General features: G+C 69.7%; 216 protein-coding genes, 1 tRNA gene, 4 pseudogenes and 2 riboswitches (1 of these 223 cut by a window edge). Of the genes and pseudogenes, 102 read left to right on the top strand and 119 right to left on the bottom strand.

All coding sequences use genetic code 11. The annotated features are described in order from the left end of the window. The 3 genes in view from MCHLDSM_RS13245 to MCHLDSM_RS13235 are tightly spaced (each overlapping or abutting the next) and all read left to right on the top strand, a layout consistent with a single transcriptional unit that may run on beyond the window. A protein-coding gene (locus MCHLDSM_RS13245) for a glycosyltransferase (RefSeq protein ID WP_048470492.1) crosses the window boundary here: on the top strand, positions 1-406 show its end. It extends 566 nt beyond the left edge of the window; the window shows 406 of its 972 coding nt (coding positions 567-972); the start codon falls outside the window, past its left edge; it ends in the stop codon at positions 404-406. Continuing rightward, positions 403-1,251, top strand: a complete 849-nt coding sequence (locus MCHLDSM_RS13240; protein ID WP_048470491.1) for a glycosyltransferase family 2 protein — start codon at positions 403-405, stop codon at positions 1,249-1,251. Before MCHLDSM_RS13245 ends, MCHLDSM_RS13240 begins: the two co-directional genes overlap by 4 nt. Then, entirely contained in the window at positions 1,244-1,864 is a 621-nt protein-coding gene (locus tag MCHLDSM_RS13235; protein ID WP_234713966.1) for a class I SAM-dependent methyltransferase, read from the top strand. Before MCHLDSM_RS13240 ends, MCHLDSM_RS13235 begins: the two co-directional genes overlap by 8 nt. On the opposite strand, the gene MCHLDSM_RS13230 is transcribed toward MCHLDSM_RS13235, so the two are convergent. Beyond that, positions 1,845-2,249 (bottom strand): VOC family protein, encoded by a 405-nt coding sequence (locus MCHLDSM_RS13230; protein WP_048418938.1) that lies wholly within the window; start codon positions 2,247-2,249, stop codon positions 1,845-1,847. The genes MCHLDSM_RS13235 and MCHLDSM_RS13230 overlap by 20 nt on opposite strands. Positions 2,250-2,271: 22 nt before the next feature. On the opposite strand from MCHLDSM_RS13230, the gene MCHLDSM_RS13225 reads away from it, so the two are divergent. From MCHLDSM_RS13225 to MCHLDSM_RS13215, 3 genes are all read left to right on the top strand, one after another. Then, a complete protein-coding gene (locus tag MCHLDSM_RS13225) occupies positions 2,272-4,011 on the top strand; it encodes an N-acyl-D-amino-acid deacylase family protein (protein WP_048470489.1) in 1,740 nt (579 codons plus the stop codon). 96 nt (positions 4,012-4,107) lie between these two features. Next, positions 4,108-5,136, top strand: a complete 1,029-nt coding sequence (locus MCHLDSM_RS13220; RefSeq protein ID WP_048470488.1) for an NAD-dependent epimerase/dehydratase family protein — start codon at positions 4,108-4,110, stop codon at positions 5,134-5,136. Further along, positions 5,133-6,059, top strand: a complete 927-nt coding sequence (locus MCHLDSM_RS13215) for a TIGR03619 family F420-dependent LLM class oxidoreductase (protein ID WP_048470487.1) — start codon at positions 5,133-5,135, stop codon at positions 6,057-6,059. Before MCHLDSM_RS13220 ends, MCHLDSM_RS13215 begins: the two co-directional genes overlap by 4 nt. On the opposite strand, the gene MCHLDSM_RS13210 is transcribed toward MCHLDSM_RS13215, so the two are convergent. From MCHLDSM_RS13210 to MCHLDSM_RS13200, 3 genes are read right to left on the bottom strand one after another with little or no spacing between them, the layout of a single operon-like run. Next, the gene (locus MCHLDSM_RS13210; RefSeq protein ID WP_048470486.1) at positions 6,051-6,866 is read right to left on the bottom strand and encodes an SDR family NAD(P)-dependent oxidoreductase; all 816 of its coding nucleotides are present in this window, start codon (positions 6,864-6,866) and stop codon (positions 6,051-6,053) included. The two genes, MCHLDSM_RS13215 and MCHLDSM_RS13210, sit on opposite strands and share 9 nt — an antisense overlap. A gap of 36 nt (positions 6,867-6,902) precedes the next feature. Then, positions 6,903-7,295: a YybH family protein gene (locus tag MCHLDSM_RS13205; RefSeq protein ID WP_048470485.1), complete on the bottom strand. Its 393-nt coding sequence runs from the start codon at positions 7,293-7,295 to the stop codon at positions 6,903-6,905. Next, the gene (locus tag MCHLDSM_RS13200) at positions 7,292-8,026 is read right to left on the bottom strand and encodes an SDR family oxidoreductase (RefSeq protein WP_048470687.1); all 735 of its coding nucleotides are present in this window, start codon (positions 8,024-8,026) and stop codon (positions 7,292-7,294) included. The genes MCHLDSM_RS13205 and MCHLDSM_RS13200 overlap by 4 nt, the downstream gene beginning before the upstream one ends. An 80-nt stretch (positions 8,027-8,106) precedes the next feature. Here MCHLDSM_RS13200 and MCHLDSM_RS13195 point away from each other — a divergent pair, with 80 nt between their 5' ends. Beyond that, positions 8,107-8,556, top strand: coding sequence for a MarR family winged helix-turn-helix transcriptional regulator (locus MCHLDSM_RS13195; RefSeq protein ID WP_053082974.1), 450 nt, complete (start codon positions 8,107-8,109; stop codon positions 8,554-8,556). A 22-nt stretch (positions 8,557-8,578) separates the two neighbouring features. Here MCHLDSM_RS13195 and MCHLDSM_RS13190 read toward each other — a convergent pair whose 3' ends face one another. From MCHLDSM_RS13190 to MCHLDSM_RS13175, 4 genes are all read right to left on the bottom strand, one after another. Further along, on the bottom strand, positions 8,579-9,574 hold the full coding sequence (locus MCHLDSM_RS13190) for a zinc-binding alcohol dehydrogenase family protein (RefSeq protein WP_048470484.1): 996 nt from the start codon (positions 9,572-9,574) through the stop codon (positions 8,579-8,581). A 110-nt stretch (positions 9,575-9,684) separates the two neighbouring features. Then, a complete protein-coding gene (locus tag MCHLDSM_RS13185) occupies positions 9,685-10,518 on the bottom strand; it encodes an endonuclease domain-containing protein (RefSeq protein WP_048470483.1) in 834 nt (277 codons plus the stop codon). 140 nt (positions 10,519-10,658) lie between these two features. Then, positions 10,659-12,284, bottom strand: coding sequence for a chaperonin GroEL (gene groL, locus MCHLDSM_RS13180; RefSeq protein ID WP_048418808.1), 1,626 nt, complete (start codon positions 12,282-12,284; stop codon positions 10,659-10,661). 176 nt (positions 12,285-12,460) lie between these two features. Continuing rightward, positions 12,461-13,015 carry a TetR/AcrR family transcriptional regulator gene (locus MCHLDSM_RS13175; RefSeq protein WP_048470482.1) on the bottom strand — a complete coding sequence of 185 codons (555 nt, stop codon included), beginning with the start codon at positions 13,013-13,015 and terminating at the stop codon, positions 12,461-12,463. 98 nt (positions 13,016-13,113) lie between these two features. Between MCHLDSM_RS13175 and MCHLDSM_RS13170 the strand changes: the two genes are divergently transcribed. Beyond that, on the top strand, positions 13,114-14,016 hold the full coding sequence (locus MCHLDSM_RS13170) for an SDR family NAD(P)-dependent oxidoreductase (protein WP_048470481.1): 903 nt from the start codon (positions 13,114-13,116) through the stop codon (positions 14,014-14,016). 139 nt (positions 14,017-14,155) lie between these two features. Here MCHLDSM_RS13170 and MCHLDSM_RS36010 read toward each other — a convergent pair. Continuing rightward, positions 14,156-14,911: pseudogene (locus tag MCHLDSM_RS36010) on the bottom strand (PE-PPE domain-containing protein); the annotation flags it as partial. Between the two features lie 55 nt (positions 14,912-14,966). Here MCHLDSM_RS36010 and MCHLDSM_RS13160 point away from each other — a divergent pair. After that, positions 14,967-15,476, top strand: coding sequence for a cupin domain-containing protein (locus tag MCHLDSM_RS13160; RefSeq protein WP_048470479.1), 510 nt, complete (start codon positions 14,967-14,969; stop codon positions 15,474-15,476). A gap of 118 nt (positions 15,477-15,594) precedes the next feature. Further along, complete coding sequence (locus tag MCHLDSM_RS13155) at positions 15,595-17,295, top strand: DEAD/DEAH box helicase (protein WP_048470478.1); 1,701 nt, start codon at positions 15,595-15,597, stop codon at positions 17,293-17,295. Here MCHLDSM_RS13155 and MCHLDSM_RS13150 read toward each other — a convergent pair. Genes MCHLDSM_RS13150 through MCHLDSM_RS13135 form a run of 4 tightly spaced genes read right to left on the bottom strand, consistent with a single transcriptional unit; the run spans position 17,272 to position 20,611 of the window. Then, positions 17,272-17,757 carry an SRPBCC family protein gene (locus MCHLDSM_RS13150; RefSeq protein ID WP_048470477.1) on the bottom strand — a complete coding sequence of 162 codons (486 nt, stop codon included), beginning with the start codon at positions 17,755-17,757 and terminating at the stop codon, positions 17,272-17,274. The genes MCHLDSM_RS13155 and MCHLDSM_RS13150 overlap by 24 nt on opposite strands. Before the next feature lie 35 nt (positions 17,758-17,792). Next, positions 17,793-18,608 (bottom strand): HAD-IIA family hydrolase, encoded by an 816-nt coding sequence (locus MCHLDSM_RS13145; protein WP_048470476.1) that lies wholly within the window; start codon positions 18,606-18,608, stop codon positions 17,793-17,795. A 51-nt stretch (positions 18,609-18,659) separates the two neighbouring features. After that, positions 18,660-20,087: a PH domain-containing protein gene (locus MCHLDSM_RS13140; RefSeq protein ID WP_082168874.1), complete on the bottom strand. Its 1,428-nt coding sequence runs from the start codon at positions 20,085-20,087 to the stop codon at positions 18,660-18,662. Between the two features lie 41 nt (positions 20,088-20,128). Next, positions 20,129-20,611 (bottom strand): PH domain-containing protein, encoded by a 483-nt coding sequence (locus MCHLDSM_RS13135; protein ID WP_048470474.1) that lies wholly within the window; start codon positions 20,609-20,611, stop codon positions 20,129-20,131. A 21-nt stretch (positions 20,612-20,632) separates the two neighbouring features. Between MCHLDSM_RS13135 and MCHLDSM_RS13130 the strand changes: the two genes are divergently transcribed. The 7 genes and pseudogenes from MCHLDSM_RS13130 (at position 20,633) to MCHLDSM_RS13100 (ending at position 27,921) form a co-directional block, all read left to right on the top strand. Beyond that, positions 20,633-21,550, top strand: a complete 918-nt coding sequence (locus MCHLDSM_RS13130) for an SDR family NAD(P)-dependent oxidoreductase (protein ID WP_048470473.1) — start codon at positions 20,633-20,635, stop codon at positions 21,548-21,550. Further along, entirely contained in the window at positions 21,550-22,752 is a 1,203-nt protein-coding gene (gene moeA, locus MCHLDSM_RS13125) for a molybdopterin molybdotransferase MoeA (RefSeq protein ID WP_048470472.1), read from the top strand. The genes MCHLDSM_RS13130 and moeA overlap by 1 nt, the downstream gene beginning before the upstream one ends. A 28-nt stretch (positions 22,753-22,780) precedes the next feature. After that, entirely contained in the window at positions 22,781-23,479 is a 699-nt protein-coding gene (locus MCHLDSM_RS13120; RefSeq protein ID WP_048470471.1) for a phosphatidylserine decarboxylase, read from the top strand. Further along, positions 23,476-24,339, top strand: coding sequence for a CDP-diacylglycerol--serine O-phosphatidyltransferase (gene pssA, locus MCHLDSM_RS13115; protein WP_048418821.1), 864 nt, complete (start codon positions 23,476-23,478; stop codon positions 24,337-24,339). Before MCHLDSM_RS13120 ends, pssA begins: the two co-directional genes overlap by 4 nt. Before the next feature lie 2 nt (positions 24,340-24,341). Then, a complete protein-coding gene (locus tag MCHLDSM_RS13110) occupies positions 24,342-26,537 on the top strand; it encodes an AAA family ATPase (RefSeq protein ID WP_048470470.1) in 2,196 nt (731 codons plus the stop codon). 71 nt (positions 26,538-26,608) lie between these two features. Then, positions 26,609-27,013, top strand: a pseudogene (locus MCHLDSM_RS13105) (DUF1707 domain-containing protein); the annotation flags it as partial. A 98-nt stretch (positions 27,014-27,111) separates the two neighbouring features. After that, on the top strand, positions 27,112-27,921 hold the full coding sequence (locus MCHLDSM_RS13100; RefSeq protein WP_048470469.1) for a hypothetical protein: 810 nt from the start codon (positions 27,112-27,114) through the stop codon (positions 27,919-27,921). Positions 27,922-27,927: 6 nt separating this feature from the next. Here MCHLDSM_RS13100 and MCHLDSM_RS13095 read toward each other — a convergent pair whose 3' ends face one another. After that, on the bottom strand, positions 27,928-29,424 hold the full coding sequence (locus MCHLDSM_RS13095; protein ID WP_048470468.1) for a potassium/proton antiporter: 1,497 nt from the start codon (positions 29,422-29,424) through the stop codon (positions 27,928-27,930). Positions 29,425-29,480: 56 nt separating this feature from the next. Between MCHLDSM_RS13095 and MCHLDSM_RS13090 the strand changes: the two genes are divergently transcribed. The 8 genes from MCHLDSM_RS13090 to MCHLDSM_RS13055 all read left to right on the top strand — a co-directional run bounded on the left by MCHLDSM_RS13090 (position 29,481) and on the right by MCHLDSM_RS13055 (position 37,125). Beyond that, complete coding sequence (locus MCHLDSM_RS13090; protein ID WP_048470467.1) at positions 29,481-30,164, top strand: potassium channel family protein; 684 nt, start codon at positions 29,481-29,483, stop codon at positions 30,162-30,164. A gap of 95 nt (positions 30,165-30,259) precedes the next feature. Beyond that, positions 30,260-33,145 carry a Na+/H+ antiporter subunit A gene (locus tag MCHLDSM_RS13085; protein ID WP_048470466.1) on the top strand — a complete coding sequence of 962 codons (2,886 nt, stop codon included), beginning with the start codon at positions 30,260-30,262 and terminating at the stop codon, positions 33,143-33,145. Further along, positions 33,142-33,612: a Na(+)/H(+) antiporter subunit C gene (locus MCHLDSM_RS13080; RefSeq protein ID WP_048470465.1), complete on the top strand. Its 471-nt coding sequence runs from the start codon at positions 33,142-33,144 to the stop codon at positions 33,610-33,612. The genes MCHLDSM_RS13085 and MCHLDSM_RS13080 overlap by 4 nt, the downstream gene beginning before the upstream one ends. Beyond that, positions 33,609-35,228: a Na+/H+ antiporter subunit D gene (locus MCHLDSM_RS13075; RefSeq protein ID WP_048470464.1), complete on the top strand. Its 1,620-nt coding sequence runs from the start codon at positions 33,609-33,611 to the stop codon at positions 35,226-35,228. The genes MCHLDSM_RS13080 and MCHLDSM_RS13075 overlap by 4 nt, the downstream gene beginning before the upstream one ends. Beyond that, positions 35,225-35,761, top strand: a complete 537-nt coding sequence (locus tag MCHLDSM_RS13070; protein ID WP_048470463.1) for a Na+/H+ antiporter subunit E — start codon at positions 35,225-35,227, stop codon at positions 35,759-35,761. The genes MCHLDSM_RS13075 and MCHLDSM_RS13070 overlap by 4 nt, the downstream gene beginning before the upstream one ends. Next, positions 35,758-36,045 carry a monovalent cation/H+ antiporter complex subunit F gene (locus MCHLDSM_RS13065; protein ID WP_082168854.1) on the top strand — a complete coding sequence of 96 codons (288 nt, stop codon included), beginning with the start codon at positions 35,758-35,760 and terminating at the stop codon, positions 36,043-36,045. Before MCHLDSM_RS13070 ends, MCHLDSM_RS13065 begins: the two co-directional genes overlap by 4 nt. Next, a complete protein-coding gene (gene mnhG / locus MCHLDSM_RS13060) occupies positions 36,042-36,410 on the top strand; it encodes a monovalent cation/H(+) antiporter subunit G (protein WP_048470462.1) in 369 nt (122 codons plus the stop codon). The genes MCHLDSM_RS13065 and mnhG overlap by 4 nt, the downstream gene beginning before the upstream one ends. After that, positions 36,391-37,125, top strand: coding sequence for an SAM-dependent methyltransferase (locus MCHLDSM_RS13055; RefSeq protein ID WP_048470461.1), 735 nt, complete (start codon positions 36,391-36,393; stop codon positions 37,123-37,125). The genes mnhG and MCHLDSM_RS13055 overlap by 20 nt, the downstream gene beginning before the upstream one ends. Positions 37,126-37,135: 10 nt before the next feature. Here the strand turns inward: MCHLDSM_RS13055 and MCHLDSM_RS13050 are convergent, their stop codons facing one another. Genes MCHLDSM_RS13050 through MCHLDSM_RS13030 form a run of 5 tightly spaced genes read right to left on the bottom strand, consistent with a single transcriptional unit; the run spans position 37,136 to position 40,422 of the window. Continuing rightward, positions 37,136-37,768: an LON peptidase substrate-binding domain-containing protein gene (locus tag MCHLDSM_RS13050; RefSeq protein ID WP_048470460.1), complete on the bottom strand. Its 633-nt coding sequence runs from the start codon at positions 37,766-37,768 to the stop codon at positions 37,136-37,138. 2 nt (positions 37,769-37,770) lie between these two features. Beyond that, on the bottom strand, positions 37,771-38,913 hold the full coding sequence (locus MCHLDSM_RS13045; RefSeq protein ID WP_048470459.1) for a glutamate--cysteine ligase: 1,143 nt from the start codon (positions 38,911-38,913) through the stop codon (positions 37,771-37,773). After that, positions 38,894-39,604, bottom strand: a complete 711-nt coding sequence (gene sodC / locus MCHLDSM_RS13040; protein WP_048418834.1) for a superoxide dismutase[Cu-Zn] — start codon at positions 39,602-39,604, stop codon at positions 38,894-38,896. The genes MCHLDSM_RS13045 and sodC overlap by 20 nt, the downstream gene beginning before the upstream one ends. A 10-nt stretch (positions 39,605-39,614) precedes the next feature. Beyond that, on the bottom strand, positions 39,615-40,073 hold the full coding sequence (locus tag MCHLDSM_RS13035; protein WP_048470458.1) for a LytR C-terminal domain-containing protein: 459 nt from the start codon (positions 40,071-40,073) through the stop codon (positions 39,615-39,617). Positions 40,074-40,104: 31 nt separating this feature from the next. After that, a complete protein-coding gene (locus MCHLDSM_RS13030; protein ID WP_048418836.1) occupies positions 40,105-40,422 on the bottom strand; it encodes a nucleoid-associated protein NapA in 318 nt (105 codons plus the stop codon). 137 nt (positions 40,423-40,559) lie between these two features. On the opposite strand from MCHLDSM_RS13030, the gene MCHLDSM_RS13025 reads away from it, so the two are divergent. Genes MCHLDSM_RS13025 through MCHLDSM_RS13000 form a run of 6 tightly spaced genes read left to right on the top strand, consistent with a single transcriptional unit; the run spans position 40,560 to position 44,657 of the window. Continuing rightward, positions 40,560-41,153, top strand: coding sequence for a peptide deformylase (locus tag MCHLDSM_RS13025; protein WP_048470457.1), 594 nt, complete (start codon positions 40,560-40,562; stop codon positions 41,151-41,153). A 3-nt stretch (positions 41,154-41,156) separates the two neighbouring features. Beyond that, a complete protein-coding gene (locus MCHLDSM_RS13020) occupies positions 41,157-42,050 on the top strand; it encodes an N-acetylglutamate synthase, CG3035 family (RefSeq protein ID WP_048470456.1) in 894 nt (297 codons plus the stop codon). Between the two features lie 5 nt (positions 42,051-42,055). Further along, complete coding sequence (locus MCHLDSM_RS13015; RefSeq protein ID WP_048470455.1) at positions 42,056-42,874, top strand: exodeoxyribonuclease III; 819 nt, start codon at positions 42,056-42,058, stop codon at positions 42,872-42,874. Positions 42,875-42,883: 9 nt separating this feature from the next. Then, a complete protein-coding gene (locus MCHLDSM_RS13010) occupies positions 42,884-43,519 on the top strand; it encodes a hypothetical protein (protein WP_048470454.1) in 636 nt (211 codons plus the stop codon). After that, positions 43,516-44,085: a hypothetical protein gene (locus tag MCHLDSM_RS13005; RefSeq protein ID WP_048470453.1), complete on the top strand. Its 570-nt coding sequence runs from the start codon at positions 43,516-43,518 to the stop codon at positions 44,083-44,085. Before MCHLDSM_RS13010 ends, MCHLDSM_RS13005 begins: the two co-directional genes overlap by 4 nt. Continuing rightward, the gene (locus MCHLDSM_RS13000) at positions 44,082-44,657 is read left to right on the top strand and encodes a hypothetical protein (RefSeq protein WP_048470452.1); all 576 of its coding nucleotides are present in this window, start codon (positions 44,082-44,084) and stop codon (positions 44,655-44,657) included. Before MCHLDSM_RS13005 ends, MCHLDSM_RS13000 begins: the two co-directional genes overlap by 4 nt. On the opposite strand, the gene MCHLDSM_RS12995 is transcribed toward MCHLDSM_RS13000, so the two are convergent. Beyond that, entirely contained in the window at positions 44,625-45,926 is a 1,302-nt protein-coding gene (locus tag MCHLDSM_RS12995) for a hypothetical protein (RefSeq protein ID WP_048470451.1), read from the bottom strand. The genes MCHLDSM_RS13000 and MCHLDSM_RS12995 overlap by 33 nt on opposite strands. Before the next feature lie 119 nt (positions 45,927-46,045). Between MCHLDSM_RS12995 and MCHLDSM_RS12990 the strand changes: the two genes are divergently transcribed. Both MCHLDSM_RS12990 and MCHLDSM_RS12985 read left to right on the top strand, forming a co-directional pair. Further along, positions 46,046-46,993, top strand: a complete 948-nt coding sequence (locus MCHLDSM_RS12990) for a PE-PPE domain-containing protein (protein WP_060937547.1) — start codon at positions 46,046-46,048, stop codon at positions 46,991-46,993. A 61-nt stretch (positions 46,994-47,054) separates the two neighbouring features. After that, on the top strand, positions 47,055-48,611 hold the full coding sequence (locus tag MCHLDSM_RS12985; RefSeq protein WP_048470450.1) for an HNH endonuclease signature motif containing protein: 1,557 nt from the start codon (positions 47,055-47,057) through the stop codon (positions 48,609-48,611). On the opposite strand, the gene MCHLDSM_RS12980 is transcribed toward MCHLDSM_RS12985, so the two are convergent. Next, on the bottom strand, positions 48,608-50,365 hold the full coding sequence (locus tag MCHLDSM_RS12980) for an MFS transporter (protein ID WP_048470449.1): 1,758 nt from the start codon (positions 50,363-50,365) through the stop codon (positions 48,608-48,610). The two genes, MCHLDSM_RS12985 and MCHLDSM_RS12980, sit on opposite strands and share 4 nt — an antisense overlap. A gap of 142 nt (positions 50,366-50,507) precedes the next feature. Then, positions 50,508-50,619: riboswitch (TPP riboswitch) on the top strand. Between MCHLDSM_RS12980 and thiD the strand changes: the two genes are divergently transcribed. The 6 genes from thiD to MCHLDSM_RS12950 all read left to right on the top strand — a co-directional run bounded on the left by thiD (position 50,609) and on the right by MCHLDSM_RS12950 (position 55,717). Continuing rightward, positions 50,609-51,448 (top strand): bifunctional hydroxymethylpyrimidine kinase/phosphomethylpyrimidine kinase, encoded by an 840-nt coding sequence (gene thiD / locus MCHLDSM_RS12975; protein WP_048470448.1) that lies wholly within the window; start codon positions 50,609-50,611, stop codon positions 51,446-51,448. It overlaps the preceding riboswitch by 11 nt. Beyond that, entirely contained in the window at positions 51,441-52,052 is a 612-nt protein-coding gene (locus MCHLDSM_RS12970) for an alpha/beta hydrolase family protein (RefSeq protein WP_048470447.1), read from the top strand. The genes thiD and MCHLDSM_RS12970 overlap by 8 nt, the downstream gene beginning before the upstream one ends. 14 nt (positions 52,053-52,066) lie before the next feature. Next, the gene (locus tag MCHLDSM_RS12965; protein ID WP_048470446.1) at positions 52,067-52,660 is read left to right on the top strand and encodes a septum formation family protein; all 594 of its coding nucleotides are present in this window, start codon (positions 52,067-52,069) and stop codon (positions 52,658-52,660) included. A 37-nt stretch (positions 52,661-52,697) separates the two neighbouring features. After that, positions 52,698-54,188 (top strand): flavin-containing monooxygenase, encoded by a 1,491-nt coding sequence (locus MCHLDSM_RS12960; protein WP_048470445.1) that lies wholly within the window; start codon positions 52,698-52,700, stop codon positions 54,186-54,188. A gap of 8 nt (positions 54,189-54,196) precedes the next feature. Then, positions 54,197-54,463, top strand: coding sequence for a DoxX-related protein (locus tag MCHLDSM_RS12955; RefSeq protein ID WP_048470444.1), 267 nt, complete (start codon positions 54,197-54,199; stop codon positions 54,461-54,463). Between the two features lie 45 nt (positions 54,464-54,508). Beyond that, positions 54,509-55,717 (top strand): APC family permease, encoded by a 1,209-nt coding sequence (locus tag MCHLDSM_RS12950; RefSeq protein WP_048470682.1) that lies wholly within the window; start codon positions 54,509-54,511, stop codon positions 55,715-55,717. Positions 55,718-55,896: 179 nt separating this feature from the next. Here MCHLDSM_RS12950 and MCHLDSM_RS12945 read toward each other — a convergent pair whose 3' ends face one another. From MCHLDSM_RS12945 to MCHLDSM_RS12895, 11 genes are all read right to left on the bottom strand, one after another. Further along, positions 55,897-56,577, bottom strand: a complete 681-nt coding sequence (locus tag MCHLDSM_RS12945) for a response regulator (protein WP_048470443.1) — start codon at positions 56,575-56,577, stop codon at positions 55,897-55,899. Further along, entirely contained in the window at positions 56,574-59,120 is a 2,547-nt protein-coding gene (locus MCHLDSM_RS12940; RefSeq protein WP_048470442.1) for a DUF4118 domain-containing protein, read from the bottom strand. Before MCHLDSM_RS12940 ends, MCHLDSM_RS12945 begins: the two co-directional genes overlap by 4 nt. A 7-nt stretch (positions 59,121-59,127) precedes the next feature. After that, positions 59,128-60,003, bottom strand: coding sequence for a potassium-transporting ATPase subunit C (locus MCHLDSM_RS12935; RefSeq protein WP_048470441.1), 876 nt, complete (start codon positions 60,001-60,003; stop codon positions 59,128-59,130). 1 nt (position 60,004) lies between these two features. Beyond that, complete coding sequence (gene kdpB, locus MCHLDSM_RS12930) at positions 60,005-62,164, bottom strand: potassium-transporting ATPase subunit KdpB (protein ID WP_048470440.1); 2,160 nt, start codon at positions 62,162-62,164, stop codon at positions 60,005-60,007. Beyond that, positions 62,164-63,834, bottom strand: coding sequence for a potassium-transporting ATPase subunit KdpA (kdpA, locus tag MCHLDSM_RS12925; protein WP_048470439.1), 1,671 nt, complete (start codon positions 63,832-63,834; stop codon positions 62,164-62,166). The genes kdpB and kdpA overlap by 1 nt, the downstream gene beginning before the upstream one ends. Continuing rightward, positions 63,834-63,923: a K(+)-transporting ATPase subunit F gene (kdpF, locus tag MCHLDSM_RS12920; RefSeq protein ID WP_048418851.1), complete on the bottom strand. Its 90-nt coding sequence runs from the start codon at positions 63,921-63,923 to the stop codon at positions 63,834-63,836. The genes kdpA and kdpF overlap by 1 nt, the downstream gene beginning before the upstream one ends. Then, positions 63,920-64,015: a hypothetical protein gene (locus tag MCHLDSM_RS12915; RefSeq protein ID WP_048470438.1), complete on the bottom strand. Its 96-nt coding sequence runs from the start codon at positions 64,013-64,015 to the stop codon at positions 63,920-63,922. Before MCHLDSM_RS12915 ends, kdpF begins: the two co-directional genes overlap by 4 nt. A gap of 223 nt (positions 64,016-64,238) precedes the next feature. After that, positions 64,239-64,901, bottom strand: a complete 663-nt coding sequence (locus MCHLDSM_RS12910; RefSeq protein ID WP_048470437.1) for a GntR family transcriptional regulator — start codon at positions 64,899-64,901, stop codon at positions 64,239-64,241. A 44-nt stretch (positions 64,902-64,945) separates the two neighbouring features. Further along, the gene (locus tag MCHLDSM_RS12905) at positions 64,946-65,929 is read right to left on the bottom strand and encodes a transketolase family protein (protein ID WP_048470436.1); all 984 of its coding nucleotides are present in this window, start codon (positions 65,927-65,929) and stop codon (positions 64,946-64,948) included. Then, the gene (locus tag MCHLDSM_RS12900) at positions 65,926-66,753 is read right to left on the bottom strand and encodes a transketolase (RefSeq protein ID WP_048470435.1); all 828 of its coding nucleotides are present in this window, start codon (positions 66,751-66,753) and stop codon (positions 65,926-65,928) included. Before MCHLDSM_RS12900 ends, MCHLDSM_RS12905 begins: the two co-directional genes overlap by 4 nt. Then, positions 66,753-68,087 (bottom strand): MFS transporter, encoded by a 1,335-nt coding sequence (locus tag MCHLDSM_RS12895; RefSeq protein ID WP_048470681.1) that lies wholly within the window; start codon positions 68,085-68,087, stop codon positions 66,753-66,755. Before MCHLDSM_RS12895 ends, MCHLDSM_RS12900 begins: the two co-directional genes overlap by 1 nt. 170 nt (positions 68,088-68,257) lie before the next feature. Between MCHLDSM_RS12895 and MCHLDSM_RS12890 the strand changes: the two genes are divergently transcribed. From MCHLDSM_RS12890 to MCHLDSM_RS12880, 3 genes are read left to right on the top strand one after another with little or no spacing between them, the layout of a single operon-like run. After that, complete coding sequence (locus MCHLDSM_RS12890) at positions 68,258-69,088, top strand: sugar phosphate isomerase/epimerase family protein (protein ID WP_048470680.1); 831 nt, start codon at positions 68,258-68,260, stop codon at positions 69,086-69,088. Positions 69,089-69,100: 12 nt separating this feature from the next. Then, a complete protein-coding gene (locus MCHLDSM_RS12885; protein ID WP_048470434.1) occupies positions 69,101-69,862 on the top strand; it encodes an SDR family NAD(P)-dependent oxidoreductase in 762 nt (253 codons plus the stop codon). 10 nt (positions 69,863-69,872) lie between these two features. After that, on the top strand, positions 69,873-71,162 hold the full coding sequence (locus tag MCHLDSM_RS12880) for a uracil-xanthine permease family protein (protein ID WP_048470433.1): 1,290 nt from the start codon (positions 69,873-69,875) through the stop codon (positions 71,160-71,162). Here MCHLDSM_RS12880 and MCHLDSM_RS12875 read toward each other — a convergent pair. After that, on the bottom strand, positions 71,104-72,279 hold the full coding sequence (locus MCHLDSM_RS12875; protein WP_048470432.1) for an acyl-CoA dehydrogenase family protein: 1,176 nt from the start codon (positions 72,277-72,279) through the stop codon (positions 71,104-71,106). The two genes, MCHLDSM_RS12880 and MCHLDSM_RS12875, sit on opposite strands and share 59 nt — an antisense overlap. A 54-nt stretch (positions 72,280-72,333) precedes the next feature. Here MCHLDSM_RS12875 and MCHLDSM_RS12870 point away from each other — a divergent pair, with 54 nt between their 5' ends. Together MCHLDSM_RS12870 and MCHLDSM_RS12865 are read left to right on the top strand one after the other, a co-directional pair. Further along, positions 72,334-73,545 (top strand): NAD(P)/FAD-dependent oxidoreductase, encoded by a 1,212-nt coding sequence (locus MCHLDSM_RS12870; RefSeq protein WP_048470431.1) that lies wholly within the window; start codon positions 72,334-72,336, stop codon positions 73,543-73,545. Continuing rightward, a complete protein-coding gene (locus tag MCHLDSM_RS12865; RefSeq protein ID WP_048470430.1) occupies positions 73,542-73,889 on the top strand; it encodes a cupin domain-containing protein in 348 nt (115 codons plus the stop codon). The genes MCHLDSM_RS12870 and MCHLDSM_RS12865 overlap by 4 nt, the downstream gene beginning before the upstream one ends. Here the strand turns inward: MCHLDSM_RS12865 and MCHLDSM_RS12860 are convergent. Then, the gene (locus tag MCHLDSM_RS12860) at positions 73,874-75,883 is read right to left on the bottom strand and encodes an acetate--CoA ligase family protein (RefSeq protein WP_048470429.1); all 2,010 of its coding nucleotides are present in this window, start codon (positions 75,881-75,883) and stop codon (positions 73,874-73,876) included. The two genes, MCHLDSM_RS12865 and MCHLDSM_RS12860, sit on opposite strands and share 16 nt — an antisense overlap. After that, a complete protein-coding gene (locus MCHLDSM_RS12855) occupies positions 75,880-77,502 on the bottom strand; it encodes a phytoene desaturase family protein (protein WP_048470428.1) in 1,623 nt (540 codons plus the stop codon). Before MCHLDSM_RS12855 ends, MCHLDSM_RS12860 begins: the two co-directional genes overlap by 4 nt. Positions 77,503-77,600: 98 nt before the next feature. Between MCHLDSM_RS12855 and MCHLDSM_RS12850 the strand changes: the two genes are divergently transcribed. Then, entirely contained in the window at positions 77,601-78,224 is a 624-nt protein-coding gene (locus MCHLDSM_RS12850; protein ID WP_048470427.1) for a TetR/AcrR family transcriptional regulator, read from the top strand. Here MCHLDSM_RS12850 and MCHLDSM_RS12845 read toward each other — a convergent pair. Continuing rightward, the gene (locus MCHLDSM_RS12845; protein WP_048470426.1) at positions 78,211-79,350 is read right to left on the bottom strand and encodes an ABC transporter ATP-binding protein; all 1,140 of its coding nucleotides are present in this window, start codon (positions 79,348-79,350) and stop codon (positions 78,211-78,213) included. The two genes, MCHLDSM_RS12850 and MCHLDSM_RS12845, sit on opposite strands and share 14 nt — an antisense overlap. Positions 79,351-79,363: 13 nt before the next feature. Continuing rightward, the gene (locus MCHLDSM_RS12840) at positions 79,364-80,722 is read right to left on the bottom strand and encodes an aspartate aminotransferase family protein (protein ID WP_048470679.1); all 1,359 of its coding nucleotides are present in this window, start codon (positions 80,720-80,722) and stop codon (positions 79,364-79,366) included. 102 nt (positions 80,723-80,824) lie between these two features. Between MCHLDSM_RS12840 and MCHLDSM_RS12835 the strand changes: the two genes are divergently transcribed. From MCHLDSM_RS12835 to MCHLDSM_RS12820, 4 genes are read left to right on the top strand one after another with little or no spacing between them, the layout of a single operon-like run. Beyond that, positions 80,825-82,060, top strand: a complete 1,236-nt coding sequence (locus tag MCHLDSM_RS12835; RefSeq protein ID WP_048470425.1) for a polyamine ABC transporter substrate-binding protein — start codon at positions 80,825-80,827, stop codon at positions 82,058-82,060. A gap of 9 nt (positions 82,061-82,069) precedes the next feature. Next, positions 82,070-82,975, top strand: coding sequence for an ABC transporter permease (locus tag MCHLDSM_RS12830; RefSeq protein ID WP_048470424.1), 906 nt, complete (start codon positions 82,070-82,072; stop codon positions 82,973-82,975). Beyond that, entirely contained in the window at positions 82,972-83,853 is an 882-nt protein-coding gene (locus tag MCHLDSM_RS12825; RefSeq protein ID WP_048470423.1) for an ABC transporter permease, read from the top strand. The genes MCHLDSM_RS12830 and MCHLDSM_RS12825 overlap by 4 nt, the downstream gene beginning before the upstream one ends. Before the next feature lie 41 nt (positions 83,854-83,894). Continuing rightward, positions 83,895-85,067 carry an aromatic ring-hydroxylating oxygenase subunit alpha gene (locus MCHLDSM_RS12820; protein ID WP_048470422.1) on the top strand — a complete coding sequence of 391 codons (1,173 nt, stop codon included), beginning with the start codon at positions 83,895-83,897 and terminating at the stop codon, positions 85,065-85,067. Here the strand turns inward: MCHLDSM_RS12820 and MCHLDSM_RS12815 are convergent. The 10 genes from MCHLDSM_RS12815 to thiO all read right to left on the bottom strand — a co-directional run bounded on the left by MCHLDSM_RS12815 (position 85,021) and on the right by thiO (position 94,802). Then, the gene (locus MCHLDSM_RS12815; RefSeq protein WP_048470421.1) at positions 85,021-86,487 is read right to left on the bottom strand and encodes a M28 family peptidase; all 1,467 of its coding nucleotides are present in this window, start codon (positions 86,485-86,487) and stop codon (positions 85,021-85,023) included. The two genes, MCHLDSM_RS12820 and MCHLDSM_RS12815, sit on opposite strands and share 47 nt — an antisense overlap. Next, entirely contained in the window at positions 86,484-88,001 is a 1,518-nt protein-coding gene (locus MCHLDSM_RS12810) for a M28 family metallopeptidase (RefSeq protein WP_048470678.1), read from the bottom strand. The genes MCHLDSM_RS12815 and MCHLDSM_RS12810 overlap by 4 nt, the downstream gene beginning before the upstream one ends. A gap of 10 nt (positions 88,002-88,011) precedes the next feature. Next, positions 88,012-88,911 carry an alpha/beta fold hydrolase gene (locus tag MCHLDSM_RS12805; protein WP_048470420.1) on the bottom strand — a complete coding sequence of 300 codons (900 nt, stop codon included), beginning with the start codon at positions 88,909-88,911 and terminating at the stop codon, positions 88,012-88,014. A gap of 12 nt (positions 88,912-88,923) precedes the next feature. After that, on the bottom strand, positions 88,924-90,405 hold the full coding sequence (locus MCHLDSM_RS12800; protein WP_048470419.1) for a flavin-containing monooxygenase: 1,482 nt from the start codon (positions 90,403-90,405) through the stop codon (positions 88,924-88,926). 77 nt (positions 90,406-90,482) lie between these two features. Next, positions 90,483-91,175, bottom strand: coding sequence for an ABC transporter permease (locus MCHLDSM_RS12795; RefSeq protein WP_048470418.1), 693 nt, complete (start codon positions 91,173-91,175; stop codon positions 90,483-90,485). Further along, positions 91,172-92,074 carry an ATP-binding cassette domain-containing protein gene (locus MCHLDSM_RS12790; RefSeq protein WP_048470417.1) on the bottom strand — a complete coding sequence of 301 codons (903 nt, stop codon included), beginning with the start codon at positions 92,072-92,074 and terminating at the stop codon, positions 91,172-91,174. The genes MCHLDSM_RS12795 and MCHLDSM_RS12790 overlap by 4 nt, the downstream gene beginning before the upstream one ends. Then, positions 92,071-92,832 (bottom strand): SGNH/GDSL hydrolase family protein, encoded by a 762-nt coding sequence (locus MCHLDSM_RS12785; RefSeq protein WP_082168853.1) that lies wholly within the window; start codon positions 92,830-92,832, stop codon positions 92,071-92,073. The genes MCHLDSM_RS12790 and MCHLDSM_RS12785 overlap by 4 nt, the downstream gene beginning before the upstream one ends. Then, entirely contained in the window at positions 92,829-93,596 is a 768-nt protein-coding gene (thiG, locus tag MCHLDSM_RS12780) for a thiazole synthase (protein ID WP_048418875.1), read from the bottom strand. The genes MCHLDSM_RS12785 and thiG overlap by 4 nt, the downstream gene beginning before the upstream one ends. Beyond that, the gene (thiS, locus tag MCHLDSM_RS12775) at positions 93,589-93,786 is read right to left on the bottom strand and encodes a sulfur carrier protein ThiS (RefSeq protein ID WP_048470416.1); all 198 of its coding nucleotides are present in this window, start codon (positions 93,784-93,786) and stop codon (positions 93,589-93,591) included. Before thiS ends, thiG begins: the two co-directional genes overlap by 8 nt. Next, positions 93,783-94,802 carry a glycine oxidase ThiO gene (gene thiO / locus MCHLDSM_RS12770; RefSeq protein WP_048470415.1) on the bottom strand — a complete coding sequence of 340 codons (1,020 nt, stop codon included), beginning with the start codon at positions 94,800-94,802 and terminating at the stop codon, positions 93,783-93,785. Before thiO ends, thiS begins: the two co-directional genes overlap by 4 nt. Next, a riboswitch (TPP riboswitch) is annotated at positions 94,792-94,901 on the bottom strand. It overlaps the preceding gene by 11 nt. Positions 94,902-94,957: 56 nt before the next feature. On the opposite strand from thiO, the gene thiE reads away from it, so the two are divergent. Next, positions 94,958-95,608 carry a thiamine phosphate synthase gene (thiE, locus tag MCHLDSM_RS12765; protein WP_048470414.1) on the top strand — a complete coding sequence of 217 codons (651 nt, stop codon included), beginning with the start codon at positions 94,958-94,960 and terminating at the stop codon, positions 95,606-95,608. Here the strand turns inward: thiE and MCHLDSM_RS12760 are convergent. Then, complete coding sequence (locus MCHLDSM_RS12760) at positions 95,592-96,083, bottom strand: NUDIX hydrolase (RefSeq protein WP_043404642.1); 492 nt, start codon at positions 96,081-96,083, stop codon at positions 95,592-95,594. The two genes, thiE and MCHLDSM_RS12760, sit on opposite strands and share 17 nt — an antisense overlap. Positions 96,084-96,251: 168 nt before the next feature. On the opposite strand from MCHLDSM_RS12760, the gene glnX reads away from it, so the two are divergent. From glnX to MCHLDSM_RS12740, 4 genes are all read left to right on the top strand, one after another. Then, positions 96,252-97,571 carry a protein kinase G-activating protein GlnX gene (gene glnX, locus MCHLDSM_RS12755; RefSeq protein WP_048470413.1) on the top strand — a complete coding sequence of 440 codons (1,320 nt, stop codon included), beginning with the start codon at positions 96,252-96,254 and terminating at the stop codon, positions 97,569-97,571. Positions 97,572-97,575: 4 nt separating this feature from the next. Continuing rightward, positions 97,576-98,550, top strand: coding sequence for a glutamate ABC transporter substrate-binding protein (locus MCHLDSM_RS12750; protein ID WP_109788810.1), 975 nt, complete (start codon positions 97,576-97,578; stop codon positions 98,548-98,550). Then, complete coding sequence (locus MCHLDSM_RS12745) at positions 98,550-100,841, top strand: serine/threonine-protein kinase PknG (protein ID WP_048470676.1); 2,292 nt, start codon at positions 98,550-98,552, stop codon at positions 100,839-100,841. Before MCHLDSM_RS12750 ends, MCHLDSM_RS12745 begins: the two co-directional genes overlap by 1 nt. Before the next feature lie 222 nt (positions 100,842-101,063). After that, a complete protein-coding gene (locus MCHLDSM_RS12740) occupies positions 101,064-101,495 on the top strand; it encodes an STAS domain-containing protein (protein ID WP_048470411.1) in 432 nt (143 codons plus the stop codon). Here the strand turns inward: MCHLDSM_RS12740 and MCHLDSM_RS12735 are convergent. Then, on the bottom strand, positions 101,415-102,575 hold the full coding sequence (locus MCHLDSM_RS12735) for an acetate kinase (protein WP_048470410.1): 1,161 nt from the start codon (positions 102,573-102,575) through the stop codon (positions 101,415-101,417). The two genes, MCHLDSM_RS12740 and MCHLDSM_RS12735, sit on opposite strands and share 81 nt — an antisense overlap. After that, a complete protein-coding gene (gene pta, locus MCHLDSM_RS12730; RefSeq protein WP_234713965.1) occupies positions 102,572-104,659 on the bottom strand; it encodes a phosphate acetyltransferase in 2,088 nt (695 codons plus the stop codon). The genes MCHLDSM_RS12735 and pta overlap by 4 nt, the downstream gene beginning before the upstream one ends. 207 nt (positions 104,660-104,866) lie before the next feature. On the opposite strand from pta, the gene MCHLDSM_RS12725 reads away from it, so the two are divergent. The 4 genes from MCHLDSM_RS12725 to MCHLDSM_RS12710 are packed head-to-tail and all read left to right on the top strand — an operon-like array spanning position 104,867 to position 111,264. Continuing rightward, entirely contained in the window at positions 104,867-106,312 is a 1,446-nt protein-coding gene (locus MCHLDSM_RS12725; protein WP_053082972.1) for a hypothetical protein, read from the top strand. After that, positions 106,305-107,717, top strand: a complete 1,413-nt coding sequence (locus MCHLDSM_RS12720; RefSeq protein ID WP_048470408.1) for a glycosyltransferase family 2 protein — start codon at positions 106,305-106,307, stop codon at positions 107,715-107,717. Before MCHLDSM_RS12725 ends, MCHLDSM_RS12720 begins: the two co-directional genes overlap by 8 nt. Beyond that, positions 107,714-109,636, top strand: a complete 1,923-nt coding sequence (locus MCHLDSM_RS12715) for a hypothetical protein (RefSeq protein ID WP_048470407.1) — start codon at positions 107,714-107,716, stop codon at positions 109,634-109,636. Before MCHLDSM_RS12720 ends, MCHLDSM_RS12715 begins: the two co-directional genes overlap by 4 nt. Further along, positions 109,633-111,264, top strand: coding sequence for a glycosyltransferase family protein (locus tag MCHLDSM_RS12710; protein ID WP_082168872.1), 1,632 nt, complete (start codon positions 109,633-109,635; stop codon positions 111,262-111,264). Before MCHLDSM_RS12715 ends, MCHLDSM_RS12710 begins: the two co-directional genes overlap by 4 nt. Before the next feature lie 10 nt (positions 111,265-111,274). Here MCHLDSM_RS12710 and MCHLDSM_RS12705 read toward each other — a convergent pair whose 3' ends face one another. Together MCHLDSM_RS12705 and fgd are read right to left on the bottom strand one after the other, a co-directional pair. Then, complete coding sequence (locus MCHLDSM_RS12705; RefSeq protein WP_048470406.1) at positions 111,275-112,240, bottom strand: endonuclease/exonuclease/phosphatase family protein; 966 nt, start codon at positions 112,238-112,240, stop codon at positions 111,275-111,277. 19 nt (positions 112,241-112,259) lie between these two features. Next, positions 112,260-113,270, bottom strand: a complete 1,011-nt coding sequence (gene fgd, locus MCHLDSM_RS12700; RefSeq protein ID WP_048470405.1) for a glucose-6-phosphate dehydrogenase (coenzyme-F420) — start codon at positions 113,268-113,270, stop codon at positions 112,260-112,262. Between the two features lie 23 nt (positions 113,271-113,293). On the opposite strand from fgd, the gene MCHLDSM_RS12695 reads away from it, so the two are divergent. After that, positions 113,294-114,034, top strand: a complete 741-nt coding sequence (locus tag MCHLDSM_RS12695; protein WP_048470404.1) for an MBL fold metallo-hydrolase — start codon at positions 113,294-113,296, stop codon at positions 114,032-114,034. Here MCHLDSM_RS12695 and MCHLDSM_RS12690 read toward each other — a convergent pair. The 5 genes from MCHLDSM_RS12690 to MCHLDSM_RS12670 form a co-directional block, all read right to left on the bottom strand. Next, a complete protein-coding gene (locus MCHLDSM_RS12690; RefSeq protein ID WP_048470673.1) occupies positions 114,016-114,279 on the bottom strand; it encodes a hypothetical protein in 264 nt (87 codons plus the stop codon). The two genes, MCHLDSM_RS12695 and MCHLDSM_RS12690, sit on opposite strands and share 19 nt — an antisense overlap. A 37-nt stretch (positions 114,280-114,316) precedes the next feature. Continuing rightward, on the bottom strand, positions 114,317-115,420 hold the full coding sequence (locus MCHLDSM_RS12685; RefSeq protein ID WP_048470403.1) for an LLM class flavin-dependent oxidoreductase: 1,104 nt from the start codon (positions 115,418-115,420) through the stop codon (positions 114,317-114,319). Beyond that, the gene (locus MCHLDSM_RS12680) at positions 115,417-115,911 is read right to left on the bottom strand and encodes a GNAT family N-acetyltransferase (protein ID WP_048470402.1); all 495 of its coding nucleotides are present in this window, start codon (positions 115,909-115,911) and stop codon (positions 115,417-115,419) included. Before MCHLDSM_RS12680 ends, MCHLDSM_RS12685 begins: the two co-directional genes overlap by 4 nt. Before the next feature lie 96 nt (positions 115,912-116,007). Next, entirely contained in the window at positions 116,008-116,442 is a 435-nt protein-coding gene (locus MCHLDSM_RS12675) for an SRPBCC family protein (RefSeq protein ID WP_048470401.1), read from the bottom strand. Continuing rightward, positions 116,439-116,771 carry an ArsR/SmtB family transcription factor gene (locus MCHLDSM_RS12670; RefSeq protein ID WP_048470672.1) on the bottom strand — a complete coding sequence of 111 codons (333 nt, stop codon included), beginning with the start codon at positions 116,769-116,771 and terminating at the stop codon, positions 116,439-116,441. The genes MCHLDSM_RS12675 and MCHLDSM_RS12670 overlap by 4 nt, the downstream gene beginning before the upstream one ends. A gap of 84 nt (positions 116,772-116,855) precedes the next feature. Here MCHLDSM_RS12670 and MCHLDSM_RS12665 point away from each other — a divergent pair, with 84 nt between their 5' ends. Then, entirely contained in the window at positions 116,856-117,539 is a 684-nt protein-coding gene (locus MCHLDSM_RS12665) for a DUF899 domain-containing protein (RefSeq protein ID WP_048470400.1), read from the top strand. 1,005 nt (positions 117,540-118,544) lie between these two features. Here the strand turns inward: MCHLDSM_RS12665 and MCHLDSM_RS40400 are convergent. Further along, a partial coding sequence (locus MCHLDSM_RS40400) for a DUF222 domain-containing protein (RefSeq protein WP_412178254.1) occupies positions 118,545-118,938 on the bottom strand: 394 nt, incomplete at its 3' end. A 51-nt stretch (positions 118,939-118,989) separates the two neighbouring features. Then, a partial coding sequence (locus tag MCHLDSM_RS40395; RefSeq protein WP_412178253.1) for a DUF222 domain-containing protein occupies positions 118,990-119,489 on the bottom strand: 500 nt, incomplete at its 3' end. Between the two features lie 415 nt (positions 119,490-119,904). Between MCHLDSM_RS40395 and MCHLDSM_RS12650 the strand changes: the two genes are divergently transcribed. Further along, complete coding sequence (locus MCHLDSM_RS12650; RefSeq protein ID WP_048418894.1) at positions 119,905-120,768, top strand: SDR family oxidoreductase; 864 nt, start codon at positions 119,905-119,907, stop codon at positions 120,766-120,768. Here the strand turns inward: MCHLDSM_RS12650 and MCHLDSM_RS12645 are convergent. Continuing rightward, on the bottom strand, positions 120,765-121,235 hold the full coding sequence (locus MCHLDSM_RS12645; RefSeq protein ID WP_048470398.1) for an Lrp/AsnC family transcriptional regulator: 471 nt from the start codon (positions 121,233-121,235) through the stop codon (positions 120,765-120,767). The two genes, MCHLDSM_RS12650 and MCHLDSM_RS12645, sit on opposite strands and share 4 nt — an antisense overlap. Before the next feature lie 92 nt (positions 121,236-121,327). On the opposite strand from MCHLDSM_RS12645, the gene MCHLDSM_RS12640 reads away from it, so the two are divergent. Continuing rightward, complete coding sequence (locus MCHLDSM_RS12640; protein ID WP_048470397.1) at positions 121,328-121,771, top strand: rhodanese-like domain-containing protein; 444 nt, start codon at positions 121,328-121,330, stop codon at positions 121,769-121,771. Here MCHLDSM_RS12640 and MCHLDSM_RS12635 read toward each other — a convergent pair. Further along, positions 121,768-122,379: a TetR/AcrR family transcriptional regulator gene (locus MCHLDSM_RS12635; protein ID WP_048470396.1), complete on the bottom strand. Its 612-nt coding sequence runs from the start codon at positions 122,377-122,379 to the stop codon at positions 121,768-121,770. The two genes, MCHLDSM_RS12640 and MCHLDSM_RS12635, sit on opposite strands and share 4 nt — an antisense overlap. A 61-nt stretch (positions 122,380-122,440) precedes the next feature. Here MCHLDSM_RS12635 and MCHLDSM_RS12630 point away from each other — a divergent pair, with 61 nt between their 5' ends. Next, the gene (locus tag MCHLDSM_RS12630) at positions 122,441-123,286 is read left to right on the top strand and encodes an alpha/beta fold hydrolase (protein ID WP_048470395.1); all 846 of its coding nucleotides are present in this window, start codon (positions 122,441-122,443) and stop codon (positions 123,284-123,286) included. On the opposite strand, the gene MCHLDSM_RS12625 is transcribed toward MCHLDSM_RS12630, so the two are convergent. From MCHLDSM_RS12625 to MCHLDSM_RS12595, 7 genes are read right to left on the bottom strand one after another with little or no spacing between them, the layout of a single operon-like run. After that, positions 123,283-124,920 carry an amidohydrolase gene (locus MCHLDSM_RS12625; RefSeq protein ID WP_048470394.1) on the bottom strand — a complete coding sequence of 546 codons (1,638 nt, stop codon included), beginning with the start codon at positions 124,918-124,920 and terminating at the stop codon, positions 123,283-123,285. The genes MCHLDSM_RS12630 and MCHLDSM_RS12625 overlap by 4 nt on opposite strands. A 9-nt stretch (positions 124,921-124,929) precedes the next feature. Further along, entirely contained in the window at positions 124,930-125,334 is a 405-nt protein-coding gene (locus MCHLDSM_RS12620; RefSeq protein ID WP_048470393.1) for a hypothetical protein, read from the bottom strand. Next, positions 125,335-126,540 carry an O-succinylhomoserine sulfhydrylase gene (locus tag MCHLDSM_RS12615; RefSeq protein ID WP_048470392.1) on the bottom strand — a complete coding sequence of 402 codons (1,206 nt, stop codon included), beginning with the start codon at positions 126,538-126,540 and terminating at the stop codon, positions 125,335-125,337. Next, on the bottom strand, positions 126,537-126,950 hold the full coding sequence (locus MCHLDSM_RS12610) for a rhodanese-like domain-containing protein (RefSeq protein WP_048470391.1): 414 nt from the start codon (positions 126,948-126,950) through the stop codon (positions 126,537-126,539). Before MCHLDSM_RS12610 ends, MCHLDSM_RS12615 begins: the two co-directional genes overlap by 4 nt. A gap of 19 nt (positions 126,951-126,969) precedes the next feature. Further along, a complete protein-coding gene (locus tag MCHLDSM_RS12605) occupies positions 126,970-127,413 on the bottom strand; it encodes an Rv0361 family membrane protein (RefSeq protein WP_048470390.1) in 444 nt (147 codons plus the stop codon). Beyond that, positions 127,410-128,576: a formate-dependent phosphoribosylglycinamide formyltransferase gene (gene purT, locus MCHLDSM_RS12600; protein WP_048470389.1), complete on the bottom strand. Its 1,167-nt coding sequence runs from the start codon at positions 128,574-128,576 to the stop codon at positions 127,410-127,412. The genes MCHLDSM_RS12605 and purT overlap by 4 nt, the downstream gene beginning before the upstream one ends. Next, entirely contained in the window at positions 128,573-129,109 is a 537-nt protein-coding gene (locus tag MCHLDSM_RS12595) for a MarR family winged helix-turn-helix transcriptional regulator (protein ID WP_407661862.1), read from the bottom strand. Before MCHLDSM_RS12595 ends, purT begins: the two co-directional genes overlap by 4 nt. Before the next feature lie 36 nt (positions 129,110-129,145). Between MCHLDSM_RS12595 and MCHLDSM_RS12590 the strand changes: the two genes are divergently transcribed. The 3 genes from MCHLDSM_RS12590 to MCHLDSM_RS12580 are packed head-to-tail and all read left to right on the top strand — an operon-like array spanning position 129,146 to position 132,677. Next, positions 129,146-131,230: an MMPL family transporter gene (locus MCHLDSM_RS12590; protein WP_048470388.1), complete on the top strand. Its 2,085-nt coding sequence runs from the start codon at positions 129,146-129,148 to the stop codon at positions 131,228-131,230. A 29-nt stretch (positions 131,231-131,259) separates the two neighbouring features. Further along, positions 131,260-132,486, top strand: a complete 1,227-nt coding sequence (locus MCHLDSM_RS12585; RefSeq protein ID WP_048470387.1) for a cytochrome P450 — start codon at positions 131,260-131,262, stop codon at positions 132,484-132,486. Between the two features lie 50 nt (positions 132,487-132,536). Then, on the top strand, positions 132,537-132,677 hold the full coding sequence (locus MCHLDSM_RS12580) for a ferredoxin (protein ID WP_048470671.1): 141 nt from the start codon (positions 132,537-132,539) through the stop codon (positions 132,675-132,677). Here MCHLDSM_RS12580 and MCHLDSM_RS12575 read toward each other — a convergent pair. The 4 genes from MCHLDSM_RS12575 to MCHLDSM_RS12560 are packed head-to-tail and all read right to left on the bottom strand — an operon-like array spanning position 132,637 to position 136,420. Beyond that, the gene (locus MCHLDSM_RS12575; protein WP_048470386.1) at positions 132,637-133,308 is read right to left on the bottom strand and encodes a hypothetical protein; all 672 of its coding nucleotides are present in this window, start codon (positions 133,306-133,308) and stop codon (positions 132,637-132,639) included. The two genes, MCHLDSM_RS12580 and MCHLDSM_RS12575, sit on opposite strands and share 41 nt — an antisense overlap. 22 nt (positions 133,309-133,330) lie before the next feature. Beyond that, complete coding sequence (locus MCHLDSM_RS12570; protein ID WP_048470385.1) at positions 133,331-134,443, bottom strand: GGDEF domain-containing protein; 1,113 nt, start codon at positions 134,441-134,443, stop codon at positions 133,331-133,333. 19 nt (positions 134,444-134,462) lie between these two features. Beyond that, complete coding sequence (locus tag MCHLDSM_RS12565) at positions 134,463-135,098, bottom strand: PaaI family thioesterase (protein ID WP_048470670.1); 636 nt, start codon at positions 135,096-135,098, stop codon at positions 134,463-134,465. A 32-nt stretch (positions 135,099-135,130) separates the two neighbouring features. Further along, a complete protein-coding gene (locus tag MCHLDSM_RS12560; RefSeq protein WP_048470384.1) occupies positions 135,131-136,420 on the bottom strand; it encodes an adenylosuccinate synthase in 1,290 nt (429 codons plus the stop codon). 45 nt (positions 136,421-136,465) lie between these two features. On the opposite strand from MCHLDSM_RS12560, the gene MCHLDSM_RS12555 reads away from it, so the two are divergent. From MCHLDSM_RS12555 to MCHLDSM_RS12540, 4 genes are read left to right on the top strand one after another with little or no spacing between them, the layout of a single operon-like run. Next, on the top strand, positions 136,466-137,083 hold the full coding sequence (locus MCHLDSM_RS12555; RefSeq protein ID WP_407661863.1) for a peptidase M50: 618 nt from the start codon (positions 136,466-136,468) through the stop codon (positions 137,081-137,083). Between the two features lie 9 nt (positions 137,084-137,092). Then, on the top strand, positions 137,093-137,869 hold the full coding sequence (locus MCHLDSM_RS12550; protein ID WP_048470383.1) for a site-2 protease family protein: 777 nt from the start codon (positions 137,093-137,095) through the stop codon (positions 137,867-137,869). Between the two features lie 45 nt (positions 137,870-137,914). Then, positions 137,915-138,820 carry a cation diffusion facilitator family transporter gene (locus MCHLDSM_RS12545; RefSeq protein ID WP_048470382.1) on the top strand — a complete coding sequence of 302 codons (906 nt, stop codon included), beginning with the start codon at positions 137,915-137,917 and terminating at the stop codon, positions 138,818-138,820. After that, the gene (locus MCHLDSM_RS12540) at positions 138,799-140,412 is read left to right on the top strand and encodes an FUSC family protein (protein WP_053082969.1); all 1,614 of its coding nucleotides are present in this window, start codon (positions 138,799-138,801) and stop codon (positions 140,410-140,412) included. The genes MCHLDSM_RS12545 and MCHLDSM_RS12540 overlap by 22 nt, the downstream gene beginning before the upstream one ends. A 1-nt stretch (position 140,413) precedes the next feature. On the opposite strand, the gene MCHLDSM_RS12535 is transcribed toward MCHLDSM_RS12540, so the two are convergent. Next, a complete protein-coding gene (locus MCHLDSM_RS12535) occupies positions 140,414-140,830 on the bottom strand; it encodes a DUF3151 domain-containing protein (RefSeq protein WP_048470381.1) in 417 nt (138 codons plus the stop codon). Positions 140,831-140,922: 92 nt separating this feature from the next. On the opposite strand from MCHLDSM_RS12535, the gene MCHLDSM_RS12530 reads away from it, so the two are divergent. Beyond that, on the top strand, positions 140,923-141,675 hold the full coding sequence (locus MCHLDSM_RS12530; protein ID WP_048470380.1) for an Rv0361 family membrane protein: 753 nt from the start codon (positions 140,923-140,925) through the stop codon (positions 141,673-141,675). A gap of 68 nt (positions 141,676-141,743) precedes the next feature. On the opposite strand, the gene fbaA is transcribed toward MCHLDSM_RS12530, so the two are convergent. Both fbaA and MCHLDSM_RS12520 read right to left on the bottom strand, forming a co-directional pair. Beyond that, positions 141,744-142,781: a class II fructose-bisphosphate aldolase gene (gene fbaA, locus MCHLDSM_RS12525; RefSeq protein ID WP_048470379.1), complete on the bottom strand. Its 1,038-nt coding sequence runs from the start codon at positions 142,779-142,781 to the stop codon at positions 141,744-141,746. A 51-nt stretch (positions 142,782-142,832) separates the two neighbouring features. Then, positions 142,833-143,846 carry an alcohol dehydrogenase catalytic domain-containing protein gene (locus MCHLDSM_RS12520; RefSeq protein WP_048470378.1) on the bottom strand — a complete coding sequence of 338 codons (1,014 nt, stop codon included), beginning with the start codon at positions 143,844-143,846 and terminating at the stop codon, positions 142,833-142,835. Here MCHLDSM_RS12520 and MCHLDSM_RS12515 point away from each other — a divergent pair. After that, positions 143,845-144,570 carry a DedA family protein gene (locus MCHLDSM_RS12515; protein ID WP_048470377.1) on the top strand — a complete coding sequence of 242 codons (726 nt, stop codon included), beginning with the start codon at positions 143,845-143,847 and terminating at the stop codon, positions 144,568-144,570. The genes MCHLDSM_RS12520 and MCHLDSM_RS12515 overlap by 2 nt on opposite strands. Here the strand turns inward: MCHLDSM_RS12515 and map are convergent. Then, entirely contained in the window at positions 144,527-145,297 is a 771-nt protein-coding gene (gene map, locus MCHLDSM_RS12510) for a type I methionyl aminopeptidase (protein ID WP_048470667.1), read from the bottom strand. The two genes, MCHLDSM_RS12515 and map, sit on opposite strands and share 44 nt — an antisense overlap. Positions 145,298-145,351: 54 nt before the next feature. Between map and MCHLDSM_RS12505 the strand changes: the two genes are divergently transcribed. Further along, the gene (locus MCHLDSM_RS12505) at positions 145,352-145,591 is read left to right on the top strand and encodes a helix-turn-helix transcriptional regulator (protein ID WP_048470376.1); all 240 of its coding nucleotides are present in this window, start codon (positions 145,352-145,354) and stop codon (positions 145,589-145,591) included. On the opposite strand, the gene MCHLDSM_RS12500 is transcribed toward MCHLDSM_RS12505, so the two are convergent. Further along, a complete protein-coding gene (locus MCHLDSM_RS12500) occupies positions 145,588-146,199 on the bottom strand; it encodes a TetR/AcrR family transcriptional regulator (protein WP_048470375.1) in 612 nt (203 codons plus the stop codon). The genes MCHLDSM_RS12505 and MCHLDSM_RS12500 overlap by 4 nt on opposite strands. 49 nt (positions 146,200-146,248) lie before the next feature. Between MCHLDSM_RS12500 and MCHLDSM_RS12495 the strand changes: the two genes are divergently transcribed. Further along, positions 146,249-147,661, top strand: a complete 1,413-nt coding sequence (locus MCHLDSM_RS12495) for an MFS transporter (RefSeq protein WP_048470374.1) — start codon at positions 146,249-146,251, stop codon at positions 147,659-147,661. A 39-nt stretch (positions 147,662-147,700) separates the two neighbouring features. On the opposite strand, the gene nhaA is transcribed toward MCHLDSM_RS12495, so the two are convergent. Next, positions 147,701-149,557, bottom strand: coding sequence for a Na+/H+ antiporter NhaA (gene nhaA, locus MCHLDSM_RS12490; protein WP_048470666.1), 1,857 nt, complete (start codon positions 149,555-149,557; stop codon positions 147,701-147,703). Continuing rightward, positions 149,550-150,659: a glycoside hydrolase family 76 protein gene (locus tag MCHLDSM_RS12485; protein WP_048470373.1), complete on the bottom strand. Its 1,110-nt coding sequence runs from the start codon at positions 150,657-150,659 to the stop codon at positions 149,550-149,552. The genes nhaA and MCHLDSM_RS12485 overlap by 8 nt, the downstream gene beginning before the upstream one ends. Positions 150,660-150,731: 72 nt before the next feature. Here MCHLDSM_RS12485 and MCHLDSM_RS12480 point away from each other — a divergent pair, with 72 nt between their 5' ends. Both MCHLDSM_RS12480 and MCHLDSM_RS12475 read left to right on the top strand, forming a co-directional pair. Then, complete coding sequence (locus tag MCHLDSM_RS12480; protein WP_231508133.1) at positions 150,732-151,268, top strand: TetR/AcrR family transcriptional regulator; 537 nt, start codon at positions 150,732-150,734, stop codon at positions 151,266-151,268. After that, a pseudogene (locus MCHLDSM_RS12475) lies at positions 151,265-152,860 on the top strand (MFS transporter); the annotation flags it as partial. The gene MCHLDSM_RS12480 and the pseudogene MCHLDSM_RS12475, both read left to right, overlap by 4 nt. Here MCHLDSM_RS12475 and MCHLDSM_RS36005 read toward each other — a convergent pair. Genes MCHLDSM_RS36005 through ttfA form a run of 4 tightly spaced genes read right to left on the bottom strand, consistent with a single transcriptional unit; the run spans position 152,750 to position 155,883 of the window. After that, complete coding sequence (locus tag MCHLDSM_RS36005; protein ID WP_082168871.1) at positions 152,750-153,394, bottom strand: TrmH family RNA methyltransferase; 645 nt, start codon at positions 153,392-153,394, stop codon at positions 152,750-152,752. The pseudogene MCHLDSM_RS12475 and the gene MCHLDSM_RS36005 sit on opposite strands and share 111 nt — an antisense overlap. Further along, a complete protein-coding gene (locus MCHLDSM_RS12460) occupies positions 153,394-154,296 on the bottom strand; it encodes a hypothetical protein (protein WP_048470369.1) in 903 nt (300 codons plus the stop codon). Before MCHLDSM_RS12460 ends, MCHLDSM_RS36005 begins: the two co-directional genes overlap by 1 nt. Further along, positions 154,283-155,059 carry an SDR family NAD(P)-dependent oxidoreductase gene (locus tag MCHLDSM_RS12455; protein WP_048470368.1) on the bottom strand — a complete coding sequence of 259 codons (777 nt, stop codon included), beginning with the start codon at positions 155,057-155,059 and terminating at the stop codon, positions 154,283-154,285. The genes MCHLDSM_RS12460 and MCHLDSM_RS12455 overlap by 14 nt, the downstream gene beginning before the upstream one ends. Positions 155,060-155,073: 14 nt before the next feature. Next, positions 155,074-155,883 (bottom strand): trehalose monomycolate transport factor TtfA, encoded by an 810-nt coding sequence (gene ttfA, locus MCHLDSM_RS12450; RefSeq protein WP_048470367.1) that lies wholly within the window; start codon positions 155,881-155,883, stop codon positions 155,074-155,076. A gap of 108 nt (positions 155,884-155,991) precedes the next feature. Here ttfA and MCHLDSM_RS12445 point away from each other — a divergent pair, with 108 nt between their 5' ends. Then, on the top strand, positions 155,992-156,663 hold the full coding sequence (locus MCHLDSM_RS12445; protein WP_048470366.1) for an SDR family NAD(P)-dependent oxidoreductase: 672 nt from the start codon (positions 155,992-155,994) through the stop codon (positions 156,661-156,663). 70 nt (positions 156,664-156,733) lie between these two features. On the opposite strand, the gene clpB is transcribed toward MCHLDSM_RS12445, so the two are convergent. Then, on the bottom strand, positions 156,734-159,280 hold the full coding sequence (gene clpB, locus MCHLDSM_RS12440; RefSeq protein ID WP_048470365.1) for an ATP-dependent chaperone ClpB: 2,547 nt from the start codon (positions 159,278-159,280) through the stop codon (positions 156,734-156,736). 273 nt (positions 159,281-159,553) lie between these two features. Between clpB and MCHLDSM_RS12435 the strand changes: the two genes are divergently transcribed. Then, complete coding sequence (locus tag MCHLDSM_RS12435) at positions 159,554-160,171, top strand: CYTH domain-containing protein (RefSeq protein ID WP_048470364.1); 618 nt, start codon at positions 159,554-159,556, stop codon at positions 160,169-160,171. Here the strand turns inward: MCHLDSM_RS12435 and MCHLDSM_RS12430 are convergent. The 3 genes from MCHLDSM_RS12430 to MCHLDSM_RS12420 form a co-directional block, all read right to left on the bottom strand. After that, positions 160,168-160,644 (bottom strand): GtrA family protein, encoded by a 477-nt coding sequence (locus MCHLDSM_RS12430; protein ID WP_048470363.1) that lies wholly within the window; start codon positions 160,642-160,644, stop codon positions 160,168-160,170. The two genes, MCHLDSM_RS12435 and MCHLDSM_RS12430, sit on opposite strands and share 4 nt — an antisense overlap. A gap of 63 nt (positions 160,645-160,707) precedes the next feature. Beyond that, positions 160,708-161,061, bottom strand: a complete 354-nt coding sequence (locus tag MCHLDSM_RS12425) for a VOC family protein (RefSeq protein WP_048470362.1) — start codon at positions 161,059-161,061, stop codon at positions 160,708-160,710. A 35-nt stretch (positions 161,062-161,096) separates the two neighbouring features. Then, positions 161,097-162,059, bottom strand: coding sequence for a putative antibiotic biosynthesis monooxygenase (locus MCHLDSM_RS12420; RefSeq protein WP_234713964.1), 963 nt, complete (start codon positions 162,057-162,059; stop codon positions 161,097-161,099). Between the two features lie 45 nt (positions 162,060-162,104). Between MCHLDSM_RS12420 and MCHLDSM_RS12415 the strand changes: the two genes are divergently transcribed. From MCHLDSM_RS12415 to MCHLDSM_RS12405, 3 genes are read left to right on the top strand one after another with little or no spacing between them, the layout of a single operon-like run. Next, on the top strand, positions 162,105-162,776 hold the full coding sequence (locus MCHLDSM_RS12415; protein ID WP_048470663.1) for a GAP family protein: 672 nt from the start codon (positions 162,105-162,107) through the stop codon (positions 162,774-162,776). Positions 162,777-162,820: 44 nt separating this feature from the next. Continuing rightward, a complete protein-coding gene (locus MCHLDSM_RS12410; protein ID WP_048470361.1) occupies positions 162,821-163,981 on the top strand; it encodes an FAD-binding oxidoreductase in 1,161 nt (386 codons plus the stop codon). 22 nt (positions 163,982-164,003) lie between these two features. After that, positions 164,004-164,906, top strand: coding sequence for an aldose 1-epimerase (locus MCHLDSM_RS12405; RefSeq protein ID WP_048470360.1), 903 nt, complete (start codon positions 164,004-164,006; stop codon positions 164,904-164,906). 10 nt (positions 164,907-164,916) lie between these two features. On the opposite strand, the gene MCHLDSM_RS12400 is transcribed toward MCHLDSM_RS12405, so the two are convergent. The 10 genes from MCHLDSM_RS12400 to MCHLDSM_RS12355 all read right to left on the bottom strand — a co-directional run bounded on the left by MCHLDSM_RS12400 (position 164,917) and on the right by MCHLDSM_RS12355 (position 174,938). Beyond that, positions 164,917-166,203, bottom strand: a complete 1,287-nt coding sequence (locus MCHLDSM_RS12400; RefSeq protein WP_048470359.1) for a DoxX family protein — start codon at positions 166,201-166,203, stop codon at positions 164,917-164,919. 141 nt (positions 166,204-166,344) lie between these two features. Next, positions 166,345-166,719 carry a heat shock protein transcriptional repressor HspR gene (locus MCHLDSM_RS12395; RefSeq protein WP_048470358.1) on the bottom strand — a complete coding sequence of 125 codons (375 nt, stop codon included), beginning with the start codon at positions 166,717-166,719 and terminating at the stop codon, positions 166,345-166,347. Continuing rightward, a complete protein-coding gene (gene dnaJ, locus MCHLDSM_RS12390) occupies positions 166,716-167,900 on the bottom strand; it encodes a molecular chaperone DnaJ (RefSeq protein WP_048421362.1) in 1,185 nt (394 codons plus the stop codon). The genes MCHLDSM_RS12395 and dnaJ overlap by 4 nt, the downstream gene beginning before the upstream one ends. A 43-nt stretch (positions 167,901-167,943) precedes the next feature. Continuing rightward, positions 167,944-168,549 (bottom strand): nucleotide exchange factor GrpE, encoded by a 606-nt coding sequence (grpE, locus tag MCHLDSM_RS12385; RefSeq protein ID WP_048470357.1) that lies wholly within the window; start codon positions 168,547-168,549, stop codon positions 167,944-167,946. Next, entirely contained in the window at positions 168,546-170,405 is a 1,860-nt protein-coding gene (gene dnaK / locus MCHLDSM_RS12380) for a molecular chaperone DnaK (protein ID WP_048470356.1), read from the bottom strand. The genes grpE and dnaK overlap by 4 nt, the downstream gene beginning before the upstream one ends. 284 nt (positions 170,406-170,689) lie before the next feature. Next, the gene (locus tag MCHLDSM_RS12375; protein WP_048470355.1) at positions 170,690-171,664 is read right to left on the bottom strand and encodes a 5-oxoprolinase subunit C family protein; all 975 of its coding nucleotides are present in this window, start codon (positions 171,662-171,664) and stop codon (positions 170,690-170,692) included. After that, a complete protein-coding gene (locus MCHLDSM_RS12370) occupies positions 171,654-172,532 on the bottom strand; it encodes a 5-oxoprolinase subunit B family protein (protein WP_048470354.1) in 879 nt (292 codons plus the stop codon). Before MCHLDSM_RS12370 ends, MCHLDSM_RS12375 begins: the two co-directional genes overlap by 11 nt. Further along, the gene (locus tag MCHLDSM_RS12365; protein ID WP_048470353.1) at positions 172,529-173,887 is read right to left on the bottom strand and encodes an acetyl-CoA carboxylase biotin carboxylase subunit; all 1,359 of its coding nucleotides are present in this window, start codon (positions 173,885-173,887) and stop codon (positions 172,529-172,531) included. The genes MCHLDSM_RS12370 and MCHLDSM_RS12365 overlap by 4 nt, the downstream gene beginning before the upstream one ends. Continuing rightward, positions 173,888-174,136: an acetyl-CoA carboxylase gene (locus MCHLDSM_RS12360; protein ID WP_048470352.1), complete on the bottom strand. Its 249-nt coding sequence runs from the start codon at positions 174,134-174,136 to the stop codon at positions 173,888-173,890. It abuts the gene before it with no gap. 31 nt (positions 174,137-174,167) lie between these two features. Then, on the bottom strand, positions 174,168-174,938 hold the full coding sequence (locus MCHLDSM_RS12355; RefSeq protein WP_048470351.1) for a 5-oxoprolinase subunit PxpA: 771 nt from the start codon (positions 174,936-174,938) through the stop codon (positions 174,168-174,170). Between the two features lie 116 nt (positions 174,939-175,054). Here MCHLDSM_RS12355 and MCHLDSM_RS12350 point away from each other — a divergent pair, with 116 nt between their 5' ends. Further along, the gene (locus MCHLDSM_RS12350; protein ID WP_048470350.1) at positions 175,055-175,960 is read left to right on the top strand and encodes a LysR family transcriptional regulator; all 906 of its coding nucleotides are present in this window, start codon (positions 175,055-175,057) and stop codon (positions 175,958-175,960) included. 27 nt (positions 175,961-175,987) lie between these two features. On the opposite strand, the gene MCHLDSM_RS36000 is transcribed toward MCHLDSM_RS12350, so the two are convergent. Next, positions 175,988-177,367 (bottom strand): beta-propeller fold lactonase family protein, encoded by a 1,380-nt coding sequence (locus MCHLDSM_RS36000; protein ID WP_053082968.1) that lies wholly within the window; start codon positions 177,365-177,367, stop codon positions 175,988-175,990. Between the two features lie 659 nt (positions 177,368-178,026). Here MCHLDSM_RS36000 and MCHLDSM_RS12340 point away from each other — a divergent pair. The 8 genes from MCHLDSM_RS12340 (at position 178,027) to MCHLDSM_RS12305 (ending at position 185,792) form a co-directional block, all read left to right on the top strand. Beyond that, the gene (locus tag MCHLDSM_RS12340) at positions 178,027-178,569 is read left to right on the top strand and encodes a hypothetical protein (protein ID WP_109788822.1); all 543 of its coding nucleotides are present in this window, start codon (positions 178,027-178,029) and stop codon (positions 178,567-178,569) included. Positions 178,570-178,632: 63 nt separating this feature from the next. Then, positions 178,633-180,009, top strand: coding sequence for a mycothione reductase (locus tag MCHLDSM_RS12335; protein ID WP_048470349.1), 1,377 nt, complete (start codon positions 178,633-178,635; stop codon positions 180,007-180,009). Continuing rightward, on the top strand, positions 180,006-181,403 hold the full coding sequence (gene zwf, locus MCHLDSM_RS12330; RefSeq protein ID WP_048470348.1) for a glucose-6-phosphate dehydrogenase: 1,398 nt from the start codon (positions 180,006-180,008) through the stop codon (positions 181,401-181,403). Before MCHLDSM_RS12335 ends, zwf begins: the two co-directional genes overlap by 4 nt. Next, entirely contained in the window at positions 181,396-183,195 is a 1,800-nt protein-coding gene (locus MCHLDSM_RS12325) for a glycoside hydrolase family 15 protein (RefSeq protein ID WP_048470347.1), read from the top strand. Before zwf ends, MCHLDSM_RS12325 begins: the two co-directional genes overlap by 8 nt. 15 nt (positions 183,196-183,210) lie before the next feature. Continuing rightward, a complete protein-coding gene (locus tag MCHLDSM_RS12320; protein ID WP_048470346.1) occupies positions 183,211-183,834 on the top strand; it encodes a TIGR03085 family metal-binding protein in 624 nt (207 codons plus the stop codon). Positions 183,835-183,850: 16 nt separating this feature from the next. After that, positions 183,851-184,783, top strand: a complete 933-nt coding sequence (locus MCHLDSM_RS12315; protein WP_048470345.1) for an LLM class F420-dependent oxidoreductase — start codon at positions 183,851-183,853, stop codon at positions 184,781-184,783. Between the two features lie 39 nt (positions 184,784-184,822). Continuing rightward, positions 184,823-185,275 carry a hypothetical protein gene (locus MCHLDSM_RS12310; protein WP_322788641.1) on the top strand — a complete coding sequence of 151 codons (453 nt, stop codon included), beginning with the start codon at positions 184,823-184,825 and terminating at the stop codon, positions 185,273-185,275. 25 nt (positions 185,276-185,300) lie between these two features. Beyond that, positions 185,301-185,792, top strand: a complete 492-nt coding sequence (locus tag MCHLDSM_RS12305; protein ID WP_048470343.1) for a hypothetical protein — start codon at positions 185,301-185,303, stop codon at positions 185,790-185,792. Positions 185,793-185,794: 2 nt separating this feature from the next. Here MCHLDSM_RS12305 and MCHLDSM_RS12300 read toward each other — a convergent pair whose 3' ends face one another. Next, the gene (locus tag MCHLDSM_RS12300; protein WP_048470342.1) at positions 185,795-186,355 is read right to left on the bottom strand and encodes a TetR/AcrR family transcriptional regulator; all 561 of its coding nucleotides are present in this window, start codon (positions 186,353-186,355) and stop codon (positions 185,795-185,797) included. A gap of 181 nt (positions 186,356-186,536) precedes the next feature. Here MCHLDSM_RS12300 and MCHLDSM_RS12295 point away from each other — a divergent pair, with 181 nt between their 5' ends. Continuing rightward, entirely contained in the window at positions 186,537-186,971 is a 435-nt protein-coding gene (locus MCHLDSM_RS12295; RefSeq protein WP_048470341.1) for an MmpS family transport accessory protein, read from the top strand. Continuing rightward, positions 186,968-189,811 (top strand): MMPL/RND family transporter, encoded by a 2,844-nt coding sequence (locus MCHLDSM_RS12290; RefSeq protein WP_048470340.1) that lies wholly within the window; start codon positions 186,968-186,970, stop codon positions 189,809-189,811. Before MCHLDSM_RS12295 ends, MCHLDSM_RS12290 begins: the two co-directional genes overlap by 4 nt. On the opposite strand, the gene MCHLDSM_RS12285 is transcribed toward MCHLDSM_RS12290, so the two are convergent. From MCHLDSM_RS12285 to MCHLDSM_RS12265, 5 genes are all read right to left on the bottom strand, one after another. After that, a complete protein-coding gene (locus MCHLDSM_RS12285; RefSeq protein ID WP_048470339.1) occupies positions 189,791-191,581 on the bottom strand; it encodes an Hsp70 family protein in 1,791 nt (596 codons plus the stop codon). The two genes, MCHLDSM_RS12290 and MCHLDSM_RS12285, sit on opposite strands and share 21 nt — an antisense overlap. A 30-nt stretch (positions 191,582-191,611) precedes the next feature. Further along, positions 191,612-193,102, bottom strand: coding sequence for a dynamin family protein (locus MCHLDSM_RS12280; protein ID WP_048470338.1), 1,491 nt, complete (start codon positions 193,100-193,102; stop codon positions 191,612-191,614). A 41-nt stretch (positions 193,103-193,143) separates the two neighbouring features. Further along, positions 193,144-194,958 carry an isoniazid-induced dynamin-like GTPase IniA gene (gene iniA / locus MCHLDSM_RS12275; protein WP_048470337.1) on the bottom strand — a complete coding sequence of 605 codons (1,815 nt, stop codon included), beginning with the start codon at positions 194,956-194,958 and terminating at the stop codon, positions 193,144-193,146. A 102-nt stretch (positions 194,959-195,060) separates the two neighbouring features. Further along, positions 195,061-196,134, bottom strand: a complete 1,074-nt coding sequence (locus tag MCHLDSM_RS12270; protein ID WP_048470336.1) for an IniB N-terminal domain-containing protein — start codon at positions 196,132-196,134, stop codon at positions 195,061-195,063. A gap of 261 nt (positions 196,135-196,395) precedes the next feature. Continuing rightward, the gene (locus MCHLDSM_RS12265) at positions 196,396-196,911 is read right to left on the bottom strand and encodes an Rv0340 family IniB-related protein (RefSeq protein WP_048470335.1); all 516 of its coding nucleotides are present in this window, start codon (positions 196,909-196,911) and stop codon (positions 196,396-196,398) included. A gap of 211 nt (positions 196,912-197,122) precedes the next feature. On the opposite strand from MCHLDSM_RS12265, the gene MCHLDSM_RS12260 reads away from it, so the two are divergent. From MCHLDSM_RS12260 to MCHLDSM_RS12240, 5 genes are all read left to right on the top strand, one after another. After that, on the top strand, positions 197,123-198,928 hold the full coding sequence (locus MCHLDSM_RS12260) for an Hsp70 family protein (RefSeq protein WP_048470334.1): 1,806 nt from the start codon (positions 197,123-197,125) through the stop codon (positions 198,926-198,928). An 8-nt stretch (positions 198,929-198,936) separates the two neighbouring features. Beyond that, positions 198,937-201,462 carry an isoniazid response ATPase/transcriptional regulator IniR gene (gene iniR, locus MCHLDSM_RS12255; protein ID WP_048470333.1) on the top strand — a complete coding sequence of 842 codons (2,526 nt, stop codon included), beginning with the start codon at positions 198,937-198,939 and terminating at the stop codon, positions 201,460-201,462. 136 nt (positions 201,463-201,598) lie between these two features. Then, positions 201,599-204,763, top strand: coding sequence for a heterodisulfide reductase-related iron-sulfur binding cluster (locus MCHLDSM_RS12250; protein ID WP_048470660.1), 3,165 nt, complete (start codon positions 201,599-201,601; stop codon positions 204,761-204,763). A 105-nt stretch (positions 204,764-204,868) separates the two neighbouring features. Beyond that, a complete protein-coding gene (locus tag MCHLDSM_RS12245; RefSeq protein ID WP_048470659.1) occupies positions 204,869-206,134 on the top strand; it encodes a pyridoxal phosphate-dependent aminotransferase in 1,266 nt (421 codons plus the stop codon). 34 nt (positions 206,135-206,168) lie between these two features. Beyond that, entirely contained in the window at positions 206,169-207,413 is a 1,245-nt protein-coding gene (locus MCHLDSM_RS12240; protein WP_048470332.1) for a YibE/F family protein, read from the top strand. Here MCHLDSM_RS12240 and MCHLDSM_RS12235 read toward each other — a convergent pair. From MCHLDSM_RS12235 to MCHLDSM_RS12200, 8 genes are all read right to left on the bottom strand, one after another. Beyond that, positions 207,410-209,668 (bottom strand): SMP-30/gluconolactonase/LRE family protein, encoded by a 2,259-nt coding sequence (locus MCHLDSM_RS12235; protein WP_048470331.1) that lies wholly within the window; start codon positions 209,666-209,668, stop codon positions 207,410-207,412. The genes MCHLDSM_RS12240 and MCHLDSM_RS12235 overlap by 4 nt on opposite strands. Positions 209,669-209,746: 78 nt before the next feature. After that, a complete protein-coding gene (locus MCHLDSM_RS12230; protein WP_048470330.1) occupies positions 209,747-211,084 on the bottom strand; it encodes an adenylate/guanylate cyclase domain-containing protein in 1,338 nt (445 codons plus the stop codon). A 25-nt stretch (positions 211,085-211,109) separates the two neighbouring features. Then, positions 211,110-211,973 carry a glucose-1-phosphate thymidylyltransferase RfbA gene (gene rfbA / locus MCHLDSM_RS12225; protein WP_048470329.1) on the bottom strand — a complete coding sequence of 288 codons (864 nt, stop codon included), beginning with the start codon at positions 211,971-211,973 and terminating at the stop codon, positions 211,110-211,112. After that, positions 211,973-212,341 carry a nuclear transport factor 2 family protein gene (locus tag MCHLDSM_RS12220; RefSeq protein WP_048470328.1) on the bottom strand — a complete coding sequence of 123 codons (369 nt, stop codon included), beginning with the start codon at positions 212,339-212,341 and terminating at the stop codon, positions 211,973-211,975. The genes rfbA and MCHLDSM_RS12220 overlap by 1 nt, the downstream gene beginning before the upstream one ends. Before the next feature lie 17 nt (positions 212,342-212,358). Beyond that, positions 212,359-213,105 (bottom strand): maleylpyruvate isomerase family mycothiol-dependent enzyme, encoded by a 747-nt coding sequence (locus tag MCHLDSM_RS12215; protein ID WP_048470327.1) that lies wholly within the window; start codon positions 213,103-213,105, stop codon positions 212,359-212,361. A 4-nt stretch (positions 213,106-213,109) separates the two neighbouring features. Next, positions 213,110-214,426 (bottom strand): cytochrome P450, encoded by a 1,317-nt coding sequence (locus MCHLDSM_RS12210; protein WP_048470658.1) that lies wholly within the window; start codon positions 214,424-214,426, stop codon positions 213,110-213,112. A gap of 8 nt (positions 214,427-214,434) precedes the next feature. Beyond that, positions 214,435-214,758, bottom strand: coding sequence for a DUF1330 domain-containing protein (locus tag MCHLDSM_RS12205; protein ID WP_048470326.1), 324 nt, complete (start codon positions 214,756-214,758; stop codon positions 214,435-214,437). Beyond that, the gene (locus MCHLDSM_RS12200) at positions 214,755-216,083 is read right to left on the bottom strand and encodes a UDP-glucose dehydrogenase family protein (protein WP_048470325.1); all 1,329 of its coding nucleotides are present in this window, start codon (positions 216,081-216,083) and stop codon (positions 214,755-214,757) included. The genes MCHLDSM_RS12205 and MCHLDSM_RS12200 overlap by 4 nt, the downstream gene beginning before the upstream one ends. Positions 216,084-216,291: 208 nt before the next feature. Between MCHLDSM_RS12200 and MCHLDSM_RS12195 the strand changes: the two genes are divergently transcribed. Continuing rightward, complete coding sequence (locus MCHLDSM_RS12195) at positions 216,292-216,909, top strand: DUF4232 domain-containing protein (protein ID WP_048470324.1); 618 nt, start codon at positions 216,292-216,294, stop codon at positions 216,907-216,909. 7 nt (positions 216,910-216,916) lie between these two features. On the opposite strand, the gene MCHLDSM_RS12190 is transcribed toward MCHLDSM_RS12195, so the two are convergent. Together MCHLDSM_RS12190 and MCHLDSM_RS12185 are read right to left on the bottom strand one after the other, a co-directional pair. Beyond that, positions 216,917-217,705 (bottom strand): 2-keto-4-pentenoate hydratase, encoded by a 789-nt coding sequence (locus MCHLDSM_RS12190; protein WP_048470323.1) that lies wholly within the window; start codon positions 217,703-217,705, stop codon positions 216,917-216,919. Next, positions 217,702-218,331 carry a TetR/AcrR family transcriptional regulator gene (locus MCHLDSM_RS12185; RefSeq protein ID WP_048470657.1) on the bottom strand — a complete coding sequence of 210 codons (630 nt, stop codon included), beginning with the start codon at positions 218,329-218,331 and terminating at the stop codon, positions 217,702-217,704. Before MCHLDSM_RS12185 ends, MCHLDSM_RS12190 begins: the two co-directional genes overlap by 4 nt. 109 nt (positions 218,332-218,440) lie before the next feature. On the opposite strand from MCHLDSM_RS12185, the gene MCHLDSM_RS12180 reads away from it, so the two are divergent. From MCHLDSM_RS12180 to MCHLDSM_RS12170, 3 genes are read left to right on the top strand one after another with little or no spacing between them, the layout of a single operon-like run. Beyond that, positions 218,441-220,009, top strand: coding sequence for a bifunctional 3-(3-hydroxy-phenyl)propionate/3-hydroxycinnamic acid hydroxylase (locus MCHLDSM_RS12180; RefSeq protein ID WP_048470322.1), 1,569 nt, complete (start codon positions 218,441-218,443; stop codon positions 220,007-220,009). Next, positions 220,006-220,872: an alpha/beta fold hydrolase gene (locus MCHLDSM_RS12175; protein ID WP_048470321.1), complete on the top strand. Its 867-nt coding sequence runs from the start codon at positions 220,006-220,008 to the stop codon at positions 220,870-220,872. The genes MCHLDSM_RS12180 and MCHLDSM_RS12175 overlap by 4 nt, the downstream gene beginning before the upstream one ends. Beyond that, complete coding sequence (locus MCHLDSM_RS12170; protein ID WP_048470320.1) at positions 220,869-221,882, top strand: VOC family protein; 1,014 nt, start codon at positions 220,869-220,871, stop codon at positions 221,880-221,882. Before MCHLDSM_RS12175 ends, MCHLDSM_RS12170 begins: the two co-directional genes overlap by 4 nt. Here MCHLDSM_RS12170 and MCHLDSM_RS12165 read toward each other — a convergent pair. Then, entirely contained in the window at positions 221,879-223,483 is a 1,605-nt protein-coding gene (locus MCHLDSM_RS12165; RefSeq protein WP_048470319.1) for a DUF7159 family protein, read from the bottom strand. The two genes, MCHLDSM_RS12170 and MCHLDSM_RS12165, sit on opposite strands and share 4 nt — an antisense overlap. 209 nt (positions 223,484-223,692) lie before the next feature. Continuing rightward, positions 223,693-224,265 carry a dCTP deaminase gene (gene dcd, locus MCHLDSM_RS12160; RefSeq protein WP_048470318.1) on the bottom strand — a complete coding sequence of 191 codons (573 nt, stop codon included), beginning with the start codon at positions 224,263-224,265 and terminating at the stop codon, positions 223,693-223,695. 145 nt (positions 224,266-224,410) lie between these two features. Between dcd and MCHLDSM_RS12155 the strand changes: the two genes are divergently transcribed. Beyond that, positions 224,411-224,484 (top strand) — tRNA-Gly (locus MCHLDSM_RS12155). Between the two features lie 148 nt (positions 224,485-224,632). On the opposite strand, the gene MCHLDSM_RS38755 is transcribed toward MCHLDSM_RS12155, so the two are convergent. The 3 genes and pseudogenes from MCHLDSM_RS38755 to MCHLDSM_RS40385 all read right to left on the bottom strand — a co-directional run. After that, a complete protein-coding gene (locus tag MCHLDSM_RS38755; protein WP_053082967.1) occupies positions 224,633-225,025 on the bottom strand; it encodes an integrase core domain-containing protein in 393 nt (130 codons plus the stop codon). A gap of 2 nt (positions 225,026-225,027) precedes the next feature. Further along, positions 225,028-225,101, bottom strand: a pseudogene (locus MCHLDSM_RS40390) (hypothetical protein); the annotation flags it as partial. Position 225,102: 1 nt separating this feature from the next. Then, positions 225,103-225,470 (bottom strand): integrase core domain-containing protein (locus tag MCHLDSM_RS40385; protein WP_412178252.1); only part of this gene is annotated, 368 nt, incomplete at its 3' end. Positions 225,471-225,667 lie beyond the last annotated feature (197 nt).

Here is a 225,667-nt window from a genome sequence, read left to right as displayed (position 1 = left end):
CGCCGGGGGCGACGACCTGCCCGCGGACGCGCTGGAGCAACTGCGCGGCGCGCTGCCGCAGTACCGGTGGATCTGGCTGGGTGTGTCCTCTTGGGTCGACGACCCCTGGCCGATCCTCGCTTCGGCCGACGTCGTCGTCACCCACGCCGGCCAGAACGCCATCGCCGATGTCGCACTCACCGACGCCTCGGTGATCGTCATCCCGCAGCAGCGCCCGTTCGGGGAACAGGTCGCCACCGCCGGTGCGCTGGCCCGCGCCGGCCTCACCGTCGAGGTCGACCGCTGGCCCGCCCGCGAGGCGTGGCCGGCACTGCTCGCGCAGACACGGACGCTGGACCGGTCGAGGTGGTCACGGCTACAGGTGCAGGGAGCGGCCGCACGCGCCGCGGCGGTGATCGCCGCATGAGACCCGTCCACACGTCGGTGATCACCGTGGTGCACGGACGTCACGATCACTTCACCCGCCAGCAGGCCGGGTTCTCCACCTGCCGTCCCGCACCGGACGACCGCTGCGTGGTGGCCATCGACGACCCGGTGATCCGCACCGTGGCCGCCCCGGGCGTGCACGTCGTCGAGTGCGCGTCGACCTCCGCCGGCCTGCCGCTGGCACGGGGACGCAACCAGGGTGCGCACGAGGCGATCCGACGTGGCGCGGACCTGCTGATCTTCCTCGACGTCGACTGCATCCCCGGCCCCGCGCTGATCGACCGGTACGTCGACGCGCACCGACGCGTGGACGGCGACGCGCTGCTGTGCGGGCCGGTCACCTACCTGCCGCACGCCCCCGACGGCTATCCGCTCGACGGTCTCGAGTCCCTGACAGACCCGCATCCCGCCCGGCCGGCGCCACCGCCGGGCGTCCTGCAGACCGAGTCGAACCACGACCTGTTCTGGTCGCTGTCGTTCGCGGTCTCGGCGGCGGCGTGGCGGCGCCTCGGCGGATTCTGCGAGACCTACGCCGGCTACGGCGGCGAGGACACCGATTTCGCCACCGTCGCCGCAGCCAAGGGCGTTCCCCTCGTCTGGGTGGGCGGGGCGCACGCCTATCACCAGCACCACCCGATCTCCGATCCGCCGGTGGAACATCTCGGCGCGATCGTGGCGAACGCCCGCGTGTTCCGTCGACGATGGGGTCGGTGGCCGATGACGGGCTGGCTGGACGCGTTCGAACGCGACGGCCTGATCATCCGCGACGGCGACCGGATCGCCGTCGCGGCCCCAGTGACGAGGAGTGTGAGCACAGGTGCCTGATCCCATGGCCGGCTTCGACGAGCCCGTGCAGACGTGGCGGGACATCCCGGGCTGGTTCCAGTGGCGCTCCGGGCAGGAGGAGGCCGTCGAGCACTTCGGCAGCGGCGATCGCTTCGTCGAGGTGGGCTGCTACCTGGGTCGCAGTCTGTGCTCGCTGGCCGAGGTGGCTCGCGACCACGCGCTCGACGTCGCGATCATCGGCGTGGACACCGCGCGCGGGAGCGGCCCCGAGGGCAGGGGCGGCACGGACGCGCACGGTCCCGCGGTGGCGCACGGCGGCGGGACGCTCGCGGGGCTGCTGCACCGCAACGTACTGGCGTGCGGTTTCGCCGACCGGATCCAGCTCCTGCTCAGCGACTCGGTAGCGGCGGCCGCGCTGTTCGCCGACGAGTCGCTGGCGTGGGTTCACCTCGACGCCCGACACGACTACGACAGTGTGCGCGCGGACATCGCGGCCTGGCTGCCGAAGGTGCGCCCGGGCGGCTGGCTGTCCGGTGACGACTACGACGAGTGGCAGTGGCCCGGGGTCGTGCAGGCGGTCGCAGACAGCCTCGACGGCGCCGACGCGTGGTCGAAGGGCCAGTGGCGGTGGCTCAAACCGGCGGACCGGTGACCGCCGGACCGCCGCCGTGGAACACGGCCTCGACGTTGTTGCCTTCCGGATCGCGCACGAACGCGCCGTAGTAGTTCGGGTGGTACTCCGGCCACAGCCGCGGCGCGTGCAGCGGCTCGACGCCGAGCGCGAGCGCGGTGCGGTAGAACGCCTGCACTGATTCGGCGTCTTTCGCGACGAACGCGATGTGCGTCTCGCGGTTGGGTCCGGCCACCTGGCCGGCGGACGCGTCCGCGATCCAGAACGCGGGATGGCCGTCGGCGCCGTATCCGATGGCGACCTCCATGTCCATCTGCCGCGTGTACCCGAGCACGCCGAGGACCTTGTCGTAGAACGTCTTCGACTCGTCCCAGTTCGAGCAGTTGATTCCGAAGTGGTCGATCACGCCCTCACCGTACATTCGGGGGATGACCCATGACCTGATCATTCGCGGCGGCACCGTGGTCGACGGCCTGGGCGGCGAACCCTTCGTCGCCGACGTGGCCGTCAGCGACGGCGTGGTGGTCGCCGTCGGCGACGTCAGCGAGACCGCTGCACGGGAGATCGACGGGACCGGCCTGCTCGTCACCCCCGGTTTCGTCGACCTGCACACCCACTACGACGGCCAGGCGATCTGGTCGGACCGGTTGACCCCGTCCTCGGCGCACGGCGTCACCACGGCGGTGATGGGCAACTGCGGCGTCGGCTTCGCGCCCTGCCGCCCGTCGGACCACGACGTCCTGGTCGACGTGATGGCCGGCGTCGAGGACATCCCCGGTGTGGTGATGGTCGACGGGCTGCCCTGGCACTGGGAGACGTTCCCGGAGTTCCTGGACGCCGTCGACGCCCGACGTCGCGACATCGACGTGGCCGCCTTCCTGCCGCATTCCCCGCTGCGGGTCTACGTGATGGGACAGCGCGGTGTCGACCGGGAGCCCGCCACCGCCGAAGACCTGGCGATGATGCGGAAGCTGGCCGCCGAGGCGGTCCAGGCCGGGGCGCTGGGATTCGCGTCGTCGCGGCTCACGCTGCACAAGTCCGAGAGCGGCCACCCGATCCCCAGCTACGACGCCGGCTATGCGGAGATCGAGGCGATCGCGCGCGGCGTCGACGACGCAGGCGGCGGCCTGATCCAGTTCGTGCCCGACCTGATGGCCGGGGACTACGAGCCGGCGCTGCGCACGGTCTTCGACGTGGCCGCCGACGTCGGGCTGCCGGTGACGTTCACGCTGGCGATCGGCAACGCCGGGGATCCGTTCTTCCTCGACGCGCTGCGGATGGTCGAGAAGGCCAACAAGAACGTCGGGGTCGGCGGTCCTCAAGTAACCGCTCAGATCTTCCCGCGCCCCATCGGGCTGGTGCTCGGCCTCGACCTGTCGGGCAATCCCTTCGTGATGTACCCGTCCTACCAGGCGCTCGCGGACCTGCCACTGGCCGAACGGGTGGCCGAGATGCGCAAACCCGAAGTGCGGGAACGCATCCTGACCGACACCCCGGCCTCCGACGGGCATCCGCTGATGTTCGCCGCGCAGGCGTGGAACTACATGTTCCCGCTCGGTGATCCGCCGAATTACGAACCGTCACCGTCGGATTCGATCGGTGCGAGGGCGCGGGCCCGCGGCGTGAGCCCGGCCGAGGAGGCCTACGACCGCCTGCTCGACGACGACGGGCACGCGATGCTCCTCGTCACGTTGGCCAACTTCCGCGACGGTTCGCTGGACACCGTCGCGGAGCTGATCCACCGCGACGACGTGGTGCTGGGTCTCGGCGACGGCGGGGCGCACTACGGGATGATCTGCGACGCAAGCTTTCCCACCTACATGCTGACGCACTGGGTCCGCGACAGGCCGACCGGCCGGCTGACGGTGGCGGAGGCGGTGCGCGAGCTGACCTCGGTGCCGGCGAAGGTGGCAGGGCTGGCCGACCGCGGCCGGATCGCGGTGGGCTACAAGGCCGACCTGAACGTCATCGACGCGGCGGCGCTGCGGTTGCATCGGCCGGTCGTGGTCAACGACCTGCCTGCGGGCGGGCGCCGGTTGGACCAGTCCGCCGACGGCTACGTCGCCACCATCGTCTCGGGCGAGGTGATCGCCGAGAACGGTGCGCCGACGCAGGCCCGGCCCGGGAAGCTGATCAGGGGTCGCCGCCCGGCGCCCCGGCCTGCGTAGTACGTCTAGTTGAAACAGCAAGCGTAGTAACGGTTCTGTCGCCAAGGCTGCTCGAAAAACGGGATTCGCGCAGCACTGCGGTTCTACACTCGAGCCGTGAAGGTGCTCGTCACCGGCGGCACGGGCTTCACCGGTTCTCACACGGCGGCCGCACTGGCCGCTGCGGGGCATCAGGTCCGGCTCATGGTGCGCGACCCGGCCAAAGTCGGGCAGGTCTTTCCTCTGCGCGGTTACTCTCCCGACGATGTCGTCGCCGCCGACATGACCGACGGTGACGCTGTCGAGGCCGCGTTCGACGGTTGCCACGGTGTGATCCACACCGCTGCAGTGGTCGATCTGCGGCGACGGTCGGCTCGTGCCGTCGAAGAGGCGAACACCCGCGGGGTGGAGATCGTCGTCGGCGGCGCAGTGCGGCGCGGGATACCGAGCATCGTCCACGTCTCGTCTCTGTCGGTGTTCCTCGTCCGTAACGGTCCCCCGATGTCGGCGTCGTCGCCCATCGTCGACGGCGCATCGGCCTACGCCCGGTCGAAGGCCGCCGCAGAACGGTATGTTCGCGGGTTGCAGGACGCCGGCGCACCCGTGGGCGTCTGCTATCCCGCCGGCATCATAGGCCCCGACGACCCCGGCTTGAGTGCCATGACCGCCGGACTGAAGTCCTTCATGACGTCAGTCTTCGTGCTGACCTCAGGCGGAATGCAGATCGTCGATGTGCGGGACCTCGCCGCCCTGCTTGTCACCCTGCTCGAGTTGCCGCCCGGCCCGCACCGCTACGTAGCGGCCTCGCCGATGCTGTCATGGTCGCTGCTCTACGACCTCTGCTGCACCCTGACCGGGACACATCCGCGCCGCATGCGGGTCCCGGGGGCCGTACTGCGGGCAGCGGGCAGCGTCGGCGACGTGGTGAAACGGCTGTACGACTTCGACTTTCCCCTCACTCGCGAGGGCATGGACGTCACCACCGGATGGCCCGGTGCCGACGCCTCGGCCACCACCCGCGAACTGGGCATCACGTTTCGCGACCCCGCCGAAACGCTACGCGACACTCTGAGGTGGCTTTTTGTCGCGGGCCACCTCACCGCCGATCAGGCGGGCACTCTTGCCCAGGAGGCGATGAGTCCATGAAGTTCTGCTTCAACATGCCCCACTCCATGGAGCTCAAAGCCCTTGTGCAGCAGTGGGAATACGACGTCACCGGAGCCGACCAGGCGCGGATGGCCCGCTGCGCAGAGGAACTGGGCTACGACATGATCGCGGTGCCGGAGCACTTCCTGGTGCCCGACAGCCACGTCGCGCTCAGCGGTCCGCACTACTTCCACTCGACGGTCGCGCAGTCGTTCCTCGCCGGCGCGACCACGCGGATCCCGATCAACTCGTGCGTCACGCTGCTACCCCTGCAGCATCCCGTCGTGCTGGCCAAGGCGTTGGCGACCGCGGACTGGATGAGCGGCGGTCGCATCATGGTGACCTTCGGCGTCGGTTGGGATCCCGAGGAATTCCGACTGCTCGGCGTCGACTTCCACAAGCGCGGCGAGATCGCCGACGAGTACCTCGCAGCGATCATCGAGCTGTGGACAAGTGACTCGCCGCGCTTCGAGGGCACGCACGTCCGCTTCAGCGACGCAGCGTTCGCGCCCAAACCGGTCCAGCGCCCGCATATTCCGATCTGGATCGGCGGCGACGCCGATGCGCCGTTGCGGCGCGCCGCGCGCTTCGCGTCCGGGTGGATCCCGTTCCTGACACCACTGAAGCAGATCCCCGCGAGGATCGACTACATCAAGTCCCAGCCGACGTTCGGCGGCCGACCCTTCGAAGTCTGCTACGGACTGGGCACCTCGCTGATCGGTGAGGGGCATGTCGTGATCGATGACCCCGATCAGCGTCCGGGGATGGGCACCGAGGAACTCATCGACGCGGTCGGCCGGCTCAGCGACCTCGGCGTGACCATGACTTCGGTGCCCATCCCCGCCGTCGGAGGCGTGGACGCTTATCTCGACTACGCGCAGTGGGTGATGGAGGACGTCAAGCCCCACGTGTCGTCAGTGTGAGCGACGCAGCGCGGGGTGCTGGCTCTTGAGCAACGGCAGCAGCAGCGTGCGGGGCAGCAACTCGAAGATCTTCGTGCTGATCTTGTTCGGCACGCCGGGGATCACACCGCCGCGATCGTGGGCCAGCGCCTCGATGCCCTCCCGGGCCACCTCGCGGGACGGCACCCACATGAACTTCGGGAACGCGTCGGCGAACGTCCGCTCGTCCATGCCGGCGACCTGGAGGAACTCGGTGCGCACCGGGCCCGGATGCAGCGCGGCGACGGTGACGCCGGTGCCGGCGAGTTCGCCGCGCAGCCCGTCGGTGTAGGACCGGACGAACGCCTTGGTCGCCGCGTAGCCCGCCTGCCCGGGGAACGGCTGGAAGCCCGCGGTGGAGCCGACGTTGAGGATCGCGCCGCGGCCGCGGGGCACCATCTGCTGCACCGCCCGCGTGGTCAGGTCGATCAGCGCCTCGACGTTGACGCGGACCTGGGCCACCTCGGCTTCGGGCGTCGAGCCCACGACCGGTCCGATGGTGCCGACGCCCGCGTTGTTGACGAGGATGTCGACGGTCAGGCCGCGCCGCTCGATCTCGGGGAACAGCCCGGCGCGCGCAGCGGGATCGGCGACGTCACAACCGATCACCTCGACGCGCACCGATCCGGACAGTTCGTCAGCGAGTGCGCGCAAGCGCTCTTCGCGGCGGGCGACGAGCGTGACGCCGTGCCCGCGCTCGACGAGTTCCCGCGCAAGGTCGGCGCCGATGCCCGACGAGGCTCCAGTGACGACCGCGGTGGACGGGGCTGAGGGTTCAGGGAGGGCCATGCGTCCATCCAACCGCGACCGGCATTCGCCCAGCCGCTAGGTCTGCTCGGTGTTCTGCCCGGCACGGATGCGCAGGCCGTCCGCCGTCGATTCGATCAGGAACGTGATGACACCCTGGCGCTCCGGGACGTGCGAACCGTCGGGGTGCTCGTGTGCCGCAATCGTCCACAGCCCGTGGCAGACGAGCAGACCGTGGCCGAGATCGTCCACCGTCACGTCGCGCCATGTCGTCGTGCCCGCCGCCAGGAGACCGTCGAACGCCCGGATGTGGCCGTCGCGGATCGCGGGCCGCCCCCGCAACCAGTGGCCGCGGAAGTCGACGAAGTCCGCGTCCTCGGTGAACAGCGACGCCAGCGCGGAGGCGTCGCGCCGGTTGAGGGCCTCGGCGAAGGAGCCGATGAGCGCCCGCGCCTGCTCGGCCGTCGTCACAGCACGCCGCCGTTGACCCGGATCAGCTGCCCGTTGACCCATCCACCCTCGTCGCTGGCGAGGAAGGCGAACGCCTCGGCGACCTCCTGGGGTTGTCCGAGCCGCGCGAGCGGCGTCTCGGCGATCAGTCGCTCCCGCAGGGCGTCGGAGGCGACCAGACCGTCGGTCTGCGTCACGCCCGGAGAGACCACGTTGACGGTGATGCGGCGGGGACCGAGTTCCTTGGCCAGGGCGAACGCGATGCGTTCTGCGGCGGCCTTGGATGCCGCGTAGAGGCCGCCGCCGGCGTGCGGAGCCTCCGTCGCACCGGACGACGTGTGCAGGATCCGACCCCCCTCACGGACCCTGCGGGCCGCCTCGCTCAACACGTAGAGCGCGCCACGCAGATTGATAGCGAGGACCCGGTCGACGTCATCGTCGGTGATCTCGGCGACCGGTTTCTCGATGAAGTCGCCGGCCACGTTCACGACGATGTCGACGCCTCCGAACGCCTCGTCCGCGGCATCGAAGAGACGCACGACATCGTCGCGACGGGCGACCGAACCCTGGACGGCCACCGCGGCGCCGCCGGACGCCTCGATCGCTTCGACGACTTCCTGCGCCTTCCCGGCGTTCCCGTGATAGTTGACCACCACCGACGCGCCGCGCCGTCCGAGAGTCAGGGCCACCGCCCGGCCGATCCCACGACTGGCTGCGGTCACGATCGCGACCTTGCCGATCACACCTGCCATGGCCGTCACGATACCCACAGATACTCACTCATGCTGATCGTTTGTGATACTGAGGATCACGCGGGCGATAGGGTGCTGCGATGGCGACGGCACATCCCGCGGATCCAGTCATCGACCGGCCCGAGACGGCGCTGGGCTTCCTGCTCAACCAGGCCGCCGTCATCGTGCGGGATCGCACCGCGGCCGCGCTCGCCCCGCTGAACCTGCATCCCCGCGTCTTCGGGGTGCTCCTGCTCATCGGCCACCAGCCCGGTGTCACACAGACCGAGGCCAGCCAACGGCTCCGTATCGACCGCACGACGATGAGCCAACTCGTCACCGACCTGTCGGACCGGAAGCTCATCAAGCAGGCGGTGTCCCCCGACGATCGACGCAACCGCCGTCTGCAGCTCACCGCTCAGGGCAGCCGAACACTGCGCCGTGCCGCCGCCCTGGCCGAACAGGTCGAGCACGACGTCACCGCCGGCCTGTCCCGCGCCGACACCGCCGCGCTGAAATCCACGCTCGCTCAACTGCTGCAGAGCCTCTGACTGCACCGCAAGCCCACGCCGCTCAGCGAGTGACGACGACCTTGCCCGTCATCCGGCCCGACTCGACATCGCGATGCGCCTCGATCAGACCGGCCGCCGAGAAGTCGTTGATCGTCGTGGTGACCGTGGTGCGCAGTGTTCCCTGATCGACCAGCTCTGCGGTGCGGGCCAGGAGCCGCTGCTGCTCGATCATGTCCGGCGTCTCGAACATCGCCCGGGTGAACATCAGCTCCCAATGCCAGGCGATGCTCTTGGCCTTCAGCCCGACCAGTTCGAGGCCCTCGGGTTCGTCGATCGCGGTGATGTGGCCGAACGGTCGGACGATCGCCTCGTAGTCGTCGATGTTGCCCGCAGAGTGCGGTGAGAACAGGTACTCGACGCCACCGGGCACCGCGGCGAGTGTCTCATCGCGCAGATGATGGTGGTTCACCACGAGGTCGGCGCCCATCTGCTGCGCCCACTTCCGGGACTCGTCGCGGCTCGCCGTGGCGATCACCCGCACGCCCGTCAGCGCCTTCGCCAACTGGATCATGATCGAGCCCACGCCGCCGGCGCCGCCGAGCACCAGCAGGTCGCCCGTCGACTCCGAGGTCAACCCGAAGCGGTCGAATAGCGACTCCCAGGCGGTGATCGTGGTCAGCGGCAGCGCCGCCGCGTCCGCGAACGACAGCGATTGCGGCTTGCGCGACACGATCCGCTCGTCGACCGCCTGCAGCTCGGCGTTGCTGCCGGGCCGGGTGATGTCGCCGGCGTACCAGACCTCGTCGCCGACCGACAGCGTCGTCACGTCCGGCCCGACCGCCTCGACCACGCCGGCCGCGTCGTACCCGAGGATCTTCGGCCGGCCCGACTTCGTCAGTGCGGCGCGTTGTTTCACGTCCACCGGATTCACCGACACCGCGTGCACACGCACCAGCACGTCACGCGGACGCAGTTCGGGGACGTCGACGGTGACGTCGCGCAGGCTGTCGTCGAGGGAGTCGGCCGCGAAGGCCCCGATCGCCGTCATCGTGGTCATGTCAGAGGTGAACCCACCGGCGCGGCCATTTCATCCACGCGGCTGCGCCGAGTGTGGGTCCTGTGCACGCTTTTCCGCCCGAATCTGTGCACAGGACCCACAGTCGTGATTCAGACGGGGCACCCTGCAGCGCGGAGTCGCGACCGGATCCGCTCGAGCACGACGTCGGGTCGGTCCAGCATCTCGGCGCTCACGCGGATCACCACCCATCCCGCCTCTTCCAACAGTGCGATGCGGTCGATGTCCCAGGAGCGCTGCCGGCGATCGGTCCAGTGCTGGGCGCCGTCGTACTCGACGGCGACCTTCCAGTCACGCCATCCCATGTCGACCCGGATCCGCAGATCCCGGAACTCGATCTGCGTCTCGGGCCGGGGCAGCCCACCGCGGACCACGATCAGCCGGAGCCGGGTCTCCTGCGGCGACTCGGCACCGCCGTCCACGAGGCCCAGAATCCGCCGCAGCCTCGCCGCGCCCCGAACGCCCGGGTGGGCATCTGCGACGGCGAGCACCTCGGCGACGCTGACCCGTGTCGCGTTCATCAGCGCGTCCACCATCGGAATCGCGCGACGCTCCGGAAGCGTTCGGCCGAGGTCGAACGCCGTGCGGGCCGGTGTGGTCGTGTCCACGCCACCCCTGAGGCACACCTCGTCGGGCGCAACACTCCAGGTGTGGACCGTGATGCCTGGCGGCGCATGGCGATCGGCGCGCAGTATCTGGACCGGAGTCGAGGGATCGATCCACTTCGTGCCGAGTACCGCCGCGGCCGACACACCGCACAATGGCGCGCCGGTGGCGAGCCACGCGGCCTGCGCGCGGATCTGAGCCGTCAGTTCGACGTCGTTTGGTACATAGACATCGCGATACAGCGCCCGGTGACCGCGGGCGAGCCCCCGACGACTCAACAGACCGCGGCGCACTGCGGCGCTGCCGAGAAATGGTTCCATGGCCGCAGATTCGCGGACACCTCCGACGACTGTGGGCCCTGCGCACGCATTTCCGCCCGAGCCTGTGCACAGGTCCCACATTCGGGACAACGAAAAGCCCCGGCTCGCCAAGCGAGCCGGGGCTTTCGTAGTAGCAGGACTTAGAAGTCCATACCGCCCATGCCACCGGTCGGGTCGCCGGCAGGTGCGGCGGCCTTCTCCGGCTTGTCGGCGACGACGGCCTCGGTGGTGAGGAACAGCGCCGCGATGGACGCCGCGTTCTGCAGCGCCGAGCGGGTGACCTTCACCGGGTCGGCGACGCCGGCCTTGAGCAGGTCCTCGTACTCACCGGTGGCGGCGTTGAGGCCGGTGCCGGCGGGCGAGTTGGTGACCTTCTCCGCGACGACGCCAGGCTCCAGACCACCGTTGAAGGCGATCTGCTTCAGCGGAGCCGACAGCGCGACACGCACGATGTTGGCGCCGGTGGCCTCGTCACCGGTCAGGTTGAGCTCGTCCAGCGACGGAGCCGACTGCAGCAGGGCCACGCCGCCACCGGCGACGATGCCCTCCTCGACGGCGGCCTTCGCGTTGCGGACGGCGTCCTCGATGCGGTGCTTGCGCTCCTTGAGCTCCACCTCGGTGGCAGCTCCGGCCTTGATCACCGCAACACCGCCGGCCAGCTTGGCCAGGCGCTCCTGCAGCTTCTCGCGGTCGTAGTCGGAGTCGCTGTTCTCGATCTCGGCGCGGATCTGAGCCACCCGGCCGGCGATGGCGTCGGAGTCACCGGCGCCCTCGACGATGGTGGTCTCGTCCTTGGTCACGACGACCTTGCGGGCCTGGCCCAGCAGCGAGATGTCGGCGGTCTCGAGCGAGAGGCCGACCTCTTCGCTGACGACCTGGCCACCGGTGAGGATGGCCATGTCCTGCAGCATCGCCTTGCGGCGGTCACCGAAGCCCGGGGCCTTGACGGCGACGGACTTGAAGGTGCCGCGGATCTTGTTGACCACCAGGGTCGACAGGGCTTCGCCCTCGACGTCCTCGGCGATGATCAGCAGCGGCTTGCCGGCCTGGATGACCTTCTCCAGCAGCGGCAGCAGATCCTTGACGGTCGACACCTTGGAGCTGACCAGCAGGATGTAGGGATCCTCGAGCACCGCTTCCTGACGCTCGGCGTCGGTCACGAAGTACCCCGAGATGTAGCCCTTGTCGAAGCGCATGCCCTCGGTGAGCTCGAGCTGCAGGCCGAAGGTGTTCGACTCCTCGACGGTGATGACACCCTCGTTGCCGACCTTGTCCATGGCCTCGGCGATGAGCTCGCCGATCTGGGTGTCGCCGGCGGAGATCGCGGCGGTGGCAGCGATCTGCTCCTTGGTCTCGACCTCCTTGGCCGACTTCAGCAGCGTCTCGGTGACCTTCTCGACGGCCTTCTCGATGCCGCGCTTGAGGCCGAGCGGGTTGGCGCCGGCAGCCACGTTGCGCAGGCCCTCACGGACCAATGCCTGGGCCAGCACGGTGGCGGTGGTGGTGCCGTCACCCGCGACGTCGTCGGTCTTCTTGGCGACTTCCTTGACCAGCTCGGCGCCGATCTTCTCGTACGGATCCTCGAGCTCGATCTCCTTGGCGATGGACACACCATCGTTGGTGATCGTGGGGGCGCCCCACTTCTTCTCGAGGACGACGTTGCGGCCCTTGGGGCCCAGCGTCACCTTTACCGCGTCGGCGAGGGCGTTGAGACCCCGCTCGAGGCCGCGACGGGCCTCTTCGTCATACGCAATTGTCTTGGCCATTGCGAAGTGTTTCCTCCGGATTGGGGATGCACGTCTTGGTCGGGCGCAGTGCCCGCGACGGACGGCTGGGGTGTGCTCGCTGATGCGGCCCCGGCCTCACCGACCCGACCTAGCACTCGCCGGTCGCGAGTGCCAACTGCATTCTTAGCACTCGACCTGGGTGAGTGCAAGGCTGTTCACCCAGCGCGTAGGCCGTCGAGCACGACGTCGATGAGCCGTCCCGCGGCGGCGTCGTTGTAGCCCTGCATCGCCTGCAACCCGACCAGCAGCGCCTTGACGTCGGCGACGTCGACGTCGCGGCGCACTGTTCCGGCGTCCTGGGCGGCGCGCAACAGCGCGCCGAGCATGTCCAGGAAGTCGCTCTCGGCCTCGGGAATCGCGGCGTTCACATCGATGCCCACCCCGGCGAGCGCCTCGCTGAGCCCGCGGTCGGTCGCCCCCCACTGCAGCACCATGGACCGCAGGAAGCTGAACAGCGCCTCTCCGGGTGCGGCGTCGTCGAGCAGGGCCCGACCCGAGGCGACGATGCCGTGGATGCGGTCCTCGACGACGGCGCGGAACAGATCTTCCTTGGTCGGGAAGTGGCGGTAGACGGTGCCGGCGCCGACGCCCGCGCGCCGGGCGATCTCGTCGATCGGCACCGCGAGTCCGTCCGCGGCGAACGTGTCGTAGGCGACCTCGAGCACGCGGGCGCGGTTGCGCGCGGCGTCTGCGCGCAGTGGCCGGGTCATCGCGACATCTCCAGGAATAGATAAGCGGGGCGTACGTTCCGTATAGTGATCGACAACCGGAGCGAACGCCCCGTTTCACTGCATTCTAGGAGACCCTGATGACGAACTGGACCACGACCGACATTCCCGATCAGACCGGACGCACCGCGGTGGTCACCGGCGCCAACACCGGGCTCGGCTACGAGACCGCGGCCGCACTGGCCGCCAAGGGCGCGCGCGTCGTACTGGCGGTGCGCAACCTCGACAAGGGCAAGGAGGCAGTCCGTCACATCCAGCAGACGGCGCCCGAGGCGACCGTCGAACTCCAGGAGCTCGACCTCAGCTCGCTGGCCTCGGTGCGCGCCGCGGCCGACCAGCTCGCGAGCGACCACCCCACCATCGACCTGCTCATCAACAACGCCGGCGTGATGTACACGCCGCGCCAGCAGACCGCGGAGGGCTTCGAGCTGCAGTTCGGCACGAACCACCTCGGCCACTTCGCCCTCACAGGGCTGCTCCTGGACCGGGTGACGGCCGCCCCGGCCGGTCGCATCGTCACCGTCAGCAGCGTCGGGCACCGCATCCGGGCCGGCATCCACTTCGACGACCTGCAGCTCGAGCGCAACTACAACCGCGTCGTCGCCTACGGCCAGTCCAAGCTCGCCAACCTGCTGTTCACCTATGAGCTGCAGCGGCGACTGAGCGGCGCCCGCTCGTCGACGGCCGCGCTCGCGGCACATCCGGGCGGGTCGAATACCGAACTCGGCCGACACCTGCCGCTGCTGAATCCTGTGTTCCGGGCGGTGTCGCAGAGTGCGGCGATGGGAGCCCTGCCGACCCTGCGAGCCGCCACCGATCCTTCCGCCCAGGGCGGTCAGTACTACGGTCCGTCGGGACCTTTCGAGCTACGCGGCTACCCGAAGGTGGTCTCGTCGAGTCGGCAGTCCCACGACGAGGCGCTGCAGCGTCGGTTGTGGACGGTGTCGGAGGAGCTGACGGGGGTCGCGTACCCGCTGTCGTGACGTCGGGGATCCGGGGGGCACGGCGAATCCTGCCGTCCGACAGGTACGGACGACGGTCGCCGGGCTGATCGTGGCGGCGGTAGCCGGCGTCGACGAGCGGACGAAGGATCTCGTCGGCCGCGTCCACGAGCCGGTCGGGCACGCCGAGGTCGCGTAGCGGCCGGGTCAGCGGCAGGTGCTCGGTCGGCACGAAGTAGGTGGTGACCGTGCCGTCGACGGTGGTGTTCTCGGGTGGAATGTCCGACAGGTTCACGTCCCAGCTGGGCGGGCCGTGGACGTAGATCATTCCCATCAGCGCATTGGCGTCGGCGACGAGGTTCCACGGGCGATCGGGCGGATCGGCCCACGGGTCGTATTCACCCGTCACCACCGCGGTCGGATACGGCGTCACCGGAATGCGACGGTCCGTGTATTTCACCAACGGGATGCGGGCGCCCTCCCGGAACCACTTCGCGACACCGGCCTCCGGGGACGCGATGAGCACGAACCTGACGTCACTCGGCGCGGGCGGGTCCGTCCCGGCGGCCAGCTCGGCGGCCAGCCGCGCGGCGACCATGCTGCCCATCGATTCGCCGATCACGATGACCGGACCGTCGGCCGCGCGCACGGCTGCGCCGGCCCGCTCGACCCCCTGCGCCAGTGCGCGGTCGGTGGCGAACGGATTCTGCGAGTAGTCGACGACCACCGGGTCGTCATCGTCGTGCAGGTGGATGCCGATCTTCGGATAGCTCCTGGCGATGATCGGGTAGAACGGGTCGATCCTCTTGAAGAGCGTGGCTCCCGGGATCAGGACCGCCTCGTCGGCGGCACTGACCGGCCTGCCGACGGCGCCACCGACCAGCAGCACCGCCGCCACGGCGGTGACCGCGACAAAAGTCCTACGTGCTCCGGCCATTCCACGGTCAGCGTGGCACGCCCGGCCCCGTTGAGAGCTCGTTATCCTGCGAAATGTGTCGTTGTGGGATGTCAGGCAGGTACCGCCCTATCCCCCGCCGCGCTACACCGCCGACCAGCCCGAGGTGAGCGCCCGGCTCAAGCGCGGTGACGAGCCGCCCGACTACGACTCGTTCGGTGTCGTGCAGTACCACTACCTGGCCGGCCAGGACGCGACGAACGGCGACTACGGCCTGTACCGCGTGCGGATCGCGCCGCGGGGCGGCGGTCCCGGTCCGCACTTCCATCGCGGCATGTCCGAGGCGTTCTACCTGCTGTCGGGCACGGTGTCGCTGTACAACGGCACCGAGTGGGCCGACGGCCGACCGGGAGACTTCCTGTACGTGCCGCCGGGCGGCATCCACGGCTTCCGCAACGAGGCCGACGAGGCCGCGACGATGCTGATGCTGTTCGCCCCGGGCGCGCCGCGCGAGCACTACTTCGAGGGATTGGCCCAGCTCGGCGAGCTCACCGACGACGAACGCCGCGAGTGGTTCGTCAAGAACGACAACCACTTCGTCGAGTAGCCGACAGACACGCCGACCCGCGGACACGCCGCGAAGATGCGGCCACGGAAGGGCCTGCCCTAGACTGCGATTCGGTCACGCTGTCGCAGACGGCAATTCAGCCTGAGGGGAGTCATGGGTGCGGGCTGAAGCAGCGCCCAGCTCCCAGACGCTTCGAGGCTGGCAGCGACGGGCGCTGGTGAAATACCTGTCCGCCCAGCCGCGCGACTTTCTCGCCGTCGCCACGCCTGGCTCGGGCAAGACCACCTTCGCTCTGCGCATCGTCGCCGAGCTGCTGGCGCAGCGCACCGTCGAGGCCGTCACGATCGTCGTGCCCACCGAGCACCTCAAGATCCAGTGGGCGCAGGCGGCCGCGCGGCAGGGCATCGCGCTGGACCCGAAGTTCTCCAACTCGAACTCCCAGACCTCCTCGGAGTACCACGGCGTCGTCGTCACCTATGCCCAGGTGGCCAGCCACCCGTCCCGGCACCGGGTGCGCACCGAGAACCGCAAGACGCTCGTCGTGTTCGACGAGATCCATCACGGCGGCGACGCCAAGAGTTGGGGCGACGCGATCCGGGAGGCATTCGACGATGCCACGCGACGCCTCGCGCTGACCGGGACACCGTTCCGCAGTGACGACAGCGCGATCCCGTTCGTCACCTACGAGCCCGACCACGAAGGCCTGATGCGTTCGAAGGCCGACCACACCTACGGCTACTCCGACGCGCTGGCCGACGGCGTGGTGCGGCCCGTGATGTTCATGGCGTACTCCGGTGAGGCCCGTTGGCGCGACAGCGCGGGCGAGGAGCATGCCGCGCGCCTCGGGGAGCCGCTGACCGCTGAGCAGACCGCGCGGGCGTGGAAGACCGCGCTCAACCCGGCGGGACAGTGGATGCCCGCGGTGATCGCCGCCGCCGACACCCGGCTGCGCGGCCTGCGCCAGCACGTGCCCGACGCCGGCGGCATGATCATCGCCTCGGACCAGACGGCGGCCCGCGCCTACGCCGACCTGCTGACCACGATCACCGGCGAGGCGCCCACGGTGGTGCTCTCCGACGACAAGGGCGCATCGGACCGGATCTCGCAGTTCTCCGCCGGCACGTCGCGATGGCTGGTGGCGGTGCGCATGGTCTCCGAAGGGGTCGACGTGCCGCGGTTGGCGGTCGGCGTCTACGCGACCAGCGCGTCCACGCCGCTGTTCTTCGCGCAGGCGATCGGCCGCTTCGTGCGGTCCCGCCGGCCCGGTGAGACCGCGAGCATCTTCCTGCCCTCGGTGCCCAATCTGCTGATGCTCGCCTCGGAGATGGAGGCGCAGCGCAACCACGTGCTCGGCAAGCCGCACCGCGAGACGCTCGACGACCCGCTCGACGCTGAACTGGCCGAGCAGAAGCGTGACGAGCCCGACGACGGCGAAGGCAAGATCGAATATCTCGGCGCCGACGCCGAACTCGATCAGGTGATCTTCGACGGCGCCTCGTTCGGGACCGCGACACCTGCCGGCAGCGACGAGGAGGCCGACTACCTCGGTATCCCGGGCCTGCTCGATGCCAACTCGATGCGAGACCTGTTGCGCCGCAGGCAGGATGAGCAGTTGCAGAAGCGCACGGAGTCGGGCGCGGTGGTGCCGACGACCACCCACGGGCAGTTGCGGGAGTTGCGCCGCGAGCTCAACACGCTGGTCTCGCTGGCGCACCACCGCACCGGCAGGCCGCACGGCTGGATCCACAACGAACTGCGCCGGCGGTGCGGGGGCCCGCCCGTCGCCGCGGCCACCCGCGAACAACTGGCGGAGCGCATCGAGGCGGTCCGGGTGCTACAGCGCGAACTGACGGCCTGAGGCCAGCTTCGCCAGATTCGCCAACGAGTTCTCCAGGTGGCTGGTGGGGAACGGCGGGAAGGCGATGTGCTGTCGCAACTCCCCGGGAACGCCCGACCAGTCGTAGGTGAGCACGACACGGGTCTGTCCGGGACCGGTGGCGTCGAGGTCGTATCGCCATGTCCAGCCACCGAATTCGAGCCGGCCGTCCTCGCCCTCCTGTCCGGGCTCCCAGGCGATGGTCCGGTCCGGTTCGTAGGCGATCACCTTGTTGGCCATCTCGTAGCGCCCGTCGGGGTGGTTGTCGTGGTACATCGCGATCCGGAAGATCTGTCCCTCCGCGGTGAGCGGTTCCCCGTCGAGGGATTCGCGCACCCACCCGGTCCCGTCGATGGCGGCATGGTTCGCGGGGTCGGCCAGCACCGCGAACACCGCGGCAGGTTCGACGTCGACAACGGTGGTGACGATGAGTGTTTCGGTCATGCAGGTCCGACTCCGCGGGGCCCGGGAATTCATCGCTACAGGCCGAGCAGCGCCGGCAGGTCGGCCACCGAGTCGATGACGTGGTTGGGTTGCATCGCGAATTCGTCTGCAGCCCAACGGTCCAGCGTGTCCTGTCGGAACTTGCCGGTGCGCACCAGCACGCCGGTCATCCCCACCACCTGGGCGGCGAGGACATCGTTGTTCAGATCGTCGCCGATCATGTACATCTCGTCGGGGTCGACGCCGAGCCGGCTCGCGGCGGACAGGAAGCCCTCGGGCGCCGGCTTGCCCACCGCGGTGGCCTTGCGTCCGGAGGTCTCCTCCATACCGATCAGGTACATGCCGGTGTCCACCCGCAGCCCGTCGGTCGTGGTCCACGCGGTGCTGCGGTGCATGGCGACCACCGGGACCCCCTGGGCCATCCAGTCGTACACCCAGGACAGCGTCAGGTGGGTGTACTCGGGTCCGGCGCCGCCGAGCAGCACGACGTCCGGCGCCTCGGGTGCCCGCGGACCGGTGAACTCCGTCGAGTACACGAGATCGAGGCCGGGCATGTCCTCGCCGATCTGCCCGCTGTTGACCAGGAAGCACCGCGCGTCGGGGTAGCGATCGCGGACGTAGTCGGCGGTCAGCACCGCGGCGGTGATCACCTCGTCGGCGCGCACCGCCATGCCCGCCTCGGTCAGCAGTTCGGCGATCTGCACCCGGGTGCGGGTGGTCGTGTTGGTCAGGTAGGCGCACGCCACCTGGTTCTCCGCGAGCGTGCGCAAGGTGTCGGCCGCGCCCGGGATCGGCTGCCACGAGGTCACCAGGACGCCATCGATGTCGAAGAGCACTCCACCGATCGCCATGGTGCGACAGTAAACGGCCGCCGATGCAGCGCAACTCGGGCCCGGCGGTTCTCAGCCCGCGGCGCGGGCCCAATCGGACGAGGTCAGCCACGGCGACGCCGTCGCCGCGATCGACCACGCGGTGTCGGCGGGCACGTCGAGGAGCTCATAGCGCTTGACGCCGGCCGCCGTCGCGGCGACCAGGGTGGCCACTCCCGCGCGGCGTTGCATGACGGTCTGACGAACGGTCCACGCCACGATGCCCGCCGCCGCCACACAGTGGCGGTGCCGCGTGACGCTGCCCGCCCGCGTCACCAGCCAGCCGTCGCCGACCCGGTGCCCGAGGGAGCGCGACCGGTCAGTGGCGAGCAACCCGCCGCCGACCGTCACGACCGCGAGTACCGGCCACACCCACGACGGCACCCCGGATGTCAGCGCGGTCACCGACAGCGCCGCCGCCAGGACCGCGGGCAGCGCCATCGCCCTCGACCAGCGCCGCCGCGTCGCCGCCGGCCCGTGCGCGGTGAGCGGGCCGCTCACCGCATCGGACTGGTCGATCAGCCGGGCGAGGACGGCCTCGGCGGTGGCCCGCGGGCACGGCGGCAGCAGTTGGGACGCCTCGCCCCCGCCGCCGACACCTGTCATGACGGCATCGAGCCGCGCACCACCGAACAGTCGCACCAGCACCGGTTCCCGGACCGTGCCGCCGCGCAGCCTGCGCATGTCGAAGGTGTGCTCCCGCACGCGCAGCAGGCCGTGCGACAGATGCAGAACGTCCCCGTCGCGGCGCAGTTCCAGGTTCGCGTACGTCAGCAGTGACCGAGTCACCGACACCACCACCGCGGCGATCAGCACCACCAGCCCGGCGGTCACCGCCGTGCCGATCGCGCCCAGCACGAGCGCAGCACCCTCACCGAACCGCGCCACCCGCGAGTCACGCAGCGCAGCAAGCACTCCCGTCTGCGCGACAACGCCGAACGCGGCGGCGATCATCGCCAGTCCGGTGACGGAAAGCGGGCTGTAACGCAGCCAGGACGGGTGCCACCGCGCCAGCACCTGCCCGGGCGGACCCGTTGCGGGGCCGCCCGCGAGCGGCGCCAGAGAGTCCGCGAGCAGAAGGGCGCGCAGGCGTGACACGTCCTGAGCGGGCACGGCATCCAGCGCGAACACCGTGTCACCACCGGCCTGCTGTCCGGTGCCGACCTCGAGCACGGCGAGGCCGAGGAGCCGGTGCAGCAGGCGCGCGTCAGTGGACACCGAACGAATCCGGCTGCGCGGCAGGGTGAGCACGGAGCGCCGCAGCACGCCGGTGCGCAGCCGGACCTCGTCGGCGTCGATGCGGTAGGACGTCGTGAACCACCGGGCGATGCCGTATCCGACCACCAGACCGACACCGGCCAGCGTCCAGAACGGGTTGCCCGTGGTCGACCCGAGCACCAGCGACCCGATCAGCACCGGCAGCTGGCGAAGAACTTCGTGCACCGGATGCACCAGCAGCATGCGCGGACTCAGCCTCAACCAGCCGTCGCCGGCCGGGCCGGTCACGTCGCATCCTCGGAGCCGAGCGCGGCGATGTCCGTCAACCGCTCCACCACCTGGTCGGCGACGTCGGCGTCCAGCGCGACGATGCGCACCGCACCGGCCGACGACGCCGTCGTCACGGTCACGTTGGACAGCCCGAACAGCCGGTCGAGTGGTCCGCGGTACGAGTCGACGGTCTGCACCCGCGAGATCGGTGCGATCCGCCGCTCCTGCACCCACCACCCGGACCTGACGTAGACGGCCGTGGAGTCCAGATCCCACCGGTGCACCCGGTAGCGCCACAGCGGCGCCACGACCACCGAGACCACGATGCCGGCGACGGTGCCCGCGGCCAGCACCGCGTGCAGCCACAGCAATCGGGCATCGACGATCACCCACACGATCTGCGCCACGGCCGCCACCGCCCACGGGACGGCCGCCCCGAGGGCCCACACCGCCGGCGCTTTCCGGCTCGGAGGGTGCGCGGGCTCGAGAAGTTCCATGTCCTCAGTATCTTGATCCCCATGAGCGCGAAATGGACCGCTGACAACGTGCCCGACCAGTCCGGCCGTACCGCCGTGGTCACCGGAGCGAACTCTGGCATCGGCTACGAAGCCGCCCACGTCCTCGCCGGCCGCGGCGCACGGGTCGTGCTGGCGGTACGCGACCTCGACAAGGGCCGCCGCGCCCTGGAGGCGATCCTGCGGGCGCACCCGCGTGCCGAGGTGACGGTGCAGGAACTCGACCTGTCCTCGCTGGCGAGCGTCCGCAGCGCCGCCGAGGCTCTGCGCGAGGCGCTTCCCACGATCGATCTGCTGATCGACAACGCGGGGGTGATGTACCCGCCCAAGCAGGTCACCGCCGACGGCTTCGAGTTGCAGTTCGGCACGAACCATCTGGGCCACTTCGCGCTGACCGGCCTTCTTCTGGACCGGCTGCTGCCCGTCGCCGGATCCCGCGTGGTCGTCGTCGCCAGCATCGCCCACAACATCCAGGCCGACATCCACTTCGACGACCTGCAGTGGGAACGCGGTTACAACCGCGTCGCGGCGTACGGCCAGTCCAAGCTGGCGAACCTGATGTTCACCTACGCGCTGCAGCGCAGGCTCGCGGCCGCGGGCGCCCCCACCATCGCCGTCGCCGCCCACCCCGGCATCTCCAACACCGAGCTGATGCGCCACGTGCCCGGCTCCGGGCTGCCCGGTTTCTCCAAGCTCGCCGGCCTGGTCACCAACAGCCCGGCCATCGGCGCCCTGGCCACCCTGCGCGCGGCCACCGACCCCGGCGTGCGCGGCGGCCAGTACTACGGACCGTCGGGTTTCCGGGAGCTGGTCGGGCATCCGGTGCTGGTGGAGTCCACCCGCAAGTCCCACGACGAAGCGGTGCAGCAGCGACTGTGGGCGGTGTCCGAAGAACTCACCGGCGTCAGCTACCCGGTCTGATGCGCAGCGTCGAGGAGCACCGCCGGGTGGTCGCCGGGCTGATCACCGCGCGGCCGCCGGCGGCGCTGCCGCTGGCCGATGCCCTCGGCCTGGTGCTCGCCGAGGAGGTGGTCGCGGGGGTGTCGCTGCCAGGCTTCGACAACTCCGCGATGGACGGGTACGCGGTGCTGGCCGCCGACGTCGCGGGCGCCTCCGACGCCACGCCGGTGCGGCTGCCCGTCCCCGAGGACATCCCGGCCGGCCGCACCGACATCCCGACGCTGCAGCCCGGCACCGCGCACCGCATCATGACCGGCGCGCCGCTCCCCCACGGCGCGACGGCCGTCGTCCCGGTCGAGGCGACCGACGGTGCCGTCGACACCGTGACGATCCGCGCCGGCGCCGCCGAGGGGCAGCACGTCCGGCGCGCCGGCGAGGACGTCACCGTGGGGACGACGGTGCTGCAGGCCGGTCAGGTGCTCACGCCGGCGGCGCTCGGTCTGGCCGCGGCACTGGGGTTGCGGGAGCTCACCGTGACGCCCCGGCAGCGCGTCCTGGTCGTCTCCACCGGCACCGAGCTGGTGTCCCCGGGCACCGCGCTCGCGCCGGGACAGATCTACGAGTCCAACGGCGTCATGCTGGCCGCCGCGGTGCGCGACGCCGGCGCGGAGGTGATCGCGTCGCCGACCACCGGCGACGACGTCGACGCGTTCCGGGAGACGCTGCGGGCCCACGTCGGCGACGCCGATCTGATCCTCACCACGGGCGGCGTCAGTGCCGGGGCCTACGAGGTGGTCAAGGACGCGCTGGGCGGGCCGTCGGGGGGCGTCGAGTTCGTCAAGGTCGCCATGCAGCCGGGCATGCCGCAGGGCGCCGGCTCGCTGGAGGGCACCCCGACGATCACGCTGCCCGGCAACCCGGTCAGCGCGCTGGTGTCCTTCGAGGTGTTCGTCCGCCCGGCGTTGCGCGCGGCGATGGGCCTGACGCATCCGGACCGGCCGCGACGCACCGCGATGCTGACCGAGGACCTCACCTCCCCGCGGGGGAAGCGGCAATTCCGCCGCGGCGTGCTCGACCCCGTCACCGACACCGTCACCAGCTACGGCCCGCCCGCCTCACACCATCTGCGGTGGCTGGCGTCGGCGAACTGCCTGCTCGAGATCGACGAGGACACCTCGGAGGTGGCGTCGGGCTCGCGGGTGCAGGTGTGGGACCTGCGCTAGGAACGGGTCACCGTAGAATCGGCCCACGATGGCCAGACGCCCCGACCTCAAAACAGGCCCCGCGCGGCTGGCGGCCCTGATCCGTACGTCCGTTCCCCCGATGCACGCCGCGGGTCTGCCGTTCGTCGGCGCGAGCCTCGCGGTGGCCTTGGCCGGACGCCGGAATCGCTGGATTCGCCGTGCCGGGCTCACCTCCGCGGCCGCCAACGCCGCGTTCTTCCGTCACCCGCCCCGGACGCCACCGACGCGACCCGGTGTCGTCGTCGCCCCGGCCGACGGCCTGATCTGCCTGGTGGACGAAGAGGTGCCGCCGAGCGAACTCGGCCTACCCGCAAAGCCGCTGCCGCGCATCAGCATCTTCCTGTCGCTGCTGGACGCGCACGTCCAGCGGGCGCCGATCGGCGGTGAGGTGGTCACCGTCCGGCACCGCCCGGGCCTGTTCGGGTCCGCGGACCTGGAGGCCGCCAGTGCCGACAACGAGCGCAACAGCGTGGTGATCCGCACCCCCGAGGGTGCGCAGGTGATCGCGGTGCAGATCGCCGGGCTGCTCGCCCGCCGCATCGTCTGCACCGCCACGCCGGGCGACAAGATCGGCATCGGCGACACCTACGGCCTGATCCGCTACGGCTCGCGGCTCGACACCTATCTGCCCGCCGGCTCGAACGTGCTGGTGACCGTCGGGCAGCGCACGCTGGCCGGCGAGACCGTGCTGGCCGAGCTGCCATGATCAAACCCCGCAAGCCACTGCTCAAGACGCCGGTGGTCAGCGCGAAGATCCTGCCCAGTGCGATGACGGTCGCGGCGATCTGCCTCGGCTTGAGCTCGGTGAAGTTCGCGTTGGACGACCGGCCCACCGAGGCGATGGCGTTCCTGGCGATCGCGGCGATCCTCGACGCGCTCGACGGCCGCATCGCCCGCGCCCTCAATGCCACATCGCGGATGGGCGAAGAGATCGACTCCCTGGCCGACGCCGTGAATTTCGGTGTGGCACCGGCGTTCATCGTCTACGGGACGCTGCTGTCCACCTCGCGGGTGGGGTGGATCGTCGTGCTGCTCTACGCGGTGTGCATCGTGCTGAGGCTGGCCCGCTTCAACGCGATGCTCGATCTCGAGAGACCGGACTACGAGAAGAAGTACTTCGTCGGAATGCCCGCCCCGGCCGGCGCGATCGGGGCGATCGGTCCGCTGGCCGCCAAGATGCAGTTCGGCGACGGCTGGTGGACGTCCGAGCCGGCGGTCGTGATCTGGATGATCGGCATCTCGCTGCTGGTGGTCAGCACGCTGCCGATGCGCAAGATCCACACGTTCTCGGTGCCGCCGAACATGGTCGCTCCGCTGCTGGCACTGCTGGCGATCGGCGTGGCGGCATCGATCCTCTACGGCTACATCGTGATCCTGGTGATCATCTTCGGCTATATGCTGCACATCCCGTTCGCGATCCGGACCCGACGGTTCCTCGCGGCGCACCCGGAGGTCTGGGACGACAAGCCGCGCCAGCAGCGCGCGGCCCGCCGGGCCATCCGGCGCGCCCAGCCCCACCGCCGGTCGATGGCGCGCCTGGGACTGAGAAGACCGCCCCGGCGCTGACGATGGCACCGACGACGGCGCATCTGACGCTGACCGCCCGGCTGAACACCTCGGCCCTGGACTCCCGCCGCGGTGTCATCCGGCTGCACCCCGAAGCCATTGCCGCCCTCGGCATCCGGGAGTGGGACGCGGTGTCCCTGACCGGGTCGCGCACGACCGCCGCCGTGGTGGGCATCGCCCCCGACGGCACCCCGACGGGCACCGCACTGCTCGACGACGTCACGCTGTCCAACGCCGGCCTGCGCGAGGACGCCGCGGTGCTGGTCGCCCCGGTCACCGTTTTCGGCGCCCGCTCGGTGACGCTGACCGGCTCCAATCTGGCGACCCGGTCGATCACGCCGGCCACCTTGCGCCAAGCGCTGCTGGGCAAGGTGATGACGGTCGGCGACACGGTGTCACTGCTGCCGCGCGACCTCGGTCCGGGCACCTCGACGTCGGCGGCCAGCGCCGCGCTGGCCGCGTCGGTCGGCATCACGTGGACCTCGGAGTTGCTCACGGTCACCGAGGTCGACCCTGCGGGACCGGTGAGCGTGCAACCCAATTCGCTCGTCTGCTGGGGCACCGCACAGGCGGGCGCGGTGATCCGCGAGCGCACGGCCACCGGAACGCACGTCGTCACCGAGGAAGCCGCGCCGACGCTGAACTTCGACGACCTCAAGGGCGCACACACCCAGGCCGGCCGGCTCGCCGAATGGCTCAAGCTCGCCCTCGATCAGCCCGAGCTGCTCCACAAGCTCGGCGCCGCACCCAATCTCGGCGTGCTGGTGTCGGGTCCGGCGGGCGTCGGGAAGACCAAGCTGGTCCGGACGGTGTGCAGTGGCCGCCGACTGGTCGAGCTCGACGGCCCGGAGGTGGGGTCGCTGCGCCCCGAGGACCGGCTGGCGAACGTGTCCTCGGCGGTCGCCTCAGTGCGTGAGGGCGGCGGGGTGCTGCTGATCACCGACATCGACACGTTGCTCCCGGTGCCGCCCGATCCGGTCGCGACGCTGATCATCGCCGAATTGCGTTCCGCGGTCGGCACTCCCGGTGTCGCGTTCGTCGCGACGACGGCGGTGCCCGACGCCGTGGACCCCCGGCTGCGGGCGCCCGATCTGTGCGACCGCGAACTCGGCCTGAGCCTGCCCGACGGCGCCGTACGCGGGCAGCTGCTCGAGGTGCTGCTTCGCGACGTACCGTCGGCCGACCTCGATCTCGGCGAGATCGCCGAGCGCACACCGGGTTTCGTCGTTGCCGATCTGGCCGCGCTGGTGCGCGAGGCGGCGCTGCGGGCGGCGGCCAGGGCCAGCGAGAACGGCGAGCCGCCCGAGTTGCGGCAGGAGGACCTCGCGGGTGCGCTGAGTGTGATCCGGCCGCTGTCGCGGTCGGCCACCGAGGAGGTGTCGGTCGGCTCGGTCACCCTCGACGACGTCGGCGACATGGTCGAGACCAAGCAGGCGCTCACCGAGGCGGTGCTGTGGCCGCTGCAACACCCCGACACGTTCGCGCGGCTGGGGGTGGAGCCGCCGCGCGGCGTGCTGCTGTACGGGCCGCCGGGTTGCGGCAAGACCTATGTCGTGCGGGCGCTGGCCAGTTCGGGGCGGCTGAGCGTGCACGCGGTCAAAGGTGCTGAGCTGATGGACAAGTGGGTCGGCTCGTCGGAGAAGGCGGTGCGGGAGCTGTTCCGCCGGGCGCGCGATTCGGCGCCGTCGCTGGTATTCCTCGACGAGATCGACGCGATGGCGCCGCGGCGCGGGCAGAGCTTCGACTCCGGGGTCACCGACCGTGTGGTGGCCGCGCTGCTGACCGAACTCGACGGCATCGAGCCGCTGCGCGACGTCGTCGTGCTGGGTGCGACGAACCGCCCGGATCTGATCGATCCGGCGCTGCTGCGGCCGGGCCGACTGGAGAAGCTGGTGTTCGTCGAACCGCCCGACGCCGAGGCGCGGGCGCAGATCCTGCGCACAGCGGGCAAGTCGGTGCCGCTGGCCCGCGAGGGCGCCGACGCCGTGGATCTCGATGCGCTGGCGGCCCAACTCGACGGGTACAGCGCTGCCGACTGCGTGGCGCTGCTGCGGGAGGCCGCGCTGACCGCGATGCGACGGTCGATCGACGCCGCCGACGTCACCGCCGCCGACGTCGCCGCGGCCCGTGAGACGGTGCGCCCGTCGCTGGATCCCCTGCAGGTCGAATCCCTGCGCGCCTTCGCCGAGGGCCACTGAAACCACATCTTGACAGTGCCTAGTTCAGTCGGCATGCTCTAACTAGTCATTGACAAGATGAGGGAGGACGCATGACAGCACCGCTGACGGCGCGGGCCGGCGATCGCGACCGCGAGGCCACCGCCGATCTCCTCGGGCAGGCACTGGCCCAGGGTTACCTCGACCTCGACGAGTTCGACGCCCGGCTGCGACAGGTCTACGACTCGCACACCTCCCCCGATCTGCGGCAGCTGACGGCCGACCTGCCGGTGGCGGAGCTGCGACGCAACGATCCGCGGCGGCATGCCGCCCGACGCGCCGCGGCCCGCCGCGGGGTCGCCCTCCATGCGGCCGGCTACCTGGCGATGGTCGTCATCGTGCTCACCGTCTGGTTGGCCGTCGGGATCGGCACCGGAGCCTGGTACTTCTGGCCCATCTGGCCCATCCTCGGCGCGGGTATCGGTGTGGCCTCCCACGCCCTCCCCGTGCGCCACGCGCTCACGCGAGGGGTTTCCCCTATTGCTCCCGGGTTCGCTCCCTCTCTAGCGTCAGCGGTACGCCCGTGCGCACGCCGCGTGGGGCATGGGGGGCACTCATGGGGTTCTTCGCACGAACCGGCGCCGCCGTGGCGGTGGCGGTAGTCGCCGGGACGTCCGTCCTGGCTCAACCCGTCCACACAGCCGAACGGGCCGCACCGGTGCGCGTCACCGCCGCCGTCGAGTACACGGCCTCGTCCACCCCGTTGAGACCCCGGCCCGCCGTCGCACCGAACTCCGCAGCGGTCGTCAGCACTCCGTTCGCCGACGCGATCGACGACGCGTTCATCGACCTCACGGTCGTCGTGCGCACGGGCATCACCCCGGTCCTCAACCGACTCGGGTTCGTCGGTAAGCAGATCTACATCGGCCTCAACCTCATCGAGAGTCTCACCGCCAGTGCGGTGTTCAACGGCACGGACGTCCTGCGCGGCGAAGGTGTGGTCGCGAATCTGCGCGACGTCGCCACCGATGTCGGTTACTCGGCCCTTTTCGTCGCCATCGACGAGGTGTCCACCGTCATGTCGTCCGAAGCGATCGCGATCAACCGCCCGCCGCTCGACCGACCGGCGCGGTGGGACGACGCCGACCCGCCCTTCAAGGGCAGACCGCTGTCGGTGCCCAACAGGGATCGCGAGGAGGTCGCCGCGGCAGCGGACGAGACCGAGAACGCAGCAACCGACGAGCGACCCTCGCGCGACGGCGTGTTCACCGCGTGGAAGGCGAAGAAAGCCGAGAGGGCCGAGAAGGCCGCCGAGGCGAGGAAGGCACGGCAGGAGCGCAGGGACGCCGTGAAGGTCGAAAAGGCCGACAGGGCAGACACTTCCGCGCCGAACAGCCAGGGGCCGGACGCCGGCGGCGACGAGTAACCGCGTCTACCCCGGCTCGCCGTACTCGTCGAACCAGTAGGCCAGCTTGCCGCGTCGGCTCACCGCCCGCAGCCGGCGCTCGGCCGCCTCCCGCGTCGCCGTCGTCGTCACGATCATCACCTCGTCGCCGATCTGCAGCCGGGTCAGCGGTTCGGGGACGAACGCCCGCCCGGCCCGGATGATCAGCGTGATCACACTCGGATCGGGCAGTCGCAACTCCAGCACCGTGACGTTGTGCAGCCGCGAGCCCGGCGCGACGGTCGTCGTCAGCAGCTCGGCCCCCAGCACGTCCAACGGTGCCGCGTCCACCTGGACCTCCCGGGTGGTGTCCCGCGGGATCAGGTCCAGCCACTCGGCGACCCGGCGCAGGCTCGGCCCCTGCACCAGGGTGAACAGCACGACGAGGATGAACACGATGTTGAGCAGACGCCCACTGCCGGGCACACCCGCCACGATCGGATAGGTCGCCAGCACGATGGGCACCGCGCCGCGCAGCCCGGCGTAGGACAGGAACGCCTGCTCCCGCCACGGCACGCGAAAGCCCCACAGCGACAGCACAACCGACAGCGGCCGCGCCAGCACCAGCAGCACCACGCCCGTCACGACCGCGGGGATCAGCTCGTCGAGCAGCTCGTCGGGCGACACCAGCAGGCCCAGGATGACGAACAGCCCGATCTGTGCCAGCCAGCCCGACCCCTCGGCGAACGAGCGTGTCGCCGAGCGGTGCGGCAACCCGGAATTGGCGAGCACCACACTGGCCAGGTAGGCCGCCAGGAATCCGCTCGCGTGCGCCGTGCCCGCGGCGGCGAACGCCAGCATGCCGAGCCCGAACGTCGCCAACGGGTACAGGCCCGCGGCGGGCAGCGCGGTGCGGCGCAGCGCGATCGCGCCGAGGAACCCGCACGCCAGCCCGATCAGCGCACCGACCACCAACTCGTAGACCAGCGTGCCGACGATCGTCACCGGCTCGAGCACCAGCGGCGTCACGCTGAACAGCAGCACCAGGATCACCGCGGGCGCGTCGTTGAAGCCGGATTCGGCCTCCAGCAGGCCGCCCAGCCGCCGGGGCAGCGGCACCACCCGCAGCACCGAGAACACCGCCGCCGCGTCGGTGCTCGACACGATCGCGCCCAGCAGCAGGGCCAGCTGCCAGTCCATCCCGAGCAGCAGATGCGCGGCCACCGCGGTGATCAGCGTGCTGACCACCACACCCACCGTGGCGAGCACCGCGGCCGGTGCGAGCACTCTGCGGATGTCGGCGAAGCGCGTCGTCAGACCGCCCTCGACCAGGATGACGCCCAGCGCCGCGGTGCCCAGATCCTGCGCCAGTTGCGCATTGTCGAAGTGCAGACCGAGGCCGTCCTCGCCCACCAGCACGCCGACGCCGAGGAACAGCAGAAGGCTCGGCAACCCGGCTCCGGTGGCCAGCCTGGTGGCGGCGATGCTCGCCAGCAGCACCAGGCCCCCGATGAACAGCGCCACGTACAGCTCGTGCAGTGTCACTGTTTCCTCGCTGCAGGCACTTGTGTCGCTGTCAGTAAATCAGCACAGTCACTTCTATGCGGATCGCGATAGCCGGTGCCGGTGCGGTCGGCCGCTCCGTGGCCCAGGAGTTGGTCGACTACGGCCACAAGGTGCTGCTCATCGAGAAGGAGTACCACCGCTACGAGCCGGCGACCGTGCCCGGCGCGGAATGGTTCCTGGCCGACGCGTGCGAGGTGTCCTCCCTCGAGGAGGCGGAGATGCACATCTGCGACGTCGCGATCGCGGCCACCGGCGACGACAAGGCGAACCTGGCGATGGCGCTGCTGGCCAAGAGCGAGTTCGGCATCGGCCGGGTGGTGGCCCGCATCAACGACGCGCGCAACGAATGGCTGTTCACCGACGGCTGGGGCATCGACGTCGCGGTGTCGACACCGGTGGCCATGGTCGCCGCCGTCGAGGGCGCCATCGACGTCGGCCACGTGGTGCGGCTGATGGCGCTGGGCCGAGGCCCCCGCGAACTGCGCGGCGAAGGCAGCGCCAACGTCGCCTCGTTCACGCTGCCCCCGGGCAGCCCGCTGGTCGGCCGGCGGGTCGGCGAGCTGGCGATGCCGCGGGACAGCGCTCTGGTCACGGTGCTGCGCGGCAACCGGCTGATCGTCCCGGAGGCCACCGACGTGCTGCGCGACGGCGACGAGATCCTGTTCGTCTGCGGCCCCGATGGCGAGGACCGCATCGAGGTGATGGTCACCGGCCGCTGACGCAGCCGGGGAGGCGGACGGCCGCGTCCCGCTAGACTGGGCAGCGGCTCTGACGCCCCACGACGAAACCGCCCGGACCGAGACGAAACGGAGCCATGCTCGCCATCCTCGCTGCGCACGCAGTGGCCACCGTGCTGGCGCCGGTTCTCGTCTACCGCTGGGGCCGCCGCGCGTTCTATCCGCTGGCGCTGGTTCCGCTCGGCTCACTGATCTGGGTCGCCGGGCACTGGCCGGGCAGCGGACCCGGGCAGCGGCTCACCGTGCCGTGGGTGCCCGATCTGTCGATGGACATCACGCTGCGCTTCGATGCGCTCGCGGCCATCATGAGCGTGCTGGTGCTCGGTGTCGGGGCGCTGGTGCTGTTCTACTGCGCCGATTACTTCCACCACCACGACGGCCACACCGAGAAGCGGCTGCCCAGCTTCGCCGCCGAGCTGGTCGCGTTCTCGGGCGCGATGTTCGGCCTGGTCACCAGCGACAACATGCTCGTGCTGTACGTGTTCTGGGAGATCACGACGGTGCTGTCGTTCCTGCTGGTGGGGCACTACGCCGAGCGTGCGACGAGCCGGCGGGCCGCGACGCAGGCGCTGCTGGTGACGACGCTGGGCGGGCTGGCGATGCTGGTCGGCATCGTCGTGATCGGCAACCGCGCCGGCACCTTCCTGATCTCCGAGCTGGTCGCCGATCCGCCCACCGGGGTCGCGGCCTCGGTGGCGGTGGTGCTGATCCTCGTCGGCGCGCTGTCGAAGTCGGCGATCGTGCCGCTGCACTTCTGGCTGCCGGGCGCGATGGCCGCCCCCACCCCGGTCAGCGCGTACCTGCACGCGGCCGCGATGGTGAAGGCCGGTGTGTACCTGATCGCCCGGCTCACCCCCGGGTTCTCCGACGCCCCGGAATGGCGGCCGACCGTCATCTCCCTCGGGCTGCTGACCATGCTGCTCGCCGGGTGGCGGGCGATGCGCGAGTACGACCTCAAGCTGATCCTGGCGTTCGGCACGGTCAGCCAGCTCGGCCTGATCACGGTGATGGTCGGGGCCGGCGGCAGCGAGATGATGCTCGCCGGTCTGGCGATGCTGTGTGCGCACGCGATGTTCAAGGCCGCGCTGTTCATGGTCGTCGGCATCATCGACCACGCCACCGGCACCCGCGACATCCGCAGGCTGGCCTGGCTCGGCGACCGGAGCAGGCCGCTGCTGGTCATCGCCTGCTGCGCCGCGGCGAGCATGGCCGCGTTGCCGCCGTTCCTCGGGTTCATCGCGAAAGAGGCCGACTTCGAGACCGTGTTGCACAGCCCCACCCTGGGCGCGGCGGCGCCGCTGGTGCTCGCCGGCATCGTCAGCGGTTCGGTGCTGACGACGGTCTACACCCTGCGCTTCGTGTTCGGCGCGTTCGGCCGCAAGGGTCTGCCGAAGCCGAGCACCCGGGTGAGCGAGATGCACCGTCCCGAGACGCTGTTCCTCATTCCGCCCGCGATCCTGGCCGGCGCCGGGTTGCTGTTCGGGCTGTGGCCCACCGGCCTCGATCATGTGCTGAGCGACTACGCCGACACGGTGCCCGATCCGGCCGGCTACGACGCCGACTACCACCTGGCTCTCTGGCACGGCGTGAACCTGCCCCTGCTGCTGTCGCTGGTGGTGCTCGGCGCAGGTATCGCGGTGTACGTGAGCCGCGGGAGGCTTCGCCGGGCCCGGATCGGGTTCCTGCCGCTGGCCAACGCCGACCGCATCTACGACGCGGTGCTGCGCGGGGCCGACATCATGTCCGTGCGGTTGACCGCGGTCACCCAGCGCGGCTCGATCCCGGCCACGCAGTCGGTCATCCTGACCACTCTCGTGCTGGTTCCGCTGTCTGTGCTGGCGCTCGGGGCGCGCGACCGGCCGCACTTCGAGCTGTGGGAGTCGCCGCCGCAGGCGGTGGTCGGCGTGCTGATGCTCGCTGCCGCGTTCGCCGCCACGGTGATGCGCAACCGACTGGCCGCGGTGCTGCTCGTCGGCGTCACCGGTTACGGATGCGGGGTGATCTTCGCGTTCCACGGCGCACCCGACCTGGCGCTGACGCAGTTCCTGGTGGAGACGCTGACGTTGGTGGTGTTCGTGCTCGTGCTGAGGGTGCTGCCGGCCGAGACGGGCGGCGCCGACATCCGGCGGTTCCGGGTTCCGCGCGCCGCGCTGGCCGTGGCCGTCGGCGCGACGGTCACCACGCTGGCGGCGTTCGCGATGGCGGCCCGGTCCGGGCGACCCATCGCCGACCTGCTGCCGGATGCGGCCTACCTGCGTGGCCACGGCGGCAACACCGTCAACGTGCTGCTGGTCGACATCCGCGCCTGGGACACCCTGGGCGAGATCTCGGTGCTGCTGGTCGCTGCCACCGGGGTGGCGTCGATGGTGTTCCGCAACAGGCGCTTCGGGGCGGCGCCCCGCGTCGCCGACGTGCGCGACGCGGGTCAGCCCGACATCGGCAAGCTCGCCGTCTACTCCACCAACAGTCCCGCCGCCGGTGACGTCACCTGGCTGCGCGGCAGCGAACTGCGCGACCCGCGCAACCGCTCCCTGGTGCTCGAGGTGGCCACCCGGCTGATCTTCCCGGTGATGATGGTGCTGTCGGCCTACTTCTTCTTCGCCGGGCACAACACCCCCGGCGGCGGGTTCGCCGGCGGGTTGATGGCCGGCCTCGCCCTGGTGCTGCGCTATCTGGCCGGCGGCCGCTACGAACTCGGTGAGGCGCTGCCCTTCGACGCCGGCAAGATCCTCGGCGCCGGGCTGATGCTCTCGGCCGGCACGGCGGCCGCGTCGCTGCTGGCGGGCGCCCCCGTCCTGTCGTCGGCGCTGATCGAGTTCGAGGTCCCGGTACTGGGCACGGTCAAGTTCGTCACCGCGCTGTTCTTCGACATGGGCGTGTACCTGATCGTCGTCGGCCTGGTTCTCGACGTGCTACGCAGCCTCGGGGCGCGGATCGACGAGGAGTTGGGCAAGGCACGATGACGACATACCTGGTCCCGTTGGCCATCATCGGCGGGCTCACCACCGCCGGGGTGTACCTGTTGCTGGAACGGCACCTGACCCGAATGTTGCTGGGGCTGTTGCTGATCGGCAACGCGATCAATCTGCTGATCCTCACCGTGGGCGGACCGTCGGGCAATCCCCCGGTGCGTGGCCGTTCCAGTGCCGGCGACACGACGACGGCAGATCCGCTGGCGCAGGGCCTGATTCTCACGGCCATCGTGATCACGATGGGTGTCGCGGCGTTCGTGCTGGCGCTGACCTACCGGTCCTACCGGCTGAACACCCGCGAAGAAGTGAGCAACGACCCCGAGGACATCAGGGTGTCCCAGCAGTCCGGCACCGAGGTCGGCGAGGAGTTGGAAGGCCGTCTGGAACCCGACCGCACCCGCGACACCGACCTGCCCGACGAGCTGGACGCGCTGCCGGGATACGAGGGGTCACGATGATCGGCGGTCATCTCGCCGCGGTGCTGACCCCGCTGCCCGTGCTGGTGCCGATGCTGGCGGCGGCGGTCACCTTGCTGGCGGGCCGCAAGCCGCGCCTGCAGCGTGGCATCGCGGTGCTGGCACTGTCGGTGGTGCTCGTCGTCTCGGCGATGCTGGTGTACCTCGCCGATCGCGACGGCACCATCGCCCTGCAGGTCGGTGGCTGGGGGCCGACCGAACCGGGCATGGGACCGCTGGGCATCACGCTGGTGGTGGACCGATTGTCGGCGCTGATGCTCGTCGTGTCCTCGATCGTGCTGCTCGCCGTCGTCTTCTACGCCATCGGGCAGGGCATCCGGGACGGCGACGGCCGGCAGCCCGTGTCGATCTTCCTGCCCACCTACCTGGTGCTGTCGGCGGGTGTGTTCATGGCCTTCCTGGCCGGTGACCTGTTCAACCTCTTCGTCGGCTTCGAGGTGCTGCTCAACGCGAGCTTCGTGCTGCTGACGATCGGCGCGAGCCGGGAACGGGTGCGGGCGGGCATCTCCTACGTGATGGTCTCGATGGTGTCGTCGCTGGTGTTCCTGTTCGGCATTGCGCTGGTGTACGCCACCACCGGAACGCTGAACATGGCCGAGCTGTCGGTGCGCCTCGACGGCGTCTCCGAGGGGACACGGACCGCGCTGTTCGCGGTGCTGCTGGTGGCGTTCGGCATCAAAGCTGCGGTGTTCCCGCTGTCGACGTGGTTGCCCGACTCCTACCCCACCGCACCGGCCCCGGTCACCGCCGTGTTCGCCGGCCTGCTCACCAAAGTCGGTGTGTATGCGATCATCCGGGCCCATTCGCTGCTCTTCCCCGGCGGCGCCTTAGACAACGTGCTGCTGGTCGCCGGGCTCGCGACGATGCTGATGGGCATCCTCGGCGCCATCGCCCAGAGCGACATCAAGCGGCTGCTGTCCTTCACCCTGGTCAGCCACATCGGCTACATGGTGTTCGGCATCGCGCTGTCCACCCAATTGGGCATGTCGGGCGCCATCTACTACGTCGCTCACCACATCCTCGTGCAGACCACCCTGTTCCTGGTCGTCGGACTGATCGAACGGCAGGCGGGGGCGTCGACGCTGGAGCGGCTCGGCGGGCTCGCCGCCGCGAGCCCGGTGCTGGCGTTCGTGTTCGTCGTACCGGCCCTGAATCTCGGTGGCATTCCCCCGTTCTCGGGGTTCATCGGCAAGGTGGCGCTGCTCGAGGCCGGGTCGGAGTCCGGCTCGGTACTGGCCTGGATGCTGGTCGCCGGCAGTGTCATCACCAGCCTGCTCACGCTCTACGTCATCGCGCGGGTATGGACGAAGGCGTTCTGGCGGTCCCGCAAGGATGCGCCCGAAGGGCACCTGTCCGGCGGCGCACCGACGGTGCTCCTCGACGACCCGGAGGACTCGGTGGACATCGAGTTCGTCGACCGCGACGACGTGGGCCGGATGCCGATCGGCATGCTCATCCCGACGGGCGCGCTGATCGCCGTCGGGTTGACGCTGACCGTCGCCGCCGGGCCGATCTTCGCCTACAGCGACCGCGCCGCGGCCGAGGTGCTCGACCGCGGGCAGTACATCACCGCGGTGCTCGGGGAGGTGCCGAGGTGAGGACCCTGGCGCTGCGGATCTGGATGGTGTGCTGGCTGATCCTGGTGTGGGTGTTGTTGTGGGGCACCGTGTCTGCGGCCAACATCCTGTCCGGTCTGGTGGTCGCCCTGGTGGTGACGCTGCTGCTGCCGCTGCCACCGGTTCCGGTCGAGGGGCGGCTGCACCCGATTCCGCTGCTGCGCCTCGTGCTGACCGTCATCTACTACCTGCTGGCCTCGTCGGTGCAGGTCGCGGCGCTGGCGCTGAAACCGGGGCCTCCCCCGCTGACTGCGGTGCTGCGCGCGCACCTGGCGGTGAAGTCCGACCTCGTGCTGGTGCTGGCGGTCAACATCATCAACCTGACCCCGGGCACCATCGTGCTGGAGATCGACCAGCCCCGGCGGATGATCTACGTGCACGTGCTCGACGTGGGATCCGAACGCACGGTGCAACGGTTCTACCGGCAGGTGGCGGGCCTGCAGAAGCTGCTGGTCGCCTCGTTCGAGCGGGACGCGGACTGGCGGCCGGCCGCGGAGAAGGAGGCCACCTCGTGACCGTCGTCTGGATCGTCGCCGGCGCGATGCTGTCGGCCGCCGCGCTGGCCACCATGTTCCGCATGCTGCTCGGACCCACCACGCTCGACCGGCTGGTGGCGTTGGACACCCTTGTCGCCGTGGCGATGTGCGCGATCGGCACCTGGGCGGCGTTCAGCCTGGACACCACGGTCACCTACAGCCTGACCGCGTTGGCGTTGATCACCTTCGTGGGCTCGGTCAGCGTCGCCCGATTCCGCGTGCCCGACGTCGACGACCCTGCGCAGAAGGGACGGCACCGGTGAACGCCTTCGACATCGTCGCCGCGGTGCTGATCCTCGCCGGGTCGGCCCTGGCGCTGACCGCGGCGATCGGCGTGGTCCGCTTCCCCGACACGTTGTCGCGGATGCACGCGGCCACCAAACCGCAGGTGCTCGGGCTGCTGCTGGTGTTGCTGGGCGCGGCGCTGCGGCTGCGCGGTCACGTGGACGTCGGCATGCTGATCCTGACGGGACTGTTCACCGCGATCACCGCGCCGGTGATCGCGAATCGGGTCGGTCAGCTCGCCTACCGTGAGCAGAACATCCGCGACGATCTGATGACCACCGACGAGATGCATGGTTTGGCCGACGATCGGGAATCCGGCGACCATGATTCGCCACGACGCTGACAGCCCCGGGTACCACAGGGCGCTCGGCGTCGCGATGGTGCGGGCGTGGGAGAACGACTGCGAACAACCCTTGTTCACCGATCCGTATGCGCGCCTGCTGGTCGAGGCCGCCGGGGCGGCGCTGCCGAGCGGCCGGCCCTGCGCCGGCGCGGACTACGCCGCAGCACGCACGAAGTGGTTCGACGACTACCTGCTGTCCGCCAGTGCGGGCGGCGTCTCGCAGGTCGTGATCCTGGGCGCCGGCCTGGACACCCGCCCCTGGCGGTTGCCGTGGCTCAGCGACACGGCGATCTTCGACGTCGACGAACCGACGGTGCTGGCGCTGAAGGCCGCGACGATGGACGCCTCCGACGCGCAGCTGGGCGCCAAATACATGCCGGTGCCGGTGGAGTCGGGCGAGGACTGGCCGCGCGCGCTGCAGGCGGCCGGCTTCGACCACCTGGAGCCGACGGCGTGGTCGATCGAAGGGGTGCTGCCCGAACTGTCCGCCGAGGCGCAGGACGCGCTGCTCTCCGAGATCGCCCTCTACAGCGCGCGGGGAACCCGGATCGCCGTCGAGGCAGCGACCGATCCCGATGTGTCGCAATGGTTGTGCTGCAATCACTGGGAGGCGACGTCGGTCGACGTGCGCGACGTGATGCACCGCTACCACCGGGCCGTCGACGGCGACGTCACGATCCCGCCGTACGTCTTCGTCCAAGGCAAGCTGCTCTGAGGCAGGCAGCTCACTCCGAGAGCTGGAACTCCACCATCGCGGTGACGGTGTCAACGGCCTCCGAGAGCGCGGACACCCGGTCGGCCGCAGTCGGAGCGGCCAGCACCGAGTACCGGTCGGCCTGCCCCATCGGCAGCCGGGCTGTCAACGCGTACAACCACATCGCCGCATCACCCGACTCGTCGGCGCCGTGCACGATGTCGCGCGCATTCACCTGCGCACCCCGCGCCGACGCGATCCGCTCGAACAGCGCCACCATCCGGTCTTCGATGTCGCGGATCTGGTCGACCGTAACCGCTGCTCCGGGCTCATCGGGCCAGAGTTCGATCACCGCCCGCGGATACGGATCGTCCGGCAGCCATTCGATGACCCGAAAGCGTTCCCGTATCGCGCATTTCATGGCGTAGCGGCCCTCGCCCAGTTCGACGTATTCGACGATGTGGGCGAGCGTGCCGACGTCGCTGCGACTGTCACCGCCGCCGACTTCGCGGCCCGCCTCGATCAGCACCGTCCCGAAGGCGGGGTCGTCGGCGGCCAGACACGCCTGCACCAGCGCCGAATACCGCGGCTCGAAGATCCGCAGCGGCAACTCCTCGCCGGGCAGCATCGCCGTCTCGAGCGGGAACATCGGAACCGTCGGCATGCTCAGATCACCAACTCCCCGACCAGCGCGTCGACGACGGCGCGCAGGTCGCCGTCGGCCTCCTCGGCCACCCGGCGCTGCCGCTGATAGGACGCGCCATTGCGATAGATCTCGGCGACAGCGGCGAGTTCGTCGACGCACGAAAGCGATTCGGCCACCGGCATCAGCCGATCGAGCTGATCGTCGAGGTCCTCGGTGACCAGCCGCTCGTTGCTGTCGGCGTCGAGGATGATGATCGCGTCCAGGCCGTAGCGCGCGGCGCGCCACTTGTTCTCCTGCACGTGCCAGGGCGGCATCGAGGGCAGCGTCTCACCGGCATCGAGGCGGCGATCGAGGTCGACGATCAGGCAGTGCGTCAGCGCGACGAGCGCCGAGAGCTCCCGCAGATTCGACACCCCGTCGAAGATCCGCACCTCGACCGTCCCCAGGTGCGGGGAAGGTCGGATGTCCCAACGGATCTCGTTCATGTGATCGATGATCCCGGTCTTCTTCTGGTCGGCGACGAAGCCTTCGAACTCGCGCCACTCCTGGAAGTGGAACGGCAGACCGGCCGTCGGCAACTGCTGGAACATCATCGCCCGATTGCTCGCGTAGCCGGTGTCCTCACCGTCCCAGAACGGCGACGACGCCGACAGCGCCAGCAGGTGCGGGTAGTAGTCGAGCAGCGAGGTGATGATCGGCATCACCTTGTGCGCGGAGGACACCCCGACGTGCACGTGCACACCCCAGATCAGCATCTGCCGACCCCACCACTGGGTGCGCTTGATCAGCTCGGCGTAGCGCGGCGCGTCGGTCAGCTTCTGCGCCGACCACTTCGCGAACGGGTGTGTGCCCGCGCAGAACAACTCCATGCCGCGCTCCCGCACGACGGTGCGCACCGGCTTGAGCGTGGACCGCAGATCGTCCATCGCCTCGGGCACGCTGTCGCAGATACCCGTCACGACCTCGACGGTGTTGCGCAGCAGTTCCTTGTGCACATGCGGGTTCTCGCCGATCTCCGCGATGACCGAGGCGGCCTCGTTGCTCAGGTCGCGGGTCTGCGCGTCGACGAGCGCGAACTCCCACTCGACACCGAGTGTGGGCCGGGGCGACCCGGCGAAATCGATGCGGCTGTCAGCCCGGCGGTCAGCCGCGTGTGATGACACCGCAGGCCACCCGCGCTCCGGCGTCGCCGGTCGCCAGGGTGGTCTGATCCGGCGGCGGTGCGCCGTTGACCTGCTGGTAGCGCTCCGGCGGGATGTTGGCGAAGTTGTCCGCCTTCTCATGGATGATGATCGCCGTGCCGGCGCCGCCGAGCAGCTCCTCGGCGGTGAAGGCGTCGGTGGTCGTCACGAGCTTGGCCGAGCCGTCCTCGCGGACCTGCAGCGAGGCCAGGTCGCCGCTGGCGGGGTGACCGCTGTGACCGGGCACCTGGAGGTGGCCGCCCGCGGAGTTGAAGTTGGCGGGCGCGCCACCGGTCGGCGCCACCGAGTTGGCCTCGCACTTGCCCACCGAGTGGATGTGCAAGCCGTGGAACCCGGGGGTCAGCTGGTTGGTGCCGGACGTCTGCACGGTGACGGTGGCGTACCCGCCGGAGAAGGCGATGTCGGCGGTGGCGACGGTGGTGCCGTCGGGCAGTTTGAGGTCGGCTTTGAGCGTCTCGCCACCGGCGGCCTGGGCCTCGCCGCCCGCGCCCGGGCCCTCCTCGCCGGCGGACGCCGACGGCGACGGGGAGCCGGTCCAGATGGCGGGTGTGGTTCCGGGGGTGTTCGAGGGCACCTCACCGGGAGGTGAGCACGCGGCCAACGCGAGGGCTGGCGCTGCGAACAGGGTGGCGGCGGCGACGGTCCTGAGCATGTGCAAGAGCCTAGCCGGTGACTGCCACGATCACGCCTGGTGGCTGCTCTGTGAGTTCGGGGACCCGGGGTGCCACCGGCGCCTCGAGCAACCGGCCGACCTCTTCGGCCGCCTGCTGCTCACCGGGGGCGTCGCTGAAGAAGACGGTGGTGACCGTGGTGTCGGGCAGGGTCAGGTTGCCGGTCTCGGTGACGTTCCACCCTGCGTCGCGCAGCCGGCTGGCGGTGGTCTCGGCGGCGCCTTCGGTGGTGGAGATGTTGAAGACCCGCACGTCGGCCTTCGCCGGCGCCGCGCTGCTCGACGGGGTGGTCGGGGTGCTGGTGATCGAGGTGGTGATCGAGTCGCTGTCGGCCGCGTCGTCGCCACCGCTGAGCGCCTGGAACCCGACGAGGAGGAAGACCACACCCAGGAAGAGCAGCACCATCACGATGGCGCGCAGGGGCAGACCGGAGGATTCTCGCTGGTTCATCGGCGCCTACTGTATCGGCTCGCCGCTGCGGTCAGGTCACGTCGAAGCCGAGGCGCCGCGCCGCGCGGGCCTTCTGCCGGCTCGCCCGCAGCCTGCGCAACCGCTTGACCAGCATCGGGTCCGCGGCCAGGGCCTCCGGCCGGTCGACCAACGCGTTCAGCACCTGGTAGTACCGGGTCGCCGACATCGAGAAGAGCTCCTTGATGGCGTCTTCCTTGGATCCGGCGTACTTCCACCACTGCCGTTCGAACGCCAGGATGTCGTGCTCCCGACGGGTCAGACCGTCGGCGGGTTCAGCGCCGTCTGCGGAGTCCCCGGACTTGTCAGTCCGCGCGATCGCGCCGTCCATATCGCCTCTTGGACCCTTCCGACGGTCGAAATGACACCAGTGTGGTTTCGGCTGGTATTCAATCACGGCTCGGTCACGGACGGGGGCACCAATGACCGCGAGTCGGCGGCGGCGCGGGCCACTTTAAGCTTTCGGGCATGGCTGTCCGACCGATCTGCATCGTGGGAGATCCCGTTCTCCACACCCCCACCGAGCCGATCCCCGTCGGCGACGACGGGACTCTGCCCGCCGATCTCGCTGATCTCATCGCCGATCTCTACGACACGATGGACGCCGCTCACGGAGTCGGCTTGGCCGCCAACCAGATCGGCGTCGGGAAACGGGTCTTCGTCTACGACTGCGCCGACGCCCGCGGCAAGACCGTCCGGCGACGCGGCGTCGTCGTCAACCCGGTGCTGGAGACCTCCGACGTGCCCGAGACGATGCCGGACCCCGAAGACGACGACGAGGGCTGCCTGTCGGTGCCCGGCGAATCGTTCCCGACGGGCCGCGCCTCGTGGGCACGGGTGACCGGCCTGGACGCGGACGGCAACCCGATCACGCTGGAGGGGACGGATCTGTTCGCCCGGATGCTGCAGCACGAGACGGGGCACCTCGACGGCTTCCTCTACCTGGACCGGCTGGTCGGCCGCAACGCGCGCAGCGCCAAGCGGGCGGTGAAGTCGCACGGCTGGGGTGTGCCCGGTCTGACCTGGATGCCCGGTGAGGACCCCGATCCGTTCGGGCACTGAGCTGTGACGGAACTGCCGGCGCTGGGCGCCCGGGTCAGCCTGCGGTACCGGTTGCCGGCCGGCGAGACCCGGCCCTTCACCGACGTGGTCGGCCACGTCGAACAGGTCGACCCGACGGTGCAGGTGCGCACCCGCCACGGTGAGGTGGTCACCGTCGGTCGCGACGACGTCGTCGCCTTCCGGGTGGTGCCCGAACAGCCGGTGCGCGCCGGACAGATCCGCAACCTCGAGCATGCGGCGGCGTTGGCATGGCCGGGCACCGAGCAGCAGTGGCTCGACGGGTGGTTCCTGCGCTTCGGCGAAGGCGCCACCCGGCGTGCCAATTCTGCTGTGCCGCTGCGCTTCACATCTGTCGCCGAGATCGCGGCGGTGGCCGACTGGTATGCCACCCGCGGAGTGCCTGCGCTCATCTCGGCGCCGGACCGACTGTTCCGGGTCCCCGAGGGAGTGCCGACCGACGCCGAAAACCTGGTGATGACAACGGATATCGGGCCGGGTGACCTGGACGACGTCACGGTGTCGGCGGTCCCCGACGATGCGTGGCTGACGCTGTACGAGCGCGACGTTCCGGCCCCGGTGCTGGCCGCGGTCGTCGACGGCGAGGTGGGATTCGGCACGCTGGCCGGTGCGGCGGTGGGCAGGGTGGCACTCACCGAGGCCCCCGACGGCACCCGGTGGGCGGGCGTGTCGGCGGTGCACGTCGTCGAATCGGCCCGACGCCAGGGGTTGGCGCGCAGGTTGTGCGCGGGACTGCTGGCCTGGGCCGGGGACCGGGGCGCAACGCGCGCCTACGTGCAGGTCGTGACCGACAACGACGCCGCCCGCCGGCTGTACGAACAGATGGGTTTCACGCTGCACCACCGCTCCCGCTATGTCCGCGCCGAGGACTTAGTCTGAGGGACATGCGACTGGCGACCTGGAACGTCAACTCGATTCGCGCCAGAGTCGATCGGGTCACCGATTGGCTGGAGCGCGCCGACGTGGACGTGCTGGCGATGCAGGAGACCAAGTGCTCCGACGAGCAGTTCCCGACGATGCCGTTCGCCGCGCTGGGCTACGACGTGGTGCACTGCGGGTTCAACCAGTGGAACGGGGTGGCCATCGCGTCGCGGGTGGGCATCGACGACGTCGCGGTCGGCTTCGACGGTCAGCCGACGTGGAGTTCCGACGACACCGTGGAGGCTGCCGCCGAGGCGCGGGCGCTGGGTGCGACGTGTGGCGGCGTGCGGGTGTGGAGCCTGTATGTCCCCAACGGCCGCACGGTGGATTCGCCGCACTACGCCTACAAGCTGGAATGGCTTGCAGCGCTGCACAATACCGTCGGTTCCTGGCTGGCCGAGGATCCGTCGGCGCAGATCGCCCTCGTCGGGGACTGGAACATCGCCCCGACCGACGACGACGTGTGGAGCGTCGAGGCCTACCAGGGCAGCACCCATGTCACCGAGCCGGAACGCGCCGCCTTCGACGCGATCGTCGCCACCGGATTCGGCGACGTGGTGCGACCGTTCACCCCGGGCCCGGCCGTGTTCACCTATTGGGACTACACGCAGCTGCGGTTCCCGAAGAACCGCGGCATGCGCATCGACTTCATCCTCGGCTCCCCCGCGCTGGCCGCCCGCGTCGACCATGCCGAGATCGCGCGCGACGAACGCAAGACCGGTAAGGACCGCGTGGGCTCGCCCAGCGATCACGCGCCCGTCGTGGTCACGCTCGCCGACTGAGTCACGGCCATGAGTCAACCCGCCCAGTCGCCGTCGCCGTGGCGCACGATGTCGCTGGGCAGGCTCAAATGGGTGGCGGTGGTGCTGGTGATCGGGGCGACGGCGGTGTTCGGCGGTCTCGATGCGGCGGATCGGGTGACGCCCGTGGCGATGGGGCAGAGCTACGACGACGGCCCCCTGCGCATCACCCCGCGGTCGGCGTCCCTGCCGGCGGAGGTCACCGGGCTGGCGTCCCTTTCCGGGCAGTGCCGGTTCCTCACCGTGGACGCGACGGTCGAGAACGTCGCCGATCGCTCGGTCGCGTTGCCGAACGCGCTTCCGGTCGTCGGCACCGACGCCGACTGCAGCGGTCCGCGACCGTCGACGATCAGTGGCGTCATCGGAATCCAGGGCATCCCCGCGTATTTCAAGTCCGCGCTCCGGATCCGCGACGGGCAGGCGATGCCGACCGTCGAACCCGGGTTCACCACCGATTACCGTTTCGTCTGGGCGGTGCCCGCGGCCGACCTGGCCCGTCACCCGCAGATCACCGCCCGCATGCCGGCGATGTCGGAGTTCGTCTCGACGTTCCGGATCGCCGAGGACTTCGGCGCCGACGACGACACCTACGGCGAAGTCGACCTCACGCCGGAGGTGAACCGGTGACCAGCCGTCGGCTGGCGCCCGTCGTCACGGTGCTGGCGGCGGTGGCGATGCTCGCCACCGCCACGTGGCTGTGGTCGCAGCTGCCCACCAAAATGCAGTCCTGGGCCCCGATCACGGTGACGGGGACGCTGGGAGAGCGCATCGAGGGCCGCAATCTGGCCGTCACGGTGCACGACGTGCAGGTCGCGCGCGAGGCGGTGTTCACCAATGACGGTGTGCCGGTTCGGATGACGTCGGACGGCAACTGGCTCGTCGTCGCGCTGAGCTACGAACCTCTGCTGTCGGCCGAGTCTCCCACCTTCGTGCTCACGGCCGACGGCAAGCGGTTCGAATCACCGCTGAGCGGGTTCACGCCCAACGCGCCTCCGGGGTTGACGGAGCGCAACGTCGTCGCGTTCGAGGTGCCCGCCCTTCCGGAGCATGCCGAACTCCTCGTCTACAACAAGACCGCGGACCGCTACGGCAACGCGATGCCGGCACCGCTGGACTCGGCGATCGTTGTGCCGCTGCCGGTTCCCCGGGAGGTCCGGTCCGTGGTGAATCTCGAGGAGGCGGCGGGCACGTGAAGCGCTGGCTGCGGTCCAACTGGTGGGCGTTCGTCGTGATCGCCGTGATGGTCGTCCTGATCGCGACCACGGTCACCTATCGGCAGTGGTCACGCCAGATCGGGTTCAAGCAACCGCAACAGGTGGTCGCGGCCGGGCAGTGGGGCGACGTTTTCGGGGCCCGGTGGCGGTTGTCGCCGGTCACCGTCACCGCCCCCACCGCGCCCCCTGCCGGTGGTCGCCTCGCCAGCTTTCTGCTGGAGCGCGAGGTCGACCGACGACCCGCCGGACTTCCGAACGGCTTTCAGTTCTGCACCGCGTCCATGGTCGACGGGCCGCGCCGCTGGACGACGACGGCGACCGACTTCGCGGTGTTCCAGTTCGCGTATCGGGAGCACTACACCACCCGGTGCAGCGAGGACGGCCCGCTGCTGGTGGCCATGTACGTCCCCGCTGACGTGACGATCAGCGCGGTCGAGGTGCTCTTCCAGCCCGGTGCCGTTCCGCCGCCGGGCGCGGAGACCGACGCCAATGCGCCGGTGTACGAAACCTCCGACGAGTCACCGGTGGTGGTCGGGTTCCAGACCGGCTGACGCCGAGTGCTGGGACCGGACCTGGTCGACGCAGAACCAGTACGTCGCGGCCACCAGGCAGATCCGGACGGGGTCGGTGAGCGCGTCGATCGCCACGCGGATCGTCTCGTCGAACGTCTGCCACCACGCCCACTCGTGGGGGCCGAGGACCACGGCGACGGCCCGCCACAGGTACCCGTCGGTGACCGTGGGATCGAAATACGCGTTGCCGGGCGCCAATACGACCAGCACGGTGTAGGCGAGGACGAAGAAGGCGATCGGCACGGCACCGCCGTGCAGGATCAGCCGGCCCGCGTCGACGATCGGCGCGAACATGCCCAGCTGTCCGCGCAGGAACTCCACCACGCGCTCCTGCAGCGCCGCCGGCATCCTCTGCCATCGCGGCTGCAGCGTGTGCCTGCCGCGGTCGATCGCACGCGCCGCCGCGACATCTGCGCGATGTCCGAGGAACGTGCGCCGCCCGCCCTGCCAGGTGGGCTTCAGCGGGGTGCCGTAGACCGCGCCGGCAATCGCCAGCCAGGCCAACGACAGCGCGACCACCTGGGCCAGCGGCCCGAGTGCGCTGCCGAGGAACTCCCAACACCGTCCCAGCACACCGAGGTGGGACGTCAGATCGTCCCGAACCTCGTTGTACCACACAACGATTCGCCGCTGCGCGATCCAGTCCGCGGTGCCGAAGAGGGCGGCGAACGAGGCCTGGATGGTCAGGAACAGCCACAGCACCTGGAAGTAGACGGCGAACAGCATGGTCCACGACGGCAGGCGGTCCCGGAACCGGGTGATGATCTGACGCAACAGGAATGCGGCCACGATGACGGTGATCAGAGGGCCGCCGGCGGTGTGGTTCAGCACCTGAGCCACGCGGTCCTGCGTGCCCTCGTAGACCGTCGTGATGTTGACCGTCGTGTAGTAGACGAAGAAGTCCTCGACCACCAGCTTCCACACGGTGTAGATCACCAGGAACGGCAGGACGGCGGTCATCGTGACGTCGATGACACCGCGCGGCCCGCCACCCCCGCTGTCGTCGAGCTGCTGCAGTCCGGGAGTCGCCGAGCGGATCACCAGGAACATCGCGAGATAGGTCAGCAGCCGCACGATCGGTACGACGGCCATGATGATGCTGCCCCACAACTCTCCGTGCGCGATACGCACCGCGATCGCGCCCTGCAACACCCAGTACCGGATGAACCAGCCCGTCAGATACAGGGCCACGAGCCGCGGCCACGTACGCCACCACAGACCGACGGTCCGCCGCGCGATGGTGAGCATTCCGACCCCCTCGACGTAGCACTGTAACGGGGGTCGGGTGGCCGGCTGCTGCCCTGTGGCGGGGCTCTTCGGGCCTTTCGTCCCTGTCGGCTTGCGCCGGGGCCTCCTAGCTTTGGCCTATGAGACAGACCGTCGCCCGGGCCGCAACGATGCTGGTCGCCGCGGCGGCGGCCATCACGCTCGCCGCCGTCCCGACCGCGAGCGCGGCGACCGTGCTGACGGTGCAGGAGACGCTGGGCATCGGTGCCGGCGAGATGACGGACCTGCTGGGCGGTTCGGTGTGCCACGCTCCCGCCAACACGTGCGTCGAGGTCGTGTACCCAGCGGTCGTCGGGCCGGATTCGGTGCCCGCCGGCGTCGTGGCGCTGGACGAAGCCATCGCGACGACCCCGGCGCCGATGATCGTCATGGGCTACAGCCAGGGGGCGATCGTCGCCGGGCACTGGCTGCGCGAACACGCGGCGGATCCCGGTGTGCCGTCGACCAAGGACCTGTCGTTCGTGCTCGTCGGCAATCCCGCACGGGCGTTCGGGGGTGCATACGTCCCACTCGGCGACACCACCCCGCAGACGCAGTACACCGTCACCGACATCGCCCGGCAGTACGACCTGTTCGCCGATTTCCCCAACAAGCCGTTCTCGCCGTTCTTCCTGCTGGCCCTCGCCAACGCCGTGATGGGCATCCAGTCGGTGCACTTGGACTACACCCAGGTGAATCCCGACGATCCGGCCAACGCGCGGTGGACGGTCGACAACACGACCTATGTGCTGACGCCGACGCACGATCTGCCGCTGCTGCAGCCGATACGCACGCTCGGGTGCGACAGGCTGGCCAATGCGCTGAACGCGCCGCTGAAGGCGATGGTCGACCGGGCCTACCGGCGGCCGGTGCCGTTCCCGGGCGCTTCCGACGTCCGCGAGGCGAGGGCGCCTCACCAGGCGCCGCGGGCGGACCGCGCGGAGGTGCGACGCACGACGCGGGCGCAGCGCCACGAGGCGATGACGGCCAGGCGCGAAGCGAGAAGTGAACGCCGGACCGTGCGAGCCCCCCGGAAGTCCGATCTCTGAGCACAATCCCGCCTCTGCGGCGTGGGGCCTCCTGTCAGTGAACTCAGCAATACTCGAACACATGTTCGACAGCTGGTCTGACGGAGACGTCCTCGCGGTGGTCGAGGATGCGCTGCGTCAGGAGTCGATGCAGGTGGCGCGCAAGCTCGCAGCGATCGCGCAGTTGCTCGCACGTCGGATCGACGAGGAACTGGCCATCGACGCCGACGCGCGGTCGATGATCACCGGCTTCGCCCGCACCACCACCGAGGTCGCCGCGCTGATCAACATGTCCACCGCTGCCGCGCGGTCGATGGTGTTCGCCGCCGAGACCCTCGATCAGCGGTTGCCGGCCGTGGGAGAGCTGCTTGCTCGCGGCGAGGTGACCTGGCCGACCGTCGAGCTGGTGATCAAGCGCACCGAACTGGTCGCCGACGACCTGATGGCCCAGATCGACGCCGACATGGCCGAGCGTCTCGGCAGCTGGTCGTCGTGGTCGCGGCAGAGGGTCATCGATGCGATCGACCGCGTCGTGAGCACCGTGGACCGCGATGGGGTCAAGAAGCGCCGCCAGCGCGCCTACGACGAGCGCTCGGTGCAGGTCAGCTCGAACGGCGACGGGATGGCCCGGGTGCGGGTCACGCTCACCGCTCCAGCGGGAAAGATGGTCGACGCCGAGCTCTCGGCGATGGCCGCCTCGGTGTGTCCGGCCGACCCGCGCACCGCGCAACAACGTCGCGCCGACGCCTTCGAAGCCCTGGTCGAACGCCGTCAACTCGAATGCCGTTGCGGGACATCCGATTGCCCCAAGGCCGACCCCGCACACGATCAGCCACCCGCGCAGCCGAAGGTGGTGCTGAACGTCGTCGCCGGCGCCGACACCGTGAACGGACAAAGCCAGGCTCCGGGATATCTGGTCGGGTTCGGGGTCATCGACGCCGAACTGGTCCGCGAGCTGGCCCGCGACGCCACCCGCCGGCTGGTCGAGGAGCCCGCAGTCAGCCCGCAGGAGGAACTGCGATACCGGCCGAGCGCTGCGCTGGCCCGCTGGATCCGCCTGCGCGATCTGACATGCCGGGCACCCGGATGCTCAGTCCCGGCCGAGCAGTGCGACATCGACCACATCAACCCCTTCAACCACCGCGACCCGGCAGCCGGCGGGCGAACCGTGTCGTGGAATCTCGCCTGCTTCTGCCGGGAGCATCACCGGTGCAAGACCTTCGGCGGGTGGTGTGTCGAGCTTCTGGCCGACGGCACCATCGTGTGGACCTCGCCGGCAGGGCAGGTCTCGCGCACCACACCCGGCTCGGCTGCCCTGTTCGGTCTGACCACTCGACCACGGCGCCGCGAAGACAGCACCCGGGTCGAACGCGCCCGCGCTCGGCTCTGCGCCCACCGCGCCACCACCGAGTACAACCGCTATCGCAACCAGGCCGCCACGCGTGAGATCAGAGACCGGCGCTGGCGCAACGACACTCGCCGCTGGCGGGAGCTGTTCCACGGCCGGGTCAGCGACAAGCCCTCCACCGCCCCGTACATGCAGTGGGTCAACGAACCGTTGGAACCCGAAGAGCTGCAACCCCATTGGCAACCGCCACCCCGGATAACATCGGATCCCGACGAACCGCCACCGTTCTAGGCGTCGGTGCGGTCCTCGGCGTAGCGTCCGGGGTTGAACATGGAAGCCACGGCACCGATGAGCATCATCACCGCCGCGGCGATGAACACGACCACCAGACCGTTGTGGAACGGCTCGGTGATCAACTCCGGGAAGAACGTCTTACCGGTCAGCACCTCGGCGTTGACACCGGGCTGCTGCAGAGCGTGCGAGGGCTCCAGCAGTTCGGCAATCGGGTTGTAGCCCAGGAACGCCGCGAACAGGCTGCCCACCGGCGGCAGATTGGCGACGTCGTGGGCCACCGCGCTGGACACGCCCTGGGCCTGCAGACCGCTGCTCATCGCGCCGGGCAGCGAGTTGGCCAGCCCGACGATCATCAGCGAGAAGAAGATGCCGATGGACAGCGACGAGCCGGCGTTGAAGAACGTGGCGCGCACGCCCGAGGCCGCGCCGCGTTCGGCCGACGGGACACTCGACATGATCGCCGCGGTGTTGGGCGCGGTGAAGATGCCGCCCCCGAGGCCGTTGAGGAAGACGAGCACCGCGAACAACCAGTAGTCGAAGTTCACCGGGATGAGCACCAACGCCACGAACGTCACCGCCATCAGCAGCATGCCGCCGACGGTGAACGGCCGCGCACCGAAGCGGTCGCTCAGTGAGCCGGCGAGCGGACCGGCGATCAGGAAGCCGGCGGTCATCGGCAGCATGTAGATGCCCGCCCACAGCGGCGTGGATTCGAAGCTGTAACCGTGCAGCGGCAGCCAGATGCCCTGCAGCCAGATGATCAGCATGAACTGCAGACCACCGCGGCCGACCGACGACATCAACCCGGCGAGGTTGCCCATGCCGAACGACGCGGAGCGGAACAGCCGGATGTTGACCATCGGCTGCTTGACCCGCAGCTCGACGAAGCAGAACACCACGAGCAGGGCCACGCCGACGCCGATGGCGCCGAGCACCCACGGGTTGGTCCAACCGGTCGTCGAAGAGCCGTAGGGCTGGATGCCGTAGGTGATGCCGATCAGCAGCACGGTCAGCCCGACGCCGAACGTCAGTGTGCCCGCCCAGTCCAGCTTGCCCGGGGTGCGCACGCCCAGCTCCTTGAGCGAACGCACGCTCCAGATGGTGCCGAGGATGCCGATCGGCACGCCGACCCAGAAGATCGCCTTCCAGTGCCATTCGGACAGGAAGCCGCCGATCAGCAGACCCAGGAAGGAGCCGGCCACCGCGGCCACCATGTTGACGCCGAGCGCCATGCCGCGCTGGTTGGCCGGGAACGCGTCGGTCAGGATGGCCGAGGACGACGACATCAGCATCGCCCCGCCGATGCCCTGCACCACCCGCCACGCGATCAGCCAGATCGCGCCGCCGTCGAGCTGGAACGGGTCGAACGACAACGCAACCGCCGCGACCGTGAAGACCGCGAAGCCCAGGTTGTAGATCCGGACCCGGCCCACCATGTCGCCGAGCCGGCCGAACGGCACCACCAGCACAGCGGTGACCACGAGATAGCCCATCAGCATCCACAGCAGGTAGCTCACGTTGCCCGGGGCGAGGGGGTTGAGGCCGATGCCGCGGAAGATGGCCGGCAGTGAGATCAGCACGATCGAGGCGTTGATGGTGGCCAGCAGCGTGCCCAGCGTGGTGTTGGACAGCACGATCCACTTGTAGAACGGGTGATCGTGGTCCATCCGCGCGCGCCGGATCGAGGTCTCGCTGAGCCCGGCAGGCGGCGTGGGCCCGGTTGCGGGGGTGATCGGGGCTTCTGTCGTCATATCCGTCGTCGTTTCGTCGTCGCGTTTCGTATCCATGACGGGCGCAACCCTGCGCCTGCAAAACACATATGTTAGCTATACAAATTGTCGACCACCAAAACCTATTCCCGCGGCCGCCGCCGGAGGGGGTCGGTTACGTTGAGGGAGTCCACGCGGGAGCGCGCGCCGAGCGCGCTGAGAGGACGGCTGACGCGCCGTCGACCGTACGAACCTGACCGGGTCATGCCGGCGTAGGGAGATGTCATGAACGTTCTGCCCCTGACCCCGCCGGGCCGCGCGCCGTTGCGCGTCCTGACCATCGCGGGCTCCGACTCCGGCGGGGGCGCCGGCATTCAGGCCGATATGCGCACGTTCGCACTGCTCGGCATTCACAGCCTCGTCGCGGTCACCGCGGTGACCGTGCAGAACTCCCTGGGCGTCAAGGGTTTTCACGAGATCCCGGTCGACATCGTCGCCGGACAGATCGAGGCGGTGGCCACCGACATCGGTGTGCAGGCCGCCAAGACCGGGATGCTGGCCTCGTCCGAGATCATCGACACCGTCGCCGACACCTGGACGCGGCTCGGCCTCGCCGGGACGGTGCCGCTGGTCGTCGATCCCGTCTGCGCGTCGATGCACGGTGATCCGCTGTTGCATCCCAGCGCCCTGGAGTCGCTCACCGCGCGGCTGTTCCCGCTGGCCACGCTGGTCACCCCGAATCTGGACGAGGTCCGGCTGATCACCGGCATCGACGTCGTCGACGCCGACACCCAGCGGGCCGCCGCGCGGGCGCTGCACGCGCTGGGCCCGCGCTGGGCGCTGGTCAAGGGCGGCCATCTGCGTTCCTCGGCGCACAGCCCCGATCTGCTGTTCGACGGCGCCGACTTCTACGAGTACGACTCGGTGCGCATCGACACCCCGCACGACCACGGCGCCGGTGACACGCTGGCCGCCGCTGCCGCCGCCGCGCTGGCCCACGGGTATCCGCTGCCCGACGCGGTCGCCTTCGCCAAGGAGTGGATCACCGAGTGCCTGCGCGCGGCCTATCCGCTGGGCGGCGGCCACGGTTCGGTCTCGGCGCTGTTCCGGTTGTCCGATGGATGAGATCGCCGGCGTGGTCCACGAGCCGGCCGGCATCCCGGCCGGGGCGGTCGCGCTGACGCACGGCGCCGGCGGCAGCCGCGACGCCCCGATGCTCGTCGCGCTGTGCGACGAATGGGCCCGGCGAGGTTGGCTGGCGGTCCGCTACAACCTGCCGTACCGGCGGCGCCGGCCCAAGGGTCCGCCGTCGGGGTCGTCGGCTTCAGATCTGGCCGGCATCGTCGAGGCGGTCGCGGCGGTGCGCTCCCTCACCGCCGGACCCGTCATCGCCGGCGGGCACTCCTACGGCGGACGGCTCACGTCGATGGCGGTCGCCGACCACGGGCTGCGACCCGACGTGCTGACGCTGTTCTCCTACCCGCTGCACCCACCCGGCAAGCCCGAGCGGGCCCGTACCGAGCACCTGCCACGCATCACCGTCCCGACGGTGTTCACCCACGGCACCGCCGACCCGTTCGGCACGCTCGACGAGCTGCGGCCGGCGGTCGCGCTGATCGCCGCGCCGACGACCATCGTCGAGATCACCGGGGCCCGCCACGACCTCCGCTCGAAAAGCCTCGATGTGCCCGCGCTCGCGGTGGAAGCGGCGCTGAAAGCGCTGCTCTGAGTTATCGTCGGCTCGTGACGACTCCGCCGGGGCCACCCCCACCGCCACCGCCGTACGGACCTCCGCCGTACGGTCCCGGGGGCCCGTACGGCGCCTACCCGCCGCCTCCCCCTCCTCCCCTGCCCTACCAGGGACAACCCGGTCCGTACCCGCCACCCCAGAAGAGCAGGAAGACCCTGTGGTGGGTGATCGGCGGCCTGGTGGCCGTCGTGCTGCTGGTCGTCGTCGGCGGGGTGATCGTGTGGGGAGTCACCAGTTCCGGCAACGTCACCGCGACCGACGTGAAGGTCGGCGACTGCCTGGCCGAGATCCCTGACGGCGACAAGGTGCTGCGGGTGCAGACCATCGGGTGCGACCAGCCCCACGCCGGCGAGGTGTTCGCGGTGCTGACCTTGCCCGACGGGGATTTCCCCGGGCAGGCGGCCGTCGAGGCCCACAGCGAGAAGTGCGGGCCCGAGCTGGCGAGCTACTCCCCGGCGGCGATGACCGACGACACGGTGCAGCTCTACGTGCTCTACCCGACCGCCGAGACGTGGGCCAGCGGAGACCGCGCCGTCACCTGCATCGCCACGCTGCAGCCGCCACGCGCGGGTTCCCTCAAGGGCTGATCCCGCGTTTGGGGGGACCTCTAGTACCGTCTACCGCATGACTTCGGTGCAGTACGACGCGGTCATCGTAGGGGCCGGATTCGCCGGAATCGGGGCCGCCATCCAGCTGAAGCGGATGGGCTACGAGAACTTCGTGATCCTCGACCGGGAAGACGACCTGGGCGGTACCTGGTACGTCAACCACTACCCTGGGCTGGCGGTCGACGTTCCGACCACCACCTACTCCTACTTCTTCGAGCCGAACCCGAACTGGTCGCGGCTGTTCTCCACCGGCACGGAGATCAAGCAGTACGCCGACGGCGTCGCCGACAAGTACGACGTCCGCAGGCACATGCGGTTCCGGACCGTCGTCCAGGGCGCCCGCTGGGACGAGGAGGCGCAGGCCTGGCGGGTGTCCGTAGCCGACGGGGAGACGCTGACCGCGCGGTACCTGTTCACCGCCACCGGCTTCCTGTCCCAGCCGCGCCTGCCCGAGATCCCCGGCATCGAGACGTTCGACGGGCGGGTGCTGCACACCACCGCCTGGGACGACTCCTACGACCCGACGGGTGAGCGGGTGGGCATCATCGGCACCGGCGCGACGGCCGTGCAGCTCATCCCGGAGCTGGCGAAGAAGGCCGCCGACCTCACGGTCTACCAGCGCACCCCGATCTGGGTCGCCCCCAAGCTCGACTTCCGGATCTCCGAGCGCGCCAAACGGCTGTTCGCCCGGATCCCGTTGACGCAGCGCATCGTTCGCGCGATCACCGACACCATCTACGAGATGATGATCAACGTCGGCGTGGTGCACTACCGGGTCCCGCTGTTCCGCCGGTTGAACATCTCGGCGATGGACCTGTGCAAGATCAACCAGTTCATCCAGGTCCGTGACAAGGATTTGCGACGCCGGCTGACACCGGACTACGACATCGGGTGCAAGCGGCCGACCTTCTCCAACAGTTACTTCCGCACGTTCACCAAACCGCACGTGCACCTGCAGAGCGACGGCATCGACCATGTCGCCGCCGACGGCATCGTCAACGCCGACGGCACCAAGACCGTCATCGACACCCTGGTGCTCGCCACCGGATTCGACCTGTGGGAGGCCAACTTCCCCGCCATCGAGGTGATCGGCCGCGAGGGCCGCAACCTCGGGAAGTGGTGGCGGGAGAATCGCTTCCAGGCCTACCAGGGCGTCTCGATGCCCTACTTCCCGAACTACCTGTCCCTGGCCAGTCCGTACGCGTTCCTCGGGTTGAACTTCTTCAACACCATGGAATACCAGATGCGGCTGATGGACCGGCTTTTCGGTGAGCTGCAGCGCCGCGGCGCCACCACCTTCGAGGTCACCGAGCAGGCCAACGCCGACTATCTGGACCGGATGACCGAGCTGCTCGGCGACTCGCTGTGGACACTGGGCAACTGCGCATCATCGCGGTCGTACTATTTCAACCCGCACGGCGAACCGAGCCTGCTGCGGCCGATGTCGACGCGCGACGCGATCACCGAGGCATCGGAATTCCCGCTCAGCGACTACCAGATCAGTTAGGACCTCCAGTGCCCGAACAGAATTCACGTGCCGCGAAGGTGGCCGGCCTCGTCCTCGCCGGAACGGGCCTGTCCCATTTCGTCGTGCCGCAGGTCTACGAGGGCTTCACCAAGCCCGCGTTCCCGACGAACACCCGCACCCACGTCTACATCGACGGCGGGATCGAGACGGCCGTCGGCCTGGGCATCGCCGCGCGTAAGACCCGCAAGTTCGCGGTGCTCGGTCTGGTCGCCTACCTGCTGTACCTCGGCGGGAATGTGGTCCGCCAGAAATAGCGCTACCGTGTGCGCGTGAGCGCCTCCGGGCCGGGTGACAACGCCCTGCAGCGACGTCTCGGCACTCTGGACACCGTCGTCCTCGGACTCGGCTCCATGATCGGAGCCGGCATCTTCGTGGCGCTCGCGCCCGCCGCGGCCGCGGCCGGAACGGGGCTGCTGATCGGCCTGGCGCTCGCCGCGGTGGTGGCGTGCTGCAACGCGATGTCCTCGGCGTGGCTGGCCGCCCGCTATCCGAGTTCGGGCGGCACCTACGTCTACGGCCGGGAGCGCCTCGGGCCGTTCTGGGGGCACACCGCGGGGTGGAGCTTCATCGTCGGGAAGACGGCGTCGTGTGCGGCGATGGCGTTGACCATCGGGCACTACGCGTGGCCGGCCCACGCCATCGCGGTGGCGGTGGCCTCGGTGGTGGCGCTGACCGCGATCAGCTATGCGGGCGTGCAGAAGTCGGCGCTGCTGACCCGCGTGATCGTGGCCGTGGTGCTGGCCGTGCTGGCGATGGTCGTGGTTCTGGCGCTGGGTTCCGGGGACGCCGACGCCGCTCGGCTGGCGGGTGGCGGCACGTCGTTCTACGGGGTGCTGCAGGCCGCCGGTCTGCTGTTCTTCGCGTTCGCCGGTTACGCCCGCATCGCGACGCTCGGCGAGGAGGTGCGCGACCCGGCCAGGACCATCCCGCGCGCCGTGATGCTCGCGCTGGGCATCACCCTGGTGGTGTACGCCGCGGTGGCCGTGGCGGTGCTCGCCCAGCTGGGCAGCGACCGTCTCGCCGCCGCCGGTGCGCCGCTGTCCGAGGCCGTGCGCGCGGCGGGGTTCGCCGGTCTGGTGCCGGTGGTCAGCGCCGGCGCGGCGATCGGCGCACTGGGTGCACTGCTGGCGCTGCTGCTCGGGGTGTCCCGCACCACGCTGGCGATGGCGCGGGACCGCCATCTGCCGCACCCGCTGGCCGCGGTACACCCCCACCACGGCACGCCGTACCGCGCCGAGCTGGCGGTGGGCGCCGTGGTCGCGGTGGTGACCGCCCTGGTCGACCTTCGCGCCGCGATCGGGTTCTCGTCCTTCGGGGTACTGCTCTACTACGCGATCGCCAACGCGTCGGCGCTGACGCTGGGCCGGCGCGTGCTGCCGACGGTGGGCCTGATCGGTTGTCTCACATTGGCTTTCACGTTGCCGCTGAGCTCGGTGCTGTCCGGCGCCGCGGTGGTGTGTGTGGGCATGGTCACCTACGCGGTGCAGGCCCGCAGGGCGAAACGTTAGGACTCGGCACCCGGGCGTAGGGATACCGTCAAGACGTTGGCCTCCGATGCCCATGCGACGTGACAGTGGAGCCATGGCCGATCTGCTCGCAGTCCTCGCTGTCGTGGCGCCCACGTCGATGGTGCTGCTCACCTGCCGCTTCCTGAACAGGCGCCACGACCGCGGAGCCGAAGACCTCATCAGGGCCGGAAGCGGTGCCCCATCCCGGCTTCGGTGAGGAGGTGGATCGGGTGGGAGGGGTCGTCTTCGAGCTTGCGGCGCAACTGCGCCAGATACACCCGAAGGTAGTGACTGGATTTCGCGTAGGTGGGCCCCCACACCTCGGTGAGCAACTGTTCGCGGGTGACGAGCTTGCCGCTGTTGCGGACGAGGATCTCCAGGATGCCCCATTCGGTCGGTGTCAGATGGATCTGCCGGCCGTTCTTGGTGACCACCTTGTTCGCCAGATCCACAGTGAACGAGGAGGTTTCGACGATCGGCTCGGCGCTGGTCTCGGTGCTCGTCGACCGGCGCACCGCCGCCCGCAACCGGGCCAGGAACTCGTCCATCCCGAACGGCTTGGTGACGTAGTCGTCGGCGCCGGCGTCGAGAGCGGCCACCTTGTCGAACGCGTCGGTGCGCGCCGAGAGAACCAGCACCGGCGCCGACGACCAGCCGCGCAGTCCACCCAGCACGTCGATCCCGCTCATGTCCGGCAGCCCGAGGTCGAGCACCACCACATCGGGCCGGAAATCCGCCGCGGCCCGCAGTGCCTCGGCACCGGTGGCCGCCGTCCTGACGTCGTATCCGCGCACCGACAGGTTGATGCGCAGCGCCCGCAGGATCTGCGGTTCGTCGTCGATCACCAGCACGCGCGTCATGGCCGGCCCTCCTGGGGCGCTGCGAGGTCGATCTCGACCGTCAGACCGCCGCCGGGAGTGTCCCCGACCGAGATCGACCCGCCCATGGCCTGGACGAAACCGCGAGCCACCGACAGGCCCAGACCGACGCCGGTGCTGTTGTCCTGGTCGCCGAGCCGCTGGAACGCGTCGAAGATCTGCTCCTCCCTGCCGCGCGCGATACCCGGTCCCTCGTCGGCGACCGCGATCAGCACACGATCACCGACCCGTCCGGCCGAAACGCGCACCGGACCGTCGGGTGCGTACCGCAGGGCATTGTCGATCAGGTTGGCCAGCACGCGTTCGAGCAGGCCGCCGTCGGCCATCACGACCTCGTCGCCGACGTCGACCTTGACCCGTTCGAGCTCCGCGCGGCCGTAGCCGGTGGTTCCCCGGCTGATGCCGAGCAGGGCGCGCTGCACCGTCTCCTCCAGGTACACCTGGTGCAGCTCGGGGCGGACCACGCCGGCGGCCAGCCGCGACGAGTCGAGCAGGTTGCCGACCAGCGCGGTGAGCTGATCGATCGATTCCTCGATGGTGGCGAGCAACTCGGCGGTGTCCTCCTCGGAGAACGCGACGTCGGTGCCGCGCAGGCTGGACACGGCGGCCTTGGCTGCGGCGAGGGGGGTGCGCAGGTCGTGGCTGACGGCCGACAGCAGCGACCGCCGCAGGTTGTCGGCCTGCGCGATCGCCTCCGCCTGTCCCGCCTCCGCGGCCAGTTCCCGCTGCCGGACCAGCCCGGCAGCCTGCTTGGCGACCGCGGTCAGCACCCGGCGGTCCCGGGCGGGCAGTGTCTTACCCGCGAGCAGCAGCCAGAACTCGTCGTCACCCACCTCGATCGCCGTGTCCGCGGTCTCGACGTCGACGCACGGGTCCATGCCCACGCAGCCCACGATGCGCTCACCGTCGCCGTCGCGGCGCATCAGGCTGACCGCGCGCTGTGAATACGTCTCGCGGATCTTCTCGAGCAGGGTGTCGAGGTCGGCGCCGCGCAGTACCGACCCGGAGAACAGGGCCAGCAGTTCCGCCTCCTGGGACGCGCGGCGCGCCTCCCGGCTGCGGTTGACCGAGCTGTCGACCAGGGCGGCGACGGCCACGGCGACCATCAGCAGCACCACGATGGTGATCGCGCTGTCGGGTTCGGCGATCGTGAAGGTGTGGCGGGGCTCGACGAGGAAGTAGTTCAGCAGCAGACCGGACAGCACCGCCGACACTGCTGCCGGGGCCACTCCGCCGAGGAGCGCGACGACGAGGACGCCGACGAAGAACACCGCGCTCTCCCCGCTGACGGCGAGGAAATCGTCCAGCACGAAAACACCCAGGGCGCAGATCGCGGTGGGGACGATCACCGCGGCCAGCCAGGACACCAGGTGGCTGTTGCGCCGCGGCGCCAGCGAGGACCACCGGAAGCCCTGTGCAGCCTCCGGGTGCGTGACCATATGGACGTCGATCTTCTCCGAGTCCTGGACGACGGTCGCCCCGATGCCCTCGTCGAAGATGCGTGCCCACCGGGATCGCCGGGACGTGCCGAGCACCAGCTGGGTGGCGTTCATCTCGCGGGCGAAGTCCAGCAGCGCGGCGGGCACGTCGTCACCGACGACCGTGTGCAGCGTCGCGCCCAGGCTGGCCACGACTTCGCGGACCTTGCCCATGTGGGACGCGGACACACCGGACAGGCCGTCGCCGCGGACGACGTGCACCACCATCAGCTCGGCGCTGGATTTGGACGCGATGCGAAAGGCTCTGCGCACCAACGTCTCCGACTCTGGACCACCGGTGACCGCGACAACGACACGTTCGCGCGCCTCCCAGGTCGCGGTGATGTCGTTCTCTTCCCGGTACTTGGCCAGCGCCGCGTCGACCTGATCGGCCAGCCACAGCAGCGCCAGCTCGCGCAGCGCGGTGAGGTTGCCCCGGCGGAAGTAGTTCGACAGCGCCGCGTCGATCCGCTCGGGCGCGTAGACATTCCCGTGAGAAAGTCTGCGGCGTAACGCTTCCGGGGTGATGTCGACGAGCTCGATCTGATCGGCGGCGCGCACCACCTCGTCGGGCACCTTCTCCTGCTGCTCGATGCCGGTGATCTGGGTGACGACGTCGTTCAGGCTCTCCAGGTGCTGCACGTTCACCGTACTGACGACGGTGATCCCCGCATCCAGGAGTTCCTCGACGTCCTGCCAGCGTTTGGCGTTCTTGCTGCCCGGGGTGTTGGTGTGGGCGAGTTCGTCGACCAGGACGACCTGGGGCTTGCGCGCCAGGATCGCCGGGACGTCGAGTTCGGGGAATCGGCTGCCGCGGTAGGAGATGTAGTGCGGCGGGATGACCTCGATGTCGTCGAGCAGTTCGGCGGTCTTCTTGCGGCCGTGGGTCTCGACCACACCGGCCACCAGGTCCGTCCCTCGCTCCAGGCGCCGGTGCGCCTCGCCCAGCATGGCGTAGGTCTTGCCGACGCCGGGAGCTGCGCCGAGGTAGATGCGCAGCTCCCCGCGTTTCGGCTTGTGACCGACTGGATCAGGCGACTCCGGCACGCTGGATTCAGCTCCTGGCGGGATACTGCTCGTCGAGGGCGAGGTTCAATTCCAGCACGTTGACGCGCGGCTCGCCGAGGAACCCCAGAGTGCGACCGGAGGTGTGGTCGGCGACGACGGCTCTGATCGCCTCCGGCGACACCCCGCGCGCCTGCGCGACCCGGTTGATCTGCAGGTCGGCGTAGGCCGGTGAGATGTGCGGATCCAGGCCGCTGCCGCTCGCTGTCACCGCGTCGGCGGGAACGGCCGGCTCGGCCGGTGCGCTTCCGCGGATCGGCACGATCTGGCCGGCGCTGTAGTCCTCACCGGACTTCGCGCACTCGACGCGCACGCCCTCGTAGGTGTCCACGAACGGGGTGGAGACGGTGTCGCAGGCTTCGTTGACGCTGACCACCCGGGTCGGGTCGACGACGGCGCCGCGCGCGTCGCGAGGGCCGAAGACCGACAGCACCGCGCCGACACCGCCGCCGGTGCAGTAGGGCCGCAGCCCGTCGACGCCCTCGAGCTCGCCGACGGCCTTGCTGCGCGAGCAGACCAGCGTCAGCAGGCCGGCCTTGTCAGGTGTGTCGACGATGCTCTCCGGCCCCAGGTTGCTGGCGCTGGTGGCCATCGGGTCGTAGCCGTCGCCCGCTGCGGACGGCCGGCTCTGGAAGTACTGCGGAAGCGCAGTGCCGTCGGCAGTGGTGAACGATTGGCCGATCAGGCTGCTGCCCACCGGTTCACCGTCGACCTCGACGACCGAGCCGTCCGCGCGGTGCGAGAGGCCGGGCAGCTGGGCCACCAGCCAGATGAACACCGGGTAGGCGATCCCGAGGATCACGGTGAGGACGAGCAGCGCGCGCAGCGCCGCCCAGTGTTGACGAAGGAGGCTGGAAAAGTTCATCTCACATTCCTGGGAAGAGTTGGACGACCAGATCGATCAGCTTGATGCCGATGAAGGGCGCGATGATCCCACCGAGGCCGTAGATGGAGAGGTTGCGGCTCAACAGTTTCGAGGCGCTGCTCGGGGTGTAGCGCACCCCGCGCAATGCCAGCGGGATCAGCGCGACGATCACCAGGGCGTTGAAGATCACCGCCGAGAGGATCGCCGACTGCGGGCTGTGCAGCCGCATGATGTTGAGCAGGTCCAGACCGGGGAACAGCCCGACGAACAGCGCGGGGATGATCGCGAAGTACTTCGCGATGTCGTTGGCGATGGAGAACGTCGTCAACGCACCGCGGGTGATCAGCAACTGCTTGCCGATCTCGACGATCTCGATCAGCTTGGTCGGGTCGGAGTCGAGATCGACCATGTTGCCGGCCTCTTTGGCCGCCGAGGTGCCGCTGTTCATCGCCACCCCGACGTCGGCCTGAGCCAGTGCGGGCGCGTCGTTCGTGCCGTCACCGGTCATCGCGACGAGCTTGCCGCCGGCCTGCTCCTTCTTGATCAGCGCCATCTTGTCTTCGGGCGTGGCCTCGGCGAGGAAGTCGTCGACACCGGCCTCGTCGGCAATGGCCTTGGCGGTCAACGGGTTGTCGCCGGTGATCATCACCGTGCGGATGCCCATGCGGCGCATCTCGTCGAAGCGCTCGCGCATACCCTGCTTGACGACGTCCTTGAGGTGGATGACGCCGAGCATCCTCGCGGTTCCGTTGTGCACCTCGCCGACGGCCAGCGGGGTACCGCCGGCGGCCGAGATGCCGTCGACGACGTCACCGAGCTGGGTCGGCACGTCGACGCCGTGGGAGCGGACCCACTCGGCAACCGATGCGGCGGCGCCCTTGCGGAGTTGGTGCTCGTCGCTTCCGTCTCGCAGATCGACGCCGGACATCCGTGTGGTGGCCGAGAATTCGATCCAGTGTGCGTGCGCGAGCTCACCCGGGGTGCGGGCCCGCAGCCCGTACTGCTGCTTGGCGAACACCACGATGGAGCGGCCCTCGGGTGTCTCGTCGGCGAGGCTGGACAGCTGGGCCGCGTCGGCGAGCTGCGCTTCGGTGACACCGTCGAGCGGCACGAACGCCGCGGCCTGCCGGTTGCCCAGCGTGATGGTGCCGGTCTTGTCGAGCAGCAGGGTGTTCACATCACCGGCCGCCTCGACCGCACGGCCGGACATGGCCAGCACGTTGCGCTGCACCAGACGGTCCATCCCGGCGATACCGATGGCTGAGAGCAGCGCCCCGATGGTGGTGGGGATCAGGCACACCAGCAGCGACACCATCACGATTCCGGTGACACCGTTTCCGTTGAGCGCCAGATTGTCCGGCACCCCGGGGTTGTTCATCTTGGAGTAGATCGCCAACGGCTGCAGCGTCGCGACCGCGAACACGAAGATGATCGTCAGCGACGCGAGCAGGATGTTGAGTGCGATCTCGTTGGGGGTCTTCTGCCGGTTGGCGCCCTCGACCAGGGAGATCATCCGGTCGATGAAGCTCTCACCCGGCTTCTGGGTGATCCGCACGACGATGCGGTCCGAGAGCACGGTGGTGCCGCCGGTCACCGCTGACCGGTCCCCACCGGATTCCCGGATCACCGGCGCGGACTCACCGGTGATGGCCGACTCGTCCACCGAGGCGATGCCCTCGACGACGTCGCCGTCACCCGGGATCACCTGCCCCGCTTCGACGACGACGACGTCACCCTGCTGCAGCAGCGGGGCCGCGACCTCCTCCTCGTGGGCGCGGCCGCCCGGCTGCCAGTCGACGAGCCTGCGTGCCATCGTGGAGGTCTTGGTCTTGCGCAGCGACTCCGCCTGCGCCTTGCCGCGGCCTTCGGCGACGGCCTCGGCCAGATTGGCGAAAACGACGGTGAGCCAGAGCCATATCACGATCAGCCACCCGAACCAGGTGGGGTCGGCGATCGCCAGGACGGTGCTCCAGACCGCGCCCAACTCGACGATGAACATGACCGGGTTGCGCCACAGGGAACGGGGATCCAGCTTGATCACGGCGCTGGGCAACGACTTCCAGAGCATCTTCGGATCCAGGAGCCCGCCCTGCATCTTGCTGCCGGGCGACGCGGAGGCCGCAGGTTTCTTCTGCGCGGCGTCGATGGTGGTGACAGACATCAGTGAATTCCTTCAGCAAGGGGCCCGAGCGCGAGCATGGGCAGGAAGGTCAGGGCGACCAGGATCAGCGTCACGCCGGCGACCATGCCGACGAACTGCGGCCGGTGGGTGGGCAGCGTGCCGATCGACTCCGGCGTCTTGCCCTGGCGGGCAAGCGAACCGGCCAGCGCCAGCGCGAAGATGATCGGCAGGAACCGGCCGAACACCATCGCCAGGCCGAGTGCGGTGTTGTACCACTCGGTGTTGACGGTGATCCCGGCGAACGCAGAACCGTTGTTGTTCGCCGCAGAGGTGAACGCGTACAGCACCTCGGACAGTCCGTGCGGACCGGTGTTGAGCATGCTGGCACGCTGTCCGGGCATCGCCATCGCGACGGCGGTCCCGGTCAGCACGATCAGCGGAGTGATCAGGAAATACGTTGCTGCGAGCTTGATCTCGCGCGGGGTGATCTTCTTGCCCAGGTACTCGGGCGTGCGTCCGACCATCAGGCCGGCGATGAACACCGTGATGACCGCGAGGATCAACATGCCGTACAGGCCCGAGCCGACACCGCCGGGTGCGACCTCGCCCAGCTGCATGTTGAACAGCGTCATCATGCCGCCGAGGCTGGTGTAGGAGTCGTGGAAGGAGTTCACCGCGCCCGTGGAGGTCAGTGTGGTCGACGCGGCGAAGACCGCCGAATCAGCCACTCCGAAGCGCTGTTCCACGCCTTCCATCGCAGAGCCCACCGCGGTCGGCACCGTGCCGTGCGCCTGCAGCTGGAAGAGCAGGGTGAGGCTCCAGCTGATCGTCGCGATGACGCCCATCACGGCGACGATCGCATAGCCCTGCTTCTTGCTGCCGACCATGCGGCCGAACGTGCGCGGCAGTGAAAACGCGATCACGAGGATCAGGAAGATCTGGATCCAGTTCGTCCACGTGGTGGGGTTCTCGAACGGATGCGCGGAGTTGACGTTGAAGAAGCCGCCGCCATTGGTGCCGAGTTCCTTGATGACTTCCTGGCTGGCGACGGGGCCGCCCGGGATGACCTGGCTGCCACCGGCGATCGTACTGACCACCTGATCGTGCAGCGCGAAGTTCTGGATCACTCCGCCGGCGATGAGTACGATCGCGCCGATCACGGACAGCGGCAACAGGATCCGGCCACAGCCCCGCACCAGGTCGACCCAGAAGTTGCCGAGCTCGCCGGTGTTGCGGCGGGCCAGCCCGCGCACGAACGCCATCGCCACGGCCATGCCGACGGCGGCGGAGACGAAGTTCTGCACGGCGAGGCCGGCCATCTGCACCAGGTGGCCCTGCGTCGACTCACCGGAGTAGGCCTGCCAGTTCGTGTTGGTCACGAAGCTGACCGCGGTGTTCCACGCCAGCGCCGGGGTCATCGGGGTCGCCGGGTCGTTGAGGTGCAGTGGCAGCCTGCCCTGCACGAGCTGCAGGACGAACAGGAACAGGATGCTGACCGCCGAGAAGGCGAGCACGCTGCGGGCGTAAGCGCCCCAGGTCTGCTCCGCCTTCGGGTCGGCGCCGATCAGCCGGTAGATCACGCGCTCCCCGCCGAGATGCTTATCGGAGGTGTAGACGCGATACATGTAGTCGCCCAGCGGCACATGGACGGCCGCCAGTGCGACGACGAGCGAAACGAGGAAGAGGATCCCCGCGGTGGTCGAGCTCACTAGAACCTCTCGGGAAAGAGTAGGGCGGCGAAGAGGAAGACGGCGATGAGGACCGCGAGCACCAAGCCGACGATGTTGTCGTAGCTCACAGCCGCTCGACCAGCCTCTGCACCAGGCCGAGCAGGGCGAAGACCGCCACCGTCAGCACCAGGAAAATGACAACTGCCATGGGTTCTCCCACACGAGCGTGGGCCGGCGGATCTCGCAGGCCGCAATCAGCATCTGCTCGAGCGGGGGCGTCCGCCAGGATCTTTATGCCTTTTTGACGGTCCCGAGCGACCTCTTTACGGGTTTCGCTCGGAATCCCTACCTCCGCGGGTGCCGCGACACACAAGGCCCAGCATGTGGCCTGTATCTCACCGCGGTGCCCGCCCCTGCGTTGTCTTAACGGGTCCGCGAGGCGGCTACGCGTCGATCAGGACGGCGGCCGCACCGGCCATGTGCTCGCGCACCGTGGCCGCCGCGGCGGTGCCGTCGCCCGCCTCGATGGCGTCGACGATCGCGAGATGACGGTGGACGTCCATGTTCTTCAGCGCCCGGTCCACCCCGGCGAACATGATCGACATCCGGATGCTGCCTTCCAGCGACGACCAGGAGTGCACCAGCGTCTCGTTGCCGGTCAGCTGGCACATGGTCCGGTGGAACCTCAGGTCGGCCTCGATGCGGTCCTCCAGGTTGGAGGCCGACCACCGATCCATGTCCTCGACGGCGCGGCGCAGCGCCTGCGCGGTCTCCGCGCGGTCGGACCGCGCGGCCAGCAGGGTGGCGGCCAGCGATTCCAGCGCCGCCCGGACGTCGAAGATGTCGGCGATCTCCTTCGCGTCGAGGTGACGCACCGACAGCCGGCCCCGAGCGCCCGCCGAGATGAGCCCCTCCTGCTGGAGCTGACGCATCGCCTCCCGCAGCGTGCCCCGGCTGATCTGCAGCGCTTCGGAGAGTTCGGTCTCCACGAGGTGGGTGCCGGGCGTCAGCGCGCCGGTGGTGATGGCCCGTCGCAGCGCGGTCAGCGCCTGCTCCCGGAGGCTGGTCTTCTCCAGCCGCAGCAGCGACGTCGACTCGACCGACATGAAGGGCTCCCTGACTGTCAACATTTGGCTGTCGACATCGAATCCTACAGTCGCTCGAGCACGGTCGCGACGATCCGCGCGGTCGACAGGCCGTAGCGCTCGTGCAGGGTGGGCAGCGCTCCGGCGGCGAGGAACTCGTCGGGCAGGCCGATCGGGGTGATCTGCGTGCCGATGCCCCGCCGCACTGCCGCCCCGGCCACCGTCTCGAAGAGACCGCCGACCACGGTGTGGTTCTCACAGGTGAGCACCAGCCGGTCCGAGTCGACCTGCGCGAGAACGGTTTCCGCGTCGAACGGCTTGATGGTCGGCGTGTGCACCACGGCGACGTCCACGTGGTGGGTCGCCAGTTGCTCGGCCGCCTGCAGCGCCCGCATGGTCATCAGCCCCGACGAGATCAACACGACGTCCGCCCCGCCGCGCAGCACCTTCGCCTTACCCAGCTCGAAGCGGTAGTCGTACTCGTCCAGCACCGTGGGCACGTTGCCGCGCAGCAGCCGCAGATACGTGGGGCCCGGGTGCTCGGCCAACTGTGGCACGGCCTGCTCGATGTCGACCGAATCGCACGGATCCACGATGGTCAGATTCGGCATGCCACGAAAGATCGCCATGTCCTCGGTCGCCTGGTGCGACGGACCGTATCCGGTGGTGAGGCCGGGCAGCCCGCCGACGACGTTGACGTTGAGGTTCGGCTCGGCGATGTCGAGACAGATGAAGTCGTAGGCGCGCCGCGCCGCGAACACCGAGTACGTCGACGCGAACGGCACCAGCCCGGTCTCGGCCATGCCCGCGGCGGCGCCGAACAGCAGCTGCTCGGCCATGCCCATCTGGAAGAAGCGGTCGGGAAAGGCCTGGGCGAAAATGTGCATGTCGGTGTACTTGCCGAGGTCGGCGGTGAGCCCGACGATGCGGTCGTCGCGCCGGGCGGCCTCGACCAGTGCGTGCCCGAACGGAGCCGGCGTCGTCTTCTGACCCGGATCGGCGAACGACGCGATCATCGCCGAGGTCTTGAGCTTGGTTCCAGAGGTCATGCCGGTACTCCTCGATAGCCTTCGGTCAGCTGGTCGCGGCAGATCTGCCACTCGTCGGCGTCGATGCGCATGAAGTGCGCCTTCTCCCGCTGTTCGAGCATCGGCACACCGCGGCCGATTATGGTGTCGCACAGGATGACCGAGGGCTGCTCGGTGCTGATCCCGTCGAACGCGGCCAGGAGGGCGTCGACGTCGTTGCCGTCCACCCGCTGCACGTGCCAGCCGCAGGCGGCCCACTTGTCGGCCACCGGTTCGGTCCGCAGCACGCCGACCGTGGGACCGTCGGCCTGCAGCGCGTTGATGTCCACCATCGCGACCAGGTTCCCCAGCCGATGGTGCGACGCGCCCATCGCGGCCTCCCACGTCGAGCCCTCGTCGAGTTCACCGTCGGACAGAAAGTTGATCACCCGGGCCTGCGACCCCTGATGGCGCAGACCCAGGGCCATGCCCACCGCGACGGTGAGGCCGTGCCCGAGCGATCCGCCGGAGATCTCCATCCCCGGTGTGTAGCTTGCCATTCCGGACATCGGCAGCCGGGAGTCGTCCGAGCCGTAGCTGTCGAGTTCGTCGGCGCCGATGATGCCGGCCTCGGCGAGTGCGGCGTAGAGGCCGATCGCATAGTGGCCCGTCGAGAGCAGGAACCGGTCGCGGCCCTCCCAGTGCGGATCCTCGGCACGGTAGGTGAGCTGGTCGACGTACACGGCGGCGAGCATGTCGGCGGCCCCGAGGGCCTGACCGACGTAGCCCTGGCCCTGCGCCTCGCCCATGTCGAGCACGTGGTGACGCATCCGGTAGGCAGCGTCACGCACCCGTTGCGCGCGCATCAGCGGGCCAGCGCATGGGACTGGCGGGCGGCGATGTCGGCGGCCTTGCGCTCGGCCGGCCCCCAGGTCTCGCGGGTGGCCAGCGCGGCGATCAGACCGATCGCGGCGTATCCGGAGAACAGCAGCGCGGGACCCATCCAGCCGAATCCCTCGAAGAGCAGTGTGGTGATGAACGGCGTGAAGCCGGAGACCATCGCCGAGATCTGATAGGCCAGTGAGGCTCCCGAGGCGCGGGTGTTCGCGGTGAACAGCTCGGGGAACCATGCGCCCTGCGCACCCGCCAGCGCATTCTGGCAGACGCCGTAGGAGATCGCGAACGTCGCGATGATCACCAGGAACAGCCCGGTGTTGACGAGCAGGAACATCAGCACGCCGAACGGAATGCCGAACGCGCAGACCGCGAGATAGACCGGCCGGCGGCCGAGCTTGTCGGTCAACCGCGCCCATCCCATCGTGGCGAAGATGCCCAGGAACGACGCGATGCAGAGTGCCACAAGGGTTTCGGTCTTGGTGGCGAGGTCGGCGTTCTTCAGGTAGCTGATCATGTAGGTGATGGAGACCGCGTATCCCGCGGTCTCGGCGATGCGAAGGCCGATGCCGCGCACGATGTTTCGCCAGTCCTTCTTGACGACCTCGACGATCGGCGCCTTGACGATGGCTCCCTTGTCCTTCACGTTCTCGAAGACCGGGGACTCGGGAACCTTGGCGCGGATGATCAGGCCCACGATGACGAGCACGATGCTGGCCAGGAACGGCACCCGCCATGCCCAGTCGCCGCCGAGGTGGACACTGACCAGGAACACCAGGTTGGCCAGCAGCAGTCCCACCGGGAAGCCCGCCTGCACCATGCCGGTGTAGCGGCCCTTCTGCTTCCACGGGGCGTGCTCGTAGCTCATCAGGATCGCGCCGCCCCATTCGGCGCCGAACGCCAGGCCCTGGATGATGCGCACGGTGACCAGAAGGATGGGCGCCAGCACCCCGACCGCGGCGTAGGTGGGCAGCAGGCCGATCGCGAACGTCGCCAGTCCCATCACGATCAGCGAGGCGACCAGCACCGGCTTGCGGCCGACTTTGTCGCCGAGATGCCCGCCGATGATGCCGCCGAGCGGGCGGGCGGCGAACCCGACGCCGAGTGTCGCGAAGGCGGCCAGCGTGCCGGCGACCGGGCTGGAGTTGGGGAAGAACGCGTGACCGAAGTACAGCGCGGCGGCGGTGCCGAACCCGATGAAGTCATAGGTCTCGATGACCGCGCCCACCCCGGAACCGATCGCGACCCGCTTGGCGTCCGGTGTGCCGTGCACCGGGCCCCGCATCGTCAGAGCGTCATCGCTCATGATGGCCATCCTTTCAAAGATCTGCGTCACTGTCGACGGTCAACAGTGGCCTAGGTCACCTAGTGTGAGCACGCGCACACGTCAATGTCAACAGTCGACATATGGTCTTGGTCGGTAGTTGACTGTCAACAGTCGACTGAGCTACTGTGGCCGTCATCACAGGAGGTGACATGACCGGACCGTTCCACTCCCGGCTGGGCTGCTCGACGATCAGCTTCCGGCACCAGCAGCTCGACGATGCCCTCGCGACCATCGCCGGCCTGGGCTTTTCCGAGATCGACCTCGGCGCCCTGCCCGGCGTGTGCGACCACGTGCCCTACGTTCTGGACGACGACGCCGTCCGCACCGTCGCGGCCGCCGTGTCCGGCTCAGGCGTACGGGTCCGCTCGATCAACGGCGACATCGGCGACCTGAACGCGCCCCTGACCCCCGACGAGACGGCGGCGCGCCGCCGGCACCTCGACATGCTCGTCGCGCTGGCCGCCGCCACCGGGGCGCGCGCGCTCGTGCTGCCCTGCGGGGGTCTGGACCACGAACCGGTCACGTCACTGGACGACGACCTCGACCGGGTGGCCGACGAGCTCATCGCCGCCGCTCACGTGGCCGCCGCCGCACGGGTCGAGTTGTGGACCGAGTCGCTGCATTTCCACCGGCTGTGCTTCGACATCGACCGCGCCCAGGCGCTCACGAGCAGGTTCGGCGCCGAGGTGGGCATCGTCATGGACTTCAGCCACATCGTCGCCTCCGGCGGTGACCCGCTCGACTATGTCGCCCGCTTCGGCCCGCGCATCGCCCACGTCCACATCCGCGACGCGGTGCCCGGAAACATCAACCTCTCCGTCGGCAACGGCGCCGTGGACTTCGGCCGCGGCCTCAAGGCACTGGCCGACGCCGGCTATCACGGCCACTTCTCGCTGGAACTCGAAACCCGGGACATCAGCGACGACCACCGACCCGAGGCGACGGCCGCTGCCGCGCACCTGATTTCCGAACTGATCTAGGAGACACCTGACATGAGAACCGCAGTGATCACCGGCGCCACCTCCGAGCGCGGCATCGGCATGACTGCCGCCCAGCGTTATGCCCGCGAGGGCTGGGCCGTTGTCATCCTCGACCTCGACGGCGAGAAGTCGGCCAAGGTGGCCGCCGACATCGGCAACCAGTACGCGGTGCCCGCCTTCGGGTGCGCGATCGACGTCACCTCCGAGGAGTCGGTGAACGCCGCCCACGAGGCGGTCGCCGCCGAGGTGGCGTCGGGAAACCTGCCGCCCGTCGGCGCTCTGGCCAACATCGCGGGGATCACCTCCCCCGTCCCGTTCCTCGAGACCACGCTCGAGCTGTGGAACACCGTGATGGCCGTCAACGCCACCGGTACCTACCTGGTGACCCGCGCGTTCCTGCCGGACATGATCGCCCACGGCTGGGGCCGCATCGTGAACATGTCCTCGGTGTCCGCGCAGCGCGGCGGCGGGGTGTTCGGCAAGGTGCCCTACTCGTCGGCCAAGGCCGCGATCCTCGGCTTCACCAAGGCGCTGGCCCGCGAGATCGCCGACACCGGCGTCACCGTCAACGCGGTCACCCCGGGTGCGGTCGACACCAACATCCGGGTCGGCTCCACCGACGAGCAGGAGGCCAAACTGGCCGCCGACATCCCCGTCGGCCGGACCGCAACCACCGAGGAGGTCGCCGCGGTGATCACCTTCCTGTCCGGCGACGACGCGAGCTACCTCACCGGGACCACCGTTGACATCAACGGAGGCAGCCACATTCACTAGAGTCTCCCAGATGCCCGTCACCTGGAAACGTGTCGACTCGCACGCCGATCCCGACGCTGTCGTCGCCCCCGACGAACGGCTGAGCTGGCCCCGCACCATCGGGCTGGGCGCCCAGCACGTGGTCGCGATGTTCGGCGCGACCTTCCTGGTGCCGGTCCTGACCGGGTTCCCGCCCGCCACCACGCTGCTGTTCTCCGGTGTCGGCACCTTGCTGTTCCTGCTGATCACCGGCAACCGGCTGCCCAGCTACCTGGGGTCGAGCTTCTCGGTGATCGCACCCATCACCGCGGCGGTCGCCTCTGACGGGGCGGGCAGCGCGCTGGGCGGCATCATCGCCGTCGGGGTGCTGCTGATCCTCGTCGGCGTCGCCGTCCATGTCGCGGGCACCCGCTGGATCGACCTGACCCTGCCGCCCGTCGTGACGGGCGCGATCGTCGCGCTGATCGGGCTGAACCTGGCGCCGGTGGCCAAGACGAACTTCGAGAAGGGCCCGGTGCTGGGCCTGGTCACCCTGGTGCTGCTGGTAGCGGTGCTGGCCTTCTTCCGCGGCATGATCGGCCGGCTGGCCATCTTCCTCGCGGTCGCGGCGGGATACGTGCTGGCGCTGGTGCTCGGCGACGTCGACACCTCGGGCATCGCGGCCGCCACGTGGATCGGGCTGCCGGAGTTCCAGGCCCCGACGTTCTCGCTGTCGGTGCTGCCGCTGTTCCTGCCCGCCGTGGTGGCGCTGATCGCCGAGAACATCGGCCACGTCAAGTCGGTGGGGCAGATGACCCAGCGCGACATGGATCCGCTGATGGGCCGCGCGCTGGCGGCCGACGGCGTGGCGACGACACTGGCCGGGTTCGGCGGCGGCTCGGCCACCACCACCTACGCCGAGAACATCGGGGTGATGGCGGCGACGCGGGTGTACTCGACCGCGCCGTACTGGGTCGCGGCAGCGGTCGCGATCGTGTTGTCGTTGTGTCCCAAGGTCGGCGCCGCGATCTCGGCGATCCCGCCGGGTGTGCTCGGCGGGGCGACGGTCGTGCTGTACGGGTTGGTCGGCATTCTCGGCGTGCGGATCTGGCTGACCAACCACGTGGACTTCTCCCAGCCGGTCAACCAGATGACCGCGGCGATCCCGTTGGTCATCGGCATCGCGGACTTCACCTGGACCGCAGGCGATCTCCAGTTCACCGGCATCGCCCTCGGATCGATCGCCGCTCTGGTGATCTATCACGGCATGCGGCTGCTCGGTTTCAGACCGGATCGAGCAACGCGGCCGGACCCCGATTCATCAGTTGACGCCCCACGATGAGGCGCTGAATCTCGCTGGCGCCCTCCCAGATCCGCTCGACCCGCAGTTCGCGGAAGAGCCGCTCGGCGACGTTCTCCCGCATGTAGCCGCGGCCGCCGAAGATCTGTACCGCCCGGTCGGCCGCCCGGCCCGCCATCTCCGAGCAGTACAGCTTGGCCATCGAGGCCTGACCGTGCAGGGTCTTGCGGTCATGCCCGGCGTCGATGGCGCGGGCCACCTCGTAGAGCATCGTGCGGGCGGCGAACAGTTCGGTGGCGCTGTCGGCGAGCATGCCCGCGACGAGCTGGTGCTCACCCAGCGGTCGGCCGCCGACGATGCGCCCCTTCGCGAACGCGGTGACCTCGTCGAGCAGACGCTGCGCCGCGCCGACGCAGCGCGCGGCGACCATCATGCGCTCGAAGCGGAACCAGTCCTGGGTGAAGGTCATCGGGCCGCCCTCGGCGCCGACGAGGTTGTCCACCGGCACCCGCACCTCCCGGAACGCGACGATCGGGTGCTCGTCGGCGATGTTGTGCGAATACTTGGGTGAGCGAACGACTTCCACGCCCGGCCACGGCAGGTCGACCACCAGCAGCACGTGGTCGCCGGCATGCGGGCCGTCGGGCAGCACGGCCTCGACGAAGACGTAGTCGGCGAGGTTGTAGGAGGTGACATGCCACTTCACCCCGTCGATCACGTACTCGTCACCGTCCCGGCGCGCGGTGGTCTGCAGCGCCGAGGTGTCCGAGCCGGCGAACTCCTCGGTGATCGCATACGCCTCGTGCTTGTCTCCGCGCACGGTCGGCAGCAGCCAGCGTTGCATCTGGTAGTCGGTCGCGACGTCGGGCCACCACTGCGGTGGGGTCGCCATCACCCAGCCCAGCCCGTTGGTGACCCGGCCGCACTGCTCCTGCACCAGGATCTGCTGCAGCGCGGTGCATCCCGCGCCGCCCACCGAGGCCGGCATGTTGGTCGCATACAGCCCCATCGCGAGAGCCCGCGCCCGATGCTCGGCGGTGACCTCCTTGGGCAGCAGGCCGCCGGCGAGCTCGGCCTCCGCCTCGTGGGGCATCAGCGATTCGACGAAGTCGCGGGCCGTGTCGCGGATGCGCAGATCCTCGTCGGTCAACCCGTACATCCGGCCCGCCTCTCCTCTTGACTGAGCGTTCAGTCTATGTCAGCGTTCCGTACTATGACCAGCTTCGGAACCGCCGATGTGGTGGTGGTCGGCGGCGGGACGGTCGGGGCGTGGACGGCCGTCCTGCTCGCCGAGAACAGCGATCTCGACGTCGTGCTGCTCGAGGCGCGGACGCTCGGTGGCGGCGCCAGCAGTCGCGCGGCGGGCATGGTGCGCGCGCAGGGCGGCACCGAGACCGCGATCAGGCTGGGCCTGCGCACCCAGGAGTTCTATGCCGCGAGCGGGGACCGGTTCCCCCTCGACTGCGGCTTCGTCGCCCAGGGCTACCTGATGCCGTGTTTCAGCGACGCCGACGTCGCGGCCGCGCACGATCGGATCGCGCTGCAGCGCTCCCTCGGACTCGACGTGGAGTGGCTGTCCAGCGACGACATCGACAGTCGGGGAACAGGTCTCGCGCCCGGGGTGACGCGCGGTGCCTCGTACGCCCCCGGTGACGGCTACATCGACGCCCCGCGCAACGTGCTGGCCTACACCGCGGCGCTGACGGCCTGCGGTGTCGACGTCCGCGAACGCTGCACGTTCACCGGTCTGCGTGTCTCCGGCGGACGGGTCGTCGGGGTGGACACCTCGGACGGGCCGATCGACACCGCCCGGGTGGTGCTGACGGGCGGTCCGCAACTCGCCGACGTCGGGGCGCGGGCCGGCGCCCGGATCCCGGCCGGCGGTACCCGGCACCAGGTGGTCGTCACCTCACCGCTGCCGAACGTCGACGTGGACGCGCTGCCGATGGTGTTCGACGTGACCTCCGGCATCTACTGGCGGCCCGGCGAGGCCGGCGGATTGCTCTGGGGGATGAGCAATCCCGACGAACCACCGGGTGTCGCGACGTCGTTCGACAACGCCTACTACCACACCGCGCTGGCCCGGCTCGAGACGTTGTTCCCGGCAGCGGCGGGAGTGGGCCTGCGTCGCACGTGGGCCGCCACGATCGACTACACCGCCGACCACCTCCCGATCCTCGGGCCGTTGCTCACCGACGACGGACCGGTGGAGGGCACCGTGGTGGCGAGCGCCGCCGGCCACGGCATGATGTGGGGTCCGGCCGTCGCGCAGGTGGCGGCGGATCTGGCGCGGGACGGCGCGTGCACATGGCTCGATCTGACCGATCTGGGGCTTGACCGCTTCGACGCGGACGGCCACAGTCGGGTGGCGCCCGAACCGATCTCCCTGCCCTTCCCCGAGACCACGGAGGCTCTTGCCCGATGACGAACGCCATTCTGACCTCGCTGCTGCCCGGCGCCGCCGACGCCGAACTCGAGGACTGGGGCCCACTCGCCGAGGCCACTGACGGCGCGATGGCGGTGCACGGGGTCGAGTTGTGGGTCGACGGTGCGCGGTCGGCCGGCATCTGGCAGTGCAGCCCGGGCCCGTCGTACTGGCGCCAGGACGAGAACGAGGTCATCTATGTGCTCTCGGGCCGGATGACCGTCACCCCCGACGGCGGTGAACCGCTAGAGGTCGGCGCCGGGGACATCGCGGTGTTCCCCCTCGGCTGGACGGGCACCTGGGTCATCCACGAAACCCTTCGCAAGGTCTACGTGGTGTTCTGATCCCCGCGCTCGACGGTGAGCACGTCGACCGCGACCGCCCCGCCGGGTGAGACGATCACCGGGTTCGCCTCCACGGCGGCGTAGCGGTCCGCGAGGTCGACGGCCATCTGACCGAAGCCGACGATCACGTCGGCCAGCGCGTCGACATCGGCGGCCGGTGCGCCGCGCCAGCCGTCGAGAAGCGGGCGAATCCGCAACGCCGCCAGCAATTCCCGCGCACGGTCTCGCGACAGCGGCGGACAGGCGAGCACCCGGTCGGCAAGCAACTCGACCAGCGTTCCGCCGGCGGCGACGACCACGAGTGGCCCGAACGCCGGGTCACAGACGAATCCGACCGACACCTCCACACCCGGGGTAGCCATCGCCGAGACCGTCACCGTGGGCCCCAGCCGTGCGAGGTCGCCGTAGGCCTCGCGCAGGGTCGACTCGTCGGCGATGCCGAGCCGCACTCCCCCGACATCGCTCTTGTGCTGCACGGCAGCGGTTTTCGCCACCACCGGGTAGCCGATCTGCGCGGCCGCCTCACAGGCGGCGCCCACGCTGTCGACCGTGCGGGTCGGGACCACCGGGATGCCGTAGTGGCTCAGCAGGTCGAACCCGGTCGCCGCCGTCGGCCCCGGCCCGGCGGTCGGTGCGCGATCGATCGGCCGCGGCCACGCCGCCAGGTGACCCATCGCCGCCAGGCCGCTGCGCAGCCCCTCCAGCACGGGAATGCCGTTGTCGCGCAACTGTTGCACCGTGGGCCGATCGATCGCCGAGGCGACCGAGGCGAGCACCGCCAGCGGCGCGTCGGTCTGCTTGGCCACGTCGGTCACCGCGTCGGCGTAGGCGGTGTCACCGTCGAACTCGGTGACGAGGTCCACCGCCAGCGCGGTGACCGCCACCGTGGGATCTTCGGCCATCGCGCGCAGACACGCGCCGAACAGGTTGCGGGTGTCGGCCCCGGTGCCCCAGACATCGAGTGGATTGGTCGGCGTCAGCCCGTCGTCGAGCAGCGCGGCGACCGCCTCCGTCGTGTCGGGCATCAACGCCGCGAAGTCCAGCCCGAGGTCGTGCGCGAGGTCGGCGGTGAGCGCCCGTTCGGCTCCCGAATCGTGGACCGTCGCGATGCTGCCGCCGCGGGAGCGCCGACCCGCCGCGAAAAGCTCGATGGTGTCGGTGAATTCAGCCATGTCGGTGACGTGCACGGCACCGGTCGCGGTGCAGAACGCCTGCCATGCGGCGCGGCCGCCGGCGAGCGCTCCGGAGTGCGCGGCGACCATCGCGCTGCCGCGTGGCGAGCCGCCGATGGTCAGGATGATCACCGGGACATCGGCGTCGGCGGCACGCAACAGCGCCGCGCGCAGTCGGGGCACCGAGCGCGGCGTCTCCAGGAGCAGTGCGATGACCCGGGTGCCGTCGTCGCGCAGCGCGTGATCGATGTAGTCGGCGGTGTCGGTGACCAGTTCCTGCCCCGACGACACCGCGAGCCGGAAACCGAATCCGCGACGGGCGCGCAGCAGCGTGGAGAACGCCGAGCCCGAGTGGGTGACCAGGCTGACCGAACCGAGCGGCAACGGATCGGGCTCCAGATAGCCGAGTGCCCGCACGCCGTCGACGGAGTTCACGAATCCCATGCAGCCCGCCCCGCACACCGCCATTCCCGCGGCCCGCGCCACCTCGGCGACCTGCGCGCGCCGTCCGTGCGCGGAGCCGAACACGACCGCGGAGCGGGCGCCGGCCTCGGCAGCAGCGCTGAGCTGCTCGACCAGCACGGCGTCCGGGACGCCCAGCAGCACCAGGTCGACGGGCTCGTCGAGGTCGGCCAACGATGGGGCGCAGCGGTGTTCACTGATCCTGTCGTAGCGCGGGTTGACCAGGTGCACCCGCGCGCTGCCCCGGAAAGCCTCGGCCACCATCCGCGCGCCGAAACTGTCGGGCCGCGCACTGGCGCCGACCACCGCAATCGACCGGGCCCCCAGCATGGTGGCGACCGCCTCGGCGCGGGCGCTCATCTCGACCTGAAGCGCTTCTTCTTCGTGTCGGCCAGCGCCGCCCTGGCGGCCTGCCAGCCCGGGATCCCGCACACCCCGCCGCCCGCGTGCGTCCCCGAGCTGCCGTTGTACAGCCCGGAGATCGGCGTGCGGTAGTCGGCGTAACCGGGCGCGGGCCGCATGTGGAACAGCTGCTCGAGGGAGAGCTCGCCGTGGAAGATGTTGCCGCCGATCAGCCCGTACTCCTGTTCCATCTCGTGCGGGCCGACGATGTCGCGGTGCAGGATCGAGGCCTTGAAGCCGGGGGCGACCTGGTCGTACAGGTCGATCAGCCGGTCGGCGTAGGCGTCGAGCTCCTCGGTGTGCGGCGCGTTCGCCCAGTCCGCCGGCACCCACTGGGTGAACAGCGACATGATCTGCGTGCCATCGGGATTGAGCGTCGTGTCCAACGTCGTCGGGATCACCCCGTCGCTGAACGGCATCACCGCGGGGCGCCCCGCCCGGGCGTCCTGGAACGCGGCTTCGATGTACTCCATCGTGGGCGCCATCTCGACCGAGCCGGTGTGATGCTCGGCGAGCCCGCTGCTGGGATCGGCGGTGAAGTTCGGCAGCTCACCGAGTGCCAGGTTGATCTTCACGACGCCGCTGCGGGTCTTGAAACGCTCGATGTCCGTGACGAAGTCCTCCGGCAGCTCGGTGCGCGGAACATGCTCGAGGAAGGCTGTTTTCGGGTGCAGCGTGGTGACCACCAGTGGCGCGGTGATCTCTTCGCCGCTGTCGAGGACGGCGCCGCGGACCGCGCCGCCACGGACCAGCAGACGCGCCACCCGGGCGTGGGTGCGGATCTCGGCGCCGAAGCTGCGCGCCGACGCCGCAATGGCTTCCGACACCGCGCCCATCCCGCCCTCGGGGTAGCCCCAGCTGCCGAGCTGACCGTCGCCGACGTCGCCGATGGAATGGTGGGCCATCACGTACGCGGTGCCCGGCTCGTACGGTCCGGCCCAGGTGCCGATCACACCGTTGACGGCCAACGCACCCTTGATCTGCGGGGATTCGAACCAGTCGTCGAGCAGGTCGGCGATGCTCATGGTCAGCAGCCGGGTGACGTCGGCGGTGGTCCGCACGGTCAGGCCGCGCTGGCTCCACGCCAGTTTGGCCAGCTCGAGCAGATCGGACGGCCGGCGCGAGCCGATGGCCGGCGGCACCTGGGTGAGCAGGGGGCCCATCACGTCGGCGATGCCCTCGAGCCACGCGTTCCACCTCGGCCAGGCCTCGGCGTCCTTCTTCGACCACTTCGCGAGCTGCTCATAGGTCCGCGCGGGGTCGTCCTCGAAGATCGTCAGCGAACCACCTTCGGGAAACGCCTGATAATAGGGCCCCATCGGGTGCACCTTGTAACCATGACGTTGCAACTGCAGTTCCCGCACGATCGTGGGCGGCATCAGGCTCATGACGTAGGACAGCCGCGTCACCCGCAAATGCGGGGCCTCCTCCCACGGCGCCTCCGTGGTGGCCGCGCCGCCGAGCGAGCCGCGCGATTCGAGCACCAGCGTGCGAGCCCCGGACCGCGCCAGATAGGCCGCCGACACCAATCCGTTGTGACCGCCGCCGATCACGAGAGCGTCGTAGTTGTGAGACATCGATGACCTCTCCCGAGCATCCTGACTGACTGTTCAATCTAACGAAGTGTTAGGCTCCAGACAAGGGGCTGCGCCGCACACGATGGGAGGATGGCCACATGGCAGAACCCGCGCCCGCGACCGAGCAGAACGAAGGTCGGCGCATCGAAATGCTCCGTGCCGCAGCCGAGCTGATCTGTGAGCGCGGCTTCGGCGACACCCGCATCGCCGACGTGGCCAAGCGTGCCGGCGTGAGTTCGGCGCTCGTCATCTACTACTTCGGCACCCGGGACCGCCTGCTCGTCGACGCCTTGCGGCACTCCGAGGAGTCGTTCTACGAGGCCGCCGAGAAGATGCTCGCCGAAGTGCCATCGCTGCGCGAGCGGCTGTCCCTGCTGATCCGGTGGACCTGCGTCCCCGAAGCCGACGACGAGATCCCCGGCGCCTGGGGGCTGTGGTTCGACCTGTGGGCACAGGCGTTCCGGCACAACGAGATCAAGGCCGGCCGAGTCGAACTCGACGCGCGGTGGCGCACGATGATCGTCGACGCCGTGCGGTCGGGGGCCGATCGGGCCAACGTCGATCCGCGGATGTTCGCCCTCGAGTTCGCCGCGCTGCTCGACGGGCTGTCGATCCAGGTCGCGCTCGACGACCCCGAGATCGATTCCGACGTCGCCTACGACATCGCGATGCGCTTCGCCGAACGCGAGCTCAACCTCGAGCCCACCGCTAAGCGGAACTGAGCGCCGACACCGGATCGGCGACAGGCGCGGCCGTACTGCGCTGCAGCACGCGCACCGCGTCGTGCTCGCAGACGCACGCCACCCGCTGTCCCGGCGCGTGGGTCACCGACGCCGGTCCGCAGCGGTTGGGCACCTCGACGACGAGATCGGCCGCTACGCCGACGTCGACGTGGACCTGCGTGCAGTTACCCAGATAGACAACGTGTTTGACGGTTCCGGTCACCACGTTCATGCCGGCGGCGGCCGGAGTGTCACTGTCCTGCACGGTGATCCGTTCCGGCCGGATCACCACTGCGGCGGCGCCGGGCGCAGGGGCGCCCTCGGTGACCGACGCGATCAACCGGGTGCCCAGCGCCGAGCACGTCACCGCACCGCCGACCACGTCGACGATGTCGGCATCGAAGATGTTGGCGGCGCCGAGAAAACCGGCGACGAACGTCGTCGCCGGTGCGGAGTAGATCTCCTGCGGCGCGCCGACCTGCTCGATCCTGCCCTCGGCCAGCACCGCGATCTGGTCGCTCATGGTGAGCGCCTCTTCCTGATCGTGGGTGACGTAGACGAACGTGATGCCGACGTCGCGTTGCAGAGCCCGCAATTCGAGCTGAAGTTGCTTGCGCAGCTTGGCATCCAATGCGCCCAGCGGCTCGTCGAGCAGCAGCACCCGCGGCCGCAGGACCAGGGCGCGGGCCAGCGCCACGCGCTGCTGCTGACCGCCGGAGAGCTGCGCCGGTCTACGGGTGGCGTAGGAGTCCATGCGCACCAGTTCCAGCGCCTCGCCGACCCGGCGGGTGGTCTCCTCGCGGGACACCTTCTGGTACTTCAGGCCGAACGCGACGTTGTCCCGGACGGTCATGAACGGAAACAGCGCGTAGGTCTGGAACACCGTGTTGACCGGGCGCTTGTGCGGCGGATCGGCGGCCACGTCCCGACCGTCGACTTCGATGCGTCCCGAGTCCGGCTTCTCGAACCCGGCGATCATCCGCAGCGTGGTGGTCTTGCCGCACCCCGACGGGCCGAGCAGCGAGAAGAACTGGCCGGCGGGGATGTCCAGGTCGATCCCGTCGACGGCCGGCATCCCGGCGAACGACTTGGCCAGCTGGTGCAGCCGGATCGCGCCGCCGGTCATCAGACCTGCGCCGTCAGTGCGACGCGGCGACCGCCCCGGCGAACGCGGCGAAGTTCCGCGCGAACCTGTCGACATCGTCGACCGTGTGCTGAACCGACAACAGCCATTGCTCCACCTTCCCCCATGGCGGGAGGAATACGCCACCGTTGTGTTGCATCAGCCAGTGCAGATGGCCCAGCCGCGCGTCGATCTCGAGGAAGTCGCGGAACTCCCGCACCGGCTCCCGCCGGAAGGTCACACATCCCTTGGCGCCCAGGGCCACCACGTGCCAGTCGAATCCGTACTCGGCGATCACCGCCTCCAGGGCGGCGCGCAGCCGCGCCGACAGGGCGTCGAGGTAGGCGTAGTTGTCGGCCGTGAGCACCGCCGACAGCGTGGCGCGAGTGGCGGCCATGGCGAGCGGGTTGCCGTTGAACGTGCCGACCTGTTCGTAGCGGCCATCGGCGATCGCCGACATCACCGCGGCGCTGCCCCCGATCGCGGCCACCGCGATGCCGCCGCCGAGTGCCTTGGCCAGGCACACCATGTCCGGCACCACCCCGCTGCGGCCGGTGATGCCGCCCGGCCCGGTGGTGAAGCCGGTCTTCACCTCGTCGTAGATCAGCAGGGCGCCGTCGGCGTGCAGGAGGTCCTTCAGCGCGGCGAGGTAGCCGTCGTCGGGCGCGATGATGCCGGCGTTCATCATCACCGGCTCCAGGATCATCGCGGCCACCTGCCCGCGGTTCCGGTTCAGCGCGCGCGCGACCGCGTCGACGTCGTTGAACGGCACCACGACCACCAGGTCGCGAATAGCACTGGGAATGCCGGTGTTTCCGGGCACCGACACGGGTGCGTCGCGCGGTCCCACCTCGTCGGCCTCGGGCAGCACCGACACCTGCACCGAGTCGTGGTGGCCGTGATAGCAGCCCTCGACCTTGATGATCAGATCGCGCCCGGTCACCGAGCGGGCGAGGTGGATCGCATCCATGGTGGCCTCGGTGCCGGAGTTCGCGTACCGCCACAGCGGCACATCGAACCGGCGCGCCAACTCCCCGGCGATCCAGATCGCGTCCTCGGTCGGCTGCGCGAAGTGGGTGCCGCGGCGGACGCGGTCGCTGACGGCAGCCACGATCGCCGGATGGGCATGTCCGGCAATGGATGCGCCGTAGCCGCCGTGCATGTCCACGTACTCGGTGCCGTCGACGTCGTACACCTTCGAGCCCTCGCCGTGGCTCATCCACACCGCCTGCGGTTCGGCGATCTGCCAGTTCGACGTCGCGCCGCCGGCCAGGTGCGTGCCTGCGATCTCGATCAGTTCGGCGCTGCGCGGCTGACGGCGCAGGAAGATCTCCTCCTGTTCGGCGATCAGGGAGTCGAGGGATCGGGCCGTCATCGTCGCAGCCACCGCGAACCTCCGGTCGTGTCGGTTGACTGAGCATTCAGTCTATGCGAGAGTCCTACCAGCGACAAGACGCGAAATCAATGGGGAGGCCCGATGCCAGAGCCCACCACCCGACGTCAGTTCCTGACGCGCGCAGCGATTCTGGCCGCGAGCGCACCCACGCTCGGCGCGTTCCTCGCCGCGTGCGGCGGCGGATCGGATTCCTCGGGCACGGGTGCCACCCCGACGCTCAAGCTGGCCTCGCCGGACAGTCCGGTCACCTGGGACATCCCCGAGGACAACAAGCCGATCGCCGACGGCCTCGCCCCCGAGAAGGGCACGCTGAAGCTCTACACCTACGCCGACTACGTCAGCCCCGACGCCGTGAAGTCCTTCGAGCAGAAATACGGTGTGACGGTTGAGATCTCGACGTTCAACGACGGCGGGGAGGCACTGACCAAGCTGCGCAGCGGCGTCGACTTCGACATCTACAACGCCAATTACACCGAGATCAGCAGGCTGGTCAACGGCGGGCTGTTGCGACCGCTGAACCACACCTACATCCCGAACATCACCAACGTCTGGCCCAGTTTCACCAACCCCTGGTACGACCAGGAGTGGCGCTACAGCGTCCCGTACACGATCTACACCACCGGCATCGGCTGGCGCACCGACCAGGTGCCCGCGGACATCGGAGCGCTCGGCAACCCCTACGACGCCTTCTGGGATCCCGCCTACAAGGGCAAGACCGCGGTCCTCGACGACTGGCACACCACGATGGGCATGGTGCTGCTGCGCAACGGCATCACCGACATCAACACGTCGTCGGAGGCCGACCTGAAGATGGTCGGCGACCAGCTCAAGCAGCTCGTGGCGGCCACCTCACCGAAGGTCACCATCACCGCCTACAACGACCTGCCGGCCGGGCAGCTGGGACTGGCCCAGATGTGGTCGGGCGACATCATCAACGCCCAGTCCTACCTGCCCGAGGGCACCGGACCGGAGATCCTGCGCTACTGGTTCCCCTCCGACGGCAAGGGCATGGTGGACAACGACATGCTGGTCACGCTCAAGGGCGGCAAGAACCCGGTGCTCGCGCATCTGTTCCTCGATCACATGCTCGACACCGAGGTGGCGATGCAGAACTTCTCGGCGATCGGCTACCAGCCACCGCAGAACTCGATCAAGCCCGACGCGTTGGTATCGGACGGTTTCATCCCGCAGAATCTGTCGACGGCGATCGTCAAGCCCGAGTGGTTCGACGCCGGGTACCGGATTCTCGAGTTGGATCCTGCCAACGACGCTGCCTGGCAGAACGTTTGGCGCACGTTCAAGGCCGGCGGGTCCTAAGCTCTCCCCATGTCCAGCAGGTCCGACCGGTCCCGCGGAATATGGCCCGCGCTCGCGGCGCCCGGAGTGGTCTGGCTGCTGCTGTTCTTCGTCGCACCGATGTACGTGGTGCTGTGCATCGTGTTCGGCAGGCTCGATCCGATCTTCCGCACCGCGGTGCCGATCTGGAATCCCGTGCAGTGGGATCCCACCCAGTTCCTGTACGTGCTGTCCCACATCGTCGGAGCGGACGGGGTGTTCGGGCCCGCACTGCTGCGCACCGCGGTGTACGTGCTGACCGCCAGCGCGGCCTGCCTGCTCATCGCCTTCCCGGTGGCCTACTACGTCGCGCGGCTGTCCGGGCGACGCAAGGGTCTGCTGCTGACGCTGCTGATCGCCCCGTTCTGGATCAGCTACATGATGCGGATGTTCGCCTGGGTCAACCTGTTGCAGGACGACGGTCTGGTCAACTCCGTGCTCGGGTTCGGCGGGCTGTTCACCCCAGACATCGACTGGCTGACGGGCCAACCCGCCGTGGTGATCCTGGGTCTGGTGTACGGCTACGTGCCGTACATGATCCTGCCGCTCTACGCGGGCCTGGACCGGCTCCCGCAGCCGGTGCTCGAGGCATCCCGCGATCTCGGCGCCGATCGTGCGTCGTCGTTCTGGCGGGTGACGCTGCCGCTCGCCCGCCCGACGATCGTGGCCGCGGTGCTGCTGACGTGCCTGCCGATGCTGGGTGACTACTTCACCAGCGACATGCTCTCCGCGTCGCCGAAGACCGCGATGGTCGGCAACCTGATCAACGACAGCGTGCTCACCCCGGGCCAGACCGGCCAGGCCGGCGCGTTCGTGCTGCTCGTGTTTCTCGCCGCGCTGATCCCGATGCTGTACTACATCCGCGTCACCGGCCGCCGCGACGAGGTGGCCTCATGAGGAGCCCCGTCACATGGTGGAACGATCCGTGGCGGCCGCCCCGGATCCTGGTCGCGGTGACCGTCGGCTACCTGCTCTGGTCGCTGCTGCCGGTGCTGATCGCGGTGCTGTTCTCGTTCAACGCGGGCCGGTCGCGCACGGTGTGGCAGGGGTTTTCGTTCCGCTGGTACTGGGGTGACCAGACGCTGTCGGTGTGGCACGACGCGGCGCTGCACGACGCGCTGCTGCAGACGCTGAAACTCGGCGTGCTCACCACGCTGATCACGGTGCCGCTCGGTGTGCTGTTCGCGCTCGGCATCGACCGGTGGCGCGGCCGGCTCCCGTCGGGAGCGAACTTCCTGATGCTGCTCGCGTTCGTGCTGCCCGAGGTGCTGCTCGCGGTGGCGCTGCTGTTCGTGATCACCACCGTCGCGCTGCCGATCGAGCTCGGCACCACCGCGCAGGTGATCGGCCTGGTCACCTTTCAGGTCTCCTATCCGGCCGTCCTGGTCCGCGCCCGGCTGGCCACGATCGGACCGCAGTACGAGGAGGCCGCGATGGACCTGGGCGCCTCACCGGTCGGCGCGCTGCGCCGCGTCATCATGCCGATGCTGATGCCCGCGATCTTCGCCAGCACGGTGCTGGTGTTCGCCGACGTGATCGACGACTTCGTGATGGTGCGGTATCTCTCGGGCGGGGCGTCCTCGGAGCCCGTCTCGGTGAAGATCTACAACACCGCCCGCGGTGCGCCCACCCCGGCACTCAACGCCCTGGCGACGTTGCTGCTGCTCACCGCGCTCGCGGCGGTCACCGTCGGCTATCTGGTGTTCCGGCGGATGACCCGCAACGACGACACCACCGCCGATCGCGGTATCGGCGCGTTCGCCGGGGAGCTGTGATGGTCTGGACCGACAACCACCCACGACACTAGACTGACTGTATGTTCAAACAGCACGATCCGGCCCCGCTGCCGCCCGACGGAGTCGCCGCGGCGCTGGCGCCGTTCGGCCGGTCCCGGATGCTGCCCCGCGAGGCGTACGTCGATCCGGCCGTGTTCGCCTGGGAGCAGCGCAACATCTTCTCCGGATGGTCCTGTGTCGGCCACGCTTCCGACCTCGCCGCGGTCGGCGCGCAGAAGGCGGTCGGCAGCGGTGCGAAAGGCACGCTGCTGGTGCGCGGTGACGACGGCGTGATCCGCGCGTTCGCCAACACCTGCCGGCACCGTGGTCACGAGCTGCTGGCCTGCGGCGCTTCGGCGCGAGGGAGAAGCATCGTCTGTCCGTACCACGCGTGGTCCTACCGGCTCGACGGAAGTCTGCGCAATGCACCGGGTTTCGCGGACGTCGACGGCTTCGACCCCGCGCAGTCCGGGCTGGCCGAACTGCGGCTGGTCGACTGGCACGGCTGGCTGTTCGTGGATTCCGGCGGCGCCGACGTTGAGTTCAGCCGGCACGTCGCCGGGTGGGACGACGTCGTGGCCCCCTACCGGCCCGAGGATCTCACGGTGGTCGCGCGCCACTCCTACGAGCTCGCCACCAACTGGAAGGTGATCGCCGAGAACTACCAGGAGTGCTACCACTGCCAGAGCATTCACCCGGAGCTGTCCCGGATCAGCCCGCCCACCAGTGGGGAGAACCTGGACCGCGACGGCGCGTGGATGGGCGGCTGGATGTCGATCGTCGACGGCGCGGAGACCATGTCGCTGACCGGCAGGAGCGGCGGGGTGACCATCGCGGGCCTGTCCGAGCAGGAGCGGCGCACCGTGATGTACGTGGTGGCCTACCCGAACCTGCTCATCAGCCTGCACCCCGACTATGTGATGACGCACCTGATGACGCCGCTGGCCGCCGACCGCACCCACGTCGAGTGCGCGTGGGCGTTCCCAAAAGACGTTGCCGCGCAACCGGACTTCGACCCGTCCTACGCGGTCGACTTCTGGGATCTGACCAATCGCCAGGACTGGGCGGCCTGCGAGTCGGTGCAGCGCGGGCTCAGTTCACCGCACGCGCGCCCCGGGCCGCTCGCCCCGGACGAGGACGGTGTCTACCAGTTCGTCACGCGGGTGGCTAGGGCGTACGCCGATTCCGCTGATCGTGCGCCGGAACCCCGTTGACACCCTCGATCGACTGCGCGTAGCCACCCACCGCGAATGCGGCCGTGGACGCCATGATGGTGAGCGCATCCCGGTCGACGTTGTCGATGGTGTCCGCGCGGGTGTGGTAGTTCGGGTCGAAGGCGACGCCCGCCTTGCCACCCCAGATCCTGGCCTGGACCTCGGATTTGCGCTGCGACGTGCCGGTCGTGACGCCGCCGACCGGAACCCCGGCCGCCAGGAACGCGGCGTAGTCGGTGCCGCGGGTCAGCGGCATGTCCGCCGGCCGCACGCCGTGGGCGTACAGCCGTCCCGCCAGGGTGCGTTCGATGCCTGCGGATCCCTGCGGCAGAGCCGGAACCGTCGGCGCCGTCTGTGCGGACTGGTCTCCGTCGTCGGTGAAATAGCCCGGATTGGTCGACCCGAGCACGTCGAAATCCAGGTACAGCGCGATCGCGTCGAGTCGGCCGGCGTCGAGCGACCGCAGATAGCTCGTCGACCCGTCGGCGGACACCTCGCCGGCGCCCCAGAACGCGAACCGGACGGCGTTGGCACCGCCGGGCTCGGGACCCATTTGGAGTGCTGTCTCCAATATGGTGGCGACCCCGGTTCCGTTGTCGTTGATGCCGGGCCCCGAGCTGACGCTGTCGAGGTGCGCGCCGGCCATCACGACGCTGTCGGGGTCACCGGAGCGGGTCTGGGCGATCACGTTGCGCGACGTGGTCATCACCGGCTTGTTGTCCAGCACCAGCGTGACCGGCGCCTCGGTGCGGCGCAGCGCGGCATCGGCCGTCGGGTCGATGACGCCGACCGGGATCGTCATGCTCTGGTAGTACCCCGGGGTGAACAGGCCCGGCGGGGCGCCCACCGGTCGGGCCGGCGTGGCCTGGCTGACCACGAGCACCCCGACGGCGCCGCGCGCCACGGCCGCATCGTGTTTGGCCACGATCGAACACGAGGTGTCGTCGACCACCGCGATGGCGCCCTTGACCGCCACGGAGCCGTAGTCGGCGGCCGTGCACCCCGCGGGCGTGCGGGGGCGAAGGGTGATCGCCCGCAGGCCGCCGGGCTTGGTGGTGATCAACAGCGACGCCTGGTCGGTACGGAAGCTCCGTCCGGCCACCGTCAGCGCCGGCTTGCCGCCCCGCGATCCGGACAACCGCTGGAACTCCGGAGTCTGCACGTCGAAGCCCTTGTCGCGCAGCAGCTTCGCGACGTAGTCAACGCTTGCCTGGTAGCCCCGAGTGCCGTCGGCACGGTTGCCGTCGTGGGCGTCGGCGATCTTCTGCAGCTCGGTCAGGTGCCGGAACACCCCGTCGACCGTCACCTTCCCGGCCAGGTCGGCGGCCAGGTCAGACGGCGGTGCCGGGGCGTTCGACGAGCAGGCCGCCAGCACACAGCACAGCAGCGCCAAGACGGCGGCGACGTGCCTGCGCGTCATGACTCGGGCAGCGGATGGCGGGTGCGGTCCTCGCGCACCGGAATCCCGTTGCGGCCACGCTGATCCTGCGCGTACAGGCCCACCGAGTACGCCACGCCACTGCCGTGGATCTGCAGGGCGGTGCGGTCGATGTGGTCGAGCGTGTCGGTGTCCTTGTGGTAGTTCGGGTCGAACGGTTGGTCCGCGGCGCCGCCCCAGATCTCGGCCTGCTGGGCGGTCTTCTTCTCCTCGGCTCCCGAGAACAGGCCGCCGGCAGGCACTCCCGCCTTGGTGAAGTCGTCGTAGTCCGACCTGCCGTCGAAGGACGTGTCCTGCGCCGGTTTACCCGCGCGGTCGAGGTAGCCGACGAGCACACGCTCGATACCGGCCGAGCCCTCGGGCACCCGCGGAACGCCCTGCTGCGGGCCCGGGGCGGTGGACTGATCGCCGTCGTAGGTGAAGTACCCCGGATTGGGCGAACCGAGCATGTCGAAGTTCAGATACAGCGCGATGTCCTTGAGGGCCTCGACGTCCAGCGATCCGACGTAGTTGCTCGACCCCAGCAGGCCCAGCTCCTCGGCGCCCCAGAAACCGAACCGCACGGCGTTGGTGACCTGGGGCGAACTGCCCAGCTGCAGAGCGGTTTCCAGGATCGCGGCGACGCCGGAACCGTTGTCGTTGATGCCGGGCCCGTCGGGCACGCTGTCCAGATGCGCGCCGACCATCACGACGTCCGACGTCGAACCGGTCTTGGTCTGGGCGATCACGTTGCGGGTCTTCTCGACGCGGACGCCGGCGTTCATGACGATCGTGGCCGGCGCACCCGCCTCGCCCCGCAGTCGCGCCCCGTCGGCCTGGGCGACGCTGATCACCGGGATCTTCACATCTGTGTTCCCGCCGAGAGTGCCACCGCTCATCTCCCCTTCTTGGTTGTTCGCGACGATCAACGCGACCGCGCCGCGCGCCGCGGCGGCGGTCTGCTTGTCGCCGAACGGGCACGACCCGCGATCGACCAGCACCACCGCACCCTGGGTCGGCAGCCCGTCGTAGTCCTGGGCCGTGCACCCCGGGGTGTCCTCGGCGCGTGCCGCGACGATCGGTCCGGACACGCCGCCACCGGGCGCGCCCGCCGTGTACTCCAGGGGCTTGGCGGAGATCTTGTCGCCGGCCACGGTCAGGGACGGGGCGTCGGCCCAGGGCAACCTCACCTCGAATTCCGGCGTCGCAACGTCGAAACCCTTGTCGCGCAATGCCTTGGCGACGTAGTCCACGCTGGCGTCATAGCCCGAGGTGCCGAGTGCGCGGTTACCGCCGTTGGCGTTGGCGATGTCCTGCAGGGCGCGCAGATGCGTCATCGTCGCGTCGACGGTGACCTTGCGCGAGAGCGCGTCGGCGAAGTCGGCGGCCGCGCCCACATCGGCCGACGGTGGCGCCGACGAGGGGGCGGGCCGACTGTCGCGGCCACAGCCGCTGATGGCCAGCAGCGCGACGGCGAACAGGGCAGCGAGCCGCGTCGCCGGTCGGGTGGGGGTCACGGGCACCACGTTAGCGCGCGCCGAGATGGTCCAGCACCGCGTCGGCGGCGAGCTGGGGCTCCTCGATCTGCAGGAAGTGCCCGGCCGTCGGGAGCGTGACCACCCGGCTGCCCGCCGGCAGCACGTCGGTCACCGATTCGGCGTAGTCGGCCAGCATCGCGCCGTCCTGCAATCCCTGCAGGTGCAGGATGGGCACCCGCGGCAGCTCCAGGCTCCACCGGTGCAGGTCGGCGTATCGCGCCGCGGGCCGGGACGGTCGCACCATCGCGCGGTAGTAGCCGACCGCCGCCCGCCGGTGCGCCGGGCTCGGCAGGGCGGCCAGCGCCGCGTCGAGTTCGGCGTCGGTCGCGAAGCCGGGCGGCCCCCAGTCCCGCCACAGCCGCGGAATCACCCGCGACAGAACGTTTTCCGGGAGCGCGGGGAGTTGGAAGAACAGGATGTACCAGCTGTTACGCAGCTGCCGGGGCAGCATCCGCAGCTGCCGGCCGGCATCGCCGCGGGTGCGGCTGATCGCGCCGATCGGCGCGACCGCCATCGTGATGTGGGTGGCGAACGGCGAGTCCGGCGACGCGGCCAGCCCCGCCGCGGTGAACGCGCCCCAGTCGTGCCCGATCAGCACGGCGTCCGCCGGCGCGCCGAGGGCGCCGTGGACCGCCAGCGCGTCGTACATCAGCGCGCCGATGTGGTAGTCCCCGTCGGGGGCGGGGCCGGTCGGCGCGTAGCCGCGGGAGAACGGGGCCACCACCCGCAGGCCGTGTTCGGCCAGCAGCGGCGCCATCTTCTGCCACCCCCACGCACTGTCCGGGAAGCCGTGCAGACACAGCACCAACCGGCCGTCGGCCGGCCCCCAGGACAGCGCGTGGATCGTCAGGTGGGGGAGCTCGAACACCAGCCGTTGCGCAGTGGTCACCCGCTCATGGTGTCAGCCGCGCGCCGACGCCTCCGCCAGGGCACGGTTCCTGCTGAACTCCAGCGTGCCGTCGTCGATCTTGCTGTTTCGGATCACGCGCAGGTCCACTAGGTAGTTCTGCTTGAGTCGCCACGGGGTCTTCGACCCCGACTTCGGCAGCTTGTCCAGCGCGCGCTTGATGTAACCGGAGGTGAGGTCGACGAACGGGAGCTGCTCGACGTCGTCGCCCGGGTCGCGCGGCACCACGGTGTCGTACCCCCTGCTGTCCATGAAGTGCAGCAGGCGGCTGACGTACTCCGAGGTCAGGTCGGCCTTGAGGGTCCACGACGCGTTGGTGTAGCCGAAGGTGAACGCCACGTTCGGCAGACCCGAGAGCATGAGCCCCTTGTAGGCCATCGACGTCGACAGGTCCTGCGGTTCACCGTTGCGCAGCACCTGGGCGCCGCCGAAGAACTGCACGTTCAATCCCGTTGCGGTGACGACGATGTCGGCCTTCAGGTGCTCGCCGGACGCCAGGGCGATCCCGTCGGCGGTGAAGCTCTCGATGGTGTCGGTGACGACGTCGGCTTTGCCCTTGCGGATGGCCTTGAAGATGTCGCCGTTGGGGGCGAGGCAGACGCGCTGGTCCCACGGCTTGTAGCTGGGGCTGAAGTGCTTGTCGTAGTCGTAGCCGGCCGGGAGCCGCCGTTCGGCCATGGTGCGCAACGCCTTTCGGAAGACGCCGGGCATGGTGCGGGCGAGCTGGTACTGCGCGGTGGCCTGCAGGATCGCCTTCCAGCGCACCGCGGTGTAGGCGGTCTTCTCCGGCAGCAGCCGGAACGCGCGCGCGGCGAAGGGATCCTTGTCGGGCAGCGACCCGATGTAGGTGGGGGTGCGCTGCAGCATGGTGACGTGGCCGGCGCCGCTGTCGATCAGCGCGGGGATCAGCGTGATGGCCGTGGCGCCGCTGCCGATGACGACGATCTTCTTGCCCTGGTAGTCCAGGTTCTCGGGCCAGTGCTGCGGGTGCACGATGGTGCCGCCGAAGTCCTCGAGGCCCGGGAATTCGGGCGAGAAGCCCTCGTCGTAGTTGTAGTAGCCGCTGCACGCCCACAGGAAGTTGGCGTGGATCTCGGTCTGCTCACCGTCGCGATCGACGGTCAGCTCCCATCGGTGGTGCTCGTCGGACCAGTTCGCGGCGAGCACCTTCTGGCCGTAGCGGATGTGCTTGTCGATGCCGTTCTCCGTCGCCGCCTCGTTCAGGTAGTTCCAGATCGACGGGCCGTCGGCGATCATCTGATCGGTCGCCCACGGCTTGAAGTGGAAGCCGAGGGTGTACATGTCGGAGTCCGACCGGATGCCCGGGTACTTGAAGAGGTCCCAGGTGCCGCCGAGCTTCTCGCGGCGTTCGAGGATCACGTAGTTCTTGTCCGGACACTGCTGCTGCAGGTGCCAGGCGGCGCTGATGCCGGAGATCCCGGCCCCGACAATGACGACTTCGACAAATTCGGTCATGATGTAAAGCTATCAACATTGTGTCGACGTGGTCAACAGTGTGTTGAGTAAGTCGACAGACTGTTCACCGAACGAGGTCACGCGTCGCGGCGGTTCACCACGATCACCGCGGCCGCGAACACCAGGCCGACGAGCGCGGTGAAGTACGCCAGCGAGCCCGTCGTGCTCCAGTGCCACTCGTAGCCCGGGAAGAGCCACTGCACGTCGAGGAACCGGAACATGTTCGCGAACGGCAGGTACGGCCCCACCTGCGGGCCGCGGCCGGGAAGGTTGCCCACCAGCGGCTCGACCAGCAGCGGCCACAGCAGCAGCACCGACACCGCGCCGGCGCTGTGCCGCAGCAGCGCCCCCACCCCCACGCCGAGCACCGCCGCCAGCGCCGCGTACAGCGCGATCCCCGCCACGGTGCGCGCCGTGAGCGGCTCCCCGGCGACCAGAAACGCCCCGATCACCATCAGCGCCGCCGACAGTCCACAGAACACCGCGGCGACAACGGCTTTCGCACACAGCACCACCGCCCGGGCAGGCGTGGCCAGGAACGTCGTCGCGATCATCCGGGTGCGGTACTCGCCGGTGACCGTCAGCGCGGCCACCACCATCAGCACCGGCACCCCGAACGCCGCGACGCCGAGCGCCGCGGTCCGGGGCGCCGTCGCGGCCAGGCCGACGCTGAGCGCCGCGGCGAGCAGCACCGACCACAGCGGCGAGCGCAGCGTGGTCAGCTTGATGCGCTCGGCGTTCAGCGCGGCCAGCGCCGAGGACGCCGTCACGGCGCCGACCGGTACGTGACGTCGTCCGCGGTGGACGAGAGATAGGCCTGTTCCAGCGACGCCTGCTCGAGCCGCAGTTCGTGCACCACGATCGCGTGCCGGGCGGCCAGCTCCCCGACGGCCTCGGTGGTGGCCTGCGCGACGAGCAGCGCATCACCGTCGCCGGTCACCGTCATGCCCGCGGCGGTCAGCGCTTCGCGCAGTGCGGCGGCCTGCGGGCTGCGCACCACCACACCGCCGCCACCGGAGCCGCCGACGAACTCGCCGACGGTGGTGGACGCGATCAGCTTTCCCCGGCCGATCACCACCAGCCGGTCGGCGGTGTCGGCCATCTCGGAGAGCAGGTGGCTGGAGACGAAGACGGTGCGGCCCTCCCCGGCCAGGGTCCGCATCAGCGACCGCACCCAGTGGATGCCCTCGGGGTCCAGGCCGTTGACCGGTTCGTCGAACAGCAGCACCGGCGGATCGCCGATCAGCGCCGCGGCGATGCCCAGCCGCTGGCTCATCCCCAGCGACAGCGCGCCGGCCCGGGTGCCGGCCGCCGGGGTCAGCCCGACCATGTCGAGCACCTCGTCGACGCGCCGGGCCGGGATCCGGTTGCTCGCCGCGATCCAGCGCAGATGGTGGCGCGCCGACCGGTTCGGGTGCACCTGCCGGGCGTCGAGCAACGCGCCGACGGTCCGCAGCGGGTGGGCCAGGTCCCGGTAGCGGCTGCCGTCGATCCGCGCGGTACCCGCGGTCGGCCGGTCCAGCCCGAGGATCATCCGCATCGTCGTGGTCTTGCCCGCGCCGTTGGGCCCCAGGAACCCGGTCACCACGCCCGGCTCGACCGTGCAGGTCAGCCCGTCGACGGCGCGGGTGGCGCCGAACGTCTTGGTGAGCGCGTCGAGTTCGATCATCCGCTGGCCGCCGCTACGACGAGATCGGCCACGGCGCGCATCCCGGCCGCGTTCGGGTGCAGCGGCGCCGGCCTGCGCGGCACCGGCCAGCCGAAGCGGGTGGTCCACGGGTCCGGCGACCACCCGTGGTGATCGCGGCTGGCCGCCCCCGCGCGCACCAGCCCGCACCCGGTCGTCGCGGCCGCCTGCGCGGTCAGCCGTTCCAGCTCGAGCGCCAGGTGCCTGCCCAGCGTCGCGTCGTGATCGCTCAACGGTGACGCGGGCCCGGCCGGCGGCAGCAGCGTCAGGTAGTCCACGAACAACACGGTCGCCCGCGGTGCCCGCTGCCGGAGCGTGCGGCCCACCTCGACGAGCGCGGCACCGACCTCCTCGAGCGCGACATAGCGCTCGGCCGGGTTCACCAGACTGCGGATCTTGCTGCCCAGCAGCGGGATTCGTCGTACCGGGCGGGGCAGGCCGGCCGCGAACAGCATCGGCACGTAGCCCACGTCGTTGCCGCCGATGGTGACGGTCACCAGCGATTCGGACCCGTCGAGCGCGTCGACCTGCGGTGCGGCGCCCCGCTGGGTGTCGGTGAGCACATGAGCGGTGGTCGCCCCCGAGTACGTGACGTCCACGAGGTCCAGACCGAGCGCGGCCGCCACCAGGTGCGCGTAGTTGCGCGCCGACCGGCCTGCCGGACGCGGCGACCCCGCCACCCTGGGTTGGATCCCCGGCCCGGCAGCCATCGAACTGCCCAGCGCCACATACCTGGTCATATCGCCGGGCTGGACGCCTGCGCCCAGAATCGCTTGGGGATACGGCCGGCGCGCCGGGCCAGGTACCCGGCCCGGACCGCGGCCGACATCGCCGCGGCCATCGCCGCCGGGTCTGCGGCCCGGGTGACGGCGGTGGCCAGCAGCACCGCGTCGCAGCCGAGTTCCATGGCCAGCGTGGCGTCACTGGCCGTGCCGATCCCGGCGTCCAGGATCACCGGCACGCCGGCGCGGTCCACGATCATCTCGATGTGGTGCGGGTTGGCGATGCCCAGGCCGGTGCCGATCGGCGAACCCAGGGGCATCACCGCCGCGCAGCCGGTGTCCTCCAGCCGGCGGGCCAGCACCGGGTCGTCGTTGGTGTAGGGCAGCACGACGAAGCCGTCGTCGACGAGTTGTTCTGCGGCTGCGACCAATTCGATCGCGTCGGGCAGCAGTGTCCGCTCGTCGGCGATCACCTCCAGCTTCACCCAGTTGGTCTGCAGCGCCTCGCGCGCGAGCTGCGCGGTCATCACCGCCTCGGCGGCGCCCCGGCAGCCGGCGGTGTTGGGCAGCGGCGTGATCCCCAGCCGGGTCAGCAGATCCAGCACGCCGGTGCCGCCGTCGGCGTCGACGCGGCGCATCGCCACCGTGGTCAGCTCGGTCTCCGACGCGACCAGCGCCTCCTCGAGCACGGCGAGGTTGGCCGCCCCGCCGGTGCCGAGGATCAGCCGGGAGCCGAACTCGCGGCCGGCGATGCTCAGCTTTCCTGTCGTGTGCTCAGCCACCCTGCACCGCCGCCACCACGTCGACCTTCGCTCCGTCGGCCAGCTCGGTGTCCCACTGCGACCGCGGGATCACCGCCCAGTCGACCGCGACCGCGATCCCCCGGTCCGGATAGCCGAGCCGGGCCAGCAGCGCGCCGACAGTGGTCTGCCCGTCGACCTCGACCGCCTCGTCGTTGACCGTCACCCTCACAGCGTCACCCCTTCCCGCACCCGCAGCTCCGCGGCGATCGCCTCAGCGGTCCATGGCGCCAACAGGAATCCCGACCGGCCGTGCCCGGTCGCCACCAGCGTGCGCTCGTCGAGCCGGCCGACCAGCGGGATGTTGTCGGCCGTCATCGGACGCAGCCCGGCCGCGCATTCGGCGAGCTCGTACTCGCCCAGCGCCGGCACCACCGCGCAGGCGTCGTCGAGCAGCTCCCGCACCCCGGTCACGGTCGGGGCGGTGTCGCGGCCGTGCTCGTACTGGGTCGCGCCGACCACGACGCCGTCGCGGCGCGGGACCAGGTAGACCTGTCTGCCGTGCACCCGGGCCCGGATCACCCGCTGCGGGATCGGCAGGCAGCCGTGCCGCCAGCGCAGGCGCAGCACCTCCCCCTTGACGGGCCGGACCGGCAGGCCGGGCCACAGCGCGGGCGCGTCGATGCCGTTGGCGATCACGACGGCGTCGGCGTCGGTGACCTCGCTCAGCGCAGTGACCGGCGGCGCCCATTCGACGCCCAGGCGCTCGGCGTGCGCCGCCAGCGCGTCGACCACCGCCCGGTTGTCCACGGCGAGCTCGGTCTCGGCGCGGAAGCCGTGCCGGATGCCTTGGGCGAGAAGGGGTTCGACGTCGCGAGCGGCCGTGGTGGGGGTGACGGGATGGCCCTGCGCCGCCAGCCACTCCCCGACCGTCTTCAGGTCCGCGGTGTCAGCCCGGTCGACGGCGACCACCAGCGACTCGCGGGCCGTGACCACCTCGGGCGGCAGGCCGTCGAGGAATCCGCCGTGCCACAGGTCCAGCGACGCCAGCCCGAGCCGCAGCAGCTGTTCCTCCCCGGGCCAGCCCTCGCTGTGCGGGGCGAGCATGCCGCCGGCCACCCAGGAGGCACCCGGTGCCGGGGTGCGGTGCACGCGCACGCGCCAGCCGTCCTGCGCGGCGCGGCGCGCGACGGCGAGCCCGATGACGCCGCCACCGATGACGGCGAGCCGCTGGACGGGATCCGGCACTGCTACTCCCTTCGCCGGCATGACCCGGATCAGGTGCGACGGTCAGAGCCGGCGGGCTCACTCTCAGTCCCCGTACCCGGGACTCCCGTGTGGTCGGTGTTGTCTGTGGTCCTTCACTGCCAGCCTACGTCCGCGGTCGCGCTACCGTTCGCGGTGTGCGTGACGCCCTGCTGTACCTGTGCACCGACGCCCGCCGGGAGCGCGGCGACCTGGCCGAGTTCGTCGACGCCGCGCTGGCCGGCGGCGTCGACGTCATCCAGCTGCGGGACAAGGGCTCGGCCGGTGAGCGGGAGTTCGGTCCGCTGGAAGCCGGGGCTGAGCTCGCCGCGCTGGAGGTGCTCACCGACGCCGCCCGCCGCCATGACGCGCTGATCGCCGTCAACGATCGCGCCGACATCGCGCGCGCCGCGGGCGCCGACGTGCTGCACCTCGGCCAGGGCGACCTGCCGCTGCCCGTCGCCCGGGAGATCTTCACCGGCGTCGTGGGGCGGTCCACCCACGACATCGATCAGGTGCGCGCCGCGATCGCCGAGGACGGCGGGCCGGACTACTTCTGCGTCGGTCCGTGCTGGCCCACGCCGACCAAACCCGGCCGGGCGGCACCGGGGCTCGACCTGGTCCGCGCGACCGCCGCTCTCGCGCCGGCCAAGCCCTGGTTCGCGATCGGGGGCATCGACGCGGACCGGCTCCCCGAGGTCGTCGCGGCCGGCGCACGCCGTGCGGTCGTGGTGCGCGCGATCACCGCGGCCGACGACCCGACGGCCGCTGCCGCGGAGTTGAAGAAGATCCTCAGCTCTGCCCGTTGACCAGCGGCGGGATGGCCGCGGCGACCTCGCGCAGCCGCGCCCAGCTCGCGGCGAACCCCGGATGCAGTGGCAGTTCGGCGACCTCGTCCTCGGGCACCCACCGCAGCTCCGCGCTCTCCCGGTTCGGCACCGTCTCGAGGAGGTGCTCGGCGTCGGCGATCACGGTGGTGTAGCTCCAGCCGCTCACCTCGGCGGTGACCACGGTGGTCCGCACGACCAGCCGGTGGGCCTGCAGGCCCGCCTCTTCGTGGGCCTCGCGCACCGCCGCCTGCTCCGGGGTCTCGTGGCTGTCGCGGGCGCCGCCCGGCAGACCCCACGTCCCGCCCTGGTGACTCCACGGCGCCCGGTGCTGCAGCAGCACGGCCAGCGAGCCGTCCGAACGCGGAGCTCTCAGCAACAGTCCGGCGGCGCCGTGCCTACCCCAGTAGGCTGCCCCGTCGGCCGATACCACCCAGCCGTCACCGTCGCCGCGCACGCGTCCAGCTTAGGGAACGGATCTCGATATCGGGCGAGTCGCAGCCGGGAATCCCCACACTCCGGACGAGGAGCTCTTAGAATTCCCTCAGAGATTTGGCGCAGTTAGAGTTGGGCCAGTCGACATGACCGCCGAAGAGAACGAGACCGGGATGAGGTCCGCGCAAACGTGACTGTGGAGTTGGCGCACCCCTCGACGGAGCCTCTTGCGTCGCGGTCGCCGACGGCCACGGCGCATCCCCGGTGGTGGTTCCTGTGGACGACCCCCGGCCGGATCCTGACGATCGGGCTGGTGCTGGCCGCCCTGGTGATCGCCAGCGCGTTCGCCACGTCGACGACGATCAACGACCGCCAGCAGGCGCTGACCACCGTGCTCAACCGCACCGAGCCGCTGGCCTTCGCCGCCGGTCAGCTCTACACCACGCTGTCGGTGGCCGACGCCGCCGCCGCGACCGCGTTCATCGCCGGCGCCGAACCCCGCCCGGTCCGGCAGCGCTACGAGCAGGCGATCACCGACGCGGCGGTGGCCGTCACTCGGGCGTCCAGCGGGCTCACCGACGAGCCGCTGGTGCAGCTGCTCGGCCGGATCAACGCCCGGCTGGCCGTCTACACCGGGCTCGTGGAGACGGCGCGGACCAACAACCGCGCCGGCAACCCGGTCGGCTCGTCGTACCTGTCCGAGGCGTCGTCGCTGATGCAGCAGCAGATCCTGCCCGACGCCCAACGCCTCTACGAGCAGACCTCGGCCGGCGTCGACGCCGAGACCACCGCCTCGACGCGGATCCCCGGGCCGGTGATCCTGATCGTGTTGAGCACGCTGCTGTTCGGCGCGTTCGCCAACCGGTGGCTGGCCAAACGCACCCGGCGGCGGGTCAACATCGGCTTCGTCGCCGGCGGCCTGGCCGTGCTGATCATGCTGATCTGGGTGGGTACGGCGCTGATCATCTCGACCACCGACAGCCGCAGCGCCAAGGAGACCGCGGCCGAATCCCTCAAGACGGTGACCACGCTGGCGATCACCGCGCAGCAGGCCCGCGCCGACGAGACGCTGTCGCTGATCCGGCGCGGCGACGAGAACGTCCGCAAGCAGTCCTACTACCAGCGCATCGATCAGATGCAGCAGCAGCTGAACCGCTATCTGGCCAACGACAACTCGATCGACAAGACCGGCCTGGCCGACGCCGACGGGCTGCTCAACCGGTGGCGGGCCGCCGATGACCGCATCACCGCCTACATCGCGGTCGGCAACTACCAGGCCGCGACGCAGGTGGCGCTCGGCGTCGGGGAGGACGACGCGACCCCGGCCTTCGACAAGCTGGACGAGGCGCTGACCAACGGCATCGAGCAGAGCCGCGCCCAGCTGCGCAACGAGATCGTCAACGCCCGCCGCGTGCTCTCCGGCGCCACCGTCGGCGCCGCCGCGCTGTCGGTGATGGCGGCGATCGCGGTGGCGCTGGGCATCTGGCCGCGGCTCAGTGAGTACCGGTGACGCCATGACGAAGCGAGCGATGCGACGGGCGGCGGGGGCACTGCTGGCGGCCGGGCTGTTGGCCGGCTGCGGGCAGACCGCGTCGGGGGTGCCCACCCCGACCGTCACGCTGGCCCCACCGTCGCCCTCGGGGATGGGCGAGCTGCCGCCCGGTCCGGCCCAGGCCCCGGCCACGCTCGACGATGACTGCGACCGCACCGCGAGCCTGCGGCCGTTCGGCACGAAGGCCGAGGCCGACGCCGCGGTCGCGAACATCAAGGCTCGCGGCCGGCTGATCGTCGGGCTCGACATCGGCAGCAACCTGTTCAGCTTCCGCGACCCGATCAGCGGCGAGATCACCGGCTTCGACGTGGACATCGCCGGCGAGATCGCCCGCGACATCTTCGGCACCCCGTCCCAGGTGGAGTACCGGATCCTGTCGTCGGCCGACCGCATCGCCGCGCTGCGCAACAACGAGGTCGACGTCGTGGTCAAGACGATGACCATCACCTGCGAGCGCAAGAAGCTGGTCAACTTCTCCACGGTGTACCTGACCGCCGATCAGCGCATCCTGGCGCCGCGGGACTCCACGATCCGGCAGTCGTCGGACCTGTCGGGCAAGCGGGTGTGCGTGGCCAAGGGCACCACGTCGCTGCAGCGCATCCAGGAGATCACCCCGCCGCCGATCATCGTCGGCGTGGTGACGTGGGCGGATTGCCTGGTGGCGCTGCAGCAACGGCAGGTCGACGCGGTCAGCACCGACGACTCGATCCTGGCCGGGCTGGTGTCCCAGGACCCCTACCTGCACATCGTGGGCCCGTCGATGAACGAGGAGCCCTACGGCATCGGGGTGAACCTGCAGAACACCGGCCTGGTCCGCTTCGTCAACGGCACGCTCGAACGCATCCGCCGCGACGGCACCTGGAACACGCTGTACCGCAAGTGGTTGACCGTGCTCGGGCCGGCGCCCTCCCCACCGGTGGCGAGGTACTCGGACTGATGACCGACGACCACACCCCGGATCTCTCCGACTCCGTCGACGATCCCGGAACCCAGCCGGCGTCCTTCGACGACCTCGGGATGGACTCGATGTCGACGATGCGGCCGATGGCCACCCAGGCGGTGTTCCGGCCCAATTTCGACGACGACGACGACAGCGACTCGCAGTACCACTCGGGGGACACCGAGCCGCAGGATCAGACGACGACGGTGACCCGCACCCTGTCGCCGACGCGGCGGCTCGGCGGCGGCCTGGTCGAGATCCCGCGGGTGCCGACCCGGGATCCGTTGACGGCGTTGATGATCGACCCGGTGGTCGCCGAGTCGAAGCGGTTCTGCTGGAACTGCGGCCGCCCGGTGGGCCGCTCGTCGCCGGACGGCAAGGCACTGTCGGAGGGCTGGTGCCCGCACTGCGGCAGCGCCTACTCGTTCCTGCCCCAGTTGTCGTCCGGCGACATCATCGCCGACCAGTACGAGATCAAGGGCTGCATCGCCCACGGCGGGCTGGGGTGGGTGTATCTGGCGTTCGACAAGAACGTCAACGACCGGCCGGTGGTGCTGAAGGGTCTGGTGCATTCCGGGGACGCCGAAGCGCAGGCGATCGCGATGGCCGAGCGCCAATTCCTGGCCCAGGTCACCCATCCCGGCATCGTGAAGATCTACAACTTCGTCGAGCACGAGGACAAGCACGGCAATCCCGTCGGCTACATCGTCATGGAGTACGTCGGCGGCACCTCGCTCAAGCAGGCCACCCACCTGAAGTCCACCGAACGCACCCGGCTGCCGGTCGCCGAGGCCATCGGGTTCATGCTCGAGATCCTGCCCGCGCTGGGCTACCTGCACTCCATCGGGCTGGTCTACAACGACCTCAAACCCGAGAACATCATGGTGACCGAGGACCAGCTCAAGCTCATCGACCTCGGCGCGGTGTCGCGTATCAACTCGTTCGGATACCTTTACGGCACACCGGGTTACCAGGCTCCCGAGATCGTGCGGACCGGTCCGACCATCGCCACCGACATCTACACGGTGGGCCGCACACTGGCCGCGCTGACGCTGCGGATGCGCACCCGCAGGGGCCGTTACGTCGACGGGCTGCCCGAAGACGATCCGGTGCTCACCGAATACGACTCGTTCGGCAGGCTGCTGCGCCGCGCGATCGACCCCGATCCGCGGAGGCGTTTCCAGAGCGCCGAGGAGATGTCGAGTCAGCTGATGGGCGTGCTGCGCGAGGTCGTCGCGCAGGACACCGGAGTGCCGCGGCCGGGCCTGTCGACGACGTTCAGCCGGTCGCGCTCGACGTTCGGGGTCGATCTGCTCGTCGCTCACACCGACGTCTACCTCGACGGTCAGGTCCACTCGGAGAAGCTGACCGCGCAGGAGATCGTGAAGGCCCTGCAGGTTCCGCTGGTCGACCCCACCGATGTCGGCGCCACCATCCTGTCGGCGACGGTGCTGAGTCAGCCTGTGCAGACGCTGGATTCGTTACGCGCAGCGCGGCACGGGGCACTGGACTCCGAGGGTATCGACCTGTCGCAGTCGATCGAACTGCCGCTGATGGAGGTGCGCGCGCTGCTGGATCTCGGCGACGTCGCCAAGGCCACCCGCAAGCTCGACGAGCTCGCCGAACGGGTCGGCTGGCGCTGGCGGCTGGTGTGGTTCCGCGCCGTGGCCGCGCTGCTCACCGCCGACTATGATTCGGCGACAAAGTATTTCACCGAGGTGCTCGACACGCTGCCCGGTGAACTGGCGCCGAAACTGGCCCTGGCCGCCACGGCCGAGCTCGCCGGTAGCGCGGACGAGCAGAAGTTCTACAAGACGGTGTGGGGCACCGACAACGGCGTGATCTCGGCGGGCTTCGGCCTGGCCCGCGCCCAGTCCGCCGCAGGCGAGCGCGACGCCGCGGTCCGCACGCTCGACGAAGTGCCGGCCACCTCACGGCATTTCACGACGGCCCGGCTGACCAGCGCGGTGACATTGCTGTCAGGCCGGTCCACCGGAGAGATCACCGAGACACACATCCGCGACGCCGCCCGCCGGGTGGAGGCCCTGCCCGACACCGAGCCCCGGGTGTTGCAGATCCGCGCCCTGGTGCTCGGCACCGCGATGGACTGGCTCGCCGACCACACCGCGAGCACCAACCACATCCTCGGTTTCCCGTTCACCGAGCACGGTCTGCAGCTCGGGGTGGAGGCGTCGCTGCGCAGCCTGGCCCGGGTGGCGCCGACGCAGGCGCACCGCTACGCGCTGGTCGACCTGGCCAACAGCGTGCGGCCGATGTCGACGTTCTGAGCAAACGACGGAATTCGTTGCCGAAGTGTCTATACCTTTCGGCGCGCCTCCCGCGACGTCACGGACGGCGGCAAAATTGACGCAGATGCGCTGGTGAGGGCCTGTCGGTACGAATATGAACGGATCATGGTCAAGGTACTGATTCCGTAGTATCGTCTACCCCACGCTTTAAGACCCTAGGGCTCCTTTCCCCTGACGGCATCCTTGCTGAGGGAGGCCTCGATGAGCACACAGCGGGTGTTCCGCCCGGATCCGACGTCGTTCGAGCTGCGTGAAGAACACCACCGCGCCACGTTCTCGGCGTGCGAACTGCCGCCGCACACCGTGCTGGTGACGATCCACGGTGAGATCGACGCGACCAACGCCATGGCGCTCGCCCGCTACATCGAGAAGCGGCTCGGCGGTTCCCGCAAGCTGATCCTCGACCTTCAGACCGTGGAGTTCTTCGCCGCATCCGGTTTCGCGGCGCTGACCAACATCGACGTGGTGTGCACCCGCGCGGGCGTGCGGTGGTCGCTGCTGGCGGGTTCGCATGTGCGGCGGCTGCTGCGCATCTGCGATCCGAAGCGGGAACTACCGGTCGCCGTGGCCGCCGCCAAGTACACCCGCACACGCCCGAGCGATCGCAAGCTCCTCGTTGGTGGGCACCACTAGCACCGTCGTGGGCGCCCCCTCGGGGGAGATCCGCCGGGCTGCGCGGCCCGGGCTGTCGTTGAGATGCTCGTCGATCTCGATCCCGAACGCGCCCAGCCCCGAGAGCGCATCGCGGCGCACCAGTGCGTCGTTCTCGCCGACACCGGCGGTGAACGTGATGACGTCGGCCCCGCCGAGCACGGCCAGATACGCACCGATGTACTTGCGGAGGCGGTGGATGTAGACGTCGTAGGCCAGCTGTGCCGCCGCCTCGCCGGCGGCGATCCGCTGATGCAGCACCCGGAAGTCGATCTCGCCGCCGAGCCCGCGCACCCCGGAGCGACGGTTCAGCATGGTCTCGATGTCCTCGACGCTCATGCCGGCTTCACGGAACAGATAGGTGAGGATGCCGGGGTCCACGTCCCCGGAGCGGGTCCCCATCACGAGTCCCTCCATCGGCGTGAGCCCCATCGACGTCTCGACCGGCCGGCCCCCGACGATGGCCGACGCCGACGCGCCGTTACCCAGGTGCAGCACGATCTGGCGCAGCGACGCGGCGGGCACACCGAGGAACTCCGCGGCCTGCTCGCTGACGTACTGGTGGGAGGTGCCGTGGAATCCGTAGCGCCGGATGTGCCAGCGCTCGGCGATCTCGCTGTCGATCGCGTAGGTGGCCGCGGCCGCGGGCAGGTCATGGAAGAACGCGGTGTCGAACACCGCGATGTGCGGCAGGTCGGGAAGGGCCTTGCGCGCCACCTCGATCCCGAGGATCGCGGGAGGATTGTGCAGCGGCGCCAGCGGCGCCAGCTCTTTCAGCCGCGCGATCAGATCATCGTCGACGGCGGTCGGCCGGTACAGGTCGGGGCCGCCGTGCACCACCCGGTGCCCGACCGCCACCAGACCGAGTGCGTCGAGGTGGTGGCCGTCCTCGGCGAGTGCTGCGAAGACGACGTCGAGTGCGGCACCGTGATCGGGCACATCGGCCGAGTCGCCGATCCGCTCCACGATCCCGTCGGCCACCGTCGCACCCGAATCCGGTTCGACCACCGAGTATTTCACCGAGGACGAGCCGGAGTTGAGCACCAGCACCGACGAGGTCACTGCTCGCGTCCCTGCGCCTGGATGGCGGTGATCGCCACGGTGTTCACGATGTCTTCGACCAGGGCCCCCCGCGACAGGTCGTTGACCGGTTTGTTCAAGCCCTGCAGCACCGGCCCGATCGCGATCGCGCCCGCGCTGCGCTGCACCGCCTTGTAGGTGTTGTTGCCGGTGTTGAGGTCGGGGAAGATCAGCACCGTCGCGTGTCCCGCCACGGTCGAGTCGGGCATCTTCGTCGCCGCCACCGACGGTTCCACGGCGGCGTCGTACTGGATCGGGCCCTCCACCAGCAGCTCCGGTTCGCGGGAGCGCACCAGTTCCGTTGCCTTCCTGACCTTGTCGACGTCGGCGCCGGTCCCGGAGGTCCCCGTGGAGTAGGACAGCATCGCGACCCTCGGTTCGATGCCGAACTGCGCGGCGGTGCGCGCCGAGGAGATCGCGATGTCGGCGAGCTGCTCGGCGGTGGGGTCCGGGACGATCGCACAGTCGCCGTAGGCGAGCACCTCGTGGGCGAGGCACATGAAGAAGATGCTCGACACCGTGCTGACGTCCGGCAGCGTCTTGATGATCTCGAAGGCGGGCCGCACCGTGTGCGCGGTGGTGTGCCGTGCGCCCGACACCATGCCGTCGACCATCTCGTTGTGCACCAGCATCGTGCCGAAATACGAGACGTCGTGCATGGTCTCGCGGGCCTGCTCGACGCTGACGCCCTTGTGCTTGCGCATCTCGGCGTACTGCTCGGCGAACCGATCACAGAGCTCGCTGCGCTGGGGGTCGAGGATCACCGCGTCGGACAGGTCCACGCCCAGTTCGGCGGCGCGGGCCCGCACCTGCTGCTCCTCACCGAGGATGGTCAGCTCGGCGACATTGCGTTTGAGCAGCCGGCCGGCCGCCTTGAGGATGCGGTCGTCGTCGCCCTCGGGCAGCACGATCCGCTTGCGGTCGGCCCGGGCCTGATCGAGCAGCTGGTAGGTGAACATCTGCGGGGTGATCACCGTCGGGATCGGAATCGCCAACTGCGCCAACAGATCCGCGGTGTCGACGTAGGTGTCCATCAGGGCCAGGGCGGTGTCGACCTTGCGTGGCGAGTCCGCCGTCATACGGCCACGCGTGGCCGCCACCCGGCTTGCGGTCTCGAACGTGCCGAAGCGGGTCTGCAGGATCGGAAGGCGCAGTCCGAGACCCGTCACCAGGGCTTCGATCGCGGGGTGCAGCGGCAGCCCGCCGTTGAGGATGGCGCACGACAGCGACGGAAAGCCTTCTGCCGCATGGGCGCTGAGCACGGCCAGCACGACGTCGGAGCGGTCGCCGGGGGTGATGACGGCGACGCCTTCGGTCAGCCGCTCCAGCACGTGCTCGGCGGTCATGCCGGCCACCAGCACGTCTTCGGCCTCCCGTCCCAGCAGCGCCGGATCACCCTGGACCACCGTGCCCTCGACGGCGGCCTGCAGTTCGGCGACCGACGGCGCCACGAGCAGCGGCTCCTCCGGAAGGACATAACTGCGCAGCGGGAGGTCGTCGAGCGCGGCGGCGACGTCGGCCAGCTGCGCCGGGTCACACCGGTTGACCACGACGGCCGCGGTGTGCGCGTGCTGCGCGGCGATCTCGTCCATGCAGAGCGCGACGACCTGCTCGACCTGCGCGGGCGTGCGGTCCTTGGCCTTGACCGCGAGCACGACGGGCGCGCCGAGATTGGCCGCGATGCGGGCGTTCATCGAGAGCTCACTGGGGGTGGCGACGTCGGTGTAGTCGCTGCCGACGATCAGCACCGCGTCGCACCGGTCCGCGACGTGGTGGAAGCGGTCGACGATGTCGGCCAGCGCCGCCTCGGGGTCGTCGTGCAGCTGCTGGTAGCTGACGCCGACGCACTCCTCGTACGGCAGGTCGGCGGTGGTGTGGGTCAGCAGGAGTTCCAGGATGTAGTCGCGACCCTCGCTGATGCGGGTGATCGGCCGGAACACCCCGACCCGGGCGACGGTCGCGGCGAGCCGGTGCAGGATGCCCAGCGCGATCGTCGACTTTCCGGTGTCCCCCTCGGGCGAGGCGACATAGATCGCGGAGATCGCTGATCGGGGCGCATCGGGCACAACTGGAGAGCCTGCCGCATCGCGCGGCCGATGGCCAGTCCGGGTCATTACGGGACCGCCCGGAGCGAATTTACTCCGCAGTAAGTTGTCAAAGTTTGCTGAAACTGCTTCACTTCGTACAACGCAGTGACAGAAGCGTTAATTAGCAACATCTCTCCAATCGCTGATTCTGCACCATCCGGGATTTTTCTGACAGTGGGGGACCCCATGTCCGTGCTCGACCTGCGCACCGCGGCGGTGATCCCCGCGCCCGCGAGCGCACTGGGCGAGCGGCTGAGGTGGGTGTCGAGCCACCCGTTCCGGCTCCGGATGGCGGCGGCCGTCGCGCTCACCGCCGCGGGCTGGGCTCCCCTCTACGCCGGCGTCGTGGACGCCGCGTCGCAGGGGTCCCGCGGTGCGTACCTGCTGGTCGTCCCCGTGCTGCTGGTGATGATCGCCGCCGCGTACCGCACCCCGCCGCGCGGGGTGGGTGACGCCGAATCGGACTGGATCGTGGTGGCGCTGGTCGGCGCGGGCGGCTTCATCGCGATCCACCTCCTCGCGCACCGGCTGCCCACGCTGGCCGGCCTGTGGCGCCTCCCGCTGCTGAGCACCGTCGTGTGGTTCGCCTGCGTGCTGACCGTGCTGTTCGGTGTCCGGCACGTGGTCCGCATGTGGCCCCTGTGGCTGTTCGCGTCGTGCCTCAGCACTCCCCTTCCCGTGCTGCTGGCGACGGCGGCCCTGGGCGGAAGCGACCGCTCGGTCACCGCGGTCGCGGCCGGGGTGGGCGCATCCGCCGTTGCGCTCTCGACGCGCGCCGTGACGTGGCGGGTGCGACTGGCCGCGACGCTGGGCTGTCTCGCGATCGGGCTGGCGATCGCGTGGGCCTGGACGGGCCTCTGGCCGACCGTGCTGGTCGCCGGGGTGCTGCCGGTGCTCACGACGGCGACCGTCGTCCGGATACAGTCGAAAAGTACTGTGGTGGAGGAGTTCCCGCTTCCCGATCGGACGCCGCTCTCGGCAGCGGTGCTCGTGGCCGCGGCGGCCGCCCTCCTGCTCACCGCTGCGCCGTCGGCCGGCCGGGCCGGCGAGGCCGTCGGGGTCGTCGGGGTCGTCGATGGGGGCTGGACCCAGCGCACCGCGTGGGGCGCGCCGACCGCCTACGATTTCATCACCCGCTATCTCGGCCCCGGCAGTCGGTGGGAACGCTTTTCCGTACCGCCGGTCGAGGGACTGCCCGCCGCGGCGGTCGACGTGGTCACCACCGACAACGCGGGCGCGCTCCGCGACGTCGCCGACGCCGTCTGGTACCCCTCGGCACGCCCCCTCGCCTACCGGAACGCCGACCCGTCGAGCAGCCTCCCGACCGGCGCCCGCACCATCCACAGCAACGCCGACGCCGCCACCACCGGGACCGACGGGCAGTGGTACGCCATCACCTGGACGTGGCACACGCCGACGGTTCACCAGCAGGTCACCGTCATCGTCAGCCAGGCCCTGACCGGTGCGGCGCCACCCCCACCGCCCGCGCCGCTGTCGGTGTCCGCGATGTCCCTTGCGCCCGCACTGTGGCTGGCGCGCCAACAGCCCGACGACACCGGTCAGGTCGACGAGTTGGTCCGCGCCCGCGCGAGCACCCTGGTCGAGACGGTCACCGCGGTGGCCCGTGCCTGAGCAACTCCCCGAGCACCTGTCGGCCCGCTCGCTGCTGAGCCGACGGACCCTCGCACTGTCGGGGCTGGCGCTGCTGCCCGTTGTGGCGGCGGTCGCGGTGTGGCCCCGCCTGGTGCCGCCCGCGGTGACCGCGGCGGTGGCGCTGCTGTACCTGGTGTCGACGGTCGACCGGAACCTGTTGCTGCTGCGGGGGTTACGCGCCTCGGCGCTGATCCGGGTGGAGCCGGAGGAGGCGTTGGCGCTGCGCGACGACGACCTGCCCGTCTACACGGTGCTGCTGCCGGTCTACGACGAGCCCTCGATCGTCACCAACCTGATCAACGGCGTGGGCCGCCTCGACTATCCGGCCGACAAGCTCGAGATCCTGCTGCTGGTCGAGGAAGACGACATCGCGACCCAGACAGCGCTGCTCGACGCGGACCTGCAGTCGGTCCGGCTGGTGATCGTCCCGCACAGCCTGCCCAAGACCAAACCCAAGGCGTGCAACTACGGCATGTCGCTGCCCGATCTGCGCGGTGAGCTCCTGACGATCTACGACGCCGAGGACATCCCGGATCCGCTGCAGCTGCGCCGCGCCGCGGCCGCGTTCGGTCGGTTACCCGCCGACATCGGTTGCCTGCAGGCACGTCTGGGCTACTTCAACGAACGGCAGAACCTGCTGACGCGGTTCTTCTCCCTCGAGTACGACCAGTGGTTCGGTGTGGTCCTGCCCGCGGTGGAACAGGCGCGCTGCGTGGTGCCGCTGGGCGGAACGTCGAACCACATGCGGGTCTCGGTCTGGCGGGAGATCGGCGGCTGGGACGAGTTCAACGTCACCGAGGACGCCGACCTCGGTGTCCGGCTCGCGCGGCACGGCTACCGCACGCTGATCCTCGACTCGATCACGTTGGAGGAAGCCAACTCCGACGTCGTGAACTGGATCAGGCAGCGGTCCCGGTGGTACAAGGGCTACCTGCAGACGATGCTGGTCGCGCTGCGCGACCCGGCGGGCCTGCGCCGCGAGATCGGCACCAAGGCGACGCTCCGACTGATCAACATGACCGGCGGCGTGCCGCTCACCAGCGCGCTGAACATCGCGTTCTGGTTCGCCCTGCTGGTCTGGGTACTGGGCCGGCCGGCGTTCATCGAGGTGCTGTTCCCGCCGCTGACCTACTACGTGTGCCTGGCGCTGTTCCTGCTCGGCTCGCCGCTGTCGGTGTACACCGGCGTCATCGTCACCCAGGCACTCGGCAAGCCGCACCTGTGGTGGGCCGCGCTGCTCACCCCGCTGTACTGGGTGCTGCAGTCGGTCGCCGCGCTGAAAGCGCTCTACCAGTTCGTGTTCCGCCCCTCCTTCTGGGAGAAGACGGTGCACGGACTCGGCCATCCTCTCGACTCCCCCCAGCCCATGGAAGGCACCCGATGACACGACGACTGTGCACCCTCGCCGCCGCCCTGGCGGTGTTCGCCTCCGTCGCGGTCCTGCCCGGAACGGCCGCGGCGGACCCCTACGTCGAGGCGGTGGCCGGGCCCGCGGTCTCCCCCGCGATCGGCTGGGCCCAGTTGGGCCTCGCCGACCGGATGGACATCGTCGGCGCGAACCAGCCCAGCGACACCTCGATTCCGGTGCCCGCCGGGGTGTTCCCGACGATGCTGACCGGTGAGGTCGGCTCGATCGTGAACGTCACCGACGGGCGGCTGGACATCCTGGACGGCCGCGGCGTGGTGCTGGGCGTGGTCCCGATCCCGCCCGGTGCGATCAGTGTGCCGTTCGGTGTCGACATCGCCGCGGCCCAGGTCGCCGACGGACGCGCGAAGCTGAGCTTCGTCGTCCGCAACGCCGGCCCGGCGGCCACCACCTGCACGCAGCCGCCCGCCCTGACTCTGAGCGGACTGACCACGACGTTCTCCGGCCCGGCGCCGGATCCGGTCACCGTGGCCGGTTTCCTTCCCGGTTACCTCGACCGCATCGTGATCCGCGTCGGCCGCACCCCCACCGAGCACCAGCAGCAGGCCGCGCTCGACCTGGTCGCCAAGCTCACCCAGCTGTACCGGCCGATGCCGGTGCGCATCGACGTCAGCGACGATGCTGCTCCGCCACAGGCGGTGTCGCCGACGACGCGGGTGATCGACATCCGTGACGGTGGTCGCCCGGGCATCACCGTCGAGAACGCCGGGACACCCGCGGCCGTGCTGGCGATCACCGGCACCGGCGAGCAGCTCGTCGCGCAGGCGGGGCTGTTCACCGACCGCCGGATCGGGCTGGCACAGAGCGATTCCGCGGTGATGGTGTCCTCCCGCGAGGGCACCGACCTGACCTCGACGGTGAAAACCTTCGGCCAGCTCGGTATCTCGGGCCAGACGTCGGTGGCCGGCACCACGACGCTCTACACCGGCTTCGACGCCGCGGCCTTCGGGGTCGGGCCGATCAGCGGCGCGACCGTCCACCTCAAGGCCCACTACACCCCGATCGCCGGCGGCGAGGGCTCGCTGCTGCTGCGCTCCGGCGCCACGGTGCTGGCGGCGCGCAGCCTGGACGGGTCGGGCACGCTCGACATCACCGGCGACATCCCCGTCGAGGCCATCACGTCGAACGTCGGCCTCGCCCTGGAGTTGCGGTACATCCCCCGCCAGGAGTGCGCGCCGCTCAACGACCGGGTCACGTTCTCCGTCGATCCGCAGTCCACGGTGACGGTGACCCCCGGCGCGGGTAACCGCGGCGGGTTCCCGGCGCTGCCGATGGCGTTCACGCCCGACTTCGACGTCGCGATCGACAGCCCCGACCATCTCCGATTCGCCGCCGCCGCGATCAATCTCATCGCCCAGCAGACCCAGGTGACGTTGCGTCCGCGCATCACCCGCCTCTCGGACGCGGCCGGATCGGGCACCGGGGTGCTCGTCGTCAGTGGCGGGCGCGGGCTCGCCGACGCCGGGCTGCGCCCACCGCTGCTGCCCGCCGACGGCGACACCGTCGACGTCGGGACCGCGGCGGGTGCTGCCAACACGCTGGTGGATCTGCATGCGCCCCTGGGCATGGTGCAGGCGTTCACCGACCGCGGACGCGCGGTGCTCGCGGTGACCGGCACCGGGGACTGGTCCCTGGTCGACACCACCCTCGATCACATGCGCGGCCTGCCCAGCCGGTGGGGCTCGTTGACCGGGGACGTCGTCGCGACCGGGATCGCGGGACAGACGGTGACGCTGTCGGTGAACGAGGGCGATTCGATGCCCCACCAGCCGGCGCCGTCCGACGGGTGGCGGTGGTGGGCCTGGGCCAGCGTGGCCGCCGTCGGCGCCGCAGCGCTGGTCGCGGGGGCGACGGTGCTGATCCGCCGGCGCGCGTGAACCCGGCGCGGCGGTGGCCCGGCGTCGCGCTGTTCTGGTCGCTGAGCCTGGCCTACTTCGTCCTCGGCACGGTCCTGGTGTTGCGGTACAACATCTTCGAGCCCGACGCCCCCAACCGGGTCGCCAACGCCGGCTTCGCGCTGCAGTCGCGCGATCCGCACCTGTCGGCGATCGGATTCGTGTGGAATCCGTTGCCCAGCCTGGTCGAGATCCCGCTGGTGTGGCTGAGTCAACTGCCCGCGCTGTCGCTACTGAAGTCCGCGGGGTTGGCCGGCGTCGTGCAGAGCGCACTGTTCATGTCGGGTGCGGCGCTGATGGTGCGGCGCATCGCGTTCGACCTCGCCGTCCCGGCGCTGTGGCGCCGGATCGCGGTCGGCGCGTTCGCGCTGCACCCGATGATCGCCCTCTACGGCGCCTCGGGGCTCAGTGAGGCCGCGCAGATGTTCTGCCTGCTGTGGTGCGTGCGCTTCCTGATGCGATGGTGCGCCACGCGGTGGGTCGGTGATCTCGCATGGGCCGGAATCGCCCTGGGCGTCGGGTATCTCGCCCGCTACGAGGTCATCCCGGCGGCCGCGGCCGCCGTCGGGTTGGTCGCCGTGCTGACGTGGCGGCGCTCCGCGCGCGAGGTGCGCTGGTCAGCCACCGCGATCGACGTCGTCATCGTCGCGTTCCCCGTCGTCACCGCGTTCTTCGTGTGGGCGGTGACCGGCTGGATCATCAACGACGAGTTCTTCGCCACGCTGTCGTCGCAGTACGGCAATGCCAGTCAGGTGGCCGGCCGGTTGGCGCGCGGCACCGGCGACGCCGGGGCTCAGTGGCCGGTGGTCGCGGCCCGTCTGTTCGGCATGCAGCCGCTGACCGGGGTGGCGATCGCCGCGGCCGTGGTGGTCGCGGCCACCCGACGGCGCGCCGTGCCGCTGGTACCGGTCGTCGTGTTCGGCGCCACGCTGGCCTTCGCCGCTGTGGCACAACATCAATCGATGACGTTCGGGTGGTTCCGGTTCTACCTGCTGGCCATCCCGCTGGTGATCTGCGTCGGGCTGTCCTGCTGGCAGACGCAGACGGCGACGCGGGCGGTTGCCGCCACCCTGGTGACGGCGTCCATGGTGGTGGCGATCCCGGTCACCACGCCGTTGATCGTCGATCAGGACATCGCCTACGGACAGCTGGAGGCCGGCCTGGTCTCGCTGGTCGATCCGCTCGCCCATCCCCCGGGCGAGGACCCGGCCCGGCGCCGGTTGATCAGCGAGCGCCGGCTGGCGCAGTGGTTCGACGCCAAGAACCTGCCCGAGGGGTCGGTGCTAATGGACACGTTCCTCACGTGGGGCATCTGGCTGTCATCCGAGCGTCCGAAGCAGTTCGTCATCACCAGCGACTACGACTTCGTCGCCGCGCTGAACCGCCCGTGGGACTTCGGGATCCGCTACATCGTCGCCACCAACCCCGAGCGCAACGTCCCCGACGCGATCAATCGCCGCTATCCGGAGCTGTGGGCCGACGGCGCCGACATCGCGGCCGTCACCCTCTCGGCCGACGGTCCCACCCCCGACGAGATGTTCCGGGTGTACCGGACCACCGGCAGGCCCGCGCCGCCGCCGTCGGCGACCCTCCGGCAGGCGGGCGGCTGATCTGGTCGCGTCAGCTCGCCGTCATGTCGACCGGCAGCCGCAGGGTGGCCAGCAGGCCGCGGTGGTCGGCGCCGGGCACCGACACCGTCCGCGCCGAGGCGGCGTCGGCGTTCTTGACCAGGATGTGATCGATCCCGATGAGCGGCAACCACATTCCACGCGACGGGTAGGTGCGTGCAAGACCCGCGCCGGCGACGGTGTCGGTGTAGCCGCCGTCGAGCAGCGCTCGGAACGGTGCCATGTCGGCAGTCGCGTTGAAATCGCCGGCGACGATCACCGCACCTGCTCCGGCCGCCCGGCCCACCTCGTCCAACGTGCCGGGCAGCCGCCCGATGTCGGCCCGCCAATGATCCATCGGCTGAGGCCACGGCGCGGCGAGATGCACCGAGAGCACCGTGGTGTCCACGACGACGCCGGGGATCCGGATCCGGGTGCCGATCATCGGCAGGGCGTACCCGTCGATGCGCCCGGAGTTGACGATCGGGTGCCGGCTCCAGATCCCGATGCCCGACGCCAGCGCCGCAGGCGCGATCACCCGGTACGGGAACGCCGCGTCCATCCCCGCCTCCGACAGCCCGTCGGCGGCCTGCTGGGTCATCTCCTGCACCGCGACGATGTCTGCGGCGTCGCGCGCCAGCGCCACGAACGCCTGCGAATTTGCCTGGCCCATACCGAGATTGGTGGTCAGCACCCGGACCTCGACCGACCGGACCTCGGCAGCGCCGGGAACCTGGTAGCGCGGCAGGTACACCAGCACCCCCGCGACGGTGACCGCCACCGCGACCAGGACCAGCAGCCAGCGCCGGCCGAGGAGCAGCAGCACCGCCGCGACCGGGGCCGCCAGCACCAGATAGGGGGCGGCCGCGGCGACGATCAGCACCGGCTGCGCCGTCAGCGGCACATGACGGACACCGAGGCCCACCAGCGCGGCGGCGAGCCCGAGAAGGCCGAGCACCGTCGCGAGAATGCGGATCATCTCGCGGGTATCGGGGGCGTCAGGCCAGGCGCCGCAACCGCGGTTCGAGGTCGCGCTGGAACAGCTCGAGGAAGCGCTTCTGGTCGTGGCCGGGAGCGTGGAAGACCAGGTGGTTCAGCCCCCAGCCCACGTAGTCTTTGACCTTCTCGACTGCCTCGTCGGGATCGGAGGCGACGATCCAGCGCTTGGCGACCTGCTCGATGGGCAGTTCGTCGGCCGCCTTCTCCATCTCCATCGGATCGTCGATCGAATGCTTCTGCTCCGCGGTCAGCGACAGCGGCGCCCAGAACCGGGTGTTCTCCAGCGCGAGCTCGGGATCGGTGTCGTAGGAGATCTTGATCTCGATCATGCGGTCGACGTCGTCGGGGTTCTTGCCCGCCGCCTCGGCGCCTTCGCGCATCGCCGGGATCAGCTTGTCCTTGTACAGCTCCTCGCCCTTGCCCGAGGTGCAGATGAAGCCGTCGCCGGCGCGACCGGCGTACTTGGCGACCTGCGGGCCGCCGGCGGCGATGTAGATAGGGATGCCGCCCTCGGGCACGTCGTAGATCGAGGCGCCCTTGGTCTTGTAGTACTCGCCGTCGAAGTCCACGCGGTCACCGAGCCACAGCTCGCGCATCAGCCGGACCGATTCGCGCAACCGCGCGTAGCGCTCCTTGAACTCCGGCCACTCCCCCTCGTAACCGGTGGCGATCTCGTTGAGCGCCTCGCCGGTGCCGACGCCGAGGAAGATGCGGTCGGGGTAGAGGCAGCCCATCGTCGCGAAGGCCTGCGCGATGACGGCCGGGTTGTAGCGGAACGTCGGGGTGAGCACCGAGGTGCCGAGCACCAACCGCTCGGTGCGCTCGCCGACCGCGGTCATCCACGCCAGCGAGAACGGCGCGTGCCCGCCCTCGTGGCGCCAGGGCTGGAAGTGGTCGCTGACCGTCGCGCTGTCCATGCCGTGTTCCTCGGCCAGCACCGCCAGTTCGACGAGTTCACGGGGCGCGAACTGCTCCGCCGACGCCTTGTAGCCCAGTTTCAGTTCAGCCATACCTATGTTTCTACACTCGCCTGATGCCACCGGTAGTCACGGCCGTCACCGACCGCGTCCACTTCGTCGAGACCGATCTCGTCAACTGGACGATCGTCGCCGACGACAACGGGCCGGCGCTGATCGACGCCGGCTTCCCCGGCAGCCGCGAGGACGTGCTCTGGTCGCTGGGCCGGCTGGGCTTCGGCCCGGCCGACGTGCGGGCGATCCTGTTGACCCACGCGCACATCGACCACCTGGGCACGGCGATCTGGTTCGCGCAGGCGCACGGAACCCCGGTGTACTGCCACGGCACCGAGGTGCGCCATTCTCGGCGCGAATACCTCGAACAGGCCTCCCCGCACGACATCATCGGTCGCGCGTGGCAGCCGAAGTACCTGAAATGGTCGCTGGCGATCACGCGCAAGGGCGCGCTCACCCACGAGGGCATCCCGACCGCGCAGGCCCTGACCGACGAGGTCGCCGCGGGGCTGCCCGGGGCGCCGCAGGCGATCGCCACGCCGGGGCACACGGGCGGGCACTGCTCCTATCTGGTGGACGGGGTGCTCGTCAGCGGGGACGCGTTGATCACCGACCATCCCGTGGCACCGCGGCCCGGGCCGCAGCTGCTGCCGTCGATCTTCAACAACGACGAGGACGCGTGCCGGCGCAGCCTGGACACCCTGGCGGCCGTCGAGGCCGAGGTGATGCTGCCCGGGCACGGGCCGCTCTGGCGTGGCCGGGTGGCCGAGGCCGCCCGGGCGGCTCAGACGAGGGTGTCGTAGCCCAGCAGGAAGATCGCGGTCAGGGCCAGCCCGCAGGCCACGACGATCGAGGGCATCAGGATCATCGTGTCGAGTTCGTCGTCGTTGAGCACGTCGTCGTCGAAGCGGCCGAACAGCACCCGGGCGATGCCGGTGCGGCGGAACGCGTGTACGAGCCGGCGGACGCCCTTGGTGTAGCGGCGGCGGCCGATGAAGACGCGGGACAGGCCGCCGAGGCCGAAGATCAATGCGGCAGCGGCCAGCATCAACCATCCCACGGTCGCCTGCGACACATCGGCAAGCCTATCGCCACCGCTGCGCGAGCAGACGGTGCGATCGGAGCCGGTCGCAGTGCCGGTGGGTCATCGAGGTGATCACGAGTTCGTCCGCACCGGTCGCGCGCTGCAGCCTGTCGAGGCCGTGCGCGACCTCGTCGGGGTCGCCGACGAACTGGGTGGCGAGGCGGTCGGCGACGACGGCGCGCTGGTCCTCGGACAGCGGGGCGACCCCGTCGGGGTCCGGGTAGGGCACGGCGCCGTCGCCGGCCCGGATCGCGTGCACCCAGTGTCCGTAGCTGGACGCCAGGTGGGCCGCCGACGCGCTGTCGTCGGCGACGACGACGTCGGCGGACACCACGACGTACGGCTCGGACAGGTGGGCCGACGGCCGGAACGCGGCGCGGTAGGCGTCGACGGCGTCGAGCGCCGTGGCCGGAGTGATGTGGTAGCTCGCGACGAACGGCAGCCGGTGGGCGCCGGCGACCTGGGCGCTGCTTCCGGCGCTGCTGCCGAACACCCACGGGGTGAGGGCGGCGCCGGTGCCGGGCCGGGGCTGGATCGGGATGTCGTCGACGCGGTGGTCGCCGCGCAGCATCGCCAGGATCTCCTCGACCTGCACGCCGAAGTCGGGCGCGACGGCCTCGGGTTGCTGGAGCTGCGACATCCGCACGCGCAGAACGGGATTGCGCATCATCACGCTGACGTCGAAGGGTGGCGGGACGACGACGCCGTCGACGTCACGCCAGGAGTGCGGCTCCGGGGCCGGGGGCGCGGCCTGGAGTGCCTCGCGCCGGCGCTGACCCGACCGGCCGACGCCCAGGTCGATGCGTCCGGGGTAGAAGGCGTCGAGCATGCCGAACGTCTCGACGACCGCGACGGCCGTGGTGTGTGCGAGTTGGACGGCGGCCGCCCCGACCCTGATGCGTTCGGTGGCGGCGGCGATCTGGCCGATGAGCACGGCGGGGGCAGATCCGGCGACGTCGACGAAGTGGTGCTCGGCCACCCAAAAGCGTTGGTAGCCCCACTGTTCGGCGTGGCGAGCGAGGTCGACGGTGTTGCGCAGCGCGGCGGCGGCGTCCGCGCCCTCGGGGATCGGCGACAGGTCGAGAACGGAGAGCGGGACGCTCACGGCAGTGCCTTCAGGAACGCGACGGGGTAGACCTCGCCCTCGGCGGTCAGGGGTTCGTCGAGGCGGGTGTAGCCCATCGACAGGTAGAGCGCTTCGGCTTCGGGTTGGCGGTCGCCGGTGGTCAGGTACACGCGGCGGTAGCCGCGGGCGGCGATCTCGGTTTCGAGGCGGGCGACCAGTGTCTTGGCAAGGCCGCGACGGCGGTGCCGGCTGTCGGTCCAGATGCGTTTCAGCTCGGCGGTGTCGGCGTCGAACCGGCGGAAGGCGCCGCCGGTGACGGGTTGTCCGTCGAGGAGCCCGATCAGCAGACCGCCGGCCGGCGGCTCGAACTCGGCGGCCGGGTAGCCGCGCAGCCACGCATGCACCCGGTCACGCAGGCCGCCGTAGCGCTCGGCGTACTCGACGGCGAGTTCGTCGATCAGCGGCGCGGCGAGCGGGTCGTCCTGGTGGACGGCCACGAACCGCACCTCGTCGACGGCTGACACGGACATCACCTTCCTGTCTAACGCACAGCGGCGCCGCGCATTTCCCCGCGCGCGCATTTGCTCACGGTGAGTGAAACTTTCGCCAGTTGGCGGGTGCGCCGTCTAGCGCCGGGACAGCACCGTCACCAATTGGTCCGCGGTGACCGCCCAGCCGTGGTCGTGGTCGGCGAACCCCTCCGCGGGCAGCAGGGAGTGTTCGATCGACATCAGCGTCTCGTCGGCGCCGTGGGGTTCGAACGCCACGTCGACGATGCTCGTCGCGGTCGGGTCGGCCCAGCCGGAGTGGCTCCAGGTGAAGCGCAGCCGGTGCGGGCGGTCGATGTCGAGGAACTGTCCGGTGATCAGGACGAGACGGCCGGAGTCGTCGACGTCAAAGCGCACGCGGCCGCCGACGTGCGCCTCGACGGTGACGGCGACGCAGCGCGAGGGCCGTGGGCACATCCACTCGGCGAGGGCCTCGGGATCGAGCCACTCGTCGAACACCACCTCGGGGACGGCGGGCAGGACGCGGCGCACCCGCACGACGGGATCGGTCATCGGGGCGTGGCTTTACGACGGAGGCGTTCGGACAGGGCGTCGGCGCGCGCGGACCAGAAGTCGCTCTGCTCGTCGATCCATTGACGTGCGGACGACAGGCCGTCGGGTTGCAGTGACAGCCAGTGTTCGCGACCGCGGACCTCGCGGCGGACCAGGCCGGCCGATTCGAGCACGCCGACGTGGCGGGAGACGCCGGCGAAGCTCATGGGCAGCGGCGCGGCCAGGTCGGTGATGCGTGCATCGCCGTCGCGCAGCGCCTCCAGTAGTCGCCGGCGGGTCGGATCCGAGAGCGCGGCGTACGCCCGGTCCAGCGTCGAATCTTCAACCATCTTGTTGACTATAGCGGCGCGGGGTGGTGTCCTGAAGATCGCGACGTTCAACGGTTGTGTTGAACTTTGACGAAGGGAGAACCGATGGAGCCCCGCATCGTGCCGGCGCAGGAGTGGGAGACGGCGTTGGCCGACATGCTGGTTGAGGAGAAGGAGTTCACGCGAGCCCGCGATGCACTGGCGGCGAAGCGGCGACGGATGCCGTGGACGCCGGTGCAGAAGACCTATCGATTCGAGGGTCCCGACGGCGAGGCCACGTTGCTCGACCTGTTCGCGGGGCGTCGGCAGTTGATCGTGTACCGGGCGTTCATGGATCCGGGGGTCGGCGGCTGGCCGGACCACGGCTGCGTGGGGTGTTCGCTGATGGCCGACCACATCGGCGACCTGTCGCATCTGAACGCCCGAGACACCACGCTGGTCTACGTGTCCCGCGGCCCGCAGTCGGACATCGCGCGAATCAAGGCGACGATGGGCTGGAACATCCCGTGGTACACCATGATTCCCAGCGAGGACGGCATGTTCGACGTCGACTTCGGCGTCGACGAGTGGCATGGCACCAACGCGTTCATCCGCCGGCCGGGTTCGGATACCGACGAGATCTTCCGCACCTACTTCGTCAACAACCGCGGCGACGAGGCGTTCGTCAACACCTGGAACCTCCTCGACATCACCGCCCTGGGGCGCCAAGAGACGTGGGAGGACTCGCCGCCGGGATACCCCCAGACGGCGCCTTATCAATGGTGGCGGCACCACGACCTGTACCCGTAGTCCTAGAAGGGCGGCGGATCGTCGCCGCAGTCGGGTTCCGGAGTGATGGCGGTGTTGTGTTGCTGCGGTTGAGGTTTGGCGTTGCGGTCGTGTTGGCGTTGGAGGGCGTTGAGTTCGCGTTCGCGGGTGATGCGGGCGGCGCGGTTCTGGGCGCGGGTGCGCCCTCGGGTGGGCATCATCAGGGACCGCCCGGGGCGGCGCGGCGGTGTGGTCCCCGATGGTGGTGGGGGTCCGGTGGTGGTGTTCCAGGACGGGAACAGCAGCGACGAGAACGGTTTCGTGGTGTAGGTGTGTCCGGTGGGGGTGGTGACCCGCACGGTCCCGTCGGCGGTCTGGGTGTCGGTCCAGCCTTCCCAGAACGTTTTCACCAGATGATGTTGGCGGCAATAGCATTTGGTGTTCGAGGCGTGGGTGGCGCCGTGCGGGTAGGGCTGGGTGTGGTCGATGTCGGCGAACACCGCGGGCCGNGCACCGCTCCGTCGGCGGCATGGGTGTCGGTCCAGCCTTCCCAGAACGTTTTCACCAGATGATGTTGGCGGCAATAGCATTTGGTGTTCGAGGCGTGGGTGGCGCCGTGCGGGTAGGGCTGGGTGTGGTCGATGTCGGCGAACACCGCGGGCCGGTCGCAGCCGGGGAAGCGGCAGGTCAGGTCGCGGGCGCGGACGAACCGCTCCAGCGCAGCGCAGGGGCGGTAGCCGGCGGTGGCGCCCAGGGCGGCCGGGTCGGTGAGGAAGCGCACGGTGGCGCCGTGGGCGATCAACTCGGCCAGCAGCGGCGCGGGCACGACCGCACTGCCGAAGCCGGGGATCAACGCCGCGGTGCGGCGTGCTGGCTCGGGCGATGGGTGCGGCGCTGGTTGTGAATCCGGTTCTGGCTCGGCGGCTTCCGGTGCGGGCTCGGGCGTGGGTTCGCCGTGCAGGTGGGGGTCGACGGTGGCGTCCAGGGCGCTGGGCTCGGCGATGACGGTGATCGTGAAGCTCGACCCGCGGCCGTCGTCGACCTGGNTGGGTTCGCCGTGCAGGTGGGGGTCGACGGTGGCGTCCAGGGCGCTGGGCTCGGCGATGACGGTGATCGTGAAGCTCGACCCGCGGCCGTCGTCGACCTGGCCGGAAGGGCAGTCCGAATTACCGCAGCGGCAGGACAGCACGAACGACCCCGCCGCCATCGCCCCCAGGGAATCAGCGCGGCGCTGATCCAGGGTGCGGGGGTCGTTCTCGCAGACCGAATGCACCATCACCGACAGCCGATGCGCCAGCGCCGCCGCATCGGGGGTGGCCAACTTCCCGAACGCGCTCGTCAGGCCGGTGCGGTCATCGCGGTTGCCGAGGGTGAACGAGCGGCCCGCCATCCCGGTGCGCAACCGCCGCACCGCATCCGGGTCGTATCTGTCGATCCACACGTCGATGGCGGTCTCGAGTTTCTTCTGCGACAGCAGCCCCCACTCCCGCGNCGGCCCGCCATCCCGGTGCGCAACCGCCGCACCGCATCCGGGTCGTATCTGTCGATCCACACGTCGATGGCGGTCTCGAGTTTCTTCTGCGACAGCAGCCCCCACTCCCGCGCGGCGTCGACGAACACCCTGTCCAACCTCGCCAGAACCGCGGGATCGACCACCAAGGCGGCCCGGAAGACGATCGTCGTCACCAGGGACAGCGGCACCCGCCCGGCCGCCAACAGTCGGCCCAGCCGGGGGAACCGGTCCCGCAATGCCAACCCCAGGGTCATCTGCCCCGAGGCCCGCCCGGAGCTGATGTTGAGCGCACACCCGATCTCCGCGGCCGCGGCGTCCCAATCATCACAGGCCCAGCGGGCCCGGGCCGGGGTTTGGCGGCGCTCCCAGAACTCCACGATCGCGGCCAGCTTCACCGCCTCGGCCCGCGCCGCCGCCGCCCCACACCCGGCCACGATGTCGACCAGATCCGCATCCCCGGCACCAGCCAGCGACGCCATCGGCGGCACCACGGAATCGTACATACGTTCGATTTTAGTGAGGCTGCAGAGCCTCGGTAGAAGAAAAACTGCCCCCTGTGGATAACCGGCCCCATGANTTTGGCGGCGCTCCCAGAACTCCACGATCGCGGCCAGCTTCACCGCCTCGGCCCGCGCCGCCGCCGCCCCACACCCGGCCACGATGTCGACCAGATCCGCATCGCCGGCACCAGCCAGCGACGCCATCGGCGGCACCACGGAATCGTACATACGTTCGATTTTAGTGCTATCCGTGCAGCTCAGCAGCACTCATCATCGTGCTGTGGATAACTCGGACAGTGCCGAGAAATCTGTGGATGGATGTTCCACGAGGCTGGAAATGATGTAGGGGACGGGCACTTCCGTCCAAAACTTGACACGTGTAAAGTTCGGCCACATGGACAACATCCGCGGTAAGACCATCGCCATCACCGGGGCGGCACGAGGCATCGGCTACGCCACCGCCACCGCCCTCCTCGAGCGCGGCGCGCGCGTGGTCATCGGCGACCGCGACGTCGCCCTGCAGGAATCCTCGGTCGCCAAGCTCTCCAACCTCGGACCGGTATCCGGCTACCCGCTGGACGTCACCGATCGCGAGTCGTTCGCGACCTTCCTCGACAAGGCCCGCACCGACGGCGGCGGCCACATCGACGTGCTGATCAACAATGCCGGCGTCATGCCGATCGGACCGTTCCTCGAGCAGTCCGAGCAGTCGATCCGGTCGTCGATCGAGGTCAACCTCTACGGCGTCATCGCCGGCTGCCAGCTCGCCCTGCCCGACATGATCGCCCGCCGGCGCGGCCACATCATCAACATCGCATCGCTCTCCGGCGTCATCCCCGTACCGGGTCAGGTCGTCTACGTGGGCGCGAAGTTCGGCGTCGTCGGACTGTCCGCCGCGCTCGCCGACGAGGTCGCCCCGCACGGCGTGCACGTCTCGGTGGTGATGCCGCCCTTCACCAACACCGAGCTCATCTCCGGCACGAAGGAGACCCCGGGCACCAAACCCGTTGAGCCCGAGGACATCGCGGCAGCCATCGTGAAGACGCTCAACAAGCCCAAGACGCACGTGTCCGTGCCGCCGTTCCTGCGGTTCACCGCACAGGCCGCCCAGATGCTGGGCCCGCGCGGACGACGCTGGATGAACCGGAAACTCGGCCTGGACAACGTCTTCCTCGAGTTCGACACCACCAAGCGGCAGAGCTACGAACAGCGCGCGCAGGCAGCACTCGGCGTCGTCGAGGGTGCCGACAAGAACTAACTGTCGCCCTCGGGGGGCAGCAACGGTCTCGATGGCAGCGGCGAGGAGTAGACGACACTGGTGGTCACGCTGCCGAGTGTGCCGATCCTGCCGCTGAGCCGTTCGAGGTGCTTGATGTCGGTTGCGACGACCTTCATGATGAAGCAGTCGTCGCCGGTGACGTGGTGAGCTTCGAGGACTTCAGGCAGATCGGCGAGGAGGCGGTGCAGCGGGTCGTAGTTACTGCTCGGGTAGCGCAGCCGCAGAAAGGCCAAGATTGAGAATCCGAGCCGTTCCGGGTCGACGTGAGCGCCGTAACCGGTGATCACACCGAATTCCTCGAGCCGACGTACGCGTTCGGCGGTGGCGCTGTGGCTCATGGTGATGTGTCTGGCCAGCTCCGCGACACTTTGCCGCCCGTGTGTCTGCAACGCCTGGAGAATTGCCGTGTCGACCTTGTCGAGCCCAAACGGGAGATTCGCGGCCATGACGACAAGATGCCACGAAATAGCCGCTCGATTCGCGGTAACGACGCGATACTTCCCTGGAAGGCAGCCCGCGTCCGGAATATCGTTTCCTCATGCCAGTCGCTGCCAACCCAACGGAACTCCTCGTGGCTCACTTCGCCGGCAAACTCGCCGCGGAGACCGACGCTTCGGATGTGCACGCCGACCAGGAGAACGGTGTTCTGTTCGTGCTCGTCGACTCCCGCGGGAGAAGCGCCTGGGACCAGGGGCGTATCGCTGGAGCGGTCCACATGCCCACCGCGGAGATCGCCGCACGGGCGCCCCGGGAGATCCCCCGGAACGTGCCCGTCGTGACGTATTGCTGGGGGCCGGGCTGCAACGGCTCCACCCGTGCCGCACTGGAGTTCGCGAAACTGGGCTATGAGGTCAAGGAGATGCTCGGCGGCTTCGAATACTGGGCCCGCGAAGGCTATCCCGTCGAGACGGATCGCGGCCGGATCGTCCGCGCCAAGGATCCGCTGACGGCGCCGTTGGACGCCATCACCTGTGACTGCTAGCGCGCGATGCCGTCGATGAGGCGGTCGCACACGGCGTACATCTCCTGCTTCGCCGCGTTCTGATCCTCGGCGCGCGAAATGTACAGCGCCGCCTCATCGAGTGCGCCGAGCAGCACGTGCGCCGTCGGCCGCCGCGGCTGATCCGGGATCACCCCGTCGGCGATCGCCTGACCGAGCATGGCCTCGATGACGCCGAGCCCGTACTTCATCCCGACCGCGCGCCACCGCTCCCAACCCAGCACCGCCGGCGCGTCGACCAGCATGATCCGCTGCACCTCGGGCGCGGAGCAGAGGTCCAGGAACAGCCGCGCGCCGGTCTTCATCGCCTGCCGCTGATCAGCCGGCGCCGCTTCGCCGAGCCGCGTGACGATGTCCGCGACCAGCTCACCCTCGATCTCCTCGTAGACCGCCGCGAACAGTTCGGTCTTGTCGGCGAACTGGTGGTACAGCGCACCGCGGGTCACCCCCGCCGCCTCGACGATCGACTGCGTCGACACGTCGGCGAAACCATTGACAGCGAACAACTTCCGCGATGCAGCCAGCAGGCTCGCACGCGTGGCCGCGGTGCGCTCCGCCTGGGACCGCCGGGGCGGGGGGTTGACTTTCATACAGGCTGTACGTAACTTTCGTACTCAGTGTTTGTAAATGTCGACGAGAAGGATAACCGCTATGCCCACCGTCACCGTGCCTGCGGCCACCGTCGAGTACCGCGAGTCGGGCCCGAAGGACTCCGCCTACCCGCCCGTCGTCTTCGTGCACGGCGCGCTCGTCGACTCCCGGCTGTGGGACGCCGTCGCCGCCGACCTGGCCGGCCAGGGGTTCCGCTGCCTGCAACCCGACCTCCCCCTCGGCGCCCACCGCATCCCGGTCGACGACCGCGCCGCGCTGACGCCCACCGGTGTCGCGGATCTGGTGCACGACTTCCTCGTCGCCCTGGACCTCGACGACGTCACGCTGGTCGGCAACGACACCGGCGGTGGCGTCTGCCAGTTCCTGATCGACGCCCACCCCGAGCGCATCGGCCGCCTCGTGCTGACCAATTGCGATGCGTTCGACAAGTTTCCGCCGTTCCCCTTCAACGCCGTCTTCGCGGTGATGCGCACCCGTCCGGCCGTCACCTCGCTGATGGCGACCATGGGCCCGACAGCACTGCGGCACTCACCGCTCGGCTACGGCCTGCTCGCGAAGAACCTGGATCCGGCGCTGACCGCATCCTGGCTGACGCCCGCGCGCACCGACCGGCGCATCGCCGGCGACTTCGCCGCGCTGGCCCGCGGAATCGGCGGCACCGACCTCACCCACGTCGCACCCCGATTGCACCGCTTCACCAAACCGGTGACGGTGGCGTGGGGCCAGGACGACCGCTGCTTCACCCCGGCACTCGGGCGCCGCCTCGCCGCGCTGTTCCCCGATGCGACCACCGTCGACGTGCCGCACGCGTCGACGTTCGTCCCCCTGGACGCACCCGCAGCGGTCAGCACGGCGATCATGCAGACGGCCGGAGCCAGAACCTAGGCCCGGTAGACCGTCTGACCTTCCTTGATTGTCTCCACCACCGCGATGTCCTTGATCGCCTCAGGATCCACCGTCAACGGATTCTGTTCCAGCACAACGAGATCTGCGAGCATGCCGGGCCGGAGCGCGCCCTTGCGCGACTCCTCGCCGTACTGCGCCGCGGCATTGACGGTGATGGCCTCGAGCGCCTCCCACGGCGTGATGCGCTGATCGGCGCCGAGGACGGCACCACCACGCGAGACCCGGTTCACCGCCGTCCACAGCAGGAACATCTGATCGAGCGGGGTGACGACGAAATCGGTGTGGTTGGTCGGCCGCAGCCCGGCGTCGATCGCCGCGCGCATCGGCGACAGGAAGTCCGCCTGCTCCCGGCCGCGCAGATGAATGTGGGCGTCCCCGAAGTAGAAGGCGTGCTCGGTGAAGAACGACGGGATGATCTTGTACTCGACGAAGCGCGCCAGCTGATCCCGGCGGACGAACTGGGAGTGGACCATCACGATGCGTCGCGCCCTGCCGAGGTCATCGGCCGCGGCGAACGAGTGGGCGGCCAGCGCGACGTCGATGGCCGCATCGCCGTTGGCGTGGATGTCCAGGGGCAGGTCCAGGTCGTACACCTGCTTGAACCACCCGTTGACGGTGTCCTGCGAGAAGGGCAGCTCGCCGCGCCAGTTCGGTTGTCCGTCCGGGCCTTCCACCCGGTACGGGGTGGTGAAGTAGGCGGTCCGCCCCTGCGGCGAGCCGTCGAGTGTCACCTTGACCCCTCCGAGCTTGAGGCGATTGACATACCGGCCGAACGTCTCCGGCGGATTCGACTGCAGGATCTCGTCCAGGTCGAGGATGAAGGGATACGCGACGACGTCGATCAGCGTCGCTCCTCCCGCGGCAGCGCGCTGCATCAGCGCGATGTCGGCGGCGTGCGAGGCGCCCTCGTGCGCAGTGGTGATTCCTGCTGCGGCGTAGAGCATCTGGCCGGCGCGGCTCCACTCGACCTCCTGGGCGGGCGTCGGCTTCGGCATGGCCGCGAAGATCGGCAGGAACGCGGTCTCCATGACCAATCCGTCGGGCTCGTCGGAGCCGTCCTTGCGGACGATCACCCCGCCCGGCGGGGTGATCGTGTCGGCGGAGATGCCGAACATGCGCATCGCCGCGCTGTTGAGCACCGCGCCGTGCATCGAGACATGCCCCACCAGAACCGGCGTGTCCGGGAAGTCGACGTCGAGATCGTCCTTGCTCAGGGTGCGGCCGCCGGGCATCATCGTGTCGTCGTAGCCGTACGCGACGAGCATGTCCCCCGCCGGTATCGGGTGGCGGTCCCGAAACGCTGTGAGCGCAGCGATGATCGCGGCGACGTCGGCACCCGGTCCGGCAGGCGGGGCGAACACATTGACCTGGTTGGCCACACTGAGCGAGTTGATGTAGTGGCTGTGCGGATCGATGAATCCGGGTAGCAGCACCGCACCGTCGAGGTCGACGACCTCGGTGGCGCCGCCGTGGTGGGCAGCGACGACGTCGGCGCGATCACCCACCGCGGTGATCCGCCCGGCCCGCACCGCGAGTGCCTGCGCACGAGGTGCAGCTCTGTCCATGGTCACGATGTCGCCGCCGACGTAGATGGTGTCCGCGGGTTCGACCATGGTGGGCTCCTACTCGAACGACGGCATCGGATCGCCGAGGCGGTAGGCCTCGATCGTGTCGAGGTGCTCGAACAGTTCGGCCAGGTTGAACTGGTAGTCGTCGGCGGTGCCGACGAACACCACGTGGGCCACCTCGCCCTCGTCCTCGGGGGTCAGCAGCACCACCGTCACGTTGACGACCTCGTCCTCGTCGGCGACCTCGGCCTCAGACGCCGGCCAGTACCAGGCGGCGCCGGTCTCGTCGTCGACGTCCTCGGAGAACTCCCAGCCGCGCTCCGTCAGACGGGCGTCGAAATCCTCGAGCTCGGCGGCGATTTCGAGCTGTTCGGCGACGCGCGCCGGAACCCAGGCGTCATCGCGGACCGCGCGCCGCTTCTTGCGGCGCGCCTTCTTCTGCTCGGATCGCCGCGACACCTACGCCAGCGCCTGGGCCAGGTCGGCGATCAGGTCCTCGGTGCCCTCCAGACCGATCGAGATGCGAACGACGCCGTCGCCCAGCCCGATCGCGGCCCGCCCCTCCGGCCCCATCGCGCGGTGGGTGGTGGTCGCCGGGTGGGTGATCAACGACTTGGCATCGCCGAGATTGTTCGAGATGTCCACGATCTTCAGCTTGTCGAGTACCTCGAACGCCCGCTCCTTGGTGCCGCCGGCGAGCTCGAACGTCACCACCGTGCCGCCGCCGGTCATCTGCCGCTTGGCCAGGTCGTACTGCGGATGTGACTCCAGGAACGGGTATTTCACCCAGCTGACGGCTGAACTCGACTCGAGGAACTCCGCGACACGCAGCGCCGAGGTGTTCTGGTGGTCCACCCGCAGTGCCAACGTCTCCAGACCCTTGAGCAGCGTCCACGCGTTGAACGGACTCAGCGCAGGCCCGGTGTGGCGCATCAGCTTCTGCACCGGTCCGTCGATGTACTCCTTGTCACCGAGGATGGCGCCGCCGAGCACCCGGCCCTGCCCGTCGATGTGCTTGGTACCCGAGTACACGACGACATCGACACCCAGCGGGAAGCCCTGCTGCAGGATCGGCGTCGCGAAGACGTTGTCCAGCACCACCTTTGCGCCCGCCGCGTGGGCCATGTCGCAGACCGCGCCGATGTCGACCAGCGACTGCATCGGGTTCGACGGCGTCTCGAAGAACACCGCCTGGGTCGGTACCGACAGAGCCTCCTCCCACTGGGAGAGGTCCTCGCCGTCGACGAACACCGTCTCGACGCCCCAGCGCGGCAGGATCTCGTTGCACACCACGAAGCACGAGCCGAACAGGCTGCGGGCGGCGACCAACCGGTCGCCCGCGCCGAGCAGCGCGCCGAGGGCGGTGAACACCGCCGACATCCCGGTGGCCGTCGCGAAACAGGCCGGGGCGCCTTCGAGCAGGCGCAGCCGCTCCTCGAACATCGAGATCGTCGGGTTGCCGTAGCGCGAGTAGACGTACCGGTCGACCTCGCCGGTGAAGGCCTTCTCCGCGTCGGCGGCCGTCTGGTAGACGTAACCCGACGTCAGGTACATCGCCTCGGCGGTCTCCTCGAAGCCGGACCGCAACAGCCCGCCCCGGACGCCGATGGTGGCCTGGCTGACGCCCTCGGGCAGCGGGGCCGGGGTGCGAATCGACTCGCTCATGACTGCGTCCAGGGCAGGCCGACGGCTTTCCACCCGGTGCCGCCGCGATGCTTGTGCTCGTCGAGGTTGCCCTCGAAGCCGTCGAGGATGTTGTAGGACGGGCCGATGCCCGCCTCGGTGGCCGCCTCGGCGGCGCCGATCGACCGGTTGCCGGACCGGCACAGGAACGCCACCGGCCGGTCACCCGGGGTGATCCCGGCGGCCAGCAGGTCGTCGACGAAGCCGGTGTTGCGGGAGCCGTCCGTGCGGTTCCACTCGATGAACACCGTGTCGCGGCGCAGCGACGTCAGGTCGGGCACGCCGACGAAGCGCCATTCGGCGTCGGTGCGACAGTCCACCAGCATCGCATCGGGGTTCTCGCTCAGCAGCTTCCAGGCCTCCTCAGGCGTGATGTCTCCGGCGTAGCTCACGGTCGTGAGTGTCCCACAGCTAGCTGGGACCGGTCGAACAGACCTTCCAGGCCCCGGCCTCCTTGAGGAAGGTCGCCTCGACGGTCTGCTTCGCGTCCGGATCCTTGTCGAAGTGGTAGGTGACGGAGGCGGTCGCCCGGTCCCCGTCGACGGCCACGTCGAAGACGCCGTCGACGAACCGCTCACCCCGCTTGGCCACCGAGTCACGATGGGCCGCAGTCACTTTCGATTCGTCACCAGCCTCGGCCGCGCAGGTGAACGACCGGAAATCCGCGAAGTCGCCGCGCTGCAGCGCGTCGTTCTGGCCGGCCGCGGCCCGGCCGATCTGCTGGGAGTCGGTGAGCTCGTCGTGGGAGAACACGTTGAACAGCCAGATTGCGATCACGATGGCCACAATGATTGCCAGTGCACCCAGAAACGGCGTCGCGGTCGAGCCGGTGGACGTGTCGTCGGGTTCGGTCACGACAACCTGCGCAGCGCGGACGCCACCCGGCGGGCGCGGTCGCGGGCCACGATCGGATCCGGGGCCGTGGCGGTGGACAGCGTCCGCCGGCCGCGCCCCTCGCCCGCCGGGAACAGCCGGACGTCGCTCTCGGCGACCGCCAGCGCGTCGGCCAGCACGGCGCGCAGCGTGGCGTCGCCGACATCGGGATCGGCGTCGACGTCGACGTCGACGATCTCCATCGCGCCCGGGGAGATCATGATCGTGTCGACCGGCAGGCCGAGGATGGCCCGGGCGTGCAGCTCGAAGGCCGACAGCCGCTGCGAGCGCAGCGTCACCAGCGCGCTGTCCTGCGGCCGCGGCCGGACATCGGTGAAGTAGACCTCGTCGCCGCGCACCAGCAGCTCGACCGCGAACACACCGCGCCCGCCCAGCGAGTTGACGATCCGCGCCGCGATCGACTTCGCCGCGTCCAGGGCCGCCGGCGAAAGAGCATGCGGCTGCCAGGATTCCAGCGTGCCGGGGGCGGGCCGGTGATGGCCGATCGGTTCGCAGAAGTGCACGGTCGGACCGGCGGGACCGGTGGTGCGCACGGTCAGCAGCGTCACCTCGACGTCGACCTCGACCACCGTCTCGGCCAGGACGCGGTGCAGGCTGAGCCGGCCGCCCGCGACCGCGCGCCGCCACGCAGGCTCGACGTCGTCGGAGCGCAGCACCACCGACTCTCCCTCACCCGGGACCGCGGCGACCGGTTTCACCAGCAGCGGGAAACCGGCGTGCTGGGCGACCGCGGTGAGTTCCTCGACCGAGCCGGCGAACCAGAACGGCGCCGTCGGCAGGCCGAGCTCGTCGGCGGCCAGCCGTCGCAGCCCCTCACCGTCGACGGACAACCGCAGCGCGCGCGGGGTGGGGAACACGTCGACGTCCTCGCGCTCCGCGGCGGCGAGCAGCGCGTCGGTCGCCACGCCGCCCGCATCGGCCACCACGAACCGGGGGCCGGTCGCGTCGATGAGGCCGGTCAGCGCGTCGGCGTCGGTCATCGCCGCCATGTCGTCGGAGACCGTCACCCGCGCACCCAGCCGCTCGAACGCCGGCGCGAGCTCCCGCGTCCGTTCGCCGCCGCTCAGCAGCAGCACCGAAGTCGGCTCGGCCGCCGTCGTCTCACCCTCACCCGTCTCACTCATCGAGCCTCCAGCCTGCCAGAACCACCGGCCGGATCGCCCGCGAGATCGTCGCGAAACGCCCCCATCGCGTCGACGACGGCGCCGAACACCCGGTGCGCGGCCCGCAGATCGTCGTCGGGAAGCTCCGCCAGCGCCTCGCGGAGGTGTTCGGCCAGCGGGGTGAAGAACTCGCGGGCCACCTGCATGCCGTGCTCGGCGACGCGCAGTTTCACCTTGCGCCGGTCGGCCGGGTCGGGCTCGCGCAGCAGGTGACCGGAGGTGATCATCCGCTCGACCAGGTAGGTGATCGCGGCGCCGGACATCCCCATCCGGGTGCGCAGCTCGCCGGCCGCCAGCGGCTCGCCGGTGGTCTCGGCGACCGTGATGTGCAGCAGCGCGCGGAAGTCGTTGGCCGTCATCGCGTGGCGTCCGGCGAAATCGTGACCGATCTGATCGGACTGGGCGGTGAGCGCCCGCACGTCGGCGGCGATCAGCGCCTCCAGCGCCGGGCGGTCGGGATCCTGCACGGTCCCCACCATAGCCCGAAAGTTCATTTGATTAATTGTTAATTATCTGAAATATTCGTGGGCATGAGCCGACGACTTTCCTGGCTGATCGCTCTCGTCGTCATCGTCGCGTCCGGTGCGCTGATGGGCCTCCTCGGCGGCGGCGACTCCGGCGATCAGTCCCCCGTGCCTGTGCCCACCGCTGCCGAATCGGCCCGCGCCGACGCCGTCCGCGCCGAATTCCCCGGCGGCGACCAGGCGCCCGTCCTGCTCGTGCTGACCCGCGACGACGGCGCCGCCCTGTCCCCGGCCGACCGGGACGCGGCCGACCAGGCGCGCCAGCGAATGCTCACCGCCGCGGGTGCCGGCAGCGCCGGACCGCCCGTGCAGGTCTCCGAGGACGGGCAGGCCGCCATCGCCGTGGTGCCGCTGAACTCCGGCCTGTCCGGCTTCGCGCTCACCGACGAGGTCAAAGCGCTGCGCGGGGCGGCCACCGACGGCCTGCCGGCCGATCTGAAGGCCGAGGTCACCGGCGGACCGGCGTTCGGCGCCGACATCGCCGACTCGTTCTCCGGAGCCAACTTCACGCTGCTGGCCGTCACCGCGGCGGTGGTCGCGCTGCTGCTGATCGTCACCTACCGCTCACCGGTGCTGTGGCTGGTGCCGCTGCTCGTCATCGCGTTCGCCGACCGGGTCGGCGGCGTGGTCGGCAGCGCCGTCGCCGAAGGGCTCGGTATGTCACCCGACGGGTCGACGACGGGCATCACCAGCGTGCTCGTGTTCGGCGCGGGCACCAACTACGCGCTGCTGTTGATCTCCCGCTATCGAGAAGAGCTGGGCCGCAACGAGTCCCACCACGACGCGCTGCGCACCGCGGTCCGCCGGGCCGGCCCGGCGATCATCGCGAGCAACGCGACCGTGGTGCTGGCCCTGCTGACGCTGCTGTTCGCGACGTCCCCGAGCACCCGCAGCCTCGGGGTGCAGGCGGCGTCCGGCCTGGTGGTCGCCGCGGTGTTCGTGCTGCTGGTACTGCCGCCGTTCCTCGATCTGTTCGGCCGGAAGTTGTTCTGGCCGTTCATCCCCCGCGTCGGCGCGAGCGCGCTCACCGAAGGCGGGGCGTGGCACCGGGTCGCCGACGGCGTGGCGCGCCGGCCCGCGCTGGTGTCCGTCGTCGCGATCGGCGCGCTGGCGCTGCTGTGCACCGGGCTGCTGCGCACCCCGATCGGCCTGTCCCAGACCGAACAGTTCCGCGTGCAGGCCGAGTCCGTCAGCGGTTTCGACACACTGGCCGACCACTTCCCCAGCGGCCTGACCGATCCCACCCTGGTGATCGCCTCCACCGACCGCGCCGCCGAGGTGCAGCGCGCGATCACCGCCACCCCCGGCGTCGTCTCCGCCACCCCGGCGGGCACCTCACCGCAGGGCCTGACCCAGTGGTCGGTGGTGCTCGCGGCAGCACCCGCAACCGACGAGGCGTTCGACACGATCGACGCGCTGCGCGACGCGGTGCACGGCGCCGACCCCGCCGGCCTGGTGGGCGGATCGGACGCCAAGGCCCGCGACGCCGCCGGGGCCGCCGGCCACGACCGCGCGGTGGTGGTGCCCGCGATCCTCGCGGTGGTGCTGCTGGTGCTGTTCGTCCTGTTGCGCTCCGCGCTGGCACCACTGGTCCTAGTCGCGGTCACGGTGCTCAGCGCACTCGCCGCGCTCGGGCTCGGCGGCTGGGCGAGCGTGCACCTGTTCGGGTTCCCCGCCCTGGACAACAGCGTTCCGCTGTTCGCGCTGCTGTTCCTGGTCGCCCTCGGCGTCGACTACACGATCTTCCTGGTGACCCGGGCACGGGAGGAGACGCCGGAGCACGGCACCCGCGACGGCATCGTGCGGGCGGTGTCGGCGACCGGTGCGGTGATCACCAGCGCGGGCATCGTGCTGGCCGCGGTGTTCTGCGTGCTCGGCGTGCTCCCGTTGATCGCGCTGACCCAGGTCGGCATCATCGTCGGCCTCGGCATTTTGCTGGACACCTTCGTGGTGCGCACCGTGGTGATCCCGGCGCTGTTCACGCTGATCGGTCCCAAGATCTGGTGGCCTGCGCTGCAGGACGCCGACGACGGACCCGACGCCGCCGGGGCCGGCGGACGACACCGCGCCGGGGCGGCGGCGCACCCGTAGCTGCGCCGCCGGGCCGGTAGCGTCGTGTGATGAGTCAGGCCGACACCCGCGCCGAACCGGAGCCCGGGCTGCCCCCGCTGCACATGCGCCGCGACGGACTCGACCCGACGCCGGCGCTGCGCGAGATCCGCGACAGCGCCGGCGTGCAGAGCGTGACCAACGCGTTCGGCATGAAGGTCTTCCTCGTCACCCGCTACGACGACGTCAAGACCGTGCTGTCGGACCACGCGCGGTTCTCCAACGGCCGGCCGCCCGGGTTCGTCGTCCCCGGTGCCCCGCCGATCGACGAGCAGGAGGCGGCCCGCAACCGGGCCGGGAACCTGCTCGGCCTGGATCCGCCGGAGCACCAACGCCTTCGGCGCATGCTCACCCCGGAGTTCACGATCCGGCGCATCAAGCGGCTGCAGCCCCGCATCGTCGAGATCGTCGACGCCCAGCTCGACGCGATCGCCGCCGCGGGCCCGCCGGCCGACCTGGTCGAACACTTCGCGCTGCCGATCCCGTCGCTGGTGATCTGCGAGCTGCTGGGCGTGCCCTACGCCGACCGCGACGACTTCCAGCGCCGCAGCGGCCGTCAGCTCGACCTGTCGATCCCGATACCGGAACGGCTCGAGCTGCAGCAGGAAGGCCGGGCCTACATGGCGTCGCTGGTCACCCGCGCCCGCGCCGAGCCCGGCGAGGACATCCTCGGCATGCTGGTGCGCGACCACGGCGACGAGCTCACCGACGACGAGCTGATCGGCGTCGCCGGGCTGCTGCTGCTCGCCGGCCACGAGACCACGTCGAACATGCTCGCGCTGGGCACGCTGGCGCTGCTGCGCCACCCCGAGCAGCTGGCCGCGGTCCGCGACGACCCGGCCGCGGTCGCCCCGGCGATCGAGGAACTGCTGCGCTACCTGTCGATCGTGCAGACCTCGATCCCGCGCATCACCACCACCGACGTCGAGATCGCCGGCGTCGAGATCCCCGCGGGCCGACTGGTGTTCGCGTCACTGCCCGCGGGCAACCGCGATCCGGCGTTCATCGACGCACCGGAGACGCTCGACATCGCGCGGGGTGCGCCCGGCCACCTCGCGTTCGGCCACGGCGTGCATCACTGCCTCGGCGCCCCGCTGGCCCGGATGGAGATGCAGATCGCGTTCCCGGCGCTGCTGCGGCGGTTCCCGAACCTGGCGCCCGCCGAGGATTTCGCCGACGTGGAGTTCCGGTCGTTCCATTTCATCTACGGTCTGAAGTCGTTGGAGGTGTTGTGGTGAGCAAGGTTTCGGCCGACCGTGAGCTGTGCATCCAGGCCGGCAACTGCGTGATGGTGGCGTCCGAGGTCTTCGATCAGGACGACGACGGCATCGTGGTGGTCCTCGCCGAAGAGGTCACCGGGGAGGCCGCCGACCACGCCCGCGAAGCCGTCAAGCTCTGTCCGGCAAGTGCGTTGACGCTGCAGGAGTGAACAGCAGCAGCAGGCTGACCAGCAGCACCCACACCGGGAAGGCGACGGTGGTCCACGGGCTGACGTCGCTGGCGACCAGCACGGCGACCGCGACCAGGTAGGTCACCACCACCAACCAGCGCGGCATCAGCCGGGTCCGCAGCCAGATCGTGGCCAGCGACATCATGAACACCGCGGCCATCCGCAGCGCATAGGTGTTGGCCAGCGCCACCAGCAGACCCTGGCCGAACGCGGCCACCTCGGTGCGTGCCCCGGCCTCGGCGACGAACTGCTTGCTCGCCAGCAGACCCGCCCCCACCGCGGTCGAGGTGAAGATCATCGCCAGGAACAGCAGCCCGCTGCCGATGAACACCGTGGTGAAGAACTTGTCCTCCAGCCGGCCCAGGCCGTCGCGCAGCACCCCGATGAACCACAGGAACGCGATGCCCGAGAACGGCATCAGCACGATCGCCAGCTTCAACCGCGCACTCGTGCCGTCGACCCACTGCGACCCGAGCTGCGCGCCCTCGGGCAGCGACGTGCGCAGCACCACCAGCACGGTGCCGAACAGCAGCGCGAACAGCACCCCGGCCAGCGCGGCGGCACGCGGCGTCGAGAGGCTGCGCAGCGGGCGGCCGGTGGAGTGCGTCACCGGGTCATCGTGGCACGCCCGCTCACTCCCCGGCGGGAACTGCGTCATCTGCGCTGAACGTGCAGTTGCCGCCGACGCCCTTGGCGCGGTACATCGCCGCGTCGGCGCGCTCGATGAGGGCCCGGATCGCCGCCGGCAGCTCCCGGTCGGACGTCCACGCCGTCGCGACGCCGACGCTGACCGTCGGCACCACCGTGGCGTCACAGCGGGTCACCGCCTGGTGCAACCGGTCGGCCACCTCCCGCACCGTGCGGGGGCCGGCGTCGACGACGAGGACGAACTCCTCGCCGCCGGTGCGGGCGATCACCGAGCGCACCCGCAGTGACGTCACCGCGTCGCGCGCGGCGTTGGCGACCGACACCAGCACCCGGTCCCCCGCGTCGTGGCCGTGGCCGTCGTTGACGGCCTTGAACTTGTCGATGTCGACCGCCAGCACCCCGAGGTGCGCGCCGCCTGCCGGCACCAGACCGGTGACCTCGTCGTCCAGTCCGCGCCGGTTGAGCAGCCGGGTCAGCGGGTCGTAGAGCGCGTCGACCGCTCCCATCCGCAGCGCCAGCAGGTAGGACTGCACGATCACCGGAACGCCCACCACCGTCGGCAGCAGCACCAGCAGGCGCACCGTGACCACGCTCGGCTCGGCGGTGTCCTGGGCGAGAGCCAGCGCGTACAGCCACCCGAACGCCGCCACCGTGAACACCAGATGCAGCGCCAGCGCGCGCGGGCCGTGGGCCACCACGATGTAGATCCCGTTGGCCGCCAGCAGCGCCAGCCCGGGCATCGCGGTGAAGGCGTCCTGATAGCAGGCGATCACAGCGAGCACCGCGAAGTCGGCGTAGACCGCGAAGGCCGCCGACTGCCGTTTCGTCGGGAACGGGCCGACGATCCAGATGAGCCCCAGCACCGCCGAACTGATCGCGACCACCAGCACCAGTGCCTGCCCGGTGACGGCGCCGCCGTCGCGGGACGCCCACAGCATCGTCAGCAGCGCGGTGAGCCCGTAGAGCAGCGAGAAGGCGCCGATGAAGACCTGGTGGATGCGCAGCATCCCCCGCGAGCGCAGATGCCTTGCCGTCCAAGCGAAGTCGAACGGCTGCCGCCACCAGATCAGCAGGAAGTCGCGAAGGCCCTTCTCCATCGCCCCCCTGAAGCAAGCGTCACGGCTGTCCGGGGAGCAGCCGAATCATCAATCCGTTCGCCTCGGCGAGCAGGTCGCCGTCCGGGTTGCGCAGCTCGGCGTTGACGAACGCCTTGCGGCCCTGCGCCTCGCGCAGCCAGCCCCGCGCGGTGAGCACCGTGTCGATCGGGGTCACCTTGCGGTAGTCCACGTGCAGGAATGCGGTCCGGCTGATCGGGCGCCCAGTCGCGTGGATCACCATCCCGAAGACCGAGTCGAACAGCAGCGGCAGCACACCGCCGTGCACGGCGTGGTTCCCGCCCACCGAGAACCGGCTGAACTGTACCTGCAGCTCGACGCCGTCGGCGGTGAATTCGGTGACCCGGTACGGGGGCATCAGCAGGCTGCCCGCACCGGGCAGCGAGGGCACCCGGTTCGCCGGACCCACCCCCTCGCCGGCCTCGGACGGCGCCAACAGATCGACCAGCGACTCGGCCAGATCGGCCGCGCGGTCCCAGGTGTCGGCGTCGGGGGCGGCCGACACCGCCAGATCCTGGGCGCGGCGCATCGCCGTGAGGAAGCGACCGAACCCCGGGCCGGGGGTGGCCGGCTCGAAGTTCGGGAAGCCGCCGTGGGTGTCGTAGTCCGGATCGAGCGTCCGGGGGTCGCTGCTCATCTGCTCTTCGCGCAAGCGCTCATCGCGGCTCGTCACGCCAGCACGTCGCGGCGCACGATCGTCTGATCGCGCCCGGGACCGACGCCGATGCACGAGACATGGGCGCCGGCAAGCTCTTCCAGACGCAACACGTAGTCGCGCGCCTTGGCGGGCAGGTCGTCGAACTCCCGCGCCCCCGAGATGTCCTCCCACCAGCCGGGCAGCTCCTCGTAGATCGGCTCGGCGCGGGCGATGTCGCTCTGGGTCATCGGCATCTCGTCGGTGCGCTTGCCGTCCACGGTGTAACCGACGCAGATCGGCACCGTCTCCAGGCTCGACAGCACGTCGAGTTTCGTCAGGAAGTAGTCGGTGATCCCGTTGACGCGGGTGGCATACCGCGCGATGACCGCGTCGAACCACCCGCAGCGACGGCGACGGCCGGTGGTGACACCCACCTCACCGCCGGTCTTGGCCAGGTACTCGCCGTACTCGTCGAACAGCTCGGTGGGGAACGGACCCGACCCGACGCGCGTGGTGTAGGCCTTGAGGATCCCCAGCACCGTGGTGATGCGGGTGGGTCCGATGCCGGAGCCGACCGCCGCCCCTCCCGACGTCGGATTCGACGATGTCACAAAGGGATACGTGCCGTGGTCGACGTCGAGCAGCGTGCCCTGCGAGCCCTCCAGCAGGACCGTCTCCCCGCGCTCGAGCGCGGTGCCCAGCAGCAGCCGGGTGTCGGCGATGCGATGCCGGAAGCCCTCGGCCTGCGCCAGCAGGTTCTCCACCACCTCGCCGGCGTCGAGCGCCTTGCGGTTGTAGATCTTGACCAGCACCTGGTTCTTGAATTCCAGTGCGCCCTCGATCTTCTCGGCCAGCGCCGCCGGGTCGAGCACGTCGGCGACGCGGATGCCCTGCCGCGCGATCTTGTCCTGGTAGCACGGGCCGATACCGCGGCCGGTGGTGCCGATCTTCTTGCTGCCGGCGTACCGCTCGACGACCTTGTCGATCGCGACGTGGTACGGCATCAGCAGATGCGCGTCGGCCGAGATGAGCAGGCGTTCGGTGTCCACGCCGCGCTCTTCGAGGCCGCGCAACTCGGTGAGCAGCACCCCCGGATCGACGACGACGCCGTTGCCGATCACGTTCGTCACGCCCGGGGTGAGGATCCCCGACGGGATGAGGTGCAACGCGAAGTTCTCCCCCGTCGGGAGGACCACCGTGTGGCCGGCGTTGTTGCCCCCCTGGTAACGCACCACCCATTGAACCCGGCCACCGAGCAGATCGGTGGCCTTACCTTTGCCCTCGTCACCCCACTGGGCGCCGATGAGGACGATTGCCGGCATGCCGCGCCTCTCCCGCTCGAATGCTGTGCATAGTGTGTGCAGCCGGTGAGCTACCTTATCCGATCGCGGTCCCAGACCCCGCCCGTCGCGGTTTTGACCTTCGGCGACCGCCGCGCGCCGCGCGCGCTGCGCGACCTGCCGACCACCGGACTGGACGGCCTCACCGCCTGGCGCCGGGTCGTCGTGGTGGGCTCGTCCGCGGATCTGGCCGCCACGCTGACCGCCCTGCTGCGCGCCGACCGACTCGACGTCGAGGTGGCCCACGTCCGGCGTCCCTGGCAGGCGCGGCGTGCCCTGACGGCGCCCGCCACCCGGGTGCCGCTGATCAGGGACGAGACCGGCACCGTCGTCGTCGGAGCGGCCCACTGGCGGCCCGCCGACGGGCAGCGCACGATCCGCGGCGAGGCCGTCGTCGACGACACCGTGCTGTTCGACGGTGAGGTCCCGGCCGTGCGCATCGAGCCGACCGCGCAGCTGCCCGGCCTGCGCGCCGCCGTGCTCGCGGGCCGGTGGCGGCCCAGGCGCTGGGTGACCGGGCGGGCGGCGCAGCTCGGGACGACGGGCGCGCTGGTGATCCGCGACGGCGTGCCCGGCCCGCGGCCGCTGCGGCGCTCGACGTTCTACCGGCACACGGAGGGCTGGTTGCGCGTCGGCCGCAGGTAGCTTGGGTGAGTGAGCATCCGTCCGCTGCGCCAGTCGGTGCGGCCGAGCCCGTGGTTCCTCGCGCTGATCGCGCTGACGGCCGTCGGCGGGGTGCTCGCCTGGCTGCCGGGCGCTCAGGCGGAGCCGATGGCGTACGTCGGCGTGTTCGTGTTCGTGATCTTCGGCTGGCTGGTGTCGCTGTGTCTGCACGAGTTCGGCCACGCGTACTCGGCCTGGCGGTTCGGCGACCGTGACGTCGCCGTGCGCGGCTACCTGACACTCAACCCGCTGAAGTACTCACATCCGCTGCTGTCGCTGGGCCTGCCGATCCTGTTCATCGCGCTGGGCGGCATCGGTCTGCCCGGCGGTGCGGTCTACGTGCAGACCGGCTGGATGACGCGGCGGCAGCGCACGCTGGTCAGTCTCGCCGGCCCCGCGGTGAACCTGGTGTTCGCGGTCGTGTTGCTGACGCTGACCCGGCTGCTCTACGACCCCACGCACTCGGTGTTCTGGGCCGGGGTGGCGTTCCTCGGCTTCCTGCAGGTCACCGCGTTCCTGCTGAACATGCTGCCGATCCCGGGCCTGGACGGGTACGGCGCGCTGGAGCCGCATCTGAGCCCCGAGACGCAGCGGGCCGTGGCGCCGGCCAAGCAGTGGGGCTTCCTGATCCTGCTGCTGTTGCTGTTCGCCCCCGGCGTCAACCAGTGGTTCTTCTCGGCGGTGTACTGGCTGTTCGAGCTGTCCGGCGTGCCGTCGTACCTGTCGGCCGTGGGCGGACAGCTGACCCGGTTCTGGTCGGCCTGGTAGCAGCGCCCTTGCCACATATGCGACTTTGCGCATATATTCAGCCGCATGGGCGCGGGACACGATCACAGTCACCGGAGAGACCCTGATGCCCGTGTGTCCCGGATGGTCATCGCCGCGGGCATCCTGACGGTCTTCTTCGCGGTCGAACTGGGCACCGCGCTGGCGATCAACTCGATCGCGCTGCTGGCCGACGCCGGACACATGCTCACCGATCTGGTCGCGATGTTCATGGGCCTGACCGCGGTGCTGCTCGCCAAACGCGGCAGCACCTCGCCGTCGCGGACCTACGGCTGGCACCGCGCCGAGGTGTTCACCGCGGTCGCGAACGCGGTGCTGCTGATGGGCGTGGCCTGCTTCATCCTCTACGAGGCCGTCGAACGTCTGGGCGGCGCGCCCGAAGTGCCCGGCGTGCCGATGATCGTCGTCGCGTTGGCCGGCCTGCTCGCCAACGCCGTGGTCGTGATGCTGCTGCGGTCGCAGTCCAAGGACAGCCTCGCGGTCAAGGGCGCCTACATGGAGGTCATCGCCGACACCGTCGGCAGCATCGGCGTGCTGATCGCGGGCATCGTCACCGTCACCACGCGCTGGCCGTACGCCGACGTCGTCGTCGCCGTGTTCGTGGCGCTGTGGGTGCTGCCGCGGGCGATCGCGCTGGCCCGGGCCGCCCTGCGGATCCTCTCGGAGAGCTCGCCGAGCCACATCGACGTCGACGAGCTGCGCGCGGCGCTGTGCGCGGTGGAGGGCGTCTCCGAGGTGCACGACCTGCACGTGTGGACGCTGGTGCCGGGCAAGGACATGGTCACCGCCCACCTGACCAGCAATCGCGATTCCGCACGGGTGCTCGACGACGCCCGCGCCGTGCTCGCCGCGCGCGGACTCGACCACGCGACCGTCCAGGTCGAGCCGCCCGACGCGGCCGCCGACTGCGAGTGCGAAAGCCAGAACCGGTAGCCCCGCCACGCCTGCCGATCGCCGTACGCGCGGCGGTCAGCACCGCGATCCCGGTTCTGCTCGGCTGGGCCGCCGGCGACGTCGGAGCCGGGCTGATCGCCACCCTCGGGGCGTTCACGTCGCGCTTCGGCGTCGGCAGGCCCTACCTGAGCCGGGGCGTGCAACTCGCGGTCGTGGCGGTGGCGCTGGCCGCGGCGGTGGCCGCCGGGGCGTGGGCCGCCGACATCGCGTGGCTGGGGGTGCTGACGATCTCCGCCGTCGCGGTCGCGGCGGTGTGGCTGTGCACGGCGCTGGCCGTCGGGCCGCCCGGCGCCTACGTGTTCGTCGTCGCCTGCGCGGCCGGGGTCGGCGTCTCGGCGTCGCACCTGAGCCCCGGGCAGATCGCGCTGCTGGTGCTGGCCGGCGGCGCGATCGCCTGGCTCGTCCAGATGGTCGGCGCCGCAACGGGATTCCGGCGCCCGGAGCGCGCGGCGGTGCGAACCGCGGCCGAGGCCGTCGCCGGCTATCTCGACACGGTCGGCGAGCCCGATCAGGACAGGGCCCGCCACCGCGCCGCCACCGCGCTGCACCAGGCCTGGACGAACCTCGTCAACCATCAGCCGCTGGCCGCGCCGGCGGGCAGCGAGCTGGCCCGCCTGCGCGCCACCACCCATGCGGTGCACGTGCTGTTCGCCGACGCGATGTCCGCCGCGGCCCGCGGCGAGGCGCCCGAGCCGGGCTCGGCCGAGGTGGCCCGCGCACTGGGCGCCCGTCGGGTCGAGCCCGACACGACCGCCCACCGCGACCCCGACCGGTTACCGCTGGGTCGGCCACCGACGCGGGACCTGCTGCGGCAGGCGCTGCAGACGGGTTCGCAGACGCGCCGGGTGATGGTGCGGGTCGCACTCGGCGTGCCGCTGGCCGGCTTCGCGGCCGTCGGCCTGGGCGTCGACCGCGCGTACTGGGCGATGGCGGCCGCGGTGCTCGTGCTGCACCAGGGCACGCCGCTGTGGCGCACGCTGCGTCGCGGCGCCGAGCGGCTGGCCGGCACCTGGATCGGGCTGGGCCTGGCCGCCGCCGTCATCGTGGTGCACCCGCAGGGCTGGTTCCTGGCCGTGGTGCTCGCGCTGCTGAACTTCGCCATCGAGATGCTGGTGACGCGCAACTACCTGCTCGCCTCGGTGTTCATCACGGCGACCGCGCTGACCATCGGGACCGCCAGCCGCCACCTCGAACCGGGGCAGGTCGGACATCTGCTGCTGGCGCGCGGGCTGGACACGCTGATCGGCTGCGCGGTCGGCATGGCTGTGTACGTCGTGCTGGCCGGCCGCCAGGAGATCCGCCGGCTCGACGACGCGATCGCCCGCACCAGGGCGGCGATCGCCGCCACCGAGCCGTTCGTCGCCGCGGGCGACGCGGTCAGTCTGCCCGCCCGCGCGGCGCGGCGGGACCTGCAGCGGGCCACGCTGGACATGCTCGAGGCGCACGAGGCGGCCACCGGCGGATCGAAGGATCAGCGCGCGGCGGCCCACCGGCTGTGGCCGGACGTGGTGGCCGTCGAGCACATCTCCTACGAGACGATCGCCGCGCTGTGGGCGATCGAGACGCGGTGACTCAGGCCAGGCCGAGTTCGGCGCGGGCCGCCGGATCGCAGTCGTCGAGCAGGTCCAGGCAGCGCTGATACTCCGGGGTCTCCCCGATCGCGTCGGCGGCACGGGCCAGCGCGGCGACGCAGCGCAGGAAGCCGCGGTTGGGCTCGTGCGCATACGGCACCGGCCCGAAACCCTTCCAGCCGTTGCGGCGCAACTGGTCCAGCCCGCGGTGGTAGCCGGTCCGGGCGTAGGCGTACGCGGTGATGGCCTGGTCGTCGGCGAGGGCATCCTCGGCCAGCGCCGCCCAGGCGACCGACGCCGACGGGTGCGCCGCGGCCACGATGGCCGGGTTCTCCGCGGCGTCCAACTCGGCTTCGGCCTCGGGGTCGCCTGGCAGCAGTACCGGTTCCGGTCCGAGAAGATCGCCCATCCGAGTCATGGGCACCATTGTGCCGTGCGGGGTTACTCAGTCGTCACCGCGGATGGATAAGCTTCGGCCATAGCGCCGTCAGGGAGGACCGCAGCACTCCGATGTCGAACCCCACAGGCCCGGATCAGCCGGACCAGCCCACCGATTCCGACCACGAGCCCGCCACCGAGGTCTTCGCGCCCGCCGACCCCGCCGAGCAGGATCCGTCGGCACAGCCCCAGGGCGAGCGTCGCTACACGGCGCCGTCCGGATTCGACGCGGGTTCCACCCAGATCATCAACCGCCCCACCGAACCGGCCACCGAGGTGTTCGGCACCGGTGGCCACGCCGAGACCGAAGCCTTCCCGGTGCAGCCCGTCGCGCCGCAGAAGATCCCGCCGCGCGGTGACGCGCCGAAGCCGCCCGGCAAGAAACGCAGCTGGGGCTGGGTGATCGCGATCGTGCTGGTGATCGCGGCGCTGGCCGCCATCGCCATCGTCGGCACCATCCTGCTGACCCGCGGGTCGTCATCATCGGCGTCGCAGGAGGACCGGGTCCGCGAGACGATCCAGAACTTCGACGTCGCCGTGCAGAACGGGGACCTGGCGACGCTGCGCAGCATCACCTGCGGCAGCACCCGTGACAGCTACGTCAGCTACAACGACAAGTCCTGGGAGCAGACCCACTCCCGGGTCGCCGCGGCCAAGCAGTACCCCGTCGTCGCCAGCATCGACCAGGTCGTGGTCAACGGCGACCACGCCGAGGCCAACGTCACCACATTCATGGCCTCCGCGCCGCAGACCCGGTCGACGCGCAGCTTCGACCTGGAGTTCGTCGACGACCAGTGGAAGATCTGCCAGGCCGCCAGCAGCTAGCCCGCGGTATCTGATTGCCGGCTTCTCTTCGTTCAGCCGGCGGTATCTGATTGCCGGCTTCTCTTCGTTCAGCCGGCGGTGACGCTGCGGCCCGCGCTGTGCAGGTCGTTGCACGCCTCGACCACCCGCTCCGCCATGCCGGCCTCGGCCTTCTTGAAGTAGCTGCGGGGGTCGTACACCTTCTTGTTGCCGACCTCGCCGTCGACCTTGAGCACGCCGTCGTAGTTGGTGAACATGTGGCCGACGATCGGGCGGGTGAACGCGTACTGGGTGTCGGTGTCGACGTTCATCTTCACCACGCCGTACTTCAGTGAATCCTCGATCTCCGACTTCAGGGAGCCCGAGCCGCCGTGGAAGACGAAGTCGAACGGCTTGGACCCCTCGGGCAGACCGAGCTTGGCCGACGCCACCTTCTGGCCCTCGGCCAGCACCTCGGGCCGCAGCTTGACGTTGCCCGGCTTGTAGACGCCGTGCACGTTGCCGAACGTCGCGGCGAGCAGGTACTTGCCGTGCTCGCCGGCGCCGAGCGCGGCGATGGTCTTCTCGAAGTCCTCGGGCGTGGTGTAGAGCTTGTCGTTGATCTCGGCCTCGACGCCGTCCTCCTCGCCGCCGACCACGCCGATCTCGATCTCCAGGATGATCTTCGCTGCCGCGGCCTGCTTGAGCAGCTCCTGCGCGATCGACAGGTTCTCGTCGATCGGCACCGCCGACCCGTCCCACATGTGCGACTGGAACAGCGGGTTCTGCCCCTTGGCGACGCGGTCGGCCGAGATCGCCAGCAGCGGCCGCACGTAGGTGTCGAGCTTGTCCTTCGGGCAGTGGTCGGTGTGCAGCGCGACGGTGATGTCGTACTTTGCGGCGACCACGTGTGCGAACTCGGCGAGTGCGACCGCGCCGGTGACCATCTCCTTCACGCCAAGGCCGGACGCGAATTCCGCTCCGCCGGTGGAGAATTGGATGATGCCGTCGGATCCGGCGTCGGCGAAGCCCTTGATCGCGGCGTTCACGCTCTCCGAGCCGACGCAGTTGATCGCCGGGAAGGCGAAGGAATGCTCCTTGGCCCGGCCGAGCATCTCGGCATAGACCTCCGGCGTGGCGATGGGCATGGCACTTCCTCTCGGCTGGGGTGGTTGGAGTATCTCAGGAACGCGGTGCGCTCACACGGTCAGAACCATCCGGTAGCGGGCACGCCCGGAGTCCATCGCGTCGAAAGCTTCGGCGGCCTCGGCCAGCGGCCGTTCCTCGACCATCGCCCGCACCCCGCTCAGCAGCGCGAAGTGCAGCGTCTCCTCGACGTCGCGCGACGTTCCGGACGGGTGCCCGCTCACCGAGAGCCCGGCGTTGATCAGGTCGAGGGGGCTGATCGGCAGGTTCTCCGGCGTGACGCCGACGGCGACCAGTTCACCGGTCGGGCCCAGCCCGGCCACGGTGGCCGCCATGGCGGCGGCGTTGTTGGCGGTGGCCAGTACCACCGCGGCGCCGCCGAGCTTCTGCAGTTCCGCCGCGACGTCCTGTTCGGTCGAGTCGATGTAGTGGTGCGCACCGAGCTTCTTGGCCTCCTCGGCCTTCCCGGTGCCCCGCGCGATGGCCACCGTCTCGAAGCCCATCGCCCGGGAGAACTGCACACCGAGGTGCCCGAGGCCGCCGACCCCGAGGATCGCGACCAGGTCACCGGCCTTGGCCCGGGTCTGGCGCAGCCCGTTGAACGTCGTCACCCCCGCACAGCCCATCGGGGCGGCCTCGACGAACGACAGCCCGTCGGGGATGCGCGCCAGCGCGGTGGCCGGCGCGACCACCGACTCGGCGTAACCACCGGGGTAGTGCCAGCTCGGCACCTCCATCCGCTCGCACTGCATGAACAGCCCCTTGCGGCAGGGGATGCAGCGGGTGCAGTTGCCGCCGAACCAACCGATCGCGACCCGGTCCCCGGCCGCGAAGTCCTCCACCCCGTCGCCGACCTCGGCAACGGTGCCGGCGATCTCGTGGCCGAGCGTCAGCGGCCACTGCAGTCCGGGGAAGTGTCCGGCGTGGAACTCGCGGTCGGTGCCACAGACGCCGCACGCCGCGACGTCGATGCGGACATGGCCCGCGGACGGAGAGGGGGTGTCGACCTCGACCAGGGTCAGCGGTGCGTCAGCTTCGGCGACATGGACGGCCTTGTGGGTGGGCATGCCTCACTGTAGAGCGCCGGTACCCTTGAGACCCGTGGTCGTCGACACTCTCGCTCTGATGCCCGACTTTCTGGACCCGATCAACCTGATCGGCTACTTCGGCACCTGGGCGCTCGTCGGCATCCTCGTCGTCGTCTTCGTCGAATCCGGTGTGCTGTTCCCGATCCTGCCCGGCGACACCCTGCTGTTCGTGGCGGGCATGCTGGCGGCGGGCACGGCGGCCCGCGCCGACGCCGTCGATGCGAACTTCCACCTCTGGCAGCTGCTGGTGTTCATCCCCGTCGCGGCGATCCTCGGCGGGCAGGTCGGGTACTGGATCGGGCGCAGCCTGGGCACCGCGATGTTCAAGCCGAACGCGCGCGTGCTCAAGCAGCGCTACCTCGACGAAGCGCACCTGTTCTTCGAGCAACGCGGGCCGTTCGCGATCGTGATCGCCCGGTTCGTGCCGATCGTGCGCACGCTCGCGCCGCTCACCGCGGGCGCGGCGCGCATGAGCTACGGCCTGTTCACCGCGTTCAACGTGCTCGGCGCCGTGCTCTGGGGCGTCGGGCTGGTGCTCATGGGCTACGGGCTCGGCCAGTTCGAGGTGGTGCAGAAGCTCCTCGAGCCGATCTTCATCCTGATCGCCGTCGCGTCGATCACGCCGATGATCTGGGAGTGGTACAAGCGCCGCAAGGCCGCTAAGCAGGCCGGCCCGTCAGCACCAGAGCCGCACCATCCGTGACCGCGATCGTGTGCTCGCTGTGCGCGGTGCGTGACCCGTCGGCCGAGCGGATCGTCCACCCGTCGCGGTCGTAGACGATCCTCTTCGTGCCCTGGGCGAGCCACGGCTCGAGTGCCAGGGTCAGTCCCGGCTTGAGCTCCATGCCGCGCCCGGCGCGCCCGACATTCGGCACGTGCGGGTCCTCGTGCATCGTGCGGCCCAGCCCGTGGCCGCCGAAGTCGGTGTTGACCGGATAGCCGTAGGCGGCGGCCACCGCGCCGATCGCCGCGGAGATGTCGCCGAGCCGCCCTCCGGGTCGCGCGGCGGCGATCCCGGCCGCCAGCGCCTGTTCGGTCGCCTCGATGATCCGCTCATCCTCGGCGCGCGGTGTGCCGACGATGATGCTGCGCGCCGAATCGGCGACCCACCCGTCGATCGAGACGGCGATGTCCATGCTGAGCAGGTCCCCGTCGCGCAGCACGTAGTCGTGCGGCAGACCGTGCAGCACCGCGTCGTTGACCGACAGGCAGATGACGTTGCGGAACGGTCCGCGGCCGAACGACGGCGCGTAGTCCCAGTAGCAGGACTGCGCCCCCCGCTCGGCGATCAGGTCGCGCGCGCGCTGCTCGAGGTCCAGCAGGTTGACCCCGACCGCGGCGCGCTGCGCCAGGTCCTCGAGCAACTCGGCGATGAACGCGCCGGTGACCCGCATGGCCTCGACCTCCGCCGCTGTCTTCAACTCGACCACGAGCACACGCCCTTTCGTTGACCGGTATAGAAATACCAGTCTATCCTCGGCCGCATGGTCCGATCCCCCCTGACACCGCAGCAGCGCGCGGCGGGCCGCCGGCTCGGCGCCTACCTGCGTGACGCGCGCGGCGAACGCAAGGCCGCCGACGTCGCCCACGCCGCCTCGATCTCCCCGGAGACGCTGCGCAAGATCGAGACCGGCCGACTCTCCACCCCCGCGTTCACCACGGTGGCGGCGCTGGCGGCGGTGCTGGAGATCCGCCTCGACGAGCTCGCCCGCATCTGCCGCTAAGAGTGTTCGAGCCCGTCCTGCAGCGCATCGAAGAGCCGGCCGAGTCGTCGGCGATGGTCCTCGACGACGGGATCCGGTGACCCCTCGGCGATGACCTGCTGCGCGGTGGCGGTCAGGATCGTGGAGTATCCGGCGATGACGAGGGCCGCGAACAGCGCCGCGTCGGCACTGAATTCCGGGTCCGCGTCGAGCGCATCGCGCAGCGCCTGCACGAGTTCGGCCGCGATCTCCCGCAGCCGGGCGATCAGCACCGGGGATCCCGCGACGGTCCGATAGAACGGGATCGATCCCTCCTTGATGCCCGACAGCGCGTGCCGTTCGTCGACGAGCCGGAACGCCACGTCACGCAGCGACGTCAACACGGGGACGCCCGCCCCCCGGTCGCGCACCGCGCTGCGCAGGATCGCGACGGCGTCCTCGACGCGGTCGAAGAGCAGATCCTCCTTACGCGGGAAGTGCTTGAACACCGTGACGCTCGAGACCCCGGCCTCCTTGGCGACCTGGGCGACCGTCACCTCGTCGAAGCCGCGATCGAGAAACATCCGGGTCGCGACATCCGAGATCTTCCGACGGGTCAGCGGGCCACCTCGCTCCGACGTCCTGGGCATTCCACCTCACTATGTTGACTCACTTAGTTTAGTCACTTAGTTTAGTGACATGACGACTTCGAGCATTGTCTCTCCTCACTCGCTCACCCAGGCCTGGCCCGCCCTTTTGGGCCTGTCGGCCGTGTTCCTTTTCGAGATGCTCGACAACTCGATCCTGACCGTCGCGCTGCCCACGATCGGCCGCGACCTGCAAGCCTCCACCACCGCACTGCAGTGGGTGACGGGCGCCTACGCCGTTGTGTTCGGCGCGCTGATGCTCGCGCTCGGGGCCGTCGCCGATCGTGTCGGCCGGCGTCGTGTGATGCTGCTCGGTCTCGCGCTGCTCGCCGCCGCGAGCCTGGCGACCGCGTTCGTCACGACAGCCGAGCAACTCGTCGCCGTACGCGTGCTGACCGGCGTCGCGGCGGCGATGACGACACCGGGCGCGATGGCGCTGGCCTTTCGGCTGTTCGACGACGACACCCTCCGCATGCGTGCGATCACGCTGATCTCGACCGTGGGGCTGGTCGGTCTCGCGATCGGCCCGACGCTCGGCGGGTTCGTCGTCGAGGTCGCGCCGTGGCAGGTGCTGCTGCTGGTCAACGTTCCGATCGCGCTGCTCGCGATCGCCGGCGTGCGGTTCGGCATCGCGGCCGACCGTCCCGAGGATCTGCATCGTGATCCGGTGGACGTCGCAGGGGGCGTTCTGGGCACGGCCGCCATCGCGTGCGCGCTGGTCGCGCCGACGCTGTTCGTCGGGGACGGCGCAGGAACGTGGCTGCCGCGGGCGACGGCAGCTGTGGCGGCGGCCGGATGCGTGGCGTTCGTCGTCCGAGAGCGAACCGCACGGTTTCCGTTGATCTCTTCACAGCTCGTGGCACACCCGCTGGTGGCGAGCGGGCTGGCATTCAAGGCCGCATCCGGGCTCGCGATCGCGGGGCTCGGCTATCTGGTCACGCTGCAGCTCCAGCTCGATTGGGGCTGGCCCCCGGCGCTCGCCGCGATCGGGATGCTTCCGCAGGTCGCGGTGCTCATCGCGGGCAGCTTCGTCGTCAACCCGTTCGTCAGGCGGGTCGGGCCGGAACGCGCCGCCTGGCTCAGCGCATCGGCGGTCGTGCTCGGGCTCGCGGTCTACGCCGTGCTGGGCCGCTTCGGCTATCCGTGGGTCGCGGCGGCCCTCGCGCTCGTCGCGGCAGGCCTGCGCGTCGTGGGGGTCGTCGCCGCGGTCAACGTCTTGCGCGGGCTTCCCGAGAACCGGACCACGATCGGCACGGCCCTGGTCGACACCTCCAGCGAGGTGACGTCCGGCGTCGGCATCGCTGTCAGCGGGACGATTCTCGCTGCGATGTTCTCCGGCACCATCACCGCCGCGCACTGGACCGTGGCCCAGACGACACAGTTCCGCGAGGCAGTCACCGCCGCAGGGCTCGTGCTGACCGCGATCGCCGCGGCACTCGTCGCGTTCGGAATCGCCCGGAACTGATGGTGCCAGTCGCGAACTCGACGGTGGACATCCCGTCGCTCACAACCGCGCGGTCCGGGACTCCTCGAGCGCGCGGATGAGGCTCGCGGCATCCCACGGACCGCGGTGCCGCTTGCCGTTGACGAACAGCGTCGGCGTCGCGTTGAGATCCATCGCCTCGGCGTCCTCGGCGTCGTCGGTGACCCGGTGCAGCACCTTCGACGAGTGGATGCGCACGTCGGCGTCGAAGCGTTCGATGTCGCAGCCCGCGGCCACGGCGTACCGGTAGATGTCGGACCACTCGAGGTCGTCCTGGTGGGCGAACAGTTCGTGCGCCATCTCCCAGAACCTGCCCTGCAGCGCCGCGGCCTCACTGGCCCGGGCGGCGTCGAACGCCCGCGGATGGGACCGCTCGAGCGGGAAATGCCGCCACACATAGAGCAATTCGTCGCCGAAGTGCGCCCGCACCTCGTCGATCGAGCCGGTCGCCCGGCTGCAGAACGGGCACTCGAAGTCGCCGTACTCCACCAGGGTCAGGGGTGCGTCGGGCCGGCCGCGCGCATGGTCGCGCTCCACATCGATCGGACGGAGCAGATGCAGGCCGACGGGCTCGGGCGGGCTCAGCCAGTCGGTGATCCGGAAGATCGCCCAGCCGAACACGAACGCGAGCACCGAGGCCGCCAGCACGCCGATGCGGGCCTGATCCTGCCGGCCGGGATCGGTGATCGCGATGTCGACGATGAACAGTGAGATCGTGAACCCGATGCCCGACAGCGCGGCACCACCCATGATCCGGCGCAGCGTCAGGCCCGGCGCCAGCACGCCCAGCCCGGTGCGGCGCATGAACCACGTCGCGCCCGTGATGCCGATGAACTTGCCGATCACCAGGCCCGCCACGATGCCCCACGTCAGCGGGGAGCGCAGCGCAGCGCCGATGCTCTGCCCGTCGAGCCGCACCCCGGCGTTAACCAAGGCGAACAGCGGCAGGATGCCGAACGACACGATCGGCCCGACCGTCGTCTGCAGCCGTTCGTTGATCGAGATCGATTCCTGCAGTGAGCGACTCGCCGCCCGCGCGTACTGGGAGTTGGGCGACTGCCGGAACGCGCGGATCTGCTCGACCGCCCGCTCCACCGGGCGCCGCTCCGGGGTGAACACCGGGATCAGCAGCGCCACCGCGACACCGGCCAGCGTCGGGTGCACCCCGCCCAGGTACAACGCGATCCACAGCCCGACCCCGAGCACCGCGTAGGCGGGCCCGCGCGCCTTGGGCAGGAACCGGACCAGGGCCAGTGCGACGAGCAGCACCACCGCCACCACCAACGGCGCGATGCTGATGTCGTCGGAGTAGAACAGCGCGATCACGCACAGTGCGCCGACGTCGTCGACGACGGCCAGGGTCAGCAGGAACAGCCGCACCCGCGCGGGGAACACCGGCTTGATGATCGCCAGGGCCCCCACCAGGAACGCGGTGTCGGTGGAGATCACCACGCCCCATGCCTGGGCGTCCTCCCCCGACGGGTTGAAGGCCAGGAACACCACGGCCGGCAGCACCAGCCCGGCGATCGCCGCGACCACCGGCACCGCGGCGCGGGACCGGTCGGTCAGCTCGCCGATCGTGAACTCGCGCGTCACCTCGAGACCGACGATGAAGAAGAAGAACGTCATCAGCGCGTCGTTGACGAGGTGTTGGATCGACATCGCGGCGTGGTGCTCGCCGAGGCTGAGTCCGACCTCGGTCTCGAGCAACGTCGAATAGGCGTGCGCCCACGGCGAATTCGCCCACAGGATGGCGATCAGGGTGAACGTCAGCAGCAGTGCCGCGGCGGTGTTGTCGGAGGTCTTGTTCGTAGTGCTGCCGCGGCTCAGCCGCGAGGGCCGCAGCGGGAATCCGCGCTGGGTGGCCGGTTCAGTCACGGTCACCGGCGACGGTGTGGGCGGCTTCCATCACCATCCAGCCTGCCAGTTGGACCGACAGATCGCGCTCCGGGATCTCGGACGAATTCACCGCACCCTCGACGAACTGCGCGTCCTGGGTGCCCGCCGTCGGCACCTGGGCGTCGCGCTCCCAGAACGCGCTGAACAGCGGCAGATCCTCGACCGTCGCCCGGTTGTCCCACGCCGCCTGCGCCGAGGACAGCACCAATGATCCGGCGGTGGCGCGGGCCGTCTCGTCCTCGGGCCCGCCGGCGGGCAAGGCGGTGGCCACCAGCGCCAGGTAGCGCGCCAGGATGCCGTGGAACAGGCCGCCGTCACCGCCGCCCGCACCCTTGAGCACGCCGTCGGTGGCCATGTGCTCGGCGACCGCGGCCACCAGGCGGTGCACCCGTTCGGCGTGGCGGGGATCCTCGGTGCGCACCGCGAGCTCCGTTTCGAGCCCGAGCACCACCCCCTGGCAGTAGGTGTACTGGGCGCGCACCAGCGAACCGCCCTTGATCCCGTCGAACACCAGGTGCGTCTCGGGGTCGATCAGGGTCTCGTCGATCCAGTCGGCCATCTGCTGCGCGCGGCGCAACCGCCCCTCGGTGCGGGCCAGGAAGATGCCCGCGGGGCCGTTGGCCGGGGCGTTGAAGAACTGGTCCTGCTTGCGCCACGGGATGCCGCCGCCGTCCTCGGGCACCCAGGAGGTGAGGAATTGGTCGGCGAGGATGTCGAGCGCCTTGGGCCGTTCCACCCCGGCGAGCCGGCCCGCCCGCTCGAGTGCGAGCGCGAGCCACGCCATGTCGTCGTAGTAGTCGTTGGTCCACCGGCCGACGTTGCGCAGCCGGTGCCCGCGGACCTGGCGGGTGATCCTTTCGAGCCGCTCGGGCTGCGGGTCCCGCACCTGCGCGTCGACCAGGTTGTCCAGCAGATGGGCCTGCCACCAGTAGTGCCACGTCCCGAAGCGGCGCTGCTTGCCCGCCGCCGGCCACGCTACGACGCCGAGCTGGGTGCCCGGCAGTCCCCAGAGCTTGCGGAGGTGCCGGGTGGTGATCGCGGCTTCGGCGCTGGCCGCGCGGTTGGCCCACATCTGATCCATGCGTCGATCCTGCCTCACCCCGCCCCGCGAAGCCATGAGACAAATATGTCTCATATGAGCTACAGTCGTCTCATGTCCACTCGCGACGATCTGCTGCGCGCGGCGGCCGACTACCTCGGCCGCCGGCCGAATGCGACGCAGGACGAGATCGCGGCGGCCGTCGGCGTCAGCCGCGCGACGCTGCACCGGCACTTCTCGGGCCGCGTCGCGCTGATGGCGGCACTCGAGGAACTCGCCATCGCCGAGATGGGCACGGTCATCGCCGCCGCCCGGCTGCAGGAGGACAGCGCCGCCGAGGCGCTGCGCCGGCTCGTCACGACCTGCGAACCGGTGTCGGCGTGGCTGGCCCTGCTGTACAGCCAGAGCCAGGAGGACCCGGCCGCGTGCCTCGAGGTGTGGGAGGAGATCGACGGCGCGATCACCGAGCTCTTCCTGCGGGGGCAGCGGGCAGGCGAGTTCCGGCCCGACCTGCCCGCGGCGTGGCTGACCGAGGCGTTCTACAGCCTGGTCACCGCGACCGACTGGTCGATCCGCGTGGGCCGCGTCGCCGCCCGCGACTTCGGCCGCATCATCACCGACCTTCTTCTGAACGGAGTACGACCCTCATGACCCGCCGTTGGTTCGCTCTCGGCGTCCTCACCCTCGCCGTCCTGCTCATCGGCGTCGACGGCACCGTGCTGGCGCTCGCGACACCCTTCATCAGCGAGGACCTCGGCGCCACCGGCACGCAGATCCTCTGGATCGGCGACATCTACTCGTTCGTGCTGGCCGCGCTGCTGATCAGCATGGGCAGCCTCGGCGACCGCATCGGCCACAAGAAGCTGTTGCTCTGCGGCGCAACGGCTTTCGCCGCGTTCTCGGTGATCACCGCCTACTCGACGAGCCCGCAGATGCTCATCGGCACGCGCGCACTGCTCGGCATGGCCGGCGCGACGCTGGCCCCGGCCACACTCGCCCTGATCCGCGGGATCTTCATCGACCAGCGGCAGCGCAGCATCGCCGTCGGTATCTGGGCCTCGACGTTCTCGGCCGGCGCCGCGCTGGGCCCCGTGGTCGGCGGCGTGCTGCTCGAGCACTTCTGGTGGGGATCGGTGTTCCTGATCAACATCCCGGTGATGGTGGTCCTCGTCGCCGGCGGCATCGTGCTGCTGCCCGAGCACCGCGATCCGCGGCCGGGACCGTGGGATCTGCCCAGCGTCGCGTTGTCGATGGTCGGCATGATCGGCGTGGTCTACGCGATCAAGGAGGGCTTCGCCGGCCTGAGCCACGGCATCGGTGGCGACGTGCTGATCGCCGGGGTGCTCGGCGCCGCCGCGCTGACGCTGTTCGTGCGGCGGCAGCTGCGGCTGCCGCATCCGCTGATCGACGTGCGGCTTTTCGCCAACCCGCGATTCTCCGGCGTCGTCGCCGCCAACCTGCTGTCGGTGCTCGGCCTGTCCGGGCTCGTGTTCTTCCTGTCCCAGTACTTCCAGCTGGTGCACGGCTACGGGCCGCTGAAAGCCGGGCTCGCCGAACTGCCCGCCGCCGTGACGGCGACGGTGTTCGGCGTGATCGCCGGCCTGCTGGTGCGCCGACTCTCCCACCGCCTGGTGCTGACCGTCGGCCTGGCGCTGGTGGGCGCCGCGATGGCCGCGATGATGGTCTCGCTGCTGGTGTTCACCCCCATCGCTCCGTACCCGCCGCTCGGGGTGTCGCTGTTCGTCGTCGGCGTCGGGCTGGGCCTGGCGTTCACGGTCGCGAGCGACGTGATCCTCGCCAGCGTGCCCAAGGAACGGGCCGGTGCGGCCGCGGCCGTGTCGGAGACGGCCTACGAGCTGGGCATGGCGCTGGGCATCGCGCTGCTGGGCTCGATCGTCACCGCGGTCTACCGCACCGTCGTCGTCGCGCCCGGTATCCCCGGACCGGCGGCCGAGGAGGCGCGGGACTCATTGGCGAGCGCGGTGCGCGCCGCCGAGACCCTGCCCCCTGCGCAGGCCGACGGTCTGCTCGACGCGGCGCGGACCGCGTTCACGCACGGGCTGTCGGTCGCCTCCGGGGTGGGCGCGCTGCTGCTGCTCGTCTCGGCGGTCGGGGTCTGGATCCTGCTCAGGTCACCAGGCCCGGCCGAGGTCGGCGTGCTGGCGGATCCAGGTGTGCATGGCGATCCCCGCGGCGACCGCCGCGTTGATGCTCCGGGTGGAGCCGAACTGCGCGATGGACACCGTCAGTGCGGCGCCGGCGCGCGCGTCGTCGGTGATGCCGGGGCCCTCCTGGCCGAAGACCAGTAACGCCTCGCGGGGCAGCGTCACCTCCTCGATCCGGGCGGCGCCGGGCACGTTGTCGACCGCCACCACGGTCAGCCCCTCCCGGGCCGCGGCGTCGAGCAGCGCCGCGGTGCTGTCATGGTGGCGCAGCCGCTGGTAGCGGTCGGTGACCATGGCGCCGCGGCGGTTCCACCGCCGTCGCCCCACGATGTGCACGGTGTGCACGGCGAAGGCGTTGGCGGTGCGCACCACGCCACCGATGTTGGCGTCGTTGCCGAAGTTCTCGATCGCGATGTGCAGCGGGTGCCTGCGCTCGTCGATGTCGGCGATGATCGCCTCGCGCGTCCAGTACCGGTAGGCGTCGACGACGTTGCGGGTGTCGCCGTCCCGCAACAACTCCGGGTCGTAGCGGGCGTCGTCGGGCGGCGGGCCCGGCCACGGCCCCACGCCCGGGCTCTCCCCCCACTCGGTGGGGCCGGGCTCGTCGGTCATCAGCGCGTCCACAGCGCGGCGTGGGTACCCACCACCGACACCGTGGCGTACAGCAGCGCCTGGTTGATCTCGCCCTGCGTGCACAGCGACGCCCGGACCTGCACGCCCTCCCGCGACGCCTCGGGCAGCACCAGCAGCGAGGCGCCGTAGACGCTGCACGCGTGGCTGAGTCCGCGGCCCGGCAGCGTCGGCGCGGCCAGCACCATCAGCGGACCGCCCCGCGCGGCGGAGTCGTCGCGGTAGCGCGCAGCCAGCCCGCTGATGTCGAGCCCGATCAGCATGTAGCCCTTGCCCGAGAAGGCCTCGGGATCGCCCAGCGCGGTCGGGTCCAGCGCGGTGCCGTCGGCGCGGAACGCGTCCAGGCTGGTGGCCTTGATGCTCAGCCCAGTGTCGTTGGCGTTGATCTGCGGCAGGCCGATCGGGAAGGCCGCCGGGTAGGCGATCGTCGTGCCCGGCATCCGGTCGCGGGGCGAATAGGCGTACACCCCGCGCACCTGCGACTGGTCCCGGAACGGGCCGATGCACACGGTGCCCGACATCCGGTCCGGCGTCGGGGCCGAAAGAGGTTGCAGCGCAAGGGTTGTGACGTCTTCGCAGCCGCCGATCGCGTTGGCCTCGACGGGGTGGTCGAGCGCGCCGTAGAGACCGAAGCGGATGTCCTCGGGCTTCGCGTGCGCGCCACCCTGCTGCGACGGCGAGGCGTCGATGTCGACGAGCACGTAGTCGGCGTCGAACCGCAGGTTGGCCACCGACATGTTCCACCCGAGCGTGGCCAGCGATTCGCCGATCGTCGCGGTCGCCGCCGAGTACACGTCGTCGTCTGCGGGGTCATCCGAGCAGGAGGTGGCGGTCAGCACGAGCGCCAGCAGGATCGCGATCAGCCGGGTCTCAGGTCCGACCACGGCCCTTGCCCACGACTCGGGTCAGCGCGCGCACGACGTTGCGCGGCACCAGGCGCCCGCCGGTGGTCAGCGCCTTGTACTGCAGGCCGGGGATGATGACGACCCGGCCCTTCGCCATGTCGGCCATCGTCTCGCGCACCACGTCGTCGACGTCGAGCCACAGGAACGACGCGGTCCCGGCCATGTCGATGCCGGCGCGTTCGTGGAACTCGGTGCGCACGAACCCCGGACACAGCGCGTGCACACCCACACCGGTGCCGCCCAGCCCGTTGGCCAACCCCTCGGAGAACGACACCACCCACGCCTTGGACGCCGAGTACGTGGAGCCGCGCCCGGGCAGCAGGCCCGCGACGCTGGCCACGTTGAGCACCGTGCCCTCGCCGGCGGCCAGCATGGCGGGCAGCGCGGCGTGGGTGAGCGCCATGACGGCGGTGACGTTCACGTCGAGCTGGGACTGCAGTTGTTCGTAGGGCGCCGACCAGAATTCGCCCGCGGTGCCGAAGCCCGCGTTGTTGACCAGCACCCGCACCCCGGCGCGCAGCCGCTCGGCGACGGTCTCCCGGTCGGCGGACTCGGAGAGGTCCGCGCGGATCACCTCGACCCGGGTGCCCTGTTGGTCGCGCAGTTCGGCGGCGAGGCGCTCCAGCCGGGTGACGTCACGGGCCACCAGCACCAGGTCGTACCCGTCGACGGCGTAGCGGCGCGCGAAGCCTTCACCGATCCCGGACGTCGGTCCGGTGATCAGAGCGACGGGGCGGGACATGCCCCAGAGAATACTTATCGCTGATAGTTCGGCGATTGCCGCCCGTTGCGGGGTGCCGGCGGGACCGGCTGGGCCGGGGGCTGGGGACGACGCTGCGGGCTGTGCCGGCCGGCGTCGGGCGGGGGCGGCGCGTCACCGCGATGGGCCGGCGCCGGGGTGAGCGGTCGGCTCGGCGAGCCGCTGCGCCGGGCGACGGGCTGCCCGGTGGCCGCCGACGGCACCGGCGGCAGCACCCGCAGCAGGTCGTTGAACTGGCGCACGGTGCGCAGCCCCTCGTCCCACTGGGCGCGAGTGCTGGTGACGGGCATGCTGATGAGCGTCCAGTTCTGCTCGTTCCACATGATCTCGGCGCAGTCCGGCGCGGTGTGGGCGAACGTCACCATCCGGCGGTCGCAGGCGCGACGAGCGGCGTCGAGGTTGGTGGAGTAGACCATCCGCGGGCCGATCGCGCCGAGCAGCCAGATGTCGCTCTCGCGCGGCTCCTTGATGCCCTTGAGACGCATGTCGACCACGACGTTCGTGCCGACCTTGCGGTGCAGCGCGATCACGGTGGCGACGTCTTCGAGGTCGAAGATGAACACCGCCTCGCCGCGGATCTGTCCGAGCACCACGTTCTTGGCGGTCACGTTGCCGACGGTGGACATCACGCCGCGCTTCCAGCGCGACAGAATGTCCGCCGATTCCTGTTCGTAGTCGAATCCGTGCGACTTCGCCCACGACTTACGGCGCCGGCCCAGACCGCGGCGGCGGTCGTGGTCGACGTACAGAAGTACCGCCGCACCCACGAAGCAGAGTGCGGACAGCGTGAACCAGAGCGGAACCATTGCGTTCAGAGTATCCGCTTCCGACGGTCCGGTCCGAATCCGAATGGGTCACAACCCGGTCACCTTCTCCGGGATCTCCCGTCGGCGCTGGCCACGCATACTGACCGGATGACCGACTTGTCCGGTAAGGCCTACCTCGTCTTCGGGGCCAGTGGGGCGCTCGGATCGCGGATCGCGCGGAAGCTGGCGGACCGCGGTGCGGACCTGACGGTGACCGGCCGCTCGGCCGACGCGTTGGCCGGGATCGGCGACGCCCATACGGTGACCGCCGATCTGCGCGACCCGGACGCCGGGCGGACGGTCGTCGAGGCGGCCCGGGAGAAGCACGGCAGGCTCGACGGTGTCGTGATCGCCGCGGGGGTGGTCGCGTTCGGCCCGCTCACCGACATCGACGACGACACCGTCGACGACCTCGTGCTGATCGACTTCCTGGCGCCGCTGCGAGTGCTGCGCGCGGCCCTGCCGGTGCTCGAGCCGGGCGGGGTGATCCTCAACGTCAGCGCGGTCGTCGCCGAGAAGCCGCTGCCGAACATGGCGGTGTACTCGGCGGTCAAGGCGGCGACGGCGGCGCTGTTCACCGCCGCGCGCACCGAGGCCCGGCGCCGCAAGATCCGCGTCGTCGACGTGCGGCCACCGCACACCGAGACGGGCCTCGCGGGCCGGGCCATCGCCGGTGACCCGCCCCGCCTGCCGACGGGGCTGGATCCCGACGCGGTGGCCGAACGCATCGTCGCGGCGCTGCTCGGCACCGAGACCGAGCTGGCCAGCACCGACTTCTGACGCCGAGCAGACACAAACTCGCGCGCTTTCCGCAGAAAACGCGCGAGTTCGTGTCTGTTCGCGGTGAAACTCAGCCCAGGACCAGGCGGTCCCCGTCGGGGCTGACGTTGACGGGCACGATGTCGCCGTCGTGCACGTCGCCGGCCAGCAGCATCTTGGCCAACTGGTCGCCGATGGCCTGCTGCACCAGGCGGCGCAGCGGCCGAGCCCCGTAGATCGGGTCGAAGCCGCGGTCGGCCAGCCACTTCTTGGCGGGCAGCGACACCTCGAGGGTGAGCCTGCGCTGCGCCAACCGCTTGGCCAGCTGTTGCAGCTGGATGTCCACGATCGAGACCAGCTCCTCGGGGTTGAGCCCGTCGAAGATGATCACGTCGTCGAGGCGGTTGATGAACTCCGGCTTGAACGCCGAGCGCACCGCGGCCATCACCTGTTCCTCGGAGCCGCCGGCCCCCAGGTTCGACGTCAGGATCAGGATGGTGTTGCGGAAGTCGACCGTCCGGCCCTGCCCGTCGGTCAGCCTGCCCTCGTCGAGCACCTGCAGCAGCACGTCGAACACGTCCGGGTGTGCCTTCTCGATCTCGTCGAACAGGATCACCGTGTAGGGACGCCGGCGCACCGCCTCGGTCAGCTGACCGCCCTGGTCGTAGCCGATGTAGCCGGGAGGGGCACCGACCAGCCGAGCCACCGAGTGCTTCTCGCCGTACTCGCTCATGTCGATGCGGACCATCGCGCGCTCGTCGTCGAACAGGAACTCCGCCAGCGCCTTGGCCAGCTCGGTCTTCCCGACACCGGTCGGCCCGAGGAACATGAACGAGCCCGTCGGCCGGTTCGGGTCGGCGACGCCGGCCCGCGACCGGCGAACGGCGTCGGACACGGCCTGCACGGCCTTGCGCTGGCCGACGACACGCTTGCCCAGCTCCTCCTCCATGCGCAGCAGCTTGGCCGTCTCGCCCTCGAGCATCCGGCCCGCCGGGATCCCGGTCCACGCCGACACCACATCGGCGATGTCGTCGGGCCCGACCTCCTCCTTGAGCATGACGTTCTCCTGCGCCTGAGCGGTCGGGATGGCCGCCTCGAGCTTCTTCTCGACCTCGGGGATCCGGCCGTACCGCAGCTCGGCGGCCTTGGCCAGGTCACCGTCGCGCTCGGCCCGCTCGGACTCACCGCGCAGGTGGTCCAGCTGCTCCTTCAGATCGCGGACCACGTCGATGGCGCTCTTCTCGTTCTGCCAGCGTGTGGTGAGCTCGGACAGCTTCTCCTTCTGGTCGGCCAGCTCGGCGCGCAGCTTCTCCAGCCGTTCCTTGGAGGCGGCGTCCTCTTCCTTGGACAGCGCCATCTCCTCGATCTCGAGGCGGCGCACCAGGCGCTCGACCTCGTCGATCTCGACGGGGCGTGAGTCGATCTCCATGCGCAGCCGGGACGCGGCCTCGTCGACCAGGTCGATGGCCTTGTCGGGCAGGAAGCGCGAGGTGATGTAGCGGTCGGACAGCGACGCGGCCGCGACGAGCGCGGAGTCGGTGATCCGCACGCCGTGGTGCACCTCGTAGCGTTCCTTGAGCCCGCGCAGGATGCCGACGGTGTCCTCGACCGACGGCTCGCCGACCAGCACCTGCTGGAAGCGACGCTCCAACGCGGCGTCCTTCTCGATGTACTTGCGGTACTCGTCGAGCGTGGTGGCACCGACCAGGCGCAGTTCACCGCGGGCCAGCATCGGCTTGATCATGTTGCCGGCGTCCATCGCGGACTCGCCGGTCGCGCCGGCGCCGACGATGGTGTGCAGCTCGTCGATGAACGTGATGATCTGCCCGGCCGAGTTCTTGATGTCGTCGAGGACGGCCTTGAGCCGCTCCTCGAATTCGCCGCGGTACTTGGCGCCGGCCACCATCGAACCCAGGTCCAGGGAGACCACGGTCTTGTCGCGCAGGCTCTCCGGCACGTCGCCGGCGACGATGCGCTGGGCCAGGCCCTCGACGATCGCGGTCTTGCCGACGCCGGGCTCACCGATGAGCACCGGGTTGTTCTTGGTGCGACGGGAGAGCACCTGCACGACGCGACGGATCTCGGTGTCCCGGCCGATGACCGGGTCGAGCTTGCCCTCGCGGGCGGCGGCGGTCAGGTCGGTGGAGTACTTCTCCAGCGCCTGGTAGGTGCCTTCGGGGTCGGGGCTGGTGACCCGGGCGCTGCCGCGGACCTTGACGAACGCCTCCCGCAGGGCCTGCGGCGACGCGCCGTGGCCGGTCAGCAGCTTGGCGGTGTCGCTGTCCCCGGTGGCCAGGCCGACGAGCAGGTGCTCGGTGGAGACGTACTCGTCGTCCATCTCGGTGGCCAGCTGCTGGGCTGCGGTGATGGCCGCGACGGCCTGCGGGGCGAGTTGCGGCTGCGACGCCGATCCGGTGGCGCTGGGCAGCCGGTCGAGCAGGCGCTGCCCCTCGGCGCGCACGGTCGCGGGTTCGACACCGACAGCCTCGAGCAGCGGAGCGGCGATGCCGTCGTTCTGCGTCAGCAGTGCCATCAACAGGTGGGCGGGCGTGATCTGCGGGTTGCCTGCGGCGGTGGCCGCCTGCAGCGCCGAGGTCAGGGCCGCCTGAGTCTTGGTCGTCGGGTTGAACGAGTCCACCGGACTCCTCCCTTTCATGTCCAACGGGCCGCAGAAGGCGGCCCTTAAAATGCTTGTCAGCTTCTACAACGCCATCAATGTTGAGTCTGTTCCGCTCAACTTTAACTTTTTTGCCGGGCGAGCACTAGGGACCAACGGCACCAGGAAAACGGGGTCACACGCTCGCCCCAAACCGCCGAGGACGTCGCTGTCGGACGCTGGTGACGCACTTCGGCCAGAAGACACGGACTCCTCGTCCGCGACTGTGACCGCCACCCGGTTTAACGTCGCAGTATGTCTCACATCGGCGATTTCGAGTACGAACGGAAGTTCGTCGTTCGCGACATGCCGGCCGTTGCGGCGTCAGACCCCACCCCGCTGTTGATCGCGCAGGCGTACCTCTTCGCCTCGGACGGTTACGCGGTGCGGGTACGCCTGCAAGGGCCGGCCCCCGCCGACCTGGATGCGACGCCGGCCCAGATGGTGAGAGCTCTGGGCGACGAGGCCATGGGCACCATGACCGCCAAAGGCCCGGCCGCCGGCGGCACCCGCTACGAGGCCGAGCGCGAGCTCGATCCGTTGGTGGCGGGCCAGATCGTTGCGCGGGCCGACCATGTCGTGGTCAAGGTCCGCTCATCGGTCTGGCTCGGCGAGGACGGCTGGGTGATCGACCGCTTCCTGGGCGCCAATGCACCCCTGCTGATGGCCGAGGTCGAACGCGACGGCCCCGTGGTCGATCTCGCGATTCCGGCGTTCTGCGTCACCGAGGTCTCCGAAGACGATCGGTTCCGCAACGAGTACCTGGCCCACCATCCCTTCGGGTCGTGGTCGGTCGAGTTCGGGCGCGAATTGGACTCACGCGGGCCGGCTTTCGTCGAAAGCCTCGGACAGAATCGGTTCGACTTCTCCTAGCGGATGGACCGGCCCTTCCCGAACACCACCCACCGCAGCGCGCAGTACATGTAGACGGCTTCGCATCCGCCGACCGTCAGGCGTACGAGGCGGTAGTCGAGACCGAGGTCTGTCAGCAGCGTGGACAGCCCCAGGATGAGCCCCAGGTAATTGATCACGACCACTGCGACGTAGATGGTCAGCTCCTGCCCGGCCGGGGCGTGCGAGCGAAAGTTCAGGTGACGGTTGAGCGCATAGCTCAGGCCGAAGGCGAATGTGTAGGCAACCGTCACTGCGAGCGGGTACGGAACGCCCAACACTCCGCGCAGTACGACCAAAAACGCCAGGTCGACGCCGAAGGTTGCGCTGTTGATCAGGCAGAAGCCGAGCAATGTGGGCGCGACGAGATGGTCGAGCCCGAGCGGCAACCGGCGCACGACGCGCTCGCACCAGCGGTGGAATGCGGCCGGACGCGGCTGAGATCCGACCGACACGTGGTCACTGTGACACCAGCAGATGACGCGATGGTGAGCGGCGAACCAACGTCTGGCCCCGGATTAATAGTCGACGCGGAACCCGCCGATGACGGTGATCGTGTTGCCGTCGGGGTCGGTCAGCGCCGAGAGGCGCACCCCCTTGTTCGCATCGGCGATGTCGCCGGGATCGAGACCGCGGTCCCGTAGGGCGGCGCGGTGGGCCTCGAGGTCGTCGACGGCGAGGTTGAGCAAGCCGGACCCGGCGCGGTCCTCGTCGTGGAAGACCTGCACCCACGCGCCGGGCAGCACCTGCCACTCGACCAGCGTCGGCATCGGGTTGTTGTCCTCGGTGCGGCCGAACAGCGACGCGTACCACTGCCGGCTCACCGCGATGTCCGAGACGGGGACCACCGCGAGCAGGTGTTGGATCGACATGCGGTGTTGACCCGGCGCTCCGCCGGAACTCATCGTCAGCCGGCGTAATCCCAGAACTGCAGCTCGTGCACGGTCGCGAACAGTGTCAGCGTCACGGCGTAGCCGACCAGGATCGCCGCGGCCCCGGCCACGCCGACCCGGGCGCCCGCCCCGTCGACCGGATCCAGCCAACGGCGGAAGGGCCGCGACGCGGCCGGCATCAGCCACCACTGCATCGCGGTCACGCTCACGATCTGGCTGATCCACAACCCCAGCCACGGCGGCGCGCCCAGATGGTCGACGACGGGGCCGAGGAACCGCGACAGCAGCATCACGGTCGGGTACAGCACGGCGAGCACCAGCATCGCCGACTTCCAGTTGGGCGTCATCAGCGTGCGGCCGTCCTGCACCCGCACCGTGGTGCCGAACGGCGTGGTTCCCGAAACGGCGCTGAAGTCCCTGCTCAGCGTCTCGCGAAGGGGCGCCAGCGCCGCTCCTCGCTCGTCGGACCCGATCCACTGCACCAGCTGCGCGCCGGTGCGGAAGCGGACCATCGACGTCCACTCACCGTCCCGATCGGCAGGCAACAGCACGGTGCCCTGGTATCCGGGCTGCGCCGCAGCCGCCGTGGACAGCCGCACCTGCGTGGTGAGGAAGCCCTCCTCCCGACCGGGGGCGACCGCATGCCGGAACACCCCGACCCCCGCAGCGCCGCCACCCTCGTCGAGGATCAGGTCGGTGCAGGCGGCCCAGAACCCGCGACGCCGACCCTCGCGCAGGATCTCGGCGCGCCCGCTGCTGTCGAGCCACGCGTGCAGCGCGCTCTCCCCGCTGAAGGTCACCGCGACCGCCGGTTCGAATGCGTTCTCGCCCCGCACCGACGTGCACCCCGACAGGTGACCGGCCGCGGAGCCGGCCGACGCCAGCAGTTCCTCGGACCACCGCTCGAAAGCGCCGTCGTCATCGCCGGAATGGAAGACGGTCACCGCTGTCACCGGACGCGGACCGGGCTGCATCATCGGCCGACGATACCGGTGGTCTGCAGGGCCGCCGGCTGCTACCTTCTGCCGGTGTCGTGGGGTCCGATCTTGACTGAGCTGGTTCCGTTGGCACTGGTCGTCGCCCTGTCGCCGTTGTCGATCATCCCCGCGGTGCTCGTGTTGCACACCCGGCGGCCCCGGCCGACAGGGCTGGCCTTCCTCGCCGGCTGGCTCGTCGGCCTCGCGGCGCTCACCGCACTCTTCGTCGAACTGTCCAACCTCATCGGCGGCATCGGCGACAAGCCGCCCGGGTGGGCGTCATGGCTGCGGATCGTCGTCGGCGTGGCCCTCGTCGTCTTCGGCGGCTACCGCTGGGCCACCCGCAAGAAGTCCGAGCACATGCCGGGCTGGATGACGCGCATGAGCTCCCTGACCCCGGCCAAGGCCGCGGCGACCGCCGCCGTACTGACCGTCGTCAACCCCAAGGTGCTTTTCCTCTGTGCCGCAGCGGGTTTGGCGATCGGTTCGGCCGGTATCGACGCACCCCAGGTGTGGGTCGCCGAGGCGTGGTACGTGGTGGTCGCGGGCTCGACGGTGGCGCTGCCCGTGCTCGGTTACGCCGTCTCGGGCGACCGGCTGGACCCCTTCCTGGTCCGGCTCAAGGAGTGGTTGGAGCGTCAGCACGCGACGCTCGTCGCCGTGATCCTCGTGGTGATCGGACTTCTGGTGCTGTACAAGGGCGTTCACGGCCTCTAGCGCAGCGAGCGGGCGCACCCCGCGGTGACCTAGGATCGTGCGGCGTGGGCCTCGAAGACCGCGACTCGATGCGCATCCTGCGGGATGCGCTCGACTCCGGCGGCGAGCAGCTGGTCGCCGACTTCTACACCCGCTGGTTCGCCACCGACCTGTCCGCGCGCGACCTCTTCCCCCCGGACATGGCGACCCAGCGCAAGGTCTTCGGTCACGCGTTGAGCTGGCTGTGCGACGAGCTCATCGCGCAGCGCGCCGAGGAACCGGTGGCGTTCCTGGCCCAGCTCGGGCGCGACCACCGCAAGTACGGCGTCACCCCGGGCCACTACGAGACGCTGCAGACCGCGTTGCTCGCCACCCTGCGCGGCCGGCTGGCCGACCGCTGGGACCGCAGGCTCGCCGAGGCCGTCACCGATGTCATCGCGCTGATCGTCGGCGTGATGAGCGGCGCCGCGGACGCCGAGACCAGCCCGCCGTTCTGCGACGGCACCGTGCTCGAGCACCTCCGGCCGGCCCGCGACGTCTCGGTGATCCGGTTGAAGATGGACCACGCGCTCGGCTACCAGCCGGGCCAGTACCTCCCGGTGCAGGTGCCGCAGTGGCCTCGCCGATGGCGCTATCTGAGCCCGTCGATCCCCGCTGATCCCGCCGGCTACCTGGAGTTCCACATCCGGTCGGTGCCCGGGGGCATGGTCAGCACCGCGATCGTCGGCGAGGCGCGCCCCGGGGACCGCTGGCGGGTGTCCAACCCGCACGGCGCACTGCACGTCGACCGGGACGACGGCGACGTGCTGATGGTCGCGGGCAGCACCGGTCTGGCGCCGCTTCGGACGCTGATCATGGACCTGGCCCGCTTCGGCGAGAACCCCCGCGTGCATCTGTTCTTCGGCGCCAAGCACCCCTGTGAGCTCTACGACCTGCCGACCCTGTGGGAGATCGCGTCGACCAACCCGTGGCTGTCGGTCACCCCGGTCTCGGAGTTCGACTTCGATCCGCCGTGGGCCGCGCAGTACCCGGACGTCACCCCGCCGCGCGGCCTGCACGTCCGCCAGACCGGCCGGCTTCCCGAGGTGGTGACCCGGTACGGCAACTGGGGGGACCGGCAGATCCTGGTGTGCGGCGGGCCGGCCATGGTGGCCGCGACCAAGGCCGCGCTGATCGCCAAAGGCGCGCCCGCCGAACGAATCCGCCACGATCCCCTGGCGAGCTGACCATACGTGGCAGGATCAGCCCATGGACGCGTTCGAAACCGTCACGCTGCGTGATCCGTCGTCCCCGCTGACCGCCACCTACGTCCCGACGGCGGGAATGGTCGCGACCTCCCTGTCCGACGACGGCGTCGAGTTGCTGGGCCAGCGCCGCGGGCTGCAGGCCTACGCCTCCAACGGGAAGACCATGGGCATCCCGATCCTGTACCCGTGGGCGAACCGGCTCAGCAGCATGGGCTACGGCGTCGACGGCGCGGTGGTCACCCTGACCCCCGGCACCGGCGGGGTGCGCACCGATCAGCACGGGGTGCCGATCCACGGCACGTTGGCCGCGTACAAGGACTGGACGGTCACGACGCTGCTGGAGTCCCAGCTGACCGCCGAGCTGGACTTCGCGGCGCGGCCGGCGCTGCTGGCGACGTTCCCGTTCCCGCATCTGCTCACGCTCGACATCACGCTGGCCGACCGGACGCTGACGGTGACGACGACCGTGACCGCGACGACGGGTTCGCGGGTGCCCCTGTGTTTCGGATTCCATCCGTACCTGCAGCTGCCGGGCGTGCCGCGCGCACAGTGGCGCATCGAGACGCCGGCGATGCGGTACCAGCCCGTCAACGCATGGGGCATCCCCACGGGACGTGTCGAGCAGCGTGATGCTGCGTCAGAGTTGTTGGGCGACAAGTTCATCGACGAAGGCTTCGACGAGGTCGCCCCGGGATCGGTGTTCGCGCTCTCCGGCGGTGACCGGCGCATCGAGGTGCACTTCGACGAGGGTTTCACCGCCGCGCAGGTGTTCGCACCCGGCGACGACGACGTCGTGTGCTTCGAGCCGATGGCCGCGCCCACCGACGCGCTGCGCCGCGGCGGCTACCACGTGGTGCAGCCCGGCGAGTCGGCCGTCGCCCGGTTCCGGGTCGCGGTCGGCTGACCCGCGCGGGTCACACGAAGTGCGGGTAGTCCTGCACCCAGTGAAAACCCCTGCTGCGCAACTCGAATGAGTCCGGATCCCGGCGCTCGAGCGACATGCTGACCTGCCGACCGTCGAGCGTGCCGTCGAGCTGAAGCCGGTCCGGCGCCGGCCGCGCGTAGCGCAAGGTCTCCTCGCGCGCAGGCAGCGCGATGGTGCGGCCCGCGCTGTCGAAGGCGATCGGTTCGTCCACCAGCGTGCCGTTCATCAGCTGGTAGGTGAGCGTCCCGACGTCGTCGATAACGACTCGCTGCCAACGCTTCGGGTCTGTCGTCAGCGGTGGGGCCTCCGTGCCGCCCGCGATGAACCGGTCCACCTCCCAGATGCCGTACAACTCGGGCTTCTGGCGGCCCCCGCCGTAATCCCGCCACGCCGTCACCCCTGCGACCAGACAGCCGACCAGGACCCACACGCCCAGCGCCGCGACCACGCCCGCCGCGATCCGGTCGGACCGGGCGTCGGCGAACAGGGGCGGTTGCGTCGTCGGCTCCGACGGTCGCTGCCGTACGAGAACGTCGGCCAGTCGGCCGATCTGGGGGGCGAGCAGGATCAGGCTCAGCAGCAGCAGGTGCAGCGAGAGGATCTTGACGGGCACGTCGTAGCTCATGTTCAGCAGGAACACCTGCGCCATCGACATCGCGCTCAGCAGTGCCCCCAGCGTCGCGGTCCTGCCGAAGAACAGGAGCAGCCCGGCCACGACTTCGACTGCGCCGAGCGCGATTTCGTAGGGTTGTGAACTGCCGACCTGTAGCCACAGCACCGATGCCGGGCTCAAGTCACCGAACGGCCGCAGCAGCGCCGCCAGCGGTGGCGGCGGCATCTGCGTCGGGATCACCTTCGCGATGCCGTAGAAGAGCATCTGACCCGCCAGACTCAACCGGACGAACACCAGGAACCAGGCGTGCAGCCGGGTGTACTCCCGGCGGCGTCGGTCGAGCACCGACCAGATGAGCGTCACGGCGGCGGCGAGCACGACGAACACGAACACCATGACCCAGATGACGGCCTGGTCGCCGCTGTTGGAATCGCGATGCAGCACAGCCTCGATGCCGAAGACATGGCGGCCGACCCAGGTCAGGATCGGTTCGATGCGCGTCATCTGCCAGATCACCGCGTCCGGTGGCAGCCACCGGGTGAGGATCCCGGCGTAGACGAACACGATCTGCGCGAAGGTCAGGCAGAAGATGCCGAAGTAGACGAAACAGAAGCGGAACGCGATCCGCGTCGCAGGATGCCAGGGTGCGGCCACGACGACCATCGTGGCCGCCCAACGCTCGGCGATCAACCGTGTGCACCCCCGGGGCGGGGTGGGGATATCCCCCACGCAGACCCGCCGAAACTGTATTCCGCGCGGGGAAATCATGGATTTCGCGCGTGGAATACAGTTTCGGCGGAAGTGCTAGCGCTTGTTGCGCGGCTGCCAGACCACCAGCGCGGTGCTCTTGGGCCGCGGCTGGGCCCGGAGGTGCTCGACCTCGGCGTTGAGTTCGCGCACCCGTGCCTGCAGCGCCTCGACCTGGTTGGTCAGCTCGATGATGCGCTTGATGCCGGCGAGGTTGACGCCCTCGTCCTGCGAGAGCCGCTGCACCTCACGGAGCAGGTCGACGTCCCGCTGCGAATAGCGCCGTCCCCCACCGGACGTGCGTTCCGGGCTGACCAGGCCGAGCCGGTCGTACGTGCGCAGCGTCTGCGCATGCATGCCGGCCAGCTCGGCGGCCACCGAGATCAGGAACGTCCTCGCCTGATTGTTCGAGTCGTTGCGGCCGGCGCTCATTGCGCACCTGCCCATCCCGCCCTCGGGTCGAAGCCGCTGGCGCGTTCGGCTTTGGCGTAGGCCTCCAGGGCCTCGGCGGCTTCACCCTCGAGATTCGAGGGCACCGCCACCTTGACGGTGACCAGCAGGTCGCCGTGACCGCCCGAGCGCTTCGGCACACCGCGGCCACGCACCCGCAGGATGCGGCCGTCGGACGTGCCCTTGGGCACCCGCACCCCGACCTTGCCTTCCAGCGTCGGCACGGAAAGCGTTGTGCCCAGCGCCAACTCGTGGAAACTGACGGGGACCGTGACGGTCAGGTCGTCGCCGTTGCGCCCGAACACCTTGTCCGGCCGCACATGCACGGTGACGTACAGGTCGCCCGACGGGGCGCCGCGCAGACCGGCTTCACCCTGTCCGGCGAGCCGGATACGCTGCCCGTCCTCGACACCCGGCGGGATGCGCACGTTGATGGTGCGGGTCCGGGTGGTCACCCCGGTGCCCTTGCACTCGTCGCACGGGTTCTCGATGATCGACCCGCTGCCACGGCATTCCGTGCAGGGCTCGGAGAATCCGAACGCACCCTGGTTGCGGCTGACGACACCGGCGCCGTTGCAGTTCGGGCACACCTTCGGGCTGGTGCCCGGCCGCGCACCGCTGCCGTGGCAGTTGGTGCACGGGGCGGGACTGGTGAGCCGCAACGGCATCGCCACACCCTTGGTGGCCTCGAGGAAACTCAGTTCGGTCTCGGTCTCGAGGTCGTTGCCCCGCCGGGGGCGGCTCGGCCGCGGCTGTTGCGCGCCGCGGCCGAACAGCCCGCCGAACAGGTCGCCGATGTTGGCGCCGCCCTGCTGGCCGGCGGCGTCGAACAGGTCGTTGAGGTTGAACTCCTGACCGTCGCCTCCGCCGAATCCTCCGAAACCACCGCCGCCGCCGCTGTAGCGCCCCCGGCCGAACCCGCCGCCGGCGAAGAGCCGACGGGTCTCGTCGTACTCCTTGCGTTTGGCGGGATCAGTGAGCACTTCCTTGGCTTCCGAGGCGGCCTTGTACCGCTCCTCGGCCGCGGCGTCACCGGGATTCCGGTCCGGGTGGTTCTCGGCGAGAATCTTGCGGGCAGCCCGCTTGATCTCGTCCTGGCCGGCGTCGGAGGCGACGCCGAGCTCCTTGTAGAAGTCCTTCTCAACCCATTCGCGCTGGGCCATACCGCGTCACCTCCTCACCTGCTCGTTGATCGTCGGTCAATTTCTATGATTCTGAGTGCTGTTGCGATTCTGAGTCGGCATTACCGGCCTCGGCCGCGTCGGGCACCGTGTCCACGACGCCGACCATCGCGTGGCGGACCACGTGGTCACCGACGCGGTAGCCGCGGCGCATGACGGTCCCGACCACCGGGTGCGTGCCGTCGCCCTCGTGCTGCACGGCTTCGTGCAGCGACGGGTCGAACGCGTCACCCTCCTCGCCGAACGGCTTCAGGCCCAACCCCTGGAGGGTCGAAACCAGCTTGTCCGCAACGGCTTTGAGAGGTCCGGAGTCGAGATCGCCGTGCGCGCGGGCGCGCTCGAGGTCGTCGAGCACCGGCAGCAGCTGGGTCACCACGTGGGCCTTGGCCCGCTCGGTGGCCACCTGCTGATCGCGCAGCGACCGCTTGCGATAGTTCGCGAAGTCGGCTTGGACCCGCTGGAGGTCGGCGATCAGTTCGGCCGCCTTGTCCTGCGACTCCTCCGAGACCGTCGGCACCTCGTCTTCGACCGGCCCGGAGGCCGGCTCAGGTGCGTCACGCACCTGGCCGGTCTGCGGGTCTATGCGGCGCTTGTCGGTGACGGTGATCGGCTCTTCTCGATCCTCGCTCACTTCCGCTCCTGATCGTCCTCGACCACCTCGGCGTCGACCACGTCGTCGTTGGAGGCCGAGGCGCCCCCGCCGTCACCGTCGGACGAGGCCTGCTCGGCCTGGGTGGCCTCGTAGATCGCCTGGCCGAGGGCCTGGCTCTCCTGGCCGAGCTTCTCCATCGCGGACTTGATGGCCGAGATGTCGGTGCCCGCCAGCGCAGTCTTGGCCTCGGCGATCGCGCCGTCGACCTTGGTCAAGGTGTCCTCGGAAACCTTCGATCCCCCTTCGGCCTCACGCTGCTCCTTGACGAACTTCTCCGTCTGGTAGACCAGCGACTCGGCCTGGTTGCGGACGTCCGCCTCCTCGCGACGCTGACGGTCTTCGTCCGCGTGCGCCTCGGCGTCCTTGATCATCCGGTCGATCTCCTCCTTGGACAGGCCGGAGCCCTCCTGGATCTTGATCGTGTTCTCCTTGCCGGTGCCCTTGTCCTTGGCCGTGACGTGCACGATGCCGTTGGCGTCGATGTCGAACGTGACCTCGATCTGGGGCACGCCGCGCGGAGCCGGCGGGATGCCGGTCAGCTCGAAGCTGCCGAGCAGCTTGTTGTGTGCGGCGATCTCGCGCTCACCCTGGAACACCTGGATCTGCACCGACGGCTGGTTGTCGTCGGCAGTGGTGAAGGTCTCCGACCGCTTGGTCGGGATCGTGGTGTTGCGCTCGATGAGCTTGGTCATCACGCCGCCCTTGGTCTCGATACCGAGGCTCAGCGGGGTGACGTCGAGCAGCAGCACGTCCTTGACCTCGCCCTTGAGCACACCGGCCTGGAGCGCGGCGCCCACGGCGACGACCTCGTCGGGGTTGACGCCCTTGTTGGGCTCCTGGCCGCCGGTCATCTCCTTGACCAGCTCGGAGACCGCGGGCATGCGGGTGGAGCCACCGACGAGCACGACGTGGTCGATGTCGCCGACGGCGATGCCGGCGTCCTTGATCACCTGCTGGAACGGCTTACGGGTGCGGTCCAGCAGATCCTGCGTGATGCGCTGGAACTCCGCGCGGGTGAGCTGCTCGTCGAGGAACAGCGGGTTCTTGTCCGCGTCGACGGTGATGTAGGGCAGGTTGATCGACGTGCTCTGCGAGCTCGACAGCTCGATCTTGGCCTTCTCGGCCGCTTCCCGCAGCCGCTGCATCGCCATCTTGTCCTTGGTCAGGTCGATGCCCGACGTGCCCTTGAACTTGTCGACGAGCCATTCGACGATCCGGTCGTCCCAGTCGTCGCCACCGAGGTGGTTGTCACCCGAGGTGGCACGCACCTCGACGACACCCTCGCCGATCTCCAGCAGAGACACGTCGAACGTGCCACCGCCGAGGTCGAAGACCAGGATGGTCTGTTCCTTCTCGCCCTTGTCGAGGCCGTAGGCCAGGGCGGCCGCGGTCGGCTCGTTGACGATGCGCAGCACATTGAGGCCGGCGATCTGGCCGGCTTCCTTGGTCGCCTGGCGCTGGGCGTCGTTGAAGTACGCAGGCACGGTGATGACCGCGTCGGCGATGTCCTCGCCCAGGTAGCTCTCGGCGTCACGCTTGAGCTTCATGAGCACGCGCGCGCTGATCTCCTGCGCGGTGTAGTTCTTGCCGTCGATCTCCACGGTCCAGTCGGAGCCCATGTGACGCTTCACCGAACGGATCGTCCGGTCGACGTTGGTCACCGCCTGGTTCTTGGCGGGCTGACCGACCAGCACCTCGCCGTTGCGCGCGAACGCGACGACCGACGGGGTGGTGCGGGAGCCCTCGGAGTTCGCGACGACGACGGGATCGCCACCTTCGAGAACTGCGACGACGGAGTTGGTGGTCCCGAGGTCGATGCCGACCGCACGAGCCATAGTTACTGCCTCCTGAATAGACGAAACATGCGTACTGAGTGCACCGGGCTCAAGACTGCTCCTCGCGGCCATGCCGTGTCAAGCCAAACTTGAGTCTGATTCACTCAACTGTCGAAGTGACCAACGGGGCAGGTGCGCGATTTGTTCCCGGGATTGCCCGCGGAAGCGCATTCCGGGCTGCGATCTGGGGCGAATCACAGCCCTGGCCTCTCATTGGGTGCGACGGCGCCCAAGCGCCGGCGTGCAGCCCGGCGCTTGGGCACGCAACTTTCGTCAGCCGAGGGTCAGCTGCAGGCGAGCCGGATGCGATCGAGCCGGTCGGCGCGCTCGGTCCGAGCCTGGAGGGCCTGGGGCACCGACACCTCCTCGAACCTGACCTTGGTGTTGGGGGGCATCTGCCCGACGAGGTCCATGTCGGCGCTGATCACCGTGCCGATCATCATGTAGCCCCCACCGGATACGGCGTCGCGGTGGAGCACGATCGGCTGCTCACCCGACGGCACCTGAATCGAGCCGATGGGGTAACAGGCGTCGACGATGTTGGACGGGTCGTCTCCGGCGCCGAACGGGGGCGTTCGGGGGACGAACTCCAGCGGTGTGCCGCCCTTGAGGCGGTAGCCGACGCGATCGGCTTCCGAGGCGACGAGCCACGTCTCCGACAGGAACACGTCCATCGATTCCGGCACGACCCGGTGGTCATACAGCCCGCGAACCATCCGCAGCGTGTACTCCTTGGCCAAGGGCAGCCGCAGATCTTCCGGCAACTGGGCGTCGGCGGTCGGTGCGCCGGTTCGCTTTCCGATCGACAGCACGTCGCCGGCCCTGAGCGGACGACCCTCGAACCCGCCGAGCCCGCCGAGTGCGTAGGTCGAGCGGCTCCCGAGCTTCTCGGGTACCTCGATCCCGCCAGCGACGGCGACATAGGACCGGGCGCCGGCGCTCGCGAAACTGAAATCCATTGTCTGGCCGGCAGCGATCTCCAGCACGGTGTTGGTCGGCCGGACCTCACCGTCGACCTTCGGCACCATCTCCGCGCCCGTGACGCAGACATGGGCGTCCTCGGTGAACACGAGTTCCGGTCCCATGAGCGCGCATTCGAGCGCCGCGGCGGTCTCCGGATTACCGAGAAGCAGATTGGCTGCGCGATAGGAGATCTGGTCCATCGCGCCGGACGGCGGAATGCCGAGGTGGTAGTAACCGCTTCGGCCGCCGTCCTGGACGGAGGTGACGAGTCCCGGTTTCGTGATCTCAATGGGCATGGAGTGCCTCCAGAATTGTTGTGGCGCTGCCCGCGGGATCCGCCTCGAAATGCTCCAGAGAGAACTCGACGGGCGCACTGACCAGGGTGTAGTCGTTGCGTTCCACCGCGGCGACGATGTCGTCGTACTCGGCGCGGTCGATGGGCCTGAACTTCACGATGTCGCCCGGGCGAAACAGGATCATGAAGTCCTTCAGATGATCCAGCCGTTGCTCGGGATCGTAGATCGGAACCGGGGTCACACCGAACATCTGATATCCGCCGGCTCCCTTGACGGAGTAGATGCAGCTGAAGCAGCCGCCGTAGCCGACGGTGAGCTTCGGGGTGTCCGTGCGCGGCTTCAGGTACTTGGGCACCTGAATCTGCTTGGCGCGTTCGACCATCTGATACATGAACGGCAGTCCGGCGACGAATCCCACCATCGAGACGAACCACGGAGTATCCGAGTGCGCCTTCACGAAGCTGCCCACGTCGGGGTATCCGTTGATCCGGGCCGCATACTCGAGATCGGTGCTGTTCGGGTCCTGGTGCCGATCGCGGAAACGTTGCCCGGTCTCGTTGGTCCACGGATCGTCGTAGAGCACCGGGATCTCGAGAACACGAGTGGACAGCACACCCTGGCTCTCGCCCACCGTGGCCGAGATGTCCTCGAGGGTGTTCTGCAGATCAGCGACGTCCAGGACATCCGGGTCGAACCGAATCTGATACGAGGCGTTGGCCGGGCAGATCTCGGTGACACCGGGCAGGTTTCGTGCAGCGAGTTCCTTGGTGATCAGGATTCCGCGGAAGAACGCGCCCAGCGACATGCTTTCCGACAACTCGGCGAACAGGTGCTCGTCACCGCCCAAGGTGTAGCGGGTGTCGCTCATGAGGTCCTCGCTTCCAGCAACTGCTCGATCCACGTGGTGTGAAAGGCGTTGTTGCGTACATCGTCTTGGGTCAGGAGACGCTCGAAGAACGGCAGCGTCGTCTTCAGCCCCGTCAGTTCGAGTTCGGACAGGGCCCGGTCGAGTCGGGCCAGCGCGCCGTCACGATCCTCGGCCCAGACGATGAGCTTGCCGATCATGGAGTCGTAGTACGGCGGAATCTGGTAGCCCGCGTATGCCATCGAGTCGATGCGGACGCCCGGTCCGGCCGGCCAGTGCAGGTCGGCGATCGTGCCCGGACCCGGCATGAAGTTGCGATCCGGGTCCTCGGCGTTGATCCGGACCTCGATCGCGTGGCCGCGTGGCCGGATGTCCTCCTGTCGATACGGCAACGGTTCGCCCTGCGCGACTCGGATCATCGCCTGGATCAGGTCGACGCCGCAGATCTCCTCGGTGATCGGGTGCTCCACTTGGATCCGAGTGTTCATCTCGATGAAGAAGTATTCGCCGGTGTGGGGATCGAAGAGATACTCGACCGTGCCGGCACCGCAGTAGCCGACCGAACGTGCAAGCTCAACGGCGGACTCGCACAGGTGGTTTCGCGTTTCTCCGTCGAGGATCGCCGCCGGTGCCTCCTCCCAGATCTTCTGCCGCCGACGCTGCAGTGAACAGTCCCGCTCGTAGAAGTGCACCGCATCCACCCCGTCTCCCAGCACCTGCACCTCGATGTGCCGCGCGTGCGGGATGAACCGTTCGAGATAGACGCCGCCGTCTCCGAACGCGGCCTCGGCCTCCTGCTGGGCCGACGCGATCCCGTCGACCAGTTCCGATTCATCGGTGGCGATGCGAATCCCCCGACCACCTCCTCCGGCGGCCGCCTTGATGAGTACCGGGAACCCGATCGTCTCGGCCGCCGCGACGCCGTCCTCGACGGTGGCGATCAGACCCTGGCTACCAGGCACCACCGGCACGCCCGCCGCGCGGGCGGTCTGGATCGCCTCGGCCTTGTGACCCATCCGGGCGATCGTCTCGGCGTCCGGACCCACCCAGATGAGCCCGGCGTCGGCCACTGACCGCGCGAATTCGGCGTTCTCGGAGAGGAATCCGTAGCCCGGGTGAACCGCGTCCACCGTGCATTCCTGCGCTGCAGCGAGTACCGCCTCGTGGTTGAGATAACTCTTGCGGGCATGGGCGGCGCCGATGTTCACCGACTCGTCGGCCAACCGGACAGCAAGCGACTGTTCGTCGGCGTCGCTGTACGCCGCCACCGTCGTGATGCCCAGTTCCTTGGCGGCGCGGATGATGCGGACCGCGATCTCACCGCGGTTGATGATCAGTAATCGGTTGATGGAGGCCATTTATCCTTCCTCCACTCGCATCAGCACGTCACCGGCGTCGACGGTGTCTTCGGATTCCACGCAGATCTCGACGACGGTTCCGGCCACCTCGGCCGTCACCGGGTTGAACATCTTCATGACCTCGACCAGACCGACAGTGTCGCCGACGGAGACGCTGGCGCCGACCTCGACGAAGGGCGGGCTGGACGGGGACTCGGCCCGGTAGAAGGTGCCGGGCAGGGGTGATGTGACGTCGTGGGTGGTGCTCATGTTCGGCTCCTGACTTGTTGTGGTGTGGTCATCAAGCGACGGCGAACGACCGCACGTCGATGCCGGCGTCGTCCAGACCGTCCCGGCTGGTGCGCATCAGTTCGTAGGCGCCGCGGGTGTCGCTGTGGATGCAGACGGACTCGAATTCGATCGGAATGGTCTGACCGTCAACGGTTTCGACGGTGCCCTGCCGGCAGGCCTGCAGGACCTTGGCGGCAACCGTGTCGGCGTCGAGCGCTCCGACATCGCGGGTGAAGACGATCTGGCCGTCGGCACCGTAGTGCCGGTCGGCATAGAACTCACGGATCACCGGTTGACCGTGCGCCCGGGCGACACCGTCGATCACCGAACCGCCCATCACGAGCACCGGCAGCTCAGAGTCGACGACCTGCAGCGCCGTGATGAGCGCCTCGGCGAACTCCTCGTCGCGGGCCGCGTGCATGTACAGCGCCCCGTGCAATTTGAAATGTTGCAACGGCACACCGTGCAGGCGGACGAACTCCCGCAGGGCGCCCAGTTGGTAGATCGAATCGTTGACGAGTTCGGCGGCCGTCGCCTGGATGTGCCGCCTGCCGAAGCCCACGAGATCCCGGAAGCCGGGATGCACTCCCACGCCGACGCCGTGGTCCTTGGCCATCGCCACGGTCCTGGCCATCGTGCTCGGGTCGCCGGCATGGAATCCGGCGGCGACGTTGATCGAACTCACCAGGGGCATCATCTGGGCGTCGACGTCGTCGCCGAACATCCAGGTTCCGAAGCCCTCGCTCATATCGCAGTTGATGTCGATTCGGGTTGTACGCATGTTCTGCTCCTCCCTTCATCCGACGGTAGGAGCGACGCAATTGATCAACAAGTTCAATATTTCTATGTATTGTTATCAGGAAATCCGATACCCGCTGCTACGCAGGGACGTTGTCCGTGTCTTTCTCCATTCGCCAGCTGCGCTACTTCGTGGCGGTGGCCGAGGCGGGCCAGATCAGCTCGGCGGCGCGCGGCCTGTACGTCTCGCAGTCGTCGGTGACGATGGCGGTGCAGGAGATGGAGCGCCTCCTCAGTCAGCGGCTGTTCACCCGTGGCTCGCGTGGCGTCGAGCTCACGCCGACCGGATCCGAGTTCCTCCCGAAAGCCCGTCAGATCCTCCGACTCGTCGACGAGGCTGCGCTGGTGACGGCCACCGACACCGATCCGCACGGACGCTTACGGGTGGGGGTCACCTATACGGTGATGGCGTATTTCCTGCCGCACCAGATTCAACGGCTGACCATCGCCTTCCCCAACATCGACTTCTCCTGGCTCGAAATGGGCCGGCCCGACGTGGAAGAAAGGCTGGCCTGCGGAGACCTGGACTTCGGACTGGTGCTGACGTCGAACCTGCAGAGCCCCGAACTCGAACATCAGACGTACGTGCATTCCCAGCGCCGACTGTGGTTGGCGCCGGACCATCCGTTGTCGCGGCTGGGCGAGATCGGCCTCGCCGATGTGGCCGAGCATCCCTATGTACAGCTGACGGTCGACGAGGCAGACGTGACGACGCGCCTCTACTGGGGCGACCTGACGCGCCGGATCCTGATGGAGACCTCTTCGATCGAGGCCGTCCGCAGCATCGTCGCCAACGGGAACGGGGTGGCGATCCTGTCCGACATGGTCTACCGCCCCTGGTCGCTCGAGGGCAAGCGGGTCGACACGGTGATCGTGCGAGACCCGGTCCCGGACATGCGGATAGGGCTCGCGTGGCACCGCGGTGTGTCGTTCACTCCCGCCATGGACGCCCTGCACCGCTACTTCGACCGCCAGTTCGGCGAACCCGCGGTCGCACCCGCCTGACCCGACGACACGCTAAGGCCCCGTGAATCACACCTGCAGTACGGAAACGGAGTCGTTGAAGCTGTTGGTGACATAGGCGCGGGTGCCGTCGGGGCTGATCGCCACTTCGTTGGGCGAGTCGCCGACGTCGATGGTGGCGAGCACGGTGTTGGTGGAGGTTCGAATCACCGACAGCGTGTCGTCTTCCTTGTTCACCACGTACAGGCGAGTGCCGTCCGGGCTCATCGCCACACCCCGCGGATCCTCACCGACGTTGATGGTCGCGATGATGGCATCGGTGTTGGTGCTCCGCACGGTCACGGTGCCGTCGTCCCGGCTGGCGTAATAGACGCGGGTGCCGAGGGAATTGAACGCAATCCCCGACAGCCAGCCTGCGTTGGTGTCGACGTGGGTCACCGCCTCGGTGACGATGTCGACCTTGTCCAGCCAGTCGATCTGCGTGGCGACGTAGACGCTGCCGCCCTGCGGGTTGACCGCGAGGCCGTACCCGGTGCCGTTGAGGAAGATTGCGGAGAGGACGGTGTTGGACGCAGCGCTGATGACCGACAGCGTGCTTCCGTTCTCCTGGGATCCGATGACATAGACGCGGGAGCCGCCCGAGCTCACGGCGACTCGCTCTGCGGAGGTGCCGACGGGGATGGTCGCGACGACGGTGTTGGTGCTCGTCCTGATCACCGACACGGTGCCGTCGAGGAGATTGGTGACGTAGGCGCGCGTGCCTGCAGGGTTGACCGCCACACCGCGCGGCATCTCTCCGACCGGGATCGTCGCGGTGACCGAACTGGTCGCCGTGTCGATCACCGACACGGTGTCGTCGAGTGCGTTGGCGACATAGGCCCGCGTGCCGTTGGGGCTGAACGCCACCCCGTCCGGGGCCTCGCCGACCTCGATCGTGTCGATCACCTTGATCGGGTGGGCCAGGCACGCCCCGGCGCAGTTGGCCAACACGGCCACGTCGACCGTGGTCGTGGTGCTGCGCCCGAAGCCCGGCCCCAACGCAAAGGAGTGTGCGCTGCGAGGAGCGCTGACGTCGGCGACCCGAACGACGAACCGGTCGGTGCCGCCGGACGCCGCCATCTCACGGCCCGGCGTGTAGACGAACGTGCCGTCGGGGCTGACCACCGCTGAACCGCTGCGGGGCCGCTTGGTGATCGTGAACGTCAACGGGCCGTCGTCGGCGCCGCGCGCCACCAGGTCACCGCGCACCGCGGTCACCAATCCGTTGGCATCAAGGGTCTGGATGTTCTCGGTCGGGTCGTAGCCGGTGGTCGGGGTCTTTGGAAATCGTGTGCGCCGGGCCTCGGGCCAGGCCATCGACAGCCACTCGAACACGCCGGGCGACTGCAGCGGCACCGCCGGCGCGGGCGGAGTCGTCGCAGCGGGCACCGTGATCGAATCCGAAAGCACCTTTCTCTCTGGAACTTCCGCGGTGGCCGTCACCTTTTCCGTCGACCCGGAATCGACCGCCTGAGGCGGTTCAGCAGCGGGAGCGGACCGCCGCGCGCGCCGCTTGGGAGCCGGACCGTCATCGTCGCGTCGGTGGCGGACGACGCTTCGGCCTGACCCGGTTTCCGACGCACGAGCCGGTTCGGCTTCCTGGTCCTCGGAGCCCCTGGCCGGGTCCGGGTGGTCGGTCGAGGTTTTCGCACCTGACGCCGAATCCCTGCCGGACGATGCCGACGCGTCGGCCGAGGCTGACGGAGAGGACGGGGACGGCTCGGCGACGGCCGTTGCAGGACAGGCGATCGCCATTCCGACACCGACTGCGACGGCCATCCCCCCGGCCCACGACATCCGTTTCGTTGAGTCCATGATCTTCTCTTCCGCTCCCGTTCGACGTTGTCGCGACAAGCCGACACCCGTCGGTCGACTACCGATCCCAACAAGTCCCGGCCGCGCGCGGCCTGGGCTATCGGTACGGGACGTTAGGGAGCGCACCAGCGAGACGCTCGCGTAGTGCACTACGCGCTTTTCAGCCCACAACGCCCGCCGATCGGGTGCGGGACAATCCGACACCCGCGAGTCACTTCCGTCACACCGGCCACACTCTGCGTACGCTGGGCCAGGTGACGATGCGGCTGGTGACGGCGGGGGTGCTGGCCGTCGCCGTGCTCGCCGGCTGCCAGTCGTCGATCGAGGGCACCGCGACGCGCAGCCCCGACACCGGCATCGAACCCGACTTCCCGACGCCCCGGCCCAGCCGGTCGACGCCCCCGCCGGTCACCACCGCACCCGCGCCGTCGCCGACGGCACCCACCCGCGCGCCGTCCGGCGAGGTGCTCAGCCCGCAGAACGGCTACGTGTTCATCCAGACGAAGTCCGGCAAGACGCGCTGCCAGCTCGACGAGCAGGAGGTCGGCTGCGAGTCCGCGTTCACCAACGCACCCGAGGTCGAGGGCGAACCGGCCAACGGCGTGCGCCTCACCGCCGACGGCCGGGTCAGCTGGGTACTGGGCAACCTCGGCGCGATCCCGGCCGTCACCCTCGACTACCGCACCTACTCGGCGCTCGGCTGGACCATCGACGCCAGCGAGGACGGCACCACGTTCACCAACGACGGCACCGGCCACGGCATGACGATCAGCGTCGAGGGCGTCGAGAGCTTCTAGCTGTCACACATCAGTTACCCGCACCGGGTTTGACAGCGAAGACCCACCGGGAACAGCGGGTGGGTGCACACCTACGACCTCGTTGTCATCGGGGCCGGCTCGGGCAACATGGTCGTCGACGATCAGTTCGCCGATCTGGACGTCGCGATCATCGACGATCGCCAGTTCGGCGGCACCTGCGTCAACTACGGATGCATCCCGTCGAAGATGCTGTCCTACACGGCCCAGGTCGCCGACACCGTCCGCACGGCGTCCCGGTTCGGCGTCGACGCCGGCACTCCGCACATGCGATGGTCCGACGTGCGGGACCGCGTCTTCGGCCGCACCGACGCGGTGGCCGCGCAGGGTGAACAGGGTCGGCGGGACAGCGATTTCGTCACCGTCTACAACGGGCACGCGCGGTTCACCGGCCCGCGCCGGTTGGAGGTCGCGACCGCCGACGGCACGGTCGAGATCGAGGCCGAGCGGATCGTGATCGCGGCGGGCAGCCGCCCGGTGGTGCCCGAGGCCGTGGCGGATTCGGGCCTGCCCTACGAGACCTCCGACACCGTGATGCGCCGCGACGCCCCACCCGACCACCTCGCGGTGCTCGGTGGCGGCTACATCGCCGCCGAGCTCGCCCACGTCTTCGCCGCCGCCGGCAGTCGCATCACGATCATCGAGAAGTCCGGCCGCCTGCTCGGCGGGCCGCAGGACGACGCGGTGCGGCAGGTGTACACGGACCTGGTGCGCGACACGTACGACGTGCGGTGCGGCACCGAGCTGGTCGGGATCTCGGGCCGCCCGGGCGATCTGACGATCGAGCTCGACGACGGCTCGTCGGTACAGGCCGACACGCTGCTGGTCGCCGCGGGACGGCGCTCCAACAGCGACCGCCTCGACGTCGAGAAGGCGGGCATCGACACCCATGACGACGGACGCATCGCGGTGGACCGGTACTGCCGCACCTCCGCCGAGGGAGTCTTCGCCCTCGGCGACGTCAGCACCCCGATCCCGCTCAAACACGTCGCCAACCGCGAAGCCGCCGTCGTCCGGCACAACCTGCAGCACCCTGACGATCTGCACGCGATCAGCCACGACCTGGTGCCGTCGGCAGTGTTCACCGACCCCCAGATCGCGTCCATCGGGCGGACCGAGGACGACTGCCGGCGCGACGGGCTCGACTACCGCGTCGGCGTCGCCGAGTATCCCGACGTGGCCTACGGATGGGCGATGGAGGCCACCGTCGGTCTGTGCAAGGTGCTCGCCGAACCCGGCGGCGCCATTCTCGGCGCGCACCTCATCGGCGCCCAGGCCGCCAGTCTCATCCAGATCTTCGTCGTCGCCATGAACTTCGGCGTTCCGGCCCCGGAACTGGCCCGCCGGCCCTACTGGATCCACCCGGCGCTCAGCGAAGTCGTCGAGAACGCCCTGTTGAACCTTCAGGAGTCACCCACATGACCGTCGACCCGTTCGTCCTGGTGCTGTTCGGCGCCCGCGGCGACCTCGCCCGCCGCATGCTGTTCCCCAGCATCTACCGCCTCGCCGCCGCCGGGCACCTTCCCGAGGACTACGCGATCATCGGATCGGGACGCAGCGCGCCTGACAGCATCGACGCGTTCCGTGATTCGGTCCGCACCGGCCTGTCCGAGTCGGTCGACGATCTCGACGACGGCGTCGTCGACACGCTGTTGCAGCGCTTGTCTTTTCAGACGGCCAGCGCCGACGACGGCTCTGATCTGGCGTCCGCGGTGGATGGCGCGCGATCCGACGTCGGCGCCGACGCCCAGACGGTGATCTATCTGTCGGTGCCGCCCACCGCGATGGAGTCGATGATCGCGATGCTGGGCCGCGAAGGGCTCGCCGACGGCGCCCGGATGATCATCGAGAAGCCGTTCGGCACCGACCTCGACAGTTCGCGGGCACTCGATGCCACGGTGTCCTCGGTCACCGACGAGGACCGGGTGTACCGCATCGACCACTTCCTCGGCAAGGAAGCGGTGCAGAACATCCTCGCCCTGCGCTTCGCCAACGCGATCCTCGAATCCGCCTGGAACAGCGACCATGTCGAGTCCGTGCAGATCGACGTGCCCGAGGACCTCGGCCTGGAGGGCAGAGGCAGCTTCTACGAGTCCACCGGATGTTTCCGCGACATGGTGACCACCCACCTGTGCCAGGTGCTCGGCTTCGTCGCGATGGAGCGACCGGAGACGGTCGACGCGGACGCGCTGCGGGAAGCCAAAGCCGCGGTGTTCCAGGCGATGCGTCCGCTCGACCCGAACCGGGTGGTGTTCGGCCAGTTCGACGGCTACCGCGACGACGATGACGTCGCCGACGACTCGCAGGTCGAGACCTTCGTCGCGCTCGAAGCGTTCGTCGACAACGACCGGTGGCGTGGGGTGCCGTTCTACCTCCGCACCGGGAAGGCGTTGGCGGACAACCGACGTACCGTCACGGTGACGTTCCGCACCCCGCCGTCACCGTTTCCGGGGGCCGCGCCGCAACCCGATCAGCTGGCCCTCGAGCTGAGCGAGACACCGCTGGCGACACTGGTTCTCAACGTCAAACGGCCCGGCCCCGACACCACCGTCGAGCCGCTCGGCGCCCACCTCGAACTGGCCCGGACCGAGCACGAGGACGACGCGCTGGACGCCTACGAGCGGCTGCTGCTCGATGTGATGCGCGGGGATCAGACGCTGTTCGCCCGCGGCGACGAGGTGGACCGGCTCTGGCAGGTGTGCCAACCCGTGCTCGATCACCCGCCGTCGGTGCAGCCCTATCAGAAGGGCTCGTGGGGGCCGGAATCCGCGCTGAGGCTGCCGGGCCCGCGCGGGTGGCGGCTGCCCGATGCATGACGGCCCGTCGATCGCGCAGCACGGATTGATCGGCGATCTGCGGACCTGCGCACTGGTGGGGACCGACGGCACCATCGACTGGTTCTGTGCGCCGAGGTTCGATTCGCCCAGCGTGTTCGGCGCGATCCTGGACCCCGAAACCGGCGGTAGCTGGCGGCTGACGCCGGTCTGCGACAGCGCCGCGTCACATCAGTTCTACTTCCCCGAATCGGCCACGCTGATCACCCGGTTCCTCACCGAGCACGGCGTGGTCGAGGTGCACGACTTCATGCCGGTGCTGCGGCCCGGCGACGCCGAGCACAGGCAGCGTCTTGTCCGCCGGATCGTCGCGGTGCGGGGCACCACAACGGTGCGCATGACCCTCGATGCCCGACCGGACTACGGCAGAACGCGTTTCGCGGTGAGTTCGCGCGCCGGCGGGATCGACTTCCGCTCCGACGAGCTGGCGATGACGCTGACCTCGACCACCGATCTCACCGTGGACGACGGGGTGGTCGGCGCCGAGTTCACGGTCCGCACCGGCGAGGTCGCGCAGTTCGTGCTGGAGGTGCTCGACAGCCCCGACGGCGATGCCGACGACGCGCACGACGTCGACGCCCTGTTCGAGGCGACCGCCCAGTTCTGGCGGACCTGGCTGGCGCAGTCGCGCTATCGGGGGCGCTGGCGCGAGATGGTGGAGCGGTCGGCGATCACGCTGAAACTGCTCACCCACGAGCCGTCCGGCGCGATCATCGCAGCACCCACCACCAGCTTGCCGGAAACCGTTGGCGGCGAAAGAAACTGGGACTACCGCTACGTGTGGATGCGCGATGCCGGGTTCAGTCTGTACGCGCTGCTGCGGCTGGGCTTCAACGACGAGGCCAACGCGTTCATCGAATGGCTGTCGCAACGGCTCGGCCGAGGCGACCGCGAAGCCGACGGCCTGGGGCCGCTGCGGGTGCTCTACGACATCGACGGCAACGCACCCGAGGAGATCGAACTCGACCATCTGCGTGGGCATCTGGACTCGACGCCGGTACGGGTCGGCAACGCCGCCGCCGAGCAACTGCAGCTCGACATCTACGGCGATCTGATCGATTCGGTCTACCTGTTCAACAAATACGGAGCCGGCATCAGCCACGACGCCTGGTCGGACGTCAGCTACGTCATCGGCTGGGTGGTCGACAACTGGGAACGCGACGACGCCGGGATGTGGGAGGTCCGCGACGGCGACAAGGCGAACACCACGTCGCGGCTGATGTGCTGGGTGGCACTCGAACGGGCCATCCGCATCGCTCGCCAGCGCGGCCTTCCCGCCGACCTGGTGACCTGGTCGCGGGTCCGCGACGAGATCTACGACCGGATCATGACCGCGTGCTGGAACGCCGAGCTCGAGACGTTCACCCGGTTCGAGCACGGTGACACGCTCGACGCCGGTGTGCTGCTGATGCCGATGGTGAAGTTCGTCTCGCCGGTCGATCCCCGATTCCTGTCGACCCTGGCCGCCGTCGAACGCCAGCTCGTCACCGACAGCCTGGTGTTCCGGTACGACCCGAACAGCGACGACGGCCTCGACGGGGAGGAGGGCACGTTCTCGCTGTGCACCTTCTGGTACGTCGAGGCGCTCACCCGGGCGGGAAGGCTGCGGGACGCCCAGCTGGCGCTGGAGAAGATGTTCACCTACGCCAACCACGTCGGTCTCTACGCTGAGCAGGTGAGCGCCACCGGCGATCAGGTCGGCAACTTCCCGCAGGCCTTCACGCACCTGTCGTTGATCAGCGCCGCGATCAACCTCGATCGCGCGCTCGGCTGAAAGGAACCGACGGACATGACCGTTGCCCAGCGAGAACGCGCCGCCCTGGTGGCCACGTTTCGCGACACCGCCCCCGACGAGCGCACGCTGTGCGAGGGCTGGGACGCCCGGGACCTGGCCGCGCACCTGGTGGTGCGGGAGCGTCGGCTCGACGCCGCGCCCGGCATCCTGATCCCCGCGTTCGCCGACTACACCGAGCGGGTGCAGAAGCAGGTGTCGGCCTCGACGGACTGGGACGCCCTGGTGGACCAGGTCGCCGACGGGCCGCCGCTGTATTCGCCGTTCAAGCTGCTGGATCCGATCGCGAACGTGGCGGAGATGTTCGTCCACCACGAGGACGTGCGGCGGGCGCGGCCCGGGTGGGAGCCCCGCCCGCTCGACGTGCAGACCGCCGGCGCGCTGCGCCGCCCGGTGGGCATGATGGCGCGGCTGACCCTGCGCCGCGCGCCCGCGAAGGTGGTGCTGCGCACTCCCCAGGGCGAGAAGGTGGCGACGGTCGGACGCGGGCCGCAGCTCACCGTCACCGGCGATCCCGGCGAGCTGCTGCTGTTCGTCGCCGGGCGCGACGAGGCCCGGGTCGAGTTCGACGGTCCCGCCGACCTGGTCGAGAGGGTGAAGGCGTCACGCGGCGGACTGTGACCCTAGGCTGAGAACCGTGGACTTCCGCATCTTCGTCGAACCCCAGCAGGGCGCCACCTACGCCGATCAGCTCGCGGTGGCGCAGACCGCCGAGAGCGCCGGCTACTCGGCCTTCTTCCGGTCGGATCACTACGTCGCGATGAGCGGGGACGGGCTGCCCGGCCCGACCGACTCCTGGGTGACACTGGCGGGTCTGGCCCGCGAGACGTCGACGATCCGGCTGGGCACGATGGTCACCTCGGCGACGTTCCGCCATCCCGGGCCGCTGGCCATCTCGGTGGCGCAGGTCGACGAGATGAGCGGTGGCAGAGTCGAATTCGGCATCGGCGCAGGCTGGTTCGAGGCCGAGCACAAGGCGTATGCGATCCCGTTCCCGCCGCTGGGCGAGCGGTTCGACCGGCTGACCGAGCAGCTCGAGATCATCACCGGTCTGTGGACCACCGAAGCGGGTCAGACGTTCGACTACAGCGGCGAGCACTACACCGTCGCCGACTCCCCCGCGCTGCCCAAGCCGGTCCAGTCGCCGCACCCGCCGATCATCATCGGCGGTGGCGGCGCCAAGCGCACACCCGCGCTGGCGGCGCGCTTCGCCGCGGAGTTCAACATCCCGTTCGTTCCGCTGGAGACGCTGACCACGCAATACGCCCGGGTCGCTGCGGCGGTCGAGGCGGCGGGCCGCGCGGCGGATTCGCTGACCTATTCCGCGGCGTTCGTGGTCTGCGCCGGTCGTGACGACGCGGAGATCGCCCGGCGCGCCGACGCGATCGGCCGCGAGGTCGACGAGCTGCGCAGCAATTCTCCGGCCGTGGGCACTCCCGACGAGATCGTCGACAAGCTCGGCCCGTTCGTCGAGGCCGGGGTCGAGCGGGTCTACCTGCAGCTTCTGGACATGTCCGATCTCGACCAGGTGCAGTTCTTCGCCGAGGCCGTCGTCCCCCAATTCGGCTGACCAGCCGATCCCGGCGCACCGCGGTTACTATCGGTGGCCGTGACCAGGCGGGATCGAGACGACGATGCGCGTCCCGAGCCGCCGTCGGTCCCGTGGCACAACCGGACCTCCACGCTGCTGGGCGCCAGCATCGCCGCGATCGCGCTGATCGCGGTGCTGATCACCTCGGCGTCGTGGGTGTCGCGGCAGTTCAACGAACCCGAGCAGGCCCCGCTGAACTTCGTCGACCCCACCTTCTCGACCACCGAGGACTCGTCGGTGACGCCCACCACGACGGGCACGATCACCAGCACGAGCCCCCCGATGACGACCGATATCAACCCGGAGTCGACCTCGCCGACCACGTCCGCGTCGGAGACCTCGGGCACGGAGACATCCGGCCCACCGCGCTCGACGCGCACGCCCCGCACCCGCGAGGACGACGGCGACGCGACCACCACCCGCAAACGTCCCCGGACCAACGTGACACGCACGCTCTACCCGGCGCCGTAGCGGCGAGAGCCTACTATCGGGATCCGTGGCGCGATACGGATCCGGTGACGACGAGAACTACTACTCCGAAGACGAGCCGACGCAGCTCAGCAACTACGGGTACGACCAGCCGCCGGCCGACGAAGGCGCCGCAGTTCCGTGGTACCGCAAACCGGTGGCGCTGGTGTCGTTCGGTGCGGTGGGCGCCGTCCTGATCGCGTTGATCATCTACGGTCTGGCCCGGGCGATCACCGGGGATGCCCCGTCGGAGCCGACGACCTCGTCGCTGACGCCCCTGACCTCGAGCTCCGCCCCGGCGGTCGCGCCGACGTCCACGGCGGCCGAGACCACGACCGCCAGCACGGAGCCGACCACCACCGAGCCCACGACGACGACCACCACCACCACGCCGACGACCACGTCACCGACGACCACCACGACGTCGCCGACGACCACGGTCAGTACCAGCACGAGCACCGTCACGCAGACCGAGACCCAGACGGTCACCGAGACGCCACCGCCGCCACCCACGCCCTAGCGTCAGGCGGGCGCGAGGATCCGGCCCGACAGCTCCAGCAGGATCCGGTGCAGTTCACCGTCGTCGACGTCGGCCAGGTCCGGGTCGGCGGCGGCCTTGCACACGCCGGACAGGAACACGGACTGGGCGACACGGTCGACAACGGTGCGGTCGGAACCCGCCAGCAGTTCGCGGATACGGGTGGCGACGACGTTGAATTCGGGCTGGCTACGGACCAATTGGTCGATGGCGGGATCGCCGTAGAAGTAGACGGCCAGCTGGCGGTAGCGCACCGTCATCTCGATCAGGCCGCTCACGATCACTGCCCGCCGGGGCTCGGCATCGGGGAGTGCCTCGGCGATCCGGATGACCCGGGCCATGTCCTCGATGGACGGCCTGAGCACCTCCAGCGCGATGTCCTCTTTGGACCGGAACTGGTAGTAGACCGCGGCTTTGCCCACCCCGACGCGGTCGGCGATCATCTGCAGCGAGGTGCCGTGCACCCCGTGCTCGGCGAAGAGGGCCAGCGCAGCATCGAGGACCCGCTGCCGGGCCAAGCCGCGCGGTGCCGTGGGTTTCGCCAAGTCGCCTCTGCCTCCCGGTCGCGTGAAGGGGTCCCAGAGTAACCCGGCGGCGATACCGACGTCGACGATTCGTCAGCCCTACCGTCAATTTAAGTTAGCCGTTCGGCTTGCTCTGCCCTGGTCGTCCCTCTAATGTTTGCGTGGCTAAGTACTCACGCATCCGCTGACGCAAGGGGCAGTCGTGGTCGGAATCGTCAAGCGGGTCTGGATTCCGCTGCTCATCCTCGTCGTGGTCGCCGTGGGCGGCGTCGTCGTCTACCGGATGCACGGGATCTTCGGCTCGGACAACGAGATCACCCGCTCGGGCGCCGGCCTGGCCCAGGATGCCGAGCCGTTCAACCCCAAGGTCGTGACCTACGAGGTCACCGGAACAGAAGGTGCTGTGGCGACCATCAACTATCTCGACCTCGATGCGACCCCCCAGCGGGTCGACGACGCACCGCTACCGTGGTCGATCACCCTGCGGACCACGAAACCCTCGGCCAGCGCCACCATCATCGCTCAGGGCGACGCCGGCACCATCAGTTGCCGCGTCATCGTCAATGACGAGGTCAAAGACGAACAGACGGCGACCGGGATCAACGCCCAGACCTCCTGCCTGGTGAAGTCGGCGTGAGCACCCACCGCACCGGCCGCGCCGGGATTCCCCGCTTCCTGCGTCTGTTCTGCGTCCCGGTGCTGTTGGGCTGGTTGGCGCTGACCGCCCTGCTCAACGTGATCGTGCCGCAATTGGAGGCGGTGGGCGCCGCCAACTCGACGTCGCTGACCCCCAACGACGCGCCCTCGCTGCAGGCCACCCAGCTGGTCGGAAAGCTGTTCGGGGAGTACGACTCGAACAGCTCGGCGATGATCGTGCTGGAGAGCGACAAGCCGCTGGGAGCCGAGGCCCACCGGTACTACGACGGGCTGGTCGCCGATCTGCGCAAGGACACCACGCACGTCCAGCACATCCAGGACCTCTGGGGCGATCCGCTGACGTCCTCGGGATCGCAGTCGGCCGACAATCTTTCGGCCTACGTGCAGCTCTACATCGCCGGCAACCAGGGTGAGACGCTGGCCAACGAATCCGTGGAGGCGGTCCGCGACATCGTCGCCGCCCATCCGCCGCCGGCGGGACTGAGGGTGTTCGTCACCGGCCCTGGACCACTGAACTCCGATCAGCAGCACGCCGGCGACAAGAGCCTGCAGCTCGTCACCGCGTTGACGTTCGTGGTCATCATCACGATGCTGCTCCTGGTCTACCGATCCATCGTCACGGTGCTCCTGGTGCTGGTGACCGTGGTGCTGGAGTTGGCGGTCGCGCGTGGTGTCGTCGCGTTCCTCGGCTACCACCACATCATCGAGTTGTCGACGTTCGCGGTGAATCTGTTGACGCTGTTGGCCATTGCCGCCGCCACGGACTACGCGATCTTCCTCGTCGGGCGCTACCACGAAGCACGCAACGGCGGTGAGGACCGCGAAACCGCTTTCTACACCATGTATCACGGCACCGCCCACGTCATCATGGGTTCGGGGCTGACGATCGCGGGCGCGACGCTGTGCCTGCACTTCACCCGTCTGCCGTACTTCCAGACCCTCGGGATCCCCTTGGCGATCGGCATGTTCGTGGTGACGATGGCGGCGCTCACGCTCGCGCCGGCGATCATCACCATCGCGTCCCGATTCGGTCTGCTGGAGCCCAAGCGCGGGCAGCGGACCCGAGGGTGGCGACGGATCGGTACCGCGGTCGTGCGGTGGCCGGGCCCGATCCTGGTGGCGTCGATCGCGGTGACGCTGGTCGGCCTCCTCGCGCTGCCGTCCTACACCACCAGCTACGACGACAAGAAGTACCTGCCCGCCACCGTGGAGGCCAACATCGGGTATCAGGTTGCCGCCAAACACTTTCCGCAGGCGCGGCTGAACCCCGAAGTGCTGATGCTGGTGTCCGACCACGACCTGCGCAACTCGACGGACATGCTCGTCGTGGACCGGGTGGCCAAGAGCGTCTTCCACCTGCCGGGGATCGCCCGGGTTCAGACGATCACCCGGCCGCTGGGCACGCCGATCGAAGGCAGCTCGATCCCGTACATCGTGGGTCAGCAGGGGGTGAATCAGAAGCTCACCCAGTCCTATGCCGAGGCCCGCACGGCCGACCTGCTCAAGCAGGCGGCGGACATCAACGACCAGATCAATGTCCTGCGCGAGCAGTTGACGCTGCAGCAGCAGAGCGCTGCAGCGCAGCAGGAGCAGACCGACGTGCTCAAGCAGACAGTGGCGGTGACCGATGAACTGCGGGACAAGATCGCCAACTTCGACGACTTCTTCCGGCCGCTGCGCAACTACTTCTACTGGGAACCGCACTGCTACGACATTCCGGTCTGCTACAGCCTGCGCTCCCTGTTCGACGCCCTCGACGGCATCGATCAGCTGTCCGGTCTGCTCGCGGAGACGACCATCAGCCTCGACAAGATCAACGCCTTGCAGCCCAAGCTGCTGGCGCTGATCCCGCCGCAGATCGCCAGCCAGGAACGCAATCGCGATCAGATCATGACGAACTACTCGACGCAGAAGGACCAGCAGGACCTGCAGGACCGGCAGCAGTCGGACCCGAACGCCATCGGCCGGGCGTTCAACGATTCGAAGATCGACGATTCGTTCTACCTGCCGCCCGAGGTCTTCGACAACGCCGACTTCAAGCGCGGCCTCAAGCAGTTCGTCTCCCCGGACGGTAAAGCGGTGCGGTTCATCATCTCTCACCAGGGAGATCCGGCGACGCCCGAGGGTATCTCGCACATCGACCAGATCAAGAACGCCGCGTTCGAAGCGATCAAGGGCACGCCGCTGGAGACCTCGAAGATCTATCTGGGCGGTACCGCGGCGACGTACAAGGACATGCGCGACGGATCCAACTACGACCTCGTCATCGCCGCGATCTCGGCGATCTGCCTGATCTTCATCATCATGCTGATCATCACCCGCGCGGCGATCGCATCGCTGGTGATCGTCGGGACGGTGGTGCTGTCGCTCGCGGCGTCCTTCGGTCTGGCAGTCCTGTTGTGGCAGCACATCATCGGCATCGAACTGCACTGGCTGGTGCTGGCCATGTCGGTGATCATCCTGCTGGCGGTGGGGTCCGACTACAACCTGCTGTTGGTGTCACGATTCAAAGAGGAACGCGACGCCGGGCTGAACACCGGCATCATCCGGGCCATCGCCGGCAGCGGCAGCGTCGTGACCTCGGCCGGCCTGGTGTTCGCCTTCACGATGATGTCGTTCGCGATCAGCGACCTCAAGGTGATGGCTCAGGTGGGTACCACCATCGGACTCGGCCTGCTGGTCGACACCCTGGTGATCCGTTCCTTCATGACGCCGTCGATCGCGGCGCTGATGGGCCGCTGGTTCTGGTGGCCGCAGAACGTCCGGGCCCGGCCAGCCCGGCGGCGGGCAGCGTCGACCTCAGCAGGTGGTCTCGGCTGAGGGGACACACTCGGAGGCCTCACCTGCCGATGGCGTCGGCGCGGCCGTAGCGGACGGCTCCGGGTCCGGACTGCTCGACGGGCTCGGCGAGGGTGACGGGCTGGGCTCCGGTGACGAACTCGGCGACGGACTCGGTTCGGGTGACGGCGAAGGACTCGGCGAGGGTGACGGGCTCGGCGAGGGTTGCGGCGTCGGCGTCGGCGTCGGCGACGGCGTCGGGCTGGGCTGCGGCGTCGGGGCGGGGAACGTTAACTGCGGCAACGGGATCCGTGGCCATGCCGGCGCGGGCAGCGGGGCGGGCGCGGCAGGCGCCGGAACAGGCGCCGCGGGGGCCGGTGCCGGCTGCGGAGCGGCCTGCTTGGCCACCACCTGCTGCTGCGGCGGCGGTGCAGCCGGCGCGGGTGCTGCTGCCGGTTGTGATGCGGGTGCCGCGGCCACCACGGTCTGGGTCACCGGGTCGGGAGGCGGCGGCGCGGCGGGCTGGGCCGCCGGCTCGAGGGCGTGCGTCGCGACGGGCGTGCTGATGTCCGACACGCCGGTCGCCACAGTGCCGTCCCCGCGGGCGATCTCGGCGGTCAGCACCACCCCGGCGACAGCGACGGCAGCCACGCATGCGGCGCCGGCGAGCCACACCGGCGAGCGCCGCCACCGGCTGTGCGCACGCTCCTGTGCAAAGGCCTCGTGGTCGAAATGCACCTCGGGCCGGGCAACGTCAGCGCGAGGCAGCGCGAATTCCGTGGCGGCCTCGTCGTCGGGCTCCTCGGCCGACCATGCCAGCGGCGTCGCGGCGGGCGCGAGCATGGTCGCCGCAGCCGGCGCCAGCGCGGTGGGCGCCTCGTACGCGGCGGACCGCACGGCGATCAGTTCCGCGCCGATCGCGGCAGCGGCCTGGGCATGCGGTGTGGTGATCACCGGGCAGCGCAGCGCTTCGGAAAGCCGTTGCGTGACAAGGGGTATGCGGGCCCCACCGCCGACAGTGACGACGGCCGCGAGGTGGGCGGGCGCGACACGGTGCCGGTGCAGCAGGTCGAGAAGCGCGACGACCAGCCGGTCGAGCGGACCGGCGATCACCGCCTGCAGCTCCGCCCTGGTGAGCCGGATCGTGGTGTGCGGACCGGCGAGCGCCGTCGCCGTCGCGTCGGACAACCGTTCCTTGGCGGCACGGCACTCGGCGCGCAGGTCGATCAGAGACGCCACGGCGGATGTCCCGGCCGGGTCGGCGTCGAGGCCGTCGACGACGTGCCGCAGCAGCGCCTGGTCGACGAGGTCGCCGGAGAACTCGTCGCAGCGCACGGTCTGCCCGATCACGGCGAGATCGTTGCCGGCGTCGGCCAACGTGATGTTCGTGCCGGAGGCGCCGAGGTCGCAGAGCACGACGACGCCGCGCGCAGGCACACCGACATCCGCGGCCGTGGCCGTGAGCGCGGCGGTCGCGTCGGAGACCACGTGCAGGTGCGGCGCCTGGGCGCGGAGCGCCGCGACGGTCGCGTCGGACCAGTGGGCCGGCACGGCGACGGCCGCGACGTCGGGCCGGCGCCGGGGTGCGGCACGCCGCGTCGCCGCTTCGATCGCGGCGGCGGCCAGCCGGTCCGCACGGTGGGCGGAGCCGTCGGCGGCGAGCATCGGCACCGGGTCGCCGACGCGGTCCACGAATCCGGTCACGGTGAGGCCGGGCCGCACCGCGACCGCCGCGGGCAGCATCAGCGCCCTGCCGTCGACGACGGTGACGAGGTTCGCCGTGCCCAGCGAGATCCCCAGAGAACTGCGCATACCTTCTAGTCGTTCGGCGCCGCCGAAACGTTAAGCGCGCGCCGAATACTCCGCGACCAGCGCTTCGGCGCTGCGCATCGCCGCCCGGCAGGCGCGCGTGGTGAACGGGTCGTTGAGCGGGTGCTCGGCGCGCCGCCGCCAGCGCTGGGCGGCGGCGAATGCGGCCCGCGGACCGTCGTCGACGGTGTCGGGTCCCAGCCCGAGCCGGCTCGCCGCGTCGGTCCCCGACCCACCGATCACGCGGCGCAGCGACGCCATCTCCTCGGGGTTCAGCGACGTCGGGCGCGAGCGCAGCGCGCTGAGCAGCCGCAGTTCCTCGAACGCATGGGTGTCGGCGAGCAGCGGCTCGATGTCGGCGAGGATCGCCGGGGTGGCGTAGATCGGGTGGCGCTGCACGATCTCGCGCAGGGACAGCAGCGCGGTGTGCGCCTTGAGCAGGTCGGAGCGCTGAGCGAACTGCTGGTCGATCACCTCGCGCAGGGCGACCAGGCCGCTGCGTTCGAGCAGCTCGTCGGCCAGCGCCACCGAATCGCTCACCCCGGCGCGCAGCACGGCGATCGAGATCCGGATCCCGAACATGCCGAAACGGTCCAGCAGGGCGGCCCGGGTGGCGGCGTCCACGGGCAGGGAGCTGTCCTCGCGGACGAACCGGTCGACCGACAGCATCGCCTTGGCGAGCTCGGCGGCGTCGACACCGGCCAGCTTCTCCAGCGCGACGAACTCGCTCTGCCGCAGCGTGCGGGCGGTCAGCGCCAGCAGGCCGGACACGGGCACGACGGCCTGGCAGATGCCGGTGCGGTCCATCTCGGCGGTGAACCGCTGGGCGACGTCCTTGGCCGAGATCATCGCGTCGATCCGGCCCGCACCGATCTCGTCGGCCCGCGACGCCACCCCGATCACCCCGAGCGCGCCGGCCGAGCCGCCGACCAGTTCGCCGATCTGCTTGAGCAGCGCGATGTCGGCGGCGTTGAGCGTGCGCAGCAGGAACACGACGGCGTCGACACGCGGCACCCCGTCGCCGGGCACCAGCAGCCGCAGCGTGCGGGCCGAGACGTCGCGCGACAGCGACGACGTGCCGGGCGTGTCGATGATCGTGGCGTCGGTCAGCTCGGCGGCCGGCCATTCGACGTCGAGGTCGATCACGTCGTCCGGATCGACCTGGGCCAGGTCGAAGGTCAGCCCCCGGTCGGCGGGGTCGCGGGTGATCGGCACGTTCGACCGGCGGCCGTCGCGGTGGTTGGCGGTCACCCGCGGGGTCGGGCCGTGCCGGAACCACGTGACGATGCGGGTGGCCTCGGTGGCGTCGGTGGGGGCGATGGTGTCGCCCACCAGGGCGTTGACCAGTGTCGACTTCCCGGCCTTCAGGGTGCCGGCCAGCGCGATGCGCATCGGCTCGTTGAGCCGGTGGCCGATGCCGGCCAGCTCGTGGTGCACGTCGGGGCGCTGCCGGTAGGTGGGGTCGGCCCGGTAGGCGGCGATGGTGCCGCCGAGGATCGCCCGCACGCGGTCGCTGGTGCTCAGTGCCGTCCCGTCCCGATAGCCCGACTTCTAGGCCCTCGAGCTTAGTGACCCCCGGCGGCGAGCTTGTCGGCGTGCTCGACGACCTGCTTGAGGATGTTGAGCTGACGTTCCAGCTCCTTGACCCGCCCGGCCCGCTCGGTCTCGGCGACCTTCGCTGCGGCGAGCGTGGCCTGCAGCGACTCGTTGAGCGAGCGGGTGGTCTGGTTGGCGATCTCGCGGTAATGGTCGCGCAGCTGACGCTGGATGCCCTTGAGGCGGTCGCGGGACTCCTTGCCGACGACGAACGCGACGTCGTCGACGAACCGGCGCACGTTGGTCTTGGCCTCGTTGCGCACCCGCAGCATCCGGTTCTCCATGTCCTCCTTGTAGGCCTTGCGCCCGAGCACCAGCCCGGCGCCCAGGGAGAGCGGGTTGAACATCCCCAGCCCGGCGAAGGACGTCAGCATGCCGAACATCAGCACGCCGCCATAGGAGCCGCGCATCCCGGTCACGATCTTGTGGCCGGTCTTGATCGGCTTGGCCTCGAGCTGGGCCAGCGACTTGAACTCGCCGAAGTCCGCGCCCAGGTCGCGAGCGTCGATGGCGGGCATGCGCACCGCGTCGAGGCCGGCCTCGGCAAAGGTGCGGGCCACCTCGGCGGCCAGGGCCTCGGCCCGCTGGTAGGCCCACACGAAGTTGTCGCCGACCGCGGTGGCGACCGCGTCCTCGAGTTCGGCGCCGATCTCGGCCCAGTGCAGCGTCGGGTCGCCGGTGTCGATGAACCGCTCGGTGTGAAAGGTGATGGTCCGAAATCGTTGCCGCAGATCGTGATCCACGTCAGAGGTGAGGTCGGCGATGCCGTCGTTGAGCACCTGCTGCCACAGCGCGGTCTGCTGCAGCGCGTCCTGCGCCTCCTGTTTGCGGGCCTCGAGGTCGGCGGTGAGGGCCTCCCGGGCGTGCGGGTCGTTGAGCGCCGAGAGCTCGGACTGCACCGCCAGCATCAGATGCTCGGCGGCGGCGCGGACGTCGGTGAGCACCTGGTCGCGCACCCGGTCCTTCTGCCGGCCGAGCACGTCCTCGGAGAGGAACTTCACGATCGCCGGGAAGTTCGACTCCTCGTTGAGTTCCTTGTCGTTGAGCTGCACGGCGTGGCTGCGCAGGATCGACGACGCCGGAATCATCGGCACCCCGAGGCCGGCGCGGCGCAGATGCGCGGCGTTGGCGTCGGTGATCTGCCGCCAGTGCGGATACAGATCGGTCTTGGTGGCCACGATGACCGCGACCGGGCACACCTCGAGGGCCTGCCGGATGAACGTCATCTCCGGTTCGGTGAACTCCTGGCTGGTGTCGCTGATCATCAGCATCGCGTCGGCGTCGGGCAGCAGACCCAGCGTGGCCGACAGGTGCGGCTGACCGTGACCGCCGACGCCCGGGGTGTCGATGAACGCGAGCCCGCCCTTGAGCAGGGGGCTTGGCGCGGTCACCTCGACGCGCAGCACCTCCCGGCCGCGGGCCTGCGGCGCGCGGCGCAGATCGTTGCGCAGGTCGGCGACCGGGATCTCGATCAGCTCGGGTTCCTCGCCGTCGGGCCGGGCGACCACGAGCCGCGCCGACGCCTGCTCCCCGTAGGACACCACGGTCGCGAGCACCGTGGACTCGTCGTCGCCGACGCGGGCGACCGGCATGTTGAGCAGCGAGTTGAGCAGTTGGCTCTTGCCCTGCTTGAGCTGGCCGGCGATCACCACCCGGATCTGCGGGTCGTCGACGCGGGCCCTCGCCCTGGCGAGTCGAGCCACCAGGTCGCCGCGCTGCTGGGTGTCGGCGATCGCACTGGTGTGGTCGATGAGCTCGACCAGCACGCGATTGGGTTGGGTCATCACGGCCCCTCTGCTCGGCGGCACTCTCGAAAGGTCAACGGTAAGCGCGCCACCGGCGGGGACCGATGCGGTCCCCGCCGGCGGCTGGTGGGCAGGTTCGGATCAGAACGCGTCGAGATCGGTCGCCGTGGTGTTGTGCGAGGCCAGATCGTTGTGCGAGGCCAGATCGGTGTGCGTCGACAGGCCGGTGTCGTTGCCCGAGAACAGCGACGTATCGGTGTGGTTGCCCGACCCGATCGCGGTCTCGTTGCCCGAGCCGATGTTGGACTCGTAGCTCGAGGAGTGGTCCTCGATCGAGGTGTCGTGCGAGGTCTCGGTCGAGCTGTGCACCGAGGTGTTGACCGAGTTGTCCTCGACGTTGTCGCTGCCGGAGTCGCCACCGATGGTGGTCTGTGTGCCGCTGTTGGCGTGGCTGTCGGAGACGATGATCGAGCCGGCATGACCGCCGTCGCCACCGGCGGAGTTGCCGCTGCCGATGCCGAGCAGGCTGCCGCCGCCGTGCGAGCCGCCGCCGTTGCCGCCGGAGAGGTCGTTGTCCTTGATCACGGCGCCGGAGTTGCCCGAGACCACGTCACCGCCCGCGTGCTGGCTGCTGTCCTCGATCTCGTTGCCGCGGCCCACCGCGACGTGCGAGCCCGACCCGGCCAGGATGTCGCCGTTGTTGACGTCGTTGTTGTCACCCAGCACCGCGCCGTCGCCGCTGACGATGTCGCCCTTGTTGTCTCCGTCGACCACCACGCCGCCGTTGGTGGCGGTGTTGGTGCTCTTGTCGCCGAACGTGATGTCACCGAAGCCGAGGTTGAACGCGCCGTTCTGGGCGTTGGCGCCGGCGTCCTGGACGGGGCTGGCGACGGGGACGTTGTTGCCGCTGAGCAGGTCGGTGTTCGTCTCCGGGGCGAACGTCGGCGCCCACGAGGTCTGCGGGGAGAACGGGGAGGCGAAGTTCGAGGCCAGCTGGTGGTGGTCGGCGACCGCGCGCTGCAGGCCGACGATCGGGTCGCCGCCGCCGAGGGCGTAGCCGGCCGGAGCCGCGGTGGCGGCGACAGAGGCCAGCTGCGCGGCGGTGACGTTCGGCAAACCCGCGTCGCGCAGGGCGCCGTCTGGGTCGATGACGAACGACGCGGCCGATGCCGGGCTGCGGAACAGGTCGAGGATGAAGTCGATCAGGGTCGTCATGGGAGTGCCTTTCTGGAGCTGGTGCGTGGGTCCCGCCGGCGCTTCCCGGCGATCTGGAGACCACGTTATGGAGTTCGCCGGGCCCCGGAAACGGGGACGGCGCCCACGGCTGGAGCATCCCCATGCGGGATATCGGGGTCCTTCCATTAGGGGATTAGGGGATCTTCGGGGGTACCTGGGGATCTACCGCGTCATGGCAGCTCAGAATGCAGAAAACCCGCGCGGACCGAGTCCGCGCGGGTCAGGTGCGACGCTTTCGCGTCAGTCGAAGAGGTCGAATCCGGACGGATGGTCCACCGGGTGGTCGAGGTCGTGCACATCGTCGGCCAGCGGCACCCAGTGGTCGTCCACGGACGGTTCGGTGATCGCGGGATGGTCGAACTCGACGTCGTTTACCTGCAGTGACGGCACCGGATCCGGCGCGGCCAGCGCGGCGGGCGGTTCGTCGAGATGGTCAACGATCGTCGGCACCGCGCTGTCGGTGTCGATCACCGACGCGACGGGGAGATGGTCGTCGAAAGCGTCGAATGCGGCGGTGGCCGCACCGCTGGCCCAGACGTTGGACGCCGACTCGGCGCCGAAGGCGTCCAGACCGTGCGCGGGGGCGGACATCGACAGCGACTCCGCGACCACGGGAATCAGATTCTGCACGTCCACGCTGGTCACATCGGTCAGGTGGGCGTCCGCGAGGGTCTGCGCGGGGTCGGCGGCGTAGCGGGCAGCCGCATCCGGATCGCGGACCAGCGACATCACGAAGTCCAGTAGTGAGTTCGCCACGATGACCCTTCCCCTCGGTATGTCCTCGATGCTATCGGCGCACCGCGTTCGGCGGATCGGTGCGAAGCCCAACCCCGCGCCGGGGCCGTTAGGGGATGACCCGTTAGGGGATCGGCCACACTAGGGGCGCCTGCACCGGGAGCGACGGTCCGGCCGTTAAGGTGGTGGACGGTCCGGCCGACCGGGCCGGCCGAAGAGGAGACCCACCACCATGACCGAACCACTGGGGTTGTCGATCGGGATGACGAACCTGGTGGCCGCACGTGTCGGCCGCCCGCCGGTGACGCGGCGCTCGATCCTGACCGTCTACCCCGACCGCGCGCCCGAGGTGGGGGTTCCCACCGACGCGACGCCGCCGGGCCTGGTGCTCAGCGGATTCGTCGACCGCGTGGGCGATCCGGTGCCGCTGGTCGCCGCCGACGGTTCGGCGCACCGCGGTGAGGTCGTGCTCGCCGAGGCTCTCGCCGCGATGGCGCGGGCGGTGGACGGCGGTTCACCGGTGGCGATCGCCGTGCCCGCGCACTGGGGACCCGGCACCATCGGGGCGCTGCGGGGCGCGCTGCGCTCGCGCCCGATCCTCGCGCCGAACGGCGTGCCCGCCGCGCTGATCCCTGATGCGTCGGCCGCCCTGGCGGCGCTGCAGGCGGCGCCCGGTCTGCCCGATCAGGGCGTGGTGGTGCTGGTCGATCTCGGCGGCAGCGGCACCAGCATCACACTCGCCGACGCCGGCGCGAACCTGGATCTCGTGGGGCAGACGGTGCGCTACCCGGACTTCTCCGGGGACGCGGTCGACCAGGCCCTGCTCGACCATGTGCTGGCCGGCATCGCCGAGGCCAACGACCCCGATCCGGCGGGCACCGCGGCGGTCGGTTCGCTGGCGCGCCTGCGTGAGGAGTGCCGTCAGGCCAAGGAACGGCTCTCCGAGCAGACCGCCACCGTGGTCCCCGCCGAGCTGCCCGGCTTCCGCTCGGACATCCGCGTCACTCGTCCGGAGCTCGAGCACCTGCTCAGCGACCCGCTGGGCGGGTTGCTCGCGGCGATCGACGACACGCTGCAGCGCGCCAACGTGCCGGTCACCAACGTCGCCGCGGTCGCCACTGTCGGCGGTGGAGCAGCGATTCCGATTGTGACGCAACGACTTTCGGAAAGACTTCGGGCGCCGGTCATCACGACGCCCGAGCCGGCGCTCAACGTCGCCGCGGGCGCGGCACTGGTGGCCAACCAGAGCCTGGACGCTCAGGCGGCAACGGGCCTGGCGCCCGCCGCCGGTGAGCCGACCGCGATGGCGCCCGCCGCGTGGGCCGCCGGCGCGGCGGGGCTGGCCGCCGGCCAGGCCGCCGACGACGGTGCCGCGTCGGCGACCTTCCGCGCGCTGGCCTGGTCGCAGGACGACGACCTGGACGCCGAGCCGGTGCCCTACACCGGCCCCGACTACGTCGCGTCGCCCGATCCCGCCCGCCCCGCAGTGGCGTTCGCCCCCGAGGACGAGCGCTATGACGAGCCCGCACCGCTGCCCTGGTACAAACGGCCGCCCGTGCTGTTCGGTATCGCCGCGGCTGCGGCCCTGCTGGCCGCCGGTGGTCTCGCCGTGACGCTGACCAGCAGCGAGGGCGATCAGACGCCGGTCACCGAGACGGCGACGCCGCCGGCGGCCGAGCCGTCGCCGGCCGAGCTGCCGCCGCCGGTCACCACGGTGACGATCGGTCCCGACGGCGTGGCGACGACGACCGTCAGCCAGCCGCCTCCGCCGCCGCCCCCGTCGGAGACGACGAGCCCGTCGTCGTCGACCACGACGACCGCGCCGACGACCACGACGACCACGGCCACCACGACGACGACCACCACCACCACCACCACCGCGCCGACCACGACGACGACGCGGCCCACCACGACGCGTCCGACGACGACGGCGCCGCCCACGACGACGGTGGCGCCGCCCACGACGACGGTGGCACCGCCCACCACGGTCGCACCGCCCGTGACGACCTCGGTGATCCTCCCGGGCGACGGCGCCTGACGGCGGCGATGACCAGTCCGGCGCCGCACCGGCCGACGGATCTGCCGCCGGCAGCGCGGGACGCGGTGGCCGCGGTCGACCGCGATCCCCGGGCCGCGGTGAAGCTCCTGGTCACCGGCGGTATAGGAACGGGCAAGTCGACGGTGTTGGCGGCGGTGCGGGCGACGCTGCGCAGGGACGGTCGCGCGGTGCTGTCGCGGCCGCCGCGCCCGGACGACGCCGACGGTTCCGCGGTGGTCGTCGACGACGCCGACCTGCTCGACGACGCGCACCTCGAGCAGCTCACCGACCTGGTCGCCGATCCGGCGGCGACCGTCGTGATCTCGGCCCAGCCGCTCGCCCACCACCGCGCGCTGCGGGGTCTGATCGTCGCGCTGCAGCGGGAGAATCCGGCAGTGACGCTGGGCCCGATCCTGCCGGTCGAGGTCGGCCGGATCGCCGCGGCCACCTTCGGGGAGGCCCCGGCGCCCGACCTGGTGCGACTGCTCATGGCGGCGACCGCGGGGCTGCCGTTCCTGCTGCGCCCGACGCTGTCGGTGGCCGGCGACGGCGCCCAGGCGGTGCGCCAGGCGGCACGCAATGCGCTGATCGAACGGCTCCGCCGTCTCGACGAACCACTGCTCGACACGCTGCTGGTCTCGTCCCTCACCTCGGGCCTCGGCCCCGACGACGTCGCCGCGGGCCTGCGGATGACCCCGGAGGCCGCGCTCGCCGCGGTGGACCAGGCCCGGGCCAGCGGGCTCCTCGAGCCGTCACACCCTGCGGGCTTCCTGCGCGAGGTGCACGACGGCATCGCCTCGATCGTCGGGGCGTCGCGACACCACGATCTCGAGGTGTCTCTGCTGGCCTCCCAGTTGGAGTCCTCGACGCTGACCGCCGACCTGGCGTTGCGGCTGGCCGAGCACGGTCTGCGCGACGAGCGGCTGGCGGCCGCCCTGACCGAGCTGGCCGGCCGCAGCACCGCCCAGCCTGCGCGCGCCGCCCGGCTGTACCGGGCGGCCGCCGACGCGGGTAGTTCGGCGCCCAGCGCGCAACTGGCCGACGCCCTGGCCTTGACGGGCGACTGCGCCACGGCGGCCCGGCTCGCCGACGGCATGCTCACGGCGGCCGATCCGGCCCAGCGCGCCGCCGCGGTGCGCATTGCGGCCAGCATCGCGCTACATGACGGCAGCGCCGCCCAGGCCCGTGACCTGTTCGCCTGGCTCGGCCAAGCGCCCGACGCCGTGGTCGGCGCCGCCGCCACCATCGCCGCCCTGGCGGCGGGCGACGTGGCCGCGACGCGGGCGAACCGGCAGACCGCCGATGCGGGGCCGCCGACGTCGACGGCGCGTGCGGCCCGGGCCGTCACCGAAGGCCTGCTGATGACGCTCGACCAGCCGTATCCGGTGGCGCTCGCCCGGTTGAGTCAGGCGATCGGAGCCGAACAGGATCGCTCCGTCGTCACTCCCGACACGCCGGCGGCCCTGGTCACCCTTGCCGCGCTGCACGGCGGCGACCCCGTGCGGGCGCGGTCGGTGATCGGACGGGCCGTCCGCGAGGGGGGCCGCGCCGGTGCCGCGGATGCGATCTTCGTCACGCACCGGCACCGGCTGCTGCTCGGGTGGGCGCTGATGCAGGACGGTCACCTGCCGGCGGCCGGCGCGGCCGTCGCCGCGGTGGCCGGCCAGCAGCTGCACCGGCGCGACGCGCTGTGGGCCTCGGCGCTGCAGACGGCGATCGCCCGTCGCGGCGGCGACACCGGAGCCATGCAGCAGCACTGGTATTCGGCGATGGAGGTGCTGGCCGAGTGCTCGACCGAGGTGTTCGCGCTGCTGCCGCTCGGCGAGCTGTGGGTGGCCGCGGCGCGGATGCGTCAGGTCGACCGGCTGAGCCACACCCTCGACGAGGCGTTCGGATTGCTGCGTGAGCTCGGCGATCCGGTGCTGTGGTCGGTGCCGCTGCACTGGGCCGGTGTGCACGCGGGCATCCTGGCCAATTCCCCCGACGACGTCGCCCCGCACGGGCAGGCGCTGACGGCGGCCGCGGCGCACAGCCCGTTCGCGAAAGCGCTGGCCACGGCGGGGCGCACCTGGCTGCGGGTGCTCGCCGGGCACGTCGATGTCGACGAGGTGGCCACGGCGGCGCGCATGCTCGCGCAGTTCGGCCACACCTCGGATGCCACCCGGCTGGCGGGCCAGGCCGCCCTGCAGACCGCCGACCCCCGCGTCTCGCAGGCCATGCTGCAACTCGCCCGTGATCTCAAGCAGGCGGTGTCCGCGCCCGAACTGCCCGAGGACCCGGTACCCGCCGAGCGGCCGGCGGCCCCGGCGCAGCGGCCGGGTCCGGCGCGCCCTGCGACCCAGCTGTCCGAGCGCGAACGGGAGGTCGCCGAGCTCCTGCTGCAGGGCCTGCCGTACCGGGACATCGGGGCACAGCTGTTCATCTCCGCCAAGACGGTCGAGCACCACGTGGCCCGGATCCGGCGCCGCCTCGGGGCCGAGTCGCGCTCGGAGATGTTGTCGATGCTGCGGGTCATGCTCGCGCCCGCCCCCTGACCGCCGCGTCAGGTTAGGACAGCCTGTGTAGCGGCGTATCCGCGCAGGGTGTCACTATGAGCTCACATCGAGCTAAAGTTACTTGTCAGTAACATGGTCTAAGTTACCCGCTGGTAACCAGAACCGGAGGATGCGCGTGGAAACCCAGATGCTCATCAGAATGATCGTCGGGGCGCTGATGATCGTGGTTGTCGGCTTGTTGGCCGTCAAGCGCGTGGCGTGGCTGACGAAGCTGATCCGGTCGGGCCAGCCCATGAGCGAGGCCAACAACCGCAAAGACCACCTTCAGAAGCGCATCACCACCCAGTTCGAAGAGGTGTTCGGCCAGACCCGGCTGCTGCGGTGGTCCGTCCCCGGTATCGCGCACTTCTTCACGATGTGGGGCTTCTTCGTCTTGGCGACCGTGTACCTGGAGGCCTTCGGCCTACTGGTCGTCCACGACTTCCACATCCCGATCGTCGGCCGCTGGGACGTGCTGGGCTTCCTACAGGACTTCTTCGCCGTCGCCGTGCTGGCCGGCATCATCACGTTCTCGATCATCCGCATCGTGCGCGAGCCCAAGAAGCACGGCCGCGACTCCCGGTTCTACGGTTCCCACACCGGCGGCGCCTGGCTGATCCTGTTCATGATCTTCAACGTCATCTGGACGTACGCGCTGGTGCGCGGCGCCGCCGTGGTGACCGGCAACCTGCCCTACGGCAACGGCGCGTTCTTCTCGCAGCTGATGGGCGCGATCCTGCGGCCGCTGGGCGTGCCCGCCAACGAGTGGATCGAGACGCTGGCCCTGCTCGGCCACATCGCGATCATGCTGGTGTTCCTGCTGATCGTGCTGCACTCCAAGCACCTGCACATCGGCCTGGCACCGATCAACGTCACGTTCAAGCGGATGCCCAACGGGCTCGGCCCGCTGCTGCCGGTCGAATCCAAGGGCGAGATCGTCGACTTCGAGGATCCCGCCGAGGACGCCGTGCTGGGCCGCGGCAAGATCGAGGACTTCACCTGGAAGGGCTACCTCGACATGACCACCTGCACCGAGTGCGGGCGTTGTCAGTCGCAGTGCCCGGCGTGGAACACCGGCAAGCCGCTGTCCCCGAAGCTCGTGATCATGAACCTTCGCGACCACATGTTCGCGAAGGCGCCGTACTTCCTCGACGGCAAGGAATCCCCGCTGCAGAACACGCCCGAAGGCGGTCTCGGCGAGGAGCTTCGCGGCGAGAAGGACAGCGAGGAGCACTCCCACGAGCACGTGCCCGAGTCGGGCTTCGAACGCATTCCTGCGGACTCGCCGCTGCAGGCGACCCGGCCGCTGGTCGGCACGCTGGAACAGGGCGGCGTCATCGACCCCGACGTGCTGTGGTCCTGCACGACGTGCGGTGCCTGCGTCGAGCAGTGCCCTGTCGACATCGAGCACATCGACCACATCGTCGACATGCGGCGCTACCAGGTGATGATGGAGTCCGAGTTCCCCGGGGAGCTCGGCGTGCTCTACAAGAACCTGGAGAACAAGGGCAACCCCTGGGGTCAGAACGCCAAGGACCGCACGAACTGGATCGACGAGGTCGACTTCGACGTCCCGGTCTACGGCAAGGACGTCGAGTCGTTCGCCGGCTACGAGTACCTGTTCTGGGTCGGCTGCGCCGGTGCGTTCGAGGACCGCGCGAAGAAGACCACCAAGGCCGTCGCCGAACTGCTGGCCACCGCCGGGGTGAAGTTCCTGGTGCTCGGCGAGGGCGAGACCTGCAACGGGGACTCCGCGCGCCGCTCGGGCAACGAGTTCCTGTTCCAGCAGCTGGCCGCGCAGAACGTCGAGACGCTCAACGACCTGTTCTCCGGTGTCGAGCGGGTGGACCGCAAGGTCGTGGTGACGTGCCCGCACTGCTTCAACACGCTGGGTCGGGAGTATCCGCAGGTCGGCGGCAATTACACGGTGCTGCACCACACCCAGCTGCTGAACCGGCTGGTCCGGGACAAGAAGCTGGTGCCCGTGAAGCCTGCTGACGGCGGGATGGACATCACCTATCACGACCCGTGCTACCTGGGCCGGCACAACAAGGAGTACTCGGCGCCGCGTGAGCTGATCGGTGCGTCGGGGGCCAAGCTGACCGAGATGCCGCGCCACGCCGACCGCGGCCTGTGCTGCGGCGCCGGTGGCGCCCGGATGTGGATGGAAGAGCACATCGGCAAGCGCGTCAACGTCGAGCGCTCCGAGGAGGCTGTGGACACCGGCGCGTCGGCGATCGCGACGGGCTGCCCGTTCTGCCGCGTGATGATGACCGACGGCGTCGACGACGTCACGTCTACCCGCAGCCTGGAGAAGGCGCCCGAGGTCCTCGACGTCGCCCAGCTGCTGCTCGGCTCGCTCGACAAGACCAGCGTCACGCTGCCCGAGAAGGGCACGGCGGCCAAGGAGGCCGAGGAGCGCGCCGCGCAGGTCGAGGCCGAGGCTCCGGCGGAGGTCGAAGAGGTCGCCGAGGCTTCTGAGGCCCCGGCGCCCGCCGAGGCCACGGCCGATACCGCGGCTGAGTCCAAGCCGGTCACCGGCCTGGGTCTGGCCGGCGGAGCCAAGCGGCCGGGCGCCAAGAAGGCGGCCGCACCCGCCGAGGACAAGCCCGCGGCCGTGGAGGCCAAGGGCCTGGGCATCGCGGGCGGAGCCAAGCGCCCCGGCGCCAAGAAGGCCGCCGCACCCGCTGCGGAGAGCACGCCTGCCGAGGCGCCCGCCAAGGCCGAGCCCGAGGTCAAGGGGCTGGGGATCGCCGGCGGGGCCAAGCGGCCCGGCGCGAAGAAGGCCGCTGCGGCAGCGCCGGCGGCACCCACAGCCGAGACCGCGCCTCCCGAGGCACCCGCCAAGGCCGAGCCCGAGGTCAAGGGACTGGGGATCGCGTCGGGAGCGCGGCGACCCGGCGCCAAGAAGGCACCGGCGTCCCCGAACGAGGGTGCGTCCACCGTCGTCCAGCCGGCGAACGTCGACCCGGACAAGGCCGAGGCCGGCACCGAGGCCCCGGACACCGCTGATTCGGACCGCGGCCTGGACGCCACGCCGGAACCCGAGGTGAAGGGCCTGGGCATCGCGCCCGGTGCGCGCCGTCCCGGCGCCAAGAAGGCACCCGCGTCGGCGCCGGCGTCCGCCCCGGAACCGGCCGCCGAGCCCGAGCCGGCCCCGGAGCCTGAGGCCGCCGCACCCGAGCCCGAGCCCGCCGCCCCGGCGACGAACGGCAACGGCGAGGCACGCGTGGTGGGTGACGAGCCGCCCGTGAAGGGCCTCGGCATCGCCAAGGGCGCCCGACGCCCCGGCCGCCGGTAAAGACGTCAGCGAGCGTGCATCCAGGGTCGTGATCAGCGCCGATCAACGACCCTGGGTGCACGCTCGATTCATATTTCGGTGGACGGCGATGCGACACTTGTCCACATGACGACCCATCAGGTGCCGTGGCAGGCGGGCAGCGGGCACGCGCGTCAGCGCGAGTTCACGCAGTCCAGCAAGCTGCAAGATGTTCTGTACGAGATCCGTGGCCCCGTACACGAGCACGCCGCGCGCCTGGAGTCCGAGGGGCACCGCATCCTCAAGCTCAACATCGGCAATCCCGCGCCGTTCGGCTTCGAGGCGCCCGACGTGATCATGCGCGACATCATCCAGGCACTCCCCTACGCCCAGGGCTACTCGGACTCCAAGGGCATCGTCAGCGCCCGGCGCGCGGTGTTCACCCGGTACGAGCTCGTCGAGGGCTTCCCGCGTTTCGACATCGATGACGTGTTCCTCGGCAACGGCGCCTCCGAGCTCATCCAGATGACCCTGCAGGCCCTGCTCGACAACGGCGATCAGGTGCTGATCCCCGCTCCGGACTATCCGCTGTGGACGGCGTGTACCTCGTTGGCGGGCGGCACCCCGGTGCACTACCTGTGCGACGAGACGCAGGGCTGGAATCCCGACGTCGCGGACCTGGAGTCCAAGATCACCGACCGCACCAAGGCGATCGTGGTCATCAACCCGAACAACCCGACCGGTGCGGTGTACAGCCGCGAGACGCTCGAGCAGATCGCCGAACTGGCGCGCAAGCACCAGCTCCTGCTGCTGTCCGACGAGATCTACGACAAGATCCTCTACGACGACGCGCAGCACATCTCGATGGCGTCCGTGGCGCCCGACGTGCTCACGCTGACGTTCAACGGGCTGTCGAAGGCCTACCGGGTCGCGGGTTACCGCTCGGGGTGGCTGGTGATCACCGGACCCAAAGAGCACGCGGGCAGTTTCATCGAGGGCATCAGCCTGCTGGCCAACATGCGGCTGTGCCCGAATGTGCCCGCCCAGCATGCGATTCAGGTCGCGCTCGGCGGCCACCAGAGCATCGACGACCTGGTCCTTCCGGGCGGCCGGCTGCTCGAGCAGCGCGATGTCGCATGGGAGAAGCTCAACCAGATCCCCGGCGTCTCCTGCGTGAAACCGCAAGGCGCGCTGTACGCGTTCCCGCGGCTGGATCCCGAGGTCTACGAGATCAACGACGACGAACAACTGGTGCTCGACCTGCTGCTGCAGGAGAAGATCCTCGTAGTGCAGGGAACCGGTTTCAATTGGCCCACACCGGATCACCTGCGGATCGTGACACTGCCGTGGGCGCGCGACCTGGCGGCTGCCATCGAACGCCTGGGCAACTTCCTGGTCAGCTATCGGCAGTAGGGGCATCCCGCGCCCGACCGCCTACTCTGTCCGAGTGGCGCACTCCCACTCGCACTCACACTCACTGAACGGACCGTCTCCGCTCGGGCCGTTGGCCGCGAAGATCGTCGTCGCGATCCTGGCTGCGTGCGCGGTCGCGGTCGCCATCGGCGCCGTGGTGCTGTGGCCCAGCGGCCAGAAGGCTGACATTCCGCTGCCGTTCCAGAACGCCGCAGGCGGCGCCGTCACCACCGAGGCCGGCCATGTGGTCTCGAGCAGCACCGCGACGTGCGGCAGTCCGTCGGCCGGAGCGGTACTCACCTCCGTTCCCGTGCCTGCGGTCGGCGAGGGGGCGCAGTGCGTGCAGACGCTGGTGGCGATCGACTCCGGACCGAATCAGGGGGCGACGACGCTGCTCGAGTTCAGCGGCGGCCCCGGGCAACCGCATCTCGCCGTCGGCGACGACATCCGGATCAGCCGGCAGGTCGACGATGTGGGCACCACCACGTACTCGTTCTACGACTTCGAGCGGACGTGGCCGCTGACCGTGTTGGCCGCGGTGTTCGCGGTGGTGATCGTGGCGGTCGCGCGATGGCGCGGGCTGCGCGCGCTGGTCGGCATCGTGATCGCGTTCGGCGTGCTCGTGGTGTTCCTACTGCCCGCCCTGCGCGACGGGGCGCCCGCAGTCCCGGTTGCGTTGGTCGCCTCCGCCGCCATCCTGTTCGCGGTCATCTACCTCGCCCACGGTGTGAGCCTGCGCACCAGCGCCGCACTGTTGGGCACGTTGACCTCGCTGCTGGTGGCGGCGCTGCTGTCCTGGGCGGCAATCGAATTCGCCCACCTGACCGGGCTGTCGGAGGATCAGAACAACGAGGTGGCCGTGTATCTGGGCAACGTGTCGATCACCGGGCTGCTACTCGCCGGCTTCATCATCGGCTCGCTCGGTGTGCTCAACGACGTCACGATCACCCAGGCATCGGCCGTCTTCGAACTCGCGGAGCTGGAGCCTGCGGGCCGGCGGGCGATCTTCGTCGGCGCGATGCGGGTGGGCCGTGACCACATCGCCAGCACGGTGTACACCCTGGTGCTGGCCTATGCGGGCAGCGCGCTGCCGCTGCTGCTGTTGTTCAGCGTCGCGAGCCGGTCACTGGGCGACGTACTGACCAGTGAGAGCGTGGCCATCGAGATCGCCCGCTCCGCGGTCGGTGGTATCGCCCTGGCGCTGTCGGTGCCGCTGACCACGGGCATCGCCGCGGTGCTCGCGACACCGCACCGTGAGGCGGGAGCCCGATCCGCTTAGGCGGGAATGGTTCTGACGTTCTGTCCCGTGGTCACGTACACGGTGCCGTCGGGGCCGACGACCGGCAGATACCGCGGGGGTGTGCCGTCGAGATCGAGCACTTTGGTCACCCCTGTCGTGGTGAGCGCGTACACACCGGCATCGCCGGGTGCGCGACTGGCGACGTAGGCCGTGCCGTCCGCGCCGAACACCAAGGCCTGCAACGGAAATGCTCCGTACTGGGTGACCACCGGATGGGTCAACGTCAACTCGACGCCGGTCAGCCCGGACGCGTCGAAGCCCACGATCCTGTTGCCGAGTGCGGGATCGTTACGCAGGATCAGGTATCCGCTGCCATCCGGGCCGAATTGAACGTTGGACGTGCTGTCCAGCGCCGGGCCGCGCATGGAAGGCGAGAAGGTGTCGTTGGACAACGTCAGCAGAATCTGTTCGGTGGCGGCGCCGCCGAGTTGCCGAACCTGGTTCAGCTGATAGGCCGTGCCGTCGGGGCCGAAGAACACCGGACCCGGCACCGTGCCCGCGGGCAGTTCGATGGTGCGGTCGATGGTGCCGTCGGCGTTCAGCACCGCGAGGTAGGTGGAGCCGTTCGCGGTGTAGGTCACGTAGCCGTGGTCGTCGGCTTGCTCCCCGGCGCCGAGGATTCGGTTGAAGGCGACGACCTGGGGCGGTGTTCCGGGCAGCGTGACGGTGTTCCTGCTGGTGCCGTCGGGACTGATCACGACCACGGGGGTGTTCTGCAGCGACGGATCGTTGATCACCGCGTAGATCGTGCCTTGGGGGGTGACCTGGAAGCTGCGCAGGCGGCCCTCGATGACCCTCGGGTCGGCGATGGCCTGCGCGGTGATCGCGAACAGGTAGGTGGTGCCGTCGACGCCGTTGTCCCTGGTGCCGGGATAGGTGTACGTCTCCAGGTACACACCGTCGCTCTTCACCACGACCTCGCCCGGCAGCCCGGTCAGGGTGCGCGTCGTGCTGCTGGCCCCGGTGAATGTGTAGAGCCGAGTGGTCTTGCCGCCGAACAGAGTACGAACCGCGACGGGGAGGTAGACGTAACCGTCGTCGCCGAGGATCGGTCCGCTGCCGTTTTGGTCGTAGGGCAGCACGATGGTCTTCGTGGCGCCGTCGGCGGCGATAGCACGCAGCGTTCGGGTACCGAACTGGGTGGAGATCAGGTAGGCGCTGCCGTCCGGTGCCAGCGTCACGCCGGTGTCGGGAGCGAAGGACCGCACGGTGTTCACGGGCGATATGCGCACCGTCCGGTAGTCGGCCGCGCCCGTGGGGCTGAAGATCGTCGGGATGTACGTGTCGATGTACAGGGCGCCGTTGGCGCCCACCGTCGGTCTGCCGCTGGGCGACCCGGTGAGCGTGGCGATCTTGGTGACCGCGCCCGCACTGTCGACCGACCACACGGTGGAGCGGGTGCCACGTTCGTTGGATGTCACGATCACCAGCGACCCGTCCGGCCGGGTGACGCCCTGGGAGTAGATGTTGGGGCTGCCGGCAAAGGCATCGGTGGTGCTGAGCACGGTGCCCGAACTGTCGACGATGCTGACCCGAATGCCTCCCGAGTCGGTGGTCACCTGGTAGACCGTGCCGTTGGCTCCGACGACGACGGGCCCGTTGGGCGAGCCGGGAAGCGGCGAGCTCGCCTCGCTCGGCTCGGCGGCCGCAGCCGACTGTGCGACGCTCGAGACGGCAGCGGTGGTCGCGGCAGCGGCCCGGTGCTCTTCGGCGTGGCGCCGCGCAGCGGCCAGCATGGTCGCCAGCAAGGGTGCTGCGGCAGGGGCATCGGGCTCATCGTCCTGGTGCGACGCGGCCCGCGGGGTGAAGAGGGATTTCAGCACGGCCTTGACGGTCGGCGCGGCGACCGCATCGTCAGAATCGTCCGTATTGACGTGCGCGACAGGAGGTGTCGCATCCGGGGCGTCGTCCGCGTCGTCCGTGGATTCGGACTCGTATCGGTCGGGCTCCGCCTCGGTCGTGGGCGACCGGTCAGCGCGCTTGCTGCCGAAGCCACGCTTCTTGATGGTCTGCGTCTCGGTGTCCTGCTCGTCTGACGTCGCCGCCGACGAAGTCTTCTCCGCGGTCTTGGTCGTCCGCTCGGTCGACGGCCGACCGGGGCTCTCCGAGGCGCCCGCCGACGCTGCGTCATCGGGCTGGGCCCACGCCACGGCTGGAACGGCCACCACCGCCGACCCGATCCCCAGTGCCACCGCCAACGCACCGACGCGACCGACGTACCTGTCCCACCCCATGCACACACCCTCCCCCTTGAGTTTCCAGCAAACCTACGGTGCGGCGACCGGGAAGGCAATCAGGGATTTCCCCGCGGATCAACGGGTGCTGACGCGAAACACCTCGACATCGTCGGTCAGTCCTTTGAAGCGCTGTGGCCCCAGCGCGTCGAAACGCAGTCCCGAGCCCGCCGACAGGTCGCGCACCGTGCGGCTCACCAAGACCTCGCCGGCACCTGCCATCGCGCCGATCCGTGCCCCGGTGTGCACCGCCAGTCCGCTCCACTCGGTTCCGCGCCGCTCGCATTCACCGGTGTGGATGCCGACGCGGATCGGGATGCCGCGGGTCGCCAGTTCAGGCACGAGTTCCAGGGCACACCTCGCCGCACTGGTGGGCCCCTCCAGGAGCGCGAAATAGCCATCGCCGGTGTGGCTGGTGAAGGTCGCGCCGTGGCGGGACAACAGGCGCTCCACGAGTTCATCGTGGGCGTCGAGCCGGTGGCGCCAACGCGCGTCGCCGTGGGCACTGAGCCGCTCGGTCGAACCCACGATGTCGGTGAACATCACGGTCTTGACCATGCGCTCATCAGCCGCCGAACCTGGGCTGCCACAGATGAATTCGAGGCCCTGTTCGGCGATGTCGTCGATGATGTCGAACGAGTTGTGGGGACCCGGCGCGAACTGCCGGAACTGAGCATGCGGAATCGCCGCCGCCAGAGCCGCCGCGGCTTCGACGGGTACCAGCCGGTCACCCGGGCGCGCGAGAACCATCGTCGGCGCCTGGATCGTCCCCAGCACGCCGCGAACGTCGACGTCGACGAATGCCTGCCACCACAGTTTCGCCATTGTCGGACTGGCGATCGATCGCTGCCGCTTCCCGAAGGCTTCTCGGACGCCGATGATTTCGGAGGCGTCGTTGTGGAAGAGATCCGCCAGGGCTCCGTCGCCCCAGTGCTGATCGATCTCGTCGAGCTGCCGGGCGATCTCCTCGGAGCTGAAACCCCACGGATGGTCTGGCGGGTCCTGCGAGAAGCGCGCCGCGGTGCCATAGAGGCAGAGCCGGTGGATCCGGTCCGGATACATCGCTGCGAACATGATCGCGATGGCGCCTCCGTCGCCGGTCCCGGACAGACTGGGGCGCTCTGCTCCCACCGCGTCGACGACCGCGCAGAGATCGGAAACACGCTCTTCGAGGGTCAGGACATGATCTGCCGGATCGGACAGACCGGTGCCCCGTCGGTCCCACATGACGAACTGCATCGACTCAGCGAAGCGATTGACGAGGCGGGCATACGGACTGGTCGGCTCATCGATGTTGTCGACGTCGTTGACCACCCAGCCCGGCGACCAGATCACCACAGGTCCCGAGTCACCGAACACGCGGTACGCCAGCCGCACGTCACCGTTGCGGGCGTACCGCACCCGGTTGTCCCCCATGTCACCATGGTGGCACCGGCGGGGCTCAGCGTTCCAGCAGTTCGAGCAGATACGCCCCGTAGCCGGACTTGAGCAGCTTGTGTGCGCGGGCGGCGAGTTCGTCGTCGTCGATGAACCCGACCCGCCACGCCACTTCCTCGGGCACGCTGATCTTCAGACCCTGACGGCGTTCGATCGTGCGCACGTAATCGCTGGCGTCCAACAGCGAATCGAACGTCCCGGTGTCCAGCCAGGCCGTTCCGCGCGCGAGCACCTCGACGCTGAGCCGGCCCTGCTCCAGATACCTCTGATTGATCTCGGTGATCTCGTACTCCCCGCGCGCCGACTTGCGCAGCGAGCGGGCGATGTCGACGACGTCGTTGTCGTAGAAGTACAGCCCGGGCACCGCGTAGTGCGACTTCGGCGCGGTCGGCTTCTCCTCCAGTGACAGGGCAGTGCCGTCCTCGGCGAACTCGACCACCCCGTAGGCCGACGGGTCGGCCACCCAGTACGCGAAAATGGCTCCGCCGCTGACGGTTTGGAACCGACGCAGACTGGTGCCCAGCCCCGGTCCGTAGAACACGTTGTCGCCCAACACGAGTGCGACGGAATCGTCGCCGACGTGGTCGGCGCAGATCACGAACGCCTGCGCCAGACCGTCGGGCTCGTCCTGCACGGCGTAGGTGAGGTTGATGCCGAAGTCGGAGCCGTCGCCCAGCAGGCGGCGAAACGCCGGGGCGTCGTGGCCGGTGGTGACCACCGCGATATCCCGGATGCCCGCCATCATCAGCGTGGACAGCGGGTAGTAGATCAGCGGCTTGTCATAGACGGGCAGCAACTGCTTGCTCGCGCCCATCGTGATCGGATACAACCGGGTACCCGAACCGCCGGCCAGGATGATGCCGCGCATCAGCCGGTCAGATCGGCTTCGGTCAGCTCGGTGGCCGCCAGCGCGGCGGCCAGATCATCGTGCCGGAACACCGACGTCACGTGATCGTGGACGACACGGAAGGCCGAGGCGGCCGACCCGGCTTCCCCGGCCTCCGAGACCGTCTTCTCCTCGACGACCACCACCCCGTCGTGCACGTAGATGCGGCCGGGCTCGATCGTGCGGCCCAGCCCCTGCGCCCACGCCCGCAGCGCCTCGTGGCCCTGCGCGGCGCCGTGAGCGTCACCGATCTCGATGTCGTCGCTGGACAGCGAGATCAGGGTGTCGACGTCGCCGGCGTTGAGCGCGTCGTGCCAGGCGAGGACGGTGGCCATCTCCGAAGTGGTCATGATCGAAAGCTACGCCCTCAGAACGGCGTGCGTTCCAGCCACCCGTCCCAGACCGCGGTGTCACCGTGCACCTCGATGTCCGCGTCGGCGACCGAGATGCGCCGGACGGTCGCCAGCAGCAGATCCTTGGCCGGGCCGCGCAGCGCGACGCTGCCCTTGCCGTGATCATGCGACCACCACAGGCCTTCCTCGTCGTGCACGATCATCCATTCGCCGGTCGGACCGAGTTCGGGATCGGTGGCATGCAGGTGGATGGACTGCCCACGCTCGAGCGCCGGCCCGTGCCGCCGGTCCACCGAGACGCGGTCGATCCACTCGCTCAGCGCGTCGGCGGCCAGGTCCGGCGACAGCTCGAACGGGACGCCCAGCGCCAGTGCGGCGTCGGCGCGGTGCACCGTCGCCTCGTGCAGCCGTCGCCGGATCCACCACCCCGCCGGGCGGGGGCCGACGAACGTCCACACCCGGGTCTCGGCGCCGACACGGTCGATCGCGTCGCTGATCAGTTCCGCACCGTGATAGAGCCAGTCCGCGGCGGCGTCGGGATCGTCGGGCGGTTTGCCGTCCCGGACGTCGCGCGGGTCCAGCGGCTGATTACGCCGTTCGAGGATGATCTGTGCGGCCCAACGGTTTCCGCGCCCGACATGGCGGAACAACTGTTTGAGGGTCCAGTCTCCACACGTCGGCACGGGAGTCGCGGGGTCTCCCGTTCGGATCAGGTCGCCGAAAGCTCGAGTCTGCTCGAGCAGAGCTGCTCGGAAGTCCACGAGTTCACGCTAGCGCGGCGCGCGCGGTCCCAAGCGTGATCGGCAATGTTGACCAGCCGCGCAATACGCGGGTGTCGCGTCGATCGCCTTCGCCGGCCAACCGAGCACCGGGGTAGCGCTCGAAGAAGGTGCGCAGTCCCACCTCTCCCTCGGCGCGCGCGAGTGCCGCACCCAGGCAGAAGTGCCGCCCGCCGGAGAACGACAGGTGCTTGCCGGCGTTGTCGCGTTCGATGTCGAAGCGGTGAGGATCGGTGAACACCTGCGGATCACGGTTGGCTCCGGCCAGGTGGATGACCACGAGTTCACCGCGTCCGATGCGGGTGCCGGCGATCTCGACGTCGCGGCGGGCGAAGCGGGCGCTCATCTGCACCGGCGAGTCGAGCCGCAGGACCTCTTCGACGGCAGTCGGCCACAGTTCGGGTCGGGCCGCGAGTGTCTCGAGGTGCTCGGGGGTGTCGAGCAGCATCCTGATGCCGTTGCCGAGCAGGTTCACCGTGGTCTCGAAGCCGGCGGCGAGCACCAGACCGGCGGTGGCCTGCAGTTCGCGTTCGGACAGCCGGGCGTTCTCCTCGGAGTCGTGGCTCGCCTGGATGAGTTGGCTCATCAGGTCGTCGCCGGGGTGACGCCGCAGGTATTCGAGATGTTCGCCCAGCCACGCGTTGAAACCCGCGATGCCCTCGTGTACCTGCTGGTACTGCCGCCAGGACAGCCCGATGTCGAGGCTGGGGGCGGCGAGCTCGCCGAAGCGCAGGATCTGCTGCCGGTCGGACTCCGGGACGCCGAGGATGTCGCTGATCACCGCGACGGGCAGCTGCGAGCAGTACTCGGCCACCACGTCGACCACGCCGGACCGGCTCTCCAGCTGGTCGAGCAGCTCGTCGGCGGTGTGCTGCACCCGGTCGCGCAGCGCGTTGACCGCACGGGTGGTGAACACCGAGGACACCAGCTTGCGGCACCGGGTGTGGTCGGGCGGCTCGATCGACAACAGCGACGGCGGCTCGATGGGGTGCAGTAGGCCGGGGTCGGTCTTCTCGTTGATCCAGCGCAACGGCGTCGGCAGCCCGGCACCCAGCGCCGAGACGCGGAAGTCGTCCGAACGCAGGATCTCGTTGGCGACGGCATGGTCGAACGTCATGTACACCGCGCGGCAGCGCACCACCGGCCCGCGCCCCCGCAGCTCGTCGGCGAACGCCGCGGGGTCGGCACGCACCGCCGGGTCGGCGATGAGCCGGGCCTGCGGGTCCCCGCCGCGCCGCGTCCCGATCGCCGACAGCGTGCGCACGATGCCGTGCAGGGCGAGCCAGCGGATCCGGTGCCGCATACGGTCCATCACTCGAGCTTAAGCAGCGGCCGCAGATCGTCCAACCGATCGAACAGATGCCAGATGTAGGACGACGAGCCGTTCTCCCGGTGGGCGTGCAGGTCGGCCAGCTCCGGGTCGTTGCGGTAGCTGTCGAAGGCCTCCTCGGACTCCCATTCGACGAGGATCAGCACCGTGCGGGGCTCGATGTCTCCGGTGACCGATTCGCGGAAGCGCCCCAGTGCCACCACCCGGCCGCCGTGTTTGGCGACCTCCTGCGGGGAGCGCTTCGAGTAGGCGCGGTACTCGTCGCGGTCGGCGACGTCGAAAAGGTTCAGCGCGTAGACGGTCACGCCCCGACGCTACGGCCCAGCGCGTAGACCCGCCAACCCGCCTGCTGCCACCGCTCGACATCGAGGCAATTGCGGCCGTCGACAACGACTTTCGTCCGTACGGTGGCCGCGAGGGCGTCGGGATCCATCTCGAGGAATTCGGCCCATTCGGTCAGCACCAGCACCGCGTCGGCCCGTTCGCAGGCCTCGGCGGCAGACGTCGAGTAGTTCAGCGTCGGGAAGAGTCGCCGGGAGTTGTCCATCGCCTTGGGGTCGTAGACGTTGACCGTGGCGCCGTTGAGCTGCAACAGGCCGGCGACGTTCAGCGCCGGAGAGTCTCGCACGTCGTCGGATTCGGGCTTGAACGCCGCGCCGAGGACGCCGACGTTCGCGCCCAGCAGGGAGCCGCCGCAGGCCCGGGTGGCGAGTTCGACCATCCGGGTGCGACGGCGCATGTTGATGCTGTCGACCTCCCGCAGGAACGTCAGCGCGTGGTTGGCGCCGAGCTCACCGGCGCGCGCCATGAACGCGCGGATGTCCTTGGGCAGGCAGCCGCCGCCGAAACCCAGTCCGGCATTGAGGAATCTGCGTCCGATGCGCGCGTCGTAGCCGAGTGCGTCGGCCAGCGTCGTCACGTCGGCGTCGACGGCCTCGCAGACCTCGGAGATGGCGTTGATGAACGAGATCTTGGTCGCCAGGAACGCATTCGCCGACACCTTGACCAGCTCTGCGGTCTGCAGGTCGGTCAGCAGGAACGGCACCCCGGCGTCGAGCAGCGGCGCGTACAGTGCGCGTACCGCGTCTTCGGCCAGTCGCGAATCACGTTGCACGCCAACGACGATCCGGTCCGGATGCAGGGTGTCGTGCACGGCGAAGCCTTCGCGCAGGAACTCGGGGTTCCACGCGACCTCCACGGTGACCCCCGCGGGGGCGAGCGCGGCGGCGCGGACGGCGATGTCGGCGGCGGTACCGACGGGCACGGTCGACTTGCCGACGATGACGGCAGGCCGCGTCAGGTGCGGGACCAGCGTGTCGATCACTGCGTGCACGTGACGAAGATCGGCGCCGTACTCGCCCTTCTTCTGCGGGGTCCCGACGCCGAGGAAGTGCACGTCGGCGAAGTCGGCGGCGTCGGCGTAGTCGGTGGTGAATCGCAGCCGGCCTGTCGCGAGGTTGCGCTGCAACATCTCTGGCAGCCCTGGCTCGTAGAACGGGACCTCGCCGGCGGCGAGCTTGGCGATCTTGCCCGGATCGATGTCGACCCCGATCACCTCGTGGCCCAGCTCGGCCATCCCGACCGCATGGGTGGCTCCGAGGTATCCCGTGCCGAAGACAGTGCATCGCATAGTGCCTCTCTAGGTACCCGCAATGAGCTGACGGGAACATGACACTGGACGCCAGACCAACGACAGGTGACGAACGCGCGTGACCGCGCCCGCGAACGTGCACTCAGGGCTGTGATCCGCGGCGTTTCACAGCCATAGGTGCACGCTCGAGGGGGCCCCGCCGGCGAAATTGGGATCGGTAGCGGCACGGATGCCCTGTACTGATGCGGTGAACACATCACCCCTGCTCCGCGCCGCCGTTCCCGCAGTCGCCCTGGCAGTCCTGCTGGCCGGGTGCAGCGCTGATCGCAACGATCAGCCGGAGGCCTCCGCGAGCCCGGTCACCTCGTCGGCAGTCCCTCAGCCCACTGCGGCACCGCAGACCACTGCGGCGCCGCAGACCACCGTAGCTCCGGCCACCACGGCCGTCCCCCAGCCCTCGGAGACGCCGCCGGCGACGCCGGTGGCCTGCGCCAATGACGACCTGGACGTGGCGGCGGGCGCCGTGTCGGAGGAGGGCGCCCTGCGCAGGGTGGACGTCACCTTCACGAACGTGTCGTCGGGGGTGTGTGTGCTGGTGAGTTATCCGGGCGCCGACCTGGTGACGGCCGCCGGCGGCGTCCTCGTTCATGTCGCGCGCCGGCCCGCGAACTCTGCGCCCCACCTGGAGCTGCAGCCGGGCGAGAAGGCCACCGCCGACGTGCAGGCCTCCGCGATCGACACCACCACCGGGGAGCCGTGCGGCCGCGTCGGCACCCTCGTCGTCACGGCACCCAACACCACCGAGTCACACCTGCTGCCGGTGAACCTGCCGATCTGCGACGCGACGATCAGCGCGGTCGGTTAACCGCCGGTCACGAGAAGGTCAGCGAGACTTCGCCCAGGCCGCTGATCGTCGCCGACGCGGTGTCGCCGGCGTGGACGAAAGCGGCAGTGGTGAAGGAACCGGACATCACGAACTGGCCGGGCAGCAGGTCGGTTCCGTAGGGCGCCAGCGCGTTGGCCAACCAGGCGACGGCTTCGGCCGGGTCACCCAGCACGGCGCTGCCGCGACCGCTGTCGATCTCGATGCCGTTGAGCGACAACGTGGCTGCCATCGCCGGCAGGTCGAGATCGTCGGTGTAGCGCACCCACGGTCCCAGCACCACGGCTGCGGAGCTCGCGTTGTCGGCGACGGTGTCGCACAGCGTGAGCTTCCAGTCGGCGATCCGGCTGTCGACGATCTCCAATGCCACGGCGACCGCTTCGGTCGCCGCCCGCACCTGGGCGGCGGTGATGCCCGGCCCCCGCAGCGGGGTGTGCAGCAGGAAAGCCACCTCCGGTTCGACGCGGGGGGCACAGAACCGGCCGCACCGCACGGTCGACCCGTCGGCTACCACCATGTCGTCGAGCAGGTAGCCGAAGTCCGGCTCGTCGACACCGAGCAGGGTCTGCATCGGCTCGGAGGTCAATCCGACCTTGTGGCCCAGGACTTTTCGACCCTGCTGCACGCGGTGCGCCAGGTTGACCTGCTGGATGGCGTAGGCGTCGCCGACTTCCATCTGCGGGTACTGCTGCGTCAGCTGGCCGATCGGGGTGGCATCGGCGTCGGCCACTGCCAGCAGACCGGCGGCGTGTTCGATCACATCGCGGCTCAGGGTCATCGCTGCTCGTTCTCCGCGATCATGCGCAGCGCGGTGTCGTAGAGAGCCTGGCCGTGGAGTGCGAAGAGGGCCACGAGATCGACGGTGTCGCCGCCGATCTCCTTGGCGATGAACAGTCCGTCGGCGCCGGCGAGCGCATAGGTGGCCAGCTGGCTCACCTGGTCCTCGGTGAGGGCGGGCCCGAGGTCCCGGATGCTGGTTTGCAGCGCCTCGAAGGCTCGCTGGCGCACCTGGACGAACATGGCCCTGGCCTTCGGCTCGACGGGTCGCCGCTCCAGGGCGAGCATCAGGCCCAGCCGCAGGAAGTCGGGTGAGTCCAGTACCGCTTTGGCGGTGCCCGTGGCGACCTCCATCAGCCGGTCCCGCGCGATCACGTCATCGGGGAGCTGCCAGACGGTCAGCCAGTTCCCGAAGCTGCGCTCGATGACCGCGGCGATCAGGTCGTCCTTGTCCTTGAAGTGCCAGTAGATGGAGCTGGCGGGCAGTCCGCACTTGGCGCTGACCGCGCCGATGCTGGTGCCCTCGTAGCCCCGTTCGGCGGCGATCTCGGTGGCCGCGTCGAGGATCCGCGTCCGCGAGAGTTCGCCGTCGGCTCGGCGTTGCCTGCGCTTGGGCTGGTCTGGCATGTGATCGTCCTCCACCTCTTGACTCCGTAGCGATCACTACACTACCGTAACGATCACTACGGAACAAGCTCCGGTCGGCGACGACCCGCGGACGAACAGTGAGACAGTCATGAACGATCCGTCGACGTACGACGTGGCCATCGTCGGGTACGGCCCCGTGGGCGCCACCGCGGCGAACCTGTTGGGGCGCAGCGGCCTCGACGTCGTGGTGATCGAGCGGGATCCCGACATCTACTTCCGGGCCCGCGCGATCTCCACCGACGAGGAGGTGGTGCGGATCTGGCAACAGGTCGGACTGGCCGACCGGCTCAACGCCGACATGCAGCCCGGCGCGGGCGCCACGTTCGTCGGCGCTGACGGCCGCCCGTTCGCCACGCTGCTGCCCACCGATCGGGGCAACGGCCATCCGCCCCAGCAGTTCATCTACCAGCCCGCAGTGGACACGGTGCTGCGCGAGGGAGTGGGCCGCTTTCCGAACGTCACCGTGCTTCTCGAGCACGAATGCCTGCGCGTGCTCCAGCGCCCCGACGGTGTCGAACTGATGCTGGCGGACCTGACCGACGATGCGTTCAGACGGATCCGCGCCCGGTACGTGATCGCCGCCGACGGCGGCTCCAGCGCACTGCGGGGGCAGCTGGGCATCGGCTTCGGCGGACGGACCTTCTCGCAACGCTGGATCGTCATCGACACCAAGGTGCTCCGGGAGTGGCCCGGCCACGACCGGCTGCGCTTCCACTGCAACCCGGCGCGCCCCGCCGTCGACTGCCCGACTCCGCTCGGGCACCATCGCTGGGAGTTCCCCGCCCGTGACGACGAGGACGAGAAGGTCCTACTCAGCGACGATTCGTTGTGGAAAGTACTTGGCGCGCATGGGGTCACGTCCGATGACGTCGAGATCATCGGCGCCGCGTGCTACAGCCATCACGTCCGGTTCGCCGAACGGTGGCGGGTGGGCCGGGTGTTCCTGGCCGGCGACGCCGCCCACGCGATGCCGCCGTGGATCGGTCAGGGCATGTGCGCAGGGGTACGCGATGTGGCCAACCTGTGTTGGAAGCTCGACGCCGTGATCACGGGCTCGCTGCCCGAGACGGTGCTGGACACCTACCAGGCCGAACGGTTGCCTCACGTCAAAGAGGTGACCCGGCGGGCCGTCAAGGTCGGGAAGCTCATCGTCGAACAGAACCCGGTGCGCGCCACGCTGCGCGACCGGGCCTTCCGCGCGGCCGTCAGGCTGCCCCACTTCACCACCTGGCTGCGCCGGCACCGCTGGCTCCCCGACGCGCGGTACCCGTCAGGTCTGATGGCGCACAACGGTATTCCCGCGACGGGCTGGTTGATCCCGCAACCCTGGGTGACCGACGACCACGGTCACCGGGTGCGTCTCGACGACGTGATCGGCGGCAGATGGACGGTCCTGCACACCGGTCCCGAGCAGCCCTGGCAGCAGTGGCGGGCGGCCGGCGTGCCGATCGTCGCGGTGGCCCCGCCGGGAACCTCGCCGGCCACCGGACGTGTCGTCGACGACGATGCCGCGCTGACCCGGTGGATGCAGGCCAAGAAGGCCTCCGTGGTGGCGGTCCGTCCGGATGGATTCGTCTACGCCGCCGGCGGGCAGGATCCGCTGCCCGCACCCCCCACAGGATTCACCGCAACCCCCCGAGTGAGGCAAGAAGCATGACCAGAACCGATTCCGAATACACGGTGCGTGCCCACGGCGCCGAGATCTTCCTGACCGACACCGGCGGCGACGGCCATCCGGTGGTGCTGCTGCACGGCGGCGGCCCCGGAGCGTCGGGGATGTCGAACTACTCGCGCAACGTCGACGCGCTGGCCGCGTCGTACCGCGTCCTCGTGCCCGACATGCCCGGTTACGGCCGCTCCTCCAAGCGCATCGACCACGACGACCCGTACGGCCATCTCGCGGACGCCCTGCGCGGCATGCTCGACGAGTTGCGCATCGGGCGCGCCCATCTGGTCGGCAACTCCCTGGGTGGCGCAGCGGCGCTGCGGCTGGCGCTGGACACCCCGCAGCGGGTGGGCAAGCTGGTGCTGATGGGACCCGGCGGCATCGGCATCACGCGTCGGCTCCCCACCGACGGCTTGAAGAGCTTGCTGAGCTACTACGGCGGCGACGGGCCGAGCCGTGAGAAGCTCGCCGCGTTCATCCGCACCTACCTGGTCCACGACGGGGCTGAGGTGCCCGACGACCTGATCGACCTGCGCTACCAGGCCTCCATCGATCCGCAGGTCGTGGCCGACCCACCGCTGCGCCGCCCGTCGGGCCCGCGCACCCTCTGGCGGATGGACCTCACCCGTGACCGGCGGCTCAGGAACCTCCCCAACCCGACCCTGGTGCTGTGGGGCCGCGACGACAAGGTCAACCGACCCGACGGCGGGCAGATGCTGCTGACGATGATGCCGAACGCCGAACTCGTCATGACCTCCCGCACCGGGCACTGGTTCCAGTGGGAACGCGCCGAGCTGTTCAATCAGCTCGTCGGCGACTTCCTCTCCTCCGAATCAGCCTGGGCCACAGCATGACCGCGATGAGTGCCGACATCTTCGGCAAGGTGCACCTGGGCTACCTCGTCATCGAGACCGAGAAGTTCTCCGACTGGCGCCGTTTCGGTCGCGACGCCATCGGCATGCACCTCGACGAGACCCTGCCCGGGCTGATGCGATTCCGCCTCGACGACCACGCCTGCCGCTTCCTCGTCCAGCGCGGACCCGCCGAGGACACCGTTGCGCTGGGCTGGGAGGTCGACGACCACGACACCTTCGAGGTCGTCGAGGCGCGCATCCGCGCGCACGATGTACCACTGACCGAGGGAACGGCCGAGGAGGCGGGGCTGCGCGGCGTCGAACGCTTCGTCCGCTTCCCCGGCCCCAACGGGCTGGCGCAGGAGATCTACGTGAACGCCGAACGTGGTTCGCAGACATTGCACTTGGGCGCCCCCGGAGGATTCGTGACCGGTGCGGACGGCATGGGCCACGTCGCGATCGCCACCAAGAAGCCGCACCAGATGCACGGTTACTACCGCCGGGTGTTCGACGCCCGGCTGTCGGACTACATCGACGAGACCATCAGCGGCCTGAAGTTCAAGATCCGCTTCCTGCGTGTCAACGAGCGCCATCACAGCGTGGCGATCGCAGCGGTGAACAGGTTGCCGCTCAACCCCATTCGCACCCGGATCCAGCACTGCAACATCCAGGTCGCCGAACTGGACGACATGGCGCTGGCGTATCGGCGGGTCAAAGACCTCGGCTTCGCGATGGCCCTGTCGATCGGGCAGCACACCAACGACAAGGAGTTGTCGTTCTACGCCGTCACCCCGTCGGGCTTCGAATGGGAGGTCGGGTGGAACCCGATCGTCGTCGACGAGACCACGTGGACGCCCACCACCCATCAGGGGATCAGCATCTGGGGGCACACTCCGGAGGGACACAACATCGTGACCATGCTCGAGCGGTTCACGGCCGGCGCGCGGTCGGTCTGGCGCGCCGAAGACAGCGTGCCGGCACTCGCGGGCGCCGGCATCGCGGACAGCTAACCGCGGCCACCGCCGGGCGCGCAGAAGATCAGGAAGCAGTTGTTACCGCCGCCGGAGGACCCGCTGCTGCCGCGCGACGAGCCGGAGTCGCCGAATCCGCCTGAGCCACGGCCGTAGTCGTTGTCACCGCGGCCCGAGGACGAGTTCGATCCGCTGCCTGAGCCGGGCCACTGCGGCGTCTGCGGCACCTGGGGTACCTGTGGCACCTGCGGCTGCTGTGTCTTCGGCGGGCTCCACGGCGGCGTCCACGGGGTCTCCGGCTCTTCGGGCTCGGGTGCCTGTTGCGGCTTGCTCGGCCACGTCCACGCCGGCTTCGGCGGCGACCACACGGGCCACTGCCGCTGCGGCACCACGATCACCGGCGGCGGCACGACGACCGGCGGCGCGACCACCGGAGCAGGTGCCGCCGGGGCGGGAGCCGGTGCCGCAGGCGCGGGGGCAGGGGCCGGAGCGGCGGGCGCCGGGGCGGGGGCCTGCTCGACGTACACAGTGCGCGGCGCCTGCTGCGGGGTCTGCTGTACCGCGACGGGAACGGGCGGCTTGATGGTCTCCGCCGAGGGGGCCGGAGGCGCCGGCACCTGTGCCGCCTGCTCGATCGGCTTCGGGGCGGGTGCCTGACTGCTCGGCACGATGGCCGCCTGGGCGGGGCTGGGCCGGGAGTCGACCGTGGGCCGGATGCTGACCGCGAGCGAAATGACCAGCGCGACAACGCCGATCACGAAGATCGACGTCAGTGCGCTCCCGACGAGCAGGAACGGTTTGCGCCCCTCCTCGATCTCGCGCATCTCGGTCGGCGCGAACTCGTCCACGACCTCGTCGGCGTCGACCGCGGCCAGTTGGGTGTCTGCGCCGGCGAGGCCCGCGTAGAGGGAGCCCGCCGTGGCGCCGTCCGGATCCTGCGAGTAGGCCAGGCCGACGGTGGTGGCCTCGAACGCGGGAGCAGTGGCCGAGGCGAGGGCCGCGCCGCGGGCCAGCGCCAGCTCGGCGTCGTCGGGTGCGCTGACCGGTAGGGCGACGAGGTGCTCGAGGTGGGCCTTGACCGAGCTGACGTCGACACCGGAGCCCACGACGAACAGGCCCTGCGGAGGTGCTTCCTGGGCGGCGACGGCGCCGGCCATCTCGGTCAGCACCGCCATCGCGTCGGCGCTGTGCAGCGTGCGGCTGAGCACCTTGACCACCGATCCGTCGTCGGTGCGCACCACCGACAGCGTCGCGGTGTCGCGGTCGACGAACAGCAGCGCGGTGGTGTCGTATCCGACGGCACGCCCGACGGCCTGCGCCAGGGATGAAGCGGCGTGGCTCTCGGCGACGAGCATGACGTCGTCGATGCCGTGAGCGGTGAGTGCATCACGAAGCGCCGAGGCCTCGGTGTGGTCACTCCACGTGACGCCGATGGATTTCAGGTGATGTCCGCCGGTCTCCGCGCTCTCCTTGGTGCCCTGGATCGCGGCGACAACCTGCTCGGCGACGTTTGCCGAGCCGTCGACGGAAGCGACGTTGAAGACGTCGTGGTCGACGGTGACACCGTCGGCCTTTTCGCCTTCGACCAGCACCATGCGGACCGTCGTAGGTGTCATCGACACACCCAGTACGATGTCCACTCCACCCCTCCAAATGTTTGCTGCAGCCTGGTGGTCATCCGCGCTCACCTGCGCACTGTGAGCCGACAACTAGTACTTCATCGGCGCGAACTGCTGCTGCGTTACATCGGTCGCTGTTAGCTGAACGCCGAGAAGACACGGCAGTTCGCGCCACTACTTATGACATTACTAGCCGTCGCGGGATTCCCGCTGTGACGGTTCTGCGAGGCTCAGCGGGATCGGATGAAGTTCTGGTAGGACCGCGACGGCGTGGGACCACGCTGACCCTGATACTTCGAGCCGGCCTTGTCGCTGCCGTAGGGGTGCTCGGCCGGGCTGGTCAGCCGCAGCAGGCACAGCTGCCCGATCTTCATGCCGGGCCACAGCGTGATCGGCAGATTCGCGACGTTGGACAGCTCGAGAGTGATGTGCCCGGTGAACCCGGGATCGATGAACCCGGCCGTCGAGTGCGTGAGCAGGCCGAGACGGCCGAGGGAGGACTTACCTTCGAGCCGCCCGGCCAGGTCGTCGGGCAGCGAGCAGCGTTCCAGGGTGGCCCCGAGGACGAACTCCCCCGGGTGCAGGACGAAGGGCTCCCCCTCTTTGGGCTCGACCAACGTGGTGAGGTCGTCCTGGCGCTGCGCAGGGTCGATATGGGTGTAGCGGGTGTTGTTGAACACCCGGAACAGGTTGTCGAGGCGGACGTCGACGCTGGACGGCTGGATCAGACTGTCGTCGAACGGGTCGACGCCGAGTCGGCCGGCGTCGATCTCGGCCCGAATGTCGCGGTCGGAGAGCAGCACGGGACGAGCGTAACGGCGGTGTCGGGGTCAGCGGTGCTCAGCCTGGCGCCGAGTGTGCGCTCAGGGCGCCTCGCGGGCTGTATTTCCGCCCTGAGTGCACACTCGGCGCGGTCGCGGACCGTGTTAGCCTTCTCGTTCGAAACATGCCGATGTAGTTCAATGGCAGAACATCAGCTTCCCAAGCTGAATACGCGGGTTCGATTCCCGTCATCGGCTCCATTGTGATGTTGCAAGACATCCGAATAGCTCTGAACCCTCGTTGGGGTTCAGGGCTTTTTTCGTGGGCGGCCGCAGGGGACGCCGCGGGGTTGGTAGTCCCNTTGTGATGTTGCAAGACATCCGAATAGCTCTGAACCCTCGTTGGGGTTCAGGGCTTTTTTCGTGGGCGGCCGCAGGGGACGCCGCGGGGTTGGTAGTCCCTGGTGGGGTCGATGGTGAGGTGGCGGATGAGCTCGCCGGTGGAGGCGTCGATGATTCTGACGTCGAGGTCGTGGATGAGCATCAGAACGCGGGTTCGGGCGTGGGCGCGGCCGATGCTGATGTGGTGCAGCTTGCCGTTGACGCGCAGGGTGAGGGTGCCGTAGGTGTCGACGCGGTCGGTGCGTACTCGTTGGTGGCTGTCGGTGCGTTCGCCGGGGGCGAGTTTGGGGCGGGCGGTGTAGGCGGTGGCGGGGGGGGCTTTGTGGGGCAGGGAGCAGTGCGGGCGTCGGTGGTTGTACTCGTCGACGAAGGCGTCGAGTTGGGTTTGTAGTTCGGTCATGGTGTGAGCGTGGGCAGCCGGTCGAGCAGGCGCTGCCCCTCGGCGCGCACGGTCGCGGGTTCGACACCGACAGCCTNGTGCCGTAGGTGTCGACGCGGTCGGTGCGTACTCGTTGGTGGCTGTCGGTGCGTTCGCCGGGGGCGAGTTTGGGGCGGGCGGTGTAGGCGGTGGCGGGGGTGGCTTTGTGGGGCAGGGAGCAGTGCGGGCGTCGGTGGTTGTACTCGTCGACGAAGGCGTCGAGTTGGGTTTGTAGTTCGGTCATGGTGTGAGCGTGGGGCTGGCGGGAGAGCCAGCGTTTGAGGGTTTGGTGGAAGCGTTCGATCTTGCCGCAGGTGGTGGGGTGGTTCGGGGTGGAGTTGATTTGGATGACGCCTCGTTGGTGTAGTTCGTGTTCCAGGGCGTTGCGGCCGCCTTTGCCGCCGGCGAGTCGGGTGGTGAACACCATGCCGTTGTCGGTCAGGGTGGAGTATGGGGTGCCATGGGCGGCAATGGCTTTGCGGAAGTCGTTGACGACGATGGGGCCGGTGACGCGGGGGTGGGCGGTCACGGAGATGGCGTAGCGGGAGTGGTCGTCGAGCCAGTCCAGTATTTCGACGTGGGTGCGGTCGGCGAGCCACCAGTGGGTGAAGTCGGCTTGCCATC

The sequence above is a fragment of the Mycolicibacterium chlorophenolicum genome (assembly GCF_001044235.1).
Taxonomy (GTDB): domain Bacteria; phylum Actinomycetota; class Actinomycetes; order Mycobacteriales; family Mycobacteriaceae; genus Mycobacterium; species Mycobacterium chlorophenolicum.
This window is presented reverse-complemented; position numbering and strand designations above follow the sequence as displayed.

What these genes read in the sequence shown, in the direction of transcription:
- MCHLDSM_RS13080 (WP_048470465.1), top strand. Translation starts at nt 33,142, where the DNA reads ATGACGACATACCTGGTCCCGTTGGCCATCATCGGCGGGCTCACCACC.
- dnaJ (WP_048421362.1), bottom strand. Translation starts at nt 167,900, where the DNA reads ATGGCCCAGCGCGAATGGGTTGAGAAGGACTTCTACAAGGAGCTCGGC.
- MCHLDSM_RS13195 (WP_053082974.1), top strand. Translation starts at nt 8,107, where the DNA reads ATGGCGACGGCACATCCCGCGGATCCAGTCATCGACCGGCCCGAGACG.
- MCHLDSM_RS12375 (WP_048470355.1), bottom strand. Translation starts at nt 171,664, where the DNA reads ATGCCCATTGAGATCACGAAACCGGGACTCGTCACCTCCGTCCAGGAC.
- MCHLDSM_RS12455 (WP_048470368.1), bottom strand. Translation starts at nt 155,059, where the DNA reads ATGTCCCGCCCCGTCGCTCTGATCACCGGACCGACGTCCGGGATCGGT.
- MCHLDSM_RS12835 (WP_048470425.1), top strand. Translation starts at nt 80,825, where the DNA reads ATGCCAGAGCCCACCACCCGACGTCAGTTCCTGACGCGCGCAGCGATT.
- MCHLDSM_RS12400 (WP_048470359.1), bottom strand. Translation starts at nt 166,203, where the DNA reads ATGGTCGTCGTGGCCGCACCCTGGCATCCTGCGACGCGGATCGCGTTC.
- zwf (WP_048470348.1), top strand. Translation starts at nt 180,006, where the DNA reads ATGACCGTCGACCCGTTCGTCCTGGTGCTGTTCGGCGCCCGCGGCGAC.
- MCHLDSM_RS12750 (WP_109788810.1), top strand. Translation starts at nt 97,576, where the DNA reads ATGACGAAGCGAGCGATGCGACGGGCGGCGGGGGCACTGCTGGCGGCC.
- iniA (WP_048470337.1), bottom strand. Translation starts at nt 194,958, where the DNA reads ATGACCCAACCCAATCGCGTGCTGGTCGAGCTCATCGACCACACCAGT.
- MCHLDSM_RS12855 (WP_048470428.1), bottom strand. Translation starts at nt 77,502, where the DNA reads ATGTCTCACAACTACGACGCTCTCGTGATCGGCGGCGGTCACAACGGA.
- MCHLDSM_RS12840 (WP_048470679.1), bottom strand. Translation starts at nt 80,722, where the DNA reads ATGACGGCCCGATCCCTCGACTCCCTGATCGCCGAACAGGAGGAGATC.
- MCHLDSM_RS12745 (WP_048470676.1), top strand. Translation starts at nt 98,550, where the DNA reads ATGACCGACGACCACACCCCGGATCTCTCCGACTCCGTCGACGATCCC.
- MCHLDSM_RS12650 (WP_048418894.1), top strand. Translation starts at nt 119,905, where the DNA reads ATGGACAACATCCGCGGTAAGACCATCGCCATCACCGGGGCGGCACGA.
- MCHLDSM_RS12665 (WP_048470400.1), top strand. Translation starts at nt 116,856, where the DNA reads ATGGAGCCCCGCATCGTGCCGGCGCAGGAGTGGGAGACGGCGTTGGCC.
- MCHLDSM_RS12320 (WP_048470346.1), top strand. Translation starts at nt 183,211, where the DNA reads ATGACCGTTGCCCAGCGAGAACGCGCCGCCCTGGTGGCCACGTTTCGC.
- MCHLDSM_RS12880 (WP_048470433.1), top strand. Translation starts at nt 69,873, where the DNA reads ATGCCCGTCACCTGGAAACGTGTCGACTCGCACGCCGATCCCGACGCT.
- MCHLDSM_RS12175 (WP_048470321.1), top strand. Translation starts at nt 220,006, where the DNA reads ATGACCAGAACCGATTCCGAATACACGGTGCGTGCCCACGGCGCCGAG.
- MCHLDSM_RS12515 (WP_048470377.1), top strand. Translation starts at nt 143,845, where the DNA reads ATGCCTCACTGTAGAGCGCCGGTACCCTTGAGACCCGTGGTCGTCGAC.
- MCHLDSM_RS12495 (WP_048470374.1), top strand. Translation starts at nt 146,249, where the DNA reads ATGACGACTTCGAGCATTGTCTCTCCTCACTCGCTCACCCAGGCCTGG.
- MCHLDSM_RS12365 (WP_048470353.1), bottom strand. Translation starts at nt 173,887, where the DNA reads ATGGCCTCCATCAACCGATTACTGATCATCAACCGCGGTGAGATCGCG.
- MCHLDSM_RS12425 (WP_048470362.1), bottom strand. Translation starts at nt 161,061, where the DNA reads ATGTCGATCCAACACCTGCTCGCGGTGGTCCCCGTCTCGGACATCGCG.
- MCHLDSM_RS13025 (WP_048470457.1), top strand. Translation starts at nt 40,560, where the DNA reads ATGGCTGTCCGACCGATCTGCATCGTGGGAGATCCCGTTCTCCACACC.
- kdpB (WP_048470440.1), bottom strand. Translation starts at nt 62,164, where the DNA reads ATGTCTGTCACCACCATCGACGCCGCGCAGAAGAAACCTGCGGCCTCC.
- MCHLDSM_RS38755 (WP_053082967.1), bottom strand. Translation starts at nt 225,025, where the DNA reads ATGACCGAACTACAAACCCAACTCGACGCCTTCGTCGACGAGTACAAC.
- MCHLDSM_RS12820 (WP_048470422.1), top strand. Translation starts at nt 83,895, where the DNA reads ATGTTCAAACAGCACGATCCGGCCCCGCTGCCGCCCGACGGAGTCGCC.
- MCHLDSM_RS12230 (WP_048470330.1), bottom strand. Translation starts at nt 211,084, where the DNA reads ATGGGGGACAACCGGGTGCGGTACGCCCGCAACGGTGACGTGCGGCTG.
- MCHLDSM_RS12625 (WP_048470394.1), bottom strand. Translation starts at nt 124,920, where the DNA reads ATGGTCGAACCCGCGGACACCATCTACGTCGGCGGCGACATCGTGACC.
- MCHLDSM_RS13015 (WP_048470455.1), top strand. Translation starts at nt 42,056, where the DNA reads ATGCGACTGGCGACCTGGAACGTCAACTCGATTCGCGCCAGAGTCGAT.
- MCHLDSM_RS12635 (WP_048470396.1), bottom strand. Translation starts at nt 122,379, where the DNA reads ATGAAAGTCAACCCCCCGCCCCGGCGGTCCCAGGCGGAGCGCACCGCG.
- MCHLDSM_RS12245 (WP_048470659.1), top strand. Translation starts at nt 204,869, where the DNA reads ATGACGACCCATCAGGTGCCGTGGCAGGCGGGCAGCGGGCACGCGCGT.
- MCHLDSM_RS13010 (WP_048470454.1), top strand. Translation starts at nt 42,884, where the DNA reads ATGAGTCAACCCGCCCAGTCGCCGTCGCCGTGGCGCACGATGTCGCTG.
- MCHLDSM_RS12185 (WP_048470657.1), bottom strand. Translation starts at nt 218,331, where the DNA reads ATGCCAGACCAGCCCAAGCGCAGGCAACGCCGAGCCGACGGCGAACTC.
- MCHLDSM_RS13150 (WP_048470477.1), bottom strand. Translation starts at nt 17,757, where the DNA reads ATGACCGAAACACTCATCGTCACCACCGTTGTCGACGTCGAACCTGCC.
- MCHLDSM_RS13090 (WP_048470467.1), top strand. Translation starts at nt 29,481, where the DNA reads ATGCGGATCGCGATAGCCGGTGCCGGTGCGGTCGGCCGCTCCGTGGCC.
- MCHLDSM_RS12560 (WP_048470384.1), bottom strand. Translation starts at nt 136,420, where the DNA reads ATGCCGGCAATCGTCCTCATCGGCGCCCAGTGGGGTGACGAGGGCAAA.
- groL (WP_048418808.1), bottom strand. Translation starts at nt 12,284, where the DNA reads ATGGCCAAGACAATTGCGTATGACGAAGAGGCCCGTCGCGGCCTCGAG.
- MCHLDSM_RS13075 (WP_048470464.1), top strand. Translation starts at nt 33,609, where the DNA reads ATGATCGGCGGTCATCTCGCCGCGGTGCTGACCCCGCTGCCCGTGCTG.
- MCHLDSM_RS12545 (WP_048470382.1), top strand. Translation starts at nt 137,915, where the DNA reads ATGGGCGCGGGACACGATCACAGTCACCGGAGAGACCCTGATGCCCGT.
- MCHLDSM_RS12985 (WP_048470450.1), top strand. Translation starts at nt 47,055, where the DNA reads ATGTTCGACAGCTGGTCTGACGGAGACGTCCTCGCGGTGGTCGAGGAT.
- MCHLDSM_RS12260 (WP_048470334.1), top strand. Translation starts at nt 197,123, where the DNA reads ATGACCGAACCACTGGGGTTGTCGATCGGGATGACGAACCTGGTGGCC.
- MCHLDSM_RS12190 (WP_048470323.1), bottom strand. Translation starts at nt 217,705, where the DNA reads ATGACCCTGAGCCGCGATGTGATCGAACACGCCGCCGGTCTGCTGGCA.
- MCHLDSM_RS12830 (WP_048470424.1), top strand. Translation starts at nt 82,070, where the DNA reads ATGTCCAGCAGGTCCGACCGGTCCCGCGGAATATGGCCCGCGCTCGCG.
- MCHLDSM_RS12580 (WP_048470671.1), top strand. Translation starts at nt 132,537, where the DNA reads ATGGTGGCGTCCGAGGTCTTCGATCAGGACGACGACGGCATCGTGGTG.
- ttfA (WP_048470367.1), bottom strand. Translation starts at nt 155,883, where the DNA reads ATGGTTCCGCTCTGGTTCACGCTGTCCGCACTCTGCTTCGTGGGTGCG.
- MCHLDSM_RS13055 (WP_048470461.1), top strand. Translation starts at nt 36,391, where the DNA reads ATGATTCGCCACGACGCTGACAGCCCCGGGTACCACAGGGCGCTCGGC.
- MCHLDSM_RS13200 (WP_048470687.1), bottom strand. Translation starts at nt 8,026, where the DNA reads ATGGCAGGTGTGATCGGCAAGGTCGCGATCGTGACCGCAGCCAGTCGT.
- MCHLDSM_RS12420 (WP_234713964.1), bottom strand. Translation starts at nt 162,059, where the DNA reads ATGATGCAGCCCGGTCCGCGTCCGGTGACAGCGGTGACCGTCTTCCAT.
- MCHLDSM_RS13110 (WP_048470470.1), top strand. Translation starts at nt 24,342, where the DNA reads ATGGCACCGACGACGGCGCATCTGACGCTGACCGCCCGGCTGAACACC.
- sodC (WP_048418834.1), bottom strand. Translation starts at nt 39,604, where the DNA reads ATGCTCAGGACCGTCGCCGCCGCCACCCTGTTCGCAGCGCCAGCCCTC.
- MCHLDSM_RS13050 (WP_048470460.1), bottom strand. Translation starts at nt 37,768, where the DNA reads ATGCCGACGGTTCCGATGTTCCCGCTCGAGACGGCGATGCTGCCCGGC.
- MCHLDSM_RS13140 (WP_082168874.1), bottom strand. Translation starts at nt 20,087, where the DNA reads ATGCTGCTGGTGCATCCGGTGCACGAAGTTCTTCGCCAGCTGCCGGTG.
- purT (WP_048470389.1), bottom strand. Translation starts at nt 128,576, where the DNA reads ATGAGTGAGACGGGTGAGGGTGAGACGACGGCGGCCGAGCCGACTTCG.
- MCHLDSM_RS13185 (WP_048470483.1), bottom strand. Translation starts at nt 10,518, where the DNA reads ATGGAACCATTTCTCGGCAGCGCCGCAGTGCGCCGCGGTCTGTTGAGT.
- MCHLDSM_RS12360 (WP_048470352.1), bottom strand. Translation starts at nt 174,136, where the DNA reads ATGAGCACCACCCACGACGTCACATCACCCCTGCCCGGCACCTTCTAC.
- MCHLDSM_RS12485 (WP_048470373.1), bottom strand. Translation starts at nt 150,659, where the DNA reads ATGGATCAGATGTGGGCCAACCGCGCGGCCAGCGCCGAAGCCGCGATC.
- moeA (WP_048470472.1), top strand. Translation starts at nt 21,550, where the DNA reads ATGCGCAGCGTCGAGGAGCACCGCCGGGTGGTCGCCGGGCTGATCACC.
- MCHLDSM_RS12645 (WP_048470398.1), bottom strand. Translation starts at nt 121,235, where the DNA reads ATGGCCGCGAATCTCCCGTTTGGGCTCGACAAGGTCGACACGGCAATT.
- rfbA (WP_048470329.1), bottom strand. Translation starts at nt 211,973, where the DNA reads ATGCGCGGCATCATCCTGGCCGGCGGTTCGGGTACCCGGTTGTATCCG.
- MCHLDSM_RS12615 (WP_048470392.1), bottom strand. Translation starts at nt 126,540, where the DNA reads ATGAGCGAGTCGATTCGCACCCCGGCCCCGCTGCCCGAGGGCGTCAGC.
- MCHLDSM_RS12590 (WP_048470388.1), top strand. Translation starts at nt 129,146, where the DNA reads ATGAGCCGACGACTTTCCTGGCTGATCGCTCTCGTCGTCATCGTCGCG.
- MCHLDSM_RS12845 (WP_048470426.1), bottom strand. Translation starts at nt 79,350, where the DNA reads ATGACCGGCGGCGCGATCCGGCTGCACCAGCTGGCCAAGTCGTTCGCC.
- MCHLDSM_RS13120 (WP_048470471.1), top strand. Translation starts at nt 22,781, where the DNA reads ATGGCCAGACGCCCCGACCTCAAAACAGGCCCCGCGCGGCTGGCGGCC.
- MCHLDSM_RS12170 (WP_048470320.1), top strand. Translation starts at nt 220,869, where the DNA reads ATGACCGCGATGAGTGCCGACATCTTCGGCAAGGTGCACCTGGGCTAC.
- MCHLDSM_RS36005 (WP_082168871.1), bottom strand. Translation starts at nt 153,394, where the DNA reads ATGACCGACGAGCCCGGCCCCACCGAGTGGGGGGAGAGCCCGGGCGTG.
- MCHLDSM_RS12270 (WP_048470336.1), bottom strand. Translation starts at nt 196,134, where the DNA reads ATGACGACCCTGATCGACTTCATCCTCGACCTGTTCCGCAGCCCGGCA.
- MCHLDSM_RS13190 (WP_048470484.1), bottom strand. Translation starts at nt 9,574, where the DNA reads ATGACCACGATGACGGCGATCGGGGCCTTCGCGGCCGACTCCCTCGAC.
- MCHLDSM_RS12825 (WP_048470423.1), top strand. Translation starts at nt 82,972, where the DNA reads ATGAGGAGCCCCGTCACATGGTGGAACGATCCGTGGCGGCCGCCCCGG.
- MCHLDSM_RS13035 (WP_048470458.1), bottom strand. Translation starts at nt 40,073, where the DNA reads ATGAACCAGCGAGAATCCTCCGGTCTGCCCCTGCGCGCCATCGTGATG.
- MCHLDSM_RS13100 (WP_048470469.1), top strand. Translation starts at nt 27,112, where the DNA reads ATGGGGTTCTTCGCACGAACCGGCGCCGCCGTGGCGGTGGCGGTAGTC.
- MCHLDSM_RS12220 (WP_048470328.1), bottom strand. Translation starts at nt 212,341, where the DNA reads ATGACCACTTCGGAGATGGCCACCGTCCTCGCCTGGCACGACGCGCTC.
- MCHLDSM_RS12200 (WP_048470325.1), bottom strand. Translation starts at nt 216,083, where the DNA reads ATGCGATGCACTGTCTTCGGCACGGGATACCTCGGAGCCACCCATGCG.
- MCHLDSM_RS12695 (WP_048470404.1), top strand. Translation starts at nt 113,294, where the DNA reads ATGCCACCGGTAGTCACGGCCGTCACCGACCGCGTCCACTTCGTCGAG.
- MCHLDSM_RS12790 (WP_048470417.1), bottom strand. Translation starts at nt 92,074, where the DNA reads ATGATCGAACTCGACGCGCTCACCAAGACGTTCGGCGCCACCCGCGCC.
- MCHLDSM_RS12325 (WP_048470347.1), top strand. Translation starts at nt 181,396, where the DNA reads ATGCATGACGGCCCGTCGATCGCGCAGCACGGATTGATCGGCGATCTG.
- MCHLDSM_RS12395 (WP_048470358.1), bottom strand. Translation starts at nt 166,719, where the DNA reads ATGAGCGCCGGCCGCAACGACTCGAACAATCAGGCGAGGACGTTCCTG.
- MCHLDSM_RS12670 (WP_048470672.1), bottom strand. Translation starts at nt 116,771, where the DNA reads ATGGTTGAAGATTCGACGCTGGACCGGGCGTACGCCGCGCTCTCGGAT.
- MCHLDSM_RS12995 (WP_048470451.1), bottom strand. Translation starts at nt 45,926, where the DNA reads ATGCTCACCATCGCGCGGCGGACCGTCGGTCTGTGGTGGCGTACGTGG.
- MCHLDSM_RS12945 (WP_048470443.1), bottom strand. Translation starts at nt 56,577, where the DNA reads ATGACGCGCGTGCTGGTGATCGACGACGAACCGCAGATCCTGCGGGCG.
- MCHLDSM_RS12285 (WP_048470339.1), bottom strand. Translation starts at nt 191,581, where the DNA reads ATGCGCAGTTCTCTGGGGATCTCGCTGGGCACGGCGAACCTCGTCACC.
- MCHLDSM_RS12990 (WP_060937547.1), top strand. Translation starts at nt 46,046, where the DNA reads ATGAGACAGACCGTCGCCCGGGCCGCAACGATGCTGGTCGCCGCGGCG.
- MCHLDSM_RS13215 (WP_048470487.1), top strand. Translation starts at nt 5,133, where the DNA reads ATGAAGTTCTGCTTCAACATGCCCCACTCCATGGAGCTCAAAGCCCTT.
- MCHLDSM_RS12630 (WP_048470395.1), top strand. Translation starts at nt 122,441, where the DNA reads ATGCCCACCGTCACCGTGCCTGCGGCCACCGTCGAGTACCGCGAGTCG.
- MCHLDSM_RS13225 (WP_048470489.1), top strand. Translation starts at nt 2,272, where the DNA reads ATGACCCATGACCTGATCATTCGCGGCGGCACCGTGGTCGACGGCCTG.
- MCHLDSM_RS12910 (WP_048470437.1), bottom strand. Translation starts at nt 64,901, where the DNA reads ATGTCGGTCGAGTCGACGTCGCTGCTGCGGCTGGAGAAGACCAGCCTC.
- MCHLDSM_RS12570 (WP_048470385.1), bottom strand. Translation starts at nt 134,443, where the DNA reads ATGGAGAAGGGCCTTCGCGACTTCCTGCTGATCTGGTGGCGGCAGCCG.
- MCHLDSM_RS12480 (WP_231508133.1), top strand. Translation starts at nt 150,732, where the DNA reads ATGTCCACTCGCGACGATCTGCTGCGCGCGGCGGCCGACTACCTCGGC.
- MCHLDSM_RS12885 (WP_048470434.1), top strand. Translation starts at nt 69,101, where the DNA reads ATGAGAACCGCAGTGATCACCGGCGCCACCTCCGAGCGCGGCATCGGC.
- MCHLDSM_RS12180 (WP_048470322.1), top strand. Translation starts at nt 218,441, where the DNA reads ATGAACGATCCGTCGACGTACGACGTGGCCATCGTCGGGTACGGCCCC.
- fbaA (WP_048470379.1), bottom strand. Translation starts at nt 142,781, where the DNA reads ATGCCCATCGCCACGCCGGAGGTCTATGCCGAGATGCTCGGCCGGGCC.
- MCHLDSM_RS12725 (WP_053082972.1), top strand. Translation starts at nt 104,867, where the DNA reads ATGTCCGTGCTCGACCTGCGCACCGCGGCGGTGATCCCCGCGCCCGCG.
- dnaK (WP_048470356.1), bottom strand. Translation starts at nt 170,405, where the DNA reads ATGGCTCGTGCGGTCGGCATCGACCTCGGGACCACCAACTCCGTCGTC.
- MCHLDSM_RS12500 (WP_048470375.1), bottom strand. Translation starts at nt 146,199, where the DNA reads ATGCCCAGGACGTCGGAGCGAGGTGGCCCGCTGACCCGTCGGAAGATC.
- MCHLDSM_RS12875 (WP_048470432.1), bottom strand. Translation starts at nt 72,279, where the DNA reads ATGTACGGGTTGACCGACGAGGATCTGCGCATCCGCGACACGGCCCGC.
- MCHLDSM_RS12895 (WP_048470681.1), bottom strand. Translation starts at nt 68,087, where the DNA reads ATGAGCGATGACGCTCTGACGATGCGGGGCCCGGTGCACGGCACACCG.
- MCHLDSM_RS12785 (WP_082168853.1), bottom strand. Translation starts at nt 92,832, where the DNA reads ATGACCAGGTATGTGGCGCTGGGCAGTTCGATGGCTGCCGGGCCGGGG.
- MCHLDSM_RS13170 (WP_048470481.1), top strand. Translation starts at nt 13,114, where the DNA reads ATGACGAACTGGACCACGACCGACATTCCCGATCAGACCGGACGCACC.
- MCHLDSM_RS12520 (WP_048470378.1), bottom strand. Translation starts at nt 143,846, where the DNA reads ATGCCCACCCACAAGGCCGTCCATGTCGCCGAAGCTGACGCACCGCTG.
- MCHLDSM_RS12715 (WP_048470407.1), top strand. Translation starts at nt 107,714, where the DNA reads ATGACACGACGACTGTGCACCCTCGCCGCCGCCCTGGCGGTGTTCGCC.
- MCHLDSM_RS12435 (WP_048470364.1), top strand. Translation starts at nt 159,554, where the DNA reads ATGTCTCACATCGGCGATTTCGAGTACGAACGGAAGTTCGTCGTTCGC.
- fgd (WP_048470405.1), bottom strand. Translation starts at nt 113,270, where the DNA reads ATGGCTGAACTGAAACTGGGCTACAAGGCGTCGGCGGAGCAGTTCGCG.
- MCHLDSM_RS12850 (WP_048470427.1), top strand. Translation starts at nt 77,601, where the DNA reads ATGGCAGAACCCGCGCCCGCGACCGAGCAGAACGAAGGTCGGCGCATC.
- MCHLDSM_RS13130 (WP_048470473.1), top strand. Translation starts at nt 20,633, where the DNA reads ATGAGCGCGAAATGGACCGCTGACAACGTGCCCGACCAGTCCGGCCGT.
- MCHLDSM_RS12535 (WP_048470381.1), bottom strand. Translation starts at nt 140,830, where the DNA reads ATGACTCGGATGGGCGATCTTCTCGGACCGGAACCGGTACTGCTGCCA.
- MCHLDSM_RS12800 (WP_048470419.1), bottom strand. Translation starts at nt 90,405, where the DNA reads ATGACCGAATTTGTCGAAGTCGTCATTGTCGGGGCCGGGATCTCCGGC.
- MCHLDSM_RS12980 (WP_048470449.1), bottom strand. Translation starts at nt 50,365, where the DNA reads ATGACGACAGAAGCCCCGATCACCCCCGCAACCGGGCCCACGCCGCCT.
- MCHLDSM_RS13135 (WP_048470474.1), bottom strand. Translation starts at nt 20,611, where the DNA reads ATGGAACTTCTCGAGCCCGCGCACCCTCCGAGCCGGAAAGCGCCGGCG.
- MCHLDSM_RS12640 (WP_048470397.1), top strand. Translation starts at nt 121,328, where the DNA reads ATGCCAGTCGCTGCCAACCCAACGGAACTCCTCGTGGCTCACTTCGCC.
- MCHLDSM_RS13210 (WP_048470486.1), bottom strand. Translation starts at nt 6,866, where the DNA reads ATGGCCCTCCCTGAACCCTCAGCCCCGTCCACCGCGGTCGTCACTGGA.
- MCHLDSM_RS13085 (WP_048470466.1), top strand. Translation starts at nt 30,260, where the DNA reads ATGCTCGCCATCCTCGCTGCGCACGCAGTGGCCACCGTGCTGGCGCCG.
- MCHLDSM_RS12595 (WP_407661862.1), bottom strand. Translation starts at nt 129,109, where the DNA reads ATGAACTTTCGGGCTATGGTGGGGACCGTGCAGGATCCCGACCGCCCG.
- MCHLDSM_RS12505 (WP_048470376.1), top strand. Translation starts at nt 145,352, where the DNA reads ATGGTCCGATCCCCCCTGACACCGCAGCAGCGCGCGGCGGGCCGCCGG.
- iniR (WP_048470333.1), top strand. Translation starts at nt 198,937, where the DNA reads ATGACCAGTCCGGCGCCGCACCGGCCGACGGATCTGCCGCCGGCAGCG.
- MCHLDSM_RS12675 (WP_048470401.1), bottom strand. Translation starts at nt 116,442, where the DNA reads ATGACCGATCCCGTCGTGCGGGTGCGCCGCGTCCTGCCCGCCGTCCCC.
- MCHLDSM_RS12970 (WP_048470447.1), top strand. Translation starts at nt 51,441, where the DNA reads ATGGATGAGATCGCCGGCGTGGTCCACGAGCCGGCCGGCATCCCGGCC.
- MCHLDSM_RS12905 (WP_048470436.1), bottom strand. Translation starts at nt 65,929, where the DNA reads ATGACCTCTGGAACCAAGCTCAAGACCTCGGCGATGATCGCGTCGTTC.
- MCHLDSM_RS12370 (WP_048470354.1), bottom strand. Translation starts at nt 172,532, where the DNA reads ATGAGCGACACCCGCTACACCTTGGGCGGTGACGAGCACCTGTTCGCC.
- MCHLDSM_RS12860 (WP_048470429.1), bottom strand. Translation starts at nt 75,883, where the DNA reads ATGAGCGCCCGCGCCGAGGCGGTCGCCACCATGCTGGGGGCCCGGTCG.
- MCHLDSM_RS12680 (WP_048470402.1), bottom strand. Translation starts at nt 115,911, where the DNA reads ATGTCCGTGTCAGCCGTCGACGAGGTGCGGTTCGTGGCCGTCCACCAG.
- MCHLDSM_RS12865 (WP_048470430.1), top strand. Translation starts at nt 73,542, where the DNA reads ATGACGAACGCCATTCTGACCTCGCTGCTGCCCGGCGCCGCCGACGCC.
- MCHLDSM_RS12565 (WP_048470670.1), bottom strand. Translation starts at nt 135,098, where the DNA reads ATGAGCAGCGACCCCCGGACGCTCGATCCGGACTACGACACCCACGGC.
- MCHLDSM_RS12740 (WP_048470411.1), top strand. Translation starts at nt 101,064, where the DNA reads ATGAGCACACAGCGGGTGTTCCGCCCGGATCCGACGTCGTTCGAGCTG.
- pssA (WP_048418821.1), top strand. Translation starts at nt 23,476, where the DNA reads ATGATCAAACCCCGCAAGCCACTGCTCAAGACGCCGGTGGTCAGCGCG.
- MCHLDSM_RS12355 (WP_048470351.1), bottom strand. Translation starts at nt 174,938, where the DNA reads ATGCGTACAACCCGAATCGACATCAACTGCGATATGAGCGAGGGCTTC.
- MCHLDSM_RS12210 (WP_048470658.1), bottom strand. Translation starts at nt 214,426, where the DNA reads ATGCGGCACCGGATCCGCTGGCTCGCCCTGCACGGCATCGTGCGCACG.
- MCHLDSM_RS12935 (WP_048470441.1), bottom strand. Translation starts at nt 60,003, where the DNA reads ATGAACTTTTCCAGCCTCCTTCGTCAACACTGGGCGGCGCTGCGCGCG.
- MCHLDSM_RS13030 (WP_048418836.1), bottom strand. Translation starts at nt 40,422, where the DNA reads ATGGACGGCGCGATCGCGCGGACTGACAAGTCCGGGGACTCCGCAGAC.
- MCHLDSM_RS12960 (WP_048470445.1), top strand. Translation starts at nt 52,698, where the DNA reads ATGACTTCGGTGCAGTACGACGCGGTCATCGTAGGGGCCGGATTCGCC.
- MCHLDSM_RS12530 (WP_048470380.1), top strand. Translation starts at nt 140,923, where the DNA reads ATGTCGAACCCCACAGGCCCGGATCAGCCGGACCAGCCCACCGATTCC.
- MCHLDSM_RS12405 (WP_048470360.1), top strand. Translation starts at nt 164,004, where the DNA reads ATGGACGCGTTCGAAACCGTCACGCTGCGTGATCCGTCGTCCCCGCTG.
- MCHLDSM_RS12870 (WP_048470431.1), top strand. Translation starts at nt 72,334, where the DNA reads ATGACCAGCTTCGGAACCGCCGATGTGGTGGTGGTCGGCGGCGGGACG.
- MCHLDSM_RS12815 (WP_048470421.1), bottom strand. Translation starts at nt 86,487, where the DNA reads ATGACGCGCAGGCACGTCGCCGCCGTCTTGGCGCTGCTGTGCTGTGTG.
- MCHLDSM_RS12890 (WP_048470680.1), top strand. Translation starts at nt 68,258, where the DNA reads ATGACCGGACCGTTCCACTCCCGGCTGGGCTGCTCGACGATCAGCTTC.
- MCHLDSM_RS13145 (WP_048470476.1), bottom strand. Translation starts at nt 18,608, where the DNA reads ATGGCGATCGGTGGAGTGCTCTTCGACATCGATGGCGTCCTGGTGACC.
- MCHLDSM_RS12235 (WP_048470331.1), bottom strand. Translation starts at nt 209,668, where the DNA reads ATGGGGTGGGACAGGTACGTCGGTCGCGTCGGTGCGTTGGCGGTGGCA.
- MCHLDSM_RS12900 (WP_048470435.1), bottom strand. Translation starts at nt 66,753, where the DNA reads ATGCGCGCGCAACGGGTGCGTGACGCTGCCTACCGGATGCGTCACCAC.
- MCHLDSM_RS12705 (WP_048470406.1), bottom strand. Translation starts at nt 112,240, where the DNA reads ATGATCCGCATTCTCGCGACGGTGCTCGGCCTTCTCGGGCTCGCCGCC.
- MCHLDSM_RS12585 (WP_048470387.1), top strand. Translation starts at nt 131,260, where the DNA reads ATGAGTCAGGCCGACACCCGCGCCGAACCGGAGCCCGGGCTGCCCCCG.
- MCHLDSM_RS13240 (WP_048470491.1), top strand. Translation starts at nt 403, where the DNA reads ATGAGACCCGTCCACACGTCGGTGATCACCGTGGTGCACGGACGTCAC.
- MCHLDSM_RS12690 (WP_048470673.1), bottom strand. Translation starts at nt 114,279, where the DNA reads ATGCTGGCCGCTGCCGCATTGATCTTCGGCCTCGGCGGCCTGTCCCGC.
- MCHLDSM_RS13175 (WP_048470482.1), bottom strand. Translation starts at nt 13,015, where the DNA reads ATGACCCGGCCACTGCGCGCAGACGCCGCGCGCAACCGCGCCCGCGTG.
- thiD (WP_048470448.1), top strand. Translation starts at nt 50,609, where the DNA reads ATGAACGTTCTGCCCCTGACCCCGCCGGGCCGCGCGCCGTTGCGCGTC.
- MCHLDSM_RS12445 (WP_048470366.1), top strand. Translation starts at nt 155,992, where the DNA reads ATGACCGACTTGTCCGGTAAGGCCTACCTCGTCTTCGGGGCCAGTGGG.